Source organism: Hymenobacter nivis (assembly GCF_006439025.1).
In the GTDB taxonomy this organism is placed as follows: Bacteria; Bacteroidota; Bacteroidia; order Cytophagales; family Hymenobacteraceae; genus Hymenobacter; species Hymenobacter nivis_A.
In genome coordinates this window covers 171,262-395,128 of record NZ_RCYZ01000005.1, presented here as the reverse complement: position 1 = coordinate 395,128, position 223,867 = coordinate 171,262, and the positions used below count along the sequence as shown (strand labels likewise).

At 63.7% G+C, this 223,867-nt stretch carries 208 protein-coding genes and 2 tRNA genes (2 of these 210 running past the window's edge); 102 read left to right on the top strand and 108 right to left on the bottom strand.

The annotated features are described in order from the left end of the window. From EAH73_RS14245 to ruvX, 3 genes are all read right to left on the bottom strand, one after another. Positions 1–973: the 5' portion of a zinc dependent phospholipase C family protein gene (locus EAH73_RS14245; RefSeq protein ID WP_140467638.1), read on the bottom strand. It extends 20 nt beyond the left edge of the window; 973 of the gene's 993 nt are visible here — the first part of the coding sequence; it begins with the start codon at positions 971–973; its stop codon lies beyond the left edge, outside the window. Between the two features lie 121 nt (positions 974–1,094). Further along, positions 1,095–1,691, bottom strand: a complete 597-nt coding sequence (gene def, locus EAH73_RS14240; RefSeq protein ID WP_140467636.1) for a peptide deformylase — start codon at positions 1,689–1,691, stop codon at positions 1,095–1,097. A 60-nt stretch (positions 1,692–1,751) separates the two neighbouring features. Further along, positions 1,752–2,180: a Holliday junction resolvase RuvX gene (gene ruvX, locus EAH73_RS14235; protein WP_140467634.1), complete on the bottom strand. Its 429-nt coding sequence runs from the start codon at positions 2,178–2,180 to the stop codon at positions 1,752–1,754. Between the two features lie 374 nt (positions 2,181–2,554). Here ruvX and EAH73_RS14230 point away from each other — a divergent pair, with 374 nt between their 5' ends. Both EAH73_RS14230 and EAH73_RS14225 read left to right on the top strand, forming a co-directional pair. Further along, positions 2,555–4,225, top strand: coding sequence for a S41 family peptidase (locus EAH73_RS14230; RefSeq protein WP_140467632.1), 1,671 nt, complete (start codon positions 2,555–2,557; stop codon positions 4,223–4,225). A 131-nt stretch (positions 4,226–4,356) separates the two neighbouring features. After that, positions 4,357–4,911 (top strand): hypothetical protein, encoded by a 555-nt coding sequence (locus EAH73_RS14225; RefSeq protein WP_140467630.1) that lies wholly within the window; start codon positions 4,357–4,359, stop codon positions 4,909–4,911. Positions 4,912–4,978: 67 nt separating this feature from the next. Here the strand turns inward: EAH73_RS14225 and EAH73_RS14220 are convergent, their stop codons facing one another. The 3 genes from EAH73_RS14220 to EAH73_RS14210 all read right to left on the bottom strand — a co-directional run bounded on the left by EAH73_RS14220 (position 4,979) and on the right by EAH73_RS14210 (position 7,967). Continuing rightward, the gene (locus tag EAH73_RS14220) at positions 4,979–5,761 is read right to left on the bottom strand and encodes a hypothetical protein (RefSeq protein ID WP_140467628.1); all 783 of its coding nucleotides are present in this window, start codon (positions 5,759–5,761) and stop codon (positions 4,979–4,981) included. Between the two features lie 64 nt (positions 5,762–5,825). Then, on the bottom strand, positions 5,826–7,391 hold the full coding sequence (locus EAH73_RS14215; RefSeq protein WP_140467626.1) for a hydroxymethylglutaryl-CoA reductase: 1,566 nt from the start codon (positions 7,389–7,391) through the stop codon (positions 5,826–5,828). A 69-nt stretch (positions 7,392–7,460) separates the two neighbouring features. After that, entirely contained in the window at positions 7,461–7,967 is a 507-nt protein-coding gene (locus EAH73_RS14210; RefSeq protein WP_140467625.1) for an energy transducer TonB, read from the bottom strand. Positions 7,968–8,630: 663 nt separating this feature from the next. Between EAH73_RS14210 and EAH73_RS14205 the strand changes: the two genes are divergently transcribed. Then, a complete protein-coding gene (locus EAH73_RS14205) occupies positions 8,631–9,446 on the top strand; it encodes a phytanoyl-CoA dioxygenase family protein (RefSeq protein ID WP_140467623.1) in 816 nt (271 codons plus the stop codon). Positions 9,447–9,548: 102 nt separating this feature from the next. Beyond that, complete coding sequence (locus EAH73_RS14200; protein ID WP_140467621.1) at positions 9,549–10,331, top strand: SDR family NAD(P)-dependent oxidoreductase; 783 nt, start codon at positions 9,549–9,551, stop codon at positions 10,329–10,331. A gap of 120 nt (positions 10,332–10,451) precedes the next feature. Here the strand turns inward: EAH73_RS14200 and EAH73_RS14195 are convergent, their stop codons facing one another. Further along, entirely contained in the window at positions 10,452–11,132 is a 681-nt protein-coding gene (locus EAH73_RS14195; RefSeq protein ID WP_140467619.1) for a phosphatase PAP2-related protein, read from the bottom strand. A gap of 123 nt (positions 11,133–11,255) precedes the next feature. Here EAH73_RS14195 and EAH73_RS14190 point away from each other — a divergent pair, with 123 nt between their 5' ends. The 3 genes from EAH73_RS14190 to EAH73_RS14180 all read left to right on the top strand — a co-directional run bounded on the left by EAH73_RS14190 (position 11,256) and on the right by EAH73_RS14180 (position 16,217). Continuing rightward, a complete protein-coding gene (locus tag EAH73_RS14190; RefSeq protein ID WP_140467617.1) occupies positions 11,256–12,590 on the top strand; it encodes an amidohydrolase in 1,335 nt (444 codons plus the stop codon). Positions 12,591–12,807: 217 nt separating this feature from the next. After that, entirely contained in the window at positions 12,808–15,264 is a 2,457-nt protein-coding gene (locus EAH73_RS14185; protein ID WP_140467615.1) for a M4 family metallopeptidase, read from the top strand. Between the two features lie 386 nt (positions 15,265–15,650). Next, the gene (locus EAH73_RS14180) at positions 15,651–16,217 is read left to right on the top strand and encodes a hypothetical protein (protein WP_140467613.1); all 567 of its coding nucleotides are present in this window, start codon (positions 15,651–15,653) and stop codon (positions 16,215–16,217) included. Between the two features lie 62 nt (positions 16,218–16,279). On the opposite strand, the gene EAH73_RS14175 is transcribed toward EAH73_RS14180, so the two are convergent. Further along, complete coding sequence (locus tag EAH73_RS14175) at positions 16,280–16,711, bottom strand: hypothetical protein (RefSeq protein ID WP_140467611.1); 432 nt, start codon at positions 16,709–16,711, stop codon at positions 16,280–16,282. 136 nt (positions 16,712–16,847) lie between these two features. On the opposite strand from EAH73_RS14175, the gene EAH73_RS14170 reads away from it, so the two are divergent. Next, positions 16,848–17,417 carry a GNAT family N-acetyltransferase gene (locus EAH73_RS14170; RefSeq protein ID WP_140467609.1) on the top strand — a complete coding sequence of 190 codons (570 nt, stop codon included), beginning with the start codon at positions 16,848–16,850 and terminating at the stop codon, positions 17,415–17,417. Positions 17,418–17,515: 98 nt separating this feature from the next. On the opposite strand, the gene EAH73_RS14165 is transcribed toward EAH73_RS14170, so the two are convergent. After that, positions 17,516–18,580 (bottom strand): fatty acid desaturase family protein, encoded by a 1,065-nt coding sequence (locus EAH73_RS14165; RefSeq protein WP_140467607.1) that lies wholly within the window; start codon positions 18,578–18,580, stop codon positions 17,516–17,518. A gap of 295 nt (positions 18,581–18,875) precedes the next feature. On the opposite strand from EAH73_RS14165, the gene EAH73_RS23905 reads away from it, so the two are divergent. Further along, complete coding sequence (locus tag EAH73_RS23905; RefSeq protein WP_161599558.1) at positions 18,876–20,213, top strand: TPM domain-containing protein; 1,338 nt, start codon at positions 18,876–18,878, stop codon at positions 20,211–20,213. Positions 20,214–20,307: 94 nt separating this feature from the next. On the opposite strand, the gene EAH73_RS14150 is transcribed toward EAH73_RS23905, so the two are convergent. Then, positions 20,308–20,571, bottom strand: a complete 264-nt coding sequence (locus tag EAH73_RS14150; protein WP_140467605.1) for a hypothetical protein — start codon at positions 20,569–20,571, stop codon at positions 20,308–20,310. 350 nt (positions 20,572–20,921) lie between these two features. Here EAH73_RS14150 and EAH73_RS14145 point away from each other — a divergent pair, with 350 nt between their 5' ends. After that, entirely contained in the window at positions 20,922–22,325 is a 1,404-nt protein-coding gene (locus tag EAH73_RS14145; RefSeq protein ID WP_240047255.1) for a flippase, read from the top strand. A gap of 2 nt (positions 22,326–22,327) precedes the next feature. Continuing rightward, the gene (locus tag EAH73_RS14140; RefSeq protein WP_140467603.1) at positions 22,328–23,236 is read left to right on the top strand and encodes a glycosyltransferase; all 909 of its coding nucleotides are present in this window, start codon (positions 22,328–22,330) and stop codon (positions 23,234–23,236) included. Positions 23,237–23,375: 139 nt separating this feature from the next. On the opposite strand, the gene EAH73_RS14135 is transcribed toward EAH73_RS14140, so the two are convergent. Together EAH73_RS14135 and EAH73_RS14130 are read right to left on the bottom strand one after the other, a co-directional pair. Next, the gene (locus EAH73_RS14135; RefSeq protein ID WP_140467601.1) at positions 23,376–24,575 is read right to left on the bottom strand and encodes an OmpA family protein; all 1,200 of its coding nucleotides are present in this window, start codon (positions 24,573–24,575) and stop codon (positions 23,376–23,378) included. Between the two features lie 326 nt (positions 24,576–24,901). Continuing rightward, the gene (locus EAH73_RS14130; protein WP_140467599.1) at positions 24,902–25,453 is read right to left on the bottom strand and encodes a hypothetical protein; all 552 of its coding nucleotides are present in this window, start codon (positions 25,451–25,453) and stop codon (positions 24,902–24,904) included. A 371-nt stretch (positions 25,454–25,824) separates the two neighbouring features. Here EAH73_RS14130 and EAH73_RS14125 point away from each other — a divergent pair, with 371 nt between their 5' ends. The 10 genes from EAH73_RS14125 to EAH73_RS14080 all read left to right on the top strand — a co-directional run bounded on the left by EAH73_RS14125 (position 25,825) and on the right by EAH73_RS14080 (position 39,001). Next, complete coding sequence (locus tag EAH73_RS14125) at positions 25,825–26,607, top strand: polysaccharide biosynthesis/export family protein (RefSeq protein ID WP_240047254.1); 783 nt, start codon at positions 25,825–25,827, stop codon at positions 26,605–26,607. A 48-nt stretch (positions 26,608–26,655) separates the two neighbouring features. Beyond that, positions 26,656–29,043: a polysaccharide biosynthesis tyrosine autokinase gene (locus tag EAH73_RS14120; protein WP_140467597.1), complete on the top strand. Its 2,388-nt coding sequence runs from the start codon at positions 26,656–26,658 to the stop codon at positions 29,041–29,043. 57 nt (positions 29,044–29,100) lie between these two features. Further along, positions 29,101–30,681, top strand: a complete 1,581-nt coding sequence (locus EAH73_RS14115; RefSeq protein ID WP_140467595.1) for a lipopolysaccharide biosynthesis protein — start codon at positions 29,101–29,103, stop codon at positions 30,679–30,681. After that, a complete protein-coding gene (locus EAH73_RS14110; protein ID WP_140467593.1) occupies positions 30,678–31,916 on the top strand; it encodes a glycosyltransferase family 4 protein in 1,239 nt (412 codons plus the stop codon). Before EAH73_RS14115 ends, EAH73_RS14110 begins: the two co-directional genes overlap by 4 nt. Before the next feature lie 30 nt (positions 31,917–31,946). Continuing rightward, positions 31,947–33,236, top strand: a complete 1,290-nt coding sequence (locus EAH73_RS14105; RefSeq protein WP_140467591.1) for an O-antigen ligase family protein — start codon at positions 31,947–31,949, stop codon at positions 33,234–33,236. A gap of 135 nt (positions 33,237–33,371) precedes the next feature. Next, on the top strand, positions 33,372–34,403 hold the full coding sequence (locus EAH73_RS14100) for a nucleotide-diphospho-sugar transferase (protein WP_193560202.1): 1,032 nt from the start codon (positions 33,372–33,374) through the stop codon (positions 34,401–34,403). Continuing rightward, positions 34,400–35,680: a glycosyltransferase family 4 protein gene (locus tag EAH73_RS14095; RefSeq protein ID WP_140467589.1), complete on the top strand. Its 1,281-nt coding sequence runs from the start codon at positions 34,400–34,402 to the stop codon at positions 35,678–35,680. The genes EAH73_RS14100 and EAH73_RS14095 overlap by 4 nt, the downstream gene beginning before the upstream one ends. A gap of 81 nt (positions 35,681–35,761) precedes the next feature. After that, on the top strand, positions 35,762–36,601 hold the full coding sequence (locus EAH73_RS14090) for a glycosyltransferase family 2 protein (RefSeq protein ID WP_140467587.1): 840 nt from the start codon (positions 35,762–35,764) through the stop codon (positions 36,599–36,601). Next, positions 36,601–37,806, top strand: coding sequence for a hypothetical protein (locus EAH73_RS14085; protein ID WP_140467585.1), 1,206 nt, complete (start codon positions 36,601–36,603; stop codon positions 37,804–37,806). The genes EAH73_RS14090 and EAH73_RS14085 overlap by 1 nt, the downstream gene beginning before the upstream one ends. A 7-nt stretch (positions 37,807–37,813) precedes the next feature. Then, the gene (locus EAH73_RS14080; RefSeq protein ID WP_140467583.1) at positions 37,814–39,001 is read left to right on the top strand and encodes a glycosyltransferase family 4 protein; all 1,188 of its coding nucleotides are present in this window, start codon (positions 37,814–37,816) and stop codon (positions 38,999–39,001) included. 26 nt (positions 39,002–39,027) lie between these two features. Here EAH73_RS14080 and EAH73_RS14075 read toward each other — a convergent pair whose 3' ends face one another. Together EAH73_RS14075 and EAH73_RS14070 are read right to left on the bottom strand one after the other, a co-directional pair. Next, positions 39,028–40,236, bottom strand: a complete 1,209-nt coding sequence (locus EAH73_RS14075; RefSeq protein WP_140467581.1) for a glycosyltransferase family 4 protein — start codon at positions 40,234–40,236, stop codon at positions 39,028–39,030. Positions 40,237–40,377: 141 nt separating this feature from the next. Then, on the bottom strand, positions 40,378–41,352 hold the full coding sequence (locus EAH73_RS14070; RefSeq protein WP_161599557.1) for a polysaccharide deacetylase family protein: 975 nt from the start codon (positions 41,350–41,352) through the stop codon (positions 40,378–40,380). Between the two features lie 333 nt (positions 41,353–41,685). On the opposite strand from EAH73_RS14070, the gene EAH73_RS23900 reads away from it, so the two are divergent. Continuing rightward, positions 41,686–44,934: an Ig-like domain-containing protein gene (locus tag EAH73_RS23900; RefSeq protein WP_140467578.1), complete on the top strand. Its 3,249-nt coding sequence runs from the start codon at positions 41,686–41,688 to the stop codon at positions 44,932–44,934. Between the two features lie 109 nt (positions 44,935–45,043). On the opposite strand, the gene EAH73_RS14060 is transcribed toward EAH73_RS23900, so the two are convergent. The 3 genes from EAH73_RS14060 to EAH73_RS14050 all read right to left on the bottom strand — a co-directional run bounded on the left by EAH73_RS14060 (position 45,044) and on the right by EAH73_RS14050 (position 49,252). Next, a complete protein-coding gene (locus tag EAH73_RS14060) occupies positions 45,044–45,790 on the bottom strand; it encodes a WecB/TagA/CpsF family glycosyltransferase (protein ID WP_140467576.1) in 747 nt (248 codons plus the stop codon). Positions 45,791–45,833: 43 nt separating this feature from the next. Next, positions 45,834–47,231, bottom strand: a complete 1,398-nt coding sequence (locus tag EAH73_RS14055; RefSeq protein ID WP_140467574.1) for an exopolysaccharide biosynthesis polyprenyl glycosylphosphotransferase — start codon at positions 47,229–47,231, stop codon at positions 45,834–45,836. A gap of 356 nt (positions 47,232–47,587) precedes the next feature. Beyond that, on the bottom strand, positions 47,588–49,252 hold the full coding sequence (locus tag EAH73_RS14050; RefSeq protein ID WP_161599556.1) for an MFS transporter: 1,665 nt from the start codon (positions 49,250–49,252) through the stop codon (positions 47,588–47,590). A 273-nt stretch (positions 49,253–49,525) separates the two neighbouring features. Between EAH73_RS14050 and gltB the strand changes: the two genes are divergently transcribed. Then, positions 49,526–54,055, top strand: coding sequence for a glutamate synthase large subunit (gene gltB / locus EAH73_RS14045; protein WP_140467570.1), 4,530 nt, complete (start codon positions 49,526–49,528; stop codon positions 54,053–54,055). A 27-nt stretch (positions 54,056–54,082) separates the two neighbouring features. Then, positions 54,083–55,552: a glutamate synthase subunit beta gene (locus tag EAH73_RS14040; RefSeq protein ID WP_140467568.1), complete on the top strand. Its 1,470-nt coding sequence runs from the start codon at positions 54,083–54,085 to the stop codon at positions 55,550–55,552. Positions 55,553–55,620: 68 nt separating this feature from the next. On the opposite strand, the gene EAH73_RS14035 is transcribed toward EAH73_RS14040, so the two are convergent. After that, complete coding sequence (locus tag EAH73_RS14035) at positions 55,621–56,781, bottom strand: hypothetical protein (RefSeq protein WP_140467566.1); 1,161 nt, start codon at positions 56,779–56,781, stop codon at positions 55,621–55,623. 115 nt (positions 56,782–56,896) lie between these two features. Then, on the bottom strand, positions 56,897–57,568 hold the full coding sequence (locus EAH73_RS14030; RefSeq protein WP_140467564.1) for an HAD family hydrolase: 672 nt from the start codon (positions 57,566–57,568) through the stop codon (positions 56,897–56,899). A gap of 115 nt (positions 57,569–57,683) precedes the next feature. On the opposite strand from EAH73_RS14030, the gene EAH73_RS14025 reads away from it, so the two are divergent. Continuing rightward, entirely contained in the window at positions 57,684–58,400 is a 717-nt protein-coding gene (locus EAH73_RS14025) for a 3-ketoacyl-ACP reductase (protein ID WP_140467562.1), read from the top strand. 175 nt (positions 58,401–58,575) lie between these two features. Here EAH73_RS14025 and EAH73_RS14020 read toward each other — a convergent pair. Next, positions 58,576–58,648: transfer RNA gene (locus EAH73_RS14020), tRNA-Met, on the bottom strand. A 151-nt stretch (positions 58,649–58,799) separates the two neighbouring features. Between EAH73_RS14020 and EAH73_RS14015 the strand changes: the two genes are divergently transcribed. The 4 genes from EAH73_RS14015 to EAH73_RS14000 all read left to right on the top strand — a co-directional run bounded on the left by EAH73_RS14015 (position 58,800) and on the right by EAH73_RS14000 (position 63,005). After that, the gene (locus EAH73_RS14015) at positions 58,800–60,065 is read left to right on the top strand and encodes a TCR/Tet family MFS transporter (RefSeq protein WP_140467560.1); all 1,266 of its coding nucleotides are present in this window, start codon (positions 58,800–58,802) and stop codon (positions 60,063–60,065) included. 165 nt (positions 60,066–60,230) lie between these two features. Beyond that, positions 60,231–60,605 carry a BlaI/MecI/CopY family transcriptional regulator gene (locus EAH73_RS14010; protein WP_140467558.1) on the top strand — a complete coding sequence of 125 codons (375 nt, stop codon included), beginning with the start codon at positions 60,231–60,233 and terminating at the stop codon, positions 60,603–60,605. A gap of 2 nt (positions 60,606–60,607) precedes the next feature. Then, on the top strand, positions 60,608–62,371 hold the full coding sequence (locus tag EAH73_RS14005) for a M56 family metallopeptidase (RefSeq protein ID WP_140467556.1): 1,764 nt from the start codon (positions 60,608–60,610) through the stop codon (positions 62,369–62,371). Positions 62,372–62,438: 67 nt separating this feature from the next. Further along, positions 62,439–63,005 (top strand): hypothetical protein, encoded by a 567-nt coding sequence (locus EAH73_RS14000; protein ID WP_140467554.1) that lies wholly within the window; start codon positions 62,439–62,441, stop codon positions 63,003–63,005. A gap of 5 nt (positions 63,006–63,010) precedes the next feature. Here EAH73_RS14000 and EAH73_RS13995 read toward each other — a convergent pair whose 3' ends face one another. Beyond that, positions 63,011–63,532: a DinB family protein gene (locus EAH73_RS13995; RefSeq protein ID WP_140467552.1), complete on the bottom strand. Its 522-nt coding sequence runs from the start codon at positions 63,530–63,532 to the stop codon at positions 63,011–63,013. Positions 63,533–63,614: 82 nt separating this feature from the next. On the opposite strand from EAH73_RS13995, the gene lysA reads away from it, so the two are divergent. Further along, on the top strand, positions 63,615–64,820 hold the full coding sequence (gene lysA / locus EAH73_RS13990; protein WP_140467550.1) for a diaminopimelate decarboxylase: 1,206 nt from the start codon (positions 63,615–63,617) through the stop codon (positions 64,818–64,820). Between the two features lie 205 nt (positions 64,821–65,025). On the opposite strand, the gene EAH73_RS13985 is transcribed toward lysA, so the two are convergent. The 4 genes from EAH73_RS13985 to EAH73_RS13970 all read right to left on the bottom strand — a co-directional run bounded on the left by EAH73_RS13985 (position 65,026) and on the right by EAH73_RS13970 (position 69,172). Next, complete coding sequence (locus tag EAH73_RS13985; RefSeq protein WP_140467548.1) at positions 65,026–66,096, bottom strand: chorismate mutase; 1,071 nt, start codon at positions 66,094–66,096, stop codon at positions 65,026–65,028. Positions 66,097–66,175: 79 nt separating this feature from the next. Then, positions 66,176–67,021: a prephenate dehydrogenase gene (locus tag EAH73_RS13980; protein WP_140467546.1), complete on the bottom strand. Its 846-nt coding sequence runs from the start codon at positions 67,019–67,021 to the stop codon at positions 66,176–66,178. Positions 67,022–67,068: 47 nt separating this feature from the next. Beyond that, the gene (locus EAH73_RS13975; protein WP_140467544.1) at positions 67,069–68,262 is read right to left on the bottom strand and encodes a pyridoxal phosphate-dependent aminotransferase; all 1,194 of its coding nucleotides are present in this window, start codon (positions 68,260–68,262) and stop codon (positions 67,069–67,071) included. A 43-nt stretch (positions 68,263–68,305) separates the two neighbouring features. Further along, entirely contained in the window at positions 68,306–69,172 is an 867-nt protein-coding gene (locus EAH73_RS13970; protein WP_140467542.1) for a prephenate dehydratase, read from the bottom strand. Between the two features lie 442 nt (positions 69,173–69,614). Between EAH73_RS13970 and EAH73_RS13965 the strand changes: the two genes are divergently transcribed. Together EAH73_RS13965 and EAH73_RS13960 are read left to right on the top strand one after the other, a co-directional pair. Further along, positions 69,615–71,720, top strand: coding sequence for a M13 family metallopeptidase (locus EAH73_RS13965; protein WP_140467540.1), 2,106 nt, complete (start codon positions 69,615–69,617; stop codon positions 71,718–71,720). 317 nt (positions 71,721–72,037) lie between these two features. Further along, positions 72,038–74,011, top strand: coding sequence for an endo-1,4-beta-xylanase (locus tag EAH73_RS13960; RefSeq protein WP_140467538.1), 1,974 nt, complete (start codon positions 72,038–72,040; stop codon positions 74,009–74,011). 99 nt (positions 74,012–74,110) lie between these two features. On the opposite strand, the gene EAH73_RS13955 is transcribed toward EAH73_RS13960, so the two are convergent. The 3 genes from EAH73_RS13955 to EAH73_RS13945 form a co-directional block, all read right to left on the bottom strand. After that, on the bottom strand, positions 74,111–74,974 hold the full coding sequence (locus tag EAH73_RS13955; RefSeq protein ID WP_240047253.1) for a pirin family protein: 864 nt from the start codon (positions 74,972–74,974) through the stop codon (positions 74,111–74,113). 85 nt (positions 74,975–75,059) lie between these two features. Continuing rightward, the gene (locus EAH73_RS13950) at positions 75,060–76,421 is read right to left on the bottom strand and encodes a Gfo/Idh/MocA family protein (RefSeq protein WP_140467536.1); all 1,362 of its coding nucleotides are present in this window, start codon (positions 76,419–76,421) and stop codon (positions 75,060–75,062) included. Positions 76,422–76,521: 100 nt separating this feature from the next. After that, positions 76,522–77,376: an endonuclease/exonuclease/phosphatase family protein gene (locus EAH73_RS13945; RefSeq protein ID WP_161599555.1), complete on the bottom strand. Its 855-nt coding sequence runs from the start codon at positions 77,374–77,376 to the stop codon at positions 76,522–76,524. A gap of 243 nt (positions 77,377–77,619) precedes the next feature. Here EAH73_RS13945 and EAH73_RS13940 point away from each other — a divergent pair, with 243 nt between their 5' ends. Continuing rightward, positions 77,620–78,690, top strand: a complete 1,071-nt coding sequence (locus EAH73_RS13940) for an NADH:flavin oxidoreductase/NADH oxidase (RefSeq protein WP_140467532.1) — start codon at positions 77,620–77,622, stop codon at positions 78,688–78,690. 83 nt (positions 78,691–78,773) lie between these two features. On the opposite strand, the gene EAH73_RS13935 is transcribed toward EAH73_RS13940, so the two are convergent. Both EAH73_RS13935 and EAH73_RS13930 read right to left on the bottom strand, forming a co-directional pair. Further along, complete coding sequence (locus EAH73_RS13935) at positions 78,774–79,190, bottom strand: hypothetical protein (protein WP_140467530.1); 417 nt, start codon at positions 79,188–79,190, stop codon at positions 78,774–78,776. 78 nt (positions 79,191–79,268) lie between these two features. Then, the gene (locus EAH73_RS13930) at positions 79,269–80,066 is read right to left on the bottom strand and encodes a hypothetical protein (protein WP_140467528.1); all 798 of its coding nucleotides are present in this window, start codon (positions 80,064–80,066) and stop codon (positions 79,269–79,271) included. Positions 80,067–80,165: 99 nt separating this feature from the next. Between EAH73_RS13930 and EAH73_RS13925 the strand changes: the two genes are divergently transcribed. From EAH73_RS13925 to EAH73_RS13885, 9 genes are all read left to right on the top strand, one after another. Further along, positions 80,166–80,771 carry a pentapeptide repeat-containing protein gene (locus tag EAH73_RS13925; RefSeq protein ID WP_140467526.1) on the top strand — a complete coding sequence of 202 codons (606 nt, stop codon included), beginning with the start codon at positions 80,166–80,168 and terminating at the stop codon, positions 80,769–80,771. Between the two features lie 475 nt (positions 80,772–81,246). Beyond that, on the top strand, positions 81,247–82,074 hold the full coding sequence (locus EAH73_RS13920) for a polysaccharide biosynthesis/export family protein (RefSeq protein ID WP_240047252.1): 828 nt from the start codon (positions 81,247–81,249) through the stop codon (positions 82,072–82,074). 4 nt (positions 82,075–82,078) lie between these two features. Beyond that, positions 82,079–84,409: a GumC family protein gene (locus tag EAH73_RS13915; protein WP_140467524.1), complete on the top strand. Its 2,331-nt coding sequence runs from the start codon at positions 82,079–82,081 to the stop codon at positions 84,407–84,409. Between the two features lie 220 nt (positions 84,410–84,629). Next, complete coding sequence (locus EAH73_RS13910) at positions 84,630–86,015, top strand: lipopolysaccharide biosynthesis protein (RefSeq protein ID WP_140467522.1); 1,386 nt, start codon at positions 84,630–84,632, stop codon at positions 86,013–86,015. Positions 86,016–86,093: 78 nt separating this feature from the next. Further along, the gene (locus EAH73_RS13905) at positions 86,094–87,755 is read left to right on the top strand and encodes a hypothetical protein (RefSeq protein WP_140467520.1); all 1,662 of its coding nucleotides are present in this window, start codon (positions 86,094–86,096) and stop codon (positions 87,753–87,755) included. Between the two features lie 87 nt (positions 87,756–87,842). After that, positions 87,843–88,880: a glycosyltransferase gene (locus tag EAH73_RS13900; protein ID WP_140467518.1), complete on the top strand. Its 1,038-nt coding sequence runs from the start codon at positions 87,843–87,845 to the stop codon at positions 88,878–88,880. A 464-nt stretch (positions 88,881–89,344) separates the two neighbouring features. Then, positions 89,345–90,541 (top strand): glycosyltransferase, encoded by a 1,197-nt coding sequence (locus tag EAH73_RS13895; protein WP_140467516.1) that lies wholly within the window; start codon positions 89,345–89,347, stop codon positions 90,539–90,541. A 403-nt stretch (positions 90,542–90,944) separates the two neighbouring features. Beyond that, the gene (locus EAH73_RS13890; RefSeq protein WP_140467514.1) at positions 90,945–91,292 is read left to right on the top strand and encodes a hypothetical protein; all 348 of its coding nucleotides are present in this window, start codon (positions 90,945–90,947) and stop codon (positions 91,290–91,292) included. A 293-nt stretch (positions 91,293–91,585) separates the two neighbouring features. Next, positions 91,586–91,963: a hypothetical protein gene (locus EAH73_RS13885; protein ID WP_140467511.1), complete on the top strand. Its 378-nt coding sequence runs from the start codon at positions 91,586–91,588 to the stop codon at positions 91,961–91,963. A gap of 72 nt (positions 91,964–92,035) precedes the next feature. On the opposite strand, the gene EAH73_RS13880 is transcribed toward EAH73_RS13885, so the two are convergent. The 3 genes from EAH73_RS13880 to EAH73_RS13870 form a co-directional block, all read right to left on the bottom strand. Next, positions 92,036–92,536 (bottom strand): methylated-DNA--[protein]-cysteine S-methyltransferase, encoded by a 501-nt coding sequence (locus tag EAH73_RS13880; RefSeq protein WP_140467509.1) that lies wholly within the window; start codon positions 92,534–92,536, stop codon positions 92,036–92,038. A 67-nt stretch (positions 92,537–92,603) separates the two neighbouring features. Beyond that, entirely contained in the window at positions 92,604–93,797 is a 1,194-nt protein-coding gene (locus tag EAH73_RS13875; protein WP_140467507.1) for an amine oxidase, read from the bottom strand. A gap of 324 nt (positions 93,798–94,121) precedes the next feature. Continuing rightward, positions 94,122–95,039: a cation diffusion facilitator family transporter gene (locus EAH73_RS13870; protein ID WP_140467505.1), complete on the bottom strand. Its 918-nt coding sequence runs from the start codon at positions 95,037–95,039 to the stop codon at positions 94,122–94,124. Between the two features lie 160 nt (positions 95,040–95,199). Here EAH73_RS13870 and EAH73_RS13865 point away from each other — a divergent pair, with 160 nt between their 5' ends. Next, a complete protein-coding gene (locus tag EAH73_RS13865) occupies positions 95,200–96,603 on the top strand; it encodes an APC family permease (RefSeq protein WP_140467503.1) in 1,404 nt (467 codons plus the stop codon). Positions 96,604–96,668: 65 nt separating this feature from the next. Beyond that, a complete protein-coding gene (locus tag EAH73_RS13860) occupies positions 96,669–97,361 on the top strand; it encodes a hypothetical protein (RefSeq protein WP_140467501.1) in 693 nt (230 codons plus the stop codon). Between the two features lie 58 nt (positions 97,362–97,419). On the opposite strand, the gene EAH73_RS13855 is transcribed toward EAH73_RS13860, so the two are convergent. The 5 genes from EAH73_RS13855 to rocD all read right to left on the bottom strand — a co-directional run bounded on the left by EAH73_RS13855 (position 97,420) and on the right by rocD (position 101,676). Beyond that, on the bottom strand, positions 97,420–98,142 hold the full coding sequence (locus EAH73_RS13855; RefSeq protein ID WP_140467499.1) for a DUF92 domain-containing protein: 723 nt from the start codon (positions 98,140–98,142) through the stop codon (positions 97,420–97,422). A gap of 52 nt (positions 98,143–98,194) precedes the next feature. Beyond that, positions 98,195–98,704 carry a GNAT family N-acetyltransferase gene (locus tag EAH73_RS13850; protein WP_240047251.1) on the bottom strand — a complete coding sequence of 170 codons (510 nt, stop codon included), beginning with the start codon at positions 98,702–98,704 and terminating at the stop codon, positions 98,195–98,197. A gap of 7 nt (positions 98,705–98,711) precedes the next feature. Next, positions 98,712–99,704: a porphobilinogen synthase gene (hemB, locus tag EAH73_RS13845; protein WP_193560201.1), complete on the bottom strand. Its 993-nt coding sequence runs from the start codon at positions 99,702–99,704 to the stop codon at positions 98,712–98,714. Between the two features lie 90 nt (positions 99,705–99,794). Continuing rightward, positions 99,795–100,364 carry a hypothetical protein gene (locus tag EAH73_RS13840; protein WP_140467497.1) on the bottom strand — a complete coding sequence of 190 codons (570 nt, stop codon included), beginning with the start codon at positions 100,362–100,364 and terminating at the stop codon, positions 99,795–99,797. 55 nt (positions 100,365–100,419) lie between these two features. Further along, on the bottom strand, positions 100,420–101,676 hold the full coding sequence (gene rocD, locus EAH73_RS13835) for an ornithine--oxo-acid transaminase (RefSeq protein ID WP_140467495.1): 1,257 nt from the start codon (positions 101,674–101,676) through the stop codon (positions 100,420–100,422). A gap of 137 nt (positions 101,677–101,813) precedes the next feature. Here rocD and EAH73_RS13830 point away from each other — a divergent pair, with 137 nt between their 5' ends. The 8 genes from EAH73_RS13830 to EAH73_RS13795 all read left to right on the top strand — a co-directional run bounded on the left by EAH73_RS13830 (position 101,814) and on the right by EAH73_RS13795 (position 105,223). Further along, positions 101,814–102,254, top strand: coding sequence for a hypothetical protein (locus tag EAH73_RS13830; RefSeq protein ID WP_140467493.1), 441 nt, complete (start codon positions 101,814–101,816; stop codon positions 102,252–102,254). A 31-nt stretch (positions 102,255–102,285) separates the two neighbouring features. Continuing rightward, the gene (locus EAH73_RS13825) at positions 102,286–102,480 is read left to right on the top strand and encodes a DUF5522 domain-containing protein (protein WP_140467491.1); all 195 of its coding nucleotides are present in this window, start codon (positions 102,286–102,288) and stop codon (positions 102,478–102,480) included. Positions 102,481–102,568: 88 nt separating this feature from the next. Beyond that, a complete protein-coding gene (gene rpmB, locus EAH73_RS13820) occupies positions 102,569–102,808 on the top strand; it encodes a 50S ribosomal protein L28 (RefSeq protein ID WP_068227396.1) in 240 nt (79 codons plus the stop codon). Between the two features lie 252 nt (positions 102,809–103,060). Beyond that, the gene (gene rpmG / locus EAH73_RS13815) at positions 103,061–103,243 is read left to right on the top strand and encodes a 50S ribosomal protein L33 (protein ID WP_068227398.1); all 183 of its coding nucleotides are present in this window, start codon (positions 103,061–103,063) and stop codon (positions 103,241–103,243) included. An 8-nt stretch (positions 103,244–103,251) separates the two neighbouring features. Next, positions 103,252–103,416 (top strand): DUF4295 domain-containing protein, encoded by a 165-nt coding sequence (locus EAH73_RS13810; protein WP_071889711.1) that lies wholly within the window; start codon positions 103,252–103,254, stop codon positions 103,414–103,416. Between the two features lie 141 nt (positions 103,417–103,557). Further along, complete coding sequence (gene ftsY / locus EAH73_RS13805) at positions 103,558–104,535, top strand: signal recognition particle-docking protein FtsY (protein WP_140467489.1); 978 nt, start codon at positions 103,558–103,560, stop codon at positions 104,533–104,535. Positions 104,536–104,589: 54 nt separating this feature from the next. Then, positions 104,590–105,048 carry a hypothetical protein gene (locus EAH73_RS13800; RefSeq protein ID WP_240047250.1) on the top strand — a complete coding sequence of 153 codons (459 nt, stop codon included), beginning with the start codon at positions 104,590–104,592 and terminating at the stop codon, positions 105,046–105,048. A 101-nt stretch (positions 105,049–105,149) separates the two neighbouring features. Beyond that, positions 105,150–105,223 (top strand) — tRNA-Asn (locus tag EAH73_RS13795). 240 nt (positions 105,224–105,463) lie between these two features. Here the strand turns inward: EAH73_RS13795 and EAH73_RS13790 are convergent. Further along, positions 105,464–105,661, bottom strand: a complete 198-nt coding sequence (locus EAH73_RS13790) for a hypothetical protein (protein WP_140467487.1) — start codon at positions 105,659–105,661, stop codon at positions 105,464–105,466. Between the two features lie 346 nt (positions 105,662–106,007). On the opposite strand from EAH73_RS13790, the gene EAH73_RS13785 reads away from it, so the two are divergent. After that, on the top strand, positions 106,008–106,817 hold the full coding sequence (locus EAH73_RS13785) for an alpha/beta fold hydrolase (protein ID WP_140467485.1): 810 nt from the start codon (positions 106,008–106,010) through the stop codon (positions 106,815–106,817). A gap of 4 nt (positions 106,818–106,821) precedes the next feature. Next, entirely contained in the window at positions 106,822–108,015 is a 1,194-nt protein-coding gene (locus tag EAH73_RS13780; protein ID WP_140467483.1) for a sensor histidine kinase, read from the top strand. A gap of 12 nt (positions 108,016–108,027) precedes the next feature. Here EAH73_RS13780 and EAH73_RS23125 read toward each other — a convergent pair whose 3' ends face one another. Beyond that, entirely contained in the window at positions 108,028–108,177 is a 150-nt protein-coding gene (locus EAH73_RS23125) for a hypothetical protein (RefSeq protein WP_161599554.1), read from the bottom strand. Positions 108,178–108,512: 335 nt separating this feature from the next. Here EAH73_RS23125 and EAH73_RS13775 point away from each other — a divergent pair, with 335 nt between their 5' ends. Continuing rightward, positions 108,513–109,520 (top strand): ABC transporter ATP-binding protein, encoded by a 1,008-nt coding sequence (locus EAH73_RS13775; RefSeq protein ID WP_140467481.1) that lies wholly within the window; start codon positions 108,513–108,515, stop codon positions 109,518–109,520. Between the two features lie 153 nt (positions 109,521–109,673). On the opposite strand, the gene kduI is transcribed toward EAH73_RS13775, so the two are convergent. Both kduI and EAH73_RS13765 read right to left on the bottom strand, forming a co-directional pair. Beyond that, a complete protein-coding gene (gene kduI, locus EAH73_RS13770) occupies positions 109,674–110,504 on the bottom strand; it encodes a 5-dehydro-4-deoxy-D-glucuronate isomerase (protein WP_140467479.1) in 831 nt (276 codons plus the stop codon). Between the two features lie 126 nt (positions 110,505–110,630). Beyond that, positions 110,631–111,401, bottom strand: coding sequence for an SDR family NAD(P)-dependent oxidoreductase (locus tag EAH73_RS13765; protein WP_140467477.1), 771 nt, complete (start codon positions 111,399–111,401; stop codon positions 110,631–110,633). Between the two features lie 375 nt (positions 111,402–111,776). On the opposite strand from EAH73_RS13765, the gene EAH73_RS13760 reads away from it, so the two are divergent. After that, positions 111,777–112,103 (top strand): hypothetical protein, encoded by a 327-nt coding sequence (locus EAH73_RS13760; RefSeq protein WP_140467475.1) that lies wholly within the window; start codon positions 111,777–111,779, stop codon positions 112,101–112,103. A gap of 171 nt (positions 112,104–112,274) precedes the next feature. Continuing rightward, a complete protein-coding gene (locus EAH73_RS13755; protein ID WP_140467473.1) occupies positions 112,275–112,724 on the top strand; it encodes a GNAT family N-acetyltransferase in 450 nt (149 codons plus the stop codon). Positions 112,725–112,897: 173 nt separating this feature from the next. Here EAH73_RS13755 and EAH73_RS13750 read toward each other — a convergent pair whose 3' ends face one another. The 3 genes from EAH73_RS13750 to EAH73_RS23485 all read right to left on the bottom strand — a co-directional run bounded on the left by EAH73_RS13750 (position 112,898) and on the right by EAH73_RS23485 (position 114,591). Further along, positions 112,898–113,269: a hypothetical protein gene (locus EAH73_RS13750; RefSeq protein ID WP_240047249.1), complete on the bottom strand. Its 372-nt coding sequence runs from the start codon at positions 113,267–113,269 to the stop codon at positions 112,898–112,900. A 66-nt stretch (positions 113,270–113,335) separates the two neighbouring features. Then, complete coding sequence (locus tag EAH73_RS13745) at positions 113,336–113,695, bottom strand: hypothetical protein (RefSeq protein WP_140467471.1); 360 nt, start codon at positions 113,693–113,695, stop codon at positions 113,336–113,338. Positions 113,696–113,883: 188 nt separating this feature from the next. Then, entirely contained in the window at positions 113,884–114,591 is a 708-nt protein-coding gene (locus EAH73_RS23485; RefSeq protein ID WP_140467469.1) for a carboxypeptidase-like regulatory domain-containing protein, read from the bottom strand. A gap of 553 nt (positions 114,592–115,144) precedes the next feature. Here EAH73_RS23485 and EAH73_RS13735 point away from each other — a divergent pair. Next, complete coding sequence (locus EAH73_RS13735) at positions 115,145–116,017, top strand: EamA family transporter (RefSeq protein ID WP_140467467.1); 873 nt, start codon at positions 115,145–115,147, stop codon at positions 116,015–116,017. Positions 116,018–116,095: 78 nt separating this feature from the next. Here the strand turns inward: EAH73_RS13735 and EAH73_RS13730 are convergent, their stop codons facing one another. Further along, on the bottom strand, positions 116,096–116,302 hold the full coding sequence (locus EAH73_RS13730; RefSeq protein WP_140467465.1) for a hypothetical protein: 207 nt from the start codon (positions 116,300–116,302) through the stop codon (positions 116,096–116,098). Positions 116,303–116,346: 44 nt separating this feature from the next. On the opposite strand from EAH73_RS13730, the gene EAH73_RS13725 reads away from it, so the two are divergent. After that, a complete protein-coding gene (locus EAH73_RS13725) occupies positions 116,347–116,628 on the top strand; it encodes a hypothetical protein (RefSeq protein ID WP_140467463.1) in 282 nt (93 codons plus the stop codon). A 576-nt stretch (positions 116,629–117,204) separates the two neighbouring features. Here EAH73_RS13725 and EAH73_RS13720 read toward each other — a convergent pair. Next, positions 117,205–119,019, bottom strand: a complete 1,815-nt coding sequence (locus tag EAH73_RS13720; RefSeq protein ID WP_240047248.1) for a peptidase — start codon at positions 119,017–119,019, stop codon at positions 117,205–117,207. Positions 119,020–119,158: 139 nt separating this feature from the next. On the opposite strand from EAH73_RS13720, the gene EAH73_RS13715 reads away from it, so the two are divergent. The 3 genes from EAH73_RS13715 (at position 119,159) to EAH73_RS13705 (ending at position 123,345) form a co-directional block, all read left to right on the top strand. Then, a complete protein-coding gene (locus tag EAH73_RS13715; RefSeq protein ID WP_140467461.1) occupies positions 119,159–120,139 on the top strand; it encodes a glycoside hydrolase family 43 protein in 981 nt (326 codons plus the stop codon). Between the two features lie 26 nt (positions 120,140–120,165). Continuing rightward, entirely contained in the window at positions 120,166–122,328 is a 2,163-nt protein-coding gene (locus EAH73_RS13710; RefSeq protein ID WP_140467459.1) for a matrixin family metalloprotease, read from the top strand. A gap of 138 nt (positions 122,329–122,466) precedes the next feature. After that, positions 122,467–123,345, top strand: a complete 879-nt coding sequence (locus EAH73_RS13705) for a class I SAM-dependent methyltransferase (protein WP_140467457.1) — start codon at positions 122,467–122,469, stop codon at positions 123,343–123,345. A 180-nt stretch (positions 123,346–123,525) separates the two neighbouring features. Here EAH73_RS13705 and EAH73_RS13695 read toward each other — a convergent pair whose 3' ends face one another. The 5 genes from EAH73_RS13695 to EAH73_RS23120 all read right to left on the bottom strand — a co-directional run bounded on the left by EAH73_RS13695 (position 123,526) and on the right by EAH73_RS23120 (position 128,871). After that, positions 123,526–124,086 (bottom strand): serine hydrolase, encoded by a 561-nt coding sequence (locus EAH73_RS13695; protein WP_140467455.1) that lies wholly within the window; start codon positions 124,084–124,086, stop codon positions 123,526–123,528. A 66-nt stretch (positions 124,087–124,152) separates the two neighbouring features. Next, on the bottom strand, positions 124,153–124,680 hold the full coding sequence (locus tag EAH73_RS13690; protein WP_140467453.1) for a GNAT family N-acetyltransferase: 528 nt from the start codon (positions 124,678–124,680) through the stop codon (positions 124,153–124,155). A 391-nt stretch (positions 124,681–125,071) separates the two neighbouring features. Next, positions 125,072–125,302, bottom strand: coding sequence for a hypothetical protein (locus tag EAH73_RS13685; protein WP_140467451.1), 231 nt, complete (start codon positions 125,300–125,302; stop codon positions 125,072–125,074). Between the two features lie 103 nt (positions 125,303–125,405). Next, complete coding sequence (locus tag EAH73_RS13680) at positions 125,406–127,649, bottom strand: prolyl oligopeptidase family serine peptidase (RefSeq protein ID WP_240047247.1); 2,244 nt, start codon at positions 127,647–127,649, stop codon at positions 125,406–125,408. A gap of 190 nt (positions 127,650–127,839) precedes the next feature. After that, positions 127,840–128,871, bottom strand: coding sequence for a hypothetical protein (locus tag EAH73_RS23120; RefSeq protein WP_161599553.1), 1,032 nt, complete (start codon positions 128,869–128,871; stop codon positions 127,840–127,842). 109 nt (positions 128,872–128,980) lie between these two features. Between EAH73_RS23120 and EAH73_RS13675 the strand changes: the two genes are divergently transcribed. Further along, positions 128,981–129,490: a gluconokinase gene (locus tag EAH73_RS13675; RefSeq protein ID WP_205013006.1), complete on the top strand. Its 510-nt coding sequence runs from the start codon at positions 128,981–128,983 to the stop codon at positions 129,488–129,490. Between the two features lie 276 nt (positions 129,491–129,766). Here the strand turns inward: EAH73_RS13675 and EAH73_RS13670 are convergent, their stop codons facing one another. After that, complete coding sequence (locus EAH73_RS13670; protein WP_140467449.1) at positions 129,767–130,492, bottom strand: glycosyltransferase family 2 protein; 726 nt, start codon at positions 130,490–130,492, stop codon at positions 129,767–129,769. Positions 130,493–130,604: 112 nt separating this feature from the next. Beyond that, positions 130,605–131,606 carry a sugar phosphate nucleotidyltransferase gene (locus EAH73_RS13665; protein WP_140467447.1) on the bottom strand — a complete coding sequence of 334 codons (1,002 nt, stop codon included), beginning with the start codon at positions 131,604–131,606 and terminating at the stop codon, positions 130,605–130,607. A 206-nt stretch (positions 131,607–131,812) separates the two neighbouring features. Here EAH73_RS13665 and EAH73_RS13660 point away from each other — a divergent pair, with 206 nt between their 5' ends. The 4 genes from EAH73_RS13660 (at position 131,813) to EAH73_RS13645 (ending at position 134,077) form a co-directional block, all read left to right on the top strand. After that, entirely contained in the window at positions 131,813–132,391 is a 579-nt protein-coding gene (locus tag EAH73_RS13660) for a LemA family protein (RefSeq protein ID WP_140467445.1), read from the top strand. Between the two features lie 103 nt (positions 132,392–132,494). After that, on the top strand, positions 132,495–132,953 hold the full coding sequence (locus tag EAH73_RS13655) for a TPM domain-containing protein (RefSeq protein ID WP_140467443.1): 459 nt from the start codon (positions 132,495–132,497) through the stop codon (positions 132,951–132,953). Continuing rightward, a complete protein-coding gene (locus EAH73_RS13650; protein ID WP_140467441.1) occupies positions 132,950–133,777 on the top strand; it encodes a TPM domain-containing protein in 828 nt (275 codons plus the stop codon). Before EAH73_RS13655 ends, EAH73_RS13650 begins: the two co-directional genes overlap by 4 nt. 117 nt (positions 133,778–133,894) lie before the next feature. Then, a complete protein-coding gene (locus tag EAH73_RS13645; RefSeq protein ID WP_140467439.1) occupies positions 133,895–134,077 on the top strand; it encodes a hypothetical protein in 183 nt (60 codons plus the stop codon). Between the two features lie 146 nt (positions 134,078–134,223). Here the strand turns inward: EAH73_RS13645 and EAH73_RS13640 are convergent, their stop codons facing one another. The 3 genes from EAH73_RS13640 to EAH73_RS13630 form a co-directional block, all read right to left on the bottom strand. After that, complete coding sequence (locus EAH73_RS13640) at positions 134,224–134,877, bottom strand: sterol desaturase family protein (protein ID WP_140467437.1); 654 nt, start codon at positions 134,875–134,877, stop codon at positions 134,224–134,226. Between the two features lie 54 nt (positions 134,878–134,931). Continuing rightward, positions 134,932–135,462, bottom strand: coding sequence for a shikimate kinase (locus EAH73_RS13635; protein ID WP_161599552.1), 531 nt, complete (start codon positions 135,460–135,462; stop codon positions 134,932–134,934). 218 nt (positions 135,463–135,680) lie between these two features. Beyond that, entirely contained in the window at positions 135,681–136,739 is a 1,059-nt protein-coding gene (locus EAH73_RS13630; RefSeq protein WP_140467433.1) for an ABC transporter permease, read from the bottom strand. Between the two features lie 448 nt (positions 136,740–137,187). On the opposite strand from EAH73_RS13630, the gene EAH73_RS13625 reads away from it, so the two are divergent. After that, positions 137,188–137,802: a TylF/MycF/NovP-related O-methyltransferase gene (locus EAH73_RS13625; RefSeq protein WP_161599551.1), complete on the top strand. Its 615-nt coding sequence runs from the start codon at positions 137,188–137,190 to the stop codon at positions 137,800–137,802. Here EAH73_RS13625 and EAH73_RS13620 read toward each other — a convergent pair. Further along, the gene (locus EAH73_RS13620; protein WP_240047246.1) at positions 137,799–138,980 is read right to left on the bottom strand and encodes a BT_3928 family protein; all 1,182 of its coding nucleotides are present in this window, start codon (positions 138,978–138,980) and stop codon (positions 137,799–137,801) included. The two genes, EAH73_RS13625 and EAH73_RS13620, sit on opposite strands and share 4 nt — an antisense overlap. Before the next feature lie 47 nt (positions 138,981–139,027). Beyond that, a complete protein-coding gene (locus tag EAH73_RS13615) occupies positions 139,028–139,564 on the bottom strand; it encodes a DUF1599 domain-containing protein (protein ID WP_140467429.1) in 537 nt (178 codons plus the stop codon). A 128-nt stretch (positions 139,565–139,692) separates the two neighbouring features. On the opposite strand from EAH73_RS13615, the gene folP reads away from it, so the two are divergent. Both folP and cdaA read left to right on the top strand, forming a co-directional pair. After that, positions 139,693–140,586, top strand: a complete 894-nt coding sequence (folP, locus tag EAH73_RS13610; protein WP_140467427.1) for a dihydropteroate synthase — start codon at positions 139,693–139,695, stop codon at positions 140,584–140,586. A gap of 152 nt (positions 140,587–140,738) precedes the next feature. Next, on the top strand, positions 140,739–141,566 hold the full coding sequence (gene cdaA, locus EAH73_RS13605; protein WP_140467425.1) for a diadenylate cyclase CdaA: 828 nt from the start codon (positions 140,739–140,741) through the stop codon (positions 141,564–141,566). Between the two features lie 53 nt (positions 141,567–141,619). Here the strand turns inward: cdaA and EAH73_RS13600 are convergent, their stop codons facing one another. Further along, the gene (locus EAH73_RS13600; protein WP_140467423.1) at positions 141,620–141,925 is read right to left on the bottom strand and encodes a hypothetical protein; all 306 of its coding nucleotides are present in this window, start codon (positions 141,923–141,925) and stop codon (positions 141,620–141,622) included. A 362-nt stretch (positions 141,926–142,287) separates the two neighbouring features. Then, entirely contained in the window at positions 142,288–142,956 is a 669-nt protein-coding gene (locus tag EAH73_RS13595) for a response regulator transcription factor (protein WP_140467421.1), read from the bottom strand. 242 nt (positions 142,957–143,198) lie between these two features. Between EAH73_RS13595 and EAH73_RS13590 the strand changes: the two genes are divergently transcribed. Continuing rightward, positions 143,199–143,558, top strand: a complete 360-nt coding sequence (locus tag EAH73_RS13590) for a hypothetical protein (RefSeq protein WP_140467419.1) — start codon at positions 143,199–143,201, stop codon at positions 143,556–143,558. Between the two features lie 129 nt (positions 143,559–143,687). Here EAH73_RS13590 and kbl read toward each other — a convergent pair whose 3' ends face one another. Both kbl and EAH73_RS13580 read right to left on the bottom strand, forming a co-directional pair. Then, positions 143,688–144,884, bottom strand: a complete 1,197-nt coding sequence (gene kbl / locus EAH73_RS13585) for a glycine C-acetyltransferase (protein WP_140467417.1) — start codon at positions 144,882–144,884, stop codon at positions 143,688–143,690. A gap of 17 nt (positions 144,885–144,901) precedes the next feature. Continuing rightward, positions 144,902–145,543 carry a hypothetical protein gene (locus tag EAH73_RS13580; protein ID WP_140467415.1) on the bottom strand — a complete coding sequence of 214 codons (642 nt, stop codon included), beginning with the start codon at positions 145,541–145,543 and terminating at the stop codon, positions 144,902–144,904. A gap of 224 nt (positions 145,544–145,767) precedes the next feature. Here EAH73_RS13580 and EAH73_RS13575 point away from each other — a divergent pair, with 224 nt between their 5' ends. Continuing rightward, positions 145,768–146,754, top strand: a complete 987-nt coding sequence (locus EAH73_RS13575) for an NAD-dependent epimerase/dehydratase family protein (RefSeq protein WP_140467413.1) — start codon at positions 145,768–145,770, stop codon at positions 146,752–146,754. Positions 146,755–146,811: 57 nt separating this feature from the next. Here the strand turns inward: EAH73_RS13575 and EAH73_RS13570 are convergent, their stop codons facing one another. Further along, on the bottom strand, positions 146,812–148,050 hold the full coding sequence (locus EAH73_RS13570) for an MFS transporter (protein WP_161599550.1): 1,239 nt from the start codon (positions 148,048–148,050) through the stop codon (positions 146,812–146,814). A gap of 269 nt (positions 148,051–148,319) precedes the next feature. On the opposite strand from EAH73_RS13570, the gene EAH73_RS13565 reads away from it, so the two are divergent. Then, entirely contained in the window at positions 148,320–149,261 is a 942-nt protein-coding gene (locus EAH73_RS13565; RefSeq protein WP_240047245.1) for a YihY/virulence factor BrkB family protein, read from the top strand. 39 nt (positions 149,262–149,300) lie between these two features. Beyond that, positions 149,301–150,044, top strand: a complete 744-nt coding sequence (locus tag EAH73_RS13560) for a hypothetical protein (RefSeq protein WP_140467407.1) — start codon at positions 149,301–149,303, stop codon at positions 150,042–150,044. A gap of 70 nt (positions 150,045–150,114) precedes the next feature. Here the strand turns inward: EAH73_RS13560 and rlmN are convergent, their stop codons facing one another. After that, positions 150,115–151,194 carry a 23S rRNA (adenine(2503)-C(2))-methyltransferase RlmN gene (gene rlmN, locus EAH73_RS13555; protein ID WP_140467405.1) on the bottom strand — a complete coding sequence of 360 codons (1,080 nt, stop codon included), beginning with the start codon at positions 151,192–151,194 and terminating at the stop codon, positions 150,115–150,117. Positions 151,195–151,233: 39 nt separating this feature from the next. Continuing rightward, positions 151,234–151,635, bottom strand: a complete 402-nt coding sequence (locus EAH73_RS13550) for a thioesterase family protein (protein ID WP_240047244.1) — start codon at positions 151,633–151,635, stop codon at positions 151,234–151,236. A 35-nt stretch (positions 151,636–151,670) separates the two neighbouring features. On the opposite strand from EAH73_RS13550, the gene mnmD reads away from it, so the two are divergent. From mnmD to EAH73_RS13530, 4 genes are read left to right on the top strand one after another with little or no spacing between them, the layout of a single operon-like run. Further along, on the top strand, positions 151,671–152,387 hold the full coding sequence (gene mnmD, locus EAH73_RS13545) for a tRNA (5-methylaminomethyl-2-thiouridine)(34)-methyltransferase MnmD (protein ID WP_140467401.1): 717 nt from the start codon (positions 151,671–151,673) through the stop codon (positions 152,385–152,387). Positions 152,388–152,414: 27 nt separating this feature from the next. Then, positions 152,415–152,711, top strand: coding sequence for a hypothetical protein (locus EAH73_RS13540; RefSeq protein ID WP_140467399.1), 297 nt, complete (start codon positions 152,415–152,417; stop codon positions 152,709–152,711). Next, positions 152,701–153,954: a DUF2157 domain-containing protein gene (locus EAH73_RS13535; RefSeq protein WP_161599549.1), complete on the top strand. Its 1,254-nt coding sequence runs from the start codon at positions 152,701–152,703 to the stop codon at positions 153,952–153,954. Before EAH73_RS13540 ends, EAH73_RS13535 begins: the two co-directional genes overlap by 11 nt. A gap of 39 nt (positions 153,955–153,993) precedes the next feature. Next, positions 153,994–154,536 (top strand): GDYXXLXY domain-containing protein, encoded by a 543-nt coding sequence (locus tag EAH73_RS13530; protein WP_140467395.1) that lies wholly within the window; start codon positions 153,994–153,996, stop codon positions 154,534–154,536. A gap of 72 nt (positions 154,537–154,608) precedes the next feature. Here EAH73_RS13530 and EAH73_RS13525 read toward each other — a convergent pair whose 3' ends face one another. The 7 genes from EAH73_RS13525 to pheS form a co-directional block, all read right to left on the bottom strand. Next, positions 154,609–155,439: an energy transducer TonB gene (locus tag EAH73_RS13525; RefSeq protein WP_140467393.1), complete on the bottom strand. Its 831-nt coding sequence runs from the start codon at positions 155,437–155,439 to the stop codon at positions 154,609–154,611. After that, positions 155,436–155,963, bottom strand: coding sequence for an ExbD/TolR family protein (locus EAH73_RS13520; RefSeq protein ID WP_140467391.1), 528 nt, complete (start codon positions 155,961–155,963; stop codon positions 155,436–155,438). Before EAH73_RS13520 ends, EAH73_RS13525 begins: the two co-directional genes overlap by 4 nt. Before the next feature lie 107 nt (positions 155,964–156,070). Next, on the bottom strand, positions 156,071–156,640 hold the full coding sequence (locus EAH73_RS13515) for a 5-formyltetrahydrofolate cyclo-ligase (protein WP_140467389.1): 570 nt from the start codon (positions 156,638–156,640) through the stop codon (positions 156,071–156,073). Positions 156,641–156,647: 7 nt separating this feature from the next. Continuing rightward, on the bottom strand, positions 156,648–157,175 hold the full coding sequence (locus tag EAH73_RS13510) for a hypothetical protein (RefSeq protein WP_205013005.1): 528 nt from the start codon (positions 157,173–157,175) through the stop codon (positions 156,648–156,650). 53 nt (positions 157,176–157,228) lie between these two features. After that, positions 157,229–158,818, bottom strand: a complete 1,590-nt coding sequence (bshC, locus tag EAH73_RS13505; RefSeq protein WP_140467386.1) for a bacillithiol biosynthesis cysteine-adding enzyme BshC — start codon at positions 158,816–158,818, stop codon at positions 157,229–157,231. Positions 158,819–159,003: 185 nt separating this feature from the next. Continuing rightward, positions 159,004–160,317, bottom strand: coding sequence for a 30S ribosomal protein S12 methylthiotransferase RimO (gene rimO / locus EAH73_RS13500; protein ID WP_140467384.1), 1,314 nt, complete (start codon positions 160,315–160,317; stop codon positions 159,004–159,006). A gap of 124 nt (positions 160,318–160,441) precedes the next feature. Next, positions 160,442–161,515, bottom strand: a complete 1,074-nt coding sequence (pheS, locus tag EAH73_RS13495; protein ID WP_140467382.1) for a phenylalanine--tRNA ligase subunit alpha — start codon at positions 161,513–161,515, stop codon at positions 160,442–160,444. 115 nt (positions 161,516–161,630) lie between these two features. On the opposite strand from pheS, the gene EAH73_RS13490 reads away from it, so the two are divergent. The 3 genes from EAH73_RS13490 (at position 161,631) to EAH73_RS13480 (ending at position 162,985) form a co-directional block, all read left to right on the top strand. Further along, positions 161,631–161,966, top strand: a complete 336-nt coding sequence (locus tag EAH73_RS13490; protein WP_140467380.1) for a hypothetical protein — start codon at positions 161,631–161,633, stop codon at positions 161,964–161,966. A 193-nt stretch (positions 161,967–162,159) separates the two neighbouring features. Next, entirely contained in the window at positions 162,160–162,552 is a 393-nt protein-coding gene (locus EAH73_RS13485) for a hypothetical protein (RefSeq protein ID WP_140467378.1), read from the top strand. A gap of 91 nt (positions 162,553–162,643) precedes the next feature. Continuing rightward, a complete protein-coding gene (locus EAH73_RS13480; RefSeq protein WP_140467376.1) occupies positions 162,644–162,985 on the top strand; it encodes a hypothetical protein in 342 nt (113 codons plus the stop codon). A 168-nt stretch (positions 162,986–163,153) separates the two neighbouring features. Here EAH73_RS13480 and EAH73_RS13475 read toward each other — a convergent pair whose 3' ends face one another. Next, positions 163,154–164,428 carry a M16 family metallopeptidase gene (locus EAH73_RS13475; RefSeq protein WP_140467374.1) on the bottom strand — a complete coding sequence of 425 codons (1,275 nt, stop codon included), beginning with the start codon at positions 164,426–164,428 and terminating at the stop codon, positions 163,154–163,156. A 147-nt stretch (positions 164,429–164,575) separates the two neighbouring features. Here EAH73_RS13475 and EAH73_RS13470 point away from each other — a divergent pair, with 147 nt between their 5' ends. After that, positions 164,576–166,630 carry a thiamine pyrophosphate-dependent enzyme gene (locus EAH73_RS13470; protein WP_140467372.1) on the top strand — a complete coding sequence of 685 codons (2,055 nt, stop codon included), beginning with the start codon at positions 164,576–164,578 and terminating at the stop codon, positions 166,628–166,630. Positions 166,631–166,650: 20 nt separating this feature from the next. Here EAH73_RS13470 and EAH73_RS13465 read toward each other — a convergent pair whose 3' ends face one another. From EAH73_RS13465 to EAH73_RS13440, 6 genes are all read right to left on the bottom strand, one after another. Then, positions 166,651–166,917 carry a barstar family protein gene (locus EAH73_RS13465; RefSeq protein ID WP_140467370.1) on the bottom strand — a complete coding sequence of 89 codons (267 nt, stop codon included), beginning with the start codon at positions 166,915–166,917 and terminating at the stop codon, positions 166,651–166,653. A gap of 262 nt (positions 166,918–167,179) precedes the next feature. Further along, positions 167,180–167,626: an HNH endonuclease gene (locus tag EAH73_RS13460; RefSeq protein WP_140467368.1), complete on the bottom strand. Its 447-nt coding sequence runs from the start codon at positions 167,624–167,626 to the stop codon at positions 167,180–167,182. A 35-nt stretch (positions 167,627–167,661) separates the two neighbouring features. Continuing rightward, on the bottom strand, positions 167,662–169,473 hold the full coding sequence (locus EAH73_RS13455) for an ABC transporter ATP-binding protein (RefSeq protein ID WP_140467366.1): 1,812 nt from the start codon (positions 169,471–169,473) through the stop codon (positions 167,662–167,664). Between the two features lie 75 nt (positions 169,474–169,548). Then, complete coding sequence (locus EAH73_RS13450; protein WP_140467364.1) at positions 169,549–170,016, bottom strand: hypothetical protein; 468 nt, start codon at positions 170,014–170,016, stop codon at positions 169,549–169,551. A gap of 4 nt (positions 170,017–170,020) precedes the next feature. Further along, positions 170,021–170,989: a proline iminopeptidase-family hydrolase gene (locus tag EAH73_RS13445; RefSeq protein WP_140467362.1), complete on the bottom strand. Its 969-nt coding sequence runs from the start codon at positions 170,987–170,989 to the stop codon at positions 170,021–170,023. Between the two features lie 71 nt (positions 170,990–171,060). Then, a complete protein-coding gene (locus EAH73_RS13440; protein ID WP_140467360.1) occupies positions 171,061–173,409 on the bottom strand; it encodes a M20/M25/M40 family metallo-hydrolase in 2,349 nt (782 codons plus the stop codon). A 231-nt stretch (positions 173,410–173,640) separates the two neighbouring features. On the opposite strand from EAH73_RS13440, the gene EAH73_RS13435 reads away from it, so the two are divergent. The 3 genes from EAH73_RS13435 (at position 173,641) to ytxJ (ending at position 174,860) form a co-directional block, all read left to right on the top strand. Next, the gene (locus EAH73_RS13435) at positions 173,641–174,087 is read left to right on the top strand and encodes a hypothetical protein (RefSeq protein WP_140467358.1); all 447 of its coding nucleotides are present in this window, start codon (positions 173,641–173,643) and stop codon (positions 174,085–174,087) included. A 4-nt stretch (positions 174,088–174,091) separates the two neighbouring features. Then, complete coding sequence (locus EAH73_RS13430; RefSeq protein ID WP_140467356.1) at positions 174,092–174,400, top strand: hypothetical protein; 309 nt, start codon at positions 174,092–174,094, stop codon at positions 174,398–174,400. Positions 174,401–174,512: 112 nt separating this feature from the next. Beyond that, the gene (ytxJ, locus tag EAH73_RS13425; RefSeq protein ID WP_140467354.1) at positions 174,513–174,860 is read left to right on the top strand and encodes a bacillithiol system redox-active protein YtxJ; all 348 of its coding nucleotides are present in this window, start codon (positions 174,513–174,515) and stop codon (positions 174,858–174,860) included. 172 nt (positions 174,861–175,032) lie between these two features. Here the strand turns inward: ytxJ and EAH73_RS13420 are convergent, their stop codons facing one another. After that, the gene (locus tag EAH73_RS13420) at positions 175,033–175,443 is read right to left on the bottom strand and encodes an OsmC family protein (protein ID WP_140467352.1); all 411 of its coding nucleotides are present in this window, start codon (positions 175,441–175,443) and stop codon (positions 175,033–175,035) included. A gap of 137 nt (positions 175,444–175,580) precedes the next feature. Between EAH73_RS13420 and EAH73_RS13415 the strand changes: the two genes are divergently transcribed. Both EAH73_RS13415 and lipA read left to right on the top strand, forming a co-directional pair. Continuing rightward, a complete protein-coding gene (locus tag EAH73_RS13415; protein WP_140467350.1) occupies positions 175,581–176,483 on the top strand; it encodes a hypothetical protein in 903 nt (300 codons plus the stop codon). A gap of 145 nt (positions 176,484–176,628) precedes the next feature. After that, positions 176,629–177,525, top strand: a complete 897-nt coding sequence (gene lipA / locus EAH73_RS13410) for a lipoyl synthase (protein ID WP_140467348.1) — start codon at positions 176,629–176,631, stop codon at positions 177,523–177,525. A gap of 92 nt (positions 177,526–177,617) precedes the next feature. On the opposite strand, the gene EAH73_RS13405 is transcribed toward lipA, so the two are convergent. Beyond that, positions 177,618–178,229, bottom strand: coding sequence for a DUF4136 domain-containing protein (locus EAH73_RS13405; RefSeq protein ID WP_140467346.1), 612 nt, complete (start codon positions 178,227–178,229; stop codon positions 177,618–177,620). A 361-nt stretch (positions 178,230–178,590) separates the two neighbouring features. On the opposite strand from EAH73_RS13405, the gene EAH73_RS13400 reads away from it, so the two are divergent. After that, positions 178,591–178,899, top strand: coding sequence for an SH3 domain-containing protein (locus EAH73_RS13400; RefSeq protein WP_140467344.1), 309 nt, complete (start codon positions 178,591–178,593; stop codon positions 178,897–178,899). 137 nt (positions 178,900–179,036) lie between these two features. On the opposite strand, the gene gcvP is transcribed toward EAH73_RS13400, so the two are convergent. Further along, on the bottom strand, positions 179,037–181,952 hold the full coding sequence (gene gcvP, locus EAH73_RS13395) for an aminomethyl-transferring glycine dehydrogenase (RefSeq protein ID WP_140467342.1): 2,916 nt from the start codon (positions 181,950–181,952) through the stop codon (positions 179,037–179,039). A 129-nt stretch (positions 181,953–182,081) separates the two neighbouring features. Between gcvP and EAH73_RS13390 the strand changes: the two genes are divergently transcribed. Then, positions 182,082–183,302 (top strand): NAD(P)-dependent oxidoreductase, encoded by a 1,221-nt coding sequence (locus EAH73_RS13390; protein ID WP_140467340.1) that lies wholly within the window; start codon positions 182,082–182,084, stop codon positions 183,300–183,302. Between the two features lie 5 nt (positions 183,303–183,307). Here EAH73_RS13390 and fucP read toward each other — a convergent pair whose 3' ends face one another. The 12 genes from fucP to EAH73_RS13325 all read right to left on the bottom strand — a co-directional run bounded on the left by fucP (position 183,308) and on the right by EAH73_RS13325 (position 197,329). Further along, positions 183,308–184,582, bottom strand: coding sequence for an L-fucose:H+ symporter permease (fucP, locus tag EAH73_RS13385; RefSeq protein ID WP_140467338.1), 1,275 nt, complete (start codon positions 184,580–184,582; stop codon positions 183,308–183,310). A gap of 142 nt (positions 184,583–184,724) precedes the next feature. Next, positions 184,725–185,942 (bottom strand): glycoside hydrolase family 130 protein, encoded by a 1,218-nt coding sequence (locus EAH73_RS13380; RefSeq protein WP_240047243.1) that lies wholly within the window; start codon positions 185,940–185,942, stop codon positions 184,725–184,727. A gap of 118 nt (positions 185,943–186,060) precedes the next feature. After that, positions 186,061–187,140 carry a LamG domain-containing protein gene (locus EAH73_RS13375; protein WP_140467336.1) on the bottom strand — a complete coding sequence of 360 codons (1,080 nt, stop codon included), beginning with the start codon at positions 187,138–187,140 and terminating at the stop codon, positions 186,061–186,063. Positions 187,141–187,175: 35 nt separating this feature from the next. Beyond that, positions 187,176–188,672, bottom strand: a complete 1,497-nt coding sequence (locus EAH73_RS13370; RefSeq protein ID WP_140467334.1) for a RagB/SusD family nutrient uptake outer membrane protein — start codon at positions 188,670–188,672, stop codon at positions 187,176–187,178. 21 nt (positions 188,673–188,693) lie between these two features. Beyond that, positions 188,694–192,158: a SusC/RagA family TonB-linked outer membrane protein gene (locus EAH73_RS13365; protein WP_140467332.1), complete on the bottom strand. Its 3,465-nt coding sequence runs from the start codon at positions 192,156–192,158 to the stop codon at positions 188,694–188,696. Positions 192,159–192,198: 40 nt separating this feature from the next. Next, positions 192,199–193,266: a FecR family protein gene (locus EAH73_RS13360; RefSeq protein WP_161599548.1), complete on the bottom strand. Its 1,068-nt coding sequence runs from the start codon at positions 193,264–193,266 to the stop codon at positions 192,199–192,201. A gap of 177 nt (positions 193,267–193,443) precedes the next feature. After that, positions 193,444–194,031 carry an RNA polymerase sigma factor gene (locus EAH73_RS13355; protein WP_161599547.1) on the bottom strand — a complete coding sequence of 196 codons (588 nt, stop codon included), beginning with the start codon at positions 194,029–194,031 and terminating at the stop codon, positions 193,444–193,446. 152 nt (positions 194,032–194,183) lie between these two features. Beyond that, a complete protein-coding gene (locus EAH73_RS13350) occupies positions 194,184–194,795 on the bottom strand; it encodes a hypothetical protein (protein WP_140467326.1) in 612 nt (203 codons plus the stop codon). A gap of 79 nt (positions 194,796–194,874) precedes the next feature. Then, positions 194,875–195,309: a CsbD family protein gene (locus tag EAH73_RS24030; protein WP_410503761.1), complete on the bottom strand. Its 435-nt coding sequence runs from the start codon at positions 195,307–195,309 to the stop codon at positions 194,875–194,877. A 140-nt stretch (positions 195,310–195,449) separates the two neighbouring features. Continuing rightward, positions 195,450–195,779: a hypothetical protein gene (locus tag EAH73_RS13335; RefSeq protein ID WP_140467324.1), complete on the bottom strand. Its 330-nt coding sequence runs from the start codon at positions 195,777–195,779 to the stop codon at positions 195,450–195,452. Between the two features lie 63 nt (positions 195,780–195,842). Then, a complete protein-coding gene (locus EAH73_RS13330; RefSeq protein ID WP_140467322.1) occupies positions 195,843–196,475 on the bottom strand; it encodes a hypothetical protein in 633 nt (210 codons plus the stop codon). 41 nt (positions 196,476–196,516) lie between these two features. After that, positions 196,517–197,329: a hypothetical protein gene (locus tag EAH73_RS13325; RefSeq protein ID WP_140467320.1), complete on the bottom strand. Its 813-nt coding sequence runs from the start codon at positions 197,327–197,329 to the stop codon at positions 196,517–196,519. Between the two features lie 222 nt (positions 197,330–197,551). Between EAH73_RS13325 and EAH73_RS13320 the strand changes: the two genes are divergently transcribed. After that, positions 197,552–199,087: a hypothetical protein gene (locus EAH73_RS13320; RefSeq protein ID WP_140467318.1), complete on the top strand. Its 1,536-nt coding sequence runs from the start codon at positions 197,552–197,554 to the stop codon at positions 199,085–199,087. 395 nt (positions 199,088–199,482) lie between these two features. Here the strand turns inward: EAH73_RS13320 and EAH73_RS13315 are convergent, their stop codons facing one another. Further along, positions 199,483–199,914 (bottom strand): hypothetical protein, encoded by a 432-nt coding sequence (locus EAH73_RS13315; protein ID WP_140467316.1) that lies wholly within the window; start codon positions 199,912–199,914, stop codon positions 199,483–199,485. Between the two features lie 156 nt (positions 199,915–200,070). Here EAH73_RS13315 and EAH73_RS13310 point away from each other — a divergent pair, with 156 nt between their 5' ends. The 11 genes from EAH73_RS13310 (at position 200,071) to lpdA (ending at position 212,551) form a co-directional block, all read left to right on the top strand. Beyond that, positions 200,071–200,472, top strand: coding sequence for a hypothetical protein (locus EAH73_RS13310; protein WP_140467314.1), 402 nt, complete (start codon positions 200,071–200,073; stop codon positions 200,470–200,472). A gap of 130 nt (positions 200,473–200,602) precedes the next feature. Further along, positions 200,603–201,616 carry a hypothetical protein gene (locus tag EAH73_RS13305; protein ID WP_140467312.1) on the top strand — a complete coding sequence of 338 codons (1,014 nt, stop codon included), beginning with the start codon at positions 200,603–200,605 and terminating at the stop codon, positions 201,614–201,616. A 226-nt stretch (positions 201,617–201,842) separates the two neighbouring features. Beyond that, a complete protein-coding gene (locus tag EAH73_RS13300) occupies positions 201,843–204,764 on the top strand; it encodes a 2-oxoglutarate dehydrogenase E1 component (protein WP_140467310.1) in 2,922 nt (973 codons plus the stop codon). 120 nt (positions 204,765–204,884) lie between these two features. After that, a complete protein-coding gene (odhB, locus tag EAH73_RS13295; RefSeq protein ID WP_140467308.1) occupies positions 204,885–206,582 on the top strand; it encodes a 2-oxoglutarate dehydrogenase complex dihydrolipoyllysine-residue succinyltransferase in 1,698 nt (565 codons plus the stop codon). Positions 206,583–206,683: 101 nt separating this feature from the next. Then, positions 206,684–207,232: a DUF4126 family protein gene (locus EAH73_RS13290; protein WP_140467306.1), complete on the top strand. Its 549-nt coding sequence runs from the start codon at positions 206,684–206,686 to the stop codon at positions 207,230–207,232. 194 nt (positions 207,233–207,426) lie between these two features. Then, positions 207,427–208,140, top strand: a complete 714-nt coding sequence (locus EAH73_RS13285; protein ID WP_140467304.1) for a Crp/Fnr family transcriptional regulator — start codon at positions 207,427–207,429, stop codon at positions 208,138–208,140. Between the two features lie 542 nt (positions 208,141–208,682). Continuing rightward, a complete protein-coding gene (locus tag EAH73_RS13280) occupies positions 208,683–209,063 on the top strand; it encodes a hypothetical protein (RefSeq protein WP_140467302.1) in 381 nt (126 codons plus the stop codon). Positions 209,064–209,127: 64 nt separating this feature from the next. Continuing rightward, complete coding sequence (locus EAH73_RS13275; protein ID WP_140467301.1) at positions 209,128–209,595, top strand: hypothetical protein; 468 nt, start codon at positions 209,128–209,130, stop codon at positions 209,593–209,595. Between the two features lie 70 nt (positions 209,596–209,665). Beyond that, the gene (locus tag EAH73_RS13270) at positions 209,666–210,376 is read left to right on the top strand and encodes a carboxypeptidase-like regulatory domain-containing protein (protein ID WP_140467299.1); all 711 of its coding nucleotides are present in this window, start codon (positions 209,666–209,668) and stop codon (positions 210,374–210,376) included. Between the two features lie 36 nt (positions 210,377–210,412). Further along, entirely contained in the window at positions 210,413–211,006 is a 594-nt protein-coding gene (locus tag EAH73_RS23690) for a hypothetical protein (protein ID WP_240047242.1), read from the top strand. 138 nt (positions 211,007–211,144) lie between these two features. After that, the gene (lpdA, locus tag EAH73_RS13260) at positions 211,145–212,551 is read left to right on the top strand and encodes a dihydrolipoyl dehydrogenase (RefSeq protein ID WP_140467297.1); all 1,407 of its coding nucleotides are present in this window, start codon (positions 211,145–211,147) and stop codon (positions 212,549–212,551) included. 103 nt (positions 212,552–212,654) lie between these two features. On the opposite strand, the gene EAH73_RS13255 is transcribed toward lpdA, so the two are convergent. Both EAH73_RS13255 and EAH73_RS13250 read right to left on the bottom strand, forming a co-directional pair. After that, positions 212,655–213,305, bottom strand: a complete 651-nt coding sequence (locus EAH73_RS13255) for a phospholipid scramblase-related protein (RefSeq protein ID WP_140467295.1) — start codon at positions 213,303–213,305, stop codon at positions 212,655–212,657. A 64-nt stretch (positions 213,306–213,369) separates the two neighbouring features. Next, complete coding sequence (locus EAH73_RS13250) at positions 213,370–214,860, bottom strand: nicotinate phosphoribosyltransferase (RefSeq protein ID WP_140467293.1); 1,491 nt, start codon at positions 214,858–214,860, stop codon at positions 213,370–213,372. A gap of 93 nt (positions 214,861–214,953) precedes the next feature. Between EAH73_RS13250 and EAH73_RS13245 the strand changes: the two genes are divergently transcribed. Continuing rightward, on the top strand, positions 214,954–215,676 hold the full coding sequence (locus tag EAH73_RS13245) for a DUF1345 domain-containing protein (protein ID WP_140467291.1): 723 nt from the start codon (positions 214,954–214,956) through the stop codon (positions 215,674–215,676). Positions 215,677–215,716: 40 nt separating this feature from the next. Here the strand turns inward: EAH73_RS13245 and EAH73_RS13240 are convergent, their stop codons facing one another. The 10 genes from EAH73_RS13240 to EAH73_RS13195 all read right to left on the bottom strand — a co-directional run. Beyond that, positions 215,717–216,373 (bottom strand): response regulator, encoded by a 657-nt coding sequence (locus EAH73_RS13240; protein WP_140467289.1) that lies wholly within the window; start codon positions 216,371–216,373, stop codon positions 215,717–215,719. A 28-nt stretch (positions 216,374–216,401) separates the two neighbouring features. Beyond that, a complete protein-coding gene (locus EAH73_RS13235; RefSeq protein ID WP_140467287.1) occupies positions 216,402–216,785 on the bottom strand; it encodes a DMT family transporter in 384 nt (127 codons plus the stop codon). After that, positions 216,782–217,831, bottom strand: coding sequence for a sterol desaturase family protein (locus tag EAH73_RS13230; protein WP_140467285.1), 1,050 nt, complete (start codon positions 217,829–217,831; stop codon positions 216,782–216,784). The genes EAH73_RS13235 and EAH73_RS13230 overlap by 4 nt, the downstream gene beginning before the upstream one ends. A gap of 119 nt (positions 217,832–217,950) precedes the next feature. After that, entirely contained in the window at positions 217,951–218,835 is an 885-nt protein-coding gene (locus tag EAH73_RS13225; protein WP_140467283.1) for an N-acetylneuraminate synthase family protein, read from the bottom strand. Between the two features lie 128 nt (positions 218,836–218,963). Continuing rightward, on the bottom strand, positions 218,964–219,458 hold the full coding sequence (locus EAH73_RS13220; RefSeq protein WP_140467281.1) for a KdsC family phosphatase: 495 nt from the start codon (positions 219,456–219,458) through the stop codon (positions 218,964–218,966). Positions 219,459–219,589: 131 nt separating this feature from the next. Continuing rightward, positions 219,590–220,396 carry an SDR family oxidoreductase gene (locus tag EAH73_RS13215; RefSeq protein WP_140467279.1) on the bottom strand — a complete coding sequence of 269 codons (807 nt, stop codon included), beginning with the start codon at positions 220,394–220,396 and terminating at the stop codon, positions 219,590–219,592. A 63-nt stretch (positions 220,397–220,459) separates the two neighbouring features. Then, positions 220,460–221,794, bottom strand: a complete 1,335-nt coding sequence (locus EAH73_RS13210; protein WP_140467277.1) for an aminotransferase class III-fold pyridoxal phosphate-dependent enzyme — start codon at positions 221,792–221,794, stop codon at positions 220,460–220,462. A 49-nt stretch (positions 221,795–221,843) separates the two neighbouring features. Next, positions 221,844–222,797: a transketolase family protein gene (locus EAH73_RS13205; RefSeq protein WP_140467275.1), complete on the bottom strand. Its 954-nt coding sequence runs from the start codon at positions 222,795–222,797 to the stop codon at positions 221,844–221,846. Between the two features lie 110 nt (positions 222,798–222,907). Then, on the bottom strand, positions 222,908–223,765 hold the full coding sequence (locus tag EAH73_RS13200; RefSeq protein ID WP_140467273.1) for a transketolase: 858 nt from the start codon (positions 223,763–223,765) through the stop codon (positions 222,908–222,910). Between the two features lie 98 nt (positions 223,766–223,863). After that, positions 223,864–223,867, bottom strand: partial view of a cytidylyltransferase domain-containing protein gene (locus EAH73_RS13195; protein WP_140467271.1) — the end only. The gene runs 797 nt beyond the window's last position; 4 of the gene's 801 nt are visible here — the last part of the coding sequence; its start codon lies beyond the right edge, outside the window — the gene reads right to left on this strand; the stop codon is at positions 223,864–223,866.

Here is a 223,867-nt window from a genome sequence, read left to right as displayed (position 1 = left end):
CGCCGCCCGCCGCTGGGGCCCTGGCGGCGTCGGTGGCCTCGCGGGCCAGGCGCAGTTCTTCCACGGCCGAGGTGGTGCGGGGCAGCTTGTCCAAATCGGGGGCCCCGGCATCGACCCAGCACGTGTACCAGAATGCCCCGATGAGGCGGCTGGCGTAGCGCAGCTGCCGCTCCACCTGCCCGCCCAGGCGGGCGTGGTAGGCCCGGCTGAAGTCGCGCGAGTACACGCGCACCGTGGTGGCGCCGCGGGCCTCGTAGCCGTACTTGCGGTCGGCAGGGAACGTGGCCGTCAGCGCTTTCTCAAACGAGAGGACCGAATCGACGGCGGCGTGGGAGCGGGCCAGGGCCCCCCAGGCGGCGTCGCCGGGGTGCTCCAGGTACGGCGCGGGCCCCGTAAAAAGGTCGTAGTCGCCGGCCAGCAGCTCGGGCAAGCGGCTCTCCCACAGGCCGTGGATGCCGCGCTGGCCCGTGAGCTGGCCGTTGTAGTTCTGGGTCGAATGCAGCGGCACGCAGGCGTCGGCCACGTAGTGCCCCAGGTCGGCCGAGAGGCGCAGGATGGCGTCGGCGTCCTGGCGCTGGAAGGCGGCGGTGAGCTGGTTTTTCATCCGGGCAATGTTCCAGGGCACGATGCCGTGGCGCAGCAGCGAGTCCTCGCCGTAGCGGGCCACGGCGTCTTCGTAGCGGCGGGGCAGGCCGCGGCCGTGGGTGCTCAGGCAGCTGTCGCCGTAGCGGTCCACGTCCATGAAGTGCTTGGCTGCCTCGCCGGGCACCACCGTGCGGCGCGCGTCGGGCCGGGTGGCGTTGGCCGTCATGTAGTCGATGTGCGCCTTGTAAAAGCCCACCATCTTCGGCGGCAACGTGTACACGGCCAGCCGGTTCAGTAGCCGGTGCCCAAAAAAGCCCCAGGCCCGCGCCGGCCGGGGCCCCAGCGTTAGCACTAATAAAAGAAATAATAGAGCGTAGCGCTTGGGCATAAAATATTAATAGCAAATAAGTTGGGAAGGTATTGCGGGGCGCCAGCAAAACCAAAAAAAGCTGGCCCACCCCGCGGGATGTGCCAGCTTTAAAGCCTTGGCCTTAGCGAAGCCCGGGGCCCTAGCGCCGCCCGGCCCCCGCGAATTTCATGCGGTAGTCGTGGTCCACGTCGCCCTTGCCGATGCGGGCCAGCTTGCCCTTGAGCAGCTGCTTCTTGAAGGACGAAAGCTTGTCGGTGAACAGTACGCCCTCCAGGTGGTCGTACTCATGCTGGATGATGCGGGCGTTCAGGCCCGTGAAGCCCTCCTCGTGCACCTGGCGGTTCTCGTCCTCGTAGCGCAGCACAATGTCGGGGCAGCGCTGCACCAGTTCGCGCACCCCGGGAATGCTCAGGCAGCCTTCCTCGAAGCCCCACTTCTCGCCGGTTTCGCTCACCATTACGGGGTTGATGAAGGCGCGCTTGATGGCCGGCTCGGCCTCCACGCCCTCGGCAATGTCCTCCTCGTCGAGCTCCACCATGGGGGCCGAGTCCATCACGAACAGGCGCTGGCTCTTGCCGATTTGCGGGGCGGCCAGGCCCACGCCGTGGGCGAAGTACATGGTTTCGAACATGTCAGCAATCAGCTGCTGAAGCTCGGCGGCGGGCAGGTCGGCGGGCAGGTTTTTGGCGCGGGCCTTCAGCACGGGGTCGCCGATGGCAACGATGGGGTATATCATCTGGGTAAAGCGTTGATAAAGAAGTAACACAAACAGGGGCGGGGGCCCCGGGGGTTCCGGCTAGGCCACGGCCCGGCCCGCCGGCGACTCCAGAAACGACTGGAGGATAAGGGCCGCGCTCACCCGGTCCACGGTGGCCTTGTCGCGGCGCGCCTTCTGGCCCAGGCCCCCAGCCAGCATGGCCGCGTGAGCCATGCGCGAGGTGAAGCGCTCGTCGATTTCGTGGATGGGCACCTCGGGCAGCTCCTTGCGCAGGCGGCGCAGCAGGCCCACCACGGCGCTGGTCACGTCGGTGGGCTCGTTGAGCAGCGTGCGCGGCATGCCCACCACCAGGGCCGCCAGCGGCTCGCGCCGGTGGTAGGCCAGCACGTAGGCCAGCAAGTCCTGGCTGTGGATGGTGTCGAGCGGCGAGGCAATGATGCGGCTGGGGTCCGTCACGGCCAGCCCCACGCGCTTGTTGCCGTAATCGATGGCGAGGATGCGGCCCACGGAAAAAAAGACTAGAACAGAAGCAAAAAACAGCGCCGGCTCCGGCGCCCCCGCAAAGATACGGCCGCCGCCAAGGCCCGGGCCGCGCAGGGCCCCCGCAGCGGCCAGGCAATATTGCGAACTACAATTTAATGTAAAAATCATATTTAATATGATTCCTAATAATGTGCAATTTCAATTCATGGCCCGGCGCATTGGTACTTAAATAAGCTGAAAATGGCTGAAAAAAGGTATTTGATTCCATTTACCGTTTATTCTGCGCCATTCGGCTAAAATCCATTTCTAATCGAACTAATCGCGGAAAAATTTAATTAGTTTTGAATAATCGTCCCGCGCTGTTGGTTTCGCAACGCGCTTTCCTTTGCTCCGCCGCCATGGCTTTTTCCGCGTTCTTCCGTGCTTCTTCGCGCCCCGCCGGGTCCCGCCGCGCCGGGCTGCGCGGGGCGGTGCTGCTGGCGCTGGCGTTCGGCAGCGGCCTGCTGGTGTCCAACAACCCGTTCCGGCCCTCCAGCACCAACCCCGACGCCACGGCCCGTGGCTACCTGCGCTTCAAGGAAATACTGAGCTACGTGGACCGCGACTACGTGGACTCGGTGAACACCGAGGGCCTGGCCGACTACGCCACGGCCCAGATGCTCGAGCGCCTCGACCCGCACTCGGTGTACATCCCGGCCCCCGAGCGCGAGCAGAACGACGTCTTTTTGCAGGGCGACTTCGACGGTGTGGGCCTCGATTTCAACCTTTTCCGCGACACCATGACGGTGGTGGCCCCGCTCAGCGGGGGCGCGGCGGCCCAGGCCGGCCTTCAGCCCGGCGACCAAGTACTGCGCGTGGGCGGGCAGGCAGTGTCGGGCGCCCGCCTCACCACTGCCCGCGTGGCGCAGCTGCTGCGGGGCCCCCGCGGCAGCACCGTGGCCCTGGAGGTGCGCCGGCCCGCCCCGGCCCGCACCTTCGCCCTGGCCCTGGTGCGCAGCCGGGTGCCCAACCCGTCCATCGACGCCGCGTATCTCATTGATGAGCAGACCGGCTACATCAAAATCAGCCGGTTTGCGGCCACCACCTACGACGACTTCCGGGCCGCGCTGGCCGACCTGCGCCGCCAGGGCCTCGCCCGCCTCGTGCTGGACCTGCGCGGCAACCCCGGCGGCTACCTCGACCGCGCCACCCGCGTGGCCGACGAGCTGGTGGGCGGCTCGCGCAAAATTGTGGCCATCGACGGCAAGGGCGACACCTACGACTCGCAGGTGTACGCCAAGGTGACCGGCGAATTTGAAGAGGGCCCCCTGGTGGTGCTCGTGGACGAAGGCAGCGCCTCGGCCGCCGAGGTGCTGGCCGGGGCCCTGCAAGACCACGACCGCGCCCTGCTGGTGGGCCGCCGCACCTACGGCAAAGGCCTGGTGCAGCAGCCCATTGCCCTCAGCGACGGCGGCGAGCTGCGCCTCACCATTGCCCGCTACTACACGCCCAGCGGCCGCTCCATCCAGAAGCCCTACGGCAGCAGCCGCGCCGAGTACCGCCGCGAGCTGGCCGAACGCGCCGCCCACGGCGACCTGGCCGCGGCCGACAGTAACCGCGTGGCGGGGGGGCCCTGCTTCCGCACCGACCGCGGCCGGCCGGTGTACGGCGGCGGCGGCATCATGCCCGACGTGTTTGTGCCGCGCGACACGCTGGCCTGCTCCGCCTACTATACCCGCCTGCAGGCCCACCACACGCCCCGCGCCCTGGCCCTGGCCTTCTACCAGGCCCACCGGGCCGAGCTGGAGGGCCTGCGCTTTGCCCAGTTCGACGCCACTTTCCGCGTGAGCGATGCGCAGCTGGGGGCCCTGGCCGCCGCCGCCGCCCGCGACGGCGTGCCCGCCGACGCGGCTGCCCTGCGCCGCTGCGCCCCGCTGCTGCGCAACCAAATCAAGGCCTACATCGCCCAAAGTGCCTACGGCACGGTGCCCTACTACACGGTGCTGGGCGCACGCGACGCTGAGCTGCAGCAGGCCCTGCACGCCCTCGGCGACGGCAGTGCCCAGCTGGCCCTGGCCAGCAACAAGTAGGGCCCCGGCGCCGTGGGGCCCCACCGGGCGGCCGGGCGCGGGCGGCGGCTGTGGTGTATTTTTGGACGTGCCGGATTGCCTGGCCGGCCTATGTACCGGGTGCTACGCAAACAATTATTAACGTTGCCATTATGCTAAAAATATCCAAACTGCTGCTACTATTTCCCGCCTTGTTGGCCGTGTTGTTAATTGCCGGGGGCTGCAATAAAGTGCTGAGCCTGTTGCGATTCGATGTGAAAGACACGCAGAGCTTCACGGTGCCGGCCGCCTACCCCTACGGCACAGCCCCGGTTACCTTGCCCGCCGTGACGGTGAATTCGACCTCCACTACCACCTACGCCAACAATAACACCAAGGCCCAGTACGTGCAGGACGTGAAGCTGGAGGAGCTGACGCTGACGGCCACCAGCCCCGCCGGCCAAACCTTCGACATCGTGAAGAGCGTCAAGCTCTACATCAGCACCGATGCCATGGGCACCAACAAGGTGCTCATGGCATCGCTCGACAACGTGCCCAAGGGCGCCACGTCCATCCAGCTCAACCCCGCCCCCAATACCAAACTCGACATGTACCTGCAAAACAGCAGCTACGCCCTCACCAGCGAAGTGTTGCTCAGCACGCGCCCGCCCCAAGATGTGGTAGTGCGCGTCGACAGCAAGTTCAGCGTGGCGGCCAGCTTGCCGTAGGGCCCTGGGCAAACGCTTGATTTTCAATTTTCAAAAGGCCACTCTTAACGGAGTGGCCTTTTTGCATTTAGGGCCCCGGGGGCAGGGTGGCGTTGAAATGATCGACCAGCTGCACCATCTCGGTTAGGTTGTCGTAGCGCAGGCTGTGCTGCCGGGCGTACACGGCCATGTCGCCCTCGGCCGCCCCAAACAGCCGTAGCACCGCCCGCTGGCTGAGCGCCAGGGGTTGGGCTAGCGGCTGGGCCAGTGGCTGGGCCTGGGGCCGGGCCGGGGTGGCCACGTACAGCTCGGAGGTGCGCCGGAACTGCGCGGCCTGGGTTTCGACGCCGATGGCAGCGTTGCGCACGGCCCCCACCAGCTCCAGGTCGTAGCCCAGCAGCAGGCGCACGGGGCCCTCGGTTAGCTCTTCGAGCAGCAGGCGGCCCGCGTCGCCCACGCGGTAAGCCCCAAAGCGGTGGCCCGGCCGGCCGGGCGCGTTGTTCAGCACGAAGCCCCGCAGGCTGCCCACCGGGTAGAGGCGCACGCCCCCGGGCACGGCAGCGTCCTGCACCTCCACCCAGTGGTGCACCAAGTTGTAGCGCAGGCCGGGCACGGGCTGCTCCTCGCCCTTGATGGGAAGCAGGGCCCCGGGCACCCAGTCGGGGTCGTAGTAGTGGGCCACGTGGGCGGCTTCGGCGGCCAGAGCCCGCTCGTCGGCGGTATTGGCCTGGTTCAGGTTGTGGGTGGAGGTGGGCCGGCCGTGGCTGATGTCCTCCAAGTCCTTGCTGTTCAGGCCCGATTGGGCCCGGGCGGGCGCGGTGGCCAGCAGCAGGGCTCCCAGCAGCAGGCCGGGCAGAGCGGATGGGCGCATGGCAGCAAAGGATAGAGCGGAAAGTGCGCTCAATTTACTGTGCCCGCGCCCATTAGGGCCCCCGCTACCGGTTGCGGCCGTACTGCTCGTGGCTGCTCACCCAGTCCGAGCTGCTGATGGCGGCAGCCAGGCTAAGCTCGCCGGCCAGCACCACGCCGGCCACAATTTCGGCAAACTTGTACACCGTGCCGGGGCCCACGCAGCCCAGCAGGCGCAGGCACTCATGCTGGGTGGCCAGGCCGGTGCCGCCGCCGTGGGTAGCCACAATCAGCGACGGGATGGTGATGTTGAGGTACAAATCGCCCTCCTTCGTCACCTCCGAGTACAGCACCGCGGCACTCGACTCGCTCACGTTGGCCACGTCCTGACCCGTGGCTATGAACAGCGCCGTGATGCCGTTGGCCGAGTGCACGCCGTTGTTGTTGGCCCCCGACATGAACGCGCCGACGGTGCTCACCTGCCCGTGGTAGGCCAGCTGCTCGGGCGTCACGCGCATGCGCTGCTGCAGCACGTCGCGTTTCACCACGGCCTCCGCCACCACGCGCTTGCCGCGGGTGCGCATCACGTTGATTTGCGAGGCCTTTTTGTCGGTGGCAAAGTTCGATTCGAGGTAGAAGTGCTCGATTTTAGGGCCCTCGTAGTTGGCTAATATCCAGGAGCACGCGGCAAACGTGGCGCGGCCCACCATGTTCTGGCCCGCCGCGTCGCCAGTGCTGAAGTTGAAGCGCAGGTAGGCAAATTTGTTGGTCAAGTACGTGTCGATGTACTGCAGCTTGGCCACGCGCGACGTGCTTTCGGCCTCCGGCCGAATGCGCTCCAGGTTGTCGGCCACCCACTGGCCAAAGTCGCGGGCCCCCCGCGCATCGGCGAACACGAACACCGGGGCCCGCTGCATGGCGTCGCCAATCACGGTGCACTTCACGCCGCCGCACAGGTTTAGCACCTGCATGCCGCGGTTGTAGCTGGCCACGAGCGTGCCCTCGGTGGTGGCCATCGGAATAAGGAAGTCGCCCTGCGCGTGTTCGCCGTTCACGGCCAGGGGCCCCGCCAGGCCCACCGGCACCTGCGCCACGCCCACAAAATGCTCGCAGTTGCCTCGCAAGTCGTGGGCGTCAAACGAGTACGACTTCAGGTGCTGAAAATGCTGCTGCGTGAACTCTTCCGCGAACCGCTGCCGGGCCTGGATGGCGGCCTCCGAGTAATCGTCGTCGTCGGAGCGCGGGATGCGGGGGCGGCTGGCGGCCGCGCCCACAATGGCGTCCTCCACCTCCACGTGCAAGTCGCCGAGCGCATCGGTCGAAAACCACACCTGCACCGGGTAAACGCCCTCGGGCAGGGCCGCCGTGGCCAGCGCAAACGTGAGGCTGCGGCCCACGGGCAGCTCCAGGGCCTGGCCGTCGGCGGGCCCTAGGGCGGTGGCGGGGCGCACGTCGCCATTGCCCAAATCCAGCGTTACCTGGGCGGCCGGCACCACCACGTCGCCCACCTGCACCTGCCGCAAGCCGGTGATTTTCACCGTGTCCAGCCGGTTTTTGAGGCTGAAGGCGACGCCCTGGCCATCGGGCAAATTGTGCAGGCTGCCGCGCGTGTACAGCAGCTTCAGCAGCATGGGGCTAGGCGTAAAAACCATTTGGAATCGAAATTAAGAAAGGTATTGTGCCGCTTGTACTGCAATTAGGGCCCCGGCGAAGGTGCAGGATTATGGGGTTTGAGGCTTTCTGAAATTGATTGGCACAGCTACAGTAGTGTTAATGGGAACGCCGTTTTGGGTTGCAGGCTCGAAACCAGTCAATGATTCTATTACTCGAATAACCTCGGCGTCGGCCGCTGGTGTCAAACTTTCCAAAATGACGGGCTTCTGCACATGGCCAACTGAATCTACGATAAAGCTTGCGAGCACTTGCCCTTCAGGGTAACTGGGCCGGTACTCAACATTACGTTGAATAAAAGCGACAACTGTGGCGCTTCCTCCGCCTTGAAATAGAATTCTGGTAGTGGAAAGGTTTGGGTCCAATACTACTCCAAGTGCGTTTTCTTCATGGGTAGATGTCTTATTCTTACCAGGTAAATCTTCAACATCTCCCACCAATTCCACCCGTTTTACCTGCTTCATCACCTTCGCCTTATGGCTCCGGGGCCCCCGCCGCACCTGGGCCAGTGCTTCCCGGGCGTTCAGGCCCTGGGCCACCACCAGCACCAGCGCCACCACAAACCAGCGCAGCCGCCGCGTGAGGGGCGGGGGCCCCTGCACCTGGGCCCCGGCGAGAGCGACCGCACACGCGCCCGTCGGGCGCGGCGGCGCGGGCGGTGGCCAGGTCGGCGGCGGGGATCTGCGACTGAGTAAAGTCCTGCACCACACGCTGGCAGCGGGCGCAGTGGCGGCCTTGGGCGGCGGGCGTCATGGCGGCCCAGCTCTCGGAGCACGGTAGTAAGTGGGCGCGGAAGGCGGGTAGCAGCAGCATGGCGGGCGAGGCGGTAGCAGGGCAGAAAAGGTACAGGTTTTCCGGCCGGGGGCTGTGCCGGCAATTGATTATTGTGCACGCCGCATAAACCGCGCTTATGGCTGGGGCCCCCGCCGCGGGGCCCCCACGGTCCCGGCGGCGGGGCCCCCAAGGCCGTGCTCTCCCAAACCTGTGCAAATACTGATTTGCACAACTAATTGATTGATAAGCGAGTATTAATGTGTGGCGCCTGGTCGTAAGCCAAATGCCCAGCACCGCGGTTTACCAACGCCGCGCCTGGGTTGCTGGCCCGCGGCCAGGGGGCAGCCCTGGCCGCGGGGCGCCGGGGGTGCCCATGCACCGGGGCCCCTGTGTTACCTTTGTAGGCTATTGGGTTGGGGCCGCCAGTCTATCGCTCTATCTTCACTATGTCCTCATCTTTCGAATACCCTCGCTTTACCCTTGGTGACACGCTCACCGACGAACAGCGGGCTTTCTTTGCCAAGTACGGCTTCTTGCACTTTCGGCCGTTTGCTTCGCCTGCTCAGGTGCAGGAAATCCTCCAAGCCACCCAGGACGTGCAGCGCCGCTGGTTGGCCGAGGGCGTGGAAAAAGTGAACGGCGTGCCCATCAAGTACGGGCAGGACGTGGACGGCTCCCGCATCGTGCAGCGCTTTGCCTTCACCTCGCAGCATCACCCGGTGCTGCACGAGTTGCTGCAAGACCCGCGCTTCAAGGCCTTGTTTCCGCTGCTCGAAGCCGAAGGCGGCCGGGTGGGCGAAAACGAGAAGGACGGCCTCGTGGTGAACCACTACGTGAACATCCCGGGCTCCGAGTTCAGCCAGATGGGCTGGCACACCGACTCGCTGCGCGACGTGTTCTACGGCAAGCGCATCGGGCCCATGCTCAACGTGGGCCTGCACCTCGACGGCACCAAGGCCACCAACGGCGGCCTGCGCGTCATCCCCGGCACGCACCGCCAGGGCCTGGGCAAGATGCTCTTCCGCAAGAAGTACTACAAGGACGTGCACTACGACCCGAACGAAATTGCCATCGAAACCGAGCCCGGCGACCTCACCGTGCACGACGGCCGCATGTGGCACCGCGTGGCCCAGTCGCCGCTCGTGGGCGAGGCCTCGCGCCGCCGCGTGATGTACGTGCCCCTCATCGCGGGCAAGTACCAGCCCAAGAGCGAAGACAGCCCCACGCCGTTCTACCTGCGCTTCCTGCACTTGGTGAAGTAAGTGGATGAGTGAACCGGTGAATCGGCGAATGACTTGCGCTTAATCCCCGCCATTCGCTCGCTCACCAACTCAATCATTCGCCAATTCACTCACTCAAAAAAAATGGCTTACGCCCTCGTCACCGGCGCTTCGCGCGGCATTGGCCGGGCCCTGGCCATTGCCCTGGCCCAGCGCGGCTACGACTTACTGCTCGTGGCCCGCTCCGAAGACCAGCTGCGGGCCCTGGCCCAGGAAATAGGGGCCCGGCACCAGCACCAGAGCCACATCCTGGCCCTCGACCTGGCCGCCCCCGGGGCCGCCGAGGCCGTGGCCGCCTGGGCCCTGGCCCACACCAAGGAGCTGGCCGTGCTGGTAAACAACGCCGGCTACGGCCTCTGGGGCCGCTTCGAGGCGCTGCCCCTGGCCGAGCAGCAAAACATGCTGCAACTGAACATGCTGCTGCCCGTGGCCCTCACCCACGCCCTGCTGCCGGCCCTGCGCCAGCAGCCGCGGGCCTACGTTCTCAACGTGGCCAGCACCGCCGCCTACCAGGCCGTGCCGTCGCTGGCGCTCTACGCGGCGAGTAAGTCGTTCGTGGTGAGCTTCAGCCGGGGCCTGCGCTACGAGCTGAAAAACAGCCCGGTATCGGTGACGTGCCTGAGCCCGGGGGCCACCGATACCGCCTTTGCCGACCGCGCTGGTATGGGGGCCGAGCTGCAAAAAACTGCCTCCAAGGTGTCGATGACGCCCACTGCCGTGGCCCGCGCCGCCGTGCGGGCCCTGCTAGCCGGCCGGGCCGAGGTTATCCCTGGCCTGCTCAACAAAGTAACCGTAGGCCTGACCGCCGTGGCCCCCAAGAAGCTGACCGAGAAAATTGCCGCCGGCATCTACGAGAAGTACTTGTAAGGATTGAGCCACTAGCTGCTTGCTCCTACTAACAAGCGCTCAAGCTTGCGCTTAGTCGCAAAGAGGGGCCCCGGCAGCAATTGCTGCCGGGGCCCCTCTTTGTTGACAAAACCCTGAGCGCTACGCCGGGTCAGTGGGCCAGATGCGGCCCCCCAGCCAGTAGGCCGCCCAGGCAAAGAGTGGGGCCCCCAGCACGTCGTACACGTAGTGCACGTGCTGCACCAGCACCAGCACGCCGATGGTGGCGGCCAACGCGCCGAGCGTGGCCCGCCACCAGCGCCCGCGCACGGCCAGCGCCAGCAGCACCACGGTGGCCGTGTGGCCCGAAAAAAACAGGTCCTTGGTGATGGGCACGGCGACGCTGGCGTGGAACAGGTGCTCGGTGAACGGGTCGGGGAAGGGCAGGATGCCCACCGGCGGCTCCAGCGGCAGCACCCAGATGGTGGCCATGCGCAGCAATTGCAGCAGAAAATAGGCCCACACGCCGCGCACCAGCAGCTGCGGCCGCCCCAGCAGCCAGGCCACGGCGGCAATGCAGCTGCCGTACATCAGGAAGAAAATGGGGCTGGCCACGTCGCGGGCCGGTAGGTGGGCCAGCACGGGGTCGGCCAGGTGGTGGCCGGCGCGCTGCTGGATGAAGTGGTAGAACGGCGCCGCCGCCGGCACCAGGCCCGCAAAAAGCAACACCAGCGGCAGCACCAGCAGGTTTCGGAACCCGGGCTGCGCCCACGCGCCCACCCAGGTGCGGGCGGAGGCCCCGGCGGGGGCAGCAGGAGCTACAACGGGGGACGATACGCGCATGGCAACGAATAAAACCGGCCGGCCGGGCCGGATCGAACCACAAAAATAATGCGCAAACGGGCCCCGGCCCTACATTGCCGTAACATTGGCCGCCCGGCCATAACCTCCGCGTAACCGTTTGCCATGACTTTTTCGCTGCTTTCGCGGCCCGCGCTGCGCGGGGCCGCCCTGGGCCTGGGGGCCCTGCTGGGGCCCCTGGCCGCCACGGCCCAAAACGCCGCCCTCGACGCCCGCATTGCCAAGCTGGCGGCGGCTGAGGAGGCCAAAGTCATTGCCTGGCGGCGCGACCTGCACGAGCACCCCGAGCTGGGCAACGAGGAAAACCGCACCGCCGCCCTGGTGGCCGCCCACCTCAAAAGCCTGGGCTTCGAGGTGACCACCGGCGTGGCCCGCACCGGCGTGGTGGGCATCTTGCGCGGCGGCAAGCCGGGCCCCGTGGTGGCCCTGCGCGCCGACATGGACGCCTTGCCCGTGACCGAGGCCCCCGGCTTGGCCTACGCTTCTACTGTGAAAACCACGTACTTGGGGCAGGCTGTGGGCGTGATGCACGCCTGTGGCCACGACACCCACGTGGCCATGCTGATGGGCGCGGCCGAGGTGCTGGCCCAGGTGAAAAAAGACCTGCCCGGTACCGTCAAGTTCATCTTCCAGCCCGCCGAGGAAGGCTCGGTGCCCGGCACCGAGGGCGGGGCCAAGCTGATGGTGAAGGAAGGCGTGATGGAGAACCCCAAGGTGGACGCCGTGTTCGGCCTGCACATCGCCTCGGGCATTGAGGTGGGCAACCTGCGCTACCGGCCCGAGGGCTACTACGCTGCCGCCGACGTGTTTCAAATTGTGGTGAAGGGCAAATCGGCCCACGGCGCAGCCCCCTGGGCCAGCGTGGACCCGGTGGTGGTGGCCGCCCAAATCGTGCTGGGCCTGCAAACCGTCGTCAGTCGCCAAACCGAGCTGACGAAGGCCGCGGCCGTGGTTACGGTGGGCAAAATCGACGGCGGGGTGCGCAACAACATCATTGCCGAGCAGGTGACGATGATCGGCACCATCCGGACCCTGGACAAGGGCATGCAGCAAAAGATCTGGGCCGACGTGCGCCGCACCGCCGAGGGCATTGCCGCCAGCGCCGGCGCCACGGCCGAGGTCAGCATCACCCCCGTGGTGCCCGTGACCTACAACGACCCGCGCCTGACCGCCCAGATGCTGCCCACCCTGCGCGCCGTGGCGGGCCCCACCCACGTGCAGCTAAAGGAGGCCACCACCGGCGCGGAGGACTTCTCCTACTACGCCGAAAAGGCCCCCGGCCTGTTCGTGAACCTGGGCGGCTTGGCTCCGGGCACCGACCCGGCCCAAGTGCCCTCGCACCACACCGCGGGCTTCAAAATCGACGAGAGCGGCCTGGAGTTAGGCGTAAAAACCCTGGCCACCCTAGCGGCCGACTACCTCGCGCAAAAGCATCATTAATTATTTGATAAGTGCAATAAAGTGACTTATCAAGGGTTTTTGGGGCCCCAACGCATTATTCAGGGCAGCGGTGTGAAGCGAAGGTTAACAAGATTATGGCTTTTGTAGTATTTTAGGAAGATAGACGAGGGTTCGACTAGGAAAAAACCTAAGTTGCAGGGCAATCAAACGCTGCTGTTACATCCGTTTTTCCCTATTTTCCCACCCACCCTCGTTTATGAAGAAACATTACTCTGCCAAGGCCTTGTTGCTAATGGGTACGCTGCTGGCCGCGACCACCGCGCAGGCGCAAAACGCGCCGCGCGTCCAGAACAAAGTGCTGGGGGCCCACGGCCAGCCCGAATTAATTCAATTCAGCGCCGCTGGCAAAGCCGCTTACCGGGGCCCCGCCGACGGCGAGCAGCTGCTGCGCACGCAGCTGGCCCTGGGCCCCAACGACCAGTTGCGGCCCACCCGGGTCGAAACCGACGCGCTGGGCTTTACCCACCAGAAATTTGCCCAGTACTACAAGGGCATTCGGGTGGAGCATGCTGCCTACACGGTGCACGCCCGGGGCGGGGCCGTGGAGAGCATCAGCGGCGACTACGAGCAGCTGGCTGGCCTGAGCACCGTGCCCACCCTGGGCGTGGCCGGGGCCCTCGACAGGGCCCTGGGCCACGTAGGGGCCGCCAAGTACATGTGGCAGGACGCCGCCGCCGAGGCCGGCCTGAAGGCCGAGCTGGGCGACCCCGCCGCCACCTACCGCCCCCAGGGCGAGCTGGTGATTGTGCGCGACGCGGCCACCGACCAGCCCGTGCTGGCCTATAAGTTCAACATCTACGCCCAGCAGCCGGTGAGCCGCGCCTACATCTACGTCGATGCCAGCAGCGGCAAAGTGGTGCTGCAAGACAACATCATCAAGCACGCCACGGGGGCCCCGGCCACCTTCGCCACCGCCTACAGCGGCACCCGCACGCTGGCCACCGAAACGGCCACCGGCGGCTACCACCTGCGCGAGTATACCCGCGGCCTGGGCATCGAAACCTACAACTGCAAAAAGGGCAACAGCTACACCGCCGCCACCGACTTCACCGACGCCGACAACAACTGGACGGCCGCTGAATATAACAACGCCAACTACGACAACGTGGCCGGCGACGCCCACTTCGGGGCCCAGGCCACCTACGACTATTGGAAGGCAGTGCACGCGCGCAGCAGCTACGACAACGCCGGGGCCAAAATCAAGAGCTACGTGCACTACGATGACACGCCCAACACCGCGGCCGGCTACGAGAATGCCTACTGGAACGGCTCGGTGATGACCTACGGCGACGGGGCCAGCACCTTCAAGCCCCTCACGGCCCTGGACGTGTGCGGCCACGAAATCGGCCACGCGGTGTGCGAAAACACCGCCAACCTCACCTACGCCAACGAGTCGGGGGCCATGAACGAGGGCTTGTCTGACATCTGGGGCGCGAGCGTGGAGAAGTTCACCTGCGACCAGCTGGGCCTCACGAAATCGACCTGGGACATTGGCGAGGACATCATGAAGGCCGGCGGGGCCCTACGCTCGATGAGCAACCCCAACCTCTACGGCCAGCCCGCGCTCTACAAGGGCAAGTACTGGGCCGCTACCACGTCGTCGCCGTCTAACGCCAACGACCAGGGCGGCGTGCACACCAACTCGGGCGTGCTCAACTACTGGTACTACCTGATTGCCGTGGGCAAGTCGGGCACCAACGAGGCCGGCACGGCCTACAGCGTGGCCGGCATCGGCCTGACGGACGCCGCCAAAATCACCTTCCGCATGGAAGACGTGTACATGACGGCCTCCTCCACCTACGCCCAGGCCCGCACCTATTCTATCCAGGCGGCCACCGACTTATTCGGTGCCTCTTCTGCTCAAACCTTGGCCGTGACCAACGCCTGGACGGCCGTGGGCGTGGGCACCAGCACCACCACGCCGCCCACTACCGGCACCTACTGCACCATCAAGGGCGGCAGCCAGGCCTACGAGTGGATTGACTTGGTGAAATTGGGCACCATCAACCGCACCTCGGGGGCCGACGGCGGCTACTACAACGGCACGGCCACCAGCACCACCGTGGCCGCTGGTTCCAGCCAGACCATTAGCTTCTCGGCCGGCTTCAAAAGCTCGGCCTACACCGAATACTGGAAAATCTACATCGATTACAACCAGGACGGGGACTTTGCCGACACCGGCGAGCTCGTGGTGAGCGGCAGCAGCAGCAGCACGGGCACCCTCACCAGCACCTTCGCGGTGCCCACCACGGCCCGCACCGGCAGCACCCGCCTGCGCGTCATCATGAGCGACGCCAGCGCCACCGCCAGCTGCGGCAGCTACAGCTACGGCGAAACCGAGGATTATACGCTGACTATCAGCGGCGGCGCGGCCATTGCCGACGAGCCCGCCACGCTCACCGGCACGCCCCTCGGCAACGAAGTGGCTCAGGTCCTGCAGCTCTACCCCAACCCCGCCACCGACGCCCTGCGCCTGGTGCTGCCCGGCCGCGCCACCGCCACCTCGGTGCAGGTGACGGACGTGCGCGGGGCCCTGCGCGCCGTGCCCTACGCCGACGGCGTGCTCAACGTGTCGGGCCTGGCCAACGGCCTGTACACCCTCACCGTGAGCGACGGCCAGAAGGTGTTCCACCACAAGTTTGTAAAGCACTAGGCCGCGGCTGCGTAATGCATAAAACAGGGCCCCCAGCACTGCTGAGGGCCCTGTCTGTTTGGGGGGAAACGTCAAGAGCGTAGTGGCGCCGTGCAGCATTTGCCACGGCTAAAGCACAATGGCTTGGCGGGTTGCTACCGGGCCAAACGGGCCTATTGGAGCGGCTCGAGCAATTGCAGCCGGCAGCGTGGATTGCATTGCGGTGGCGCACGCAGCACCGCGGCCTTCCCGTTAAATTCGTTGGATTGCTAGGGCGCGTGTAAGGAAATGGGCCTACTTGCCCACGTTGCTCCACAATCTTTTGCCAGGGCCCCGGGGGCCACCGGCTGGTTTCGGGGCGGGCATTACCTTAGAGCGGGGCCCCACGCAACCAATCACTTCCTGCCATGCCGCCTGCCGGAAACAAAGCTGCCGTGCCGCCGCCCGCGCTGCTGGCGCTGGCCAACGCGGTGCCGAACGTGTTCTGGTCGGTACTGGGGCTGGGGCCCTTGGGCGTGTATTGCTACCAGTGGGTGGCGCGGCCGTGGCTGTACGGGTGGCTGGCCGTCAGCCTGTTCGCCTACGCGGTGCCGGTGGCGTGGCTGGGCTGGTGGCAGCTGAGCCGCGCGCCGGGGCCCTACCGCCGGCTGGGCGTGGCGGCCGTGAACCGCGTGACGCAGCACGGCGACTTCGTGAACCGCCTGCTGCGGCGGCGCTACCCGCGCTACCGGCCCGTGGTGCCCCGGGCGGCCGTGGCGGCGCTCGTGCGCACCACCTACCAGCAGGAGCGGTTTCACCTGGCGCTATTTCTGTTCTGTCTGGCCATCAGCGGGTACGCCGCGGCGCACGGGCAGGTGGGGTGGGCCGGCTTGCTCGCGCTCACCAACGTGGGCTACAACCTGTACCCGATGTGGCTTCAGCAATACGTTCGGGTGCGGCTGGCCGCGGGTGCGCCGCGACTGGGGCCCCAGTAAGAGTGCAGTTACCCGTTGTAAATAAGAAACTTGCAGTGCAAGTGAGCTTCTGGCGGCCGCGGCTACTGGGGCCCCAGGGGCTGCTCCAGCAGCCAGCGCACGGCTTCGGTTTCAAAGTTGAAAGTGCGGTAGGTAATGGCCAAGTCTTGCACTCGGGCGGTAACGAAGGTGGTGGCCAGCCGCACAAACACGTCGGGCGACACGATGATGGCCCCGTGGCGGTAGCCGCTATCGGCCACGGCTTTGGGCAGCCAGCTATGGGCCACCCACTGCTGCTCTTCGGGCGTAAAGGGCGCCATGCCGATTTGGTTGATGAGCGCGCGGCTCCAGTTGTGCCGCTGGAGGCCCTGGGCAATTTGCGCAAACAGCGCGCACGTATCGGCCAAGGTGCGCGCCTGGGGCCCCCACTGCACGCGCAGAAAGCCGGCGGGGTCGGCCGCGGCCCAACCGGCAGCATTTTTGAAGAAAATGGAAGGCAGCAAAAGTTCGCTCATGAAACGCAAAGGTAGAATTTTGCGGTTTGATTGCATTCCATTCGCCTAGCTCGCCGCCGCCGCGGGGCCCTGGCCGCCGGTGGGGCCCCCGGGCGTTGCCGTCGCCTTCCGCCGCACGGCGCCGTATAAGCCCGCTATGATTCCTCTAATTGCCCAAACGCCCCGCCTGACCATCCTCGCCGCCAGCCGGGCCCTGCTCACCGCCGCCCTGCACAAGCCCCACTACTTCCCACTGCTGCTGGGCGCGGCCCTGCCCGCCGATTGGCCGGCTGTGGGCCCCGGCCGCGAGGTGCTGGAAAATGACTTGGCGCAGCTCACCGCCGGCGGGCGCGACGCGGCCGGCTGGTACGGCTGGTACGCGCTGCGCAAGGCCGAAGGCGAGGTGCCGCGCACGCTGGTGGGCGCGGGCGGCTTCGCCGGGCCCCCCGATGCGGCGGGCACGGCCGAGCTTGATTTTGCCATTGCCGCCGAATGGCGCGGCCAGGGCCTGGCCACTGAACTGGTGGGCGGGCTGGTGCAGCAAGCCGCCGCCACGGGCGCGGTGCGCCGCCTGGTAGCCCACGCCCCCGCCGATGCCCCCGCCGCCCAACAGGCACTGCGCCGCAACGGCTTCGAACTGGCTGAAACCACCGAAACCGACCGTCTGCGCTTCGAGCGCGCCGTAGAGCCGGCGCCTGCACCTACGCTGGGGCCCCCCAGCGCATAGCGCCGGGGCCCTAGTACGGGGAGTGCGTACCACCAATGGGCCGCACGCGCTTGTACCCCCGAAGGGGCGGCCCATTGGTAGTAAAGCGTTGGCTAATCTTACGCCCGGCCCATCTGGCGCAGGAAGGCCACGTGTGAGGCCACGGCGTAGCGCATCTTGGGGTATTCCTGGTAGGGGAGGCCGAACTCCTCGCAGGTCTGGCGGATGATTTTGCTCAGCTTGGGGTAATGCACGTGCGAGATTTTGGGGAACAAGTGGTGCTCGACCTGGAAATTGAGGCCCCCCACGAGCCAGCTGATCACGCGGCTATCGGTGGCGAAGTTGGCGGTGGTGCGCAGCTGGTGAATGGCCCACTCGTCCTCCATTTTGCGGGTGGTTTCGTGGGGCACGGGGAAGGCGGCTTGCTCGACGGTGTGCGCCAGCTGGAACACGATACTGAGCGTGAAACCGGCCACGGCACCCGTCAGCAGGAAGCCGGCCAGCCAGGGGCCCCAGCCCAACATGTACATGGGCAGGGCCACGAATAATCCCAAATTCAATATTTTGAATCCCCAGAAAATAAGGTGGTCGTTGGTGCTCATCGGCTTGAGGGCCACGCTGCCGATTTTGCGGCTGAAGTACTTCTGGTAGTCGGTGAAGAGAATCCAGGAGATGTAGAGCAGGCAGTAGAAAAACCCGAAGTACAGGTGCTGGAAGCGGTGGGCGCGGTGGCGGGGCTGGTCGGGCGTCAGGCGCATCCAAGGGCGGATGTCGAGGTCGTCGTCCACGCCCTCGATATTGGTGTACATGTGGTGCACGGTGTTGTGCTTGGCGTCCCACATGTAGCTGCTGCCGCCGAACACATTGAGGGTGAAGGCTGCCACCTTATTGAGCCAGCCGTGGCGGCTGAAGCTGCCGTGGGCCCCGTCGTGCATCACGTTGAAGCCGATGAGGGCCAATACGCCGCCCATCAGCACGCACTCGGCCAGGGCCCAGCCGGCGGCGGGCGTGAAGAACACCAGGTGCACGTACAGCGTCACCAGGGCCCCGAGCAGCAGCGCGGCCTTGCCCAGCAGTGAGGCGTTGCCAGTTTGGGCCTTGCCCGTGGTGGCGAAATACTCGGCCGTGCGGCGCTTCAGCTCGGCGTGGAAGGAGCGCGGGGGCGCAAATTTGGGAAGCAGCATAAACGAAGAAAAAGCCAACCGGCGCCCCGCCGCAAAGCGGAGCGCCGAAGCGGTGCCGCAGGGCCGATTGGCCGTTGCGGCGGGCTCGTGCACCCTGCACAAGCCCAGCGCGCCAGGACCTACGCAGCTGCCCACCCCGTAGGATTGGCACCTGCCCCCTCCCGGCTCGCCCCGCCACAACGCCCCGGCGCCCGCGGAAGTTGGCCGGGGCCCTAATGTTGTTGGCCCGGGTCCCGCAGCCCCGCACCGCCAAACGCCGTAGAAGGCAAAACTTTCACTCTTTTCTTCTGTCGCCATGTTTCGTCTGCTGCTTCTTGCCCTGCCCTTGGCGGGGGCCCTGGCCCGGCCCGCCGCGGCCCAGTCGGCCACCGGGCTGCCGGCCCGCCCGGTGCCGTTCCAGTTCGTGACTGACCAAGCCAAGCTGCTGGCCCCGGCCGATGCCAAAAAGCTCGACGGTGGCCTGCGCCGCTACGCCGACCAAACCGGCACCCAAGTGGTGGTCGTGACGGTGCCCAACCTGGGCGGCCGCCAGGTATCGGACTACGGCCGGGCCCTGGGCACGGCCTGGGGCGTGGGCCAGCGTGGCAAAAACAACGGCCTCGTGGTCATCGTGGCTGCCCAGGAGCACAAGGTCACCATCCAACCCGGCAGCGGGTTGGTTGACAAGATAACGCCCGCTCTCACGCAGCGCGTTATCGCCCAGGATTTTGGGCCCAACTTCAAGCAGAACAACTACTTCGCCGGTCTGCGCAAGGGCCTCAGCACGCTGATGCTGGCCGCCAACCCGGCCTCTAACCCGAACAAAACCGCTGCGCCGGCCGCTGCTGGGGCCCCCAGCACCGCGCCCGACGCCGCCGCTGGGGCCCCCAGCGCCGCCGCTCCGGCCCTGAGCAGCGAGGCCCCCGGCGCCGCGCCCGACGCCGGCAACATGGCCACCAACGGCGGCGGGGGCTTGCTGGCTATGCCGGCTTCATCAGAGCCCACGGGGCCGGGCTTCGGCACGCTGGCGCTGGGGGCCCTGGGCATCGTCGTGGTTATCTGGCTGCTGATAAAGCTATTTCGCCGCAAAAGCGCTGATAGCGCCCCGTCGCCCAACAACCCTAATTTCTACCCCAACCAGCCAAATCCCAACCAGCCCAACCGGCCGGGCGGCACCCCCAACTTCCTGCCCAATGGGCCCCAGGGCGGCGGCTACGGCCCCGGCCCGGCCAACTACGGAGGCCAGGCCCCCAACCAGGGCGGTGGCCTCGGCATGGGCAGCATCCTGGCCACCGGGGCCGCGGCCGCCGCGGGTGCCTACCTGGGCAACCGCATGTCGGAAGGCCACAACGGCGGCTCGGGTAGCGCGCACAACTTCGACACCAACAACGCGGGCTTTGGCGGCGGCGCGGCGGCGGCCGGCGGTGCCGCCGCAGGGGCAGCCGGCACTGGCGCGGCGGGCGACTACTTCGCCGGGCGCGGCGCGGAAGCCAACGAAAGCGCCCCCGACTACTTTTCCGACGACAATACCGGCAACGACCAGTCGGGCGACTACTTCTCGTCGGATAATTCTTCCTACGACGACACTTCTTCGGACGACACCGGCGGGGGCGGCTTCGACGATACGAGTAACGACAACAGCGGCTCGTGGTAAGGCCTTGTGGCGCAAGGATATAAACAAAAACAGCCGCCCAAAATTGGGCGGCTGTTTTTGTTGCCGGGGGCCCCAGTTGGGGGAGGGGCGGCGGCTATTTCGGCATGGTGCCTTCCAAGTCGCCTACTTTGATGACGCCGCGGCGCTTGGGCTGGGCGTGGGCACGCTTGGCGCGGCGCAGGGCCCGGCGGCGGGCGAAGAAGCCCATGCGGGCGTTGCGCTTGCGCGACTGGCCCCGGTATTTGTAGGCCTTGTAGCGCGGGTGGTGGTCGGCGGTGGAGGTGCTGGCGGCAGCGGCGGGTGGGGCGTCGGCCAGGCCAAGCAAGCAGCAAAGTAGCACGAGAATAATGCGAAGCATAAAAGAGAATAAAAAGTGATTTAGAAGTAGTTGAGGCTGCAAAGTAACTACCTGGCCGGCACACGCCGCCAGCCGCAGGGCCCTGGGGAACCCACTGAGTAACCAGCGAAGATTTTATATAAATTTTAAAATACAAATGCCGTATTTTATTAGACAAGTGCTATATAACTAACGTATTAGCTAGTTGATAATTGCGACGATGAACTGCCCAGAACAATCGTTTTGACCGCTGGACATTCCATTTGCAATAAAGCGGAAGACGGCCTTGCGATTAGCAAAATACTTGACTAAAAGCAGGTTGGCTCCGTATGTAGGGCGCTTGCTGCGCCGGGGCCCTCGGCCCCGTGCCCGTGAGCGCCCCTCCGGCGGGTTTGCCGGTCCTCAACCCGTTTTTAGTGAGCGACGAGATTACCATTGTTAAGAACGAGGCGGGCATGGCCAAGCCCACCATGCGCCGCTTCGCCGTCAACGTGGCGTCGCTGTTCAGCGTGCAGGTGGCCAACTTCCTGCTGCCGCTGCTCACGGTGCCCTACGTGGTGCGCATCATCGGGCCCGACAAACTGGGCCTGCTCAACTTCTCGCAGGCCTACGTCACGTACTTCAGCCTGCTCATCAACTACGGCTTCGACATGGCGGCCGTGCGCGTGATTGCGGCCAACCGCGACGATACGGAAGCCACCAGCCGCATTTTCAGTCAGGTAATGGCCGGCAAGGCGCTGCTGTGGGCCCTGTCGGTGGTCGTGTTCACGGTCGTCACGCTTTCCAACCCCGAATTCAAGGGGCACCTGGGGCTGCACATCTGCACGTTTCTGGTGTGCATTGGCACGGTGCTCTCGCCGTTCTGGCTGTATCAGGCCATGGAGGACCTCGGGCGCGTGGCCATGTTCAACCTAGCCGTGAAGCTCATCTTTTCGCTCTCGGTGCTGCTGCTCATCCGCAAGGCCGACGACTACGTGTACCAGAACCTGGCCATCAGCGTGTCGCAGATTTTGGTGAGTGTGGTGGCGCTCTACGTGGCCGTGCGGCGCTTCAAAATCAAGTTCTCCTGGCCCACGGGGCCCGAGCTGCGCACCCGTTTTAAAGAAGACCGCACGCTGTTTTTCTCGTCGGTGATGATTACGATCTACGCCAGCTCGAACGTGTTCATCCTCGGCCTGCTCACCATTCCTTATAATGTGGGCATCTATGCCGCGGGCACGCGGCTCGAGGGCATGGCCGAGTCGTTCGTGGGCCTGGCGCTCAACCAGGCGTTCTTTCCCATTGTGGCCCAGGCATTTGGGCAGGGGCGCGAGCAGGGGCTGCGCATGGTGCGCACCACGTTTTTCCCGCTCTTTCTTGTGATGGCCTGCGTGAGCGCGGGGCTGTGGCTGGTGGGGCCCTACGTCATCACGCTGCTCTACGGGGCCAAGTTCGCGGGGGCCGTCACCATCCTGCGCATTGTGGCGCTGCTGCCGCTCATCATCGGCATGAGCAACCTGCTGGGCCTGCACACCATGCTGAACCTGCGCATGGACCGCGCCTTTTTCACGGTCACGGCCGTGGGCTCGGTGGTAGGGCTCGCCCTGAACATGCTCCTCATCCGGCGCTACGCCCACGTGGGGGCCGCCTACGCGCTGGTGCTCACGGAGGCCTACATCACGGCGGCCATGTACGTGTACCTGCGCTGGAAGGGCATCGAAGTTATCAAGCTCTCGCACCTGCGCGAGGCCATTGCATTCACCAAATCGCGCGTTTTAGCGCTAAAAAAGAGATAGTTATGGAAACCATTGCCGCATTGGTGGTTACCTACAACCGCCTGGCCGACCTTAAGAAGTGCCTCGACACGCTGCGCGAACAGACGCACCGGCTCGACGCCATCTTCATCGTTAACAACGGCAGCACCGACGGCACGGCCGAGTGGCTGGCCACCCAAACCGACCTGCTCGTGACCACCCAGGCCAACCTGGGCGGGGCCGGTGGCTTCGCCACGGGCATCGACACGGCCTACCGCGCCGGCCACACCTGGATTTGGTGCATGGACGACGACTGCCTGGCCGCGCCCGACGCCCTGGCCGCCCTGGTGGCCGCCCCCAACCTGGGGCCCTGCATCAAGAACTCGATGTCGGTGAGCGTGAACAGCCGCGACGAGCTGGCCTTCTTCGTGGACCGCCCCAACCAAGCCTACCGCAAGGTGAGCGACATGACCGGCGTGGACCTAATCTACGGCGTGGCCTCGTTCTTCAACGGTACGCTGGTGCACCGCAAAGTGGTGGAAACCATTGGTATTCCCGACAAGAAGCTGTTTATCTGGGGCGATGAAGTGGAGTATATGACCCGCGCCCAGAAGAACGGCTTCCCCATCGTGACGGTGCCGCGCAGCGTGTTCTACCACCCCGCCTCGTTCGACCGCGACGGCATTCCGTGGCCCGCCGCCTGGAAGCAGTACTACGCCGTGCGCAACCAGCGCCGCGTGCTGCAAAACCAGTTCGGCGATACCCTGGGCCGCGTGCTGTACGCCAGCTGGGCCGCCAAAGCTACCTTGCAACAAGCTGTTGCCAAGCGCGATAACCGCCTCTACAACTTCCTGCTCTATGGCGAGGCCGCCCTCGATAGCCTAACGGGTAATTTCCACAAGCGGCCCGATACCATTCGTACGTTGCAATTCTACAAGTGGCGCAACAAGTAGGGCGTGAGGTTGCCAGGTGTTGAACCTGGAAATATTGTCTTGCTATCCAGCTGATTAAACGAAAAAGAGCGGCCCATTCAGGCCGCTCTTTTTCGTTATGATGCCCCGGCAAAGGCCGGCGAGCAAAGCCCCTGGGGCCCTATTTCTTCACCACCTGCATGCTCACGCGGCGGTTGAGGGAGCGGCCCTCCTCGGTGTCGTTGCTGGCAATGCCGTCGAGGGCCCCGTAGCCGGCCGAAGTGAGGCGGTCGGCGGGTACGCCCATGCTCACGAGGGTCGTCATGGCGGCTTTGGCGCGCTCCTGGCTCAGGCGCAGGTTCACGTAGGGGCTGCCCGAGCTGTCGGTGTAGCCGCCGAGCTTCACCTTGGCGTCGGGAAACCGCTTGAGGATGCTAGCAATATTGGAGAGCTGCCACAGCGATTCGTTGGTCAGAATGGCCTTGTTCGACTCGAAGTAAATGCGGTCGAAGCCGATCCAGCCCTTGGTGGGGTCCGTCAGGTCAACCTCCTTGGTGGGGTCGATAAGGAATTGGTAGAGTTTGCTTTCCGTCGAGTTGGACCCGATAATCTGGCGCACGCCGTTCTTGAGCTTGAGCACCACCGGCACCGCCGTTTTGCCGCGGGCCGCGTCGGCGGCCGACGTGAGGCTGGCCACCGGCACGGCCGTGTAGGGCCGGCCCGAGGGGGCCCCGGCCTCGGCCACCGGGGCGGCCGTGGCCACTTCCGGGTCGGGGTTGCGGGTGCCCAGGATGTAGCCAAACTCAGCCACGGCAATGAAGCCCACGCCCAGTAGCAGCGCGTTGGCGTGCCGCGCCACCCACGACGTGGCACCGGCCGCCCTGGCGGCCACCGGCGCGTCGGCTGCCTCGGCGGCCAGTGGGGCCCCCGCGGCCAGCGCTGCGCCCGGCTGGGGCCGTAGCCACTGGCCCAGCTCCGGGGCCGTCCAGTGGTTTTGGGCCACTAGGCCGCCCATGATGCTGAGCGCCGCGCCGCTCACCTGCTCCACCAACTGGTTTACCGAGGCAGTTTGGATGCCGGCGGCCGTGGCCACGCCGTGCACCTTGCCGTGGTAGCGGTCGTCGAGGGCGGTTTTCACCAGGTCGGCATCGGCGTCGGGCTGCGGGGCGGCGTGGGCGGCACGGGCCGCATTCCACAGCGTGTCGCGGCCGCCAGGCTGTCCGGCCAGCTCCTCAAAGGTGTTCATTACCAGGTCGGCCACGCGCGTGATGGCCAACTGCACGCCCACCGGGTGCTCGGCGGCCAGGGGCCCGGTGGGGGCGGGGCCGTTTGCCCGGAGGAAGTTTTTGATGTCTTCCGGCATGTTGTGGAGCGTGGTCATAGCAGGGGCAGGCGAAGGGATGAAAGGAAAAGGTGCTGCTTTTTATGGTTTCAGTACCAAGCCAACGTACGAGAGCCAGCCCCCCGGGGATGGGGCCCTGGCAAAAGATGCAAAACGCGGCTTTGCCGGGGCCCGCCGCAACGGCGCGCGCACGGCACCAAGCGGCTTTTGGGGCCCCCAGGCAAGCAATCGGTAGCGGATAAGTACAGTTTTATCAGCGAATTGCCTCAGTAATAGGCGCGGGTTATTTTCTCAAATATAAAATATAAAATATATATGAGAAAATATATTATTGCTTTTGGAAACTAGTGGCTACCGCGGGCGGGCTACAGCTGCTCGACGCGGCCGCCGGGGTACACCACAAACGTGGCGCTGTCGAGGGCCAGGGCCCCGGCCGCGTTGGTGGCGCGGTAGGCGTGCACCAGCTGGGTGCCCAGGCGGGCCGAGTCCTTCACGCCGATGAAGCTGTTGGCGATGGCCAGCAGCGAGTCGTTGTGCTTGTTGGCCTTGCCGTAGATGGCCATGATGGCGGCCGTTTTGGCCGGCGCGTCGTGGCGGGCCAGCGAAGCTTTGTAATTGGCCAGGGCTTGGTTGCGGGGCGTCAGGGCATCGTCGAACGCCCGCATGGCCACCACGCCCTTGATGGCGGCCTCGTTCATTTTGGTGTAGGCGGCGGGGGGGCCCCAGCGCACGGGCTCGTAGCCGGGGAAGGCAGCGGCGTGGGCCGCCACGTACTTGGCCACGGCCTGCTGCACGGTGTCGGTGGGGGCAGCGGCCCGCGCCGCGGGGGCCCCAGCGGCGGCCTTATCGGCCGGGGCAGGGGAGTTGCAGCTGGCGGCCGCCAACAAAAAAACGAGCGCGGGCAAAAGGTTTTTCATGGCGGAAGCGGGCTATTGGATGATGCTAAGTACGGGGCCCGTTGGCAAATAGCTGGGCCGTGCGGGGCGGCCCCAAGTAGTCAAGGCGTTAGCCCGGGCGTTGCGCGGCTTTACGGCGGGGCGCGTTGTGGAGTTTCCGCGGGGCGGGCCCGGCGTCGGGTGGGGCCCTGGGCGTGTTGCGGGCGGTGCGGCAAGCTTATTGCACAACCGCCGAGGTGCTAAAATCCGTATGGCTCAGCGGATTCGAGCGGCCGAGGGCTTTTCTTTGGGGGTTGGTTGCGGGCCGTGCTGTGCCGCGCCCGAGCTATTTTTGCCGCAAAGCTTGCAATCCTGGTTTCTGTTAGCTTAATTCAACTTCTTGAATATTGTTTATGATGTTATTTCTTCGATTGCGCCTGCTGGGTTGGGTCGTATTGCTGGGGTTGGGGGGCTGCGTGACGCAGCAAAAGCTGCCGTATTTGCAGAACAGCAGCTACTCGACGCAGAAACCGGTGGAAGTGGACAATCCGCGCCCGACGTACCTGCTCCAGCCGGGCGACGTGCTCAGCATCAAGGTGCAGAGCGTGCAGCCTGCCCTGAGCGACATCTTTAACGTGCAAGGGCCCCAGAACATGGTGTCGGGCGACCCCAGCACCCTCTACCTCACGGGCTACCCCGTCGACGAGGCCGGCACCATCAACCTGCCCACCGTGGGCCGCGTCAAGGTGACGGGCATTACCCTGACCCAGGCGCAAGCACTGCTCGAGCAGAAGGTGGGTGCCTACGTGCGCGACGCCAACGTGCTGGTGAAGCTGCTGAGCTTCAAAATAACGGTGCTCGGCGAGGTGCGCCTGCCGGGCCGTTATTTCGTCTACAACCCGCAGGCCACCGTGCTGGAGGCCCTGGGCATGGCCGGTGACCTCACCGAATTCGGTAATCGCCAGAACGTTAAGCTCGTTCGGCAAACCGCTAAGGGGTCGGAAGTCGTATTAATAGACCTCACCGACCCCAAGCTGCTGCAATCGCCCTACTACTACCTGCTGCCCAACGATGCCCTGTACGTGGAACCGCTGAAGGCGCGCACGGCCCGGGGCAACGCCAACAACTTGGGCCTGGTGTTTGCGGGCATCTCCGCCGTGGTGCTGTTGATCAGCTACCTCACTACCAATAGATAACTGGATTTAATTGACTGATTCCAGGGCTTTTGCCCTGGCTATATACTTATGGAAGCGCGTCCTGCCCCTTTTGCTGCCGAACTAGATTTACACGAGCTTTTCTTTAAGCTCCGCCGCCGCTGGACCTGGTTCGTCGGGGCCCTGGCCATTGCCGGGACCCTGGCCTGGGTGTACCTGCAAGTGAAGTCCCCGGTGTACGATTTTCAGTCCACCCTGCTCATCGGCGACCAGTCGACGGGCTCGAAGCAGGCCCAGGAGTTGCTGCAATTGCTTGATAGCAAGCCCAAGGGCCTCAAGCTGGAAGACGAAGTGGGCCTGCTTGCCTCGACGGGCATGCTACGGCGCACGCTGGCTCAGCTGCCGTTTTCGGTGAGCTACTACGCCGAGCCCAACTCGTGGCTGAACTGGGTGCGGCCGCTGCAAGTGCGCGAGCGGGCCGCCGGCGACATGCCCTTCTGGGTGGTGGCCGTGCCGGGCCGGCCCCAGCTCACGGGCGTGCCCATTTACGTGGAGTCGCTGCCGGGCAACAAATTCCGGGTGCACGCCGATGCCAAGCTCGGCCAGCTGCGCATGCTGGCCACCGGCGACTTGGTGCGCGAGGTGAACGGCGTGGAATTCGACCAGACCGTGGCCGCCGGCGACACGCTGCGCAGCCCCTTGCTGACGCTGGTGTTCCGCCCCGAGCCCGACCAGCTGGGCGGCAGTAAGGCCAAGTACTTCTTCAAGCTCAACGACCTGGCTAGCCTCACGGCCGAGTACCAGGCCCGCCTCAAAGTGCGCCCCACCGACCATGAGTCGCGCATTCTGGAACTGACCACCTCGGGCACGGTGCCCGCCAAGGAAACCCAGTTCCTCAACACGCTGATGAACACCTACGTGCAGGACGACCTGAGCCAGAAAAACCTGGTGGGCAGCAAAACCCTGGCCTTCCTCGACAACGAGATTGGCAAGCTTTCGGGCTCGAAAAACCGCGCCGCCCAGGACCTGAGCTCCTTCCGCTCGGCCAACAGCGTGGTGGACGCCGGGGCCCAGTCGGGCGTGAGCATCCAACAGCAGAACGAGTTGAATGCGACCCGCAACCGCCTCGCCACCACCCAGCGGCGCTACCAGAACATGCTCTCTTACCTGCGCGCCCACCAGGGCAGCAGCAGCATAACCGCGCTGAGCAGCGGCGGCATCGACGACCCGGCTACGACCGGCCTCATCCAGCAGCTTTCGGAGTACAATAGCCAACGCGCTGCCCTGATTGTAAATGCGAGCGAGATAAACCCCGTGGTGCGGGTTATCGATGAGAAAATCAGCAGCACCAAAGAGCAGCTTATTCAGACCCTGACCGGGCTGGTGAATTCATCGGCTGGGGCCCTGCGCGACGCCGAGCAGCAGCTGGGCGAGGTGCGCGGCCAACTGAGCCGCATGCCCGAAAACGAGCGTCAGCTCGGCTCGCTGCAAACCAACTCCCAGTTCAACGAGAAGAACTACAACTACTTGGTGGAGAAGCGCAACGAGGCCGCCATTGCCCTGGCCACCAACGCCACCGACAAGAAGATTGTGGACGCCGCCAAGCAAAACGGCCTGGGGCCCTCGGCCCCCAAGCCGCTGCTGGTGGGCCTGCTGGCCGTGCTGGCCGGCCTGGTGCTGCCCGCCGCCTTCGTGCTGATGCAGGACAAAACCAACCGCCGCGTGCAAAACAAGGAAGACCTGGCCCGCCTCACCGGCATCCCGCTGCTAGGGGCCATCCCGCACGGCTCCGACGAAGACAAGCAAAGCATGCTGCACGACCCGCGCAGTGCCATTGCCGAATCCTTTCGGGCGGTGCGCGTGAACTTGCAGTACCTCTCGGCTGGGCTCGATAAGCGCGTGATTGGCGTGACGTCGTCGGTGCCCGGCGAGGGCAAAAGCTTCTGCACCGTGAACCTGGCCGCCGAGCTGGCCCAGAGCGGCCGCCGGGTAGCGGTGCTGGAGTGCGACATGCGCCGGCCCACGCTGGCCGGCTACTTCGGCATCGACCGCCGCGCCGAGCACGGCCTGAGCACTTACCTGGAAGGCACCAGCACCCTCGACGAGGCCCGCAGCACCACCAGCATTCCCGGCCTCGACGTATTCTGCTGCGGCCCGCTGCCCCAAAACCCCACCCGCTTGGTGGAGAGCCCCCGCCTGGGCGAGCTGGTGCAGCAGTTGCGCGGCGAGTACGACTACCTGCTGGTCGACATCCCGCCGCTGGGCTACGTGTCGGAGTTTTTGGTGCTGCTGCAATACCTCGACGCCAAAGTGTACGTGGTGCGCCAGAACTACACCGACCGCTCGCTGGTGGGCCAGATCAACGAGATGCACCGCGACCACAAGGTGAAGCAGCTCTACCTGCTCATCAACGACGTGCGCTTTGCCAATACCTACGAGTACCGCTACAAAACCAACGCATATAAATACGGCGCATAAGGCTTTGAGCTGTTGGCTAATAGCTAACAGCTCAAATAGCAGCCAACAGCTAAAAACATGGCCGTAACCACCCAAAACCTGTCTTCGGCCGCCGTGCGCGGCGTGCAGTGGACAACGGCGGCCACGGTGCTCACCGCCGTGATGCAGATCGGCTACACCGCCGTGATGGCCCGCCTGCTCGACCCCGCCGCCTTCGGGCTGGTGGCCATGGCGGGCGTGGTGCTGCGCTTCGGCAGCTACTTTGCCGAGATGGGCCTGGGCCACGCCCTGGTGCAGCGGTCCGAGATTGATGCCCAAGACGTACGCGCCACCTTCACGGCCTCGCTGGGCCTGGGGCTGGCCGTGGCGGGCATTGCCTGGCTGGGGGCCCCACTGGCGGTGTTGTTTCTGAAAAACGAGGCCGTGGTGCCACTGGTGCGGGTGCAGGCCCTGGGCTTCATCATCGTAGGCTTGGGGGCCACCGCTACAAGCCTGCTGCGCCGCGAAATGCGCTTCGAGGTCATCGCCAAGGTGGAAGTAGCGGCCTACGTGCTGGGCTACGGCGGCGTGGGCATCACGCTGGCCGTGCTGGGCGCGGGCGTGTGGAGCCTGGTGATGGCCAGCCTGGCCCAGCAGTTTTTCGCGGCCCTGATGAACTACCTGGTGGTGCGGCATTCGCTGCGCTTCATCTTCGATAGGGCCCCCTACGCCCGGCTGTTGGGCTACGGCGGGCGGGTGTCGGTGGTGGGCTTTTTGGAGTTCATCAACGGTAACCTCGACACGCTGCTGATCGGGCGCTTGCTGGGCTCGGTGCTGCTGGGCATCTACAACCGGGCCTACATGCTGCTGTACCTGCCCATGTACTTCCTGACGAACAGCCTGGCGCGGGTGGCCTTCCCGGCCTTCAGCAAAATCCAGGACGACCTGCCCCGCACCCGGGCCCTGTACCTGACCAGTAGTACGCTGGTGGCCACCGTGGTGCTGCCCGTGTGCGCCGGCGTGGCCGTGGCCGCCCCCGAGCTGGTGCAAGTGCTGCTGGGGCCCCGGTGGGCGGCGTCGGTGCCCATTCTGCGGGTGTTGTGCCTATCCATTCCCCTAAGCATGACCACGTTGTTTGCCGGCGTGGTGGCCGATGCCCGCGCTAACCTGAAGCAAAAAATTATTCTCAACCTGGAGTTTATGGCCCTGCTGGCCACGCTGTTTTGGGCCCTGAAGGGCTACGGGCTGGCCGGCATTGCCGGAGCCATCGGCACGGGCGAGGTGGTGCGCACGTTCCTCTACATGCGCATCACGCACCGCGACATTGGCATTCCCTACGGCCGGCTGTTTGCCATTTATAAGCCCGGCCTGCTGAACGCCGCCGCCGTGGGCCTGGGCCTGCTAGCCGTGGCCGCCCTGGTGCGCCCGCTGCACGCCCCCGCCCTGGTGGCCCTGCTCGCCCAGATTGCCGCCGGGGCCCTGGTGCTGGGCGCAGTGGTGCTACGCTGGCCCTCGGATGAGCTGCGGCCCATGCTGCGGCAGGGCCTGGGCCGGCTGCGCGGTCTGCGCCGGCTGCCCGCTTCGGCCCACCCGGGCCTGGCCCGCTACACGGCTTTCCTGGAAAGCCGGCCCAGCGTGTCGCCCGTGTTTGAAACCTTCGACCAACCCCTCACGCCATGAACATCCTGCTGACCTCGCTGCAAGTGCCGGGCGCGGCCTCGGGCGTGCGGGTGCACTACGAGCGCCTGGGGGCCCTGCTGCGCGCTCAGGGCCACCAAGTTACCGTTGTGACGCAAGACGACCTAACGCCGTGGGTGCGCCGCGCCATTGGCGCGGTGCGGCGCGGGCTGGGGCTGCTGGGGCCCCTGGGCCAGCGCGTGGGCCTGGAGCTGGGTCAAGTAGCCGAAATCTTCTGCGCCATCGACCGCGGCCAGCGCTACGACGTGGTGAACGCCCAGGACGTGGCCAGCGGCTGGGCCGCCCGCCTGGCCCTGCGCGACCGGGTGCCGGTGGTGGTGACCGGCCACTACAACGACCACCCGGGCGAGGAAGTCGTCATTCAGCTGGGCATGGACCCGGCCAGCATGGCCGCCCGCTTTGAGGTGCGCTGGTACAATTTCCTGTTGCGCCGCACCCGGTTTTTCCTCGGCATTTCGGAGTACGCGCTGCGCCTGACGCAGAAGTTTTTTCCCGCTGGGGTGCGTACCGCCATCGCCCACAACGGTGTGGACATGGCCGCCTTTGCGCCGCCCGCCGCCGGGGCCCCCGCTGGCGGCGGGCCCGATCTACGGGCCCTGTACCCGGGCCGGCCCATCGTGCTGAACATTGGCCAGCTCGAAGCCCGCAAAAACCAGCAGTACCTCGTGCAGGTGGCCGCCGAGCTGCGGCAGCTGCACCCCGGCTGCGTGACGGTGCTAGTGGGCAAGGGCGAAGACGAGCCCATGTTGCGCGCCCTCATCGCGCAGCACGGCCTCGAAAACGACGTGGTGCTGCTCGGCTACCACACCCAAATACCCGCGCTGCTGCACGCCGCCGACGTGTACGTGCACACCGCCGCCCGCGAAAACTGCCCCTACGCCGTCATCGAGGCACTGGCTGCGGGCTGCCCGGTGCTGGCCCTGGCGGCCGGCGGCAGCCCCGAGCTGCTGGCCGCTACCCCCGAAGCCTCCATTGCGCAGGCCACGCCCCCCGCGGTGGTGGCCGCGCAGCTGGCCGGCCTGCTGGCCGACCCCGCTGCGCTGCGCAGCTTGCAGCAGCGCCAGTACGCCTACGCCCGGCCCCGCTTCGACGTGGCCGCGATGGTGCGCGCCACGGTGGCGTTTTACCGGGAGGCGGCGGGGCTGGCCCCCGCCGGGGCCCCTGGGGCCCCCGCCACGCCGCTGCCCGCGGCGGCCGTGGCCGCCCACTCTGCCTAGCCCACCCGGGCTTTACTCCTAAGCATCACTATGAAAATTCGGTTGAATTTTATCCTGATTTTGCCTATTGTGGCCGTGCTGGCCACCAATGCGGCGTTTTGGGAATTTATTTACGGCCCACAGGTCGACCAGGAGCCCGAGGGCGTCAAGCTCTACACCTACGCCCTGTTCGCGGCCTCGTTTGGGGCGATGGTGCTGTACGGGCGCTACATGGAGCCAATGATCCGCAACTGGATGTGGGTGGTGCTGGCCGCCATCGGCGGGCTGATGCTGGAATCGTACGCCGGCCACAGCTCCTGGATGGTGTACCCGCACGTGTTCAGCAAGCTGTTCATGCTGCTGATCATGTTCGGCATCTACGCCTTCCACCGGCGCTTTGGGCTGCCCTCGATGGGCCAAGTCATCGGCGTGCTCACCTTCGTGCTGCTGGCCAATCTGCTGGTGTTTCACCGCGACTCGCTCAGCCTGAGTGCCTTTGCGGATAACGAGCGCGGGTTCGGGTCGTCGTCGGCCTACTTGTTCGTGCCCATCGCCCTGTACTGCCTCAACCGTTACCTAACCCACGGCGGGCTGCTGGCGCTGGGCTTTTTCTTCTTCTGCCTGCCGCTCATCATCTTCCTCCAGCACCGCTCGGTGTGGATTGCCACGGCCGTGGCCATTCCCCTCGACCTGCTGCTGCTGCGCCGCACGCCGGGGGTGCGGTTCTCGTTTCCGAAGCTGATTATGTTGGTGGTGCTGCCCGGCATCTTGGGCTCGCTGGGGGCCACGGCCCTGGTGCTGAACAACCCCGAGGTGGTGAGCCGCCTGCAAACCAGCATGGACGACATGGCCAACGCCGACAAGCAGGGCACCGGCAGCTGGCGCCTCAAGCAAATCGAGTCGTACATGCCGCTGGTGCAGGAGCGCCCGCTGGCCGGCTGGCGCCTGGAAGGCTTTGAAGTGCCCATGCAGTTCTACGACCCCAGCAACGACCAGCCGATGTGGGCCGACCGCACCGGCCACCACTTCCACAACTTCTACCTCGACCGGGCCTTCTACTTCGGCATCATCGGCATCGTGATGGTGCTGCTCGTGCCCATCATCCGGGTGGTACAGCGCCTGTTCCAGCGGGGCCCCATGCGGCCCGATACGGCCCTGCTGATTGCCTACTTTGGCTGCCTGCTGGTGTTCTCGGCATCCTACGACTGGTCGACGTACCACTTTGGGTTGCTGGGCCTGCTGCTGGCCGCCCTGGGCGAGCCCGAGCCGGCCGCCCCCGGCTATCCGGCCCCGGCCGAAGTGCCCCTGGCCGAAGAAGTCGATGCTTACGTAAGTGCATGACCACAAATGATTTTTGAACTAACGCCTGTTTGAGCCGCCGTCGTTTCCGGTCCGGAGCCGCCCCGCCAGGGGCCCCGCCGGCAGCCCGGTGTTTCCTTTTTCCAACTAAGCCGCTCTTTGCCCAGCGGCTCTGCCATGCCCCAACCCCTTTCCTCTCTGCCCACCGGGGCCCTCACCACGCCGGTTTTACTGATGGTGTTTAGCCGGCCCGACACCACCCGGCGCGTGTTCGACACCATCCGCCGGGCCCGGCCCACCCGCCTCTACGTGGCCGCCGATGGCCCCCGCCCCGGCCACCCCACCGACGCCGTGCGCTGCGCCGAAACCCGCGCCGTGGTGCAGGAAGTGGACTGGCCCTGCGAAGTATTCACCCTGTTCCAAGAGAACAACCTGAACTGCGGCCTGGCCCCGGTCACGGCCATGAACTGGTTTTTTGAGCACGAAGCCGAAGGCATTATCCTCGAAGATGACTGCGTGCCGGCCCCCAGCTTTTTCCCGTTTTGCCAGGAGCTGCTGGCCCGCTACCGCGACGACGCGCGGGTGATGCACATCGGCGGCAACAACTTCGGCTCGGAGGCCCAGGGGGCCCTGAACCCCAGCGCGCCCTCGTACTACTTCTCCACGCAGCGCAACAGCTGGGGCTGGGCCACCTGGCGCCGCGCCTGGCAGCTCTACGACTACCACCTCACCGATTTCCGGGCCGTGGCCGCCTCGGGGGCCCTCGACGGCACCTTCACGGGGCCCCTGGAAAAGCGCTACCGGCTGGGCAAAATGGCCGGCGTGCTGGCCTTGCCCCAGCCGCCCGACGTGTGGGACTACCAGTGGGAGTACACCATTGCCCGCCACCAGGGCCTTTACATTGTGCCGGCCGTGAACCTGGTGGGCAACATCGGCTTTGGCAACGACTCGACGCACACCCACGACGGGGGCGACGTGCTGGGCGACCTGCCGGCCCGCGACCTGGCCTTCCCGCTGCGCCACCCCGCCCGGGTGGCCCAGGACCGCCCCCGCGACAACCGCCGCTTCAACGAGTTTCTGCGAAGCCGATTGGCGGCCATGGTGCGGCGCGTGTTTGCGGGCCAAAAGCCGGTGGCCGCCGGCCTCCAAAGCCCCAAGCAAGCCGCCAAGCCGGCCGTTTCCTCACCGGCCAAGCCCACCAACTCATGAAGCTCCTCCTTTCGGCCTACGCCTGCGCCCCCAACCGCGGCAGCGAGGAAGGCAACGGCTTCAACTGGCTGTGGGAAGCGGCCGCCCTGGGCCACGAGGTGTGGTGCCTCACCACCCCGCGCGGTCAGGAGGCCCTCGACCAACTGCTGGCCGAGCGCGCTGCCGACCCGGTGGCCCGCCGCATCCACCCGGTGTACATCGACGTGCCCGCTGCCATCAACTACGCCTACCGCTGGCAGCCCGGCGTGTACCTGCACTACATTGCGTGGCAGTACCGGGCCTGGCGCGTGGCGAAGGCGCTCGATGCCCAGGTGAATTTTGGGGCCGTGCACCACGTCACCTACAACAGCCTGCAAATGGCCTCGTGGCTGTGGCGCCTGAATAAGCCGCTGCTGCTGGGGCCCCTGGGTGGCGGCATGGTGGCCCCCGCGGCGCTGCGCCAGTACCTGCCCGACTGGTTCAAAACCGAAACCGTGCGCAACGCCATCAGCGGCTTGCTCACCACCTTCGACCCCAACGTGCGCCAGGGCCTGCGCCACGCCGCCCTGGTGCTGGTCGCCAACGGCGACACCGCCGCCCTGGCCCGCCAACTGGGGGCCCCCAAGGTGCTGCTGACCATGAGCGCGCCGCTGCCGGACAGCTACTTCCCGGCCGCTTACACGCCCCGCCCGGCGCTGGCCGGCCGGCCGCTGCGCATTTTGTGGCTGGCGCGGCTGTTTCCGCGCAAGGGCCTGCACCTCACGCTGGCCGCGCTGGGCCAAGTCGATAAGCGGGTGAATTTCCATCTCGACATCATGGGCGACGGGCCCGTGGGGCCCCAGGTGCCCGGCTGGATTGCCGAGGCCGGCCTGACGGACCGCGTGACCTGGCACGGCAGCGTGCCCTACGAAGCCACCCGCGCCGCCTACCTCGGCCACGACCTGTTCATGCTCTGCAGCTTGCGCGATACCTACGCCAACCAGTACATGGAGTCCATGGCCCTGGGCCTGCCCATCCTCACCCTCGACCACCACGGGGCCACCGACTTCATTCCCGACGACGCCGGCATCAAGGTGCCCGTGCAGTCGGCCGCCGAAACCGTGGCCGCGCTGGCCCGCGCCGTGGAGCGCCTCTACGACGACCCCACCGCGCTGGAGGGCATGGGCCGGGCCGGGTTTGCCTACGCCGCCCAGTATAAGCTGTCCAAATTTGTGGGCGGCATCTACCGGCAAGTCGCCGCCGCCGCCCCCGAGCTAGCCGGGCTGGCTCCTTCTGAAGAATTAAAAAGTGTGAATTAAAAACGAAGCGGCTTGGGCAATCCACCTTTTTTGGCGAGATGAGAGCCAGCGTAATTTTTAATTCATAATTCATGATTTCCTATGCTTTACGTTATTATCCCCGTTTTTAACCGCTGGCGCTACACCGCCGAGTGCCTGGTCTCGCTGCGGGCGCAAACCAACCAGGACTTCCGCACGGTGGTCGTGGACGACGGCTCGACCGACGAAACGGCCGCCGCTCTGGCCCGCGACTACCCCGAGGTGGAAGTGGTGACCGGCGACGGCAACCTGTTCTGGACGGCCGGCGTGAACCTGGGCATCCGCCGGGCCCTGGCCCTGGGCGCCACCCGCGTGCTCACCCTCAACAACGACGTGGTTGCCGCCCCAACCTTCGTGGCCGAAATGCTGGCCGCCGCCGACCAAAACCCCACCGCCGTGCTGGGGGCCCTGGAGTTCGACGCTTCCAACGGGGAGGTGATTTACGGCGGCGAACGGCTTGATTTCAAGACCAATACCCGCCATGACCTGCTGCACGAGCTACCCGCCGGCCTGCGCACCGGCCTGCACCCCGTCACGTACCTGCCCGGGCGCGGCCTGCTCATTCCTAAAGCGGTGATTGACAAGGTGGGCTTGTTCGATGAGAAGCGCCTGCCGCACTACCTCGCCGACTTCGACTACACCAGCGTGGCGCGCCGGGCCGGCTTCCCGGTGTTCTGCAACTACGCCGCCCAGCTCAGCACCTACCCCGAGGAAAGCGGCCAGACCCTCACCCGCAAGCACCGCAGCCTGAAGGGCTACTACCAGCACCTGTTCGGCATCCGGGGCGGGGGCAACCTGGTCAATTTCACGCACTTCGCCTTCAAAAATTGCCCCGCGATTTATTTGCCGTATTTCCTGCTGAACGGCTACGCGCGCCGGCTGGTGGGCTACTTCCTGCACTAATGGGGCCCCTGAAGCGCCGCGCCGCCCCCTGGCTGTGGCTGGCCCTGCTGGCTGGGGGCCCCGGCGTGGCCGCCTGCGCCAGCCACCACGCCACCGGCGACGCCACCTTGGTCATCACCAAGGGCGGCACCTACTCGGGCGCGTACGCCAGCACGGCCTCGGGTACGGCCTGCGTGCGCGTGGCCACCACCGAGCCCGTGGTGCTCGACGGCTGCGCCCTCACGGGCCCCGGCAACCTCATCGAGGCTGGCGAAGGGGCCGACCTGACCGTGCGCAACTGCCGCGGCCGCGGCCTGCCGCCCACCGCCGACAAGCAGGCCCCCGGCCGCTTCCTCGACGCCTACCGCCCGCGCCGATTGGTGGTGGAGCACAACGCCTTTGTGCAAACCAGCGGCATTGTGGTGAACCGCTGGAGCGGGACCGGGGCCCCCGGCCAAACCCTAACCGTGCGCTACAACCTGGCGCGCGACGTGGACGGCCGCTGGCGCAACAACACCGGCAGCACGCACTGCAGCTTCTTGATTTTGAACACAGTGCAGCATGTGCCCGGCGTAGATATTGCCTACAATGAGGTGGTGAACGCGCCGGGCCAGAGCCTGGTGGAGGATAACATCAACCTCTACAACAGCTCGGGTACGGCGGCCAGCCCGCTGCACGTGCACGACAACTTTGTGCGCGGCGCCTACCCGTTTCCGGCCGCGGCGGGCCAGTTCACGGGCTCGGGCCTGACCACTGACGGTGACGCCAAAACGGTGGACGGCGCCACGGCTTTCGTAGAGGCCGACCACAACCAGTTTGTGGCCACCGGCAACGCGGCCATGAACATCGCCGCCGGCCACGACATCTACTTTCACGACAACCGCGCCATCACCGCCGGCTACCTGCCCGACGGCGCGCGCTTCAACGCCGGGCACGCCGGGCTGGGCGTGTTCAACTTCTACAAGCAGCCCGCCACCGTGTTTTTTGGCCACCGCGTGGCCCACAACGCCGTGGGCTACGTAAAGTGGGGCGGCACCGACCCTGCCCCCGACCGCCAGGACCTGAGCCCCGGAGCCTGCGCCCCCTGCACCGACACCGAGCACCTGCCCGGCCCCATCGGCTGGATAACGGAGGAAGGCGAGTGGCGCACCTGGCAGCAAAAGCTGCGCAAGGCCGGCGTGGCGGTGGGGCCCCAGCTGGCCCGGGCCGGTTCAGTTTCTAAATAACTTCCTGATGTACATCGGCGTTCTAGCCCCCATTGCCACCAACGACCTGCTGCCCGCGGCCGAGCGCGACGCCGCCCGCCCCTACCCGAAAGGGCGCGAAGGGGCCCCGCTGATCAGCAACCTCATCCGCGAGTACGTGGCCCGCGGGCACCGGGTGGTGGCCATCACCCTCGACGACCAGCTCGGCGACGACGACCCGCCCTTCGTGCACGAGGGCCCCAACCTGACCTACGTGGTGGTGCCCGCCCGCAGCCGCACGTTTCGCCTGAACGGCCGCCGCCTGGGCCGCACCGCCGATTTTTTTTGGTTTGAGCGCCAGGGAATGCTGGCCCAGCTCCAGCGCTTCCGCCCCGAGGTGGTGCACGCCCACTGGACCTACGAGTTTGCCCTGGCCGGCCTGGCCTACGACCCGCAAACTATCGTGACGGTGCACGACAACGCCCGCATCATCTTCGACTACGTGCGCACCCTCAACCGCCTGTTCCACTTGCTGATGGCGCGCTACGTGTTCCGCAAGGGCCACCGCTTCACGGCCGTGTCGCCGTACATGGCTGCCACCGTGCAGCCTTGGACGAAGGCCCCCGTGGCGGTGGTGCCCAACCCGGTGGTCATCCCCGGCCGCGCCAGCCTAGTGAAAGCGCCCCTCGACCGGCCCGTGCTCAGCACCGTGGTGAACGGCTGGGACGACCGCAAAAACAGCAAAAACGCCCTGTTGGCTTTCCGCGCCGTGCAGCAGCAGCACCCCACGGCGGTGCTCTGGGCGATGGGCACGGCCTTTGTGCCGGGCGAGGAGGCAGAAGAGTTCTGCCGCCAGCACAACGTGCAAAACGTGGTGTTTTGGGGCCCCACGCCCCACGAGGAAGTGCTGCGGAAAATTGCTGCCAGCACGCTCGTTCTCCACACTTCGCTCGAAGAGTCGTTCGGCATGGTGCTCGTGGAGGCCATGGCCTACGGCGTGCCCGTGGTGGCCGGCCAAGCCAGCGGTGCCGTGCCGTGGGTGGTGGAAGACGGCGGCCTGCTGGTCGACGTGACGAGCGTGGACGCCATTGCCGGTGCCGTGAATCGTCTGCTGTCCGATGGGGCCCTATATGCGCAGGTATCGGCCCGGGCCGTGGCCATCGTGGCCGAGCGCTTCCCACTGGCCAAAATTGCCGACCAGTACCTGGCCCTCTACGCACAGCCCACCGGAGCTTAGGCACAGCTGCCTGAGCCCTAGCCCGTTCAGCGGGGTGCTTGGAGGCGCCGCGGCCTTGGCTTAGCTGCTGGCTGCTGGTGAAAATCGCGCAATACGGCCTGGTAAATGGCCAGCGTGCGCGCCACGATGGTGGCGGGGTCGTGGCGCTGGTGGGCCACGGCGGCGGCCTGGGTGGCCAGGCGCTGGTGCAGGGCCCCGTCGGTGAGCAGGCGCAGGGCCTGGGCGGCAATGCTGGCCGGGGCCAGCGTGCAGAGCAGGCCCGTCACCTCGTGCTCCACGAGCGAGCGGACGCCGCCCACGTCGGAAGCCACCACGGGCAGGCCGGCGGCCTGGGCCTCGCACACGCTGTTGGGGCTGTTGTCGACGTAGGAGGGGTGGAGCAGGCACACCGCTTCGGCAAAGAGCTCGGCCAACGCCGGGGCCCCCAGCACGCCGCAGCACACCACGTCGGCCGGCCCGATGCGGTGCAGCCCGGCCGCTGCTGCTGCGGCCAGCACCGCGGCCAGGTCGTCGGTGCCCGCCACCACAAGCTGCACGTCAAGGTGTTGGCGCAGCAGGTCGAACGCGGCCAGCACCTCGTGGAAGCCCTTCATCACCTGCGTGCCCCCGATGAATGCCACCCGCGGCCGCCCCGTTGGCCGGGGCCCCGGGGCCCTAAAAAACGCGGGCCGGATGACCTCCCAGTTGTGGTGCACGGTGCACCCCGGGCTGAGCCGCTGCACCAGCGCCTGGTCCCAGTGGGTGCGGCACGAGAAGTGGTGGATGGCCGGCAGGTAGCGCCGCTCGTAGCGCCCGGCCAGCGTCCACAGCACCTTACGCCACGACACCAGGCCGGGCACGAAGCGTGGGTACTGCGACACCAGGCCCTGCACCGTGAGCAGCTGGGGCACGGGCAGGCCGGCCGTCATGGCCGGCAGCTGCAGCTCCGAGCCGTGCAGGTGCAGCAGGTCGTAGGCGCGGCAGTGAGTGCGCAAATAAGCCTTTACCAAGGCAATGCGCCGCCGGTACAAGGTGAGGATGTCGGTGCGCACCGTCGGCGTTCTCAGGTAGATGAAGCGGATGCCGTCGCGCTCAAACTCCTCCACTGGCACGGCCAGGCGGTGCGTCCAGTTCAGAATGGTCAGTGTCACGCCCGGCTCCTGCTTCAGCAGGTCGGCCAGGGCCCCCACCCACGGCACGGGGTGCGCCTGGGCATCGAGCGGGTGCGGGTAAGGGGCCAGCCAAAGAATTTTCACGGGAATAACGAGCTAATAATAGAATTTTTTGATAAAAAAGAGCCTGTTTATAATTAAACCGCTAATGCTTTTGGCGTAACTGCTTACTGGGAGAATAAATATATAACAGGCAATGAATCAGTACGTAACCGCTGCGGGGCGCTACGCCCGCCGCCAGAAGCGGAGCCGCTCCTTGAGGTGAAAATCGGTGCGGAACAGGGCGCACTGCCGCGCCACGTCCGGGCCGCCCCACAGCAGGAAGCGGTTGAGCAGCAGCACATCCACGCCGTAGCGGGCAAAGGGCAGGTAGTTTTTGCCAGCCCGCACGGTGGTCCCCAGGCGCAGGCCCGCGCCCACGGCCGCCGCCCGCACCGCCGCCGAGGCATTGCCGTTGGGGTAGGCCACGGCGCTGGCCGGGGCCCCCAGCAGGCGCGCCAGCGCCTCCTGACACGCCACGAGTTCGGCGGCAGCGGCGGCGGGGGCGTAATTGGTGAGCACGGCGTGGTGGTGGGTGTGGTTGCCCAGGTTCACCTCCGGCGCGCTGGCAAACTCCCGCAGCTCGGCCGGCGTGAAGGGCCGATCCAGGTCGCCCACCGGCACCAGGGCCCCCGGGCCAAATTGGTCCACCAGGTACTGGTCTACTTCAGGATGGCGCAGTTGCTTGAGGAGCGCATACTCAGCGGCTTGCGCGGCGGGCGGCAAGGGCTGGCGCTGCCGGTGGCGGTACACCACATCCCACCAAAAGGCGCGGCCCGCCTCCACGTGGTGGGTGGAGATGAAAAACGTGGCCGGCACGCCGTAGCGCCGCAACACGGGCAGCGCCAGGCGGTTGTTGTAGTAGCCGTCGTCGAAGGTGAGCAGGGCGTACTTACCGGCGGGGTCGAGGCCGCGCAGCACGTCGGCCGGCGTCACAAAGGCGTAGCCGTGCGCCACGAAGTAGGCCACAAATTCCTCAAACATCCCCACCGTGATGCGCTGCTGCGGGTCCACCTCGTGCCGGTCCATCGCGGCCTCGTCTTCAAACAACACGTGAAACATGAACGCCAGCAGCGCCGGTCGTTCGGGGCGCGCGGCCAGGCGGGCCAGGGCCAGGTGTTCGTCGAGGCGGTCGAGGGCACGCCTCCAAGCAAAAGGCATGGCTGTTTGTAAAAAAGAGAAAAGGATAAGACTGCTGCTATACTGTAAAAGTAAGATAGTCGCCGGAGACTGGCTGCCAAGCTGGGAGCCCGGGCCCGGGTCCGGGGCCCTGGGCCCGGTTTCCGCCCAGAAAGCGCTGGACATCAACTCCTAGATATTGACTTTTTCCGCTTTTTACAATCTTGGATAATGACAATCGTTTGCAGTAAAGTGCAAGTTATATAATTTTGGCTCAAGTGGTTACGAACAGTAAAATTGCATATCTTTGCCTTAGGCTTTTATATGTTTTATAACATTTTTAATTGAATCAGGAAGTCACGTTTCTGCTTGCTTATGTTAAAAATTGACCAATCCAGCGGGGCAGCGGGCCACAAACCTGCGTTTGCCGCTTGCACGCGGGCCTTTTTGGTACTGGTGGCGGCGGGCGCACCCTTGGTTTCGGCGCAGGCCCAAGCGGTATCCTACTCCGATCCAATTGTAATAACCAAAGGCGGTACCTATACCGGCAACTACCGCAGCACCGATTCGGGGCAGCCCGCGGTGCTTGTGAACACCAACGACCCCGTGGTGCTTGACGGTTGCAACCTGGCCGGGGCGGGCAACCTCATCCAGGCCGGCCAGGGGGCCGACCTGACCGTGCGCAACTGCCGCGGCCAGGGCCTCGCGCCGAGCGTGGACAACCAGGCCCCCGGCCGCTTCCTAGACTCGTACCGGGCCCAGCGCCTGGTGGTGGAGCACAACGAGCTGGTGCAAACCAGCGGCATCGTGGTGAACCGCTGGGGCGGCACTGGGGCCTCCGGCCAAACCCTGACCGTGCGCTACAACCGGGTGCGCAACATCGACGGGCGCTGGCGCAACGGCGGCAGCACCCGCAGCAGCTTCTTGATCCTGAACACGGTGCAGCGCCTGGCTGGCGTCGACGTTTCGTACAACGAGGTCGTCAACGCCCCCAACCAGAGCCTGGTGGAGGACAACATTAACCTCTACAACAGCTCGGGCACGGCCAGCAGCCCGCTGCGGGTGCACGACAACTTCGTGCGCGGGGCCTACCCGTTTCCGGCCACCGACGGCCAGTTCACGGGCACTGGCCTGACCACCGACGGCGACGCCGGGGCCCTGGACGGGGCCGCGGGCTACATCGAGGCCGACCACAACCAGTTTGTGAGCACCTGCAACGCGGCCATGAACATTGCCGCCGGCCACGACGTGTACTACCACGACAACCGCCTGGTAAACAGTGGCTTGCTGCCCGACGGCTCGCGCCTCACGGCCACCTACGCCGCCACGGCCGTGTTCAACTACTACCAGCAGCTGGTCAGCCTGTTTTTCAACAACCGCATTCAGAACAACACCATCGGCTTTGTGCGGTGGGGGGCCAACAACCCCTACCCCGACCGCCAGGACCTGAGCCCGGGCAACTGCGCCACCTGCACCGGCACGGTGCACCTGCCCAACCCCGTCACGCTGGCCACCGAAGACAACGAAGCCACCCTCTGGGCCCAGAAGCTGCAACAGGCCGGCGTGGTGCTGGGTCCCCTGGGGGCCACTGCCGCGCCCACCCCGCCGGTGGCCGCCACCGGCCAAGTCGCCAACCCCGGCTTTGAGGCCGACGGTGCCACTAGCACCCCCACGGGCTGGCAAACCAGCTCCGACGCCAAGGCCAGCTACTCCGAAGCCTACGCCGGGGCCCACACGGGCAGCTACCACGGCACCCACTATCGCCCATCGGCCTATGAAGTGTACACCTACCAGGTCGTCAGCGGCTTGGCCAATGGCACGTACGCCTTCAGCGCCTGGGTGAAGAGCAGCGGCGGCCAGGCCGCCGCCCAAATGCGCGCCAGCAACTACGGGGGCCCTATGCAAACCGCCGACCTCGCCGCCACCCCCGGCGGCGTGGCCGCCCCGGGCTGGGTGCTGCTCACCGTGCCCAACATCGCCGTGACCAACGGCCAGTGCGAAATCGGCTTTTATTCCAAAGCCGGTGGCAGCCAATCCATCTATTTTGACGACGTGACGCTGGCCCCCCAGCAAGCCGGCGCCCCCAACGCCGCGCCCACCGTGGCCCTGAGCGCCGCCACTAGCCTCACCCTCGGCCAGGCCCTGGCCCTGAGCGCCACCGCCACCGATGCCGACGGCACAGTGGCCAAGGTAGAATTCTTTAATGGCACCGCCAAGCTGGGCGAGGCCACTGCCGCTCCCTACCAGCTGAGCTGGACGCCCTCGGCCGCTGGCACCTACGCCCTCACCGCCGTGGCCACCGACAACGCCGGGGCCAGCACCACCTCCGCTGCCGTGGCGGTGGCGGTAGCTCCGGCCACCCCCGCGCCGGTTGGCGCCGGCACCAATCTGGTGGTCAACCCCGGCTTAGAGGCGGGCGGCTTGCCCGTGGGGGCCCCCGCTGGCTGGCAAACCGCCACCGGTGCCAACACCAACGACAACGCCGACTACACCGAAACCTACCCCGGGGCCCACGCGGGCCTCTACCACGGCACCCAGTACCGCCCCGACGACTACGAGGTGTACACCTACCAGACGATTAGCAACCTGCCAGCCGGTACCTACACGCTGCGCGCCTGGGTGAAGAGCACCGGCGGCCAGCCCCGCGCCGAAATGCGGGCCAGCAACTACGGCGGCGATATGCGCACGGCTAACCTCAGCACCAGCACGAGCGGCTGGACGCTGGTGCAAATTTCGGACATCAGCGTGACGAGCGGCCGGGCCGAAATCGGCTTCTACTCCAAGGCCAACGGCGGGCAGTGGCTCTACTTCGACGACGTGGAATTTGTGCTCCAGCCCGCCGCCACCCCCACCACCGGGGCCAATACCGTGCTCAATCCCAGCTTCGACAACGACCTGCTGCCGCGCTGGGACCCCCGCTACTGGACCACCCGCGCCATTGGCAACACCCGCATCTACGCCAGCTTCATCGAGGCTTACCCCGGGGCCCATACCGGCCTGTACCACGGCACCCAGTACCGCCCCGAAGCCTTCGAGGTGTACACCTACCAAACCGTGCGCAACCTGCCGGCCGGCAGCTACACCCTGCGGGCCTGGGTGAAGAATACCGGGGGCCAGGCCATCGCTGAAATGCGCGCCAGCAACTACGGTGGCTCCCTGGTGAGCACTGCCGCGCCCACCACCGCCGATGGGCAGTGGGTGCAGATTTCCGTGCCCAACATTGCCGTGAGCAACGGCCAGTGCGAAATCGGCTTCTACTCCAAAGCCAGCGGCGGGCAGTCGCTCTACTACGACGACGTGGAGCTGGTGCTGCAAAGCGCGGCCAGCAGCGCGGCTACCAGCGCGGCCGCCGCCGTTACCAGCGCCCTCGCCGCAAGCTCCACGCTGTTTCCCAACCCGGCTGATGGGCAGGTGACGGTATCCACGAATTTTGAGCAAGCCACCGCCGTCACGCTCGTCGTGACCGATATGCAGGGCACGCCCATGCTGCGCTCGCAGCAGCAGGCCGCGGCCGGCGACAACCAGTTTGTGCTCGACACCAGCCGCTTGCCCAGCGGCATCTACGCCCTGCAAATCCAGAGCAGCCAGCCCACGCGCGTAGAGCGCCTGGAGGTGCGGCACTAGGGGCCCCAGTCAAGCCAAAAAGAAGCCGGGAGGCATTGCGCAACAAGCTGTTGCGCAATGCCTCCCGGCTTCTTTTTGGGTTTAATATTCGGTTTCAGTCCTTGCAGTTTCAGCCCTTGGCCAGCGAGGTACGGGCCAGTAGGAAGAGGAACCGCGAGTTGGTGACGAGGTAGCGCTTCCAGAGCCGGCGGGGCTCGAGCCAGAGGCGGTAGGCCCACTCCAGCCACAGGCGGCGGGCCCACACGGGCAGGCGCTGCTCCAGGCCGGCGTACACCAGAAAGGCTTGGCCGACGCCCAACATGCAGGCTTTGATCTGGCCGCGGTGGGCGGCCATCCAGCGCTCCTGCCGTGGGCAGCCCAGGGCCACAAACAGCAAATCCGGGTCAGCGGCGTTGATGGCGGCCACGTGGGCGGCTTCTTCCTCAGCGGTGAGGGCCCGGAAGGGCGGGGCGCAGGTGCCCACCAGGCGCAGGGTGGGCAGCTCGCGCTTGGCCCGGGCCACAATGGCCTCCAGTACATCGTCGGTGGTGCCGTAGAAGTACACCGACTGGCCGCGGCGGGCGGCCTCTTCAAGCAGGGCGGGCACGAGGTCCATGCCGGCCACGCGCTCTTGGGGATGGCCGCCGCGCCACCCGGCTACGCTGGCCACGGGGCCCCCGTCGGGGGTCACAAGGTCGGCCTCGGCCAGTACCTTGCGGAAGCTGGGGTCGCGGTGGGCTTCCACCACCATGTGCACGTTGGCGCAGCACACGTAGGCCGAGGTACGGGCCGCTCCCAGGTGCAGGATGCGGTCCACAAATTCGCCGAAGGGCCCCGTAGTAATGGGGGAGTTCAGAACAGTTTGCGTCGCTAACATAGGCGCTAAGGTAAGGGGCAGGGGGGCGGGCAGGGCGAAAGAGCTAGTAGGCATTCTTCTCGCCGGCCACCATGTTCCACACCGTCTTGCCGATGATTTTCACATCGAGCAGCAGCGACCAGTTTTCCACGTACTCCAGGTCGTACTCCACGCGCTTCTCCATGGCGCCGGCGGCGCGGGTTTCTCCGCGGTGGCCGTTCACTTGGGCGTGGCCCGTGATGCCGGGCGTCACGGCGTGGCGCTGGGCATAGGTGTGGATGTGCTTGGAATACTCTTCGAGCTGCGACACCATGTTGGGCCGAGGCCCCACCACCGACATGTGGCCGAGCCACACGTTGAAGAACTGCGGAATCTCGTCGAGGCTCGACGAGCGCAGGAAGCGGCCCACGCGCGTCACCCGGGCATCGCCCTTGGTGGCTTGCAGCTCGGTGCCGCCCGTAGCCGTGCTCATCGAGCGCAGCTTGTAGCACGGAAACAGCTTGTTGCGCTTGCCCGGCCGCATCTGCTTGAAGAACACGGGGCCCGGCGAATCTAGTTTGATAAGCACGGCTAGGATGGGCAGCAAAATTGGGAACACCCCCACGATGACCAGGCCCGAAAACACGAGGTCGAAGCCGCGCTTGGCAATCTGGTTGGTGCGGAACGCCAGCGGGTGGCGGCGAACCGTGAGGATGGGGCCCCGGCCGTGGTAGTGCACGTCCACGCCCTTGTGCAGGGTGCCCTCAAAGTCGGGCACGATGCGGAAGGACATGAAGTGGTCGTCGGCAAACGCCGAGAGCTCCGAAATCAGGTCTGCTTGGTTGAGGGGCAGGGCGAAGTACATCTCGTCAACCTGCTCGCGCTCGCAAAAATCCTTGAGGTCGGCCAGGCCGCCGCGCACCAGCGGCTGGAGGTTGGCCGCCACTGGCTCATCGGTAAAGAAGCCCAGGAACTGGTTGGCCACCGGGTCGTGCAGCGTCAGGAACTGGTGCATTTCGCGGCCACTGCGGCTGGCGCCCACAATCACGAAGCGGCTGTGGGGCCGGGCCAGCCGGTAGCGGTAAGTGCGGTAGAAAAACGCTACCAGTAAGCGCCCGCTCACCACGGCCGCCCCCGCCACGCCGTAGAGCAGCAGGATGTAGCGAATGGGCAGCAGCCGCACATGCAGCAGCAAAATGCCCGCCGTGAGTACCACCGCGTGCACCAGAAAGGCCAGCACCAGGGCCCAAAATTTCTCGGCGTACGAGGTGAGCCGGTCCAGCGAAGTGGGGTTGGTCACCTGGCCCGCCACAATCCACCAGATGAGGGCAAACACGGCGAAAAACAGCGGGTAGTCGCCGCCGAATGCCCAGTCGCCCCGGTGGTAAAATTCAACAAAGCGGAAAGCTCCAAAAATAAGCAGGATGTCGGCAGTCAGCAGAATCATCTGGTTGACGTGCGTACGGCGTTCGTAGAGGATCATGGTGATATAAATGGGTAGCGTTATATCGGTGATTTCGGGCCAAGTGGCAGTCCATCAGGAAGGAATTCGTGGGCACATACGGAGCTTAAGCCCCCTTGGCCTTACGGAGTATGACTTAAAATATATCTAATTGTAAATTTCATAAAAGCAAACCGTTGCATGCCACATTTAATTAGAATAATCATATTATACAAACCTGATAAATTCCAAGATCGTGCTGTATTTTATCGTTCTACTGCGCTCTCTCGTCCAATTATGAGTAAATATAGTTTTAAATAGATATTATACCAAGAAATGGTTATTATTTAATTTTTACCTGGATTAAAAAAAGCTTTGCTCAAATGGCGTGCCGCTAATCAGTGGGTAAGCTCCACGTTGGGGTAGGGCGCCGCCACTTCCACGGGCACGTTGATGGCCGTGGGAAAGGCCAGGAAGTGCGCCACGTGGGGCGGCTCGGGGCCCCGGTGGTACTGGCGCACCTGCTCCTCCACCGCCTGGTCGTCGCGCGTGAAGCGGTGGTGCTGGCGCAGGTGCTCGCCCCAGGTAGCCACGGTGAAGAACTCGGTGATGCGCCCGGGGTCGGCCAGGTCGGCGAACACGCCGGCGCGCAGGGCCCCATCGCGCAGGCGCAGGCGCGATAGGCGGCCGACTACCGGCTGGAAGGCGGCCCAGTCGGCGGGGTCGATGCGGTAGGTGATCATCACCACCACGGGGCCATCGTCGGGGTCGGCGGGGCCATCGGCCATGGGCGGGTCGAGCCAGGGCTCGGCGGGGTCGAGGTTGAGGTTATCGGCCGCTTGCAGCGGGTAGGGCAGGGCCAGCAGGGCGCTGGCGGCCATCCAGGCAGCGGCCACACACAAGGCCACTTGGGGGCTGAAGTAGTCGGCCAGTTCGCCCCAGGCCAGGCTGCCCAGGCTCATGCCCGCCTGAAATAGCAGCATGTAGATGCTGATGACCCGCGCCTGCACCCACTTCGGCACGTTCAGCTGCACGGTGGTGCTGAAGCTGGTCATGGCCATCAGCCAGGCCGTGCCCGACACGAACATGATGGGCCCCAGGATGGCGGTGTTTTCAATAAACGCCAGGCTCAGGTTGGTGCCCACGAAGGCGAGCCCACCCAGCAGCACCCGCCGGTTGAGGCTGATGCGCTGCCCCGCCCGGCCCATGAGGAAGGCCCCCGCTACGGCCCCCGCCCCCAGCCACGAGAGCATGATGCCGTAGTGGCCCGCGCTCAGGTGCAGCTTGCGGGCCACCACCACCGAGAGCAGCGCCCACATGGCGCTGGCCCCGAACCCGAACGCAAACACCCGCACCAGCACCGCGTGGATGGGCGGGGCGTAGTGCACGTAGCGCATGCCCGCCCGCAGGGCCCCCAGGAAGTGCTCGGCGGGGCCCTGGCTTTCCTCGGCATCGCGCTTCCAGAAGTAGATAACCGCGAACGTGCCCAGAAACGACACGCCGTTGAGCATAAACACCCAGCCCGGCGAGTAGTAGGCAATGACCACGCCGCCCAGCGCCGGCCCGATGGCCCGGGCAATGTTGTTGCTCACCCCGTTCAGGGTGATGGCGAAGGGCAGCACCGGGCGCGGCACCAGCTCGGTGGTCACGGTTTGCCACACCGGGCCGTTCAGGGCTGAGCCCATACCGAGCAAAAAGGTGAAGCCCAGCACCCCGAACGCTGATACCTCGTGCGCCAGCGTGAGGGCCCCCAGGATGGTGGCCACCACCGCCATGAAGCCCTGCGTGCCCAGCAGCAGCTTGCGCCGGTCGATGAGGTCGGCTAGGGCCCCGCTGGGCAGGCTCAGCAGGAAGGCCGGGAGGCTGGTGGCGGTTTGCATCAGGGCCACGAGCAGGGCCGAGGTGGTGAGGGTGGTCACGAGCCACACGCCGGCCACGTTCTGCATCCAGGTGCCCACGTTGGAGGCGAGCGAGGCAATCCATACGGCCCGGAACACGTGGTAGGCCAGGGGGCTCCACATGGTGGCCCGGGCGGCCGGGGCGGGGGTACTAATAGGAGTCATTGGGGAGGGAACAGCACGGACCAGCTTACGGATTTGGGGCCCCCGGGGTGCGCCCCGCCCGCGCCCGGGGCCCTGTGGCCGGTACTTTGGAAATAATAAACCGGCGAAAAATTGATTAGGCGAAAACCACGCCGTGTAATACTTTAACGCGCAGCACCTTGGCCACCCCTGCTTGCGGGGGCGGCCCGGGCGCACCGGCCGGGGCCCCCAGGGGCCCCCGGCCCAGGGTACGCAGGGCGGCATTTGCTTGATAATCAAATAAATAACCATACCATGACGGTTGATACTACTGCTGCTTCGGCGGGCCTCTACCGCCCGGAGTTTGAGCACGATGCCTGCGGCACGGGCTTCCTCACGTCCATCACCGGGCGCAAATCGCACCAGATGGTGGTGGACGCGCTGACCATGTTGGAAAACATGGAGCACCGCGGTGCCTGCGGCTGCGACCACGACTCGGGCGACGGCGCGGGCGTGCTGCTGCAAATCCCGCACTGGTTCCTCTTAGAGGAGTGCCTGGCCCTCGACATCCAGCTGCCCGAGCCTGGGGCCTACGGCGTGGGCCAGGCCTACCTGCCCAAAGATGACGCCGCCCGCGCCACCGCCCGGGGCCTCATCGACGCCGCCGCCCAGCAGCTGGGCCTGCGCGTGCTGGGCTACCGCCCGGTGCCCGTGAACCCGGCCGGCATCGGCGTCACGGCCCTCAGCGGCGAGCCCGTGATGGAGCAGGTGTTCGTGGCCCGGCCCGTGGACGTGGCCACCACCGAGGACTTCGAGCGCAAGCTCTACGTGCTGCGCCGCCTCATCGTGAACAAGGTGAAGGACGTGCTGCCCGGGGGCCTCGACGACCTGTACTTCGCCTCGTTCTCGTGCCAAACCATCGTATATAAGGGCCAGCTCACCACCTACCAGGTGCGCGGCTACTACCCCGACCTCACCGACGAGCGGGTGACGACGGCCTTTGGCCTAATTCACTCGCGCTTCTCTACGAATACGTTTCCGAGCTGGCGGCTGGCCCAGCCTTTCCGCTACCTGGCCCACAACGGCGAGATTAACACCCTGCGCGGCAACCTGAACTGGTTCTACGCCGGCCTGCAAACCTATGCCTCGCCTTACTTCACGGCCGAGGAAATGGCAATGCTGCTGCCCGTAATTGACGCCGGCCAGTCGGACTCGGCCTGCCTCGACAACATTGTGGAGCTGCTGCTGCACTGCGGCCGCACCCTGCCCCACGTGATGATGATGCTGGTGCCCGAGGCCTGGGACGGTAACGAGCAGATGGACCCGCTGAAAAAGGCGTTCTACGAGTTCCACGCCACCTTCATGGCCCCCTGGGACGGCCCGGCGGCCCTCAACTTCACCGACGGTCGCCTCGTGGGGGCCATGCTCGACCGCAACGGCCTGCGCCCGCTGCGCTACGTCGTCACGAACGACGGGCGCGTGCTGGTGGCCTCCGAGGCCGGCGTGCTGCCCATCCCGGAAGACATTATCCTGGAGAAAGGGCGCTTGCAGCCGGGCAAAATGTTTGTGGTGGACACCGTGGCCGGCGAAATCATCACCGACGCCGAAATCAAGCACCAGGCCGCCAGCCGCCAGCCCTACGGCGACTGGCTGCGCAACTACCAGATCCGGCTCGACGAGCTGGCCGAGCCCCGCCAGGTGTTTTCGGACCTCGGCACGGCCGCCGTGCTCAAGTACCACCAGGCCTTCGGCTACACCCGCGAGGACATCGAAACCGTCATCCTGCCCATGGCCCTGGAAGGCAAGGAAGCCATCGGCTCGATGGGCGTGGACGTGCCCCTGGCCGTGCTCTCCGACCAGCCGCAGCACCTGAGCAGCTACTTCAAGCAGTTTTTTGCCCAGGTCACCAACCCGCCCATCGACCCCATCCGCGAGCGGCTGGTGATGAGCCTGGCCACCTTCATCGGCAACAACGGCAACATCCTCGACGAGGACAAGATGCACGGGCACTGCGTGGCCCTGAGCCACCCCATTCTCGTCAACCACCAGCTCGAAAAGCTGCGCAGCATCGACACCGGCTTGTTCCACGCCAAAACGCTTCAGACCTACTTCAAGGCCGATGGGCTGCCCGGCTCGCTCGAAGCCGGCCTGGCCCGCCTCTGCCGCTACGCGGAGGACGCCGTGAACGACGGGTTTGAGGTGCTGATTCTCTCGGATAGGGCCCTGGACTCCGAGCACGCGCCCATCCCGTCGCTGCTGGCCGTGTCGGCGGTGCACCACCACCTCATTCGCCTCAGCCGGCGCGGCTCGGTGGGCCTGGTGGTGGAGGCCGGCGACGTGTGGGAAGTGCACCACTTTGCCTGCTTGCTGGCCTTCGGGGCCACCGCCGTGAACCCCTACCTGGCGCTGGCCACCATTAACACCACGCACCTAGAGGGCCGCCTCGAAACCCGCCTGGAGGGCCCCCAACTGCTGAAAAACTACGTGAAGGCCGTGAACGACGGCCTGCTGAAGATTTTCTCCAAGATGGGGATTTCCACCCTGCTCTCGTACCATGGGGCCCAGGTGTTCGAGATTTTGGGCCTCAACCAGGAGGTGGTGGACCGCTACTTCACCGGGGCCGTGACGCGCATTGGGGGCCTGGGGCTCGACGAAATTGCCCGCGAAACGCTCTACAAGCACTTTCAGGGCTTCCGCAGCAACACGCCGCCCGAGGCCGAAGTGCTCGGCGACGGCGGCTTTTACCAGTGGCGGCGGCGCGGCGAGGCGCACATGTTCAACCCCGAAACGGTGCACTTGCTGCAGCTCGCCACCCGCACCAACAACTACGCCACCTACCAGCGCTACGCCAAGCTGCTGAACGAGCACCCCAGCCAGGCCTTCAGCATCCGCGGCCTGCTCGACTTTGCCCAGCACCGCGAGGCCATTGCCCTGGAGGAAGTGGAGCCGGCCGAGCTGATTATGAAGCGCTTTGCCACCGGGGCCATGTCGTTCGGCTCCATTTCGCACGAGGCGCACAGCACCCTGGCCATCGCCATGAACCGCATCGGCGGCAAGAGCAACACCGGCGAGGGCGGCGAGGACCCCATGCGCTTCGAGGTGATGGAAAACGGCGACTCCATGCGCTCGGCCATCAAGCAAATTGCCTCGGCCCGCTTCGGCGTCACGGCCCACTACCTGACGAATGCCGACGAGCTGCAAATCAAGATGGCCCAGGGCGCCAAGCCCGGCGAGGGCGGCCAATTGCCTGGCCATAAAGTAGATGAATGGATTGCCAAGGTGCGCCACGCCACGCCCGGCGTGGGCCTGATTTCGCCGCCGCCCCACCACGACATCTACTCCATCGAAGACCTGGCGCAGCTCATCTTCGACCTGAAAAACGCCAACCGCGCCGCCCGCATCAACGTGAAGCTGGTATCGAAGGCCGGCGTGGGCACCATTGCGGCCGGTGTGGCCAAGGCCCACGCCGACGTCATCCTGATTTCGGGCTACGACGGCGGCACGGGGGCCTCGCCGCTCAGCAGCATCCGCCACGCGGGCCTGCCCTGGGAGCTGGGCCTGGCCGAAGCCCACCAAACGCTGGTGCGCAACCAGCTGCGCAGCCGCGTGGTGCTGCAAGCCGACGGCCAGCTCAAAACCGGCCGCGACCTGGCCGTGGCCGCCCTGCTGGGGGCCGAGGAGTGGGGCGTGGCCACCGCCGCCCTCATCGCCGGGGGCTGCGTGATGATGCGCAAGTGCCACCTCAACACCTGCCCCGTGGGCGTGGCCACCCAAGACCCTGAGCTGCGCAAGCTCTTCACCGGCCAGCCCGAGCACATCGTCAACTTGTTCCGCTTCCTGGCCGAGGAGCTGCGCGAAATCATGGCCTCGCTGGGCTTCCGCACCGTGAACGAGATGGTGGGCCGCTCGCAGTTCCTCAAGCGCAAGGCCGGCGTCAGCCACTGGAAGGCCCGGCAGGTGGACCTGAGCGGCGTGCTCTACCCGGCCCCCAACCCCACCGGGGCCACGCTCTTCAAGAGTGAAGACCAGGACCACGGCCTCGCCGACATCCTCGACTGGCAGCTGCTGGCCCACGCCCAGCCCGCGCTGGACCACCAAACGCCGGTGACGGGCGCCTTCGACGTGCGCAACACCGACCGCACGCTCGGCACGCTGCTCTCCAACGAAATCACGAAGCGCTACCACGCCGCCGGCCTGCCCGACGGCACCATCCAGTTCCGCTTCAAGGGCTCGGCGGGCCAGAGCTTCGGCGCATTTGCAGCCAAAGGCCTGGCCTTCAGCCTAGCCGGCGAAGCCAACGACTACGTGGGCAAGGGCCTCTCGGGGGCCCAACTCGCCATTTTCCCAGCCCCGGAAAGTACGCTGGTGCCTGAAAACAACATCATCATCGGCAACGTGGCGCTGTACGGCGCCACCTCCGGGGCCCTGTTTGCCCGCGGGCAGGCCGGCGAGCGGTTTGCGGTGCGCAACTCGGGCGCCACGGCCGTGGTGGAGGGCGTGGGCGACCACGGCTGCGAATACATGACCGGCGGCCGGGCCCTCATCCTGGGCCAAACCGGGCGCAACTTCGCCGCCGGCATGAGCGGCGGCATCGCCTGGATTTACGACCCCGACGGCACGTTTCCCGAAAACTGCAACCTCGAAATGGTGGAATTGGAAGGCCTCACGGCCGTCGACGAAGACGAAATCCAGGCCCTGCTGCGCCGCCACCACGAGCTGACCGGCAGCGACAAAGCCGCCTTCCTGCTCGCCAACTGGCCCGAAGAAACCGGCCGCTTCGTGAAGGTGTTCCCCTCGGAATACAAAAAGGTGCTGCAAAAAGCGCAGCTGCAAGCCGCGCGCTAACTCATTACTTGCTAATTATTTCCCGCAATGGGCAACATCACCGGTTTCAAGCAATTCGAGCGCGCGCTGCCCGCCAAGGAGGCCCCGCAGGTGCGCACCACCAACTACCAGGAGTTCATCGGCCTGTACCCGCCCGAGGCGCTGCACCAGCAGGCGGCCCGGTGCATGAACTGCGGCATCCCGTTTTGCCACTCGGGCTGCCCGCTGGGCAACATCATCCCCGAGTTCAACGAGGCCGTGTACCGGCAAGATTGGGAGGACGCCTACCAAATCCTCACCACTACCAACAACTTCCCCGAGTTCACGGGCCGCATTTGCCCCGCCCCGTGCGAGTCGGCCTGCGTGCTGAGCATCCACAGCACGGCGGTGGCCATCGAGGAAATCGAGAAGCACATCATCGAAATTGCCTTTGAGAAAGGCTACGTGCACCCCACGGCGCCGGTGCTAAAAACCGGCAAAACGGTGGCCGTGGTGGGCTCGGGGCCCGCCGGGCTGGCGGTGGCCGCGCAGCTGGCCAAGGCTGGCCACACGGTCACGGTGTTCGAGCGCGACGAGCAGCCCGGGGGCCTGCTGCGCTACGGCGTGCCCGATTTCAAGCTGGAAAAATGGGTGATTGACCGCCGCATCGAGCTGATGGAAAAGGACGGCATCGTGTTCCGCTGCAACACCGAAATCGGCCGCGACTTGCCCGCCGCCGAGCTCCAGCGCACCTTCGACGCCGTGGTGCTGGCCGGCGGCGCCATCGCCCCGCGCGACCTGCCCCTGCCCGGCCGCGAGCTGGCCGGCATCCACTACGCCATGGACTACCTGGGCCAGCAAAACCGCCGCGTGAGCAACATCCCCGTGCAGGGCCCCGACATCCTGGCCACTGATAAACACGTGGTTGTCATCGGCAGCGGCGACACGGGTTCCGACTGCGTGGGCACCGCCAACCGCCAGCAGGCCACCGCCGTGGCCCAGTTCGCCCTCATGAACCAGCCTTCCAATGAGCGGCCGGCCCACACGCCCTGGCCGCACTACCCCACGGTGTTCCGCACCAGCAGCTCGCACGAAGAAGGCTGCCAACGCTACTGGGGCATCCACACCAAGGCGTTTTTGGGCGACGAGCACGGCCACGTCAGGGCCCTGCAGGTGAGCGACGTGACCTGGGAAACCGACGCTATGGGCCGCCGCCTCAAGTCGGAAGAAGTTCCGAATTCGACCCGCGAAATTCCCTGCGAACTGGTGCTGCTGGCAATGGGCTTCCAGGCCAACCCTTACGAGGGCCTGCTGGCCCAGCTGGGCGTGGCCGTGGACGCCAACGGCCTCGTGCAAGCCCCCGAAACCACCTACCAAACCAGCGTGCCCAGCGTGTTCGTGGCTGGCGACATGCGCCGCGGCCAGTCGCTGGTGGTCTGGGCCATTTCAGAAGGCCGCGAAGCCGCCCGCCAAATCGACGTGTTTCTCACGGGGCAGACGGCGCTACCGAGTAAGAATGCCGTGGGCATGTTCGCGTAAGGTGGGCAGGAATTAATTAAAATAGAGGGGCCCCGGCAGCAATTGCTTCCGGGGCCCCTCTATTTTAATTAATTCTGATTATTAGTTCTTTTGCTACTGGATAACAAGGTGTCTATGTAATAATAGGAACAATAATATTCGAACTTATTACTTAAATTTCTTTCCATATTATCTATTTCATTTAATACTATCTCATTATCAAGGAATTTTTCTTTTAAAATAGAGCTAATTAATTTGAATTCGTGAAACCCCTTGTTTTCAATTAACTTTTCTAATTCGTAATCAAATGTAATTGGCTTGATATTATTCGATTTCTTCCTTTTCTTATCGAATACTATTTTATAAGGAACGTTATCTGTTGAATGATAATTAATATTTGTGTGATCTTTATCGGATAGTTGTTCATTTATACTTTGTTTTGTTTCCTGAATAAATAATTTTAAGTCGTTAATAAAAATATCAACGAGATTTTTATATCTAGGGCTTGTATTTTCTAATTCATAAGCGCACAATAAGCTGTCTTTATCATATAAATAATTTGTTTTAATAATGTTCTCAAAACTATTGTTGACAATATTTAATATGCTACTAAACGAAGCATTTTTAATAACACTTTCTATTTCTTCTATTTTTGATTTAAATTGATTCAAAATATTTTTTAATTTATCTATTATTTTGTCAAGATAAATGTTAAGAAAAATTTCATGTCTATTTCTTATATCGTATTTATGATGAATAACTTCCTCAAATTCATAATTTGTGTCCTTGTGATACCTGATATAAGCAATTGAGCTAGAATTAATAGAGTTGCTGAAGATTGCTGAAGATAAAAGTTGAGTATTGTTATTTGTTGTTTTCTTTCTGATGGGATGACCAATCAATTCATTTCTTATATCTCTATTTAACGAATAATTGATATCCAATTTTAAATATCCTTTATTAATATTGCATTTGAATATATGTAGGAGTTCTTCAGTAAAATCTTGTTGAACGTATATTGATTGTAAAAAACCTATTGCAGATTCTAAATTAATGGAAAAAGATTCAGATTTATTTTCGTTATAAATAAGTTCTAAAGTGTCTGAAAAATATCTTAAGATATCACCAAAATAATTAGACCGAACATCTAATGTAAATTTTATTCTGGAGTTACAAAATTTGTATTCCCAAATATAATTGTTCCATATATCGGAAATTCTGTCGAGCTTTTTATGTAGTAAAGTCTTCAATTTTCAGAGCAGATTATTCTTCGTATTGAGAAAATCCTCGATGGTAAATGATGTGATGCAATTTTGTATTGACATTCCAATAGCGGACGTACCAACTTAATTTCGTTAGGTAAGCTTACCCCACCAAATCCAGCACGTCGCGCACGTCGTTGATGTGGTGCTGGGGCCCCAGGGCCATGCAGGTAACGGCGTCGCCGAAGCCGTAGGCGGCCCAGCAGGCGGGCAGGCCGGCGCTGCGGGCAAAGAGCAGGTCGGAGGGCGTGTCGCCGATCATCAGCATGTCGGCGGCGGGCGTGCCCTCGAAGTGCGGCTGCACCACTGCGTAAAACATGTCGGGGGCCGGCTTCAGGGCTAGGGCCCGGTCGGGGAAGCTGCCCTCGCCCACGATGAGCGAGGCGTAGCGGCGCAGGTCGAGCCGGTCGAGCGACGTGCCCAGCGTGACGATGTTTTTGTTGCTGACGTAGGCCAGGCCGTAGCCGGCGGCTTGCAGCTCGGCCAGCACTTCGGGGGCCCCGGCGAAGGGCTGCACCAGCGGCTCGCCCTCAGCGGCGTAAATGGCACGGTAGGCGGGCACCCAGGCCGCCACGTCGGCGTCGGTACCAGCGGGGTGCAGCAGGCGCAGAATTTCGAGGGTGGGCAGGCCCAGCGTCACCACCTCGTCGAGGGCGGCCTTGGTGGGCACCGGGGCGCGGTGCAGGCGGAATACTTGCTGGAGGCTGTGGTAAATGGCCTGGCGGGTGTCGCACAGGGTGCCGTCGTAGTCGAAAAGTAGCGTGGTGTAGGGCATGCGGCAAAGAAAAGCACGCGCCGGCCCCGGTGGGGCCCCAGCGCGCCAAAGGTGAGGCACTGAAACCCCCGGGGGCCCCCGCGGTTATACGGAGCCCCACCAAACGAACAAAAACATGGAATCCCTCAAAGGAAAAATTGCCCTGGTGACCGGCGCCGGCAAAGGCATCGGCCGCGCCACGGCCCTGGCCCTGGCCCACGAAGGCGTGCACGTGGGCCTGCTGGCCCGCACCGAAAGCCAGCTCCAGGAAGTAGCTAAAGAGCTGCAAGCCCTGGGCGTAAAAACCGCTGTGGCCGCCGCCGACGTGGCCGACCGCGCCGCCGTGGAGGCCGCCGTGGCCCACATCCAGCAAGCCCTGGGGCCCATCGACATCCTGATCAACAACGCCGGCATTGGCACCTTCGCCAAGTTCCTTGAGATGGAGCCGGCCGACTGGGAGCACATTATCCAGGTAAACCTGCTGGGCGTGTACTACGTGACGCGCGCCGTGCTGCCCAGCATGATCGAGCGCGAAACCGGCGACATCATCAACGTGGCCTCCACGTCGGGGCTGCGCGCCTCGGCGGGCAGTAGTGCCTACAGCGCCAGCAAGTTTGCCCTCATGGGCCTCACCGAATCGTTGATGCAGGAGGTGCGCAAGCAGAACATCCGCGTGTCGGCCCTCACCCCGAGCACGGTGGCCACGGAACTGGCCATGGGCAACAACCTCACTGATGGCAACCCCGACAAAGTGATGCAGCCCGAGGACTTGGCCGAGTTTATGGTGGCCCAGCTCAAGCTCAACCGCCGCATCTTCATCAAGGAAGCCGGCATGTGGAGCACCAACCCGTAGCGCAGCCAAGCGCCAAATCAAAAAAGGCCGGGGTTCCCAATTGGGGGCCCCGGCCTTTTTTGATTTGGCGCCGAAAGCAAACGTGGCCTGGGGAGCCTGGCCAATGCCGTTGCTTTCGGCTGCGCTAAGCGGCAAAAGAAAAGGCCGCTTTCCTGTTGGAAAACGGCCTTTTATGTAGCGGGGATAGGACTCGAACCTATGACCTTTGGGTTATGAGCCCAACGAGCTACCAACTGCTCCACCCCGCACTGTTTGTAATACAAAGGTAATACAAATTTTAAGAAAAGCCGCAAAAAGTGCGGAAATAGCGCGGCGGGCGGGCGGAAATGGTGAGTATCAGCGCGAAAAAATGCAACGGCGGGGGCAGAGCGGCTACTTTTGCGGGTCTTTCCGCCGCTTATGCCCGCTCCTAACTCTTCGCCCCGCCCCGCCGCCCTGGGTTTTATTTTCGTCACCATCCTCATCGACGTCATTGGGATAGGCATCATCATCCCGGTGCTGCCCAAGCTGCTCGAGCAGCTCACGGGCGAGGGCATCAGCCAGGTATCGGAGTACGCGGGATGGCTGTCGTTTGCCTACGCGGGGGCCCAGTTTTTGTGCGCGCCGGTGGTGGGGGCCCTCAGCGACCGGCTGGGGCGGCGGCCGGTGCTGCTGGCCGCGCTGCTGGGACTGGGGCTTGATTACGTGTTTCTTAGCTTTGCGCCCACGCTGGCCTGGCTGTTTGTGGGGCGGGTGCTGGCGGGCATCACGGGGGCCAGCTTCACCACGGCCACGGCCTACATCGCCGACATCAGCACGCCCGAAAAGCGTGCCCAGAACTTCGGGCTGGTGGGGGCCGCCTTCGGGGTGGGCTTCATCATCGGGCCGGCGCTGGGCGGGCTGCTGGCCACCTGGGGGCCCCGGGTGCCGTTCATGGCGGCAGCGGCACTGAGCCTGCTCAACTTCGCCTACGGATTCTTCATTTTGCCCGAATCGCTGCCCGCCGACCGGCGCCGGCCCTTCGCCTGGTCCCGCGCCAACCCCGTGGCCTCGCTGCTGCGGCTGGGGCGCTACCCGGTCATCCTGGGGCTGGTGGCCTCGCTGGTGCTCATCTACTTAGCGGGCTCGGCCACGCAGTCCATCTGGACGTTCTACACCATCTACAAGTTTGGCTGGGGCACCGACCTGGTGGGCTACTCGCTGGGGGCGGTGGGCCTGTTCACGGCCTTGGTGCAGGGCGGGCTGGTGCGGGTGGCCATCCCGAAGCTGGGGGCCCCGCGCGCCATTGTGGTGGGGCTGCTGTGCTACGCGCTTGGTTTTGTGCTGTTTGCCTTCGCGTCGCGGGGCTGGATGATGTTCGCCTTCCTGGTGCCCTACTGCCTGGGTGGCATCGCGGGGCCGGCGTTGCAGGGCACCATTTCGGGCCAGGTGCCGGCCACCGAGCAGGGCGAATTGCAGGGGGCGCTCACCAGCCTCATTAGCCTCACTGGCGTGGTGGGGCCCTTGTTTATGACGCACTTGTTCGCCGCTTTTTCGGGGCGCGGCGCGGCGGTCGAGTTTCCCGGGGCCCCGTTTGCGCTCGGGGCGGTGCTCACGCTGGCCAGCGCCGCGCTGGCCGTGCGCACGCTGCGCAAGTACCCGGCTGCCACCGCGGCGGAAGCCGGCCCGGTGGCCGCCCTACACTAGCTTTCGGCCAATAAAATTGGGCCCCCAGAAGATTTTTTTGCCTTCCAAAGGCCGCCTGTGCACAACAGACGGCCTTTTTTTATCGCGCCAATTAAATTTTTGGGAAAGAAAGCAGCATGATTACGATTGTTTCGTAGATTTACGAAACAATCGTAATTGAATCTGATGGAACGCCTCACTCAACCCGAAGAAGACGCCCTGCGGGCCCTGTGGCCCTTGGCCGGCGGGGCCTTCGTGAAGGACGTGCTCGACGGCCTTCCCGCCCCGCGCCCACCCTACACCACGCTGGCCAGCACCCTGCGCAACCTGGAGCGCAAGGGCTACGTGCACGCCGAAAAGCTTGGCAACTCCTTTCGCTTCAGTCCCTTGGTCTCGGCCGATGACTACCAGCGCAGCTCGCTGGGGGCCCTGGTGAAGGAGCACTTCCGCGACTCTTATAAGGAGCTGGTATCCTTCTTTGCGAAGGAGGAGAAAATTAGCGCCGCCGATTTGCAGGACATTCTTCGCCTCATCGAAGGCGGCGATAAAAAGGCCGAGTAGCCATGCCGTCCGCGCCGTTGCTCTACCTACTCAAGGCCCACGCGGTGCTGCTGCTGTTTGCGGCCGCCTACTTCGGGCTGCTGCGCCCGCTCACGTTCTTCGCTCTAAACCGGGCGTACCTGGCGTTTACGCTGCTGTTTGCCGCCATCTACCCGGCCCTGCCCGTGCCCGCGCTGTGGCCGGCCGCTGCGCCCGCGCCCGCCGTAGCCTGGGTGCTGGCCGAGCTGCCCGCCGGGGCCCCCGCGGCGGCGCTGCCCGCCCCGGGGCCCGACTGGCCGGCCTGGCTGCTGGCGGCCTACGCGGCCGGCGCGGCGCTGCTGCTGGGCCGCCTGCTGGTGCAGCTGCTGTCGCTGGCGCGGCTGCACCGGGCGGCCCGGCCCGCGCTGGCCCCGGGCGGCATGGCCTACCGGCAGCTGGCCGGCGGGGGCGGCCCGTTCTCCTTCGGCCGCACCATCTACCTCAGCCCCGCGCAGCACCCGGCCCCCGCTGAGCTGGCCGCGGTGCTGGCCCACGAGCAGGCCCATGTGCGCCAGGCCCACACCCTCGACGTGCTGCTGGCCCACGTGGCCACGGCCGTGTTCTGGCTGAACCCGGCGGCGTGGCTGCTGCGCCGCGCCCTGCTCGACAACCTCGAATACCTGGCTGACGCGGCCACCCTGCGCACCGGCCTCGACCGCCGCGCCTACCAGTACAGCTTGCTCCGGCTGGGGCCCCCCGCGGGCAGCCCCGCCCTCGTCTCGCCCTTCTCCTTTTCCACCCTCAAAAACCGCATTCTGATGATGAACCGCCCCGTTTCCAATCGCTTGCAATTGTTGCGCTACGCCCTGGCCGGGCCCCTGGTGGTGGCCGCCGCGCTGGCCTTTTCCGGTGCCCAGGCAGAGCCCGTGCCGCTCCCCGCAGTAGCCCCCGTAGCCCCAAAGCTGCTGCCCTCCGACGCGGTGTACTACGTGGACGGCCAGCTGGTGGCCTCCGACGCCCTTAGCGTCGTGAAACCCGAAAGCATTAGCTCCATCAACGTGCTAAAAGGCCAGCAGGCCGAGGCGCTGACGGGCAAGGCCACGGGCAGCGGAGCAATTTTGGTGACCACCAAGGGCCACGAGAATTCGCCGGAAGTGCTGGCCTTCAATGAGAAAGTGCGACGCCTGGCCCCGCGCCTAATGGGCATCAACGACCAGGGCGAGGCCAGGGCAATGCGCGCTGGGGCCCCCGCAGCGGTTGTAGCAGTAGTGCCTCAGAGCGGCCCGAAGCCCGGGCTCAAGCCGTTCAAAGGGGCGGCGCGCAGCTACTATGTGGACGGCCAGTATGCGGATGCAGTGACCGCTGACGCCGTTAAGGACATAGCCAGTATGCAAATTTTGAAGGGCGAAATGGCGAAGCAGTTTTTGGGCTACAACGGTGACTCGCGCATCGTCATTGCCGTCACCACGAAAGCCAAAATGGATTCGCCTGAAGTGGTCGAATTTAATAAAAGAATCCAGCAGATAGCGCCGCAAAAAGGGCAGATTGCCTTCCATGCCACTGGGGGCCCCCAGCCAATTGCCCCCGCTCAAACGGCCCCGCCTGCTGGCCGCGCCGTGTCCATCAGCTACGTGGCGGCCCCGGCGCTGGCCTACATCACCAAGAATTACCCCGATAGCCGAATTACGGGCGTCACGGAGTTGAAAAATGCTAAAACCGGGCAATTGAACTACCGCGTGGAAGTGACGCAAGGCCGCCGCCCACAGTACGCTGTGTTTGACGCCCAAGGCCAGCCGGTAATTGAATAAATAGGGCCCCAGCGGCCATTCACGTTTTTCCTTTCCCCATTTCCACCCATCCAATCCCTTCATTCCCATGCAAAACCAACCCGTTTCCGCCCGTTTGCTGAGCCTGCGCCGTGTCCTGCTGGGGCCCCTGGCCGTGGCGCTGGCCTTGGGGGGCGCCGCCGCCCACGCCCAAACCGTGACACCCACGGTGGTGGCCAACGAGCCCAAAAAGCCGCTGCCCACCGACGTAACCTACTACGTGGACGGCAAGCTGATGGCCCCCGACGCCCTCAGCACGATGAACCCCGAAAGCATTGGCTCCATCAACGTGCTGAAAGGCAAAGAAGCTGAGGCGCTGACGGGCAAGGCCACGGGCAGCGGGGTAATTTTGGTGACCACCAAAGGCCACGAAAATTCGCCGGAAGTGCTGGCCTTCAACAAGCAGCACAACGTGGTGCTGCACGCTGCCTCGCCGGCGCAAACGGCCGGCATGGCCGCCGCCCGGGCTTACATCGAGAAAACTTATCCCAAGGGCAAGCTGAAAATGGTGTCCGAAGACAAGAAGCAGCCCGGCCACTACGTGGTGCGCTTCGAGGACGGCGGCCAAACCAAGGAGCTGCACTTCGACGGCCAGGGTCAACCGGTGGCCCAATAGGGCCCCTAGCCGGCCAAAATGCGGGCCGTGACGAGCAACTGGCCCACGTGGCGCTGGGTGTGCTCGGCGGCGTGCACCAGCAGGCCGATGACGGTGGACGGCAGGGCGGCGCGGCCCACCGGGCGGTACTCGGTCAGCGTATTTTCGGGGGTAAGGTGCAGCTGGGCCAGGGCCTGCTGCACCTTACCCCCGAAGGCGTTTTGCAGGTATTCTACCTGACTATCAGGGGCCCCATTGCCGGGGGCAGGGTGGCCCTCGGCGGCGAGGTAGGCGAGCTGCGCGGGGCTGAGGGGCTGGTGCTGGGCATAGGTGAGCATGCGGTCGAGCACGCCGGCCAGGTGCTGGAGGTGGAAGCCCACCGAGGCCACGCCGGCCGGCCGCTCCCACAGCTTTTCGGCGGGAAAAGACGCCAGGGCCGCGGCCACGTCAGCCTGGGCTTGCAGCAGGGCGTGGGCCACCGGCTGGAGCAGCGGCGGCACGGCGGGCAGGGGCCCCCGGAGCCACACTTCGGGTAGTTTGTCGGACATAAGGCAAGAATATAGCTTCTGCGTAACCCGCACGCGGCAAAAACTTCCCAGCGCGGGCGGGGCGGCCGTACTTTTACGGCCTATGTCCGCTACCCTCCCCGCCGAAACGCTGCTGGCTGCCGCCGAGCAGTTTGGCACCCCGCTCTACGTGTACCAGGCTGAAACCATCGCCCGGCAGTACCACCAGCTGGAAACGGCCTTCACGGGCCACCCCACGCGGTTTTTTTATGCCTGCAAGGCCCTGAGCAACCAGGCCATCCTGCGCCACATCCGGGGCCTGGGCGCGGGCCTCGACTGCGTGAGCCTGAACGAAGTGAAGCTGGGCCTGCACGCCGGCTTCGCGCCCGAAAACATCCTCTTCACGCCCAACAGCGTTGCGTTTGAGGAAATTGTGGCCGCCAAAGACCTGGGCGTGCACCTCAACATCGACAACATTTCGATGCTGGAACGCTTCGGCACCACCTTCGGCGGCAGCTACCCGGTGTGCATCCGGCTGAACCCGCACATCGAGGCGGGCGGCAACTACAAGATTTCCACCGGCCACATTGATAGTAAGTTCGGCATCAGCATCCACCAAATGCGCCACCTCGAGCGCGTGGTGAAGGGCACCGGCCTGAACGTGAAGGGCCTGCACATGCACACGGGCTCCGAAATCAAGGACGTGGACGTGTTTCTGCGGGCCCTGGATGTGCTGTTCGAAGCCGCCCGCCGCTTCCCCGACCTGGAGTTTCTGGACCTGGGCTCGGGCTTTAAGGTGCCCTACAAGCCCGGCGACGTGGCCACCGACATGGATGAGCTAGGCCGCCGCGTCACGGCCGCCTTCGCCGAGTTTGAGCAGGAGTACGGCCGGCCGCTGCAAGCCTGGTTTGAGCCAGGCAAGTACCTCGTCAGCGAGGCCGGGTTCCTGCTGGTGCGCGTGGCCGTGGTGAAGCAAACGCCCGCCACAGTATTCGCCGGCGTCGATTCGGGGTTCAACCACCTCATCCGGCCCATGTTCTACGACAGCTACCACACCATCAGCAACTTGAGCCACCCCGAGGGCCCCGAGCGGGTGTACACGGTGGTGGGCAACATCTGCGAAACCGACACCTTCGCCTGGGACCGCCGCCTGCCCGAAGTGCGCGAAGGCGACCTGCTGGCCTTCCACAACGCCGGCGCCTACGGCTTCGAAATGAGCAGCAGCTTCAACTCGCGCGTGCGCCCCGCCGAAGTGCTCCTGGAAAACGGCCAATTACGACAAATCCGCCGCCGCCAAACCTTTGAGGACCTGCTGGCGGGTCAAGAATAATTAATTAGTCGTTCCGAATTAATTAATTCGGAACGGCTAGTTAATTAAATAATAGACAAGGCCCTCATGCTGAACGAAGTGAAGCATCTTTCCTGCAATGTAATTACTTACTTGCGCAAAAAAAGATGCTTCACTTCGTTCAGCATGAGGGCCTTTTGGCATAACGGCCTATTGGCAGCCATGCCCGTCCGTAGCTAATTATTAGTTAGCTGTTCATTATCTTTTCCTGGTGGGTAACGGACTCCAGGTGAACGGCTTCCATGTAGCGCTCCACAAAGTCTTCGGTGAGGCCAACTTGGGCCCCCTGGCGCTTGCTGCGCTCCATGATTTCGTTGAGGCGGGCGGTTTGCAGGATGGTGATGTCGTTGTCCTTCTTGTACTGGCCAATTTTTTCGGCTACGGCCATGCGGCGGCCCAGCAACTGCATTACCTCGGCGTCGAGGTTATTGATTTGCTCGCGCAGGCCGGCCAGCGCGTTCAGGAACTCGGCTTTATCCGTGGTTTCGTGGCGCCATACCAAGTCGGTAATAAGTTGGCCGAGCACCTCGGGCGTGATTTGCTGCTTGGCGTCGCTCCAAGCGTTGTCGGGGTCGATGTGGCTCTCAATCATCGTCCCGTCGAAGTCCAAATCCAGGGCCTGCTGGGCCACGGCAAACAGCGTGTCGCGCCGGCCGCAGATGTGGCTGGGGTCGTTGAGGATGGGCAGCTCGGGCATCCGGCGCTTCATTTCGATGGGCAGGTGCCACATCGGAGCGTTGCGGAAATCGGTGTTGCCGTAGCTCGAAAAGCCGCGGTGAATCATGCCTACTTGCTTCAAACCTGCCTTCTGTAGGCGTTCGATGGCGCCCACCCACAGCTCCAACTCGGGGTGAATGGGGTTTTTTACCAGCACTGGAATGTCCACGCCGCGCAAGGCGTTGGCAATTTCCTGCACCGAGAACGGGTTGCCGGTGGTGCGCGCACCTACCCAGACAAGGTCTACGCCGAAGGCGAGGCAGTCCTCGACGTGCTTGGCGGTGGCCACTTCCACGGCCACGGGCAGGCCGGTTAGCTCACTGGCTTTTTTCAGCCAGGGCAGGCCCTTGGCGCCCACGCCCTCAAAGCCGCCGGGCTTGGTGCGGGGCTTCCAAATGCCGGCGCGCAGGGCCTGCACTTTGCCGGTGGCGGCCAGGCGCTGGCAGGTTTCCAGCACCTGGTCTTCGGTTTCGGCTGAGCAGGGCCCCGAAATGAGGAACGGCTTGTCGTTGGGTTGGCGGTTGAAGAGTTTGTCGAACATGATGTTTGGGAGTGTTGTGTGGTTGCAGAGAGAAGGTAAGCCGTGGTTTGTGCCGGCTTGTACTTTTTATTACTGAATGCTAGGGAATGGTCTTGCGGATGTGGTTGGCCTGGTGAATTTGGTCGGTCAGCCCGGCGTAGTCTTCCTGTGCCAGTAGGTCGCGCAGGTGCTGGAGCTGGTGCAAGTGCTCGTCGAGCACGTCGAGCACGTTGGGCCGGTTTTGGCGGAAGATGGGCACCCACATGGCCGCCGAGCTTTTGGCCAGCCGCACGGTGGACGCAAAGCCACCGCCGGCCAAATCGAAGATGCGTTGCTCCTCCTTTTCTTTTTCCAATACGGTGAGGGCCAGGGCAAAAGAGGTGATGTGCGAGATGTGCGACACGTAAGCCGTGTGCAAGTCGTGGGCCTGCGCATCAAGGTAGAGCAAGCGCATGGGCAGGGCCCTGAACAGTTCTTCAACCAGCTGCACGGCATCGGCGTCGCTGTGGCTGGTGTCGCAGAGCACCACCGTTTTGCCTTCGTAGAGGCCGAGCACGGCGGCATCGGGGCCCGAATACTCGGTGCCGGTCATGGGGTGCGTGGCCACGAAGCGGCCGCGGCGCGGGTGCGCGGCCACGGCCGCCAGCAGCGTCACCTTGGTCGAGCCCACGTCAATCACCGTTTGGTGGGGCCCTGTGGCGTCGAGCACCCGGGGCAACACGGCCAGCATGGCGTCCATGGGCACGGCCACCACCACGAGGTCGGCGCGGCGCACGGCGGCGGGCAGGTCGGTTGCCACCTCGTCCACCAAGCCCAGTTCCAGGGCGCGGCGGGCGTGCTCGGCGTTTTGCTCTACCCCGATGAGGCGCGATGCCAGCCCGTGCTGCCGCAGGCTGAGGGCCAGCGAGCCGCCGATGAGTCCAAGGCCGATGATGGTGACGGTCACAGAATGGGATGCATTAAAAGGTAGACGTAATGAGTGGTGGCGGGCTGCTAGGCGGCGGGCAGCGCAGTGTGCTGGGCCTCGCGCATCGCCACCACCCGGGCCAGGGCCTCGCGCAGCAGGCTTTCGGGCTGGCACAGGCTGGCGCGGATGTAGCCCAGGCCGTTGCTGCCAAAAATGCCGCCGGGCGTCAAAAATACCCGGGCTTCGGCCAGCACGGCGTCGCTCAGGGCGTAGCCGTCGGCGTATTGCGGCGGCACGGGGGCCCAAATGAAGAGGCCCACTTGGCCCGGCGCGGGGGCGCAGCCCAACGCTTGCAGCAGCTCCACTACCAGCGTGCGGCGGGCGCGGTACGTGGCGTTCAGCTCGGCGAACCAGTCGTCGCCCAGCGCCAAGGCGGCCACGGCAGCCTGCTGCACGGGCAAAAACATACCCGAATCCATGTTGCTCTTAAAGCGGAGTATATCGGCCAGCAAATCGGCGCGGCCCACCAGGGCCCCTACGCGCCAGCCGGCCAGGTTGTGCGACTTGCTCAGCGAATTCAGTTCCAGGGCCACGTCCTTGGCGCCGGGGATGGACAGCAAGCTCGTGGGCGGCGTCTCGTTCAGCACGAAGCCGTAGGGGTTGTCGTGCACCAGCAGGATGTTGTGGGCCCGGGCGAATTCCACGAGTTCGGTGAGGAACGGCCGGCCGGCGGGGGTGCCGGTGGGCATGTGCGGGTAGTTCACCAGCATCAGCTTCACCCGGCTCAAATCGGTGGCCGCCAGGGCCCCCAGGTCGGGCAGCCAGCCGGTGGCGGCGGTTAGGTCGTATTCGCGCACCTCGGCCCCGCAGATTTCGGCCACGGCGCGGTAGGTTGGGTAGCCGGGGTTGGGAATGAGTACTGCGTCGCCGGCTTCCAAAAACGTCATCCCGATGTGCATCAGGCCCTCCTTCGAGCCCAGCAGCGGCAATATTTCGGTGGCCGGGTCGAGGGCTACGCCGTAGTGGCGCTGGTAGAACGCGGCCAGGGCCCCGCGCAGGGCCGGCGTGCCCTGGTAGCTCTGGTAGCCGTGGGCGGTGGGCAGCGCCGCGGTGGCCGCCAGGGCCGCCGTCACGCTCGGGTGCGGCGGCAAGTCGGGGCTGCCGATGCCCAGGCTGATGATGTTGGCCCCCGCCGCATTCAGGGCCGCTAGCTCGCGCAGCTTGCGCGAGAAATAGTATTCACCGGTGTGGCTGAGGCGGCTGGCTACGGAGACGTTCATCTTAATTCAGTTAATTATTAATTGACGGGTTCTATTGGAATAATTAATTACTCGCTTGCTCTTTAATTGCCGTCACTAATTCCTCGAATTCCATGCTGCCGCGCTGGTACGCGCCCAGCACGCGCAGCTCCTCCGTTACGCGGGGCAGCTCTTGCAGCAGCGCTTCCAGCAGGGCAGGGTTGTCAAATTCTACGTCGGCGTGGAAGCCGTAGTGCCAGGGCTGGCTGGGGCGGGGGCACGACTGCAACTTGCTCAGATTGAGGCCGTGGGCGGCCACCAGCGTGAGCACCTGGGCCAGGCAGCCCGGCGCGTGCGAGGTGTAGAAATACAGCGATGCTTTATCGGGCGCGGCTACGGGCTGGGCTTCCGGGGCCCGCTCCAGCACCAGGAATCGGGTGTAGTTGTGGGGGTCGTCGTGGATGGCGGGGGCCAGCAATTGCAGGCCGAACGCCGTGGCCGCTTGGGCCCCCGCCACCACGGCCACGCCCGGGGTTTGGCGCTCGGCCAGCAGTTGGGCGCTGAGGCCCGTGTCTTCGGTTTCGACGAGCTGCCAGTGGGGGTGCTGGGCCAGGAAATCGCCGCACTGGCGCAAAGCCATCGGGTGCGAGTGCACCGCGTGCACGTCGGCCAGCGTGGCGCCGGGCAGGGCCAGCAGGTGTTGGTGAATGGGCAGGTACACCTCGCCGGTGATAGTGAGGTTGGCCCGCTCTAGCAGTAAATAATTAGGCAAAATGCTGCCGGCCAACGAATTCTCCATGGCCATGAGGGCGGCGTCGGCGCGGCCGTCGGCTACCTGGGCCACCACTTCGCCAAAGGTGGCGCAGAAGTTCAGGGCCGCGGCGGCCCCGAAGTATTGGCGGGCCGCTACTTGGTGGAAACTTCCTTGAAAACCCTGGATGGCAACGCGCATGGCAATGGGGATGAAAAAACGACAATAAAAAAGGCCGCCGGAAGTCCGGGGGCCTTGCTGAGTTGGGTAGGTGTGCTGATTAATTAGCACCCGCAACGGCAGGCCCGGTCCTTCTTAAAAAAGAAGAAGCCGCGGTAACCGAAATAATAAAAAACGGGGGCAGTGTGCATCGAAGTAGAGAAAACTAGGCATTAAAAAAGCGCCTCCCGAAGAACGAGCGGCGCTAGCGGTAGGCTACGAAGCGGCTCGTTCTACGCGGCGGCGTAGAAGAAATAAAAGCCAAAAAAGTAGCTGGTGCGGGGCATGTGGTGGCGGGTTTGCGGCGGCAAGTTGCGGGCGGATACCGGAAAATCCTAGCAGATGAAGAAAAAATATTGCCACCGGGGCCCTAACTAACTGGCGTTAGTACAGCTTTTTCCGCCAAAGATTCTACTTTCACGGCATGATAAAAGCACCTCTTCGCGCCAGCTTGGCGGCCACGGCGCTGGCCCTAGCCAGCTGCGCCGGCAGCGCCCCGGCCACCACGGCGGTGGCCCCGCCGGCCGCCAGCCCCACCACGCCGCCCGCTGCGCCCGCCCCTAAAGGCGTGGGCCTCGACGTGGCCGACCTCGACCGCACGGTGGACGCGTGCGACAACTTCTACCAGTTTTCGGGTGGCAATTGGCTCAAGAATAACCCGCTGCCCGACTATGCCTCGCGCTGGGGCCCCCGCAACCTGCTTGGTGAGCGCACCCAGAAGCTGCTGCGCCAAATTCTGGAAGACGCGGCCGCCAACCGCAACGCGGCCCCGGGCTCGAACGCCCAAAAAGTGGGCGACTTCTACGCCGCGGCCATGGACACGGCGGCCATTGAGCGGGCCGGCCTGGGGCCCCTGCGGCCCGAGCTGGCCCGCATTGGGGCCCTGCGCGACCGGGCGCAGCTGCCCGCGCTCATCGCGCACGAGCACGAGCTGCAAACGGGCGTATTCTTCCGCGGTGGGGTGCAGGTAGACGAGAAGAACACGACCCGCTACGTGGTGCAAATGGACCAGGGCGGCCTCACGCTGCCCGACCGCGACTACTACTTCAAGGACGACGCGCGCACAGCCAAGGTGAAGGCCGCGTACCGCGCGTATATGACGCAGGTGTTTGGCCTGCTGGGCGATAAGCCCGCCGAAGCGGCCCGCGACGCCGCGGCCGTGGAGGGCATCGAAACCCGCTTGGCCAAGGGCTCGCGCACCCGCGTGGAGCTGCGCGACCCGCAGGCCAACTACAACCAGATGGCCCTGGCCGCAGCCCAAAAGCGCTACCCCGCCCTCAGCCCCGCGCGCCTGCTGGCGGCCCAGCAACTGGGCAAAGCGCAGGAGGTGATTGTGGGCCAGCCAGCCTTTTTCGACGAGCTGAACGCGGTGCTGAAAACCGAGCCGCTGGCCGACCTTAAGACGTACATGCGCTGGCACTTGGTGCGCTCGGTGGCCCCGGCCTTGCCCGCGGCCTACGCCGATGCGGCCTTCGCCTATAGCCAGGTGCTGACCGGCGCCAAGCAGCAGCCCGCCCGCTGGAAGCGCGTGCAAACCGCCACCGACCAGAACCTGGGCGAAGCCTTCGGGCAGCTCTACGTGGACCAGGCCTTTAGCCCCGCGGCCAAGCAAAAGGCCCTGGAAATGGTGAACAACGTGAAGGCCAGCATGGCCGAGCACATCCAAACCAACACCTGGATGAGCGCGCCCACCAAGGCCGAGGCCCTGAAGAAGCTGGGGGCCCTGCACGTGAAAATTGGCTACCCCGACGTGTGGAAGGACTACTCGCAGCTCGCCATCACCCGCGCCTCGTACGTGCAAAACCTGCTGGCCGCCCGCGCCTGGGACAGCCGCCAGGAGCTGGCGAAGTTTGGGGGCCCCATCGACCGCAACGAGTGGGGCATGACGCCCTCCACCATCAACGCGTACTACAACCCGCCGCTGAACGAAATCGTGTTCCCGGCTGGCTACTTGCAGCCGCCGTTCTTCGACCCCAAGGCCGACGACGCGGTGAACTACGGCGCCATTGGCGGGGTGATGGGCCACGAAATGACCCACGGCTTCGACGACCAGGGGCGCCAGTACGACGCCCAGGGCAACCTGCGCGATTGGTGGACGCCCGCCGACGCGGCCGAATTCACAAAGCGGGCGGCCATTGTGGGGCGCCAGTACGACGAGTTTTCGCCCCTCGATTCGGTGCACGTGAACGGCAAGCTGACGATGGGCGAAAACCTGGCCGACTTTGCCGGCCTCACCGTGGTGTACGGGGCCCTGGAGAAGCAATTGCAGCAGCGCTACGGCACCGGGCCCCGGCCCAACTTCGACGGCTTCACGCCCGAGCAGCGCTTCTTTCTGAGCTGGGCCCAGCTGCGGCGCTCCAACATCCGGCCCGAGGCCCTGCGCCAGCAAATCCTTACCGACCCGCACTCGCCCGACCAGTACCGCACCATCGGGCCCATCATGAACATGCCGCAGTTCCAGGCCGCCTTTGGCTGCAAAGAGGGCAGCAAAATGACGCGCGCCACGGCCGACCGGGCCGTAATTTGGTAACCCATACGAACTTCTCAACCGCCACAAAGCGGGGGGGCCGGCGCAAGCTGTGGTCCCCGTTTTTTTATAACCGGGCATAATCGCGCAACCGATTGCCCAAAAGGGCGGAATTGAAAAATATTTATTCAGCAAGCCTTGGCTATCACAAACGGTTGGGATAACTATCGGAAACGTTTTTGCTTGATTATGAATGGATTATTTGAGTAAAATGATTGGTTGGCGCGTAACAAAAGTTCTAGAATTCCCATTAGGAATTCTAGAAATAGGGCTTTGCAGCCTACAATCCAACCCGTTTTTTTCACATAATTTTCTTTCCGATGAGAATACCTCAACGCATTTTACTGGCACTAGCAACAGCGTTTGGTATCCATTGCACTGCCTGGGCCCAGAACGCCCCGGTGGTGGTGGAGGCTGAAGCCGGCACCTCGGCGACGCCCACCGTGACCGGCGCTACCGCCGGCGACTGGGCGGCCCGCACGGTGGCCGCCGCCGGCACCACTCCGGCCATTACCTACGTGACTTCGCTGACCGACGTGGCGGCCTACACCGCCAACGGCGGCGTCGGCGGCGGTGCCCCCGCTACTGACGCCCGGGTGCTTACCTACACGGTCACGTTTCCGGGGGCGGGCAGCTACGATTTGTACGCCCGCATGCGGGTGGGCGCGGGCGGGGCCAGCGACGACAGCTACTTCTACGCCAACGCCTTCGGGGCCAAAAGCGCGACGGCGCCGGCCGATTGGGTGACGGCCAACGGCCTCAACAACGTGGGCTACGTGGCCGGTAGCGGCTTGGCTGTGGACGGGGCCGGCGGCAGCGGCACCGGCGTGTGGAAGTGGGTGAACATGTCGAAATTCATCGTCAACGGCAGCGCGGCCACGTCTTTCACGGTGGCGGCCGGGGCCCTCACCCAAACCTTCCAGATTGGGGCCCGCGAGGACGGGCTGGACCTCGACAAATTCGTGTTTGGCCAAACCGGGCGGTTCTTCACCGTCACGAACCTCGACGCTGGCACCCAGGGCTCGGCCACGGCCCCGGTGGCCTTTGTGCCCAGCGGCCCGGCCCTGGCCACAGGCAAGGGCAAGTACCTGGGCAGCGCCTACAGCACGGCCCAGTCGCTGTACTTCGATAAGTACTGGAACGCGGTGACGCCCGAAAACGGCGGCAAGTGGGGCAGCGTGGAAAACACCCGCGGCACCTACAACTGGGCCGACTTGGACAGCGCCTACAACCGGGCGGCGAAAATCGGCGGCGTTTTCCGGCTCCACACCCTCATCTGGGGCGCGCAGCAGCCCGCGTGGCTGCCCGCCCTGTCGAGCGCCGACCAGCTGGCGGCCATCAATGCCTGGTTTGGGGCCCTGGCCACTCACTTCGCGGGCAAGAAAATTGACTTCATCGACGTAGTGAACGAGCCCATCCACACGCCCCCGACGGGACTGGTAACGGTGGGCTCGCCCGCAAACCCGACGGGCAGCGTCGACCCGACCGGGGGCGCGTACATCAACGCGCTGGGCGGCACCGGCACCACGGGCTACGACTGGATCATCACGTCCTTCCAGCTGGCCCGCCAGTATTTCCCCGCCGCCAAGCTGGTGCTCAACGAATACAGCATCGTGAACGATGGCAACTCGGCGGCCAAGTACGTGACGATGATCAACTTGCTGAAAACTCGCAACCTCATCGACGGGGTGGGCCTCCAGGGCCACGCCTTTTCCACGGGGGGCACGCCGGCGGCCACCATCACCGCCAACCTGAACACCGTGGCCGCTACCGGCGTGCCGCTCTACATCACGGAGTACGACTCCGACGGCCTCACCGACGCCGCCCAGCTGGCCGAGTACCAGCGCGTGTTTCCGTTGTTTTGGGAGTATCCGGCCGTGAAGGGCGTCACGCTCTGGGGCTTCCGCGTGGGCCACTGGCGCACTGCCCAGGGCGACAACCTCGTGAACGCCGACAACACCGAGCGCCCGGCCCTGGCCTGGCTGCGCACCTACGTGCAGGGCACGGTGCTGGCCGCCAAGCCCAGCAGTGCGGCCAGCGCCGGCATTTTTGCCTACCCCAACCCCGCCACGGGCGGCCGCGCCTCGCTGAGCCTGCCCGCCAGCTTCGGCCAGCAGGCCGTGGAGGTGGCCCTCATCGACGCCCTGGGCCGGGCCGTGCTGCGGCAGTCGCTGCCCGCCGCGGCCGGCGGCACCGTGCGGGCGCTGCCGCTGCCCGGCGTGGCCCCGGGGCCCTACACCGTGCGCGTGCAAACGGCCACTGGCGCGTTCAGCCAGCGCCTGTTTGTGCAGTAAAACTGCCCGGGCCTGCATAACAACGGGGGAGCCGGCCATGCGCCAGCTCCCCCGTTTTCTTGTAGCCCTAATGCCGGGTAGCGCCCCTGGGGGCCCTGGCTACCCGTTCCAGGTGCCGAACTTGCCGAGCTGGTAATCCTGGTAGGCTTGCTGAATTTCGGCTTCGGTGTTCATCACGAAAGGGCCGTAGGCGATTTTGGGTTCCTTGAAAGGCAGGGCGTGGCCGAGCAGCAACACGCTGTCGGTGAGGGCTTCCACGGTGAGCTTGTCGCCGTCGTGGTTGAATTCCAGGAGCTGGCGGGCCTGGGTATCGGTGCCGTTGGCGCGCAGCTGGCCGGCCACGGTGTAGAAGAACACGGTGCGCGCCGCCGCGATGGGCAGCGTCAGCCGGGCCCCGGCCGCAAAGTCGAGCCAGGCCAGCTGCACGTCGGCCAGGGTGTCCACGGGCCCCGCCGTGCCGGCCCACTCGCCCGATACGGCGTGGACGGTGACGCCATCGGCCGCCTCGACCGTCGGTATTTCGCTGGCTTGCAGGCCGGTGTAGCGCGGGGCGGTCATTTTGTGGGCGGCCGGCAGGTTCACCCAGAGCTGCAAAATCTCCAGGGGGCCCCCGGTCTCCTTGAACTCGTCGGACGATACTTCGGCGTGGATGAGCCCGGAGCCGGCCGTCATCCACTGGATGCCGCCGGCCCCGATCACGCTCTCGTGGCCGCTGCTGTCTTTGTGCAAAATGTCGCCCTTGAGAATGAACGTCACCGTTTCGAACCCGCGGTGCGGGTGCGGGCCGAAGGGCAGGCCCTGGTTGCGCGGCCGGTACACCTGGGGCCCGTGGTGGTTGAGGAACAGAAACGGGTCGACGTAATCGACCGAATTGGTGGGCAGGGCGCGGTAGGTCAGCAGGTCGGCAATGGGCGCGCTCACGGCCCGGTGCTGCTGCCGCACGGTGCGCAGGGATGGAATCATAGCTGGAAAGAAAGGGTAGAAAAAGCAACGGCGCGGGGCCCCGGGGCCCCGCGCCGTTGGCGCGGAAAGGAAAGGCGGGGCAAAGCTACGCCGGTTCCTCGGCGGGCGCGGGGCCCCGGAAGGCGTCGGTTTTGCCCACGCCGGCGGTCAGCTTCACGGGCCGGTTTTCCTTCGCCGACTGGTAGATGGCTTCCATGATGCGCTGGTCCTGGAGGCCTTCTTCGCCGGGCGTGTAGGGCGTTTTGTTGTCGCGCACACACTCGGCCATGTGGTCCATTTCGAGGGCGAATTGCTGCTTGGCGGGGTTGCTGGGGATTTCGTTCACCTGCTTGCCGTTGGGGGCGTGCACCAGCTCCTGCTTCAAGCCCTTGTAGGGGAAGGCGGGGTCCATTTTAATAGTGCCGGTTTCGGCGTGCACGGCGTAGCTCTTGGCGTTAAACGAGCCGTAGCCCGTCATGCACTGCGAGATAACGCCGCTCGGGAAGCGCAGCGTAAAGCTCACGTTCTCCTCAATTTCCTTGAAACGGTCGTCGCCCGGCGTGCTGTAAATCTGGGCACTCACCTCGTTGGGCTCCTCGCCCAGCAAAAAGCGCGTGGTGTTGAGGCAGTACAGGCCCACGTCGGGCAGCGAGCCGCCGCCAGCCAGGGCTTTTTTGTGGCGCCACTGCTGGTCGTGGGCCTGGTTCTGGCAGTTCATCATCTGGATGAGCTTGGTTTTGCCGTAAGTTTTGTCGCGCACCATTTTCATGGCGGCCCGGTTCAGGGGCTCGTACTGAATGCGGTAGGCAATCATCAGCTTCTTGCCGGCCTTGTTGCAGGCGGCAATCATTTCCTCGCACTCCTTCACCGAGTTGGCCATCGGCTTTTCGCACAGAATGTGCTTGCCGGCCTTGGCCCCGCGCAGGGTAAACTCGTGGTGCATCGAGTTGGGCAGCACGATGTAAATGACCTGCACCTCGGGGTTGTCCTTTAGTTTATCGTAGGTCTGGTACGAGTAGCAGCTGCTGGGCTTGATGCCGTACTGCTTGGCGGCCTTGGCCATTTTGTCGGGGTCGCCGCTCACCAGGGCCACGGCCTTGGCGTGCTTGCACTGCCCGAAGGCGGGCAAAATTTCGGCCAGTGTGAGGTGGCCCAGGCCCACAATGGCATAGCCCACGCGCTGGTCGGGCGCGTCGGGGTTGGGGAAGGGGCCGGGCTTGGGGTCGGTGGGGGCCTCCAGCGGTGGCAGCTTGATGTCGAGGTCGCCGCTGGCGCTGGGGGCCTGGGTGCCGAAGCCGCTCAGGTCGGCCGCCTCGGCGGTGGCCAGGGGCAGGGCCCCCGCCACGGCGGTGGCCAGCAGGCCGCGGCCGGCGTGGTGGATGAACTGGCGGCGCGAGGCGGCCGGGGCGCCCAGGGCGGGGGCGTCGGCCCCGGGCACGAAGGCCGGGGCGGAAGATTCTTGGAACATAACGCGAATAGATGGGACGGTAGCGGCTTGGCTGTACGTACCGCCCCGGGGGTAGCGTTGCTACGGCCGCGCTTGGGGGCCCCATTTCCGCGCCGGGGCCCTACTTCTTGGGCCGGGCGTAGCGCGCCTCAATGGCCACGGGGTAGTGGTCGGAGGGTGTTTTGCCGCCGCCGTAGGTGTCCGTCAGGATGCCATAGCGGGCCACGGTGAAGGCCGGGCTCAGGAAAATATGGTCGATGCGGGCGTCGGACTTGGCGCGGGAGTTGAAGTCGTTAAACGTGCCGTTGGGCGCGTACACCAGGGCGGCCGTGGCGTAGGCGTCCTTCAGCCGGCCCGAGGCGTTGATGAGCGCGTAGCTCTCGTCGCGCTGGTCCACATTAAAGTCGCCGCTGAGTATGGCGGGCGTTGCCCCGGCCAGGGCCTGCACCCGGGCCAGAATCAGCTTGGCACTCTCGCGGCGGGCCACCACGCCGATGTGGTCGAAGTGGGTGTTGAAAAAGTAGAATACGAAGCCCGTGCCCCGGTCGCGGAACTGGCCCCAGGTGCAGATGCGCGGCAGTGCGGCGTCCCAGCCTTTGCTGACTACGGCGGGCGTGGGCGAGAGCCAGAACGTGCCCTGCTTGAGTAGCTCAAACTTGGCCGTTTTGTAGAAGATGGCCGAGTACTCGCCGGCCTCCTTGCCGTCGTCGCGGCCCACGCCCACGTGGCCGTAGCCGGGCAGGGCCCCAGCCAGGTCCTGCAGCTGGTTGCGCAGTACCTCCTGGGTGCCGAAAAGGTCGAAATCCTGGAATTTGATGAGGCCCGCCAGGTACGGCAGCCGCTTGTGCCAAGCGTTGGCCGTGTCCTGCTTGTTGTCGTAGCGGATGTTGTAGGTGGCCAGCTTCAGGGTTTGGGCCCCCAGCGGGCCGGCCAGTGCGCACAGCACAAGCGCGGCCAGAAAAACCTTTTTGAACATGGGCAAGCGGAAAAAGCAGGGTGAAAGCAACCGGCAATAGGGCCCCCAGCGGGCCGGGCAAAGGTATTGCCCGCCGCCGCTACCGTTGAACATGGCTGCCCTAGCCGGCCGCTTGGGGCTCCGCCGCAACCGCCGCGGCGCAATCGGGGTAAAACCGGGGACACCCGCTCCGGCCACCCCCGGCCGTGGGGCCCCAAACCATCGGCTGGGGCCCTGGGTTGTTTGTCCTTACCCCCATTCCCCATGCCTTCCCTCTTCGATTCCTTCGCCCTGCGCGGCGTCACCCTCAAAAACCGCCTCGTGGTGTCGCCCATGTGCGAGTACAGTAGCGTCGACGGCTTCGCCAACGACTGGCACCTGGTGCACCTGGGCAGCCGGGCGGTGGGCGGCGCGGGCCTCATCATCAGCGAGGCGGCCGCCGTGTCGCCCGAGGGCCGCATCACCCCCGACGACCTCGGCATTTGGAAAGACGAGCACGTGCCGTTCCTCAAGCGCATCAACGACTTTATCGCGGCCCAGGGCAGCGTGCCCGGCATCCAGCTGGCCCACGCCGGCCGCAAGGCCAGCACCTACACCAGCTGGAAGGGCAGCGGCGCCGTGCACGTAACGGCCGGCGGCTGGCAGCCCGTGGGCCCCGGCACCGAGCCCTTTGCCGACGACTACCCGCGGCCGGCGGCGCTGGATGCGGACGGCATCCAGAAGGTGATTGCCGATTTCCGGGCCGCCACGGTGCGGGCCCTGGCGGCGGGCTTCCAAATCATTGAGATTCACGCCGCCCACGGCTACCTGCTCCACGAGTTCTACTCGCCCCTCAGCAACCAGCGCACCGACGAGTACGGCGGCTCGTTCGAAAACCGCATTCGCCTGACGGTGGAAGTGGTGCGCGCCGTGGGGGCCCTGCTGCCCAACCACTTGCCGCTGTTGGTGCGCATTTCGGCCACCGACTGGACGGAAGGCGGCTGGACCATCGAAGACTCGGTGGCGCTGGCCAAGGTGCTGAAAGCAGAAGGCGCCGACCTCATCGACACGTCCACGGGCGGCAACGTGCCCCACGCCAAAATCCCGAGCACGCCCGGCTACCAGGTTGAGTTTGCCGAGCGCATTCGCCGCGAGGCCGACGTGGCCACCGGGGCCGTGGGCCTCATCACCACCGCGGCCCAGGCCGAAGAAATCGTGGCCAGCGGCCAGGCCGACCTCGTGCTGCTGGCCCGCGAAGAACTGCGCGACCCCTACTTCCCCCTGCACGCCGCCCACGAGCTGGGGGCCGACATGGCCTGGCCCGTGCAGTACGAGCGCGCCAAGCCGCGCCGGTAGGGCCCCCAGAAACGAGTTAAAAGGTAAAGGAGAAGCGCTAAAAGACAGCAGTGCCTTTTAACGCTTCTCCTTTACCTTTTAACTCATTTGACGACGGCCTGCGTGAGCCAGCTCACGGCCTCGGCCTCGGTATCGAAGGTTTTATAGGTGTTGCCCAGCTCGCGCGCGGCCATGGTGAGGCGCGTCATACTCACGCGGGCGAAGGGGTTTTCGGCCAGTAGCACGGCCCCGTAGCGGTAGCTGCCCTCGCGGATGGCGCGGGGCAGCCACTCGCCCACCAGCCAGGCGCGCTCGGCGTCGGAGTAGGGCACCATCTTGCGCTGGTCGATAAGCATTTTGCCCCAGCCCCGCCGCACCATGGCTTGCAGCGCGTGCGTAAGCAGTGCCCGGAAGGCCATTTCATCGCGCGGGGTGGCATAGTAATCGAGCCGCAGGTAGTTCATGGGTTCTTCCCAAATGCGCCCCACGGCGTTTTCAAAATATACAGAGCGAGCAGCCATTGAGCAGAAAAAAGGGAAGGTCCAACCCGCCCGTTTGCGCTAAACTGCAAATAGACGGTCGAGGTTGCAGCAGGCCTGCTAGGGCCCCTGGTGAATGACGGCCGCCACGTTGGTGAGGTCGTCGTAGTCGGGCGTTACCACGCCCCGCCCCGGGTTGTCGAGGTCGCGGATGGTGGTGACGAGCACAGCCACCGTGGCCACAAATACAATAGGAATGAGTGGATTAGGGTAATCTTGGAAACGGTTCATGAAGCCGATCATTAGGCACATGCCCAGCGAGAGCACCACCAGCGCCACCAGAATGGTACGCGGCGTGCGCTCACGAAACGTGTAGAGCAGGGCGAAATAATTGGTGTTTTTGGTGGCCGCCAGCGCCAGCAGTTGCTCCACCACGGGGCGGTCGGTGGGGGCCCCGGCCAGGTGCACCAGCAGGCTAGTGTCGAAGGCGCGGTTGAGCGAGTCGGCGCGGTGCACCAGGCGCAGGCACTCGGCGGCGTTGGGGGTAGGGTGGGCCAGTTGGTCGCGCAGCGACGCCAGCAGGTAGGCCCGCACCCGGGCCCGCAGCGCGGGCGGGTACAATTGGCTTTGGCGGTACAGGCCAGAAATGCTGCTGGCCTCGGCGTGCACCGTGGCGTCGCGGGCTTTCACGGCCGCGCCCGAGGCCACCAGCGTGAAGGAAAGTAGCAGCCCGAACATGCCGAAGATGCCGCCCTCTACCCCAATTGGCTTCCATACGCGCCCGCGGCGCAGGTACCAGCGCTCGGCCGCCCAGCCGCCCAACCACACGGCCAGGCCCAGCCCCACAGGGTAGGCCAGAGTGGCCCAGTACGAATCGACGACGGCCAGCCAGGCGGAAGCAAGCAAGGGAAGCAGCATAAGCAGGCCGCAAAGAAACGAGCCCTTGTTGGTACGCCGCGTGAAGGGCGGCGGCCGGCGGCGCTACTTTTGGGGCCCCACTGCCCGCCGCCCGTGCCCATGAAACCGTCCCGCAAACCCGTTGTGCTGCGCCCGCCCACCCGTTTCCCCGCCGACCAAGTGGTGGAGCGCTGGGACGCCCGCCGCCTCCTAGCCGAGGGCACCGAGTTTGAGCAGTTCCACTTCATCGGCGGCGACTTTGGCGGAGCCGACCTGAGCCGCATGCGTTTCATCGACTGCCGCTTCGAGCGCTGCAACTTGGCCGCGGCGCAGCTCACCCAAACCGCCCTGCAAAACGTGGCCTTCGACGGCTGTAAGCTGCTGGGCGTGCCCTTCGGGGCCTGCCGCGACCTGTTTTTCGGCGTGCACTTCGACCACTGCCAGCTGCGCTACGCCACCTTCGGGGGCCGCAAAATGCCGGCCACCCGCTTCGCCCACTGCACCCTCGACGAGGCCGACTTCACCAACGCCGACCTCACCGGGGCCCTGTTCGCCGATTGCTCGCTGGCCGGCACCGTCTTCCACGACACCCAGCTAGCCGGGGCCGATTTCCGCACCGCCACCGGCCTCGCCCTCGACCCCGAAGCCAACAACCTTCTAGGAGCCCGCTTCGCCCTCGCCAGCCTGCCAGGGCTGCTGGAAAAGTACGGGCTGGTGGTGGAGTAAGGGAGGCTTGTCTGGGTTGGGAACAGCTTTTTAAAAGACTTTGTAAAATACTGCCAGCACCTGCCCATTGTTCAGCGCCTTGGAATACTACTGCTTTGCCGCAGTGCACGATGCGATGGGTGCAATTGACGCAATATTGTCCTTTGCAGTACTAGCTGGCGTTACTGCGCTCCCCTCAACCAAGGCAGTGGGATGGAAATAGATATAGATAAACCCCTTTTTTCGTATTCAACCGGTCCTAGCTAGTGCATATTGCCCAAAAACGTAATAGCATAATGCTAGGCGCAACTAATCTTTTTGCCCCATTTAGCTGGGGTTATTCAGCACAATAAAACACCTAATAGGGCCGTGCTTACCACAAAGCAATTTCTCATTCTGTAGGCGGCTTTGCCCGAAAGGATTGCAACTGCCAAGTAGAAAACCCTTTACTTTGTAGATAGAACAAGTACGCATTAGACTTATTTTAAGTCTAATCATGGAATATAACCAGATAAATAAACAAAAAATACAATTCGGTATGCGTAAATTACTACAGAGAAGTATTCTCTTTTTGCTGCCTCTTTTCGTCGCCTGCGGCCCGACCAGAAACTTGGTCTACTTCAGTGATTTGAAGGGCAATGAGAACTACAAAACGACCATTGAGAACAATTCGGAAGTCAGGATACAAACTAATGATCTGTTAAGTATTAGGTTAACGAGCTTAAACCCAGAGTCGAACGCGCTATTCAACCGCGGTGTCATTCAATCAAGTACTAACGCGTTAAATACTGATACCGGGCCTTCTGAAGGGTACTTGGTCGACAAAGACGGCTTTGTAAACTACCCAGTGCTAGGTAAAGTACAGCTTGCCGGCCTAACAAGGGAAGAAGCAATAAGCAAGATGACGACCCAGATTCAACAGTTTGTTAAATCTCCAATCGTAACAATTCAGCTTCTAAATTTTAAAATTACAGTGATCGGGGAGGTTAATAAGCCTTCCACTTTTATAGTACCAGCCCAACGCATTAATATTTTGGAGGCATTGGGCCTGGCCGGCGATATGACTCCTTACGGGAAGCGGGAGAATATTCTGTTGGTAAGGGAGAAAGACGGGGTTCGTAGCACCACGCGACTTAACCTTAATGATAAGGAATTATTGAATTCCCCTTATTTTTATCTGCAGCAAAATGATGTAGTCTACATTGAGCCAGACCGGCTAAAAGAGGTGCAAGCGAGCACCAATACCCGGACGATTACTATCACTACAATGGCGATTTCCATTTTAGTGGCACTGATATTTAACTTTCAAAATATTTTTAAATAATAAGATGAGCTACTCAGATAAAAATCTTGATTCCCTGAATACAGGAGAACTGGATCAGCAGAATAATCGATTTGCTCTATCAAAGTACCTTCATTACTGGTATCTTTTTCTGCTTAGCCTGATCATATGTGTAACAGCCGCTTTCTTATTCATACGCTATGCTACTCCGCAGTATAGCGTAAGCGCGCTCTTGATGATAAAAGACAAAAAAGATAATAATACACCAGTTAAGAACGAGCGATTCAGTGATTTTAATGATGCCAACGCATCAAAGAATATCGATAATGAAATTATAATTTTAAAATCTGCCAGCTTGATGCAGAAGGCATTGGAAGAGCTTTCGCTCAATGCCAGCTACTATGTAAAGGGCCGGGTTCGCAACCAAGAAGTTTATCAGTCAGAATTGCCTTTCAAGCTAATTATCAGCAAGCTGGATTCTACTGCTTTCGATAAAACAGTTGTTATTTATCTCAAAAGTGGCAATTCGTTCGACTTAGAAGAGAATAAGCAAAGAGCCACTTATCAGTTTGGTCAGCTGATCCACAAGAAATACGGTGAATTCACCGTAGTAGCGGCATCAGACCAACTGCCGTCGCAAACGGTAAAGCCGATTATTATTAAATTCCATGATATTCGTAAGCTAGCTGCCGATTATTCTAAAAAATTGGCCGTTACGATGGTCAATAAGCAGTCAAGCGTACTATCGCTCAGCATGACCGATGCAGTGCCCGCGAAAGGCAAGGATATCTTGAATAAGCTTATCGAGGTGTACGATGAGGAGGCAATGAATGATAAAAATTCTATTGCATCCAATACCATTGCCTTTATTGACGACAGACTTAAGTACCTGGGTGCGGAAGTATCAAACGTTGAGAAAAAGGTTGAAGAGTTTAAGCAAAAGAACCAAGTAGCCGATGTCACGTCCCAAATCAATCAGTCGTTAGAAGAGGCAAGCGGCTACAATAAGCAAGTATCGGAATACGGCGTTCAAATAGATGTGCTGGAATCTATAGAGAAATACATAAGCCAAACCGACAACCAGCAACAGTTGATCCCGGGCACACTCAACGTTCAGGACCCAACCCTTTCCGGCCTCATTGCAAAGTTTAACGAGTTGCAGCTAGACCGCGAAAGGATGCTGCGCACTGCGCAAGCCAGCAACCCAGTTGTGGTAAGCATGACGGAGCAGGTCAATAACTTGCGAGTGAACATCGTCAAAAACCTCGAAAGTGTAAAAAATGGTTTGCTCGCTTCCCGCAGAACTTCACAATTGAAGTCTGGTCAATTTGGTGCCAGAATACAGCGCGTACCTACCATTGAGCGGGGCCTGGAAGCTATTAGTCGGCAGCAGGATCTGAAGCGGGCTCTGTACTTGTATCTGCTGCAAAAGCGAGAAGAAGCGGCGCTTTCCCTCGCTGCTACAGTTTCTAATTCCCACGTTATCGATCCGGCCACAGCAGGAGATGACCCGATAAGCCCGCAGAAGCCAGCAGTTTTATTAATTGGATTAATGCTGGGCTTGGGGCTGCCTTTTGCCTTCGTGTACATCAAAGACATGATGAACGACAAGGTGCAGCTGCGCAGGGACGTAGAGTGGGCAACGTCTGCTCCAATTTTGGGCGAGCTAGTTCATAGCAAGTCGCAGGAGGCGGTAGTGATGTCAAAAGATAATCGCTCGCCACTGGCTGAAATGTTCCGCCTCATCCGGGCTAACTTTCAATTTGCTACAACTGGCAAAACAAATAAGGTGATTTTGATTACCTCGAGCATGAGTGGAGAAGGAAAGTCATTTTTCAGTCTCAATATGTGCGCAAGCTTGGTGTTGGCAAATAAGAAGGTCTTGTTGATCAATATGGATTTGCGGAAATCAAACGGAATTGCATCAGGGGTAACTAACAAGGGCGTTACGGATTACTTGGTTTCTGATACGGTTTCGGTTGATGACATCGTGCAAGAGTCATCGGATGTTCCGGGCCTGTATGTTATCACCTCGGGGCTTCTGCCGCCAAACCCAGCTGAGCTGATGATGAGCAATCGGGTGCCGCAACTGCTGAACATACTGAAGGAAAGCTTCGACCACATCATCATTGACTCAGCTCCAGTTGGGCAGGTTGCCGATGTGTTTGCACTAGCCCCCTATATTGACGCTACGATCTATTTGGTTAGATACAACATCACTTATAAAACCCAATTAGATATTGTTAACAGAATTATGTCTGATAATAAATTAAGTCGGGTAATGCTCGTGCTTAATGATGCAAAGAAAAACAATTCGCAAGGCTATGGTTATAATTATGGCGAGGTCGAAGTCAAAAATAAAAAGGACTTGGTCTAATTATTTATTTTACTCTCGGTATCAAAAGTTTGAATCTTAAAATACGTTTTCCTTATTGCCTATGTCAACAACATCGCGCCTAATATCTGGAAGTGCCGCATCCTGGGCACAAATAGGCGTCACGATGGTGTCCCAGATAGTTTTGGTGCCGTTGTATCTCTCCCATTGGAGTGTAGAAACTTACGGGATCTGGTTGGCTATCCAGGCTCTAGTAAGCGTCATGTCAACTATCGATTTTGGGCATCAGGAATTTCTTGGCTATGAGTTTCTGCGCATCGGACGTGATAATCGGGAAGAATTAAGTAAATACATCTGGTCTGGAATAAGCGTAGGATTGCTGATTAGCGTAGTTCAGATTCTATTGATCCTGGCTTTCCTCGCTTTGGGTGTGTTGCCTACGCTACTAGGTAAGCTAGAAGTAAAAAATACTATTCTCCTGCATGAAGCAGGCTTGGTGTTATTGCTTCAAGGTATTACGTGGCTCATCAGTACGAGCATTACGGGATTGCTTTTTAGGGCCCTTGCTCCATTCGGATACTATCCCCGCATGATTTGGTGGGGGTTGATTGGGTATGTAATCACTGCCTTGGCGCCCATAATAGCTGTCGTATCGGGTGGCACATTGCTCACTGCCGGTATTGTTGCGGCTATCGCTTCGGTAGTTGTCAGCTTGCCTGTGTATATGGATTTGTTTCGATTACTTCGAAAAGAACAGATTCATTTTGCGCGGCCATCCATCAGATTAGGGTATCAGAATTTTATTCGGTCGCTGGCAATATCTGGTAAAGGCCTTTTAGAAAATGCCCGCCAGCAAGGCGCTCGTCTAGTAATGTCGCCATTGGCAGGGGTTGCCGGATTAACCGCTTTCTCCACCATGAGAACAGGGGCTAACGTTTCTTTACAAGGCCTTAATACTGTCATTAACCCATTGATGCCAGAATTAATGCGTTTTCTGCACCAGCGCGACCAGGCACGTAGCGAAGCTGCATTTGGTACTGTTTGGTTTGTATTGGTAGCAATCATGGCACCCGCCATGGTAGTGCTACAGGCGATGATTGAACCGCTGTATTTAATGTGGACCAGAGGGCAAATTCCATTTGACCCGTTGCTTTTTGCCACACTTTCGTTGAGCGTTTTAGTTTATGCTGCTGCACAGCCAGCAATTGCAGTTGTTAAGGGAAATAATATATTAAAAGCCCAGCTGGGACTATCGGCATTAGCTGCCGTAATTGTAGTTGGAGGGATATTTGTTTTTGTGCCTATGTTGGGCATATTGGGTGGCGGAATTTCATTGCTGCTCGCTGAAGTTGCTGCCATGCTTGGCTACAAAATAATGGCCCAGCGATGGTTGCAGGCAAACGGCCTGGCATGGCCTCGGCACCATTTCTTTATTGCTCTCACTTCAGTCGTAATTGCTACGGCCTCACTAGGGGCAATGGTGTGGTTGCCAGGAGCAAAATGGCTCATCGTTTCCGGGGCTTTACTCTTGCTGTATGCAAATCTTTGGCGCTATTGGCAGGCTTTGCCCTTGTTAGCAACACAGCATGCTTTGCGCATAGTAAGTGCCCTTCCCGGATTCAAAAGATTATATTCAGCTGATAAATAATAGGCAATAAAAATAATTTATATATAATCAATTGCTTTTATTGGGAATATTACAATGTACAATTCGCACGTGAGGAGCATGATGAGCAAGGAATATTCATCAGCGGAAAATATGACTAGGGGTAAGAACGGGGCTGATAATGCATTCATTTTTAATGTAGTGCGGTGGTCGTGGATGGCATTGGCAATGGCTTGTACCTTTCAATGCTTGCTATTTATCTCGATCACAAACATTACTGCAATTATCAGCATTGTTTTCGCCTGGATAGTAGCTACTAAAGTATTCATGCGCCCCGGCATGCTCAGGAGCCATCCATTGTCTGCATTCCTTATTATCGGGTTCATAGCAACTCAATTCTACTTCCCCTTGCTCTTCACTACGCTCGAAGGCAAGCCGGTTATATTTAATTTAGAGTTTCCGTATCAAGTATTTTTCCACTCTACAGCTTCGCTGTTAGTGCTGGTGATAAGCCATACGCTTTATCGTATACTTATTAATCAACCTTTAAGTACTCCTTCGTCTTGGCTTAATAAGATAGGAATTTTTTCGCCTCCTGTTGATTTACAACTCTGGTTGATGGGTTTTGTAGGCCTTGGGGCTACGGTTTATGTCTATTTACTTTCTCCTAATATCGGATGGGAGGTTTCGGGTGCTGCGTCTGATAAGGCAATTCAAGGATTGATACCTTTTTCTTATGCACCCTATTTTATTCCTTTTGGAGCATTATATGGTAATTTTAAGACCCCTAGTAAGCGGCTTGTTCCCTTATTATTAATATTTACTGTATTGCTCTTTATTGTTAGTATTGGGCGTAATAGTCGTGGTGCGTTTATGTTAGGCTTCACTTCTGTGGGATTTACTTATGCCTTAGGTTTATTACTTGGTGTTTTTAAGCCGCAGATTTTTACTGTAAAAAACTTAATTATTGCAGCAATAGCGTTTTTAGTTGTCACTGGGCCCATTGCTGATTTGGGCACTGCAATGGTTATTATTAGGGGTCAGCGCAATAAAATATCAAACGCAGAACTTATTGACCTGACTTTGCAGGCGTTTGGTGACAAGCAGGCGATTAAGGCCCGCCGATTAGAAGATAATCAGGAGCAAGGAGATTGGGATGAGCGCTACCTGGATAATATCTTCACTGCTCGATTTTCAAATTTAAAATTCAACGATGCTAGCATCGCTCAGGCTAATAAAATCAGTGATCAGAATGATGGCATGCTGCAATATTCGATCAAATATGTTTTAGGAACATTGCCTGGGCCGATACTTACTGCATTGAATGTAGATGCAGACAAAGACGCAGTATATGCAGTGTCTTTTGGAGACTACCTATATGCCGAAGCTGGGGGCCCTGTAGAAGCCCTCGGAGGATTCCGTACTGGGCATTTCTCCGGTACAGGGATGGCTTCTTTTGGATGGTGGTATTTGCTTTTTCTAGGCGTCGGCATGTTTCCAGTGTATTGGTTGTTTGATAAGCTTGTTGTTAAAGTGAGTTTGCGTGATCTGCAATCAATGATTCCTGCTCCCAAGATAGCTATTCGGTTTAGCCTCTGTGGAATCTTGGCTCTTACATCAATATTTCAATTTTTACCCTCAGAGTCGGTAACCATAACGGCTACTTTTTTGATTCGGGGTTGGATACAAATGGTGTTGTTGTACGCTGTAATATTTTATGTCACAAAGATATTAGCAGGGATTTTTCAAAATAAGCCAAAACGTGTGCGCGCAATTCGGTAGAATAATTATTCTGCGCTTGCCCAGTGTAATAGCACTAAGCTCTCGATCTTCTGCATAAGAAATCAAACCTAACATTAAATCAATACTATGGCAAAGGTTTTATACATCGGTGATAGTAGCTCCAGCTCTACATCGGGGCACCGGGCAAATGCCTTAAAAAGGCTCAAACACGATGTGGATATTCAAGATCCGTATCAGGTATTTGCTGGCCCGCTAAATTCTCGCTTGCTCAGCCCTATCCATTACCGAACTGGGTACCGACTGCTGCAAAAGCCAATGGTACAATGGGTAAAGGGATTGGTGGGTTCTTCGCCCAAACCCGACGTGATATGGGTGGATAGCGGAGAGCTGCTGGGACCAGAATGCCTGAAGGTTTTGCGAGAATTTGGCTGCCCTATCATCCTTTACAACGTGGATGACCCGACCGGCAAGCGCGATGGCCGCCGCTTCGATATGCTTGTCAAGGCAATTCAAGCGTACGACTGCGTTGTGGTAGTGCGCCGGGAAACGGAAGAAGAGTGCAATAAGCTGGGCGCGAAACGCGTGATACGGGTGCTGCGCAGCTACGACGAAGAGGCCCACAAGCCTTTCGCGCACGTCAGCGACATTCCTGCCAAATACATTTCCGAAGTTGTCTTCATTGGCACTTGGATGCGGCACGAGAGGCGCGACGAGTTCTTGTTAGAACTACTTAACCAAGGCGTGCCGATCAGCATCTGGGGTGGCCGTTGGAAAAAGTCTCCCAACTGGGCGGCGCTTGAAAAAGTGTACTGCGGGGGAGCGTTAGGTGGCCGTGATTACGTAGCTGCCATACAAGGCTCTAAGCTCTGCCTGGGTTTGCTGTCGAAAGGAAATAGGGATTTGCACACGCAAAGATCTCTCGAGGTGCCGTTTGCTGGGGGGCTGCTGTGTGCTGAGCGCACTAGTGAGCACCAGGAAATATACCAAGAAGGAAAAGAAGCGGTATTCTGGTCGAGCGCTGCTGAATGCGCTGAAATCTGCAAAAAGCTATTGGCAGACGACACATTGCGGGAAGAGATTCGCCTGGCAGGTATGGCCAAGGTTAGATCGTTGAAGGTCGGTAACGAAGACATCTGCCGTCGTATTCTGGACGCAGTTCTGTAAAGCTCAATTATTAAATAAATTGACAGCTTTGAGTGGCCCGAAAGACAATGATGCGGCGTTAATGATTTTGTTTTTTGCATAAGTAAGCGGAGCTAATTGCTACGCTTGTGAGAGCATTTTTTGTGCAAGCCGACAGATTAATGGTTCTATCGGGCGGCTGGCTATTGGCTTGTTTTAATTCCTGTTAGCTAGTCCTGGAGGTAGTGCTATGCACGCTAAGTAATGCTTGCTTATGTGCACGCTTTGCACTGGTTCTTTTCCTGTGCTATCTGACTTTTGGCTGAATAGTGATAATTGTTGGGAAAGGTTGAGCCCGTATTTGTCGAGCTGTGCAATGGCAGTAGTATCATCCGATTTACTGCTCATTAAGGGCACACCATTTTCTTGAAATTGTAATTTATTGGCCTTTCAGCATTTAGGGTGCTGGTGCTGATGTTGATTTTGTTCTGATTATTTCAAATAATATGCATATCGTTTTCTTCGACCATCCTGCTTATTTGGAATACTTGAGCATACCCCGATTTACAAAAATGCTGGTCGATGGCATGGAGCAACGTGGGCATACGACGGAGGTTTGGAAGCCTACGCCCTATTTCCTGCGTTTTTCGGCTTCGAAGAAATATCAAAAATGGCTGGGCTACCTTGATCAATACCTGGTTTTTCCGGCCCAGGTGCGCAAGCGATTGAAACAGTTTGCTGCAGATACGCTCTTCGTATTTGCTGACCAAGCGCAGGGGCCCTGGGTGCCGCTGGTGGCCCACCGCCCCCACGTTATTCACTGCCACGACTTTATGGCCCAGCACTCGGCCTCGGGCAAAATATCGGAAAACCCCACGGGTTGGACGGGGCAGCAATACCAGAACTTAATCTACCGTGGCTATTCGCAGGGGAGAAACTTCATTTCTGTATCTGAGAAAACCAGGAAAGACCTGGAGGAACTGCTGCCAAAACCACCGAAAATTTCGGAGATGGTGTACAATGGCCTAAATAAAATTTTTAAGCCGTACGATCCATCAATTGCTAGGCAAGAGCTTGGAGACAAAATTGGATTAGCCCTGCAGCAAGGATACCTGCTGCATGTGGGTGGTAACCAGTGGTATAAGAACCGCCTGGGTGTGATAGAAATGTACGATGCCTGGCGCTCGACTTATAATTCGACGCTGCCTTTGCTTTTGCTCGGCGGGGCCCTGAGCCCCGAGCTGGCAGAGGTGGTTAGCCAATCCCGATACAAAGAAGATATTCACGTGATCGGGGGGCTTGATGATAAGTATGTGCATTTGGCGTATGCTGGTGCATCCGTTTTTCTATTTCCATCATTAGCCGAGGGTTTTGGCTGGCCCATTGCGGAGGCAATGGCTTGCGGAGCCCTTGTAATAACTACCGACGAAGCGCCCATGACGGAAGTGGCGGGAACTGCTGGGTTCCTGGTACGCCGCCGGCCACATCAGGCCGCTGCTGGCGAAGCGCAGTGGGCGGTAGAAACAGCGGTTACCTTAGAAAAGGTAGTGCGGCTAACTGGCCAGGAACGCGACGAGGCCGTCGCCGCTGGCTATGCCAATGCCCGGCGTTTTAACAGTGACAATGCCTTGGATAAAATCGAAAGCATCTACCTTAAAGCGCTTCAACAGGCTGGGTTTCCAAACAAATCCGAAACGGCGTAGCGCAGGGAAAGACAACGTTTGCTAGTGGCTTTTTGGGCTAATGCAAACGAAGGTTGAATAGGATGGGGACACGCCCCAGCAGCGCGACCGACTGGTGGCCGTGGGGGCCCCGCCGCGCTACTCAGCAAGTGCCACATCCCCCATGGTGTTGCAACTCTATTAGCAGCACAACATCATCTACGAAGCTGCTGAAACTGGTGGGCGCATAGGGCCCCAGTGGCGAACGATGAAAATATCGATTGGGGCCACGTTCATTAGCCGTGTTTAGCCAGCAGTGCATAGTAAGCCCGTTTTACATATCGTGAACGGTCGTTTACAGTATGTAAACTTTAGTTAAGAAGTTAACAATAAGTTATTTATGATAGTATTTCGTTCGTTTTGTTCCCTTTTGTTTCTGTTATGCTTGACTTCCTGTTTTGATGTAGTGACTTGGGAAACAGAGATTTATGGGCCTTATTATGTCGATTCTGACCCATCTGCTTCTTACAAAAGTCTGTTCTATCGCGGAGAGGATGGGCTTGACTATGACCGCTTCCAGAATGTGTCGAAGGTTGGCTATAAATCAGGCTATATTTTTATAAAATCAGGTAGTAAGTTTTACTGGTTTGCCGTGCAGAATGACATACCGGCTGATTTAGGTAATCCAATTGTCAGTCACTTGATTAGTAAGCCATTATCAGAAACCGAATTCAATCAATTGCTGGGTACTTTAGGCATTAAGAACCTTGATTTTCAGTTCCAAGAATCTTGATTTTCAGTTCCAAGAATAAAGAGCTACTTATCGAATACCGCTTGGTAGAAAAAGACCGGATTAAGGAAGTACTTCTTGTCAAAATTTTATTTAGAACATTACGAAACGGTAGACCGAAAACCGCACTGATTCCAAGATTGGAGATATAAGACCGATTATGTTAATCAACTATTCCAAGATGAATAGGAGGCCTTTCGTATATTCTACTTACCCCTAAAGTCCTGTTTTCCCCACAAGCGACCCGACTTAAGGGGGATTTTGGTTATTCGCCTAGATATATTAGAAAACAGATAATGAGCACTTGGAAAGAGGAAACCGTTGAATTAATAGGTGCTTCCAAAGTGGACTCGGCTTTTGCTGGGGAAGCCTTTCTCCACTTAAATGGAGAGCAACTTCGTCTTCGCTTTAGTGTCAACGAGCAAGCTTACATGTTGTTGAAAAAGCTTGCTTCGTTCCAGCCGTTTGAGTCAGTAGCGGCAGGAAAATACCGGTACTACTTCTCAGGAAGTTATCGCAAAGTAGGTGAGGACAAGGTATTTGCAGGCATCCAAGTCGTGCAGGATAAGCGCCACAAAAAGTTTGAATTAGAACTGACTACGGCCTTGTTAGCTAATTTATTCTGGCTGCAAAGGATTACTGGTAAGGAGCAGATAGAACACCTGCTATTCTAAACCGGCAGGACAGTAAACTTCACAGTCGAGCTTGTCACGTTTCTTGAACCAACGTTTGACAAACGTTATAACCTACCCAAATAGCCCGCCCTGCGCCGGCTGTTCGAAGGCCAAGAGCCAGCGCTTGCGCACCAAGCCGCCCGCGTAGCCGGTGAGGCTGCCGTTGGCCCCGATGACGCGGTGGCAGGGGCAGACGATAGAGATAGGGTTTTGGCCGTTGGCGGCGCCCACGGCGCGCACGGCCTCGGGATTACCCAGCAGCTTGGCCACTTCGAGGTACGAGACGGTGCGGCCGTGGCCGATGCCGGCCAGGGCCCCCCACACCTGCCGCTGGAAATCGGTGCCGGTGAGGGGCGCGCAGATCAGGTCGAAGGCGCGCAGCTCGCCCGCGAAGTAGGCAGCGAGCTGCGCGTGGGCCGGGCGCAGGCACTCGGCCACGTCGGCCAGCGCGGTGGGGGCGGCCGCGTCGGGGCCCTCCAGGAAGCGCACGGCGTGCAAGCCCGCATCGGAGCCGGTGAAGGCCAGCAGGCCAATGGGCGAGTAGAGGTGGGCGGTGGCGGGCGCGTTCGGCATGGGTAAGGTGCAGATTTACCGCAAGAAACGAAATTCTACGGCGCGCATTGCCCAGGGCCCCAGCCAGCTACAAAACCAGCGCCGGGGCCCGGCGTGGTCGGGCGGCCGCGGCCACCACGGCTTGGGCTTCTAGGAGGGCCTCGGCGCTGGGCTGGTGCAGCACGCGAGCGGGGCCGGGCTGGCCCAGGTCGGCGTCCCACAGGCCCGAGCGGTGCCACTGGTCGAGGTGGTCCCAATCGGGGCGGTCCACCACGGGGTAGAGGCAGGCGCCCCACAGCGGCAGGCCCTCGGCGAGCACGGCGGCGCACTCCTGGCCAATCAGGCGCAGCCACAAGGGGCGGTCGATGCCCGGGTGGCTGGTTTCGGTAATGGCGAAGGGGCGCTCGTAGCGGCGGTAGGCATCGCGCAGCAGCTGGCGCAGGGGACGCAGGCGCGGGTCGGGCACGTCGTCGTTCCAGCCCATTATTTGGTGCGGGTTCAGCTGCCACTGGTTGTCGTAGTAGTAGTTGAAGCCCACAATGTCGAGCAGCGCGGGGTGGCCGCCCAGCTCGGGGCACATGCGCCCACAGAGGATGTCGGTGGCTTGGAACTGGTTGTTGTGCGCGTCGCGGGCCTCCCGGATTTCGCGGGCCGAGGCCCCAAACCGGGGCACAATGGCAATGAGCGGCTCGGTGGTGAGGATGCGTATGCTGGGGTCGGCCTCGCGCAGGGCGTGGGCCCCCTCAATGTAGGCGCGCATCAGCTCGTACTTCACCTGCCAGCCGTTGCCGTTGCAATAAGGCGAGGTGCCGCGGGCGTCGCCGCCGAGCCACGAGATGAAGCTCACCTCGTTGATGGGCGTGACGATGAGCGTGCCCGTGGGCCGCTGGCTGCGGTAGAAATCCACAAAGGCCCGGCACAGGGCCGCAAACCGGCGCGCAAACATGGGGTGCAGCGGCGTCAGGTCGTCGGGGTAGCCGAAGTGGCACAGGTCCCACACCTGCTGGATGCCGTGGCGCTGCCCGGCGTCGAGCATCATTTGCACGGTGCTGAAATCGTACTGGTAAGGCGTTTTTTCGATGTGCGCCCAGCGAATGCCCTCGCGCACGGTGCCAATGTTGAACGGCGCCAGGGCGGCGTAGTCCTCGTCAATTAGGGGCAAGTGGCCAGTAAGGGGCAGGAAATCCACGCGGTTGCCGAAGGCGTTCAACTGGTCGGTGCATTCAAAGCCGCCCCACCAGAAGGACTGGAAAGGGCTGGCGCCAAGCGTAGTAAAATCCATAGCAAAAGAGGGTAAGTGCAACAAAAGCGGCCGCCCCCGCCGCTGCAAGCGGAACCAGGGCGGCCTCCTTGTACCACAAAAGTGCTGTCGAGGTTCGAAATAGGGCCCCGGGGCCCCGGCCAACTGGGGGCCGTGGATGGGCGGTTATCTGCCTGGCGGCTATACCGGCCGTCAGGCTGAGCGGAACGAAGTGGAGCCGAAGCATCTCCCCCGCAGAGCAATTAATTACTGCTGCTGTAGAGATGCTTCGGCTCCACTTCGTTCCGCTCAGCACGACGGGGAAGAAGTTCGCAAAAGGGCTAGGGGCCCCCGGGCCCCTAGTGGCTACGCGCTGGCTTTAAGGGCCGTAGCCTCCACAAAGATGCGCTTCATCTCGGGGTGCTTGGCCCGGATTTGCTGCTGCAAGGCGCTGATGGCCTGCTCGACTTGGTCGGCCGTCAGGGCGTCAGTAAAGTCCACGTCGAAGGCCAGCACCACGTCGGTGGGGCCCAGGTACATGGTGAGGGGCGAGCGAATGGTTTCGACGTGGGGCTGGGCGCGGGCAATGGCTTCGAGGCTGGCCAGCGTCTCGGCGTCCACGCCCTGGCCCACCAGCAAGCCCTTGGTGCGGTACACCAGGAACACGGCCACGCCCATCAGCAGCAGCCCGATGGCCACCGAGGCGGCTCCGTCGAGGTAGGGGTTGTTCAGCAAATGCCCAAAAAACACGCCCAGCCCGGCCAGCACCAGGCCCACCAGCGCGGCCGAGTTTTCGAGCACCTGGGCAAAGGCCGCGGGGTCTTTGCTCGTGCGCAGGGCCTTGAGCAGGCCGTCGGTGTGGGTTTCCATGAACGCCTTGATGGACAAGTAGGCCGCGATGCCTTCGAACACCACCGAAAAGCCCAGCACGATGTAGTTCCACTTCGCGTCCTCCATCGGCTCGGGGTCCAGGATGTGCTTGATGCCCTCGTAGAATGACATGCCGCCGCCGATGGAAAACACCAGCACGGCCACAATCAACGACCAGAAATACAGCTCTTTGCTGCGGCCAAACGGGTACTCAGGGCTGGGCGGCAGCTGGCTCTGGGCCGTGCCGTAGAGCAGCAGCCCGCCGTTGCCGGTGTCCACCAGCGAGTGGATGCCCTCGGAAAGCATGGCCGACGAGCCGGTGAAGTACGCCGCTACAAACTTGCTGAGCGCGATGGCCACGTTGGTGGCGATGCCTCCGTAGAGGGAGATTTTGGAAGAGTTGGAAGCCGACATGCCGAAAAAAAGTAGCTGGGGCCCCACCGTCTTCGTCCTCGAAAAACCGCCGGCCCCGCCCCAAAGAACGTGAATGGCGGGTGAACTCCGGGGGCCCGAGCGCCCCGGCCGGCCGGGGCCCCGGGGCCCTGCCAAGGGCCGGGGCCCTATTTTCGCCCGCATGTCGCAACCTACTTTGCAGCGCCGCCTGGGCCTCGTGCAGGCCACCGCCCTCAACATGATTGACATGGTGGGCATCGGGCCCTTCGTGACGCTGCCGCTGGTGATGGGCTTTATGGGGCCCAACTTCTTGCTGGCCTGGCTGGTGGGTGCAGCCCTTGCCGCCGTCGATGGCCTGATTTGGAGCGAGCTGGGCGCGGCCTACCCCGAGGCCGGCGGCAGCTACCGCTTCCTCAAGCTGGCCTACGGCGAGCAGAAGTGGGGCCGCTACATGTCGTTTCTCTACGTGTGGCAGACGCTCATTCAGTCGCCGCTGGTGCTGGCCTCCGGGGCCATCGGCTTCGCCCAGTACTTCGGCTACCTCGTGCCGCTGACGGAATGGTGGCAGCCCAAGCTGGTGGCCGGCACGGTGGTGCTGTTGCTCATCGCGCTGCTCTACCGCCGCATCGAGGACATTGGCAAGCTGGGCGTGGCCTTGTGGGTGGGCGTGCTGAGCTTGATGGCCTGGCTGATTTTTGGGGGCCTCACCCACGCCAACCACCCGGTGGCCGTGCTGCCCGTGGGCGGCGTGGGGGCCCTGCCTGGCCTGCTCATTTCGGCTGCCATGGGCCAGGCGGCGGTCAAAACCATCTACTCGTACCTGGGCTACTACAACGTGTGCCACCTCGGCGCCGAAATTAAGGGCCCCGAGAAGGTCATTCCGCGCAGCATTTTCCTCAGTATCCTGGGCATCGCGGCCCTGTACCTGCTGCTGAACTGGAGCGTGGGCACCGTCATTGGCTGGGAGGAGGTGCGGGGCTGGCAGGCGGGCACCAGCGATAAGTCGCAGTTCATCATCAGCGTATTTATGGAGCGGCTGTACGGGCCCGCGGCGGCCACCGTGGCCACGGGCATGGTGCTGCTGGTGGCGTTTGCCTCGCTGTTTGCGGTGCTGCTGGGCTACTCGCGCATCCCGTACGCGGCGGCGGCCGACGGCGAGTTCCTGCCCGTGTTTGCCAAGCTGCACCCCACCAAGCATTTCCCCTACGTGTCGCTGCTGCTGCTGGGCGGCGTGGGCTTCGTGTTCAGCCTGCTGTTCCGGCTGGGCGAGGTCATTTCGGCCATCCTGGCCATGCGCATTCTGGTGCAGTTTGTGGGGCAAGCCGTGGGGCTGGTGCTGCTGCGCCGCCGGCGCGGCACGGGGGCCCTGCCGTTCAAAATGCCGCTCTACCCGCTGCCCGTCGTCCTGGCCATTATCGTGTGGCTGTTCGTGTTCGCCGGTATCGCCCCGGTCGAGGTCAGCCTAGGCGGCGTGGCCTTCAAACTCTACTTCCAGGTAGCCGCCGTCGGCATGATGGCCCTGGGCACGGGCGCGTTTCTGCTTTGGAGCAAGCAGCAAGGCAAGTGGCCCTACGAGCGCCCATAACGATAGCAACCCTGCGGCTAGGTTGAAGGTAGAAAGAATCGCAACAGATAGCAAATGAACGGTCTATGCGCAAATTCTTAGGTTGGCTGAGCGCGGGGGTGGCGCTGATGGGTTGCAATTCGACCAGTATTGTGCGCGCCGGTTTCCAGGTACCGGCCGTGCAAGAAATGGCCTTCGTTTCGCCCATTACCACAATAGCCGTCGTTCGCTACAACAACCCAGGGGTTATCGACAAAGAAGCCACCATTGCGTCGGAAAGCCTGCTGCACGAGGCGCTGGTGCGGCGCCGGGCCCAACTGCGGCTCCGCAACGAGGTCACGGTGCCCGATTCGCTCCTGACGCAGGCCCGCCGCGAGGTGTACCGTGCCGTTGCGGCCATCGAAGAGCACTGGCAACTGGCCAGCGGGGCCGACTTGCCCGCACTCGATTACCTCCTGAGCCGCCAAGACCAGCGCTACGCGCTAATCCTGGCAGCCAGTGGCTTCACGCGGATTCCGAAACTGCACGAATTACTAAACAGGCCTTATATGGCCCGAATAGGTTATCTGGTTGTAGATAAATACAATCGTGGCAACGATGCTGGTCGGGCAAAATCAAAACTCTTCTTGTTTATCTACGACACCCACCAAAAGGCCATTGTGTACTACGCCCACACGCCGCCGCTGAACGACTTCGAACCCCTAGACGCGGCCAGCTTGGAAAAGCAGCTTTCCAAACTCCTGAAGAGAGACTTCAGCCAGCCCAATGCACGCAACTAAAGCCACTTTGCGCCGCAAAAGGGGTAGCCCCAGCCGAAGTGCCAACTTGGTTAGAGCGCTAGCCCAGCCACCGCATTAGCCCGCCCGCCACCAACGCACCCGTCAGGGTGTTGAGGAAGTTAACCGCGTTGTTGCTGAGGTAGCCGCGCCGCTCCAGGGTGGCGCCCAGCACCGAATCGGCCAGGTTGCCGGCCGTGCCCGCCACCAGCAGCCAACCAAAAGAGGGCCCCCAGCCGAGCCCCAAGCAGTACACGGCCGCAATAACGGCGGTGCCCGCTAGGCCCAGCGCCGTGCCCTCTATGCTCACCACGCCGTTGCGGCCGCGCACGTCGGGCTTCAGGGTGAGGATGTTATAGTAGCGGCGGCCGTACACGTTGCCCAGTTCCGAGGCCAGCGTGTCGGCGGTGGCGGCGGCGAAACTTCCGGCCAGCATCAGGCGGGCCAGCGGCGCGAGGGGCAATAGCTGCCAAGCCAGCAGGCCCAGCAGGCCCGCCACGCCAGCGTTGGCTACCACTTGGCCGGCCGTGCGGCGGCCTCGGTTTTCCTCGGCTAGCCCCAGGCGGCGCTTGTCGGCCACGCGCCAGCTGGAGGCGGCGGTGCCCAGGCCAAAAAACAGTGCCAAGAGTGCCAGCCCCACAAAGCCACTGCCCAAGTAGATAAGCAGCCCCAGCCCGCCGCCCGTGGCGGCCGCGGCCAAGGTCAGCTTACCCGCCCGCACGCTGTAAAGCATGCCCACGCCAAGCAATAACGCCACCCCACCCAAGCGGAAAAAGTCAATCATGGCCACAAAATACGGGGCGTTCGAGCGCACATAAAGCCCCGCGTCTCTGCGCTTACCCCAGCCACTTCTCGTAGCAGAAAAACCGCAGCCCTGGCCGAAACGCCAGCTTGATTTCGCCCGCAAACCGGTAGCCCAACTTGGGGAACAGCCGCTGCGTGGCCGCATTTTCTGAGTTGGTGTCCACGCGCAACGTGCGCAGGCCCAGGGCCCTGGCCTCGTGCTCGGCCTGCGCCAGCAGGGCCCCGGCCACGCCGCGGCCTTGGGCTTCGGGGGCCACGGCGAGGCGGTGCGTCACCAGCGCGGGTTCGGCGGCGTCCCAATCGGCGTCGGCGTATTCGGGGTCCTGGTCCTGGGTGAGGGCAGCAATGCCGTCCAGGGCCCCCAGGCGCTCGGCCACCCACAAGTGCTGGCGCTCGATGTCGCGCCGAAACACGGCTTCGTTGGGGTACTCGCTGGTCCACTGCATGTTGCCGGCGGCGTTCATCAGCGGCACCACGGCTTGCACCAGCGCCAGCACGGCCGGTAAATCGGCCAGCGTGGCGCGCCGGATGGTCAGGTCCATGGTCATGCTAGCCCTTGCGCAGCACCTCGGCCGCTTCCTTGGCGAAGTAGGTGAGAATGGCGTCGGCCCCGGCGCGCTTGATGCTCAGCAGCACTTCCATCATGGTGCGCTCGCCGTCCATCCAGCCGTTCAGCGCAGCGGCCTTCACCATGGCGTACTCGCCGCTCACGTTGTAGGCCGTTACGGGCAAGTTGGTGCGGTCCTTCACCTCGCGGATGATGTCGAGGTAGCTCAGGGCGGGCTTGATCATCACCATATCGGCGCCCTCCGTCTCGTCGAGGGCCAGCTCGCGCAGGGCCTCGCGGCGGTTGGCGGGGTTCATTTGGTAGCTTTTCTTATCACCCTTCTTGGGGGCCGAGTCCAGCGCGTCGCGGAAGGGGCCGTAGAAGGCCGAGGCGTACTTGGCCGTGTAGCTCATGATGCTCACGTGCTGGAACGCGTTGCTGTCCAGCACGTCGCGGATCCAGGCCACGCGCCCATCCATCATGTCGGAGGGCCCGATGATGTCGGCGCCGGCGCGGGCCTGGGCCAGGGCCATCTGGCCTAGTACCTCCAGCGAGGCGTCGTTGAGGATCTCGCCCGAGTCCACGTCCACCACGCCATCGTGGCCGTCGCTGCTGTAGGGGTCCATGGCCACGTCGGTCATGATCACCACGTCCGGAAACTGCCGCTTGATGTCGGCCACCGCCTTCAAGTATAGCCCGTCGAGGTTGGCCGATTCGCGCGCCAGCCGGTCCTTCAGGCCGTCGCTGATGCTCGGGAACGGCGCGAACGCCTTGATGCCCAGCTCCACGCAGCGCCCCACTTCGTCAATCACCGTATCGGCCGAGTAGCGGTAGATGCCGGGCATGGACTTCACTTCCAGCCGCTGGCTGTGGCCTTCGATGAGAAACAGCGGAAAAATAAAATCGTGGGCGGTGAGGCGAGTTTCCTGCACCATGTCGCGGATAACCTGCGATTTACGGTTGCGGCGGGGGCGGTCGGTGGGGAGAATTGGCATAGAAAATTCAGAAAGGGCAAAGGAGAACAACCGCGCCGGGGCCCCGGAGGTTGTGCCCCAGGGCCCCGGCAGCCTGGCAGCACGGCCAGGCTACGCCTTCTTCTTAGCCGGCTTCTTGGGGCTAAACAGCTTATATAGTAGAAACAGGACCACCAACCCGGCCGCCGTGTAGCCCAGCGCGGTGAAGAAACCCACCCCAAAAATCAGGTTCACCAGCGCCGCCAGGCCCGCCAGCACGGCCAGCGTCACGCCGATAAAAAACAAAGCCACGCGCCCCAGCCCGTTCTCCGCCGTGCCCTGGGTATGGGCCAGGGCCCCGGCGGCCCGGCGGTGGGGCCGTAGCTGCACCGGAACTTCTGGCGCGGCGGGCCGGGATAACGGGCTCAATGCCAGTAAGTGCTGCGCCTGAGCACGCACCGACCGGCCAAAGCCCTGGCGAGTTGGCCCCCCCGTTGCCATTGCGGCGGCGGCGGCTGGGGCCCCGGGCGCAATGGCGGGCGCTTCGGCCGGGCCAGTAGGGGGTGTCGCTTCAGCAGTTGCCAGCGCTACGGCCGGCGTGGGGCGTGGGGTGTGCGCCAGGGCCCCAGGGCCCGCGCCGACGGGCGTGGTGAACTGGAAGGCGGCTTGCTCGCTCCGGCAGCTGGCCAACAGGCTCAGCACGAACAAAAAAGCAACCGGGCGTAAACGAGCAAAAATCATAGGGGAGGGCCCCGGGCTAGAATTCCCGGATTACGTCCGCAATTACGTCGCAGGCTTCGTGTAGTTGTGCTTCGGTGATGACGAGCGGCGGCGCGAAGCGGATGATGTCGCCGTGCGTGGGCTTGGCCAGCACGCCGCGCTCCATCAAGCTCACGCACACGTCCCAGGCCGTGCGGCCGTCGTCGGCAGGTTTGATAACCACCGCGTTGAGCAGGCCGCGGCCGCGCACCAGCTCCACCGTGGCGGGGCATTCGGCCTGCACCTGGCGCATGCGCTGCCGGAAAATCTCGCCCAGCCGGGCAGCGTTGCCGGCCAGCTTTTCGTCAATAAGTACGTCCAGCGCCGCCCGCATCACGGCGCAGGCCAGTGGGTTGCCGCCAAACGTGGAGCCGTGCTGCCCGGGCTGAATCGTGAGCATAATCTTATCGTCCGCCAGCACCGCCGATACGGGCAATACCCCGCCGCTCAACGCCTTGCCCAGTATGAGGATGTCGCCGCGCACCGCCTCGTGGTCGGAGGCCAGCAGCTTGCCCGTGCGCCCCAGCCCGGTTTGAATTTCGTCAGTAATCAGCAATACATTATGCTGCTTGCACAGCGCGGCGGCTTGCGCCAGGTAGCCCACGGCGGGCAGCACCACGCCAGCCTCGCCCTGGATGGGCTCGATGAGGAAGCCGCACACGTGCGGGTCTTGTAGGGCCGCGGCCAGGGCCTCCACGTCGTTATAAGGCACCACCTGGTAGCCCGGCACAAAGGGCCCGAAGCCGCCCGTGCTCTCGCCGTCGGTGCTGAAGGAGATGATGCCCGTGGTGCGCCCGTGGAAGTTGTGCTCGGCCACCACGATGCGCGCCTGGTTGGGGGCAATGCCTTTTTCCTGGTAGCCCCACTTGCGGGCCAGCTTGAGAGCCGTTTCCACGGCTTCGGCCCCGGAGTTCATTAGCAGCGCCTTATCGTATTTAAATAGCTCACACAGCTGCTGCTCGGCCGGCCCAAGCTGGTCGTTGAAAAATGCCCGCGAGGTCAGCGTCAGCGTTTGCGCCTGCGCCGCTAGGGCCCCGATGATGCGCGGGTGGCAGTGCCCCTGGTTCACGGCCGAGTAGGCGGAGAGGAAATCGTAGTAGCGCCGGCCGTCCACGTCCCAGAGGTGCACGCCCTCGCCGCGGGCCAGCACCACCGGCAACGGGTGGTAATTGTGGGCCCCGTAGCGGTCCTCAAGGGCCATGAGTTGTTCGGCGCGGCTATCGGTTGTGGGCAGGGCGGGGGCGGGGTAGGACATGGGCAGGGGGAGGATAAAGCCGTTATTTGTAATGCATAAGTACGACACGAAACCCGGCCGCTAAGTGCCGGGGCCCCCGGTTCTGCCCTGCCCCAACCCCTGCGCGCGCCCTGATGCTCCGCCGTTTTCTCCTGCTTATGCTCACCAGCGCCGCCGGCCCGGCCTTGGCGCAGCACGCCCCCGGCCCGCCCACCGCCTTCCCTGCAAGGCACCCGCTGGCCACCCAACACTACCAGCTAGAAAGCCTAGCCACCGGCCCGGCCCCGCCGGCAATGGGCCCCTTGCCCGGCCAGGCGGCCCGGCCCGCCGGAGCCCCAGCCGTTGCGCCGGCCCCGGCCCTGCCGCCGGCCCCCGTACCCACGGTGCGGGCCGCGGCCCGCTATGCGCCCCTGCTGCCCGCGCCGGGCCCGCCGCCCGCCGCCGCGCCGGAGCCCCGCCGCCACCTGGCAGCCGCGCCGCCCGGCCCGCCCTACGACCCCTACCAGCACCTGCCCGAAGAATTTCGCAAGCGTACCTTGCCCGCCGTATGGGCCGCGCCGCTGCCGCTCCAGCTGCTGCGCACTGCCCTGGGCCACTAGCCGAGGGCCCCTATCCCGTTGCCCGCCCCCGATGCCCGCCGAGCCCAAGCGCCCCACCCTGGAAGAATTCGCCGCCCGGCCTTTGCTGCCCGGCGACTACTACACCACGCCCGAGGGCTACCTCGTGTTCACGGCCCAGTACCACCAGCGGCGGGGCTTCTGCTGCCGCAACGGGTGCCGCCACTGCCCCTGGAATTTTCGGCCCCCGGGGCCCCCGTCCGCATGAAAATGAAACGGGTACTTGGTAATTGGCAGACTTTTACCGATATTTGCGGCCCGTTTCCCTGCTTTGTAATTTCTAATCCCCCGATATCATGGCCCGAGTTTGTGATTTGACCGGCAAGCGCACCCGCGTTGGCAACAACGTGTCGCACGCCAATAACAAAACCAAGCGCAAGTTCTACCCGAACCTGCAGAAAAAGCGCTTCTACATCCCCGAGCAAGACGCCTGGGTGACGCTGAAAGTGGCTACTTCTACCATCCGCACCATCAACAAAAACGGCATCATGGCCGTGTTGAAAAAGGCTAAGGAGCAGGGCTTCGTTGTGTATTAACTGAGCGGGCCGCGGCGGGCGCCGGCAATTATCTGCTGGACCCGCCGCGGCGCTCACTGCCAAAGCCAGCGCCGATGCGCCAGCCCCCGGGCCGGGCATCGGCGCTGGCTTTGGTGGGCCCCGGGGCCCCGGCACGATCGGAAATGCCCTGGCTGATAAGTATATAAATAAGCAATAGGTACTTGGTCTTTTGCGGTTTCCCCAAAAGGCCGTACCTTTGCAATCCTAAAACCAAAAACAACCCCCGTCGAGATGGCCAAGAAAGGAAACCGGGTGCAGGTTATCATGGAGTGCACCGAGCATAAAAACTCGGGCCTGCCGGGCACCTCGCGCTACATCACCACCAAGAACCGCAAGAATACCCCCGAGCGCATCGAGCTGAAGAAATTCAACCCGATCATGCGCAAAATGACCGTTCACAAAGAGATTAAATAACCTGCGTTATGGCTAAGAAAGTAGTAGCAACTCTGAAAACCACGGAGAACGCCAAGAACTGGGCAAAGGTCATTCGCGCCGTGAAATCGGAGAAGACCGGTGCCTATACCTTCAAGGAAGAAATGGTGCTCCTCGACAAAGTGCAGGAGTTCATCACCACCGGTAACAAGTAAGCCGCCGGCCGCTGAACAATGAAAAAGTCCCGCCTTCGTGGGACTTTTTTCGTGTCAGGCCCGTCCGTTGTTGGGCCCTCGGGGCCCTAATTTTCACCCTTCTACGCCGCCCGGCCCCGGCCGGGCGCACCGCCGCACCGCATGGGCCTCTTCGATTTTTTTAAGAAAGACAAGGACAGCAAGGAGCAACAGGCCTCGCTCGACGCGGGCCTGGAAAAAACCAAGACCAACTTCTTCAACCAGCTCAGCAAGGCCGTGGTCGGCAAAAACACGGTCGACGAGGCCGTGCTTGATGACCTGGAGGCCCTGTTGGTGCACGCCGACGTGGGCATCGACACGACGGTGAAGGTGATTGACCGCATCGAGCAGCGCGTGGCCCGCGACAAGTACGTGAGCACCAGTGAGCTGGACCGCATTCTGCGCGAGGAGATTGCGGGCCTGCTCGAAGACAACAACACCGGCTCGACGGCCGTGCTCGAGCGCGGCGACGCGGCGCAGGGCGCGGGACCCTTTGTGATTATGGTGGTAGGCGTGAACGGGGTGGGCAAAACCACCACCATTGGCAAGCTGGCCCACCGCTTCCACAGCGCCGGCAAAAAGGTGGTGCTGGGGGCCGCCGACACGTTCCGGGCCGCCGCCGTCGACCAGCTCATCATCTGGGGCCAGCGCGTGGGTGTGCCCGTGGTGAGCCACGGCATGAACACCGACCCCGCCTCCGTGGCATATGACGCCGTGCGTAAGGGCGTGGAGCTGGGGGCTGACGTGGTTATCATCGACACCGCCGGCCGCCTGCACAACAAGGTGAACCTGATGAACGAGCTCACCAAAATCAAGCGCGTGATGCAGAAGGTGATTCCCGACGCCCCGCACGAGGTGCTGCTGGTGCTGGACGGCAGCACGGGCCAGAACGCCTTTTTGCAAGCCAAGGAGTTCACCAAGGCCACCGAGGTGTCGGCCCTGGCCATCACCAAGCTCGACGGTACGGCCAAGGGTGGGGTGGTGATTGGTATTTCGGACCAGTTTAGCATCCCGGTGCGTTACATTGGGGTGGGCGAGAAGATGACCGATTTGCAGCTTTTCGACAAGCACACCTACGTCAATTCGCTTTTCCGCAAGTAGCCGCGGGCACTAAACCGCCCCGGCCGGCCGTTGCGGCCGCAAAGCCTTTTCGCCATGCGCCACTTTCTTGCTTCGCTGCTCGCGCCGGCCCTATTTGTGGGGGCCCTGGCTTCTTGCAGCTCCGGCGGCAGCGACGCCGAGCCCCTCATTCCTTACGCGCCAGTCAACCTCGTTATCGACCTCACTAACCAGCAGTACCGCGCCCTGCGCTTCGACAATGGCGTGGTGGCGCTGCCCGTGCAAGGCCCCGCTGGCAACGGCGGCGTGAAGGGCGTGCTGGTGGTGCGCCAGAACGCCAGCAGCTACCTGGCCTTCGAGCGCAACTGCCCCTATCACCCCTACGACGCCTGTTCGCTGGTGAGCCTCGACCGCTCGTCGCGCTTGTTTTTGCGCGATTCGTGCTGCGATTCGCGCTTCAGCCTCACCGGCCAGGTTATTGGGGGCCCTGCGGTGCGCCCCCTGCGCGCCTACGCTACTAGCTTGCAAGGCACGCAATTAAGCATCATTAACTAGGGCCCCGGCGTATTTTTTTAACTTTTTTTGGCCCTCATCTTGCGCCAACCGGTACGGCGCCGTAAGTTTGCAGTCCGAAAACGCCGGTTTCGGAATGAAATGCTTCCTTAGCTCAGCCGGTTAGAGCATCTGACTGTTAATCAGAGGGTCCCTGGTTCGAGCCCAGGAGGGAGCGCAATAGGTCTGAAACGCCCCGCAAACCACGTGTTTGCGGGGCGTTTTGCTTATGGCCTAGTGCAAAGATTGGCGCATACAGAGAGGGCCCCGACCAAGCTGGTCGGGGCCCTCTCTGTATGGCTCCAGTTTCTGGGCGTCGGCTTGGCTGGGGGCCGGTGTCCGCATTCGTGTAGTTAATATACGCCGATAGGGCAATAAGTTGCGGTGGGGTGAGGTAATTTTTTTGTAGGGCGGGGCGCTAGGTCGCGGCCGCGTCGAGGGCCTGCCGCACTTCGCCCCAGCTTAGTTCGCCGGCTACGTAGCGCTGGTAGAGCTGCCGCGCATGTACCGTGGCTTTGGCTTTCAAACTGGGAATGACGGCTTGCATCTGCTGCAACACCCAGGCGCGCTGCTGCGGCGTTTGGGCGCTGGGGCCAAATTTGGGGTCGTAGGCCATGCGGCAAGGGGTAGCACTTGCGGAGTTGCACCAGCAAAGATCATCAGATTGCAACGGCGTAATATGCAGCTAACTACTGATTTTTTGTGCGAAAAGTACCGATAATTAGCTCTTTAATCATATGCATATACCGCCTTGTTTAGGGGTATATCGTTGGCTGGAAGGGGCCCCGGCCGGTGGGAGTGGCCACGGCGCGTGGGTCAGCCAGCCCGGGCGAGGCAGGGCTCGCTTAACGTTGTGCTCAGGCCCCGGTGGGAAAACCTGCCCGCTCGCCTATCTTTAGGCACCCCACGCTTTGGCAGCGGTAGCACCGGCCTTGCGCTGTTGGCTGGGGCCCCCATCTAACATGACCGCTTTAGAACGTAATAACGTCACGGTATCGGGGGCAGGGCCAGGGGCGCAGACCGTGGTGTTTGTGCACGGCTTCGGCTGCGACCAGCAGATGTGGCGCCTGATGGCCCCCGCTTTCGAGGAGCACTACCAGGTGGTGCTGCTTGACTTGGTGGGGGCTGGCGGCTCCGACCTGGTGGCCTACGACCCGACCCGCTACGCCACGCTGGACGCCCACGCCGCCGACGTACTGGCGGTGCTGGAGGCCCTGGAGCTGCGCGGCGTCGTGCTGGTGGGCCATTCGGTGGGCGCTACCATCGGGGTGCTGGCCGCCGCGCAGGAGCCGGCGCGGGTGGCCCGGCTGGTACTGGTGGCGCCCACGCCCCGGTTCCTCAACGACGACGGCTACATTGGTGGCTTTGAGCCAGCCGACCTCGAGGAGCTTTTTGGGGCCCTGGACGATAACTACCTGACCTGGGCCGCCGACCTGGCCCCCGTGGTGATGGGCTACCCCGACCGGCCGGCGCTGGCTGCCGAGCTCACCCGCAGCTTTTGCCGCACCGACCCCGTGATTGCCCGGCACTTCGCCCGCGTCACGTTTTGGAGCGACCACCGCGCCGACCTGGCCCGCGTGCGTACCCCCACCCTGATTTTGCAGAGCGCCCGCGACGCGCTGGTGCCGCTGGCGGTGGGAACCTACTTAAACCAGCACCTGCGGGGTAGCCAGCTGTTGGTGCTCAATACCTTAGGACACTGCCCCCACCTGAGCGCGCCGCAAATTACCACCACGGCCATCGAACAGTTTCTACCTTCGCCCGTAGGGTAAAGACATGACCCCCGACGCCGAAGAGCCTCTGCCCGAGCTAGACCTGCGCCTGACCGAGGAAAACCCTGAGGATTTGTATGAGCACGCCCCCTGCGGCTACTGCTCGTGCCTGCCCGACGGCACGCTGGTAAAACTTAATGCCACCCTGCTGGGCTGGCTGGGCTACGCCCGCGAAGAGCTGGTGGCCCGCCAGGCCCTGGCGCAGCTGCTGACCGTGGGCGGCCGCCTGCACTTCGAAACGCACGGCACGCCGCTGCTGCTGCTGCGGGGCCAGGTGCGCGAGCTGAGCTACACGCTGCGCCGCAAAGACGGCACCGCGCTGCCCGTGCTGCTGAGCGCCGTGCTGGTGCGCGACGCCGACGGCACGCCGCTGGTGGTGCGCGTTACGCTGTTCGACATCACTGAGCGCCGCAAGTACGAGCAAGAACTGCTGCGCACCCGCGCCCTGGCCGAGGAGCGGGGCGCGCAACTGGCCCAGGCCAACGCCCAACTCACGGCCCAGAACGAGCAGCTGCTGCGCACCAACGCCGACCTCGACAGCTTTGTGTACACGGCCTCGCACGACCTCAAGCAGCCCATCGATAACATGACGGGCTTGTTTGAGGAGTTCAAGCGCACCGCCACCTTCGCCGACCCCGAGGCGGCGGGCATGGTGGGCATGTTTGCCGAGGCCTTGCAGCAGATTTTGGGTACCATCAGCGGGCTGGCCGAGGTGGTGCAGGTGCAGCGGCAACTCGAAGAGGTAGCCGCCGAGGCCGTGCCCCTCCAGCCCTTAGCCGAGGAAGTGGTGCGCAGCCTCCAGCCGCAGGCCACCGACGCCGGGGCCGAGTTTGAGCTCGATTTTGCCGCCGCGCCCGCGCTGCGCATGGCCCGCCCGGGGGCCCAAAGCATGTTCTACAACCTGTTCAGCAACGCGCTGCGCTATGCCCAGCCTGGGCGCCGGCCCCGTGTGCGCGTGAGCACGGCGCGGGCCGGCACCAGCACCGTGCTCACGGTGCAGGACAACGGCCGCGGCATTGACCTGGAGCGCCACCGCCGCCACTTGTTCCAACTTTTTCGCCGCTTCCACCCCGAGGTGGCTGGCTCGGGCGTGGGCCTGTACCTGGTGCACCGCCTGGTGCTCCAGGCCGGGGGCCGCATTGAAGTAGAAAGCGCCGTGGGCCAGGGCACGGCCTTCCGCCTCTACTTCCCCGCGTAGCCCGTGGGGGCCCTACGGGGCAGTGCTGGCCGCCGGGGCGGGCGCTACGGGCGCGGTGGCTTTGTCGCAGGCGCGCAGCCCCACCAGGGCCACTACCACAAAAAGCACAGCAAAACCAATGGAGCGGGAGGATGCGCCGGAGCGCGGGCGGGGGCGGTGCATAGCGAAGCAAAAAGAAAGAAAGGGCCAAAAAACGCTTGGGTAACACGCTTGGGAGGCCAAAAAGTTGGCGCGGGCTGCCGCAATTTTTTGGCCTGGGGCCCCGGGCGGCTACGACACTTTTTTGGGGCCCCCGCGGCGGGTGCAGCTGCGGCTGTGCAAGGGCCCCGGGGCTCGCATACCAAGTGCTATGACCTAATAACGTGCTGCCGGCCAGGCTGGGGCCCTGTTTCTTAAGCCGTGCCACCGCGCTCCCGGTGCCCGCAGGCCGGGGCCGCCCGCGCCGGGGGGCCGTCCTTTGCCCAGCACACGTTACCTTTTTCCCCAAACTTACCGAAATGGATTTGCTAACGGTATCGGGCCTTGGCCTTGCGGAGCGCGGCCGGACTGTGCTTGAACCACTCAGCTTTGGGCAGCGCGCTGGCCAGCGCCTGGCCCTGGCCGGCGAGAGCGGAGCCGGCAAAAGCACGCTCCTTCAGCTCATTGCGGGGCTTGTGCAGCCCAGCAGCGGCACCGTGCACGTGGCCGGCCGCCGCGTGCGGGGCCCCGCCGAGGTGCTGGTGGCCGGCCACCCGGGCGTGGCCTACCTCTCGCAGCGCTCCGAGCTGCCCCAGCACCTGCGCGTGGAGCAGGTGCTGCGCTACGCCCAGGCCCGCCCCGCCGCCGACGCGCCGGCCTTGTTCGCCCTCTGCCGCATCGACCACCTGCTGGCCAACCGCACCGACCAGCTCTCGGGCGGTGAGCAGCAGCGCGTGGCCCTGGCCCGGCTGCTGCTGGGGGCCCCGCAACTGCTGCTGCTTGACGAGCCCTTTTCGAGCCTCGACCGCACCCACAAGCGCCAGCTCCGCGCCGTGCTGGAGGACGTGGGGGCACGCCTGGGCATCACTTGCGTACTGGTATCGCACGACGCGGCCGATACGCTGCCCTGGGCCGACGAAATCCTGGTGCTGCGCCGCGGCCAGCTCGTGCAGCAGGGGCCCCCGGCGCAGCTGTACCGCCAGCCGGCCGATGCTTACACCGCCGCGCTTTTCGGCGACTACTACCTGGTGCGCGGCGCCGACCGCCAGGCCCTGACTGCCGCCGCCCCAGGGCCCCCAGCTCCCGGCACCGCCCTGCTTGTGCGCCCCGAAGACCTACGCCTGGGGGCCCCAGGCACTGGCGCGGCCGGCACGGTGCGGGCCGTGCGTTTCATGGGCAGCCACTACGAGCTGGAAATCCAGTTGGCCAACGCCACCGTGCGCCTGCCCGCCGCCACCGCTGCCCTGGCCCCCGGCGATGCAGCGCACGTAGCCCTGGCCCCCGGCTCCGGCTGGGAAGTGGCGGACGACGGAGAGGTAGAGGCGTAGAATACTGGCTTAAGCGGTCAGCGTAAACCGTTATGCAGCGTGCAGTGAAGCATCTTTTCCGCGCAAGTAATCATTTGCTGCCGCGGGGAAGATGCTTCGCTGCGCGCTGCATGACATCCTAAAGCCAATAAAAACCAATCGTTTACCAACTGCTTACCGCAGTTCTTCGATGGCCGCCGGGTCCATGTCGGTGTACTCCAGGTTTTCGCCGCCCATGCCCCAGATGAAGGTGTAGCCCGCCGTGCCGCAGCCCGAATGGATGGACCACGGCGGCGAGAGGATGGCCTGGCCCTCGCCCACCCACAGGTGGCGGGTTTCCTGGGGCTGGCCCATGAGGTGCAGCACGCGCTGGCCCGCGGGCAGGTTGAAGTAGAGGTAGGCCTCCATGCGCCGGTCGTGGGTGTGGGCGGGCATGGTGTTCCACACGCTGCCGGGGTGCAGCTGGGTGAGGCCCATCACCAGCTGGCAGCTCGTAATGCCCTCGTTGTAAATGTATTTGTAGATGGTGCGCTGGTTGGCCGTTTCCAGGGCCCCCAGCGTCACGGGCGTGGCCTCGGCTTGGGTGCGGCGGGTGGTGGGGTAGGCGTGGTGGGCGGGCGTGCTCAGCAAATAGTAGCGGGCCGGCTGGGCCCCGTCGGCGCTGGCAAACTGCACGTTGCGGGCGTCGCGGCCCACGTAAAGGCAGTCCTGGGGCCCCAGTTCGTAGGCCGTGCCGTCCACCGTCACGGTGCCGGCCGCGCCGGTGTTGAGGACGCCCAGCTCGCGGCGCTGCAGGAAGAAATCGGCCTTCAGGTTATCGGGGCAGGGCAGGGCCAGGGGCCCCGCGGTGGGCACGGCGCCGCCCACCACCATGCGGTCGTAGTGGGTGTACACGAGCGTCACCTCGCCGGGCACAAACAGCGTTTCGATGAGGAAATTCTCGCGCAGCTCGGCGGTGTTCATGGCCGCCGTTTCGCGCGGGCCAATAGCATAGCGTTGGGTCATTGGGGAAGGAGGTTAAGGGGAATGAAGCCGTTAGGTGGCAAGTACGGCCTGCAGAAAGAAGCGCTGTATGACGGCCTTTTTAATTAATAAATAGATTGCCGTTCAATTAATTACCGGCCCATCTAATCACCGGCCCATCCAGCCGCCATCCACCGTTAGGATGGTGCCGTGGATGTAATCGGCGGCGGCACTGGCTAGGAACACAGTGGGGCCCCTAAAATCGTCGGGCTGGCCCCAGCGGCCCGCGGGGATGCGGCTGAGGATGGCGGCCGAGCGGTCGGCGTCTTGGCGCAGGGCCTCGGTGTTGTCGGTGGCGATGTAGCCCGGGGCGATGGCGTTCACATTCACGCCGCGGCCGGCCCACTCGTTGGCCAGGGCCTTCACCAGGCTGCCGATGGCGCCCTTGCTGGCCGCGTAGCCCGGCACGTTGATGCCGCCCTGAAACGTAAGCAGCGAGGCGGTGAAGATGATTTTGCCGCGGCCGCGGGCCAGCATTTGGGCCCCCACGGCGCGCGCCAGGCGGAAGGGCGCGTCGAGGTTGATGGCCAGCACATCGTCCCAATCGGCATCGGGGTGCTCGGCGGCGGGGGCCCGGCGGATGGTGCCGGCGTTGTTCACCAAAATGTCGATTGCCGGAAAATCGGCCAGCACCTGGGTGGCAAATGCATCGGCGCTAGCGCGCTGGCTAAAATCGGCCTGGTAGGCCGAGAACTGCCGACCCAGGGCCCGCACCTGGCGACCCACCTCGCCGCCGTCGGCAGCCAGCGTGGCCGATACGCCCACGATGTTGGCCCCGGCTTCGGCTAAGCCCACGGCCATGGCCAGGCCAATGCCCCGGTTGCAGCCCGTGACGAGGGCGGTTTGGCCGGTGAGGTTGAAGGCAGCGGAAAGCGACATATAGAAAAGGCGAAAAAGGCGGTGCGTAGGGCCCTGGCCGCGGTGGCCGGTGCTGGGCAAATGTATTGCCTGCCGCCGCCCCGGCCGCCCCTGGCCCTCCCCGCCAACCCGGCTGCTGGCCAGGGCAAGGCCAGCGTGGCACAATGCCCCGGCCAAGATGCACTCTGCCCGGGTGGCCACTGGCCCGGGCGCGGTTGGGTTCGCCGGGCCCTTTGCGCCGTTGGCCGGGTTTTCTTCGCCATCCGCCGGGTGCGTACCAATGGCCAACGGAAGTGCAAGCATTTTTGTAACACAACCCAACCGCCAATAAATGCTACTTAAAGCGGGTAAGGTTGTCTGCATCTTCTCCACAGTTGGATTTTTTCTGCTTGCCCCATGAAAACTGCCCTGTTAGCTCTCTGCTTGTCGATGCTGGCCCTGGGAACGGCGGAGGCTGCGCCCTGCGTACGGGCCCCGTGGCCCCACCGCGCCGGGGCCCGGCCGCTGGCGCGGTTCCTCGTGGCTACGCTGCGGGTGCCTAGCAGTCAGGCACTCGCCATCCAGCAGGTGCTCAAAACCCGCGCCGTGGGCACGCCCACCCCCGACGAGCTGGCCAGCCTGCTGCGCCCGGTGCTCACCGAAGCGCAGTTCGCCAAATTCCAGGACCTGGCCAGCAGCAAGCTGCTGGGCTCCAACCTGACGTACCTGGCCTCGCTGCACTAAGCCGGTTTCCTGGCGCTGGGGCCCCACCAGCCGCCGAGCGCCTGTGGGAACAGAGGGGCACGCCGTTGCCGCATGAGCCGCAGGCCAGGCAAACGTAGAACGGAGCACTGCCCTGTGCTACCCCACAGGGCCCGTACGGGCGCATCTTTGCGCCTCACTCAGCGCCCGCCCATGATTCTCGCCTGGACCCTCCAGCCCTTCGCCGCCCTGTCGGTGCCCGAGCTTTACGCACTGCTTCAGCTGCGCAGCGCCGTGTTTGTGGTAGAGCAAACCTGTGCTTTTCAGGATATTGACGGCCACGACGCCGACGCCTTGCACCTGCTGGGCCGCACCGAAACCGGTGAGCTAGCGGCCTATGCCCGGTTGTTTGCGGCGGGCCTCAGCTACCCTGAGGCCAGCATTGGGCGGGTGGCGGTGGCCCCGGCGTTTCGCCGCCACGGCCTGGGGCGGCAGCTCATGGGCGAGGCCCTGGCCCGGTGCGCGGCGCAATGGGGCCCCCAGCCCATCCAAATTGGGGCGCAGCTTTACCTGCGCGCGTTCTACCGCAGCTTCGGCTTCGAGCAGGTGGGCGACGGCTACTTGGAAGACGACATTGCGCACATCCACATGCTACGGCCGTAGCCGCGCGGGTAGGTGAGCCGACCATTCTTAGGCCCCGGTGCCTCCCAAAATACGGTAGCCGAAACGGCTTTTTCGCAACGAATACCCGCGTGGCTACCCGCCAGAATGCAAAAAAAGGAGCCCGCCGACAGTAAGTCGGCGGGCTCCTTTTTTTGCGCTGCAAGCGCCCCGAACTAGTTCAGGCTGCTCGAGTGCATTTTCATGATCTGCCGGGCTTGGGCCAAGTTGGTATCACGGGCGTTTACTGCCAAGTAGATGAACTTGTCGCCGGTGGGCGAAAGCTTCAGCAGGTGCAGCTGGTCGGTCAGGGTCAGCAGGATGTCCTGCACTTTCTGGTCCAACTTCAGCGCTGCGAGGGCCTTGAGCTTGGCTTTTACCACCTCCGTGTTGTAGGCAGCGGCCGTCTCGATATCGAAATCGGCAATGTTGGTGTGCGAAGCCAGCGGCATGCCGGTTTCAGTTTCTACAACGGCTACGGCGAGCAAGGTGGGCAGCTCGGCGAGGATGTCTTTAATGGTTTGCTTGGGGGTGGCGATGGTTGACATAATAATTTTAAAAAATGGTAGAGAAAGTAAGAAAATTGAAAAAGGAAATGGTAAAAAATAGTTGATTTAAATGGCGTGCCGCCGCATAATTTCTTTGGCAATGCCTAGGTTAACATCGGTGATGCGCACCGCTAAAAAGCAGTACCACTTGCCTTCGTTCATGGGGCGCAGGTAGTGAAACTGGTCTTCCAGCATAACGACAAAATCGGTGAGGGGGCCCCCGATCCAGGCCTTCGCCGCCAGCGCGTCGTCCATGACGTGTAGCAGCTTGGCGTTGCGCAAGCTAATTTGGTTGGGGTTATAGGCGTTGCTGACGGTGTAGGAAGCCACCACCCGGCCCGATTGGGCGTTGACTACGCAGGCCATCAGCAAGTCGGGTAATTCTTCCAGCAGGCCTTCAATTACTTGCTTCGAGCGTTTTCCCATTTCATCCTCACTGCTGGCGGTTACCTTTTTTAAGGGGAGCCGGTTAAAAAACGGTAGGTTCATTTTGTGAGTGGCAAGGGCAATACCTGCAGGGGCAGTACCGGGCGGGAAAGCGCCCGGGTACGGGGAGGGCCACCACCGGGGCAGCTAGCTTGTGACGGGCCGGCGAGCCGGCCCGTCACAAGTGGTTAGAACTGCCACCAATGGTGCTTTTGGGTTTTTACTTGGTCGGTGCGGGGCACCAGCGTCACGTTTTGCACGCTGCGGCCCTTCACTTGCAATTCGTCTTCGGTGTAGCCACCGTAGCCTACTTGCAGCTTCGAGGTTTGATTGGCGGGTACCAGTAGGGTGTAGTCGCCTTGGGCATTGGTGCTCACGCCGCGGCCGTGGGCCTTGTCGAGTACCGTGGCGCCCACCAGCGGGCGGCCGTTTTCGTCCAGAATGCGGCCGGTAACGGTTGTCATCCGGGCCGAAGCTTCGAGGGCCTCAACGGACTCGACGGCCGCGGGGGCCTCTTCGCCCAGTGCCAGCGTTGCCGCTACGCGGGGCAGCGTGGCTTCGGGAGCGGTGCGCACGTTGGTGCCAGCAAAGGCGGCACCGCCCACCAGGGCCGCCACGGCGATGAGGGCCCCGGCACGCTGCCGAAAACGAGCCGGCTCGGTGCGGATGAGCTGAAACTGCTGCTGCACCCAACCCACGGGGCGCACTTGGTGGCCTTTTTCCTGCAAGGCGTGGAAACGGTCGAAGGCTTCGCCGCCTTTGGCGGGGTTGGCCTTTAGGTAGGCATCCACCAATTCGGTGTTTTTGATCGATAGATCGCCGCGCAAGTAGGCGTCTCGGTAGCTCGGGAGCAACTCGTTGGTAACGGCGTGGAAGGGGTGTGCGGTTAGTGCCATAAAGCTGGTTGGAAAAGATTGAATTAGTAGTGCCCTGTTAAATGGAACGTTGCTTGATTGATGAGCAATATTACAGGCGAGGGGCACGTCTTATATTCATATTTCGACCAGAAGACAAATATATGGCACGAACGACACTTTTAGTAGGTCAAAATTCAAAACGAAAAAAATATGGCTCAATAATATAATCGGCTTTTTCTGATAGCAAAAAACTGAACTACAGTAAAATACAAAATAAAATTGTAATAATATTAATAATTATCTATTATTGATAAAGTGATAATTTTTGGATAAATAGTTTTATGATTTGCTTCGGTTATTTAATTAATCTTTATAATAATTGTACAAATTTGATAAATAGTTCTGGTGTACTGCTGCGCCAAACGTAAAATTGGCCAGCGGTCCTGTGCTTCTGCTGCCAGGGCAGTAGCATGGCCAGGCCGGCCCCGGCCCAATTCCAACGCTGGGTACCGGTCCGTGCGCCTGACCGGGCGGCGGCCGACCTTTGCCCGTGCGTGCGCCGCTGGTTTGGTGGCGGGCTCTATCCTTATATATGCGGCGTTCTTTTCGTTTTTCAGTGCCGGCTGTGCCGGCCGTGCTACTTTCCATTGTGAGCGTGCAGGGCGGGGCGGCCATTGCCAAGGGCTTGTTTCCGGTGCTGGGGGCAGCGGGCACCACCAGCCTGCGCATCGGGTTGTCGGCGCTGGTGCTGCTGGCGGTGGTGCGGCCCCGGCTGGGGCGGCTGGGGGCCCCGCAGTGGCGGGCCGTGGTGCCCTACGGCCTGGCGCTGGGGGCCATGAACTTCTTGTTTTATTGCGCGCTGGCCCGCGTGCCGCTCGGCCTGGCCGTGACGCTGGAATTTGTGGGGCCCCTGGCGCTGGCGCTGGCGGGCTCGCGGCGCTGGCTCGATGGCGTGTGGGTGCTGCTGGCCGCTACCGGCATTGCCCTCATCGCCCCGTGGCACGGGGCGGGGGTAGACCTGCTGGGGCTGGGCTTCGCGCTGGCCGCCGGCGGGTGCTGGGCCCTGTACATTGTGCTGGGCCAGCGCACCGCTGCGGTGCTGCCCGGGCCGGAGGCCGTGGCCGTTGGGATGCTTTTTGCCACGCTGCCGGTGCTGCCGTTTGGGGTGGCCAGCGGCAGCTGGCAGGGGCTCACGCCGCACCTGTTGCTGCTGGGGGGCGGGCTGGCGCTGTTTTCGAGCGTGCTGCCCTTTTCGCTGGAAATACAGGCGCTGCGGTCGTTGCCTACCCGCACGTTCAGTATTTTAATGAGCCTGGAGCCCGTTGCGGCGGCGCTGTCGGGGTGGCTGCTGCTAGGCGAGCGGCTGGCGCTGGGGCAGTGGCTGGCCGTAGGCTGCATTGTGGTGGCCAGCGCGGGGGCCACGCTCACCACTTCGCAACCCCTGCCCGCGCACACCAGCGAATAAGCCGGGGCCCCAGTTTTTGCGCATTGCCCGCCTGGGGCCCCAAAGTGCCCGTTCGGGAGTTGGCGGGGCCAGCACCAATTATTGTGTTAATGGCAGCGCGGCAGTCTGGTAAAGGCTGTCGCCGAATAAACGTTTTCGCCGCGTTGGGCGGTGGGCAACAGCGCTGCTGGCGCGGTGCTTGCGCGCGACGCTTGGCGAAAGTGTCGTTTTTTTTAATATTCTTTCGGCCGGCGATGGTAATTTATCCGTACTAAAAAAATATACCGGGTTACTGTTGGTTTTCATTACTTTTGCCCCGTAATAATTACGCAATTTTATTTTCCAAAAGCATGGCTTTGAATTTTGACGAATTCCAGAAAGTAGTTGAATCTGCTCAGCAGGCTGATGCCGTGAAGGCAGATCTTAAGCGCGCCCTGAAAAAGGTAAACAGCGCATTGGAGGCCCTGCAAGGTGCCCTGGGTGATATGGATACCGTGCTCGCCGACGATTACGTGGCCACGCCGAAAGAGCGCAAGGCGCGTCAGCCCCGGGCCCCCAAAGCCGACTCGAACGGCGACACGCCCAGCGCAACGGGTAAAAAGCCCGGCCGCCCTAAGAAAACGGCCGAATAGGTTTGCCGCTTTTAATAAAAATGCCCCCGCTTTATTTAGAAGCGGGGGCATTTTTATTATGGGATTTCCAATAGTTTTAAAAACCGTTAAGCTTGGTGTGGGCGTTCGGCCAATTTCTTAAACTGCCCCGTTGGTTTCGGGTCGTAATTGGCAAAATCCCGCCGTTTTTCAGGCAAAGCGCGGTAAAATGCAGAATAAAAAAATACCGGCCAGCCAATAATTCTTGGCCCTTGTTTTCCGGTGTTTGGGCCGGCTTAGCGCATGGCTACCTGCTCAGAACTGATATAAACTGGTCATGCTCATCTGGCGTCCGCTTGTCGAAGCATATCTCCCACTGAGTGATTCAGGACTTACGCACCGGTAGCCCCAGTGGGGCTGGTCGGTAGCCTATTGGCGTCAGTCCTTATAATTAATTACTGCCGCAGCATTGATGCTTTAATGAGTGGGCGCCAGACGAGCATGGCTGCCTTTACAGTTATTTGCTTGCGCACCGCTGCTTAAAAAACGCAAATAGCCCCGGCTGCTGCGGGCGGCCGGGGCTACTGGGGATGCTGTAGGGTTGCCCTGCTGGGGGCCCTACAGGTTCTTCAGCCAGATGGCGCGGGCGGCCAGCTGGTCGGGGGTGGCGGCGGGGTCGGGGGCGAAGTGGTAGCGCTGCACGTCTTCCTTAGCGGTCAGCTTCACGCGCAGCTCCTTGGCGGGGCCCCCGGCGCGGCGGGTGCTCAGGGCCAGGTCGGCGCCGGCGGGGCGGGCGGCAAACTTATCGGTAACGGCGGCGAAGTTGCGGCGGTCCACCACGGTGCCGTCCACGGCGGCGAGCTGGTCGCCGGGGGCTACGCCCGCGGCTTGCAAGGCGGGGCTCACCTGGCGGAAGAACACGTCGTCGCCGCGCACCTGGTAGGCCACCTCGGGGCCCAGCGTGGCCACCTGGCGGCCGGTGTGCAGGGTGGCGTCGTAGCGAATGCCGACGCGGCCGAAGTATTCTTTCAGCGGCAGCGGCTCGGCGCCCTGCACGTAGCGCCGGAAGAAGTCGCCGATTTCGGGGTAGGTGAGGGCCGTGAAGTCCTGGAAGAAGTTTTGCTCGCTGATGGGGCGGTCGGGGCCGTATTTTTTGGCCAGCTCCAGCAGCACGTCGCGCAGGCCGCGGGTGCCGTGGCTCAGCTCGAGTAGGCGCAGGTCGAGGGCGCTGGCGGTGAGGGCCCCACGCTGGTAAATGTTGCCGTACTGGCGCTGCCCCTCATCCGAGAACGAGTTGAGGCCCAGCTTGCTCAGCGCGTAGGTGGTGTCGGAGCGGGTGCGGTCGAAGCGCTCCTCGTTGTGCAGCACGTTCAGGTAGTCGTCGAGCGGCACCAGGCCCCCGCGCAGTTGCATCATGTGCGAGGCCCACTCCGTCACGCCTTCGTACAGCCACAGGTGCTGCGAGCCGGTGGGGTTCACGAAGTTGAAGTGCTCAATGATTTCGGAGTGGATGTTGAGCGGCGTCACGATGTGGAAAAACTCGTGCGCCGCAATGTCCACCACGCCCTGGGCAAACTCCGGCGTCAGGGCCCCTTCGCGCAGGATGTACTCCGAGCTATAAGAGTGCTCCCAGGCCCCGGCCACCTTGTCGCTGAACAGGTACAGGAAAGCGTAGCGTTTCACCGGCAAGTCGCCGCCCAAAAAGGCCTGCGCCGCGCCCAGCATCTTCTGCATGTCGGCCAGCAGCGGGGTGGCCTGCACCAGGCCCGTGGCCGAGTAGCAGTACAGGGCCACATCGGCGTTGCCAACCTTGGTTTTGGCATTGGTGAGGTTGCCGAGCAGGATGGGCGAGTCCACGGCCTGGTCGTAGCTTTTGGCGTGGAAGTAGCCGTCGGCGTCGGGCACGAGCACGGTGCCCACCGTCCAGGCGGTGGGGTAGTTTAGCTTGAGGCGCAGGGGCTTGGCCTGCCAGCCCTGCGGGTAGCCGAGCACGGTTTGGCCGTTCACGAGGGCGTGGTCGGGCTCCAGCGACGAGCCGCACATGCGGTAGATGCTGTGCTCGGGCACTGGCGTGGCCCAGGTTTCGGCAATGGTGTAGCGGATTTCGCGGGTTTTGGTGGGCTGGGCCAGCTCCCACTGGTTGGGGCCGATTTGCTTGCTGCCCAGCGGCTTGCCCTTGGCGTCGAAGGCCGCGAACTGGCGCACGTAGCGGCCCATGTCCATCACCTGGTAGGTGCCGGGCGCGGTGGCGGCAAACTGGTACACGGCCTGCTCTTTGCCGAGCTTGGGCGTTTCGAGGCGCACTTGGAACTGGTGGGGCCCCGCGGCGGGGTCCATGCTCACGGTGTAGGTCAGCTCTTTGGGGGCCGGGGCGGCCACGGCGGGAGCGGTGGCGGCCAGCAGCGCGGCCAGGCCGAAAAAGGAGGTTTTCAAAGACAGAACGGGAATGAATGGGAAAATGTGACCACAAAGAACGGCAGCGCCGGCGCAGGGTGGCCCGGCTTGCGTAAGGGAAGGGTGGGGGCCCCAGCGCCGGGCGTGGCTTTTCACTTCCTCACCTCCCACTTCCAGCATGTACACCAACCCCATCCTCGACGACAACTTTCCCGACCCCACCGTCATTGGGGCCCCCGACGGCTGGTACTACGCCTACGGCACCCAAACCCGGCGCGCCGACGGCAGCATCGTGAACATCCAGGTGGCCCGCTCGCGCGATATGGCGGCCTGGGAATACCTCGGCGACGCCCTGCCCCAGAAGCCCGCCTGGGCCGCCGGCACCCAGAAGTTTTGGGCCCCCCACGTGAGCCACGCCGCCGGCCGCTACTACCTGTACTACTCGGCCCGGCCCGACGATGCACCCGACGGGGCCCTGGCGCTGGCCGTGGCCGTGGCCGATAATCCCGCGGGCCCGTTCGTGGACGCCGGCCGGCCGCTGCGCCGGGGCCCCGGCTTCACCTGCATCGACCCGATGGCCTACGACGACCCTGCCACCGGCCAGCGCTTGCTGTACTGGGGCTCGGGCTTCGGGCCCCTGTGGGTGCAAACATTGGCGGAGGACCGGGTGAGCTTCGCGCCTGACAGTGAGCCCCAAGCGCTGATCTGGCCCAGCGGCGCACCCGACGACGCGGCCAACTACCACCGCCTCATCGAGGGCAGCTGGGTGCACCGGCACGAAGGCTGGTACTACCTATTTTTTTCGGGGGATAACTGCTGCGGTCCCCACGCGCACTACGCCGTGCTGGTGGCCCGCAGCCGCGCCGCCACGGGGCCCTACGAGGTGCAGCAAGCACCCGTGGTGGCGGCCAACGCACACTGGCTGGCGCCGGGCCACAACTGCGTGGTGACCGATGCCGCGGGCCACGACTGGCTGGCGTACCACGCCATTGACCCGGCCCAACCCACCTTTGCTGCCATCGACGATTCAGAAGGCTACGCCCGCCGCGTGCTGCTGCTCGACAGCCTCGAGTACGGCCCCGACGGCTGGCCGCACGTGGCCGGCGGGGGCCCCTCGTGGCAGCCGCAACCCGCGCCCGCCGGGCCCCGCGTACCTTAGGCTTTCCCACCCCCGCGCCGCCGTCTATGCCGCTTCCTTTTACGAATGCTTGCCGCTGGGCGGCGCTACTGGCGCTGGCCGCAGGGGCCCTGGCTGGGCCTGCCGCCGCCCAGGGCCCCGGGGCCCCTGCCGCCGCCCAAGGCCCCGCCGCTGCCGAAGTGGCCTGCGGCTTGGTGCCGTTGGCGCCCGCCGCCCGGGCTGCCGGGGCCCCGCTCATCGCCGAGGCCCAAGTGCTGGATGCGCAAAGCTTCTGGGATGCCGGTCACCGCCACCTCTTCACCCGGCACCGGCTGCGGGTTTTTAGTCTATTAAAAGGCAGCGCCGCCGACACCGTTGGCCTGGTGGTCGTTACCGAGGGCGGCCAGCTAGGGCTTAATCAGCAAGTACTTACCAACACGCTGCGCCTGGCGCCTGGCCAGCAGGGCGTGCTGTTTCTGGCGCCCGCGCCGTGGCCTGGGCTGGGCCTGACGGGACCCGCCTATGCGGCTTACGGCAGCGCCCAGGGCTTCGTGGCCTACGACCTGGCCCACGCCACGGCGGCCGACCCGGTGCGCGCCTACCCGGCCATCGACGCTGCGTTCTACCAAGCCCTTGACCCGCAGGGGGCCCAAACGCGCCGCGCCTTGCAGCCCAACCCTGCGCTGGCCGTAGCCCAAGCGCGCCGGCTGGCCGCGGCCAAGGGCACCGCGGTGGCCACCATTTCGGGCATCCAGCCGGCGCAGCTCACGGCCGGCACCGGGGCGGTGCTCACTATCCGGGGCAGCGGGTTTGGGGAGGCGCGGGGCGCGGGCTTCGTGGAATTTGCCAACGCCGACGACGGCGGGCGCACCTTCGAGCAGCCGCTGGCCGCCGACTACCTGGCCTGGGCCGACGGGGCCATCCAGGTGCGGGTGCCGTCGACGGGGGTGGGCGGGCACCCGGCGGGCTCGGGCCTGGTGCGCGTCACGCCCGACGGCGGCACGGTGGGGGCCAGCCCCCAGCTGCTCACGGTGGTGTACGCCCTCAGCAACGTAAAAAGCACCGACGCCCAGCCCACCGTGCAGCGCCCCAACCACGTGGCCACCAACGGACTGGGCGGCATCACCTTCCACTTCGCCCCCAACTTCGCCGACAACGCCGCCGCCAGCGCGGCCTGGCAGCGGGCCCTGGCCAGCTGGCGCTGCCAAACGGGCATGAACTGGGCCCTGGGCGACGCCGCCCCCACCAACGACATCGCCAGCGACGGCCAGAGCACCGTGGCCTTCGACCTGGCCAGCACCGCGCTGCCGGCCGGTGTGCTGGGCCGCACCACCAGCTACTACCAAGGCTGCTTCGCGGCCGACCGCTCGGTGATTTTTTACGTGGGCGAGGTGGACATGCAGTTCAGCACCGCGGCGGTGTTTCAGTTTGGGCCGGCGCTGGCCCTGGGCTTAAGCATTGATTTTGAAACGGTAGCGGTACACGAGCTAGGTCACGCCCAACAGCTGGCGCACCTCATTCGGCCGGGGGCCATCATGCACTACGCCGTGTCGCGGGGCCAAAACTCGCGCCGCCTATCCGCTGAAAGCGACGTGGCCGGCGGCCGGCTGGTGCTGCGCACCCGCAGCTTCCGCAACCGCGGCTGCGGCGGGCCGGCGCTGCTGCCGGCCCCGCTCACGGCCCTCAGCGCCGCCGTGGAGGCCGGGGCCCCGGGGCCCGTGCTGCGCTGGGCCACCCAGGCCGAGTGCTTCCTCGCGGGCTTCGTGGTGGAGCGCAGCGCCGGCCTCGACACCGCCGCGGCCACTGCCGGCTGGCTGCCCGTGGCCACCGTGGCGCTGGGGGCCCCCGGCGGCAATTACCAGGTAACTGATGCCCAGCCCGCCGCCCGCCTCGTGTACTACCGCCTGGCCCTGCTGCGCCCCGACGGCACCCGCGACTACGCCGCGCCCCTGCCCGTGGCCCCCGCCGCCGCCCCGGTGGCCGACCTGTTCCCTAACCCCGTCACTGGCACGCGGCTCAGCCTCCAGTACCCAGCTGCGGGCGGTGCCACATCGCTGGTTTACAGCATCTACGACGAACTGGGCCGGCGCTACCGCCTGGCCGCCGCCGCCGTGCAGCCCGGCCTCAACGTGCTCACCTTCGACGTGGGGGCCCTGCCGCCGGGCTTCTACCTCTTCCGCTGGCAGGACGAAAACGGCCGCTCCCAGAGCCGCAAGTTCCTGCGCTTGTAGGAGGCCGACGGGGGGCTAAAAATGGCTTTTGCCCGACCAGTATCCAAAAGCGCTTTTGATAATTAATTAATTATCAATTTTTTGTGCCGTGCCGTGCCGTGCCGTGCCGTGCCGTGCCGGAAGGTATAACTTCGCCGCATGATTGCATTTTCACCGCCGGCTTTCTTCGGAAGTAAAAACATCAAGGATATTTTCTACGCGCTGCTGCGCCGCCGGAAAGCGGATTTGGCGGGCAAGGACGTGCTGGACCTGCCCGCCGGCTACGGCGACACGGCCCACTTCCTGACCGGCCTGGGGGCCCGGGTGACGGGCGCCGACCTGTACCCGGAAATCTTCCGCTACCCTGCTATTCCGTGCGTGAAAGGTAACCTGAACGAAACGCTGCCCTTCGCACCCGCCAGCTTCGACTGGGTAATTTGCCAGGAGGGCATCGAGCACATGCCCAACCAGTTGCACCTGTTTCAGGAGCTGAACCGCATCTTGCGGCCGGGCGGCCGGGCCATCATCACCACCCCCAACTACTCCAACCTGCGCACCCGCGCCAGCTACTCCCTGCTGGAGAGCGAAACCTACCGCATCATGCCCCCCAACGAGATAGATTCGGTGTGGGCCGCCGAAAATGCTAAGTCCATCAACGACGTGTACCTCGGCCATATTTTCTTCGCCAACATCACCCGGCAGCGGGTGCTGGCCGAGCTCTCGGGAATGGGCCTCGTGGAAGTGCACCCCAGCCGGGTAAATTATACCTCGCTGGCCCTGCTGCCCCTGTACTACCCCTGGATCAAGCTGTTCGGCTGGTTTGCCCGGCGGCGGGGCCTGCGGCGCGAGCAGCCGTCGGCCCGGCGCGCCGGGGTGTACGACGAGCTGGCCCAAATCAACGGCAACCTGAACGTGCTGCTCGGCGGCCACCTCATCCTGGAATTTGAGAAGCGGGCCGAGGCCGCCGAGGTCATCGCGGGCCTGTCGGGCAAGCTCGACACGGACGTAACCGCGCCCGCCCCGAAGATTTTTAACTAAGCCGCAGGGCCCCCGGCCGCGCCGCCCGGGGCCCTACGGCACGCGCTGCAAGTCCAGATCCTGGAAGTCGTAGCTGAAATCGGTTTCCTCCGATACGGGCTTTATTTTCAGGCCGGTGGCCTGGCCTTTTTCGTCGAGGGCGAAGGTGACGAAGGCGTCGGCGTGGAAGCTGCGGCCCCGCTAGCGCACCAGGTAGGTGGTGCCGCGGTAGGGCAGCAGCCGGCCCACCAGGCGCGGCGAGCGGGCATCGCGCAGCCACAGCTGGGGCCCCTGGGCGGCGAGGGTTACGTCGCAAAACCAGGCGTCGTGGTAGCGGCCGAGGTAGGGCTTGTAGTCGGGGCGCTTGGGGGCGGCCTTTTGGGCCAGGGCTACCTGCTGCATGGCGGTGGCCAGGTCGCGGTCGTAACCGCCACCGTAGCCTTTCATGCGCTCCACCATTTCCGCCACCGGGTCGTGGGCGGGCAGGCCCAGGTATTGGTCTTCAATGGAGTTGTTGACGGCCGTGAAGGCGGCCGTCGCGTAGGGGTCGTAGAGCTTAAACTCGGGGATGTAGTCCGTCACCTTGTCGTCCCAGCGCAGCTTGCCCTCGTCCACGAGCAGGCCCAGCGCCGCCGTGGTGAAGGCCTTGGTGTTCGAGACGATGCCGAACAGTGTGTTGGCGTCCACCAGCGCTTTGGTGGCGATGGAGCGCACGCCGTAGCCCTTGGCCAGCACCCAACGGAGCATACCGGGTCGGTTCATAGGTCGGAGCGAGGAGGTGAAGGGTTGGCAGCCAAGCTGCTAGCTCCTCAAGGCAGGGCCCCGGCGCTAGAAGCTGGGCGCGGCGCTGGCGGCCGCCGCCTGCGCCGCGGGCCCCACGGCGTAGGCGGCCAGCTGGGCGGCGTCGAGGTTGCCGTTTAGCCACTCGGTTTCAATCTGGGCCCCCAGCTTTCGGTAGAAGCCGATGGCCGGTTCGTTCCAGTCCAGCACCTGCCACTTCATGCGGTGGGCCCCGGTGGCGCGGGCCTCGGCCACCACGGCGTCGAAGAGCAGCCGGCCCAGGCCGCCGCGGCGGGCGGCTTCGGTAACCACCAGGTCCTCCAGGTACAGCATCCGGCCCTTCCAGGTGGAGTAGGCAGTGTAATACAGGGCCAGGCCAATGAGCTGTTGTTCAATGTTTTCGAGTACAAAAAACCCGAAGATGGGCTGGGGCCCAAACCCGTCGCGCTGCATGGCGGCCAGGGTGTTGGTCACGGCGTCGGGTGCTTTTTCGTACACGGCCAGCTCTTGGATCAGGGCCAGCACCTGGGGCAAATCGGCGGCAGTGCCGCGGCGGAGAACGGGGAAATCGGGCATGAGGCGGGTAGCAGTTAGCAGTTATCAGTGAGCAGGGATTGCAAGGCGGTCATGCTGAGCTTGTCGAAGCATCTCTACTGCGCAAGTAACTACTGGCATCCTGGTCCGGCGACTTTTTCAGTCGTTGGGCAACTCTTAATGACAGCTCGGGCCCCTGTGCAATTGTCAGAGTGGCCCAACAACTGTAAAAGTTGCTGGACCACCCCCGGTTTTAGGCCACTGCCAAAGTAATTGGTTGCGTGCGAAAGCTGCCACGCTGCGCGGATGCTAGCGGAGCCCGGCTGTTTCTGCTCCCAAGCTACCCCGGCCAATAGGGGTAACAAAAATGAGCAGTGCGCAACACCGTTCGACGGCATTGGGCACTGCTCATTGGCAACTGATAAAGAAGGGATTACATCTGCGGCTGCATCTTCTTAATGTCCTGGGTGGCGTTCACCGAGTTCAGCTCGCGCAGGGCGTCGGGCTGCTTGGCGCCCTTGGTCGAGTCGGGGGCCGGGGGCAGCGGGGGTAGGGCCGTCACGTTGGCGTCGTCGTCGATGGGGTCGGCCGACGAGCCGCAGGAGGTGAGCGAGAGCGAAACCAGGGCGGCGGCCAGCAGGCCGGGGAACAGCAGCTTTTTCATGTAAGGAGATGAGCAGTTTGGGGCCGCAAGTTACGCACGGTTGCCGGGCGGCGGCGCGCTTGCTTACGTAATCGGCTGGGCCGGTGGGGCCCCGGGGCCCAACTTATTTCACGTTGGGCGTCACGTTCATGTTGGCGAAGCAGAAGCTCCACACGTCGGCCCATTCCTGAATCTGGAGCTTGGTGCTCTTGCCCGCGCCGTGGCCGGCGTTCACGTCCACCCGAATCAGGGTGGGGTTGGGGCCCGTGTTGGCGGCTTGCAGGGCGGCGGCAAACTTGAAGGAGTGGGCCGGCACTACGCGGTCGTCGTGGTCGGCGGTGGTCACCATCGTGGCCGGGTAGGCGGCCGGCTTCAGGTTGTGCAGGGGCGAGAACTTGTAGAGGTTGGTGAACTGCGCAGCGTCCTTGCTGGTGCCGTACTCCGGGGCCCAGTTCCAGCCGATGGTGAAGTCCTGGTAGCGCAGCATGTCCATCACGCCCACGGCGGGCAGGGCCACCTTGCACAGGTCGGGGCGCTGCGTCATGGTGGCGCCCACCAGCAGGCCGCCGTTCGAGCCGCCGGCAATGGCCAGGTGCTCGTAGTCAGTGTATTGGCTCACTTTTAGGTACTCCGCGGCAGCGATGAAGTCGTCGAACACGTTCTGCTTGCGGGGCGTCATGCCGGCCTGGTGCCAGGCCTCGCCGTACTCGCCGCCGCCGCGCAGGTTGGGGATGGCCAGCACGCCGCCGTTTTCCAGCCACAGCATGCGCGCCACCGAAAAGCCCGGCGTGAGCGAGACGTTGAAACCCCCGTAGGCGTAGAGGTAGGTCGGGTTTTTCCCGTCCAGCTTCACGCCTTTTTTGTGGATGATGAACATCGGAATCTTCGTGCCGTCCTTGCTGGCGTAGAAGATTTGGGTAGTCAGGTAGTCGTCCGGGTTCACGTCCACGGTGGGGGCCCTAAACACGGTGCTGGTGTTGGTGGCCAGGTCGTACTTGTAAATGGTGGTCGGGTACGTGAACGACGTAAAGGCGTAGTAAACAGCCTTGTCGGTGCGTCGGCCGCCGAAGCCGCTGGCCGTGCCGATGGCGGGCAGCGCCACGTCGTGCTGGAACTTGCCGGCCTCGTCGTACACCTTCACCTGCGAGCTGGCGTCGTGCAAGTACGTGGCCACCAGGTGCCCGCCCACTTGGCTGATGCCTTCGAGCTTGTCTTTGGCCTCGGGCAGCACGGTGCGCCAGCCGGCCTCCGCGGGCTTCTTGGGGTCGATGGCCACCACCCGGAAGCGGGGGGCCTTGTAGTTGGTGTACACCAGCACCTCGCCGCCCACGTTGCCAATTACGTGGTTCTGAAAGGTATAGGAGCTGATGAGCGTGGCCCAGCTAGCGGCCTGCTTGGGGTCGCGCAGGTCGCGCACCAGCAGGCGGTTGCCGTCGGCCTTGCCATCGGTGAGCGAGAGGGTCAGGAAGCGCTCGTCCTCCGTGGCGTCGGCCATGCGGAAGCCCAGCACCATCTTTTTGTCCTCGTACACCAGCTTGTCGGCGCTCTGGGGCGTGTTCAGCTGGTGGAAGTACACCTTGTGGAACTCGTTTTTGCCGGCCAGGCCGTTTTCGCCGGCCTTGGGGGCGTCGTAGCGGCTGTAGTAAAAGCCGTTTTTCACCCACGACGTGCCCGATACCTTTACCCAATCGAGGGTTTCGGGCAGGGTTTTGTTGGTCGTCAGGTCCAGGATTTTCACCTTATGCCAGTCCGAGCCGCCGCCGCTGGTGGCGTAGGCCAGGTAGCGGTGGTCGTTGCTGAAGGCCGTGCCCGCCAGCGCCGTGGTGCCGTCGGCCGAGAACTTGTTGGGGTCGAGCAATACCTGGGGCTCGCCGGCGCCGGTTTGCACGTACACCACGGCCTGGTTTTGCAGGCCGTCGTTTTTGCTGAACACCAAGCGCTCGCCCACCTGCTCGGGCACGCCGTAGCGCTCGTAGTTCCAGAGCTTGGTGAGCCGGTCGCGGATTTTGTCGCGGAACGGAATTTGGCCGAGGTAGCCGAAGGTCACCTCGTTTTCGGCCGTCACCCAGGCCTTGGTTTCGGGCGAGTCGAGGCTTTCGAGCCAGCGGTAAGGGTCGGGTACTTTGGTGCCGAAGTAGTCGTCCACCTGGTCGGTTCGGCGGGCAGCGGGGTATTTCAAGGGCGGGTTGGGGGCGATGGGGGGCACGTATTGGGGGCGCTTGGCGTGAGTGGGCTCACCGGGCTCGGGCACCGTCATTTCGGTGAGGGCCTGGTGGTTGGGCAGCGTGTTGCGGGGCGGCGAGGTGGCCCGGCAGGCGGCCGGGGCCACCAGCAGCCCCAGCAGGGCCAGCTTGTGGGCAGTGTTCATACGGGGAGAAAAAGGCTGGAGCGCGGTAGTATTTTTCAAATATAGAATAGTGCTGCCCCGCTCGCACCGGGCGGCCTCTATACCGCAGACTACTTGAGTAATCGCTGGGAACCCAGCAATGGTTTTCCGCGCGCTACTAAGCGGTGAGCCGGCCGCGCCCAGAAAACCAGCAGTCTGCGTAACCGTCCAGCTACTCCGCCGCGTCCGGTGTGGGTGGGGCCCCGGCGGCGTTGGCCAGCAGCTCGGGCAGCTGGGCGCGGAGCCAGGCCATTTCCTCGTCCACGCGCTGGCTCACGAGGCGCTCCACCTCCAGGCGCTGGGCGGGGGTGAGTTGGGTGGGGGCAGCGGGTGGGGCGGGGCTTTCGCTGGGGGCCCCGGCGGTCAGCACCAGGGCTTCGGCGCGCTTCACGCGGGCGGCGGCGTCGGCCACGGCGGCGGTGGCTTGCTCGGCGGCGGTTTTGGCGCCGGCGGCGGCGTGGGTGGCGCTCAGGGTTTCGCGCCGCTGCTGCCGCCGCCACTGCCCCAGGCTGATGCGCAGCATGACGTACAGCACCAGGCCGAGAATGCCCAAGATGAGGGCCAGCGGCGCGGCAAAGCGGTCGAGCAGGTCGGCCGTATCGGACGGGGCGGCCGCGCCGGGCGGCAGCATGGCCCCCGGGTTGGCGTCGCGCACGGCTTGGGCCTCGGCGGCTTCGGCGGGGCCCAGGCCGCCGGCAGTGGCGGTGGTATCGGGGGCGGCGGGCACCATGGCGGCGGGCACGTCGCCGGGGGGCGTGCCGTGGTCCACGTAGTTGGCCAGAGCCGTTTCGAGGGCTTGCAGGCGCGCCAGGCGGGCGGGGTCGCGGCGGCGGGCGGGGGAGGCCTTCAGCTTTTGCACAATGGCCTTCACCAGGGCCCCCAGCTGGGCCGGCGTGCCCTTCTTGCCCTGGTAGATAGCGCCCCGGCCCTCAATGGGCTGGTAGAGCACGGAGTACACGCGCAGGCTGTCGGGCCGCAGGCTGGCGGCCAGGGCGGGCAGGTCGGCGCCGGCGCAGCGCACGGTGCTTTTGAGGCTGGGCCGGCCGGCGTCGTCGTACACGAAGCGGGCCGTGGCGCACCAGATCTGCACCTTGGCTTCGTCGAGCGAGGGCTGGCCGAGGGGCGTTTGGGCCGGCGCGGGCCGGGCGGCAAGCAGGAGGCCCAGCGGCAAAGCCAGCAGGCGCGAAAGGTGGCGGAACATCATGCGGAGCAAACGACGAGTAGGGCCCGCAAATTACGCCCGCCCGGGGCCCCGGGGCCCAAATCCATCCGGCGCGCCAACCCCAGCCCGGTTCGCGGCGTTATTGACGCCCATGAACCCACCCCTCATCATTGTCATGGGCGTTTCGGGCAGCGGCAAAACCACCGTGGGCCAGCTGCTGGCCGCTCGCCTGGGCCTGCCGTTCCACGAAGGCGACGATTTCCACTCCGCCGCCAACGTGGCCAAGATGGCCGCTGGCCACCCCCTCACCGACGACGACCGCGCCGGCTGGCTGGCCACCCTGGCCGCCGGCCTGGGCGAGTGGCGCACGGCCGGCGGGGCCGTGCTGGCCTGCTCGGCCCTCAAGGAAAGCTACCGCCAAACTCTGCAAGCCGGCGCCGGGGCCCCCCTCAGCTGGGTGTTTCTCGACACCGACCCCGCGGTGCTGCGCGCCCGCCTCGAGCACCGCCAGGGCCACTACATGAAGGCCGACATGCTCGGCTCGCAGCTCGACACGCTCGAAAAGCCCACCTACGGCCTGCACCTCACCGACGACGCCCCGCCCGAAACCCTGGTCGACCAGGTGGTGACGCGGCTGCATTTGCTGCCGGCCGCCACTTAAGCACTGAGCCACTAGTTGATGACTGATAGTTAAGGTGCTTAATGGCAATAATTTGCATTGCGACCGGCGTACGCACTGGCCGCCCCTCCGGGGCTATTCATCGGCTTGCTTGCGTCTCCCGCCAGGCGGTTATCGCTGAGCGAGAAGGCGCAAAGATGCGCCGCTACAGCCATCACCTGCTAAACCAAACGGCTCTTGATTATAAAGTAAATCGCTGTCAGTAAGAATATTAGCCATCAGCCGATAGCTAATGGCCCAACCCCGCCCCTGGGGGCCCTAGGCCCGCAGCAGGCCGTACTTCACGATGCAGTAGAGGGCCCGGAACCCGTCGCGCCAGCCGATCTTTTTGCCCTCAGCGTAGGTGCGGCCGTAGTAGCTGATGCCCACTTCGTAGATGCGCACGCCGGGCACGCGGGCCACCTTGGCCGTTACCTCGGGCTCGAAGCCGAAGCGGTTTTCTTTCAGGTCGAGGCCCTGGATGATGTCGCGCCGGAACAGCTTGTAGCACGTTTCCATGTCGGTCAGGTTCAGGTCGGTGGTCATGTTGGAGAGCACCGTGAGCCAGTAGTTGCCGATGCTGTGCCAGAAGAACAGGATGCGGTGGGGGTTGCCGCCCATGAAGCGCGAGCCGAACACGACGTCGGCAAAGCCCTTCAAAATGGGCCTGATCAGCAGGTTATACTCTTCGGGGTCGTACTCCAGGTCGGCGTCCTGCACGATAACGTAGTCGCCGGTAGCCGCCCGCAGGCCCGTGCGCAGGGCCGCGCCCTTGCCCCGGTTGGTGGGGTGGGCGAGCAGGCGCAGGTCCAGGCCGGGGTAGCGCGCCGCGTAGGCCGCCACGGTGGCCGCCGAGTCGTCGGTCGAGCAGTCGTCGACCAGGATAATCTCCTTGCCAATGCCGTTGAGGAGCTGCAACTCGCGCAGCAAGTCCAGGATTTGGTGAATGGTGCGGGCCTCGTTGTAGACGGGCACCACGATGGAAAGCGTGTCGAATTTGACCAAGGAGGGCGGGGCTTGCGGGAGCCACGGCCGGCGGCTCCCCACGTTGGTTCGGGCCCACAAAGATCAAGGAAAAATCCTGCGGCGGCCAAGGGCCCCCAGGGCCCCGGGGGCCCTAGCTGTAGTCAATCTCGGTATTGTCGCCGATGTTGAGGCTGTGGTTGAGGCCCCGGAACGAGGCGTCGGAGCCCACAATGCAGTCGTGCATCACGGCCGAGCGCAGCTCGGAGTACGAGCCGATGATGGAGTTGCTGAGGATGGTATGCTCGACGATGGTTTTGTCGCCGATGGCCACGTTGGGCCCGATGATGGAGTTTTCGATGCGGCAGCCCGGCCCGATGCTCACGGGCGGGATGATGACCGTGCCCACAAAATCGGGGTACTCGCGCGGCTCCAGGAACTCGGGCCGGTTGAGCAGGCGGGCGTTGGCTTCGAGCAGCGTGTCCTTGCGGCCGCAGTCAAACCAGTTATCCACGGCGGCGGTGGTCATGTCCTCGCCCTGCTCGATGAGGTGCATCAGCGCATCGGTGAGCTGGAACTCGCCGTGGGTGCGCACGTTGCTGGCAATGAGCCACTCCAGGGCCTGGGCCAGGCGCTCGGCATCGGCCAGCTTGTAGAGGCCCACCAGGGCAAAGTTGGACTTGGGAATGGTGGGCTTCTCCACCACCTTGCGCACGCGGCCGCCGGGGCCCGTTTCCACGAGGCCGAAGAGCGAGGGCGTTTTCACTTCCTTCACGGCCAGCACCGTGCCGGGCGTGGCCAGCAGGGCGGGCAGGTCCACGTCCACAATGGTGTCGCCGAGCAAAATCAGCACCCCGTCGGGGTCGTGCCGGAACGTGTCGCGCGCCAGCCACAGGGCGTGGCCCAGGCCCTCGCGGGGCTCTTGCAGCACGAAGGTTGCGTTCAGGTCGGGGTAGCGGCGGCGCACGTAGCTCACCACTTTATCGCCGAGGTAGCCCACCACAAACACGAACTCGGTGAGGCCGGCGGCCATCAGGCGGTCGATGATGTGGCCCAGGATGGTGTTGCCGGCCACCGGCACCAGGCTCTTGGGCTGGGTGTGGGTGTGGGGGCGCAGGCGCGAGCCAATGCCGGCAACGGGAATGATGGCTTTCACAGCGGGGAAAAGTAAAAATGAGGAAACCGGCCGTACTTGCAGCTTCACCGGCCCGCAAGTACGGCCGCGGCCGGCAAACAACCGCCGGGCTACGGTTGCGTATGCGGCCCAGCCGCTGGCCTCAAACCGGCCGGGGCCCCATTGGTTCGGGGCCCCCGCGCCGTTTTTCTTCGTCTTCACCCTCTTTCACCTTACCCTCTTTCCCCATGAAACGCCTCCTCCTCTACTTTGCCGGCTTCATCATCCTGCTTTCGCAATCGTCGTGCGGCTACAACGGCATGGTCACCCGCGACCAGGAAGTGAAAAACAAGTGGGCCGGTGTGCAGAGCGCCTACCAGCGCCGCTCCGACCTGATTCCCAACTTGGTGAACACCGTGAAGGGCGCCGCCAACTTCGAGAAATCGACCCTTGAGGGCGTCATCGAAGCCCGCGCCAAGGCCACCAGCGTGCAACTTAACGCCGACCAGCTGACGCCCGAAAACATCCAGAAATTCCAGGCTGCTCAAAGCCAGCTCTCCTCCGGCCTGGGCCGCCTGCTGGCCGTGTCGGAAAATTATCCCGAGCTGAAGGCCAACGCCAACTTCCAGGAGCTGCAAGCCCAGATTGAGGGCACTGAAAACCGCATCAACGTGGCACGCAACGACTTCAACACCGCCACGACCGATTACAACACGTTCACCCGCTCGTTCCCCAATAACCTGTTTGCCAATATGTTCGGCTTCAAGGAGAAGCCCTACTTCGAGGCCGACGCCGCCGCCAGCAAGGCCCCCACGGTACAGTTCTAAATTATCAGTGAACAGTGAGCAGTGAACAGTTTGCAGGCCGGGCAGCACCATTGTCCGCTTGCCAACTGTTCACTGCTCACTGTTAATTGTTAACTGATAAGCTATGAAATCTCCCCTCACCCCCGCCCAGGACGCGGCCCTGGTGGCGGCCATCCGCCAGGCGGAGGTCACCACGTCGGGCGAAATCCGGGTGCACCTGGAGGACGCCTGCCCTACGCCCGAGCCCCTCGACCGGGCGGCGCAGGTATTCAGCGAGCTGGGCATGCACCGCACCGCCCAGCGCAACGGCGTGCTGTTTTACATGGCCTGGACCAGCCGCCAGTTCGCTATTGCCGGCGACGTGGGCATCAACTCGGTGGTGCCCGACGATTTTTGGGAGGAAACCAAGGAGGCGGTGCTGCGCGATTTTCGGCAGGAGAAGTACGTGGCTGGCCTCGAACACGGTATTCGCCAGGTGGGCGAGCAGCTCAAGCGCTACTTCCCCTACGACGCGGCCACCGACCAGAACGAGCTGGACGACAGCATATCTATTGGCGGCGATGAGCCGTCGCCCCGCCCATGAGCCGGGCCCTCCGCTTGCGGGTAGCCGCGGCGCGGCCCTGGCTGCGCCAGGCGCTGGCCGGGCTGCTGCTGGCCGTGCTGGCCACCGCCGGGGCCCTGGCCCAGGGCCTGCCCCCGCGCCCCAACCCGCCGCGCCTCGTGAACGACCTGGCCCACCTCATGCAGCCCCAGGAGGCCGATGCCCTGGAGCAAAAGCTGGTGGCCTACAACGACAGCACTTCGTCGCAAATCGCCGTCGTGACCGTGCCCAACCTGGGCGGTAATGAGATTGCCGACTATGCCCAGCAGCTGTACCGCGCCTGGGGCATTGGCCAAAAGGGCAAGAACAACGGTATTCTGGTGCTGGTGGCGCAGCAGGAGCACGCCGCCCGCATCCAAACCGGGCGGGGCCTGGAAGGGGCCGTGCCCGACGCCCTGGCCAAGCGCATCATCAGCAACACGTTGGTGCCGGCCTTTAAGCAAGACCAGTACTACGCCGGCCTCGACCGCGGCACCGACCAGCTCATTGCCCTGGCCCGCGGCGAGTACAAGGCCGACCCGGCCGCGGCGCAGGACCGCGGCCAGGGCGGCGGGGGCCCTGGCTTCGGCCTAATTATCGTCATCCTGATTGCCATCTTCATCTTCATTCAAATCAGCCGCCGCGGCGGCGGGGGCGGGGGTGGCCGCGGCGGGCGCAGCGGCGGCTTCGGGCCCATTCTGTTTGGGGGCCTGGGCGGCTTTGGTGGCGGCGGCGGTTTTGGCGGCGGTGGCGGGGGTAGCGGCGGCGGGTTCGGCGGGTTCGGGGGCGGCGATAGCGGCGGGGGCGGCGCCAGCGGCAGCTGGTAGGGCCCCCGATAAGCTCAACTGGTAGGGCACTCGATAAGCTCAACCTTTTGGTGGCGGTAGTAGTATCATGCCGAGCAAGATACCCTAACCTTCCCTTACTTCCCATCCCTCAACGCCATGCGTTCCCTTCGGTTTTCCCTGTTCCTATTGCTTGGCGTCCTCACCTTTTCGCTGAGCAGCTGCGACGCCGTCGCTGGCATCTTCAAAGCTGGGGCCTATACGGGCATCATTGGCGTGGTGCTCGTCATTGCCCTAATCATCTTATTTATCAGCAAAATGAGCGGCGGCAGCAATTCATAGCTTTTTAGTTGGTAGCTATCGGTTACTCGCTGCTAGTTATGCATCCTGACAACTAGCAGCGAGTAACCGATAGCTGATCAAAGCCCACAAAAAAGCGGCGCTCCCCACGTGGGGAGCGCCGCTTTTTTGTGGCTGGGCTGGGGGCCTTATTCGCCCTGGCGGGCTTTGGGCATGGTGCCGATAACGTGGTCCCAAAGGGTGCTGCTCACGCCAAACGCCACTTCGTCTTGCCGGTAGTGGTGCTGGCTGTGGTGCGTCCACCACACTTTCAGGAAGTTTTTGGGCGGCGAATACGCGTGAATGGCGTAATGCACAAACAGGTACGAGGCGTAGCCAAACGTGAAGCCGGCCAGAATGCCGAATGCCCAGCTGCCAAACACCAGCCGGAAAATGAAGAACAGCAGCGACGCCACGAACACCGTGACGATGGGCGGCATGGCCAGCCGCGTCTTGTCCTTCGGGAACTCGTGGTGCACGCCGTGCATCGTGTACTGAAACTTGGCCTTGCGCGGCGTGGTGGCCGGCAGGTGGTAGAGGTAGCGGTGCACCGCATACTCGACGAATGTGAACAGCAGCAGCCCGCCCAAAAATAGCCCCAGCGCCGAAAGCCCCGACAGGAAGCCGTGGGTGAAGCCGTAGTATAGGCTCAGCAGGGTGGTGGCGGCAAAAATGCCCACCGGCCAGGCAATGTGGGTGTGCGAGAGCCGCTCAAGCAGCGGGTTTTCGAAAAGCTGGGCCGACCCTTTGTGCTTGGGCCGGGGGGCTGCGGCGGGGGTGGGGGCTGCGGGTGCAGATTGCATAAGCTATTGATAAAGTACGCGAACACTTCGGCCCACAAATTTACGGCCCCCGATTTAAACAGGGGCCCCAGCCGGGAAGCCGGCGTGGGCCAACGCCGGCAACAACGCCGCCAGCGGCGCGCGGGTTTCCGCAAGGCGCAGGCGGGCCTGGCTATAAAACTGCTGGCGGGCCGCCAGGGTTTCGGCCAGCGCCGTGCTCAGTTGGGGCCCCGCGCCCGCCAGCAGCGGCCGCCGCGCCGCGCCGCCGCGCTCCATGCGCCGCGCCAGCACGGCCAGCGGCACGTCCAGCCACAGCGTAAAAGTGCTGGCGTTTAGCGCGTTGATGTTGTCGTGGAAGCAGGGCGTGCCGCCGCCCGTGGCCAGTACCAGGGGCCCCGGGCGGGCCACCACGTCCCGCAGCACCTCGGCCTCCAATTGCCGAAAATGGGCCTCGCCGTGCGCGGCAAAAATGGCCGGAATGGCCTGGCCCGCGCGCGCCACAATCTCGGCGTCCAGGTCCAGAAACTGCCAGTTGAAGTGCTGGGCCAGCGCCCGGCCCAGCGTGCTTTTGCCCGAGCCGGGCATGCCAAGTAAAGAGAGGTGCATTTCTAGGGAGCAGTTATCAGTGAATAGTTGGCAATGAGCAGTTAACGGGCAGAACAGGGCCCCCAGGGCGTGATGCAGGGCGCAGCGAAGCAACTTCCCTGCGCAACTAACCCAATCGACTGAGTTACTGCCGCGGCAAAGATGCTTCACTGCGCTCTGCATGACGCCCTGGGGGCCCTATTCTGCCCCGCTAACGGTTCACTGTTAGATGTTTACTGCTAACTGATTTTCACCCGCGGGTCGAGCACGGCGTAGAGCACGTCCACGGCAATGTTGATGAGCACAAACAGGGCCGCTACGAACAGCGTGGCGCCCATCACGACCGGGAAATCGAGGTTTTCTACGGCTCGTAACGTAATGGTGCCCAGTCCCTTCCAGTTGAAGATGTACTCGATGAAGAACGCGCCCGCCATCAGCGAGGCCAGCCAGCCCGACACGGCCGTGACCACCGGGTTCAGGGCGTTGCGCAGGGCGTGGCGCAGCACGGTGGCGCGGTAGCTCAGGCCCTTGGCCCGCGCCGTGCGGATGTAGTCCTGCCCCAGCACGTCGAGCATGCTCGAGCGCGTGAGCTGGGTGATGACCGCCAGCGGGCGCACGCCCAGCGCCACGGCCGGCAGCAGCAGGTTGCGCAGCACTAGGTGCCGCACGCCCGTAAAGGGGTCGGTTTCAAAGAGCTGGCCCGTTAGGCTCAGGCCTGTCCAGTGGCTCCAGTAAAAGCCAAATGTGACAGCGATGACGATGGCGGCCACGAACGAGGGCACCGAAATGCCCAGCACCGAAACCGTGACCAGGGCCCTGTCCAGCGCCGACTGGGGCCGCAGGGCCGCCAGCACGCCCAGGGCTACGCCGATGACGCTGGCAATGAGCATGGCCGCCAGCGCCAGCCACAGCGTGCCGGGGAAATAATCGAGCAAGATGCTGAGCACGTCCTTGTTGCTCTGGAACGAGCGCCGCAGATAAGGCACCTTCAGCACCAGCGCCTGGGGCCCCAGCGGCAGCACCGTGAGGCCTCCGTAGCGGGCGCGCCCGGCCGAGTCGCGCGGGTGCAAGCCCAGCGGCGACACGTCGTTGAGGTAGCCCACCAGGCGGCGGGGCAGCGGCTGGTCGAGGCCCAGGTCGGCGTTGATGGCGGCCTTGGTGGCCAGGTCGGTGCGCTGGCCAGCCAGCAGGGCGGCGGGGTCGCCGGGCAGCACATTAAACAGGAAAAAGACCGTGCACGCCACGCCCACCAGCACGAGTAGGCCCTGGCCCAGGCGGCGGAGGAAGAAGGTGAGCATGTACTTGGCGGTGGAAGCGTGGGCGGACCATAGGCGGCGGCGCGCTGCAAAGGTGCAAAAAATGCCCTTTGGTGGCTGCTACCCAGCGTGGCGCTGGTGCCAGTGCGCACGGCACTGTAGCCCGGTGCGGCGCTCCGTTGCCAAGCCGCCGTCGACTATGGCCCCACGCCGCGCCAAAAGCCCCGGCAAACCGGCCTCAAGGCTGCAACTGGTGGCCCCCAGTATATTCACTTATCCAGATTACTATGGGCCGTTATTTATATAAAACGGGCCGGAATAAACATAAAATTACCTATCAATTTCCCTATAAACTGCGGCATTGGGCCGTCCATCGATGAACAATTTTTTTATATCCGAACAGCCGAGCGCGTCAAAGAAAAAAACGTTAGTAGCGGCCCTGCTCAACAAAAGCCTGAAGACCCTTCGGCTGGGTTGCTACGCCCGGCCCTTGCCCAACCCCGTGGTGGACATGACCACGGTGGAGCAGCGCATCAACTATTTCCATCTGCTAGATGCCGTTATTGCCCACCAGGTGCGGGGCGACGTCGTCGAACTGGGGTGCTTCACCGGGCAGTGCGCGTTGTTGTTTCAGCGGGTGGTGCAATTGTACCAGGCCGATAAAACCCTGCACTTATTCGACAGCTTCGAAACCCAATTTACGCTCAAGGGCAGCGTGGAAGAGGAGCTAAAGCGGAATTTCAAGGAAGAGGGCTTGCCCTTGCCAGTGCTGCATAAGGGCTATTTCCAGGATACGCTGCCCACGCAGCTGCCCGGGCAAATTGCCTTCGTGCACATCGACTGCGGCTTCGGGGGCGACGCCCAGCAGCACAAAAGCGTGGTGCAATACTGCCTGGAGGAAGTTTACCCAAAAATGAGCGTCGGGGCGGTGTGCGTGCTGATGGACTACCACGACCGCACCGCCCCCGGCACGGGCTACGATGCCAACCCAGGCGTGAAGATGGCTTGCGACGAATTCCTGGCCACGAAGCCCGAGCAGATGGTGTCGCTCTACGGCAACCACTATTCGCACGGGTTTTTCAGAAAGGCCGGGGCCCCAGGCTAATACAATTTCTCCACTTCGTACAGGTTCGGCACGTCGTGGTAATGGTACTTGGCCAGGATTTTACCGTTCTTGAGCACCATCAGCCCGGGGTTGGAGCGCACCATCGACTTGAGCACGGTGGCATCGGCGGTGTAGTAGGGCACGGCCAGGTTCACGTCGTGGCGGAAGGCGTCAAACTTGGCCGGGCTGGTGCTCGTGATGGCCAGCACGTCGATGTGCTTGCGCGATTTTTCGGCCGCCGTCAGCAGCGCGTTGATGGGCAGGAACCGGTCGCGGTCGGCCTTGTTGCTGTTCTGCACGATGAGAATCAGCTTGTTGCCGGTCAGTATTTGCTTGGTCACGTCGTTGCCCTCCAGGTCGTACACCGCAAAGTCGGTGATGACGGGGCGCGACTGTTCTGGGTTGAGCACCGTCATGGCCTGGTACTTCCAGGTCGAGTCGGTCGGAAAGGCGTCGAACTCCTTGGTTTCGCCGTTGCGCGTGAACGTGTAGCGGTAGCGGGCCGCCTCGGGGGCCTTCATCAGCTGCGGAATGCTATTGCCCACCTTATAGGGCAGGAAATCGAAATACGGTTGGTGGCCCAGGGCCCGCATGCCGATGCCCACGGCCAGGGCGGTGGCCACGGTCATCATCATCAGGCCGGTGGTGCCGGGGGCGAAGGTGCGCCGCAAAAACCGCTGGTTCCAAAACACCACGGCCCACAAGCCCAACAGCACCAAGTCTTTGGTAAACGAGGCCCAAGGCGTGAGCTTAAGGAAGTCACCGAAGCAGCCGCAGTCCGTCACCTTATTAAAGGCGGCCGAATAGAACGTCAGAAACCCGAAAAACACCAGCAGCGCCAGCAGCACCCACAGCGTTTTGCGCAGGAACCAGCGCAGCAGTACGGCCACACCCAGGATTACTTCCAGCGAGCTGAGGAAGATGGACAGGAATCGGGCCGCGTCCTTAAATTGCAGAAAAAACGGGCTGAAATCCTTGGCAAAAACCTCGAAATATTCCTCCAGCTTGTAGGCCGTGCCCACCGGGTCGTTGAGCTTGATCAGCCCCGAAAACACAAACAGGGCCCCCAGCGCCACCCAGCACACGCGGGTGAAGTAGCGCAGCGGCCGGGGCGGGGCCATCGGCGGGGGCAGGGGCGGCACGCTGGCGGCCGAGGCGTGGGGGGCAGGAATGGGCATGGCGAAAAGTCGGTAAGGAAACGGTGGGCGGGCCCCGGGGCCCCGGGCTAAGCCCCGCCCAAAATCAAGGCGAATACGGCGTAGTTCAGCATGTCGCGGTAGCTGCCCTCCACGCCTTCCGAAACCTGGGCCGCGCCGCCGAGGTTCTCCAATTGCTTCACGCGGTGCAACTTCATCAAAATAAGGTCCGTGATGCTGGTCACGCGCATCTGGCGCCAAGCCTCGCCGTAGTCGTGGTTTTTGGCCAGCAGCAGGCGGCGGTTTTCGGCGGCTTCGTGGTCGTAGGCGGCGGCCACGGCGTCGGGGCCCATGTCGAGGGGCGTGTCGGCGGGCAGGTGCAGCTGCATCAGGGCAATGAGGCAGTAGTTGACGATGGCCACAAACTCCTCATCTACGCTGTCTTCAACTTGCTGGTTGCCAACCTCCTGGATGGTACGGATGCGGTTGGCCTTAATGAAAATCTGGTCCGTGACGGATGGCAGGCGCAGGATGCGCCAGGCCGTGCCGTAGTCGTGGGTTTTGGCCAGGAACAGCTGGCGGCAGCGCGCCAGCAGCTGGTCGTAGTGCGCGGGGGTGGCGGTCAAGGGGTGGGCAGGGTAGGATGGTGTGGGGGTAGGCGGGTCGGGGGGGCGGGCCGTTGGCCAATTCCCATCCCCGCCGCAAGTTCGCCACCGCTGGCGGATATTGAGCCCTTCCCCGCTCGCTCAGCGCCATGCCCATCCACCCGCCTACCCTCGTACCCGCCCACCCTACTACCCCCGAAACCCTCCTCAGCCCCCACGGCCGCCTGCTCGACCTGCGCCGGCCGCGGGTGATGGGCATTCTGAACGTCACGCCCGACTCGTTTTTTGCCGGGAGCCGGGTGGCCGCCGCGGCCGATGTGGTGGCCCGCGCCGGGGCCCTGCTCGCGGCCGGCGCCACCGTGCTCGACGTGGGCGCCTACAGCACCCGCCCCGGGGCCGCCGACGTGCCCGTGGCCGAGGAGCTGGCCCGCCTGCTGCCCGCCCTGGGGGCCCTGCGCCGCGAGTTTCCGGAGGCGTTTATCTCGGTCGATACCTTCCGGGCGGCCGTGGCCGAGGCCGCCGTGCACGCCGGCGCCGACTTGGTGAACGACGTGGGCGGCGGCACGCTCGATGACGACATGTTTGCCACCGTGGGCCGCCTGCGCGTGCCCTACGTGCTGATGCACATGCGCGGCAACCCGCAGACGATGAGCCAACTGACCGATTACGACGACGACCTGGTGCTCACGCTGCTCCGGTTTTTCCGCGACGGGCTGGCCGCCTTGCGCGCCGCCGGGGCCCACGACGTGGTGCTCGACCCGGGCTTCGGCTTCGCCAAAACCGCCGCCCAGAGCCACGAGCTATTGCGCCGCCTGCCCGAGCTGGGGGCCCTGGGGCGGCCCGTGCTGGCCGGCCTCTCACGCAAGAAAATGGTGTACGGGCCCCTGGGCCTCACGCCCGAGGCGGCCCTCAACGGCACCACGGCCCTGCACGTGCTGGCCCTGCAGGGCGGGGCCCGCCTGCTGCGCGTGCACGACGCGGCCGAGGCCACGCAGGTAATCCAGCTCTATTTGAATATCTTCAAGGCAGAAGACGCCGACTGAGGACTGAGAAAGGTCAATTTTTGCATTTTGGGCGCGGTTTGCTGGTAAAAAATTGCGTTCTTCGCAACGCAGCGGCGGTTTTTGGAGTCTTTGCCGAGCCCCGGGGCCCTGGCGGGGCCCCGCCATTCTTCCCACCCCCTAGCGCTCCGCCCGTGTCCGGCCCGTTCCCCATCGACTTTTTGCGTTTCGGCTGGACCGACGCGGCCGATGTGCTGCTGGTGGCCGTGCTCTTCTACCAGCTCTACAAGCTGCTGCGCGGCTCGGTGGCCCTGAGCGTGGCCGTGGGCTGGGCCTCGCTCTACCTCTTGTACTTGGTGGTGAAGGCCTTGGGCCTGGAAGTGCTCACCACCATCCTGGGCGAATTCATGAGCGTGGGCGTGCTGGCCACCATCATCCTGTTCCAGCAGGAAATCCGGCGGTTTTTGCTGACGGTGGGGCAGGCCACGGCTTTTGAGCGGGTGCGGCGCTGGCGCTGGGGCTCCAACGCCACTGCCCCGCTGGCCGTCGAGCCCTTTGTGGAAGCCGCCAAAAGCCTGAGCACCAAGTACACCGGGGCCCTCATCTGCTTCAGCCAGGCCTCCGACCTGAGCGCCTACGCCGAATCGGGCGACTGCCTCGACGCCGAGGTGAGCAAGCGCCTGCTGCTCACCATCTTCAACAAAACCAGCCCCTTGCACGACGGGGCCGTGATCGTGACCAACGGCCGCCTGCAAGCCGCTCGCTGCATCTTGCCCGTGAGCGACAACCCCGACGTGCCCGCCGCCCTGGGCCTGCGCCACCGCGCCGCCATCGGCCTCACCGAAATCACCGATGCCATCGTGCTGGTGGTGAGCGAGGAAACCGGCCAAATGAGCCTGGTGCGCCGCGGTGAGGTGTTCCGTGGCCTGGCTGCGCCCGCCCTGGCCGCCCGCCTCGGCGAGTGGCTGGGCGTGGACAGCAGCCCCGCCGGCCAGCCCGTGGCCGTAGCCACGGCTACCTAGCCGGGGCCCCAATGCCGGCCCATAGCCCGGGCCGCGAAACTTAAATCTCTGGTTTACACCTGGTCGGCGTCGAGCAGCGAGGCGGCTACTTGGTAGCCGGGGGGTGGCCCTGCGGGCTGCGGCTCGCTGAGCGAGGCCGGCGGGTGGCACAGCACCAGGCAGCCGCCGCGCTGGCGCAGGCGGTCGGCCCCTTGGCGCAGCAAAAACAGGGCGTGGGTGCTCAAATCGGCCAGGCTGCTGCAATCGACCCACACGCGGCGCTGGGGCTGGCGCAGGGCCCAGCGCAGGGCGCGGGCCAGGGGCGCGAGGCCCGCCCAGCCGTCGCTGTCGGTGAGAATGAGCAGGCAGCTATTCGGCAAAACTTCTTGGTAAACACGCATAACGGCTGGGCTTATGGGAGGAAAGCGCCGGGCCCCGCGGGTGCACCGCGGGGCTTGGTAAGGTGTGGCTGGCGCGGTAGGCAGGGCAACGCGGCAAACCAAGCTTCGTGCGTTTGCCAATGGCTGCCAAACGCACGAAGAGAAGAAGATATTGCAAAATTACTGGCTGAACTTTATAATTTTATCTAGGAATATACTGATTTTACCTGCGGAATATACGGAATGCATCTGCCGGATGGCGTTGCTTGAATAGCTTAAATATTATACGTATAATGCCTGGTATAGTGTTGATTAGCCTTGCAAAAAATGAGGTTCCCGCCGCCACTGGCCCGGGGCCCTACTCAGTCCAGCAGGCCCTCCGTTACGGCCCGGTGAATGAGGGCGGCGGTGTTCTTGGTTTGGGTTTTTTCCAGAATGTGCTGGCGGTGGCTTTCGACGGTGCGCTTGCTGGTGAAGAGCTTGGCGGCAATTTCGTTGGTGGTGAGGCCGGCGGCCAGCAGCTGGAGCACCTCCAGCTCGCGGCTGGTGAGGGAACTGGCGCGCCGGGCGGCGGCCCGCGCCGCGTCGGCGGGGCTCCGGGCCGCCGGGGCCGCGGCCAGCACTAGGTGCAGCAACCCCATGCCCAGCTCCGAGCACAGGTACTGCTCGCCGGCGGCCACGGTCCGGATGGCCGTCAGCAGTTCCATTTGCCGGGCGCTTTTGAGCAGGTAGCCCCGCGCCCCGGCCGCAAACAGCTCGCCGATGCGCACGGGCTCGGCTACCATCGTGAGCACCAGCACCCGCAGGGCCGGGTACTCGGCGCGCAGGCGGGCGGTGGTGGCCAGGCCATCGAGCACGGGCATGGCCAGGTCGAGCAGCACCACGTCGGTGGGCGCGGCGGGCAGGCGCTCAAACAGCTCTTGGCCGTGGCTGGCTTCGCCCACCACCAGCAGGTCGGCCTCGGCGGTTAGCAGGGCCCGCAGGCCGGTGCGCACAATGGAATGATCGTCGACTAAAAACAGGCGGATCATGGCCGCCGGTGAAAAAGAAACGGGCGCGGGGCCCTGTGCCGGCTAGCCGGCAGGGTAAATGTGGTCATAGTGCTGGTTATTAATAGCAAACGGATTAGCCAAGATAGTGGAATTCTTGGCTATACAATAGTTGAGCTTGGTTGGGTACCAGGGCGATATTGCTGCCCCGGGGCCCAACCCTGCGCGGGGCCCTGCGTTAGTACTCCCGCGCCCTTTGCGCTCCGCTCCAATCAATTCCCGCCATGAAAATTGCCACCGAAAAAGAAGACAAAGGTTTCCTGCCCGACGGCCGCCATCTGGTCGAAATCACCGACATCGAAGAAGGTACCAGTGAGCACCAGAACGTGCCGTTTTTCGCCGCCCGCATGGAAAGCGCCGACGGCTTCGTGACCCAGCGCTTCTACAATTCGCCCGCTGGCCACCCCATCATCCTGTCGCTGTACGCGGCCGTGGGCATCCAGCCCCACGACGGCAAAGACCTCGACACCAAGGAGCTGATCGGCAAGCACCTGTCGGTGGAAGTGAGCGACCACAGCTACACTGACCCCGCCACCGGCAACGAGCGCAGCATCCGTCAAGCCACCGGCTTCCGCGCCGCGTAAGTGAATTAGGGCCCCAGGGCCCCGAAAAGAAAAGGCGTCGCCCCCATTCGGGAGCGACGCCTTTTTTTGGTTGCTCGTTGTCAGTTGTTCGGTCTAATAACTGACAACGAGCAACTAACAACTAGAATTCTATTTCAACACGTCCAAGGCTTTGCCCACCTTCACGAAGGCGGCAATGGCTTGGTCGAGCTGGGCGCGGGTGTGGGCGGCGCTGAGCTGCACCCGGATGCGGGCCTTGCCCTGGGGCACCACGGGGTAATAAAAGCCCACCACGTAGATGCCCTCGGCCAGCATTTGGGCGGCGAATTCTTGGGCTAGCTTGGCGTCGTAGAGCATAACGGGCACGATGGGGTGCTCGCCGGGCGTGATGGCAAAGCCGGCGGCCGTCATCTTTTCGCGGAAGTACTTGGTGTTCTCCTCCAGCTGGTCGCGCAACTGGGTGCTCTCCGTCAGCAGTTCCAGCACGCGCAGCGAGGCCCCCACGATGGCGGGCGCCAAGGTGTTGGAAAACAGGTAGGGGCGGCTGCGCTGGCGCAGCATGTCGATGATTTCCTTGCGGCCGCTGGTGAAGCCGCCCATGGCGCCGCCCAGGGCCTTGCCCAGCGTGCCGGTGATGATGTCGACGCGGCCCATCACGCCGCGCATTTCGTGGGTGCCGCGGCCGGTTTTGCCCAGGAAGCCGCTGCTGTGGCACTCGTCCACCATCACCAGGGCCTGGTACTTGTCGGCGAGGTCGCAGATTTTGTCGAGCTGGGCGATGGTGCCGTCCATCGAAAACGAGCCGTCGGTGACGATGATGCGGTGGCGCGTGCCCTTGGCCTGGGCGTCCTGGAGCTGCTTCTCCAGGTCGGCCATATCGTTGTGCTGGTAGCGGTAGCGCTGGGCCTTGCACAGGCGCACGCCGTCGATGATGGAGGCGTGGTTGAGGGCGTCGGAAATAATGGCGTCCTGCTCATTAAAGAGCGGCTCGAACACGCCGCCGTTGGCGTCGAAGGCCGCGGCGTACAGAATCGTGTCTTCGGTGCCCAGGAACTCGGCCAGCTTGGCTTCGAGCTCCTTGTGGATGTCCTGGGTGCCGCAGATGAAGCGCACCGAGCTCATGCCGTAGCCGTGGGTGTCGATGGCGTGCTTGGCGGCCCGAATTACTTCGGGGTGCGAGCTGAGGCCCAAGTAGTTGTTGGCGCAGAAGTTGAGCACTTCGCCGGCTTCCTGGGTGTCAATTTCCGCGCCCTGGGGCGAGGTAATCACGCGCTCTTTCTTGAAAAGGCCGTTGTCTTTAATGTCCTGGAGCTGCTGCTGAAGGTCGGGCTGAAGGGTAGCGTACATGGAAGGGGAAGTAGTGGCTAACAAAAAGTAAAATTAAGCAGCGGGTCGCCTGGCAGCCAGCAGATACGCGGCCGCACCGTGCGGCAGCGGACAGGCGGCAATAAGTCCTCGGGCCCCGAGAAGCTATACAGCAAACAGGTCAGCACAAGCCAGGTTCCATCGTGCAGTTCCCAAATCTGGTAATTGTACCCATCCCACGTCATCCGGTGACCGGACGGGCGATAACTGTCGTACTGGGTAATGCTGGCTACGTCGGCCAGTACAAATTGCTGCGTTGTGCCCGCGTTGGTGTACGTGGCCAGCTGCGAAGTGCGGTCAATTGTGAGGACTGCCCGTCGGTCGTGGCGCCAATAGGTTACGTGTAGCCAGAAGCCGGTAGCTCCTAAGACCAGCAGCGCGGTGGCCACGATTAGGCTGAACAAGACGAGATACAATTCGTCGATTTTGCGCACCGCGGTGATTACGAGTACGATTCCCATGCCCAATAGCATGCCAGCCAGTAGCAGGCCTAACAGGTTGCGCCAGGGTCGGTTGCGAAAAACCACCACTGGCTTGTCCATTTTTAAGCTGTCGAGGTGCAGCGCGTACGGAACGCCCAAACCCAACAGGGCCCCCAGTGCCACAAATCCAACGACAAACCAATTGAGCAGGGCCAACATGCGGCCGAATATACCGTAGAGCAAAGCCCTGCTGGCGCGCGCGTCTTTGGCTGCTAGTTCTTCTCAAACACTTGGGGCCCCTAGCGAGCGACTGAAAGTAACCGCGCGCCTGCGCCCCCTGGGGGCCCTGGCCGCCGCCCCGGTGAAAACTGCCTGATGGGCGCGGGCCGGCGGTATCTTTGTGGTCGATTTATACCCTTTCCGTATCCTTATATTTTAACGCAATGGCCACCACCCCCGGCGACACCGATATTTTACCCGGCACCGTACTCGTAATTGGCGCTTGCGGCCAGCTCGGCCTGGAGCTAACCGCCGCCCTGCGCCAGCGCTACGCACCCGAAAACGTGGTGGCGGCCGACGTGCGGGCCCCTAAAAACCCGGACGCCCTGGCCGGGGGGCCCTTCGAGCTGCTCGACGTGCTGGACAAGGACCGCCTGGAGGACCTCATCCGGCAGTACCGGCCGGTGCAGGTGTACCACCTCGCCGCCCTGCTGTCGGCCACGGCCGAGAAAGACCCGATGTTTGCCTGGAAGCTAAATATGGACGGCCTGCTGAACGTGCTGAACCTGGCCGTGCAGTACCAAGTGCCGCAGGTGTACTGGCCCAGCTCCATTGCCGTGTTTGGGCCCGACACGCCCCGCGAGCACACCCCGCAAACCACCGTGATGAACCCCAACACGGTGTACGGCATCAGCAAGCTGGCCGGCGAGCAGTGGTGCGAGTGGTACCACCGCCACCACAGCCTCGACGTGCGCAGCCTGCGCTACCCGGGCCTCATCGGCTACAAGAGCCTGCCCGGCGGCGGTACCACCGACTACGCCGTGGACATCTACCACAAAGCCGTGGCCGGCGAGGATTTCGAGTGCTTCCTCAAGGAAGACACCTACCTGCCCATGATGTACATGCCCGACGCGCTCAAGGCCACCCTGGACCTGATGCACGCGCCGGCCGACCGCATCAAGGTGCGCACCAGCTACAACCTGGGCGCCATGAGCTTTGCGCCGGCCGAAATCACGGCCGCCATCCAGCAGGAAGTCCCTGGTTTCCAGGTAACGTATGCACCCGACGGCCGCCAGGCCATCGCCGATTCCTGGCCCGCCAGCATCGACGACTCCGCTGCCCGCGCCGACTGGGGTTGGGCCCCGGAGTTCGACCTGGCCAAGATGACCCAGGACATGCTGGTGCACCTGAAGGAGTTGCAGCCAGCGTAGTTGCCCGGGGCCCTGGGGCATTGTGGGATGAGCTGAAATTTTGCTTTCGCTGGGGCGCTAACTGACCGCCGCTCGGGCTTCGGCCAGTTGCTGCTTGTCGGCGGGGCGGCCCGTCCACCAAAACGCCAGGGCCACCGCCAGGCCCGCCGCGCCTTGTAGCAGTACCGTGTGCGGGGCCCCCAAGTGGCGGGCCAGCCAGCCGGCTAGCAGGCTGCCCAGCGGCTGCACCCCCTGGAAGGCCATCACGTAGTAGCTCAGCACGCGGCCGCGCATGTGGTCGGCCACATCGGTTTGGATGGCCGTGTTGGTGCCGGCGATGAAGAGCATCATGCCCGCCCCGCCCAGCGTGATGAAGGCCAGCGCGGGCCCCAGCTGCGGGCTGAGCGCGAAGCCCACCAGGCTGGCGCAAAACCCCAGCGCCGCGTAAGTGATAAGCTGCGGGCGGCGGTTTTCGGCGGGCCTCGAGGCCAGGTAGAACGCCCCAACTAGGGCTCCCAGGCCTGCGAGGCTGTTCAGCCAGCCGTAGGTACCGGCCTGGCCGTGAAACACATCCTTGGCAAACACTGGCAGCAGCGTGCCGTACGGCATGGCGCAGAAGCTGATGCCCGCCATCAGCAAAATCTGGCGGCGCAGGGCGGGGGCCCCGCGCAGGTAGGCCCAGCCCTCGCGCAAGCCTTCCAGGGCCCCCGGGCGGTGGGCGCGTACCGGCCGTGGGGCAATGCGCATGAGCAGCAGCGAGGCCACCACGGCCACAAAGCTCACGGCGTTCACCACGAAGCAGGGGCCCTCGCCGAAGCGCGCCAGCAGCAGCCCGGCCAGGGCGGGACCCACCAGCCGGGCCAGGTTCACCATCGTCGAGTTCAGGGCAATGGCGTTGGGCAGGTGGGCGCGGTCGTCCACCAGCTCCACGAGCAGCGACTGCCGGGCCGGGATGTCGAAGGCGTTGATAGTGCCCAACAGTAGGCTCAGGCCGGCCACGGCCCAGGTGGCGTAGTGCCCGCTCAGCACCAGCCAGGCCAGCACGCAGGCCTGCCCCAGCGAGGCCAGCTGCGTGACGAGCAGCACCCGGTAGCGGCTGTAGCGGTCGGCCACGGTGCCGCCGTAGGGCGCCAGCAGCAGCGTCGGAATCTGGCCCGCGAACGAGACCAGGCCCAGCAGCAGCGCCGAGTGGGTGTGGCTGTACACGAGCCAGCCCACGGCCAGCCGCTGCATCCAGGTGCCAATGAGTGACACCGACTGCCCGGCGTAGTAGAGGCGGAAGTTGCGGTGGGCGAGCGAGCGGAAGGCAGAAAGCACGCCCCTCCAACGGGAAAGCGGCCGCAAAGGTGCACCCCGGCCCCAGGGCCCCGCCCCACCAAATTGCACCCGCTGCGCCGCCGCGCCGGGGGGGCCTCGCCTGGGCCCCCAGCGCGGCGGCGCGGCCCGGGGCTTGGGGGCCCTAGGCGTGCGGAAATAATCCTTTCGTAACCAGGATATTACTCATTTTGCAAACGAAAGGTAGGGGCAGCCGTACTAAGACCTTACCTTTCTGCTATTGGATGGCGACGTATAAATTTTCGGATGTTTTGCAAGTCTTGAAGTCGTCGGCGGGCGAGTTCATGGAGAATAACTCGTTCCGGCACGCGGCGGCGCTGTCGTACTACACCATCTTTTCGCTGCCCCCGCTGCTGCTCATCGTCATCACGGTGGCCAGCAAGTTTTTGGGCCACGACGCCGTAACGGGCCAGGTGTACGGCCAGCTCAAGGGCTTGGTCGGGTCCGACTCGGCCAAATTTCTGCAAGACAGCATCGCCACCTTCACCATGCAGGACAAGACCGGCCTGGCCACGGCCATCGGCGTGGGCACGCTGATTTTTGCGGCCACCACGTTCTTCGTCACCCTCCAGGAAAGCATCAACGACATCTGGAACCTGAAGGTGAAAACCACCGGCATCGGCATCGGCGACTACGTGCGCCAGCGCCTGCTCTCCTTCGGCCTCATCCTGAGTGTGGCGCTGCTGCTGCTCGTGTCCTTTGTGGTCAGCGCCGTGCTTAGCGCCTTCACTGGCTGGCTCCAGCACGTCATTCCGGCCGCCGGGGTAGTGGCCATCAAGGTGGTTGATTTCTCGTTGTCGCTGGCCGTCACTACTTTGCTCTTCGCCCTCATCTACCGGTTTCTGCCCGACGCCATCATTCGGTGGCGCGACGTGGGCATTGGCGCTTTCATCACGGCGCTGCTGTTCGTGCTGGGCAAGTTCCTCATTGCTGTGTACATCGGCTACGCCAACCCCGGCTCGGCGTTTGGGGCGGCGGGCTCGGCCATCGTGCTGCTGCTCTGGATCAACTACTCGTCGCTCATTATCTTTTTCGGCGCCGAGTTCACCCAGGAATTCGCCGACGCCTTCGGCCAGAAAGTGCAGCCTAAGGCCCACGCCGTGCGCGTGCGCACCGAGGAAGTGAAGCCCGGCGAATCGGAAGCAGAGAAAGCCACCGGCCGCCCCCAGGCCACGGGCCGCTGGCGCGATTAGGGGCCCGGGGTGGTTGCTGGCTTAGTGCCTAGGTACCCGATGCGCCCACTTTCCAGCGGCTTCGATTTGCTTCGCTCTGCACTTCCCGCCGTGCTTTGCTTGCTACTCGCGAGCAACTTGGCAGCGGCGTCCCAGCGGCGAGCGGCGGCCCCCGATTCGGTACGGGGCCAAAACCGGTTGGTGAAGCTGCTAACGGCCGATGCTTGCCAGCGCTTGGGCAACCGAGCCAGCCGCGCGGCGCCCGATTCACTCAGTCTGGCGCAGGCCTATGAGGAGCTTCAAAGCACCTTGGCCGCCGTTGTCGAAAGCCACGCGGCCGATGTACGCCAGCTGGCCAGCCGCACCAAAGCCACCGGGGCGTACAACCAACTGCGAGCCGATTTGCCCGACGCCACCGCGCGGCGCCTCGTGAAAACGTGCCCAGTCGCGGCGGTTTTGTACGGCCGTTTCAGCCGTTTCTTGGGCGACAACCCAGCGCCTACTCAGGCTGAAAATCAATTCGCTCAGGCTTTCAGTGATGACCTCTGCCAACGCTTCGCAACATTGGACAGGGAAGGCCGCCTACAAGGAAAAACCGGGAACGAACTGGCGGTGCTCTTTGAGCAGGAATACGCCGCCGCCTTTGCTATCCAAGAAACCAAAATTACGCAGCTTTACGGGGGCGTGCTCGATGAAAAGCAAGGCGTTACGCAGAAATTCCTGCTGATGATAGCCAACGAAATAGGGGCCCGGACGAAGGCGCACTGCCCGCAGTTGCTGCGGCTGTTCAACAACACGAAGTAATTACTACAAGCGCCAGGGGCCCCACCGTTTCCAGAACGATGGGGCCCCCAGATTTTGGCTGGTAGGTAATTTAAGCCGCCGTCGCCTTTTCCTTCACCGCGAGCTGGCCGCAGGCGGCGTCGATGTCCTTGCCGCGCGAGCGGCGCAGGTTGGTTTGCACGCCGCGGTCGGCCAGGTACTGGTGGAACGACATCAGGTTTTCCTCGCCGGTGTTGCGGTAATCTGCGTTTTCGATGGGGTTGTACTCGATGAGGTTGATTTTGCAGGGCAGCCACTTGCTGATTTTTAGCAGGTTCTCGGCGTCCTCCAGCGTGTCGTTGAAGTTCTCGAATACGATGTACTCGTAGGTGACCTTGCGGCCGGTTTTCTCGTGGTAGTACTGCAAGGCTTCCTTCAACGCGGCCAGCGAATTGGCCTCGTTGATGGGCATGATTTCGTTGCGCTTGGCGTCGGTGGGCGCGTGCAGGCTCAGGGCCAGGTTGGCCTTTACATCGTCGTCGGCCAGCTTTTTAATCATTTTGGCGATGCCGGCCGTGCTGATGGTGATGCGGCGCGGGGCCATGTTCAGGCCGTCAGGGGCCGTGATGCGGCGCACGCTTTCCACCACGTTGGCGTAGTTGAGCAGCGGCTCGCCCATGCCCATGTACACGATGTTGGTGAGCGGCGTGCCGTACTGGCCCTCGCACTGCTCGCGGATGCGCACCACCTGGTCATAAATCTCGGCCGCGTCGAGGTTGCGCTTGCGGTCCATGTAGCCGGTGGCGCAAAACTTACACGTCAGCGAGCAGCCCACCTGGCTGCTGATGCAGGCCGTCATCCGCGTGTCGTGCGGGATGAGCACGCCCTCCACAATGTTGCCGTCGTAGAGCTTGAAGGCCGATTTGATGGTGCCGTCGTTGGAGCGCTGCTGGTTTTGCACCGTCACGCCGTTGATGACGAAGTGGGCCCCCAGCAGCTCGCGGGTGGCCAGCGAGAGGTTGTTCATCTCCTCAAACGAGCCGGCCGCGTTCTTCCACAGCCACTCCTGTACCTGCTTGGCGCGGAAGGGCTTCTCGCCGTGCTCCACCATGAACGCCTTCAGGTCGTCGGCGGAAACTTTGCGAATGTCGCGCTTAGTGGGCGTGGGGGCGAGGGGCAGTTCGAATAACATAGGGCAAAGATACAAGCAGGCAAGGCGTTGGGTTCCCGGCTATGCCAGCCGCGCCGCCAGCTCGGTGGGCAGCCCGCGCAGCTTGCGGGTGTTGTAGTCGAAGCAGAGCATGCCGGTTTTGGCGCGGGCTATTTCCTTGCCGGCCCGGTTCTTCACCCAGTACACCAGGTCGAAACCGTACTTGTTCAGGTCCAGGGGCCCTACTTCGATGCGCAGCACGTCGCCGTGAAACGCTTCGCCCTTGTATTCGATGGCCACATCGGCCATGATGAAGCCCAGCCGCGTGGCGGCGTCAAACTCGGCCGTGCCGGCGTGGGCCAGGTACTGCACCCGCGCCTCGTGCAAGATGCTCAGCAGCGCGTCGTTGCCGAGGTGGGCCCCGTAGTTGAGGTCGGTGATGCGGACGGGAATTTCCGTTGCGAAGCCAAAGCTTTCGGGCAAACTTACTTTTACGCGGGCCATCGGTTCAATTAGCTATGCATGAATTATCATCCTTCGAGGAAGCAAAAATAGAGGTGCGCACTACCGCCGACGGCTCGCCCACGCTCTACGTGCCGGCCCTCGACGAGCATTACCACTCGCGCCACGGCGCCGCCCAGGAGTCGCGCCACGTGTTCATTGAAGCGGGGCTGGGGCCCTTGCTGGCGGCGGGACTAGGCCGACCCGACGAAGGCATGATGCAGATACTGGAAGTAGGCCTGGGCACCGGCCTAAATGCTTTGTTAACCTTGGAGGCAGCTACTGCCGTCGGTGCGCTTATCGCATACGATGGCTACGAGACTTATCCGCTGCCACCCGATATGATTGCGGCCCTGCTACCACAGTGGGCTGATAATATGGCATTGAGTATAGCATTTAAGCGGCTACACGCGGCTCCCTGGGGCGAGGTCGAAGAATTTAATGAAGTGCTTTTCCTGACTAAGCTTCACGAGCCAGTGCAACAGGCTGCCCTTGGTACGGACTTTTACGACCTCATTTATTTCGACGCCTTTGCGCCCGAAAAGCAGCCCGAGTTGTGGACGGAGGCTGTCTTTGCGAAGCTCTACGCGGCCGCCGCGCCCGGGGCTGTGCTGGTGAGCTACTGCGCCCAGGGGCAGTTTCGGCGCAACCTGCGGGCCGCCGGCTGGCTCACCGAAAAGCTGCCGGGGCCCCCCGGCAAGCGCGAAATGACGCGGGCCCGCAAGCCGGCGTAGCTGCTTTTTTGCTAACTTAACCGTCTCATGTCCAACGATTCGTCCCTGGCCATTTATTGCCCGCGCTGCCATTGGGAGCCCGACGGCGGGGCCCACTGGCAGTGCACCTGCGGCTGCGTGTGGAACACCTTCGACACGGGCGCCGTGTGCCCGCGCTGCCAGCGCCGCTGGCGCGACACCGACTGCCCGCCGCTGCCCGGGGGCTGCGGGGCCACGTCGCCGCACATCGATTGGTACCACGGCCTGGACGCGGCGGTGGCCGAACTGATGGAAACTGCCCTGGCCGTGCCGGCTAATGTATGTTGCGGCCGCAATGAGCCGTAAATTTCTCGATACCGAAAGCCCGGCCTGGGTGGCCGACGGCCTCATCACGGAGGCCCAGCGGCAGCAGTTGCTGGCCCGCTACCCGCCCGATGCCGTGCCCGCCGTGGGCTTGCTGCCGCTGCTGGGCAGCTTGCTGGTGGCCCTGAGCGCCCTGAGCGTGGTGGCGGCCAACTGGGCCGCGCTGCCGCCGGTGGCACGCTTATCGTTGCTTATCAGTAGCTTGGTGGGGGCCTACGCCGGCGGGCACTACTTCATGCAGCGCGGCAACCGCACGCTGGGCCGGGGCCTGGTGGGCCTGGGGCTGGTGCTGTTCGGCGTCAGCATCATCCTCGTCAGCCAAACCTACCAGCTGGTGGGCTACGACGCCAGCGGGCTGCTGGCCTGGGTGGTGGCCGGCGTGGCCCTGGCCTACGCCCACCGCAGCCGCCTGCTGGCTGCCCTCACGGTGTTCATCGGGGCGGCGGTGCAAACCTATTGCACCCAGGCACTGGGCAGCTACAGCTACGCCACCGCCGCGCTGCTGGCCGGGGGCCTGGGCTACCTCTGGTGGCGCCGCCCCGACGGCCTGCTAAGCACCGTGCTATCGGCCGGCTTGCTGTGGCAGGCGGCGCTGTGGGTGGGCGTTTCGCACGCCAAAATCACCTGGTTTTTCGTCCCGGCCATGCTCGTATACGCCGCCGGCGACTGGCAGCCCAACCGCGCCGCGGGCCGCTCGGCCCAGGGCCCTCCGCTGATTGCCGCCTACTTGTTTGCCCTTGGCCTGGCCCTGTTTGGCGAAACTGATGCCTATGCCGACCTGCTGCGCCCGCCGGTGCTGGCCTACCTGGGGGCCCTGGCGGCGGTGCTTGCCCTGTCGGTGGCCGGCAAAAAGCAGCGCGGTCGCCTCGATACGCTGCCCGATTGGCTGCTGCTGCTGCCCGGCTTTTACCTGCCGGGCGGGCTGCCGCTGGCCATTGCTACGCTGGTGGTGCTGTACGCGCACGCCGGGTCGGTGCTGGTGCGGGCCCACCGCGCCGGTAGCGCCGACCAGCTCACCCTAGGTACGGTGTTGTTCGTGGGGGCCACCATGGTGGCGTACTTCAAGCTGACGTGGGCGTTCCTGGATAAGTCGCTGTTCTTTTTGCTCGGCGGGGTGCTGCTGCTGGGCCTGAGCTGGTACCTGCGCCGCCGCAACGCCCGGGTGCTGGCCGCCGCTGGGACACCCAGCGCATCCCCCGGGGCCCCAGCGGAGCCCGCCGAGTAGCGCGCGCTACCATCTCTTTCGTCTCTAAAACACTAGCCTATGGCCACTGCTTTCGCCGCCGTTCCCGAAGCTCCGCTCCGGTTCAAGCTGCTGCCGCGGCTGCTGGTGGGGGCCCAGGTGCTGTACGTGCTGGGCGTGGCCGGCGCGGGCTACGCCACCACCGCCCTGGGCAAGGCCGTGGTGCTGGCCGCCACCCCCGCCGACCTCACTACCCTCAAAACCACCGACTTCGTGCGCCTGCGCTACGCCGTGGCCACGGTGCCCCAGGCCCAGTGGCGGGGCCCCGGCGCACCCAGCCGCCGCCAAAGCGTGTATGTGCTGCTCACCGCCGCCGGGGCCCCCACCGCCGCCGAAGTGCTCGGTGTGTACGCCGACGAGCCCCGCGCTGCTGCTGGCCAGGCCGTGCTGCGCGGCTGGGTGACCGACGTTTTCCCGCGTACCCTGGGGCTGCGCTACGGCCTGGAGCGCTACTACGTGCCGGCGGCCAGCATCTTGCGCAAGTCCACCGTGGCCCGGCCGCTGCGGGTGCAGGTGCGCATCGCGCCCTGGGGCCAAGCGCGCATCGTGGAAGTAGGCGAATAAGCTATTCCGAAAGCCAATAAAAAAGCCCTTGACCACACGGCCAAGGGCTTTTCTATTAGTAAAACCACTGCGCTACTTGTCCAGGTGGAAGGAAATCGGCACGGTGTACTGCACGCTCACGGCGCGCCCGTTTTGCCGGCCGGGAATGAAGCGCGGCAGCTTGCTGATGGCCCGCAGCGTCTCCTCGTCGAGGCCCGAGCCCAAGCCCTTCACAATTTTCAGGTCCGTCACCTCGCCCTGCGCGTTCACCACGAAACTAGCGAACACCTTGCCTTCCACGCCGGCGGATAGGGCCTGGGTGGGGTAGCGCGCCAGTTTCTGAATCGCCGCCACGATGCCGGCCTGTCCGCCGCCGCTGGGCAGCTCGGGCATTTGCTCGACTGATAGATAGGGTTTGTCGCTGACGGTTTCGCTCGTGGCGGTGTTGGGCCCCAAGGTACTTTCAAGCTCTTTCAGCGAACCTTCTTCAATCCCATCTTTGATGGTCATGGCGGCTACGTGGGTGCTGGCCAGTACTTCCTGCTCCGGGATGTCTTCGGTGACCACGTTGTTGTGGACGATCTTTATGTTATCGAACTTGGTTGAGTTGATGGCCACCGTTTTGGGCTGCACCGCGGCCACGGCTGGCGGGGGTAGCACAATCGGGTCCACCTTCATCGGCTTCACCTCGGGGTTGCCAATGCCCTTGGGCACGAAGGGCGCAATCACCTCGGGGCCCCTAATTAGCCGGGCCAGCGCCTGGCCGCCTACCAGCAACGCCAGCAGTGCCAGGGCAATGCCGAGGGCCCGCGTCACGTTGCGCTGGTAGATATGGCGCAGCACGTAGGCCCCGTAGGTCCGGTTGCGGCCGTCGAATACGATGTCGTCGAGGCTGGCCGTGGCCAGCTGGGCATTGTTCATCATAACGCGTTGGTGGTTAAAAGGGTGAGGTCGGCGGGGGAAAGCTTGGTGAGGGCGTATTGCTTCTGGTTGGTGATGCTCATCTCGTCGAGAATGTCCACCATGTCCTTGTACTGCGAGTCGGCGCCGGGCTTGATGAGCACCACTACGGGGCCCCGGCGCTGGCGGTCCAGCAGCACCTGCCGGATGCCGCGGGACCCAAAATCGGTGGTTTCCAGCCGCGCGGCGGCCACCGTTTTGTCGGCCGGCTGGTTCAGGCCGAAGTAGTAGTGCAACCGGTGGTTTTTGCCCAGGATGACGGTCAGGCTTTTCGAGGCGGGCACCTCAGAAATGTGCTTTTCGTCGGGCACGGGCATGGTCAGCTGCATCACGTAGGGCTTGGCAAACGTGGTGGTGAGCATGAAAAACGTGAGCAGCAGAAACGCGAGGTCCACCATCGGCGTCATGTCGATGCGGGTCGACATCTTCTTGCTTCGTCGGCGGCCGTTGGGAGCGGGGGCGGAGGCTTTCGGTTCGATGGCGGCCATAGGCAACGGGGCGATGAGTGGAAGATGAACCACCAACGCACCGCTATATTCCCTTATTGCAGGTTTTAGGGGCCCCCGCCGCTATTTATTTTCAACGCGTTAACGTCCTAAAAACGCCACACGCCGGCGGGCGTCACGAGGGCCGTCAGGGCCACATCGGTGGGCAGCGCATCGACCAGTGGGGCCCCCGGCGGCTCGTCCAAAAGGTTGAGCCCGACGAACGCCGTGCCCGGCCGGCACTGCGCCAAAAACCGGTCGTAGAACCCGCCGCCGTAGCCCACGCGCTGCCCCTGCGCGTCGCAGGCCAGCAGCGGCACCAGCACTGCATCAAACGCGACGGGCGGTACCTCAGCGGCTGGGGCCCCCACCGGCTCCGGAATGCCCCAGCGGCCGGCCACCAGCGGCGTGGCGGCCGTCAGTTCGTAGTGCTTCAGCGAAACGCCATCTGCCTGCACCACCGGCGCCGCCAGTTGCACCGGCAGCTTTTCGGCCCAAATGCGCAGGATAATAGCCCAGGTATCCGGCTCGTTTTTATTAATTAACGGCAGAAATACGTGGAGCCACCGCCACGCCACCACCGGGAAATGCTGAAATAATTGCGCGCTAATTAATTCGCTGCGCTCCGCTACTTCGGCGGCCGTCAGGGCCCCACGGCGGGCTAGGGCGGTGCGGCGCAAGGTGGGTTTAAGATTGTTTAGCAAGCACTTTGCTTAATTTATGCTCAATGTCCTGAATCAAATCAGTCCAATGATCGACTGCTTCTTGGGCGATTACACCACCTTTTTTTCCTTGTAAATGGTACACCTTGCTGTATGTACTTAGGTTGTTGTTCCTGTCTTTTTCAAGGGCCACTTTAGTTTCCAAAATAGGCTTATTTAGCCAGAAATGGAGGTTCTTAATATATTCTTCTTTTCGCTCAAGTAATACGTCACGCAGTTCTGCTGAATCTCTTGGAATATAACCAGGACCAGAACATCCGCAGGAATGGAAAGCAATTCCAACTGAGTAAAGCTTTCGTAAGTGTTGCCATGCATTAATCTCCTTTTTTGGAGGCGATTTGAAATCAAGCCCCATGTCGGCCATTAATTGGCCGCAATCGGGGCACGTTGCAGCAAGAGATTCTTTTTCATCCTGAACCACATCATTCAACAAACGTCGCTTAAAGGTTTTGCGACAGTCAAAGCATGCGTAATGAGGCTTATAGGTGGTCATTGCATAGCGGCACATAACTGACGGCTTGAATGTGAAATTTGATTAAGGGTTAATTACTCTTCCTCAATCACCGCAAAATTCAGCGCCAGCGGCTCCAGGGCCCCAATTAATTGTTCGATGAAAGCGGGGTTGTTAATTAATACGTTCAGCACGTTGTCGGTGCGCTCTTGCAGGCCGCCGCCGGGGAACAGCTTTTCCTTGATGGCGGCGAGCTGGGCGTAGGCGGTTTCGTGCTTGGTTTCGGCGGCTTTGCTCAGGCGCTTTTCGAGGCCGGCGAGGCCCGCGGCGGCTTTTTGGGCTTCGGCGGCTACGGTGCGCACCAGCGAGGCGTCGAGGCGCTGGGCCAGGTCTTGCACTTGCTGGAAGGTGGCGGCCAGGGCCTCCTGCTGCTCCTTCAGGCTGATTTCCTCCTGGCCAATGGCGGCCCCGAGCTGCTTTTTCAATTCGGGCAGCGGCCGGAAAATGTCGGTGGTGCTCAGGCCCAGCTTCTTCAGTTTGCCACCATTGGCGCGGCTCACGTACATGGCCGAGTTGCGGGGCAGCACGATGGGAAACGGCACATTAAACGCCGCGAAAACGTCCTTCAGCTGGAACCAGTACGCCACCTCCGCGCCCCCGCCGATGTAGGCCAGGTTGGGCAACAAAATCTCCTGGTACAGCGGGCGCAGCACCACGTTGGGGCTGAAGCGCTCGGGCTGCTGTTGGGCCAGCTCCAGTAGCTCGGCCTGGCTGTGGCAGCGGGCGGTGTTGCGCACGGTCACCTCCACGCAGTCGGCGCCGTTGGCGTCGGGCTCCAGCCGCTCGCGCAAGCCGCTGTCGGTGAGGAAGAACAGGTTGAGGGGGCGCGAGTACACCTGCGGCTTGTAGCCGGCGGCGGTGAGGCGGGCATTGGTGGCCTGCACGGCGGCGTTGGAGGTCTGGTGCTGGATTTCTTGCTCCAGCACCGGCACCAGCGCCTGCTTTAAGTCGGGGCGGTCGGCGTCGAGCGTCACCAGGCCGTACTGGCCAAACAGGCCGTCGGCGAGGCGCTGGGTGGCGGCGGCCAGCGTGGGGGCCCCGGCGTAGGCGTCGCGGAACAGGGCCGGCACCTCGGGCGGCAACTGGCTCAGCAGCTGCTCGTCGAGGCCGGCCAGGGGCAGGCGGCCCACGGGGCCCCCGGTGCCTTCGGCGTCCCACTGGTAGGTTTTGCCGAAGAGCGAAAAGTGGTTGATTTCGGCAAAGTCGTGGTCCTCGGTGGCCATCCAGTACACGGGCACGAAGTCGTACTGTGGGTACTTGGCCTTCAGCTCGCGGCTCAACTTAATGGCCGACACGATTTTATACACGAAATACAGGGGCCCCGTGAGCAGGTTAAGCTGGTGGCCGGTAGTGATGGTGAACGTGGTATCCTTCGCCAGCAGCTCGATGTTGGTCGCTACGGCCGCCGGCACCTCGCCGGCCGCGTACTGGGCGCGCAGGGCCCCCACCAGCCGCTGCCGGGCCTCGGGCGAGTAAGCGGCTTGCTTCTCCTCAATTTGGGCGGCGAAGTTTTCCAGCGCCGGCCAGCGGTGGTAGAAGGGCGCCAGCTCGGGCTTTTGGGCGAGGTAATCGAGGAGAAGGCCGGAGAAAGCGCCGGTATCGGCGTAGGAAAGTGTCTGAACCACGGATTTATCGGATTGAGCGGATTCGTCGGATTTTGGGGACGATTGGAAGCGGCGCGGCGGGGCCGCGCCGTAAAGGTCGGGACTAAACAAAAAAGGCAGCCGATTGGCTGCCTCTTGAAAAGGAATGTGCAGCGGCCCCGGTAAAAGCGGGTTTTGCCGGGGCCCTAAATAGCGCAAATCGGTGGTTAAACCAACACGCCGTACAGGTCGAAATCCGTAGCCGAAGTGATTTTCACGTTTGCGAAATCGCCGAGGCGCACGAACGTGTCCTTCTCCACCGGCACCAGCACTTCGTTGTCCACTTCGGGCGAGTCGAACTCGGTGCGGCCTACGAAGTGGCCGCTCTCCTTGCGGTCGAACAGCACTTTATAGGTCTGGCCCACGCGGTCCTCGTTCAGCTCCAGCGAAATGCCCTGCTGCAGCTCCATAATGGCGTCGGCGCGGCCCTGCTTCACGTCGGCCGGCACGCTGTCTTCCAGCGTGTAAGAGTGCGTGTTGTCCTCGTGCGAGTACGTGAAGATGCCCAGCCGCTCGAACCGCGTTTGGCGCACAAACTCGTACATCTCGTCGAAGTCGGCGTCGGTTTCGCCGGGGTGGCCGGCGATGAGCGTAGTGCGCAGCGCGATGCCCGGCACCCGCTGCCGGATGGTGTCCACGAGCTCCGAGGTGCGGCGGCGGGTGATGCCGCGGCGCATGGTTTTCAGCATGTTGTCCGAGCCGTGCTGCAAGGGCATGTCGAGGTACTTGCAGATGTTGGCGCGCTCGGCCATCACGTCCAGCGCCTCCAGCGGAAACTGCGACGGGTAGGCGTACTGCATCCGAATCCACTCGATGCCGTTCACGTCGGACAGGCGGCGCAACAGCTCGGGCAGCTTGCGCTCGCCGTAGGCTTGCAGGCCGTAGTAGGTCAGGTCTTGGGCAATGAGGATCAGCTCCTTGGTGCCCTGGGCGGCCAGGCGGCCGGCGTCGCGCACGAGGTCGTCCATGGTGCGGTCCACGTGCTTGCCGCGCATCAGCGGGATGGCGCAGAACGAGCACGGGCGGTTGCAGCCCTCGGCAATTTTGAAGTAGGCGTAGTGGCGCGGCGTGGTGAGCAGGCGCTCGCCCACCAGCTCGTGCTTGTAGTCGGCGTTCAGCACCTTCAGCATCTGGGGCAGCTCCAGCGTGCCAAAATAGGCGTCCACCTGCGGGATTTCCACCTCCAGCTCGTCCTTGTAGCGCTGCGAAAGGCAGCCCGTCACATACAGCTTCTCCAGGCGGCCGGCCACTTTCTCGTCGGCGTAGCGCAGGATGGTGTCGATGCTTTCCTGCTTGGCGTTGTCGATGAAGCCGCAGGTGTTGATGATGACGATGTTGGCGTCCGATTTCTCGGCCTCGTGCGTCACGTCGAAGTCGTTGGCCTGGAGCTGGCCCATCAGCACCTCGCTGTCCACGATGTTCTTCGAGCAGCCCAGCGTGATGACGTTGACCTTGTTTTGGTTTTGATTTCTAACTTTCATTCCGTCACGGATTATCCAAATTATTTAAAGCGCCAGGGGCCAGGCAATCAACCAGAACCGCGCCCGGGGCCCCAGAATTCCAATTGATTAATTCCCGGCCCGCGGCCTAATCGATTATGGGGCCCTACACGGCCTCGAACTGCCGCAAAAAGCGCAGGTCGTTTTCCGTGAACAGGCGCAAGTCCTTGATTTGGTACTTGAGCATGGCAATGCGCTCGATGCCCATGCCCCAAGCGTAGCCGGAGTATTTCTCGGGGTCGATGCCGCTGTTTTCGAGCACGTTGGGGTCCACCATGCCGCAGCCGCCAATTTCCACCCAGCCCGAGTACTTGCAGATGTTGCAGCCCTTGCCCTTGCAAATGAGGCAGGTGATGTCAATTTCGGCGCTGGGCTCGGTGAAGGGGAAGAAGCTGGGCCGGAACCGGATGTTGATGTCGGCGCCAAACATCTCACTCACAAAGTAGTACACCGTCTGTTTGAGGTCGGCGAAGCTCACGCCCTCGTCCACGAACAGGCCTTCCACTTGGTGAAACATCATGTGGGCGCGGGCCGAAATGGCCTCGTTGCGGTACACGCGGCCCGGCATAACGGACCGGATGGGCGGGGCCTGGGTTTCCATCACCCGCACTTGCACGTTGCTGGTGTGGGTGCGCAGTAGCAGCGGCACGTCGGGGGCCCCAGAGTCGGCCGGGTCGATTGGGCTTTTGGGGGCATGCGGGGCGATGAAGAACGTGTCCTGCATGTCGCGCGCCGGGTGGTTTTCGGGGAAGTTGAGGGCCGTGAAGTTGTGCCAGTCGTCCTCAATTTCGGGGCCCTCGGCTACCGAGAAGCCGATGCGGCCGAAGATGCGCAGCATCTCCTCGCGCACCAGGCTCAGGGGGTGGCGGGTGCCCAGGGCGTTGGGCACGGGCGGCAGGGTGTAGTCGTAGCCGGCGTCGGCGGGCTGGTTGGCCGTAGCGGCCTCCAGAGCCTGCTGGGCCTCGTCGTGGCGGGCCTGGGCGGCCTGCTTGAGCTGGTTGAGCTGCTGGCCCACGGCGCGCTTCTCATCGGCAGGCACGGTTTTGAGCTGGTCGAACAAGTCGGCCAAGCGGCCCTTGCGGCCGAGGTAGGCAATGCGGAAGGCGTCGAGCTGGGCGGCGGTGGCCAGCTCCTGGGCGCTGATTTCGGCTTCGAGGCCGGCAATGGAATCCTGTAGCATGGGTACAAAGTTACGGCCGGGCGGCACCCCAGCGGGTGGTTTCGCGTAGGCACCCTGTTGGGCCGCCCGCTGGCGGGGCCTAATGCCTTCTCCTCCAACCCCGTTTCCACGCGCTATGCTCCGTTCCTTGCTCACCCTGCTGCTGGCCATTTCGGCCCTCGCCGCCACCGCCCAAACGGCCCCGCGTCGCGCCACCAAAGCCACTTCTGCTGCCAAAGCCACCGCCGTGCCGGCCGCTGCTTCCGACGCCGCCACGCCCGCCGCCGCCGACGGCAGCTTCGGCGACGGGGCCCCCGCCTCGTCGGCCAACAACGGCCAGGGCCAGGGCGTGTACGCCGCCCCGGGTATGCCCGTGAACATAAAATCGGGCAAGGAAGTAGAACCCTACAACTCGACCAACGAAAAACCCGGCGACAAGCCCCGCAAGGGCACCACGCTCTCGCCGAAGTAAGTGCTGGGGGCCCCATGGCCTTGGCAAAGCGCCCCGCCTGGCTTGCGTAGCCGGGCGGGGCGCTTTCGGTTGCGGGCGTAAGGAAGGCGCGGGGCAGGTTTGATGGCCTGAGGGGCCCCGGGCGGCGAAAACACAGTTTGGCACGGTCTTCGATTTTGGCTTGGCAACTCCCACTCCTTAACCCGCTTCGCTCATGTTCCGCTCCATCCTTACCCTCGCCCTGTCGGTGTTGCTAATCGCCGAAGCCAGCGCCCAAACCACGCCGGTCGTCACCAAAAAAACCACCCGCACCACCCGCCGCGTCGCCAAAAAAGCGCAGCGCACCGTGCGCAAAACCACCCGCCAGGCCGCCGCTGCCTGGCCCGCCCTCGACGCCGCCGCGCCCGTAGTGGCCGCCGTGACGGAGCCCACCGGCTGGGAGGCCTACGACGAGGCCCAGGCCCGCCAGGGCCGCGACGCGGTGTACGCCGCTCCGGGCATGAGCGTACACATCCGCACGGGCCACGAAATGGACAACTACGACGGCACGCCTCGCAAGGCCCCCGTCAGCACGCGCCAAACCACGCTCTCGCCCAGCCCCCGCTAGGCCCGCGTAATCCACGGCCGATAATTAAACGTAGAGTGGGCCCCGGTAAAGTGCGGGGGCCCACTTCTTTATTTCCCTTAACGGTATTCTTATGTTGCGTTTTTTTCTCGCCGGGGCCCTCGTGCTCGCCGTATTATTTGGGGCCCAGGCCCAAACCGGCACCAAGAACTACAAGCGCTCGGTGCGCCAGGCCAACCGCAAAAAGGGCAGCTACTACCGCGCCGGCACCCTCAAGGCCACCGGGGCCGGTAAGCGCAAGATGGAGGTGTCGCGCGGCGACTACTACCTGGCCCCCGGCATGCCCATGCCCCAAACCGACCACCGCCACATCGACAGCTACATGGGCGACGTGCCCCCGCGCAAGCACTACGCCAAAAAGCCCGCCCCCGGGGCCCCCGGTGGCAACAGCACCCTCAGCCCAGCAAAAAAGTAGGGGAGGCGAATAGAATTAAGGTCTCCAGGTAAAATTATTAAGGCCGTCCTGCTGAGCTTGTCGAAGCCTCTCTCCCGCCGATCAATCCAATCGTTCACCGATTAGAATGGGCAGCGGGAGAGAGGCTTCGGCAAGCTCAGCAGGACGGCCTTTTTTGCTCGGCGGGGTTTATTCAACCTCCAGCTCCAGCTCTTCGGCCACGAACTCGCCCACGGCTTCGTAGTAGAGCGTGTTGCAGTTTTCGGGGCGGAGGACCTGGGCGGCGGCGGCGCGCACGGCGGCCACGTCCACGGCCTGGATGCGGCGGCTCTCGTCGTTCACCAGGTTGGCGTCGCCGAGGAGCTTGCTGTAGGCCAGGTTGAGGGCCCGGTGCAGCAAGTCAATTTCGCCGAACACCAGGTGGCTTTCGGCCTGGTTTTTTACTTTTTCCAATTCGCGGGCGTCCACCTCGGCGGCCACAAACTCGGCCACCACGGCTTCCACGGCGGCGTTGGCCTCGTGCAGGTCCACGCCAGCGTTCAGCTTGCCGCTCACCACGAGTAGGCCCGCGTCGAGGGCCCCGGTGAGGGAGGCCGAAATGTTGTTAAACAGGGCCAGCTCCTTCACCAGGCGCTGGTGCAGGCGGCTCGATTTGCCGCGGCCGAGCATATCGGCCAGCAGGTCCACGGCGTAGTAATTGTCGTCGCGGCGGGCGGGGGCGTGGTAGGCCTTGTAGAGGGCCGAGAGCGGCACGGCGGCCTCCACGGTTTGGGTGCGGGCCTGGGTTTGGGCGGGCTCCTGGGGCAGGTCGCGCACGTATGCGGGGCCCCCGGGGATGGGGCCGAACCACTTCTCGGCCAGTCGCTTGGCTTCGTCGAAGCTCACGGCGCCGGCCAGCACCAGGATGGCGTTCTGGGGTGCGTAGTGCTTATTGAAGAAGCCGCGCACGTCGTCCATCACGGCGTTTTCGATGTGCGCAATTTCCTTACCGATGGTGTTCCACTGGTAAGGATGCACCTGGTAGGCCAGCGGCATCATTTTCAACCACACGTCGCCGTAGGGCTGGTTGAGGTAGCTCTGCTTGAACTCCTCGACCACCACTTTGCGCTGCACCTCCAGGCCGTTTTCGGAAAACGCCAGGTTCAGCATCCGGTCCGATTCGAGCCAGAAGCCGGTTTCGAGGTTGGCGGCGGGCAGCGAGAGGTAGTAGTTGGTGACGTCCTGCGAGGTGAAGGCGTTGTTTTCGCCGCCCACGCGCTGCAAGGGCTCGTCGTAGCTGGGGATGTTCACGGAACCCGAAAACATCAAGTGCTCAAACAGATGGGCGAAGCCCGTATGGTCGGGGTCCTCGTCGCGGGCCCCCACGTCGTACATCACGTTCAGCACGGCCATGGGCGTGCTAAAGTCTTCGTGCACAATGCAGCGCAGGCCGTTGGCAAGGGTAAATTCCTGGAAATTAATCATGAAGCAATAGCGGTTGAATAGGGCCCTAACAACAAAGCCGGACCAAAGATTTCGGCACGGCGGGGCCCTGGCGGGCAAAGGTATCGGCGGGGCCCCAGCCGGCCGCCGCCGCTACCTTTGCCCCCGTCCGCCCACCCCGCCTTCCCCATGACCTTCGACCGCCGCGACTACGCCAACGATACCCTGCTGCACCTGTACCGCGAGCTGCTGAAGCCGCGCCTGATTGAGGAGAAAATGCTGATTCTGCTGCGCCAGGGCAAGGTCAGCAAGTGGTTTTCGGGCATTGGGCAGGAAGCCATTTCGGTGGGCAGCACCCTGGCCCTGGAGGCCGACGAGTACATTCTGCCGCTGCACCGCAACTTGGGCGTGTTCACGGCGCGGCAGGTACCGCTGGCGCGGCTGTTTGCGCAGTGGCAGGGCAAGCCGCTGGGGTTCACCCAGGGGCGCGACCGCAGCTTCCACTTCGGCACCAACGACTACCACATCGTGGGCATGATTTCGCACCTGGGGCCCCAGCTGGCCGTGGCCGACGGCATTGCCCTGGCCGACGTGCTCGACGAGAAGCCCCGCGTCACGCTCACGTACTCGGGCGACGGCGGCGCTTCCGAAGGCGACTTCCACGAGGCGCTGAACGTGGCCGCGGTGTGGCAGCTGCCGGTCATCTTCCTGATCGAAAACAACGGCTACGGCCTCAGCACGCCCTCCAACGAGCAGTTCCGGTTCAAGTCGTTCGTCGACAAGGGCCCCGCCTACGGCATGGAGGCCGTGCAGGTAGATGGCAACAACGTGCTCGACGTATTCGATACCATCCACCGCTTGGCCGTGGACCTGCGCCAAAACCCGCGCCCCGTGCTGGTGGAGGCCCTCACCTTCCGCATGCGCGGCCACGAGGAGGCCAGCGGCACCAAGTACGTGCCCGCCGAGCTGCTCCAGGAATGGGCCCAGAAAGACCCCGTGGACCGCTACGAAAAGTGGCTGCTGGCCGAGGGCATCCTCACCGAAACCGCCCGCCACAGCGTGCGCGAGCAGTTCAAAAAAGAGATTGAAGACGCGCTGGCCGAAGCCGACGCCGCCCCGGGGCCCACCGCCCACACCGGCCGCGAGCTGGCCGACGTGTACGCGCCCTTCGTGCCGGATGCGGCGCTGGAGCTGCCGCTGCAAAGCAAGGATTCAGAAGCTGGGGCCCCTAATGATGAGCCGGATAGCGAAGGCGATTCAACGGCTGGCGCGGCCCGCGCCACCAAAGGCCTGCGCTTTATCGACGCCATTTCCGATGGGCTGCGCCAGAGCATGGTGCGCCACCCCGAGCTGGTACTCATGGGCCAAGACATTGCCGAGTACGGCGGCGTGTTCAAGATCACCGAGGGCTTCGTGGCCGAGTTTGGCAAGGGGCGCGTGCGCAACACGCCGCTGTGCGAGTCGGCCATTGTGGGGGCCGGGCTGGGCCTGAGCGTGCGCGGCAAAAAGTCGATGGTGGAAATGCAGTTCGCCGACTTCGTGACCTGCGGCTTCAACCAGATTGTGAACAACCTGGCCAAGAGCCACTACCGCTGGGGCCAGGCCGCCGACGTGGTCATCCGGATGCCCACCGGCGCGGGCACAGCCGCGGGGCCCTTCCACTCCCAAAGCAACGAGGCGTGGTTCACCCACGTGCCCGGCCTGAAGGTGGTGTACCCCAGCAACCCGCACGACGCCAAGGGCCTGCTCTGCGCCGCCTTCGACGACCCCAACCCCGTCCTGTACTTCGAGCACAAGCTGCTCTACCGCAGCCTCAGCGGCCCCGTGCCCGACGGTTACTACACCACGCCCATCGGCCAAGCGGCCCTGGTGCGCGAGGGCGATGAGCTGAGCATCGTCACCTACGGCATGGGCGTGCACTGGGCCCTGGCGGCCTGCGACGAGCTGAACATCAGCGCTGACATCCTCGACCTGCGCACCCTGCTGCCCTGGGACACCGAAGCCGTGCGCCGCACCGTGGCCAAAAACGGCCGCCTCCTGGTGCTGCACGAAGACACCCTCACCGGGGGCCTGGGCGGCGAAATCGTGGCCTGGGTGGCCGAGCACTGCTTCCAGCACCTCGACGCCCCCGTGCAGCGCGTAGCCGGCCTCGACACGCCCATTCCCTTCGCCCCGCCCCTCGAAGCCGGCTTTCTGCCCCAGCAGCGCCTCAAGGAGCGCCTGGCTTGGCTGCAAGGGTATTAGGGCCCCGGCGCGCTCAGCGGTTAAGCTTCCAGCAGGATTTGCTTGTCGGGCTTTTCGTATTGGTAGTCGGTCATGATCTGCCGCAGGATCAGCATGTCCTTGGGGCAGGCCTGGGCGAACGTTTCCCAGTTTCGCAGCACCACCCGGTCCGGCATTTCCACCACGGCGATAATGGCGTCCCAAAAAGCGTCCCAACTCACGCCGTACCAGTCCGGAAAGCACAGCTCGCGCTTCATCGTCATGTGAAAAGCCGCTTTGGTATCAACGTTGGTGAGGTCGATGGTCATTGAGTAGTTGGGTCTTTATAGGGGGACATTTATCTAACGTAGATATTATTACTAATAGAAAATCCCATCTTGCTCATCAAAGTAGAACTAATTATAAGGAGTGCTCTTCTTAGGAATATTGAAAAAAGTACGTTGATTTAGATAAATTTCCTGCAAAATATACGGTGATTAAAGTAATGGATATTTCAATTAATAGTGCTACTATTTCAAATATATTATGCTTTTATGCAAATTGCCTTATTTTTATGGTGATAATATGCTGCTAAAAATAGTCTAAATTTTCATTATGAAAATATCCTAAAAAGGAGGTGTCTTCTTTGACCCAGCGTAAGTTGGAGTAATGATTATTCGTTTTTATCCTATCAATATGCTCAACAAACTTATATCCTTCGGGATTAGGAATAAAATGTTGTGCTACAAGTTTGTGCAATAAAAAGGCGTCTCTTCTGCGTAAACGTCCTTTTTTATGAGGTTTCTCAGTGTTCTCAATAGTGACCTCAATATAACCGGTGCGTGGTATCAATATATCTTCGAAATAGCTTTCGATTTTTTTATATACTTTTCGACCACTTCTAGGAATGTCATTTGTTTCAGTAACCTTGTCAGTATTACACCATATACGACCGGATTCGGTAATAGCACCATAATATCCTTCGATTTGGATAGCGTATTCGCCATCAACAATAAAGTAGGTTCTGCCTTCAAGCATAATTTCAAGGTATTAGGGTGTTGGCTTAAATATAATTACCCCGCCGTATCGGCCACGTCGTCGCCGTCGTCTACCATTACCCGGGCTAGTTTTTCAATATTTAAGCTGCGGGCCGAGGCGTCGAAGATTTCGCGGTAGGTGCCGCGCTGATCGTAGAGTTCTTCGTGGGTGCCGCTTTCCACGGCGCGGCCTTGCTGCATGACGTAGATGCAGTCAGAATCGACGATTTGGGCGAGGCTGTGGGAGATGATGACTACGGTGCGGCCCTGCTTGATGGCTTCGAGCGAGTTCTTGATTTGCTCGGTGGCGATGGCGTCGAGCGAGGCGGTGGGCTCGTCGAGGAAGATGATGGGCGGGTTTTTGAGGAAAAGCCGGGCGATGGCGATGCGCTGCTGCTGCCCGCCCGACAGTTGCTGGGCGTCGGACTGGTACTGCTTGGGCAGCTGCATGATCTGGTCGTGCAGGTAGGCCTGGCGGGCGGCGGCCTGGATTTGCGCCAGGTCGGCGTCCATCACGCCGTAGCGAATGTTCTCCTCGATGGTGCCCTTGAAAATGTGGTTTTTCTGGAGCACCAGGCCGATTTGCTGGCGCAGGGCGTGGGTGTTGTAGTCGGCCAGCGGGCGGCCGTCGAGCAGCAGGGCCCCACGGTCGGGAGCGTAGAACTTGCAGAGCAGGTTGATGACGGTGCTTTTGCCGGCGCCGCTGAGGCCCACCAGGGCGGTGGTTTTGCCGGCTTCGATGGTGATGCCCACGTCGTGCAGGGCCTGGGTGCCGCTGGGGTAGGTGAAATCGACGTGGCGCAGCTGGAAGGTGCCGCGCAGGTGGTCGGGCAACAGGGCCCCCGTGGGCTCAGTGGCGTCGGCCGCGTCGAGGATGTCGAAGAAGCCCTCCGAGTAGGTGAGGGCGTCGTTCATCTCATCGTAGATGCGGTGCAGCTGCCGGATAGGCGCCGACACGTTGTTGAACAGCAAGATGTGGAACATGATGGCCCCGATGGAAATCTGCCGGTCGAGCACCAGGTAGGCCGTGAGCACGATGATGAGCACCACGCCGATGGATTCGGTGAAGGTTTTCAGGCCGTCGTAGCGGAAGTTGACCTTGCGCGTTTCGAGCTGGGCGTCCTGCAATTCCTGCTGCACGCGGGTCTGCTTTTCCTCCTCGTAGGCCTCGCGCACGAAGCTTTTGATGACCACCGCCGAGTCGATGAGGTTGACCAGGCCCTGGCTTTTGGCTTCGCGCAGGGTGCGCAGGGCCCTGCGCGAGCCGTTGAGGCGGTCGGCCTGCCGGTAGCTCAGCCAGAAGTACACGGGCAGCACCGCCACGGCCACCAGGCCCACGTACACGTTGGCGAAAAACATGATGACCAGCGCCACCACGGCGTTGGCAAATAGTGGGAGGATGTCGATGAAGAAGTTTTGCACCAGCTTCATCAGGCTCTCCACGCCGCGGTCGATGCGGGTTTGGAGCTTGCCGGTCTGGTTGCCGTTGTCGGCATAAAAGCCGAGTTGGTAGCCGAGCACCTTGTGCACCGCGTCTTCCGAGAGCTGGGTGGAAACGTTGATGCGGATTTTCTCGCCGTAGTACTTCTGCCCAAACTGGATGCCGGTGTTGATAATTTCCTTGCCCAGCAGCAGCCCGCTCACGGCCAGCAGCAGCGGCAGGCCCTGCGCCAGGCCCTGGTTGCGGTTCAGCAGGCCCTGCACCGTGTCCACGGTGTAGCGCAGCACAAACGGGTTCACCTGGGCCGCCAGCGAGCCCACCAGCGTCAGTAGCAGCGTGCCGAACACGAGGCCCCGGTACGGCCGCACGTAGGGGTAAAGGCGGCGAATTATCTCCCAAAGGCTCATAAGCAGGCAACTACAGTGTGGCGGTAGCTGCGTTAGACGCGGGCGGGAGTGTTGGGGTTATTCTAACTGTGTTGCTTATGAGGCGTACTGTTTAATTATTCTCCTTAGGGAATATTGTTCAGGCCAAATATCAATAGAATAAAAGTCGTCTGCTGCTTCATCTTCGTCTACAACAGAATCAAGTTTAGAAGCACAAACGCGGATTCGATAAGACGCTGGTTTGACAGTTAATTCAAGCATTACATTTGAATCAGGACAGTCTAAAATTTGAAGAACACCAGATTTTATTTCTATACTCCCTTCTACTATGTTATCGTATAACGCCAAAGTCACTTCAACCGGACGGGTGCTTAATAAATTAATTTCTGCGTTGACATAGCTATACGTTTCGATTCCAACTCCAATTATTCCCTCTTCAATTGCTAGTCTGCATTCGTGCGCTTCATCGGTCCAGAAATTGTTAGAATCAGTCGTATGGGATGAATTTTTATCAGCAATGTAGAATTGGCTATACCATGTTCTGAATTGAAATTGGTAATTCATGGATTTATTTATCCTTAATGGGTTCCTTCAAAAACCTCAGCAGCGCGGGGAAATAATGCTGCGGGTCGTCCCACATGGCGAAGTGGGAGCCGTTGGGGCAGATGTAGACCTGGCTGTGGGGCATTTGCTGGTGCATATATGCGTAGGCCGAGGGGGGAATGAAATCGTACTGGGCCCCCAGCAATAGGGTGGGGGTGCGGATGGTGGCCAGGCGGGCGATGAAATCCCAGGTGGCCATGAAGGGGAAGATGGGGGCCCTATCGGCTTTGTTGATGTGGGCGAGGTTGCGGGCGTAGGGCCCCGGCTCCTGGCCTGGGGGGAGGCGCAGCATGTGCTGGTGAAAGAATTCGTCCTGCACGGGCTTGGTGAGCAGGGGCATCATTTTGCTGTCGCCCAGCAGGCTGTCGGGGGCCGCGGGCCGGCCGTGGCGCTGCTCGCGGATGATGTCGGCAAAGAGGCCGAAGCGGTACTTGTTGTAGATGGGCGCGCTGTAGCCCATGTTCGAGACGATGAGGCCGCGCAGGTGCTCGGGGTAGCGGGCGGCGTACTCGAGGGCCAGCAGGCCGCCCCAGGAGTGGCCCAGCAGGTAGAAATGCTTGAGCTTGAGGGTCCGGCGCACCTGCTCCACCTCGTCCACGAAGCGGCCGATGCGCCAGATGGCGGTGTCCTTGGGCTGGTCGGAATGGTAGGAACCGAGCTGGTCGTAGAAATAAATTTCGACGCCTTCCTTGCCCAGGTACTCGGGGAAATTCTCGAAGTACTCGTGGGTGTTGGCAGGGCCCCCGTGCAGCAGCAAGAGCTTGATTTTGCCCTTCCCCACCTTCTGCGTCCACACCCGGTACTTGCCGTCCACGGTAATCATTTTAACGCCCGGGGCCCGCATTTTGGCCGCGTAGCTGCTGTCTTTGGCCTGGGCGCGGGCCAGCCAGGGCAATAGGAATAGGAGCAGGGTAAAGGCAGCGCGGCTGGGCATTGGGTGGAGTAAACGGTAAATAAATAAGATGCTAACCCTGGGGCGAAGCCTCACCCCAGGGGCCCTAAAATTCACAGCTGGAACCGTTTCGTGACTTGCGTGGTGAAGCTGTTGTAGCCGGGGGCGGCCACCATGTTGGCGGGCAGGGGCTGCGTTTTGGCTTCGGTGGGCAGGCCCAGGCTGCGGTCTTTGGCGGTGATTTGCAGCCGCTTGGCGTCGCCGGGGCTCAACTCGAACTCTACCACGAAGCCCTGGGGGCCGGGGGCGAAAAAGGTAAGCCCGTTGTAGCCAGTGCTGGACGCCAGCAGGGCAGGGGCTACCGCGTGGCCGGCTACCCGCAACCCGTTCAGCTTAAAAGTGGGCCAGACCAAATTCAGGCTCACCACGCCGGGCCGGGCGGGGCGCACTTGCAGGCGCAGGCGGCGGCCGGTGGGCAGGGTGGTATCGGCCAGCACCGTAACGGTGGGCGGGGCCAGCGCCAGCCGCGGGGCCCCCTGGTGCAGCACCGGCAGCGTCGTGCCGGGCAGCAACTCGGGCAAGGGCCCCATGGTGGGCGCGGAGAAAAACTGCTGCGTCCAGGCATCCGGCCCGGCCATGCTGCTGAGCCAGTAGGCCTGCCCGCGGTTGGCGTCGAGGGTGTAGAAGACGTGCGTTTGCTGCGGGTGTTCGGCCGTGGGGCGGCTGGTGGCGTGGCCCGCCGCCAGGGCCCCCAGGGCCACGGCGGCGGCTAGCAGCGGCAGGGCCCAGCGGGGCCCGGTGGCCTCGGTGCGGCCCAGGGCGGGCAGCAGCGCCGGCAGCAGCAGGCCCAGCAGCACCGCCAGGAAAAACATGCCCGCCGGCACCAGGGCCCCCAGGCCGGCCAATGTGAACAGCGCGCGCAGGTCGGGCGCCAGCAGCGCCACCGCCGGCACGGCCAGCAGCGCGCCCACGGGCCCCAGCGGCAGCGAATAAATTTCGCGCCGGCCCCGGGGCCCCACGAACGGGCGCGGCGTGGTCACCGTCTGCCAGAGCCAGCCCAGGGCCCCGCATGCAATGGGAATGCCCAGCAGGAAGCCCGACGTGGGCGCCTTCACTTGCAGAAAGGCTTGCAGCCCGGCCAGCACCAGCAGCACGCCGCCGGTCAGCGAATCGGGCCGCAGCCACCGGCGCAGGGCCCCGTAGTAGGCCGTGAACACGGCCGCACCCAGCGCCGCCAGCGCCAGGTGGTACCAGCCCACGTTGTAAAAGGCGTGGTCGTAGAACACCGCGTACTGCGGGTAGGCGGCTCCCACGGCGCGCGCCAGGTACCAGCCCGCGGCCAGCAGCAGCGCGGTGCCAACGAGCCAGGCCAGGGCCCCGCCCAGCAGGCCCGCCAGGCGCAGGCGGCCCCGCCCCCGGGCCTGCCCAATGGCCAGCAGCAGCAGCGCCCAGCCCGCGGCGCTCAGCGCCCAGTTCCAGCCGGCCCGGTACACCACCAGCCACGTGCCCAGCGGGTTGAAGAACGAGCTGTCGCCGGTGGGGGCGTGGGCCAGCGAAATGCTGGCAAAGTGCCGCACCAGGGGCAGCATGTAGTCGCCGTGGTGCTGGAGCGAGGCCAAATCGAGCCGCTCGGGCGTGTCGACGGGGCTGTGGTAGTAGGAGTAGCCGCCGGTGAAGGCGAAGTTCAGCCCCGGCAGGCCCGCGGCGCGGAAGGCCGTGAAGTCGGTGCCGTTGGGCAAGTAGCGGTAGATTTCGTAGGCCAGCGACGAGCCCAGCGGCGCGGGGGCAGCCTTGGCAAACTCTTCCAGCACCCACGTGTTGCCGCTGCTCAGCTCAAACAAGTTGCTGGGCCCCGCGTTGCCCCGCGCCTCAAAGTTCAGCACCACGCCCACCGCGCGCCGCAGCCGCACGGTGTCGGCGGCGTAGGCCCGGGCCCCCAGCAGGCCCATTTCCTCGCCGTCGGTGAATACCCACCGTACGTCGTGGGCCAGGGGCGGGCCAGCGTGCAGGGCGCGCAGGGTTTCGAGGGCAGCGGCCACGCCCGCGCCGTCGTCGCTGGCGCCGGGCGTGTGGGGCTGCGAGTCGTAGTGCGTGAGCACCAGCACGGCGGGGCCCCCGGGCGTGCGGCCGGGCAGGCGGGCCACCACGTTCTGCACCCGCGCCCCGGTGAGGGCCCCCGGGGCCCCGGCCACCACCACGGTCGTATCCTGCACGGTGGCGCTCAGGCCCAGGGCCCGGCAGCGGCGCAGCAGGTAGTTGCGCACCGCGGCGTTGGCCGGCGTGCCGATGCTGTGGGGCGCCCGGGCCACCACGGCCACCTCGCGCAGGGCCCGCTCGGCCGAAAACGCGGTGGCCGGGGCCCCGGCCGGCACCGGCTGCGGGGCCCGCGCCAGGTATATAGCCAGGGCGGCAAACAGCAGCAACCCGAGCAATGGCAGCCAGCGGCGTAGAAAATTGGGCATAAGCAAGGCGTTGTATTGGTTTAGGAAGGCGCGCCAAAGCAACGCACTGGCTTCCAGCAATCCAAAGCTGCCGGCCCGCTGCCGGCCGGGGCCCCCGCGCCCGGCTCGGCGGTGGGCCAAAATAGCAAGGTGGCAAGATGAAATTGGGAGCCGCCAAGATGGGGCCCAGCGGGGCACCGCCGCGACTAGGCCGTGCTTATCTTCCGGCCCTTATTCTATGCTATGCCCCCCGTGAACCGTCTATTTATCCTCCTGTTGTTGGGCGCGCTGCTGGGCTCGTGCACGCTATTCCACCCCTACCGGCTGCCCACGCCGCCCGTTTCAGCCGAAGTAAAGCAGCAGCGCAAAGCCGCCGCCCGCGCCCGCAAGCAAAGCGCCCGCGCCGCGGGCAAGCACAGCAAGAAAAAGGGCGACGACGCCGACGACGCGCCCGCTGCTTCCGGCGCCGCCCCCGCCGACAAGGCCGCCGACGCGCCCAAAGAGCCCGCCAAGGCCGGCAAGCTGCACTTCGACAAGAAAACCGGGCTCATGAAAAAGCCCAAGCTCAAGCGCCGCATCATGCACAAGCAGCCGCGCCCGCCGTTCAAGCCCTGGGAATCGTTCAAAAATCTCTTCCGCCGCAAAGCCAAACCCAATGCCAAGCCCCACGCCGCACCCGCCAAAGCCAATCCCGAATAAGCCCTTGCGCGCCCGCGCCTGGCTGCTGGGCCTGGCCTTCGGTGCCGCCGCTGCCGCCCCCGCGCACGCCCAAATCACGCCCCAAAACGCCCGCGACGTGGACGCCGCCCACCGCCGCGCCCAGCGCGAGGGCCGCCGCCTGCCCACGCCCTACAAAGACACCCACCTCGACATTCCGCGCACCCGCCTCGACCGCGGGGCCGGCGACCACCCTCGCCCCGCCGGGGCCGACGCCATGCAGTACCACAACGGGGCCCCCGTGAACCCGAAGAATAAAAAGACCTTCCTGGGCCTGGGCCGCAAGAAAAAGTAGCCGCCCGCCCGCCGGTGGGGCCGCTTGTGGGCCGGGGCCCCAACAAATGCGGGGGCGCGGCCGTTTTTAGGGCTGCCGACGGCACCATCCATCAGTCATTACTTACTATTCCATGTCCACTCCCTGGCTCCCCCTCACCGATGCGGCCCAACTGACGGCCATTGCCGACGAATCGCGCCAGCACCCCGTCCTCATCTTCAAGCACAGCACCACGTGCTCCATCAGCGCGGCGGCCAAGGCCAAAATTGAGCGCCAGTGGGCCGCCAGCGGCCTCGACGCCGTGCCCATCTACTACCTCGACCTGCTGCGCTTCCGCCCCCTCTCGGCCCAGATTGCTGAGCAGTTCGGCGTGCGCCACGAGTCGCCCCAGCTGTTGCTCATCCACAACGGCGCCGCCACGTTCGACGCCTCGCACATGGGCATCCGCCTCGACGCCGTGAAGGCCGCCGTGGCCAGCTAGCCTTAGCTGCGCTAACGACAAAAAGGTAGGGGCCCCCGGCGCGCATTGTGCCGGGGGCCCCTACTTTTTGTCGTTAGCACGAAATCCGTACCGTTAAAACAACACAAGCTGACCATCAGGCAGAGCGCTGCGAAGCATGACGGTCAGCTTCTTCCTATGCGAGCCTGGGGCCCTACAAGTCGTAGCTGAACGTGATTTGCTTGTCCACGTCGGGGTGCAGGCTCAGGGCCACGGGGCAGGTGCGGGCGGTGCGCTCCATCAGGGCGCGGTCGGCGGCGGCGAAAGCGGCGGGCAGGTGCAGGGCCACCTCGATGCGGGCAATGCGGCGCGGGGCCTCGGTGCTCATGTGCTTGGTGGTGGCGTAGGTGCTGCCGGCCAAGTCGAGCTGGTGGCGGTCGGCCACGATGCCCATCGTGGTGACGATGCACGAGGCCAGGGCCACGCACACTAAGTCGGTGGGCGAGAAGGCCTCGCCCTTGCCGTGGTTGTCGACGGGGGCGTCGGTTTGGATGACGGTGCCCGAGGCGACGTGGGTGGCTTCGGTGCGCAGGTGGCCGAGATAATGGGCGGTGGCGGTGGGCATTGCGTGTATCTTTACGAATGGAACGAGAGCGGGGCCCGGGGGCCCCGCAAAGGTAGCCCGCCCGCCGAACCCAACTGGCCGCGCGCGGGTTCTGGGGCCAGCTTCTTCTTATCTGTTTGCGTCTAACTCCGTTGCGTATGTTGTGTGCTCGCCGCTTGCTGCCTGGTTTGTTGCTGGCCGGGGCCCTGCCCCTGGCCGTTCGGGCCCAGGATTTTCCTGCACCGGCGCGCCCCGCGCCGGCCCGGTCCGCGCCGCGCCCGGCCGCCACGGAAGCCGCCCCCCGCCGCTCGGCCGCCGGGGCCCCGGTGGGGCTGCGCGAGCCCATGGCCGCGCCCTCCGATGAGCAGTCGTACCGCAAAGAGTTCGTGTACGGCATCAACTTCAACACCCAGGGCGGCCTCATCGGGGGCGTGTCCATCCGCTCGGCCCGGGTGCTCGACGACCGCTACCTGCGCTTCTGGAGCCTGGAGGGCGTGTCGCTGAAAAACCAGAAGGAGGAGCGCGTGAGCAACAACTCCACCGGCGGCAGCTACATCTACCACAAAACCAACTACGCGTTTGCCCTGCGGCCGTCGTTCGGGGTGCAGCGCATCCTGTTTCGCAAGGCCGCCGACGCCGGCGTGCAGGTGAACGCGCTGCTGAGCGCGGGGCCCTCCATCGGCATCCTAATGCCCTACTACATCAGCTACGACTACACGGCGGCCCAAACCGGCCGCTTCAACAGTAGCGACGACATCCGCGACGAGCAGTACGACCCCGCCATCCACGTGCAGGAGGGCGCCATTGTGGACCACGCGCCGTTTTTTAGCGGCATCGCCAAAACCCAGTTCGTGGCCGGGGCCCACCTGCGCGGGGCCCTCAGCTTCGAGTACGGGCGCTACCGCGACGCCGTGGCGGGCCTCGAAGCTGGCTTCCTGGTCGAAACCTACGCCAAGCGCCTGCTCATTCTCAGCCCCGGCACCCAGGGCGACGCCGCCCTTATCAACAACAAGTTTTTCCCGTCGGTGTACCTGACTTTGTACATCGGCCACCGCTCATAAATCAGTTAAAAGTTATGAGTTAAAAGTTATGATTTTAAACAGCTGTGTGGCTAAGCGAACGACTATCCTTGGTTGTTTTGGCCTCAGCAGTACTGCCTAAAACTCGCAACTTTTAATTTATAACTTTTAACTTTTAACTAGCCTTATGATTGACCTGCCCATCCTCAACCAGCCCGAAACGGCCGCCCCGGCCCGCCCCCGCAAGCCCGATTGGCTGCGCGTGAAGCTGCCCGTGGGCCCCGAGTACGCCGCCGTGCGCAAGCTCGTCGACGAGCACAAGCTGCACACCATCTGCGAGAGCGGCAACTGCCCCAACATGGGCGAGTGCTGGGGCGCGGGCACTGCCACGTTCATGATCCTGGGCAACATCTGCACCCGCTCGTGCTCTTTTTGCGCCGTGGCCACCGGCCGTCCCACCGAATTGGACCTCGACGAGCCCCGCCGCGTGGCCGAGGCCATTGCCCTGATGAAGGTGAAGCACGCCGTGCTCACCAGCGTGAACCGCGACGAGCTGAAGGACCGCGGCGCCGCCGTGTGGCGCGAAACCGTGGTGCTCACCAAGCAGCTCTCGCCCAGCACCACCATCGAAACCCTGATCCCCGACGTGAAAGCCAACTGGGGGGCCCTGGAAACCATGATTTCGGGCGGCCAGGAGGTGATTTCGCACAACATGGAAACCGTGGGTAGCCTCTACCGCCTGGTGCGCCCCCAGGGCCGCTACGACCGCAGCCTGGAGCAAATCCGCCGCACGAAGCTGGCCGGGCACCGCACCAAGTCGGGCATTATGCTGGGCCTGGGCGAGCAGCCCGACGAACTGTACCAGGCCATGGACGACCTCGTGGCCAACGGCCTCGACATCCTCACCCTCGGCCAGTACCTACAGCCCACCAAGCGCCACCTGGCCGTGGCCGAGTTCATCACCCCCGACCAGTTTGCCCACTACCGCGAGGAGGGCCTCCGCCGGGGCCTCAAGTACGTGGAAAGCGGCCCCCTGGTGCGCAGCTCCTACCACGCCGAGCGCCACGTAAACGTGCCGGTTTAACCGGGGGCCCTGAGCCGCCGGGGCTCTCCGCCAAACAAAACAGGGCCCCTTCCGTGATGGAAGGGGCCCTGTTTTGCTGGAAGCCGTGCCGCTTAGCGGCGGGGATTGCTCTCGTTCGGCGGGTAGGTGCCCAAGATGCTGGTGACGATGCGGGTGGCCTCGTCCTGCGAGATGTTGTTCTGGTCGAGAGCGGCCATGCCGGTGCCGCGCCAGGCCAGCTCCTTGCGGCGGGCGTCCACGATGTCGATGATGACGGTGCCGGCCTTGTACTGCGTGACCGGCGCGTAGCCGCGGCCGCCAAAGCCGCCGTACCCGTACCCGTAGCCGTAGGGGTAGCCCAGGCCGTTGTAGTAGGGCGATACCTGCTGCTGGTTTTCGACGCGGGCGCTGTAGGCGATGAACACGTCCGGGGCTTGGCCGGGGGCCACTTCGGTGAGGCCCTTATTGGCCAGGTCGGTGGCCACGGCCGCCCGGATGCGCTGGTCCACAAACGACTCGTAGCCCTTGGCGGGGCCGCCCTGGGTGTCGGCCTGCTGCTTGGGGTACCACGACCAGGTTTTGTAGGCGCGGAAGTTAACGGCGTGGTCGAAGTCGTTGGACACACCCACGCGCTGCGTAGTGCAGGCGGCGGTGCCCAGGAGCAGCGCCAAGCCCAGGGTGGCTAAAGCGGCCGGGCGGGCAAAAAAACGGGAATTGGGTTTCATAACAAGGGGAAGAAAAGTGGGGCGCCGGCTTCGCGGGCGGGGCGTTGCGGCCGGGTGGGCGCGCTTGGGGAACTAACGAAAAACAGGGCCCCCGCGTTCCGGCCGAAGGCGGCCTTCTCGACGGACGGGAGGAGCTAATCGCCTGCTGCCGGCTGCGCAACGACGGAATTGTAATGCGTAGTATGGCCCGGCCGCCGGGAGCCGCCGCGGCCGGGCTGGGGCCCCCAGCGGGGCTCCATAATAGCTTTAGCAGAATAATTATGATTTGACGGCCTTAATGGGCATAACGGAATGGATTAATCCTAAAATTATTCTATCTTTCCGACTTCGTAATCACCCTATTTTTCTAACCTTTATCTCCATGTCAAAAGTTTTATCCCTGTTATTAGTAGCTGCCGGGTTGGCCTCCTGCACCGCCGCGCGCGACGAGCGCCTGCGCACGGCCAACGCCAACCGCACCCCCCAGCCCCACACCACCATCGTGGACTGCCCCGTGTACGACGGCATGACCAAAACCTCGGCCGTGCTCGCGCAGTCGCCCACCGGCACCACGGTGCAAGTCACCGACACCGTCAACGCCTACTTCGTGAAGGTGCGCCTCGACCAAGGCGGCAAAACCACCACCGGCTACATGGACCGCCGCTGTTTCGGCGAGCGCGGCAGCAAGTAAGTTGTAGTGGCCGGTTTTTAGCTGTCAGTTACCCGGTCACCGGGGCCCCATTGGGGCCCCGGAGCCGAAAAAAGAAAGGGCCGCTTCCCATGGGAAGCGGCCCTTTCTATTGACAACCAACAACTAGAAACCGACCATTAGTAGGAGGGGCCCTTGTCGGCCTGCACCATTTCTTCTTCCTGGTCCACGTACTGCTCGATGGGCGTGCAGCTGCAAATCAGGTTGCGGTCGCCGTAGGCCGAGTCGATGCGGCTCACGCTGGGCCAAAACTTGTTGGCCCGCACGGACTCCATGGGGTACACGGCCTGCTCGCGCGAGTAGGGGCGCGTCCAGTCGTGCACGAGCACGGTGGCGGCGGTGTGCGGGGCGTGCTTGAGGACGTTGTCCTTGGCGTCGGCGCGGCCAGCTTCCACTTCGGCAATCTCCTTGCGGATGGCAATCATGGCGTCGCAGAAGCGGTCCAGCTCGGCCTTGCTCTCGCTCTCGGTGGGCTCCACCATCAGCGTGCCGGCCACCGGGAAGCTCACCGTGGGCGCGTGGAACCCGTAGTCCATCAGGCGCTTGGCGATGTCTTCCACCTCGATGCCGGCCTTTTTGAAGTGGCGGCATTCCAGGATCATCTCGTGGGCGCAGCGGCCGTGCGAGCCGGTGTACAGCACCGGGTAGTGGCCTTCGAGGCGGGCCTTGATGTAGTTGGCGTTCAGAATGGCCAGCTCCGTGGCGCGCTGCAAGCCGTCGCCGCCCATCATCGAAATGTAGGCGTAGCTGATGGGCAGAATGCTGGCCGAGCCCCACGGCGCCGCCGACACCGAGCCGCTGCTGCGGCCTTCGACTGGCACCACGGCGTGTCCGGGCAGGTAGGGGGCCAGGTCGGCCACCACGCCGATGGGGCCCACGCCGGGGCCCCCGCCGCCGTGCGGGATGCAGAAGGTTTTGTGCAGGTTCAGGTGGCACACGTCGGCGCCGATGATGGCGGGCGAGGTGAGGCCCACCTGGGCGTTCATGTTGGCGCCGTCCATGTACACGCGGCCGCCGTGCTGGTGAATCAGCGCGCAGATTTCGATGATGGTTTCCTCGTACACGCCGTGCGTGCTGGGGTAAGTCACCATCAGGCAGCTCAGCTTGTCGGCGTACTTATCGGCTTGGGCCTTGAGGTCGGCCACGTCGATGTTGCCGTCCTCGGTGCTCTTTACCACCACCACCTGCATGCCGGCCATTACGGCCGAGGCGGGGTTGGTGCCGTGGGCCGAGGCCGGAATTAGGGCCACCGTGCGGTGGTGGTCGCCGCGGGCCTCGTGGTAGCCGCGGATGGCCAGCAGGCCGGCGTACTCGCCCTGGGCCCCCGAGTTGGGCTGGAGGCTGACGGCGGCAAAGCCGGTGACCTCGCACAGCCAGGCTTGCAGGTCGCTGAAAATCTGGGCGTAGCCCTTGGCTTGCTCCACGGGCGCGAAGGGGTGCAGGCCCCCAATTTCGGCCCAGGTCACCGGAATCATTTCGGCGGTGGCGTTGAGCTTCATCGTGCACGAGCCCAGGGCAATCATGCTGTGGGCCAGGCTTAAGTCTTTGTTTTCGAGCTGCTTCATGTAGCGCAGCAGCTCGTGCTCGGCGTGGTGCGTGTTGAAGACCGGGTGCGTGAGGTACTCGCTGGTGCGGGCCAGGCCGGCGGGGGCCAGCAGCTCCACTTCTTCGAGCGGGGCGGGCTTGTCCGTCTCCTTGCCCAGCACTTTGCCGAACACGTCGAGGATGTCGGCCACGTCGTGCAGCTCGGTGTTTTGGTTGAGCGAAAGGCCCACCCGCACCTCGCCGAAGTAGCGGAAGTTGAGGCCCCGGGCCTCGGCTTCCTGGCGCACGGCCTGCTGCAGCTCGGCGCTTTCCAGGCGCAGGTTCAGCGTGTCGAAGTAGAATTCGTTGGTTTGCTCCACGCCCAGCGCGTGCAGGCCGGTGGCCAGGGTTTGGGCCAGGGCGTGGGTGTTGATGGCGAACTGCCGCAGGCGCTGGGGCCCGTGGTACACGGCGTACATGCCGGCCAGCACGCTCAGCAGCACCTGCGCGGTGCAGATGTTGGAAGTAGCTTTTTCGCGGCGGATGTGCTGCTCGCGGGTTTGCAGGGCCATGCGGTAGGCTTTGTTGCCGGCCGCGTCGATGCTCTGGCCAATCAGGCGGCCGGGGATGACGCGCTTGAACTGGTCTTTGCACGAGAAGAAGCCCGCGTGGGGCCCCCCGTAGCCCATCGGTACGCCGAAGCGCTGGGAGTTGCCCACGCACACGTCGGCGCCCAACTCGCCGGGCGACGTGAGCAGCGTGAGGGCCAGCAGGTCGGCCGCCATCACCACGAACACGTTTTCTTTTTGGGCCCCGGCGATGAAGTCTTTGTAGTCGAACACCTCGCCGTCGGCGGCTGGGTACTGCACCATGGCACCGAAGAAATCGGGGCCGCTGAGGTCGGCCTCGCGGTGGTCGCCCACCACCAGCTCGATGCCCACCGGCGTGGCGCGGGTGCGCAGCAGGTCAATCGTTTGGGGCAGCACCTGCTCCGAAACGAAGTATTTGTGGGCCCCTTTTTTCTTGGTTTGGCTGTGCAGCATGTGCATGGCCTCAGCGGCGGCGGTGCCCTCGTCGAGCAGGCTGGCGTTGGCAATTTCGAGGCCCGTGAGGTCAATCACCATCGTCTGGTAATTGATGAGGGCTTCGAGGCGGCCCTGGGCAATTTCGGCCTGGTAGGGCGTGTAGGCGGTGTACCAGCCCGGGTTTTCGAGGATGTTGCGCTGGATGACCGGCGGCAGCGTGGTGTCGTGGTAGCCCAGGCCGATGTAGCTCTTGAACACCTGGTTCTGGGAGGCAATCTGCTTGAACTTCGCCAAAAAAGCCCGCTCGCTGAGGGCGGCGGGCAAATCCAACGGGCGCGGCAGGCGGATGGCGGGCGGCACGGTTTCGTCGATGAGCTGGGCCACGCTCTCCACGCCGATGGTGCGGAGCATGGCGGCCTGGTCGGCGGCGCTGGGGGCGTTGTGGCGGGCTTCAAAAACGTCGGCGGGCTGGGGTTTCAGCGGCATCGGTAGGGGCATGAAGTGGGGGTGGCGGGGCGTAAAAGCCTACAACAAAGGTACGGCCGAAACGTCCCGGCCGGGGCCCAAATGGGTAGCTTTGTCCAGCTTTCCCACCCGCTCACTTCCCACCCGCCCATGCTCAAAATTGGTTTGCTCCGCGAAGGCAAAACGCCGCCCGACCGCCGCGTGCCCCTCACGCCCAAGAAATGCGCCGAGGCCCAGGCCACCTTTCCCGGCCTGCAAATCGTCGTGCAAAGCAGCCCGCTGCGCAGTTACGCCGACCAAGAATACCGCGACCTGGGCCTGGAAGTGCGCGACGATGTAGCCGATTGCGACGTGCTGCTGGGCGTAAAGGAAGTGGCCGTGGCCGCGCTGCTGCCGCACCAAACGTACCTGTTCTTTTCGCACACCATCAAGGAGCAGCCGGCCAACCAGCCGCTGCTACGCGCCGTGCTCGACCGGGGCATCACGCTCCTTGATTACGAGCTGATTACCAACGAGCGCGGCGAGCGGGTGGTGGCCTTTGGGCGCTACGCCGGCATTGTGGGGGCCTACAACGGGCTGCTGACCTACGGCCGCAAGCACGGCCTGTTTGCCCTCAAGCCCGCCCACGAATGCGTGGACATGGACGACATGCAGGAGGAATACTTCAAAGTGAAGGCGCTGCCGCCCATCAAAATCGCCGTGACCGGTACTGGCCGCGTGGCCCAGGGGGCCCTGGAGGTGCTCGACCGCGTGGGCATCCGGCGGGTGAGCGTGTACGACTACCTCTACCACGATTTCCGCGAGCCGGTGTACGCCCAGCTGGGTTCGGGCGACTACAACCGCCGCCGCGACGGCCGCGTGTGGGATACGCCCGATTTCCACCAGCGCCCGGAGGCGTATGAATCCACGTTCGGGCTGTTCGCGCCCGTTACGGACTTGCTGATTGCCTGCGCGTTCTGGCACCCGGCGGCCCCGCGCCTCTTCGAGCTGGCAGACACTGGAGGCCCCAATTTCCGCATCAACACCATCGCCGACGTGACGTGCGACGTGAACGGCTCCATCCCCGTCACGCAGCGCAGCACCACCATCCCGGCGCCCGCCTTCGATTACGACCCGGCCACCGGGTCCCTAGCGCCGCCCTACTCGGGGGCCCACCACCTCACGGTGATGGCCGTGGACAACCTGCCCTGCGAGCTGCCCCGCAACGCCAGCCGCGACTTCGGCCGCCAGCTGCTCGACCACGTGTTTCCCCAGTTTTTCAACGGCGACGCCGGCGGCGTGCTGGCCCGCGCTACCATCGCGAAGGACGGGGAACTGACGGAGCGGTTTGGGTACTTGGCGGGGTATGCGGCGGGCGCCACGCGGCCCTAGGGCCCCTAGCGGACCTTATATAAACGGGCGCCGAACAGAAAGATGAAGGCGTAGCAGATGATGGGCAGGTAGTAGGCGGCGGCGATGTCGTGGTTGGCGATTTTGCCCATGAGGTAGGGGAAGAAGGCGCCGCCGGCCACGGCCATCACCAGCACCGACGAGGCCTGGGGCGTTTGGGGCCCCAGGTTTTTGATGCCCAGGCTGAAGATGGTGGGGAACATGATGCTGAAAAAGAAGTTGATCAGCAGCAGGCAGATGAACGACGGCCAGCCCCAGCTTTGGGCCACCACCAGGCACATCACCACGTTGGCCAGTGCGAAGGTGGCCAGTAGTTTGGCTGGGGCGATGAAGCGCATGAGGAAGGTGCCCACGAAACGGCCGGTCATCATCAGCCCCATGAACAGGGCGAAGTACCGGCCAGCCACCGCGTCGGAAAAGTGCATTTTTTCGACCCCGTAGTTGATGAAGTAGGCCCACGTGCCGCCCTGCGCCGCCACGTTGAGGAACTGCGCCACCCAGGCCCACACGAAGTGGCGGTGCTGCAGCAGGCCCTTGGGCGTGGGCGCCACCTCGGCCGTGCCAGAGTAGAAGCCGGCCTCGGCTTCGGCGTGGGTGTCGGCGGCGTGCGCGTCGGCCAAGGGCGGCACTTTCACGAAGAAAAACGCCACGGCGATGCCCAGGATGACGCTGCCGATGACCGTGTACATAGTTTTCACCGACGATAAGTCGCCGCTGGCGTGCGCCGCGCTGCCGCCCAAAATGAAGTAGCTGCCCAGCAGGGGCCCCACCATGGCCCCCAGGCCGTTGAAGGATTGGGCGAAGTTCAGGCGCTGGTCGCTGGTGCGCTGATCGCCGAGCACGGCCATGAATGGGTGCGCTACGGCCTCAAGCGTGGCCAGCCCGCAGGCCAGCACGAACAGGGCCCCCCGGAAAAAGCCAAACGAGCCGGCGTTGGCGGCCGGCACGAACAGGAACGCGCCCACCGCATACAGCCCCAGCCCGAGCAGCACGCCGTTCTTGTAGCCAAACCGCTTCATGAACAAGCCCGCCGGGATGCCCATCACCGCGTAGGCCCCAAAAATGGAGAACTGCACCAGCCCTGAGTTGGCTTTGCTCACGTGCAACACGTTCTGAAAGTGCTTGTTGAGCACGTCGCCCATCGTGATGGCAATGGCCCAGAGCATGAACAGCGACGTGACGAAAATCAGCGTCGGCACGTATTTCCTCTCGGTGAAAGAAACGGCTTGGGGCGTGGTGATGGCCGGGGCGGCTGGTTGCATAAAGGAAGGTGAATCGGGGTTGGGTATCTGGGGCCCTAAGTTGTAGCGTGAACGCTGCGAGTCCGCGTCGCTCGCTTCGTCCTGCCGATTATAGGGCAGCGACCGGGCAGCGACGCGGACTCGCAGAGTCCACGCTACAAGCTTATTCTACCGGGCGGGTGGCGACGGCGATTTTCGAGTCGGCGGTGCCATAATACAGGAACCAGTTGGATTTGTAGCGTGCCAGGCCTTCGAGGAAAACCACTTGGTTGACTTGGCCGGTCTTCTCGTAGGGCTTGTCGGGGCGCATGAAGAAGGTATCGGTGCGCTGGAGCAGCTTGGTGGGGTCGTTCTTGTCGAATAGGGCCTGGGCGGCGGTGTAGGTGCCCTCGGGCAGCGACTTGTCGCCGATGGCGGGCACGTTGCGGCTGTTGTAAATCAGGCGGATGCCCTGGTCGGTGAGCATGGCCGGGGGCCCCGATTCCACCAGGTCGCTGTCGAACTTGCCGGCGCGGGTGGGCAGCACCACCTTCAGGTTGGGCAGGGTGAGGGCCTGGGCGCGCAGCGGCACGGGCGGCTTCTCGCCGGGCGCCATCTCCAGCGGCGTCCAGTGAATCAGATCGTCGGACGTGGCCAGCCAGATTTGGGCGTCGCCCCAATACATCCAGTACTTGCCCTTGATTTTGGTGGCCACAATACGCCCGTCGGGCTCGTAGGTGGACACGATGGAGCCCGATTTGCTCCACTTATCCAGGTACTTGCCGCCGCCGGCCTGGGCGAAGGCGTTGCCGTATTTCGTCCAGTGCCGCAGGTCGGGCGAGGAGGCCACGTGCAGGCGGGCCAGCTTGCCGTCGTAGGCCGTGTAGGTCATGTAGTAGGTGCCCTTGGCGTCTTCCACCACGCGCGGGTCCTCGGTGCCGCCGGTTTCGTACTGCTTGTAGGCGTCGTTGGCGGGGTAGAGCACCGGCGCTGGCTCGCGCTTGAAGTGGACGCCGTCGGTGCTGCTGGCCAGGCCCACGCGCGAAGCCTTGCCGAAGGTAGTAATCTTGTTCTCAGCCCGGTACAGCATGTAAATCTTGCCGTCGCGCACCACCACGGCGGGGTTGAACACGTCCTTTTCTTCCCACAGCACGGTGCGCTTCAGGATGGGGTCGGTGAACTTGCCCACCGCGCTGGGGCCCATGATGGGGTTGGCGCTGTCCACTTTCGTGAAGTTCAGCAGGGCCCAGCTGTCGTTGCCAGCGGCGGCGGTATCGGTTGGGGCCCCGGCGCCGGGCGTGGTGGCCACCGCGGCGGTGTTGGGCGAGCTGTTGCAGCCGGCCAGCAGGGCCAGGGCGGCAACACTGGCGAGAAAAGGAGCGTGGGAAGGGGAGATGCGCATGCGGGGAAGTGATGAATGTTAAGGTATTTCGGCACTGTACCGCCAAGCTGCGCTTGGCCTTGCTTTAGGGGCCCCAGGGCAGCATGCGCAAGGCCAAGCGCAACTTGGCGGCACACAGTTACAGCGATTTTTCGATGGTGAAAATGGACTGCACTTCGGCGTCGGTCAGGGCGCGGTTGTAGAAGCGGATGTCGTCCATTTGGCCCTTGAAATAAGCCGGGCCGTAGTACTGAAAGTAGGTGGCTACTTGGCCGCCGGTGGGTACGCTGTTGTAGATGTCTTTGGGCAGCTGCTGGCCGATGCTCAGCGGCACGGCTTGCGGGGCGGTTTTCAGGGGGCCCTTTACGTCGGTCCAGGTTTTCACCAGGGCCCCATTGATGTAGAATTTCATGTTGCCGTCGGCGTAAGACACGGTTACGTGCGTCCAGACGTTCACGGGCACGATGCCGGAGTCGGCGTCTTTGTCGGCGGTGCCCGCCGTGGTGGAGATGGTGAGGAAAGGCTTGCCGGCGCCCTGCAACTGGAATTTGTAGCTCTGCCAGCGGTTCAGCGAGACCAGGTAGTTCGCATCGTTGCCATCAAAGCGCTTGCACCACAGGCTGATGGTGAGCGCCTGCGGGTTGAGCGCGGCCTGGTAGGGCACCTCGATGTAGGCGCCGTTATTGAATTCGTAGGCCTGGCCCGCTTGGCCAAACCGGTCGGCCACCAGCACGGGCAGCGTGTTGCCGTCGCCGGGCGCCGTGCCGGGGCCCGTGGGGCCCGACTTTAGCACGCCGTTGTTGGCGTTGGCGGTGGCGTCGTTGGCGTTGCCACTGAACTTCCACTGCGCCACCAGGTTGGCCACCGATACCTCCTGCACCAGGGCCGACTTAAATGCCGCCACGGCGCGCCGCAGGTTGGCAACGGTTGCATTTACGGCGGCCTGGTTGTAGCTGGCGTCGTTCTTGGTGACGGTGGACAGGTCGAGGGCCGTTTTAAGGGAGGCCTTGGCGCCCGGCGCGTAGTTGCCGGGCTTGTTGCCCTCCGTGGCGGCGCTGTAGCCGGTGGTCACAGAATCAATCAGGGCCGAGAGCCGGGCCTTGTCCACGTTGCCCGCGGGGGCGTTGTTGTCGTCCTCTTTAGAGCACGACGAGGCAAGGGTTAGGGCCCCGAACAGCAGCCCGGACAGCGCGGATAAATAAAATCTAGAGCTTTGCATAACCTAGCGAAAAGTTGGGTGGGAGGGAGTGGCGGCTACAGGCCTTTGTTGGTGTCCCGCTCGCTCTGCGGGATGGGGTAAAAGCGGTTGCGGGCGTAGTTGAAGTTTGGCCGGTCGGCCAGGGCCTGCTGGGCGTAAGCCTGCCCGTAGCGCGTGATGTCGAAAAACCGCTGGAACTCCAACGCCAGCTCGGCGCGCCGCTCGCGCCGGATGGCGTCGCGCAGCTGGCTTTGGTCGGTCACGGTCACGTCGGGCAGCAGGCCGGTGGGCACGGTGCCCGCGTTGGGCAGCGTAGTGTCGTAGATATAGCTCTCGCGGGCGCGCTTGCGCACCTGGTTGAGGGCCTTGAGGGCGTTGGCGCTATTGCCGGCTTCGTTCGAGGCCTCAGCGTCCATCAGCAGCACGTCGGCGTAGCGGATGGCCTGGTAGTTGAGGTTGCCGTCGCCCTTGGTGGTGGTCGGAATCTCCGTCAGCGGCTGCAAGTGCTTCTTCGACACGTAGCCCGTGCTGCTCCAGCTGGGGTCAAACGGCACGCCAAAAAACGACTGCCCGCTGCGGCCCACCGTGTAATCGAGCCGCGGGTCCACGACGCCGGCCGAGGTGCGCTCGTAGTTGTTCACCAAGCTCTGCGTGGGGTAGAAGAAGCCGTAGCCGTTCTGCGGGCGCGGGGCAAACCACTGGTTCAGGTTGTTGCCCTGGTTAGGGCTGAGGCCGGACGTGTGCTGCACCGAGAAGATGGCCTCCGCGTTGTTCTTGGTGGCGGCCCGGAAGTTGTTGGCGAACACCGGCAGCAGGCTGTAGGTCCCCGAGGCTTCCACGGCCTGGGCGGTGGTGGCGGCCAGGGCCCACTTTTGCTCGAAGAGGTAGGTTTTGGCCAGCAGCGCCATGGCGGCGCCCTTGGTGGCGCGGCCCACGTCGGCACCGGTCCAGGTGGCGGGCAGGGCGGCCATCGCGGCCTGGCAGTCGGCCTCCACCTGGGCGTAAATCTGGGCCTGGGGCAGGGCCGGGCTCTGCAATTCCTCGGGCGTTTCCACCTTCAGGCGCAGCGGCACGTTGCCGTAAATCGCCGCCAGCTGGAAGTAGTAGTAGGCCCGCAGAAACTGCGCTTGCCCCACCGCCTGCTGCCGCACCGAGGCGGTGATGCTGGTGTTGCCGTCGGGCAGGCCGTCGAGCACCACGTTGCACTTGAACACGCCGTCGTAGTAGCGCCGCCACTGGGCCTCCACGGCCGCGTTGATGGGCGTGATGTTGAAGATGTCGATGTTCTCGAAGTCGGCCTGGTCGCCGGGGTTGCTGCCCTTCACGGCGTCGTCGGAGGCCACGTCGCCGAGCACCCACAGCGCGTTCGACGAGGCGTCGCGGAACGAGAGGGGCACGTAGGCCGCGTTCACGGCCAGGATGGCGTTGGTGTCGGAGGTGAAGAACTGGCCGGCTTCGTACTGCCCCAGCACGGGCTGGTCGAGGAAGGTTTTGCAGCCGCCGGTGCCAAATAATAGGGCCCCCAACAGGAGGGCGGTGGGTTGGATTTTCATGATAGTCAGCGAGCGAAGCGGTTAGAAGCCGGCGTTGATGCCCACCGTGAAGGTGCGCGCCGAGGGGTAGGTGCCAAAGTCGATGCCCGTGGCCCGCACGCCGTCGCCGGCCGAATTGCTGTTGGTGCCCTGCTCGGGGTCGAGGCCGGTGTACTTGGTGAAGGTCAGCAGGTTCTGCACGCTGGCGTAAATGCGCACCGAGCTAATTTTCACGGGGCTCAGCAGCTTTTCGCCGAACGTGTAGCCGAGCTGCACGTTCTTGAGACGCAGGTAAGAGCCGTCCTCCAGGAAGCGGTCGGAGGGCTGCTTGTTGTTGGAGGCGCCGGTCCACGACAGGCGTGGGAACTCGTTGGTGCTGCCTGGGCCGGTCCAGTAGTTGGTGGCCGCGCGCTCGGTCAGGTTGAAGGCGCGGTAGAAGCCCTCAATGTCGGTGTTCACCTGGTTATACAGCTTGTTGCCCTGCACGCCCTGGAAGAATACGCTCAGGTCCACGTTCTTGAAGCTCACGTTGCCGGTCAGGCCATAGGTCAGTTTCGGAATGGGGCTGCCCACGAAGCTGCGGTCGTAGCCGTCAATCACGCCGTCGGGCGTCCCGTCGGGCCCGCTGATGTCCTTGAATTTCACGTCGCCCGGCTGGATGCCGGGGCCCTGGTAGGCGTGCGTGAACACCTCCTGCGCGGTCTGGAAAATGCCCTCCGTTTGCAGCAGGTAGAAGGAGCCAATCGGCTGGCCCACATTGGTTAGCGTGGCGTAGTAGTTGTTGTCGATGCGGCCCCCCACGATGGGCGAGGCGCTGCCCAGCGAAACGACTTCGTTGCGCAGCGTAGCCAGGTTGCCGCTCACGCCGTAGGTCCAGTTTTTGCCCACCGTGTTGCGGTAGCTGGCCTCCAGCTCAAAGCCGCGGTTCTGGATTTTGCCGGCGTTCACGGCTGGGTTGCCGCCGTTGCCGGCGCTGCTGGGCTGCGGCAGGAAAAGCAGCACGTTCGACGTATTCTTTACGAAGTAGTCGGCCGACAATTGCAGGGCCCCCTTCAGCAGCCCCAGGTCGAGGCCGTAGTTGGTTTGGGTGCTGGTTTCCCAGCGGATGTCCGGGTTGCCCTTGGTCACGATGCTCAGCGCCTGCGTCGACACGCCCCCGAACGGGTAGTAGCCGGTGTTGCCCACCAGCGAGGCGTAGGGGTAGTTGCCGATGGCCGAGTTGCCGAGCTGCCCCACGCTCACGCGCGCCTTGAGCAGCGAAATGCCTTCCAGGTTGCGCATGAATTCTTCCTGCGCCAGGTTCCAGCCCAACGAGCCGGACACGAAGTTTTGGGCCCTCAGGCCAGGCGAAAGCTGCGAGGAGCCGTCGCGCCGGAAGTTCACCGTGGCCAGGTAGCGCCCGTCGTAGTCATACGTCAGCCGGCCGAAGCCCGAGAGGAGCGTGGAGTGCGCCTCGCCGCCGCCGTTCTGCTGGATGCCCGTGCCGCTGTCGAGGTACTGGAACGTGGGCGACTGGTCCACGTAGCCGCGGCGCGAGGCCGAGATGCCCCGGGAGTTGTTCTTAATGGCCTCACTGCCCACCAGAATGGCAAAGTTGTGCTTGCCCACCGCCAGGTCGTACACGGCCGTGTTGGTCCAGTTGAAGTTGAACTCGTTGGTGTTGGACTGCGCCAGCTGGGCCGGCGAGTTCAAGGCGCGGTCGATGCCGAAGGTCTTGAAAAACTGCTTGTAATCGGTGATGCGGAAGGTAATGCCGTAATCGGACCGGATGCGCAGGTGCGCCACCGGCGTCACCTCCACGTAGGCATTGCCCAGCACCGAGTAAGCGTTGAAGTTGCGGTCGGCCGCGTCGGCCAGCGCCACCGGGTTGATGCCGTCGCCGAGGTACGACGAGGCATCCTGCCCATTCACTTTGGGCAAGTCCACAAACTGGCCCTGGTCGTTGTAAACCGGGGTGCCTGGCGTGCGGAACAGGGCAAAGCGCACGATGCTGGCCCCCGGGTTGCCGTCGCCGAAGCCGTCGCCGGAGGTGCCCACCTGCCGGGTTTTGGCGTACGACAGGTTGGCGTTGGTGCCAATTTTCACGTACTTCGAGAGCGAGCTGCTCACCGCCGTGCGCAGGTTGTAGCGGTCGTAGGACGAGTTGTTTATCAGGCCGTCTTGCTTCAAGTAGCTGCCCGACACGATGTACTGCGAGTTCTCGCCACCGCCGCTCACGTCCATCTGCACGTTGTGCTGCATGGCGGGTTTCAGCACCTCCTTCAGCCAGTTCACGTTGGGCAGCGTGGCCGCCACCGACGCGGGAATCGTGGCCCGGCCGTCGTTGGTAGCCGCTAAGTTGTAGGCCGCCACGTATTGGTCGGTGTTGGCCATTTTGATGAGGTTGGTGGCCGTTTGCACGCCGCTGTAGGCGCTCACGCTCAGGCGGGGCTTGCCCGATTTGCCGCGCTTGGTGGTCACCACCACCACCCCGTTCGAGGCCCGGGCCCCGTAAATGGCGGCCGACGAGGCATCCTTCAGCACGTTGATGCTCTCGATGTCGTTGGGCGAAATCTGGTTGATGCCGTCCTTGGTCGGCACGCCGTCGATGATGTAGAGCGGGTTGTTGTCGTTGATGGTGCCCACCCCGCGGATGCGCACGGCGATGGCCTCGCCCGGGGCCCCGGTGGCCGCCGTGATGGCCACGCCCGCCGCCTTGCCCTGCAAAATTTGCGCGACGCCGGTCACCGGCAGCGCGTTGATGTCGCGCTGATTCACCTGGGCCACGGCGCCGGTCAGGTCGGCCTTGCGCTCGGTGGTGTAGCCCAGCACCACCACTTCCTCCAGGGCCTTCACGTCGGTCACCAATGCCACGTTCAGCTGCGTGCGGCCTTGCAGCGGCACTTCCTGCGTCACGAAGCCCACGGCGGATATCACCAGCGTGGCGTTGGCGTCGGGCAGGCTGAGGGTGAAGTTGCCGTTCACGTCGGTCGATACGCCGTTGGTGGTGCCCTTCACGAGCACCGTCACCCCGGGTAGACCTTCGCCGTTGGCCTGCGTCACGCGGCCGGTTACGGGCACCGCGGCGGGGCTGGCGGCCGCCGCGTCCTCGGTCGGGGCGCTGGGTCCCCCACCAGTTGCAATCGTTTGCGACTGGGGGCCCGGCAATTTGGGCCCCGAGATTACGTACACGTTGCGGTCGGTTTTCTCCACCCGCAGGCCGCTCGTCGTCACGGCGTAAGTCAGCTTCTCTTCCCAGGAGGGGAAAGTGCGCGCGTCGAGGTCCACGAACTTGTTGCGCACCAGCTCAGTGCGGTACAAGAAAAACGCGTGGTGCTCTTTCTGCAGCGCTTGCAGCAGGCTTTCCAACGAGGTGCCCCGGGCCCGGGCCTGGCTAGGGGCGGCTTCCGGGGCCGGCGCGCTTTGCACGGGCCGCAGCATGGCCACCACGGGGCTTTGCGCCCGGCCGGCCAGGCCCCCTGCCAGGAGCAGGGGCAGCAGCTTCAACGATTGAGTATAGTGAACCATGGGCGGGAGTGGGGAAAGGGTAAGAAAAATTACGCAAAAATCAATCAAGTTTTACGCGGTTGCCAACGCGGTGTACTTTGACATCCAACGACTTGCCGAGCGCATCCAGGAGCACGTCCACGTCGCGGTTGGGTACCGACCCGGTCAGCTTCTGCCGCCGCAGGGCGGGGTTGCCCAGCGTGATTTGCAGCCCGTAGGTGTCTTCCAGCAGGGCAATGATTTCCGCCACCGGCGTGTCGTTAAAGTCGAGATGCCCGCTGGTCCAGGCCGAGTAGAAGGCGGGTTGCACGGCGCGCTTGGCCAGGGCCCCCCGGGGCGCGGTAGCGTCGAACTCCACCAGGTCGCCGGGCTGCATCAGCAGCGGCTCGGGCGGGCCCGCCGTGCGGCGCAGCTCAATCTGGCCACTATTCAGCACCACTTTGGTAGTGCCGGCGCGGCTCAGCACATCGAACCGGGTGCCGAGCACGGCCACGTCGAGGGCCCCCGCGTGCACAGTGAACTTGACCCGCGCCGGGGCCCTGGCCACCGCCATCAGCGCCGCCGGGGCCGTGTGTTGCACATCAAAATAAGCCTCGCCCGTGAGCCACACTTCGCGGGCCTGGCCTGGTTGCCAAGTAGCGGCCAGCCGCAATTCCGAGCTGCCGTTCAGCACCACGCGGGAGCCGTCGGGTAGCACCACTTGCCGGTGCTGCCCGGCAGCCGTGGCGTAGCGCGCCCAGGCGGGTGCCGCCGCGGGGCGCGGCCAAAATCCCAAGCCGGCCACCACCAATATCACCACAGCCGCTAAGGCCGTTGCGGCCCACCACCGCGAGCGGGCGGCGCGGTGGCTGCGCAGCAACGGCCGCGCCGCAGGGGCCCCAACCGGCTCCATGGCGTGCCAAAGCTTGGCTATTTCGGCTTGTTTCAAAGACGCCGGGGCGGGCGCGGCGCGGCTGGTGGCCAGCAACCGGAGCACCGCCGCGGCTTCGTGGAACGCTGCCGCCTGAGCCGGGTGCTGCGCTATCCAAGACTGCCAGAACGCCACGGCCGCGGGGTCACTCGCCGCCACGAACGCCTGAAAGGATTCGTCGGCCAGGAAATCGTTGGTCGTGTAAGTAGCGTGGGGCATAAGCGAGGAGCGGGCAAAACGTGGGAGCCCTAACCGGGCCGGGCGCAGCGGCGCCGAGCCGCAGCACCCCCGTTTGCAAGCACCACGGCCGCCGATGGATTTTATACTCATCCCAGCCAAAAAATAATTTTTCCGCTACCCACAAAAGGCTAACCTGGGGCCCCTGGCGCGTCATTTTTAGCCCGCATCCAGCAGGCACAGCAGCGCCAGGGCCGTCAGCAGTACCTGCCGCAGGGCCTTCAAAGCGTTGAATACCAGGTTGCGCACCGACTGCGTGTTGAGTACCATCACCTCGGCAATGCGCTCGTAGGAGAAGCCGTCGAAAAACTTGAGGTACAGTGCCTCGCGCTGGCGCTTCGAGAGTTGATTTAGGGCCCCCAGCAGGCGGGCGCGCTGCTCGGCGTCGTGCTGCTCGGCGATGAGAAATTCTTCGTGCGAGTAGGTCACTTCAAACATATCCGCATCGGTGGGCAGGGCGTGCTGCCGCCGGAGCCGCTCGGTTTCGTCGGCCAAGTGGTGGCGGAAGGCCTTGAACAAGTACGCCTTTACCACCAGCACGGCGCGCAGGCCCGCCCGCCGCCGCCACAGCTGCTGAAACAGGTTCTGGATGCAGTCCTTCACCAGCTCCTCGTCGCCGCTCAGCTTGCGGCCGTAGGCGTACAGCGGGTCGTAGTACGCCTCGAAGAGCGCCGCCAGCGCCCGGGCCTCACCGCCGCGGAAGGCGTCCCAGAGCTGCGCGGCGGCTTCTTCGGTGATGGGGGGCACGGTGGGGAACGGTGAGCAAAGGCGCGGCTCCGGGCAGCGGCTCCGGCGCCCGGAAATTTCCACAACATTAACCGCTGGCTCCGCAACTCGTTGGCTGCCGCACGGCCCAGCGGGCGGCGGGCGTCAAAAGTAGTGCGTCGCCCGCTGGGGCCCTATTCCTCGCCGCGCACCCGCTTGTACACCGCAAATTCGTAGAATGGGCGCAGCAAGCGCACCACGTCCAGGGCGTCGGCCAGGGCCTCGTGGGCCACGGTGGTGTCGTCGAATTGAGCCCGGGCCTTGGCAATGGCCATGCTGGGCAAGCGGCTGTCCTTGCGCCAGTTGAGGTACAGTAGGGCGGGGTCGATGGTGGCCGGTTCCGACTTGATGATGGTGCCCCAACCCGGCAATTGCTGCAAAAACAACAGGTCGAACACGGCCACGTTTTTGCCCGCCAAGATGAAGCGCACCCGGTCCTTGGGGTCGGGCCGGAAGCCCTGGGCCACCAGAAACTCGCGCAGCTGGGGCAGCACCTCGGCGGGCGTGCAGCGCTCGGCCGGGGGCCCCAGGGCGGGGTCGGCCAGTTCAGCCAGCAGGCGCGCGTTCAGCACCAGGGCCCCCGGGGTGCCCACTATTTCGGGGTGCACCAGCAAGCGGCGGAAGGTGGGCAGCTCCTCCAGCGGGCGCAGGCGCTTGGTGTCTTCGATGGCCACGGCCAGCTCCAGCACTTGGTGGCGCAGCGGGTCGGAGCCGCTGGTTTCGAGGTCGAGGGAAACGTAGCGCATGGCAGCGGGCTAAAAAAAAGCGCCCCTCCCGCGAAACGGAAGAGGCACTTTCAATGGAAAAGGAAGGACTTAAATTAACCTAGAAGGTTTTGTGGAACCACTCCTTGATATCGTCGATGGCGTGGCCCGTCTTCTCCTGAAGCTGGCCGAACCACTCGTCCTGCTTGCCTTCTTCGTAGGTCAGGTCGTCGTCGGTGAGGTTGCCCCACTTCTGCTTGGCTTCGCCTTTGATCTGGTTCCAGTCGCCGCGGGCCTGGTACTCGGTGCTTTTCACGCTGGCCTGGGTGTCGGCGTCGCTGGTTTTTTCGTTAAACCAGTTCTTGATTTCGTCAATCGTGCTGCCGGTTTTCTCCTGAAGCTTGCCAAACCACTCGTCCTGCTTGCCATCGGCGTAGGTCAGGTCGTCGTCGGTGAGGCCGGCCCATTTCTGCTTGGCTTCGCCTTTCAGCTGGTTCCAGTTGCCGCGGCCTTGCAATTCGGTGCTGTCGTTGATTTTATTGCTGTTAACGTCCATGACGGGGAATATTTTGAAGGTAAAAAAAAGGACTTGGGGTGGGAAGGAAGGTTGTGAGAGTTGTACGGCCGCGCTTTGGGTTTGGTTAGCGGGGGCCGGGCGGAAGCCAGAATTTTGTTGGGCCCCGGGGCTCCGGGCGGCTACTCGGCGCGCTTGCCGGCGGAGCTGGCATCCGCTCGCCCCAGCACTGGGTAGTACGTGCCGGCGCCCGCCTCCCACTGCCGGGTGCTGAAAAACGTGGAATCGCCGCCGCTCAGGTGCGGCCGGTACGTGCCGCTGCCCGCCACCAGCACGTGCGCAAGCGGCGAATACAGGGCCCCGGCCTCCACCCGCCCGCTCAGCTGCACGGAGGCGCTCGTTTCCAGCTGCCCCGCCCGGCTGAGGGTGGCCACGGTCGGCTGCATGGGCGCATACACCGTGCAGCCGGTGAGTAGAGCCCCGCAAACGAACAGTAAGGATTTGGTTTTCATAATGGAGATGAGCAGTTGGCAGCTGGTTAAGCGAAGCTGTGGGAGGGGGGCGGCGCGGCCCCGCTAGTGCCAGCTGCTGGCAACTGCGATGAGTAGCGCCCCAAAAAGCACTGCCCAGGCCCCGGTGCCGGTGGCGTAGCCGGCCCAGGCCTGCTTGCGCTTGGTGCTGTTGGCCTGCTGCTGGTAGCCGTGCTGGTAGCTGGGATCAAGAAGCAGGGTTTGGTCGGGGGCTTGGAAGTTAACCGGCTTCACCGGCTTGGCACTGAGAACGATGGGCACCGCAATGCCATAAACCGGGCTGGCCCCGAACGCCGCTCCCGCCGCGCCCCAAAAAGCCCCCGGGGTGCGGTAGTGCGTGGCCGCGTCGCGGCGGCCCAGCGAGTCGCGCTGGCGGGTGCCGAGGCCCGCCAGCGGGTCGGCGGGGGCCCCAGCGGCCGGCGCGGGGGGCAGCACTTCGCGGGTGCCGTTGGCGTAGCGGATGAGGAACACCTCGGCCACGGGCAGCGCCAGCGTGTCGGGCGGGGCCGGGGCGGCGGGCAGGTAGCGCAGTTCGGTGGGCGTGAGGACCACCACGCGGCCCTGGATTTCCTGCCCGTCGCGGCGCAAAATGGTGTCGGGCCCCGGGGCGGCCGGGGTTTGGGCGCGGGCGGGCCGCAGGGCCCCCACCAGCACGAGTAGCAACAAGAGCTTTTGCATGTTTTTATTGATCAAAAAATTGATGTTCAATAATTTGGATGCTACCGGTGGCGCGCATTGAAGCCCACCAGCAGGCTGATGCGGGCCCCGCCGTTGCCGGGCACCACGGCTAGGTTGACGGGGAAGTTGAGGCCGCTCTTACTGCGAAACGACGTGCCCAGCGCCAGCGCCACGTTGGCCCCGAGGGGCGTCAGGTTGGGCCCCAGCCCGAACTCGAAGCCCTTGGGGCCCCGGATGCCCAGCATCAGGTTAATGCTGGGAATGAACTTGTTCTGCTCCAGCCCGCCCACCAGCGGCACGAATTCGGCCAGGCCGCTCACGCCGCTGGGCAGCCGGAACAAGCGCCGCTCGAACTGCCACCCAAACTGCGTGAGGAAGGGGTTGAGGTTGTTGAAGCCCGCTTCCTGCCGGCCGCGCGCCAGGGGCCCCGCCGTGAGCACGGTGAAGCCAATGCGCGGGCCGCTAAGGCGCACGTCCTCCTCGAGAAACACTACGTCGCCGGGCACGTCGGGGCCCGTGTGCGGGGTGGGGGCCGGGGCCGGGGCTGGGGCTGGGGCTGGGGCGGGAGTGGGCCGGGCCAGGTACGGCGCCGCGGGGGGCGCGGCAGCCCCAGGGGCCCCAAACACTTCGCGGGCCCCGTTGGCGTAGCGAATCATGAACACCTCGGACTTGTACACGCTGATGAGCGGGCCGTCGGGGTTGTCGGTGCGCCGGAACTTTACTTCCGAAGGTGTGATTTCCAGCACTTTCACCTGCACCTCGTCGCCGTTGCGCTTGGTGAGCAGGTCTTGGGCGCGGGCCCGGCCGGCGGCGAGTAGCAGGGCCAGGGCCAGGAAAAGTAGACGGAGCGACATGGGAAAAGAATTAGGTGAAGAGGTAGCCCAAAGGTGTGGGGCCCCCGGGCTCGCACCGTTCACCAAAAAATCAGGTCGTCGGACTTTTGCACCAGATAATTGGGGATGAAATATCCCATGATTATCAGTGAGTTAAACAAATGATATCCGACATTTGGGTAAACCACTATATTCTAGGACCCCGGTAAAATCAGGCCCGGTTTTCCGCTTCCTTTGTGGCCCATGGACGACCTCCGTACTGCCCTGCTCACCCTCAGCCCCGACGACCGCACCGAGTTCGCGCGCTTCCTGCTGCGCCAGCGCCAGCGGGTGGCCGGCCGGCAAGACGTGCGCCTGTACGAGCTGCTCACGGGCCCCGCCCTGGCCCCCGCCGCCCTGGTGGCGCGCCTTTACCCGGCCGCGCCCAACGCCGTGGCTTACTACGCCGTGCGCAAGCGCCTGCTGCTGCACCTCACCGATTTTCTGGTGCTGCGCCAGCGCCAGCACGACGCCACGGCCGCTGCTGCCGTGCGCGGCCACCTCACCCTGGCCCAGTACCTGTTTGGGGCCGGCGTGCCGCGCCTGGCCTGGGCCACGCTGCGCAAGGCCGAAAAGCAGGCCCGCGACCACGAGCAATACGAGGCCTTGAACGCGGTGTACAACCTGCAAATCCAGCACGCCGGCACGCCCCACGCCGAGCCCCTGCCCGAGGTGCTGCGCCGCCGCCACGCCAACAAGAAAGCCGCCGACGAGGAGGAGCGCGCCAACATTGCCGACAGCCTGCTGCGCCACCGCTTGCGCGAGGCCCGCACCCAGGGCCGCCCGGCCGCCGCCTTCGACGCCATTGTGCAGGAAATCCTGGCCGAGTACGACTTGCAGGAAGCCTTCGCCCGCTCGCCCTCGCTGCTGTGCCGGCTGCTGAGCATTGCGCGCAGCGCCATGCTGGTGCGGCGCGATTTTGCCTCGTTCGCGCCCTTCGCCGAGCGCTGCTACGGGCTGATGGCGCGCCGCCACGGCTTCGCGCCGGCCCAGCGCGGCTACCAGCTGCGGCTGCTCTACATGCTGGCCCACGCGCTGTACCGCACGCGGCAGTTTGCCGCATCGGTGGCGTACCTCGAGCAGGGGCGGGCCGTGCTGGCCGCCGGCGGCCGGCCGCTGGCCGAGTTTGGGCCCCGGTTCACGTTTTTGCTGGCGGCCAACTACGCCTTTTTGCGGCGCAACGCCGAAAGCATTGCCCTGCTCGAAGGGGCCCTGCGCGCCGCGCCGGCCCTGCCCGAGCTGGCCGCCCTCACGGCCCGGCTCCAGCTCACGTTTCACTACTTCGCCGAAGGCAAGTTCCAGAAAGCCAACCACGTACTGCTGCGCCTGGGCCGCACCGACCACTGGCTGGAGCAGCACCTGGGCCTGGAGTGGCTGCTGCACCGCAACCTCGGGGAACTGCTCATCCAGTTCGAGCTGGGCGCGGCCGATGTGGCGCTGCTCCGCCTGCGGGCCATTGACCGCGGCCTGCGCGAGCGGTTTCCGGCCGGGCCGGATGGGGCCCCGGCGGCCGGGGGCCCCTACCGCTACGCGCTCAGCTACCTGGCCTTGGTGCACGAAATTCTCGAAGACCCCGCCGTGGCCCAGCGCCCCGCCTTCGCCCAAAAAGTGGCCCAGATGCCCGAGTTCTGGCCCATCGAGCGCGAAGACCTGCAAGTCCAGAGCTTTTATGCCTGGCTGCGCGCCCGCATGCTGGGCCGCCCCTACTACGAGGTGCTGCTGGAGGTAGCCACCAGCTGAGTGCTAAGCCAAAAGTAAACGAGTGGGAAGGCGGTCATGCTGCGCCTGTCGAAGCATCTCTGCCGCTTGGAGCGGTTCCGGCGTTAGCGTACGGTAGGAGCGGGGCTTGCCCCCGCCCGCCGGTTGCGCCGCTCCAGCGGTTTCGTTCTACGACGGGCGGGGACAAGCCCCGCCCCTACCGTACGCTAACCCCTAACCTGCTGTAAGTAATCAGGCAATCAAAAGGCGGTTATGCTTCGACAAGCGCAGCATAACCGCCTTTTGATTGCCTGATTACTAATGCACTATGGATTTAGGGCCCCGCGCAGGCTCACTCATCCAAAAATATTGCCCACAAAAAAAGCCTGGGCCCCACGGGGGCCCAGGCTTTTGGCGCAGCGGCGCGAGCCGGTTGCTTAGTTGTTCATGCTCTGCTTCATGTTGGCTTTGGTTTCGCGGGCCGACTTGGCGGCGGCGTCACCCATGGCGTCCATGCGGTTGCCGGCTTTGTCCAGGGCCTCCTTGGTGTTGGCTTTGGCTTCGGCGGCTTTCTCGTCGATTTTGTTGCCGGCGGCGTCCATCTTGGCTTCCATCTTGTCGCCAGCGGCGTCCATTTTAGCGCCAGCCTCTTCCATTTTGGCGTCGATTTTGTTGCCAGCGGCGTCCATTTTGGCACCGGCGTTATCGGCGGCGGCGTTCACATCGGCCGAAGGCTCCACGCTGGTGGAGGTCGTCGTCGTGGCACCCTCGGGGGTTTGCTCGGTGGTTTTGGTGGTTTCGGTGCTGCAAGCGGTGGCGGTCAGGGCTACGGCCACGGCGGCAATCAGGGTTTTGAAGGAAACTTGCATGATCTGTTGAATGAAAGTGAGGTGAGAATACGGCCATTAATTGCCTGTGCTGCCAAAAGGTAACCCAACGGTAGGGCCCCCGGATGGCCTTTTTTCAACTTTTTAGGCGGCCGGCAAGTATAGCCCGCTACATAATCTCTCCAAACCGCCCGCCCTATGGATTCCACCGCCGCCACCCCGTCCAACGCCGCTCAGCCCACCCAACCCCTGGCCGTGAGCGACCAGCAGGCCACCGCCCTGCTCGACGACACCCTCGCCCTGCTCGGCCAAGGCCTGCCCGCCAAGGCCGACGGCCCCGGCAGCGCCGAGATTGAGCGCTGGGCCGCCGTACTGGCCGCCTCCGACCGCCCCGGCCTGGCCAAAATCACCCAGGAGCTGAGCCAGCTCGGCGAGCTGCTGAGCAGCCCCAACGCCGCCTCGCACGAGGTAGCCGAGCTGCTGGCCAGCCTCAGCGCCGAAACCATTAAGGTGGCCGAAACGGCCCCCGGCAACTACGCCGGGCCCCTCGGCAACTTGGGCACGCTGCTGCGCAAAGCCGCCAATTCGCTCTCCCGGTAAATGCCGGTTATTGGCCGTTCGCCGTCGGCATTGTTTTAAGCGAACGGGCAACTGATAACGAGCAACAGACAACTAAAAACAGAAGCGCGAACTTTGCCGCCCGCCGCGGCCAGGTTCGCGCTTCTGTTTTATGTCCGATTTCACCCCCGCCGACCTCACGCCCTACGACCCGTTCGAGGGCATGCGCTTCGGCCCCGCCACGTGCTTCCTCAGCGGCCAGCCCGTGGGGCCCACCGATACCGTGCCTGTGTTTGCCGACTGGCTGCAAGCGCGTTACGACTTGGCCGACCGCCCCATCCAGTTGCTCGACCAAAGCACTGTGGCCTTCCGCGACCTGCGGCTGCCGGCCAGCGCCGCTGTGCGCCCGCGCCTGGCGGCGCTGGAAGAAACCGTGGCCGCTGCCGCCGCCGAGGGCCCCGAGGCCCTGCGCGCCTTGGGCGACGACACGCTGTTTCTGTGGCTGGGCAAGATGTTCTACGGCATCTTCATCACCGAGCTGCTCACCGAGTTTGCGCCCCTCATCCGGCCCCGCTACCCGCTGGCCGAAAACGCGGCGCTGCTGCGCAAGTTCCAGGTGTTTTTCCAGCTGCTCCAGGGCCTGCGCGTGCCCACCGAGTACGCCGATTTCGTGCCCGGCTCGGTGTTCGTGCTCGAAGTGGACCCTACTGAGGATACTGTGCCGTTTGAGTACGACGATGACCTCAACACCTTGGTGTTCAGCATTAAAATGGGCCGATCCGTGCTCGTGGCCTGCCTGGCCGACATCGGCCTGATTGGCCAGGCCATGCGCCAGGTGTACGCCGATGCCCGGCGGCCCCTGCACCCGGTGCAGGTGGCCGAGTTCAAGGCGCGGGTGTACTACGCGGCGCACCTGCTGCACATGGTGCCCGACCTCTACCCGCGCCACCCACGCCCCGGTGACACGCATTTAGTATTCGACGCGCTGATCGACGACGTGGGTGTGGCCATCTTCAACCCCTGGGAAAACAGCGCCTACGCCCAAGCCCTGGCCGAGCTGTGGCACCGCTGGGGCATCACGCCTGCCGACGTCAACCGCGACCCCACCCAGCCCCTGAGCCTGCTCTACGCGCCCGACGGCACGCCCCGCACCGTGGCGCACTGGGCCGGCCCGGTAAGGGATTAAAAGCCAGCGCAAACCATTTCCACCACAATCTGGGGCCCCAGGCGGGCGTTAGCGAAAGAAATGGTGTTTTTTTAATAGCTTGCCAGTGCATAAGGATAGCATAAGTCGCAAAATACGAAGGCATCGTCTTGGTTTGTAGGCTAATTTGTAAACCCGGTTATAGGTTTGGGCTTTATTTTCAGGCCTTTTACTTTTGCATAGCTATACCCACCCAGTACTTCTGCCCATGGATTCCTACTCTTATATCGCCAACGCCGACGCGGTGGCCATCGAAACCCTGTACCAGGCGTACCAGCAAAACCCCGAATCGGTGGATTTTGGCTGGCGCAAGTTTTTCGAAGGGTTTGACTTCTCGCAGCAATTTCCGCCCGAGGGTGCCCCGGCCGCCAACGGCACCGCCGCTGCCGCGCCCGCCGGCCCGGTAACCACGCCCGCCGCCCCCACGGGGCCCCAGCCCAAAGATTACGGCGTGCTGAACACCGTGGCCTCCACCAACAACGCCCCCGCGGGCCTGATTGGCAACGAAGCCGCGCCTAGCAACAAGGAAACCGCCGTCCGCAACCTCATCCACGCCTACCGCAGCCGCGGCCACCTGCGCGCCAAAACCAACCCGGTGCGCGAGCGCAAAGACCGCCAGCCCCACCTCGACCTGTCGGACTTTGGCCTGAGCGACGCCGACCTGGACACGGCCTTCCGCAACGGCGAAACGCTGGGCCTAGGGCCCCAGGCCACGCTGCGCGATATCATCGCGGCGCTGGAAAAGATTTACACCGGCACGGTGGGCTTCGAGTACATGTACATCCGCGACCCCAAGGTGCTGGACTGGCTGCGCGAGAAAATCGAGCGCGAAGCCCTGGCCTTCAACCCCAGCGTGGAGTACAAAACGCGCATTCTGAAGAAGCTGAACGAGGCGGTGGTGTTCGAGAACTTCTTGCACACCAAGTTCTTGGGGCAGAAGCGCTTCTCGCTCGAAGGCGGCGAAACCACGATTCCGGCCCTGGATGCCATCATTGGCAAAGCCGCCGACCTGGGGGTGCAGGAGGTGATGATCGGGATGGCCCACCGCGGCCGCCTGAACGTGCTGGCCAACATCATGGGCAAAACCTACGAGCAGATCTTCTCGGAGTTTGAGGGCACGGCCATCCCCGACCTTACGATGGGCGACGGCGACGTGAAGTACCACATGGGCTACTCGTCGGAGGTGGAAACGGCTAACGGACATAAGGTCAACCTTAAGCTGGCCCCCAACCCCTCGCACCTCGAGGCGGTGAACCCAGTGGTGGAAGGCTTCGTGCGCGCCAAAATCGAGCACCAGTACGGTGGCGACTACCACAAAATCCTGCCCATCCTCATCCACGGCGACGCGGCGCTAGCTGGCCAGGGCATCGGCTACGAGCTGACGCAGATGTCGCAGCTGGAAGGCTACAAAACCGGTGGCACGGTGCACTTCGTCATCAACAACCAGGTGGGCTTCACCACCGATTTTGAGGACGCGCGCTCGTCGATTTATTGCACCGACCTGGCCAAGATGATTGACGCGCCGGTGATCCACGTCAACGGCGACGACCCCGAGGCCGTGGTATTTGCCGCCCAGCTCGCCGCCGAATACCGCCAGCAGTTCCACGCCGATTTCTTCATCGACATGGTGTGCTACCGCCGCCACGGCCACAACGAGTCGGACGAGCCCAAGTTCACCCAGCCCACGCTCTACAACATCATCTCGAAGCACCAGAACCCGCGTGAGGTGTACAACGCCACGCTGGTGCAGCGCGGCGACGTGGACGCCGAGCTGGCCAACCAGATGGACAAGGAATTCCGCGACACGCTGCAAGCCCGCCTCGATCTGGTGAAGCAGAAGCCGCTGCCTTATAAGTACCAAGCCCTGGAAAACGAGTGGCGCAGCCTGCGCCGCAGCACCAACGACGACTTCGCTCAATCGCCCGAAACCGGCATTGCCGAAGAAGTGGTGGCCAAAGTAGCCAAGGCCCTGACTACGATTCCCGACGGCTTCAAGCCCATCAAGCAGATCGACAACTTGTTGCGCGAGCGCCGCAAGATGTTCTACGAAACCCGCGTGCTGAACTGGGCCGCCGGCGAGCTGCTGGCCTACGGCTCGCTGCTGACCGAAAACCACATCGTGCGCGTGAGCGGCCAGGACGTGCAGCGCGGCACCTTCTCGCACCGCCACGCGGTGCTGCACGACGCCGAAACTAGCGCGCCCTACAATTCGCTCAACCACTTGGAGGGTGAGCATCAGCAGCTGAGCATCTTTAACTCGCTGCTGAGCGAGTACGCGGTGCTGGGCTTTGAATTCGGCTACGGCATGGCCAACCCCACGGCCCTGGTGGTGTGGGAAGCCCAGTTCGGCGACTTCGCCAATGGCGCCCAAACCATGATCGACCAGTTCGTGGTGAGCTCCGAGAGCAAGTGGCAACGCATGAACGGCCTGGTGATGCTGCTGCCCCACGGCTACGAAGGCCAGGGCCCCGAGCACTCCAACGCCCGCCCCGAACGCTTCTTGCAGCTAGCCGCCGAGAACAACATCATCGTGGCCAACGTGACCACGCCGGCCAACTTCTTCCACCTGCTGCGCCGCCAGCTCACCTGGAGCTTCCGCAAGCCGTTGGTGGTAATGTCGCCCAAGAGCATGCTGCGCAACCCGCTGTGCGTGTCGCCGGTGGAGGAATTCACCAGCGGCCACTTCCGCGAAGTGCTGGCCGACGACTACGCCGAAGCCAAGAAGGTGAAGCGCGTGCTGCTGTGCTCGGGCAAGGTGTACTACGACTTGCTCGACGAGCAGCGCACCAGCAACCGCACCGACGTGGCCCTGGTGCGCGTGGAGCAATTGCACCCCTTCCCGCAGCAGCAGCTGCAGGCCGAGCTGGCTAAGTACCCCAAAGCCAAAGTGTACTGGGTACAGGAGGAGCCCGAGAACATGGGCTACTGGAACTACCTACTCCGCTTCATGCGCCGCGAGCTGGAAGACGTCGTGGCCCGCAAACCGTCGGCCTCTCCGGCCACCGGCTACAACAAAATCCACATCAAAGAGCAAAAAGACCTCGTGGCCCGCGCTTTCGACAAGCCTAAAGAAGCCGTGGCCACCGAACAAATTAAGGAAACGGCGGAAATCGCCAAAAAGCAGGACTAGCCGTACTAAGCGCGTCGCGCCGCGCCCAGTACGCGGCCGGCCGCTCCGGGTCCTTTGTTGCCCAGGGCCCCCTTGCTTTTCTAAATCACACTTTCCAGACGCTTTCTCCACCTGTTGCCCATGCCCACCGAAATCAAAATTCCCGCCGTCGGCGAGTCCATCACGGAAGTGACCATTGCCAAGTGGCTGAAAAAAGACGGCGACGCCGTGAAACGCGACGAGGTAATTGCCGAGCTCGAATCCGACAAAGCCACCTTTGAGCTGCCTGCCGAATCGGACGGTGTGCTGAAGATCCGGGTGGCCGAGGGCGAAACCATCGGCATCGGCACCACCATCGCCGAGCTCGACGGCGGCAGCGCCGCTGCCGGGGCCCCTGCCGATGCGGCTCCGGCCGCCGCTCCTGCGGCTGCCCCCGCTGCCCCTGCAGCCCCCGCGGCCGACCCGCTGGCTAAAGGCGAGGAAAACCCCAAGGCCAGCGACCAGGCCGGCTACGGTGGGGCCCCCGCCGACCGGCCCGCCGGGGCCCCGGCTGCCACGCCGGCTGCCGCTCCCGCAGCGGGCGGCGGCACCGTAGAAATGAAGATTCCTGCCGTTGGCGAGTCCATCACGGAAGTGACCATTGCCAAATGGCTGAAGCCCGACGGCGCGGCCGTGAAGCGCGACGAAGTGATTGCCGAGCTGGAGTCCGACAAGGCCACTTTTGAGCTGCCCGCCGAAGCCGAAGGCATCCTGCGCCACGCCGCGCAGGAGGGCGAAACCATCGGCATTGGGGCCCTGATTGCCCGCATCGAGGGCGGTACTGGGGCCCCAGCGGCCGCACCGGCAGCGGCCCCTGCCGCCCCGGCGGCGGCGGTGCCCCTGGCCCAGGCGCCCGCCGCGCCCGGTGCCGCTACCTACGCCACGGGCGTACCCTCGCCGGCCGCCAGCAAAATACTGGACGAGAAAGGCGTAGCCGCTGCCGACGTGGCCGGCTCGGGCCGCGACGGCCGCATTACCAAGGAAGATGCCCAGAACGCGCAGGCCAAGCCCGCTGCCCCGGCGCCGCAAGCCGCCCCGGCAGCAGCAGCTCCTGCTGCTCCAGCAGCCGCCCCGGCGGCCCCCGGGGCCCCGGCCGGTAGCCGCGGCCAGCGCCGCGAGCGCATGAGCAACCTGCGCAAAACGGTGGCCCGCCGCCTGGTATCGGTGAAGAACGAAACGGCCATGCTCACCACCTTCAACGAGGTAAACATGCAGCCCATCATGGACCTGCGCACCAAGTTCAAGGACAAGTTTAAGGAGAAAAACGGCGTGGGCCTGGGCTTCATGTCGTTCTTCACCAAGGCCGTATGCGTGGCCCTGAAGGAGTGGCCGTCGGTAAACGCGCAGATTGACGGTACCGACATTGTATTCAACGACTTCTGCGATATTAGTATCGCCGTATCGGCCCCCAAGGGCTTGGTAGTACCTGTGATTCGCAACGCCGAGCAGCTCTCCTTCGATGGTATTGAGAAGGAAGTGGTGCGCCTGGCCGGGCTGGCCCGCGACAACAAGCTCACCATCGAGCAGATGACGGGCGGCACGTTTACGCTCACCAACGGCGGCATTTTCGGCTCGATGCTGAGCACGCCCATCATCAACGCTCCGCAGTCGGCCATCCTGGGCATGCACAACATCATCCAGCGCCCCATCGCCGAGAACGGCCAGGTGGTAATCCGGCCCATGATGTACCTGGCCCTCAGCTACGACCACCGCATCATCGACGGCCGCGAGTCGGTCAGCTTCCTGGTGCGGGTGAAGGAACTGCTCGAAGACCCCACCCGCCTGCTGCTGGGCGTGTAGGGCCCCGGGCGGGCAGCGTTAAAAAATCAGCCTTCGGGCCGCGATTTTCGTTAAGGCTACGAGCCGGGCACGTGCGCCCGGCTCGTAGCCTTAAATTTTTTATGAAAGCCAAAAAATCGAAAGCCGCCAAGTTCAAGAAGGACCCTAACTGGCCCAAGCCCGCTCCCACGGCCCGCTTCTGGCCCGTGCTGGGCCTGGCAGCCCTCTCGGGCATGCGCGCCACCAGCGGCCCTATGTTCCTGAGCCACTACTTGGGCGGGCAGGCCCGGCCCAAGGCCCTGGCCAAGTCGCCGCTCCGCTTCCTGCAAAACCCCACCGTAGCCAGCACCCTCAAGGGCCTGATGGGCCTGGAGCTGGTGGGCGACAAAGCGCCCAATGCCGGCGACCGCATCGAGCCCCAGCAAGTGGGGGCCCGGGCTGCCTCGGGGGCCCTGGTGGGCGCCACGCTCTACAAAGCCCGCGGCGGCAGCGCCCTGAGCGGAGCCCTGGTGGGCAGCCTGGGGGCGGTGGCCGCCACGTTTGCCTCGTTCTGGCTACGCAAAACCATCAGCGAGCGCACCCACACCAACACGTCGCTCGTGGGCTTGGGTGAAGACGCGCTGGTGGTGGCCAGCGGCTCGGCCTGGGTGGCGACGCAGGCCAAAAAATAGACGCACCGCCAACGACTAGTGCAATAAAAAATACCCGACGTGCAATTTTGCGCGTCGGGTATTTTTTATTTTTGACGTTAAACAAGTAAAATGCGTCGATGAACAACCCTATATGCCGGTTTAAATATTATTTTTCTCGCTTATGTAAAGGCGTGGCGTTAACTTTGGTAGGTCTTATCCCTTAGCGCCGTCCCATGAGCTACCCCGCCCTGCCTACCTGCTCGAGCTGCCCCAACCGCAAGGGGCCCCTGCTGGGCTGCTGCCAGCTGGACGAATTGGGCATGATTGCCGACAACAAAACGTCGCAAGTGTACCAAAAAGGACAGGCTATTTTCAGCGCTGGCAGCACCACGTTGGGGATGCACTGCGTGCGCCAGGGCCGCATCAAGGTGACGCGGGTGGGCGGCGACGGCAAGGAGCAGATTGTGCGCCTGGCCAAGGGCGGCGACGTGCTGGGCTGCCGCTCGCTGCTGACCGAAAGCCGCTACTCGACTTCCGCCGTGGCCCTCGACGATTGCGTGGTGTGCTTCGTACCGCGCACCGATTTTCTGCGCCTGGTGCATTCCAACGTGCAGTTTTCGGTGTCGCTGATGCAAATGATGGCCCAAGGCATGAGCGACGCCGAGGAGCGCATGCTGCACCTGGCCTACAAGCCCGTGCGCGAGCGGCTGGCCGAGGCCCTGCTGCTGCTGCTGCGCACCTACCACGACGCCGACGCCGACGCGGCTACGCCGTTCACCATTTCCCTCTCACGCGAGGACCTAGCCGCCCTGGTGGGCACGGCCAAGGAAACGGCCACCCGCCTGCTTTCCGAATTCAAGGCCGAGGGCATCATCGACACGCGCGGCAGCCGCATTACGCTGCTGGCCCCCAGCCGCCTCGCGCAAATTTCCAGCCTCTACGACTAGCCCCGGGGACCCCACTGGGCCCTGCCCGCCGCCCCGCTTGCCCGCCGCCCAACCCAGCCCCCGCTGGCGTTGGGCGGTGCCGCATTTGGGCCTTTTGTAAATGAATTGCTTACAAAACAGATTTTATTGGTTTTATTATATTTTTTTATAGGTATTAAGTGCTATGCTGAGGTTAATCATTTCAATAAATGATAACCGTCATTTTTAGAATAATGCAATAGTAAGACATTTGTAATGTTGATACGGAGTACGAAATACGCTTAGGAGCGGATTTAGCAAAAGAAAAAATATTATCGCCTATCAATAATTCAATTTGCTAGTATTGCGTAATTTGTACTTATTCAATAATCATGTTGAATAAAGGTTGTCGATTTAAAATCGGCTGAATTAATAAATTTATAAAAATGCAATTACAATAACCTTCTATTCGCTTCCCTGGGGCCCCATTGGGGTGCTGGGCGCCACGGCCGCCTTTCGGCGTTGGGCCGTGCTTGGTTGCCACTCTTCTCACCCATTCCTCTTTTTTATCCTCTCTATTACTAATGGCTTACTCTACTAATTCTCCTGCCGGCCAAGCCGTACAAAACATCCTCACCGACTTGCCGCAGCTGATGGCCGTGGCGGTGGTGGACGCCACCTCGGGCATGAGCCTGGCTTCGCACTCAAACTCGCCGTCCATCAACCCCGACACGGCGGCGGCCTACAACACGGAAGTGGTGAAGCAAAAGCAAAAGGCCATGGCGGCCCTGAAGCTGAGCGGCGAAACGATTGAGGACATCCTCATCAGCCTCACCAACCAGCTGCACCTGATCAAGCTCAACGCGACTGGCACCAAGTTCATCTACTTGGTGGTGAACATGCGCGACACCAACCTGGCCATTGCCCGCGAAGTGCTGCGCGCCAACACGGAGCACATCAACTAACTAAAACCACTCCGGGGGCGGCCACGGGGCCGCCCCCGGCCAGGGCCGTACCGGTTCGGAGGCCATGAAAATTCCGTTTTTTCAGCAGTTGCAGAGTTGGGCTGGGCAGCCCGTGCAACAAGTGGTGGTGGCCACCAACGGCCCCGCCCGGGCGGGCATCGAGCGGGTGCTGCGCCACGTGCTGGCCGAGCTGCCCGAGGTGCTGGCCACCGCCGTGGTGGACGTGGCCTCGGGCCAGCTGCTGGCCAGTTACGCGGCCAGCCGCGAGTTCCGCCCTGGGGCCGTGGCCGGCCCCAACGCCGAGGTGGTGCGCCAGTTGGGGGCCCTGCTCGCCGATGGGCCGCCGGGCACCCCCCCCGAAGCCCTCGAAGAAGTGTTGGTGACGCTGCGCTCGCAGCTGCACCTGTTGCGGCTGTTGCCCCAAGGCCAGCAGTTTTTATACGTGGCCGTGGACTGCCGCGACACCAACCTCGGGATTGCCCGCGAGGTGATGCGCAGCGGCTTGGAACGGCTAAACGAGGCCCCTGGCTAGCCGGGGCCCCCATTGGTTGCCTCTTCGTTTCACCCCTTTTTCGTTTCACTCTCACTCTCTTTCCAAAGCTATGAAACTGACCGCTACCCCCTTCGACCCCCAGACCGGCGAGCTGCTGCCGGTGTACCGCGACGCCTACCTGCGCGGCGACCTCGCCCGCGCCTCGGCCCAGGCCGTGGAACAATACCTGCGCAGCGACAACACCCAGGCCCACGAAACCCTCACGCGCTGGCACCAGCTGGGCGACGAGCAAGCCGCTAGCCCCAGCTGGGTGCAGAAGCAAGTGCAGTACGTGCGGGCCCAGCCCGTGCGCTTCCGCCAGCGGGCCCTGGCCCTGGTGGCTACGGGGGCCCTGTTGGCCGGCGTGACCATGGCCGGCACGGGCTTGCCCGCCGCTGGTAACCTGCCCGCCGCCAGCGCCGAAACGGCCATGCCCCTGGGTGCCGAAAGCGCCGAAGCTGCCGCTAGCAGCATGGTGCTCGTGCACGGCCGCATTTTGGACGAGGCCGGCCAGCCCCTGGTGGGCGCCACAGTAATGCACAAAGGCACCCGCAACGGCGTGAGTACCAACGCCGACGGCAGCTACCTGCTGCGCGTGCCGGCCGGTACGGCCACCACGCTCCAGTACGGCTACGGCGGTTTGGCCAGCCAGGAAGTTGCCGTGCGTGGCGTAGCCCCCGCCGCCGTGACGCTGCGGCCCGCCGGTGCGGTTGTTGCCAGCACAGCTGCCGCTAGCACGGCCCCCGCCGCGCCCAAGCGCCGCCACTGGCTGTTTTTCTAACCCGATGGTTTCCCCAGTGCCGCCCGGCCGCCCAATGTGAAAGCGAGGACCTACCGAAAATTAGTCGAGAAGAAAAACCAGGAAATTGCCCTCGCCGCCCTCGCTTTTGCGGGGCCCCCTGATACCACTGCGCCTCCTGCCGCGGCGGAGGTGCCCGACGTGCCCTTGGGCGCGGCCGGAGCCCCCAGCGCAGCTGAACCCCTTGCGGCCGCCGGGGCTCCCGCCCCGGTTGCCCTCCCGGCGGCCACCGGGGTCCCCGGCCCGCACCAAGCGGCCGCGGGGGCTATTGCCGCCATCCTGGCCGATTTGCCGCAGCTGATGGCCGTAGCAGTGGTGGACGCCGTGTCGGGCATGAGCTTAGCCTCGCACTCGAACTCGCCGTCCATTAACCCCGACACGGCGGCGGCTTACAACACGGAAGTGGTGAAGCAAAAGCAAAAGGCCATGACGGCCCTGAAGCTGAGCGGTGAAACGATTGAGGACATCCTCATTACGCTCACCAACCAGCTGCACCTGATCAAGCTCAGCACGAGCGGGACCAAGTTCATCTACTTGGTGGTGAACATGCGCGACACCAACCTGGCCGTTGCCCGCGAAGTGCTGCGCGCCAACGCCGAATGCCTCAATTAATGGGATGAGGAAAACTGAAAAGCCCAACCGTGCTACGGTTGGGCTTTTTGGATTTTCGGGGGCCCCGGGGGGCGCTGGGGGCCCCGGCGGCAGCCGGTTTCGCCGTACCTTTAGGCGTTTAACCGACTTTTCGCTTTTATGAACCAATACGACGTTACGGTAATCGGTAGCGGCCCCGGCGGCTATGTGGCGGCCATTCGCTGCGCCCAACTCGGCTTCAAAACCGCGCTGATCGAGAAATACCCCACCCTGGGTGGCACCTGCCTCAACGTGGGCTGCATTCCGAGCAAGGCCTTGCTCGACAGCACCGAGCATTACCACAACGCGCACACCACGTTCAAGGAGCACGGCATTGAGCTGAAAGACCTGGCGGTGAACATGAACCAGATGATGGACCGCAAGGGCGGCGTGGTGAAAGCCAATGTGGACGGCATTGCGTACCTCATGAAAAAGAACAAAATCGACGTGCTGGCCGGCGTCGGCTCGTTCGTTGACAAGAACCACATCAGCATTGCGCCCACCGGCGGCGGCGCGGCCCAGCAGATCGAAACCAAGAACGTCATCATCGCCACCGGCTCGAAGCCCACGGTGCTGCCGTTCATTCAGCAAGACAAGCAGCGCATCATCACCAGCACCGAGGCCCTCACCATCCGCGAGGTGCCCAAGCACTTTATTGTGATTGGCGGCGGCGTGATTGGCCTGGAAATGGCCTCGATTTACGCCCGCATCGGCGCCAAGGTGTCGGTGGTGGAGTACACCGACAGCCTCATCCCGACCATGGACCTGGCCCTGGGCAAGGAGCTTAAGCGCATTTTGGGCAAAATCGGCATCCAGTTCTACCTCGGCCACAAGGTGACCGGCGCCACCCGCGCCGGCGACGTGGTGACTGTGACGGCCACCACGCCCAAGGGCGAGGAGCTGAAGCTGGAGGGCGACTACTGCCTCGTGGCCGTGGGCCGCTCGCCCTACACGGCGGGCCTCAACCTGGAAGCCGCCGGTGTGCAAATGGAAGAGCGCGGCCGCATCAAGGTCGACGCGCACCTGCAAACCAACGTGCCCGGCATCTACGCCATCGGCGACGTGGTGCGCGGGGCCATGCTGGCCCACAAGGCCGAGGAAGAAGGCACGTTCGTGGCCGAAACCATTGCCGGCCAGAAGCCGCACATCAACTACCTGCTCATCCCCGGGGTGGTGTACACCTGGCCCGAGGTGGCCGGCGTGGGCTACACCGAGGAGCAGCTCAAGCAGGAGGGCAAGGCCTACAAAGTGGGCTCGTTCCCCTTCAAGGCTAGCGGCCGCGCCCGCGCCAGCATGGACACCGACGGCTTCGTGAAGGTGCTGGCCGACAAGACGACCGACGAAATCCTGGGCGTGCACATGATCGGGCCCCGCATCGCCGACCTCATCGCCGAGGCCGTGACGGCCATGGAGTTCCGCGCCTCCGCCGAGGACGTGGCCCGCATGAGCCACGCCCACCCCACCTACGCCGAGGCCATGAAAGAAGCCTGCCTGGCCGCCACGGACAACCGGGCCATCCACATGTAGTCAGTTCCCCCTGCGGGCTGTAAAAACAAAGCCGCCGTTGCTGCCTTGGCAGTAACGGCGGCTTTGTTTTTACAGCCCGCTGGTCGGTAGGGCCCCGGTTTGGCTACCCCGGCGTGTAGCTGAAGTCGCCGGTAGTGGTGCCGGTGGCCTGGCTGCGGGCTTCCTTGTAGAGCGCGTCGACGGCCAGGCCAGCGGCCAGTAGCAAGGCAGCCGTGGCGGGCTGCGCGGTGCCCCGGTCAGTGAGGGAAATCAAGTAATTGTCGGAGGTAGTGAACAGCTCGCGGCCGATGCCCGCCCACTTTTTGGTGACCAGCCCCAGGGCCTCGCCGCCGGCGTCGAGGAAGCGGAAGTTCCGGCCGATCCAGTTGCCGTTGATGTCGGCCACGCGGATGCCCCGGGCGTTGTAAACGTGGAAGCCGCCGCCCAAGGTCAGGATTTTGCTCTCGAAATAGCCCAGCAATTCGTCTTGGCCGTCGTAAACGCGGATTTTGGAGCGCAGGAACCGCCAGCCGCGCCTCAGGCGCAGCACGGGCGCATCGTCGGCGAGGGTACGCACGACCACGGTGGTGGGCATCCGGTACTTCTGGAGCAGCAGGCGCGTCCAGTTCACCCAGGCGGGGTTTTCCTCCGTGGCGTAGCCGATGTGCTCCTTGGTTTCGGCGTCCAAAATGTCGAAGGTGTCCTTCAACTTCAGAAACCCGATGTGCTCGCGGATAAAATAGGCGGGGCGGGCGAAAAAATTGGTCGCAGGCATATACGGTCAGGAAATGGTGCGCTGCCGTGTACGTAAGCCCAGCCGCCGCGGCCGCGCCGGGGCCCTACGCCGGGCGCTGGGGGCGCTTGGCCAGGATGAGCTCCGTGCGGTAGTCGTAGAGGCCCAGCTCCAGGCCCACGGGGTAGGTGTGGGGGTTGAGGAAGCGGCGCACGGCGGGGTCGAGGCTGGCCACTTCGCGCTGGGCGAGTGCGCGGCTCTCGGCCAGGGTGGGCAAGTCGAGCACGCGGCGGCCCTGGCGAAACACGGGCTCCAGCAGCTCGCGGAAGGGGGCCCCGGGGCGCACCGGGCGGCGGCGGGTGGCGTCGTTGGGGTCCACGAGCACGAGGCGTTCGGGTAGGGGCGCGGCGGTGTTGTAGAGCATGTCGGCCCGCGGGCGGCCGTGGTCGTCGAGGTAGCGGCGCACCTGCAAGATGCCGGGGATGCTGGTTTTGGCAATCTGCTCGCTGAGCTTGATGGTGAAATCCCAGCCCGTGCCGTCGGCCGTGCGCAGGGCGGCCAGCTTGTACACGCCCCCCAGGGCCGCTTGGTTGTAGGCCGTCACGAGCTGGGTGCCCACGCCCCAGGTGTCGATGCGGGCCCCTTGCTGCTTGAGGCTGGTGATGAGGTTTTCCTCCAGGTCGTTGCTGGCCACGATGCGCACTTTCTCAAACCCGGCGGCGTCGAGCAGCTCCCGGGCCCCGCGGCTGAGGTAGGCCAGGTCGCCCGAGTCGAGGCGGATGCCGCCCAGCTCGTGGCCGTCGGCGCGCATTTTTTTGGCCACTTCGATGGCGTGGCGCACACCGTCGAGCGTGTCGTAGGTATCCACCAGGAACACTGAGTCGTCGGGAAACGCCTGGGCGTAAGCCGTAAAGGCCTCTTCCTCATTAGCAAACGACATGACCCAGCTGTGGGCGTGGGTGCCGCGCACGGGTAGGCCGTAGCGCTGGCCGGCCAGCACGTTACTAGTGGCGTCGGCCCCGCCGAGGTAGGCCGCCCGGCTGGCCCCCAGGCCCCCATCAAAGCCCTGGGCGCGGCGCAGGCCAAACTCCAAAATCTGGTCGTGGGGCCCCGCAGCCTCGCGGATACGGGCGGCCTTGGTGGCGATGAGGGTCTGGAAATTGACGAGCGTGAGCAAGGCCGTTTCGAGCAGCTGGGCTTGCAGTAGGGGCCCCTGGATGCGCATAAGTGGCTCGTTGCCGAACACCGCGGTGCCCTCGGGCACGGCGTCCACGTCGCAGGTAAATTTCAAGTCGCGCAGGTAGGCCAGGAAATCGGGCGGGAACAGCGGCGTGCCCTTGCTGCCGCGCAGGCCGCCGAGGTAGGCCAGGTCGTCGTCCGAAAAGCGCAGGTTTTCCAGCCAGTCCACGGCCAGGGCCAGGCCGGCGGCCACCGCGTAGCCGCCCTGGAACGGGGCCTTGCGGAAGTAGAGGTGGAACACGGCCTCGCGGTCGTGCATGCCCTGCTGCCAGTAGCCGTAGGCCATCGTGAGCTGGTACAAATCGGTGACGAGGGCGAGCGAGGGGGCGTAGAGGCCGGAGAGGGGGGCGGGGTTCATGCCGGCAAAGAAAGGGAAATCCGGCGCACGGCCCCCCGCCGGGGCCCCGGCGTTCAGCCAACCAACACGGGCCCGGGCTTACCTTGGGGCCCCATGACAATACCCCCCGCTGCGGCCGCTAAGCCCTCGTTCTGGCACCATTTGCTGGCCCTGCCGGGGCGCCTGGCCCTGGCCCTGGCGGCAGCCGGCCTGGCCCTGTGGCTGGCCCCCGCCGCGCTGGGGCCCCTGGCCCGCGCCGTTGCCGCCTGGGATGCCTTCGGGGGTACCCTGCTGGTGCTGGTGGTGGTGCTGATGCGGGTGGCCGACGTCGACGACATTCGCCGCGTGGCCGCTGCCGAAGACCTGCCCCGCACGGCCGCCTTTGTGGTGGTGTTGGCGGGGGCCTTGGCCAGCCTCGTGGCTGTGGTGGGGCTACTGGGCACCCTCAAAGGCGTACCCAAGGACGCCAAAGCACTGCACCTGGCCCTGGGCGTGGGGGCCGTGGCCGTGGCTTGGTCGCTGGTGCACTGCGTGTTCACGCTGCGCTACGCCCACAGCTACTACGACGCCGACGAGGCCGGCCACGACGAAGGCGGTCTGGTATTTCCCGACGACAACGACGACGCGAAGGGCAAGGACAAGAAAAAGCTCGAACCCAACTACCTCGATTTCGCCTACTTCTCCTTTGTGGTGGGCATGACGGCCCAAACGGCCGACGTGGGAATTAGCAGCCGCGCAATCCGGCGCATAGCTCTGCTCCATGGCCTCATCTCGTTCGTGTTCAACACCGCCATTGTGGCCCTTACCATCGGCACCATTGGCGGGATATTAAACTAAGGTGTAAGGCCTTAGCTAATATTAAATAAGCAGTAGGGCCTTAGCTAATGAGGCCCTGGCGGACGGCCAGCTTGATGAGGGCGGCCGTATTCTTGACGCCGGTTTTGCCGATGATGTTCTGGCGGTGGGTTTCGATGGTGCGCTTGCTGGTGAAGAGCTTGTCGGCAATTTCGCTGTTGGTAAGGCCCTCGGCGATGAGCCGGAGCACTTCCAACTCGCGGGCGGTAAGGCCCACGCCGGCGACGGGCTCTGCCTGCTCAGGGCTGGCGGGCGGGGCCCCCCCCGCGGCCTTGTAAAGCATGTTGAGCCCGATTTCGGTGCACAAAAAGCGCTGCCCCGCTGCCACAGTGCGGATGGCGTGGGTAATTTCCTGGAAAGCGGCGTTCTTCAGCACGTAGCCCAAGGCCCCGGCCTGGAGCATCCGCAACACGTAGTGCTCGTGGTCGAGCATACTGAGCACCAGTACCTTCACGTCGGGAAAGCGCTGCCGCAACTCGGCCGTGGCCTCAAAGCCGTCGAGCACGGGCATGTTGATGTCCATCAGCACCACATCGGCGGGCGTGGTAGCCAGCAGCGCCAGCAGTTCGGCGCCGTCGCCGGCCTCGCCCACCACGTCGATGCCGGGCTCGGCAGCGAGCAGCGACCGCAGTCCGTCGCGCAGGATGGCATGGTCGTCGGCAAGCATCAGGCGGATCATAGCGGAAACGAAAAGTAAAGTGGGGGCCCTACGCGGAGCGCTTCAGGCCTACGATACCGACCAGGATGAACCCGATGTATAGCACGTGCCACGCACTGAACGGCTCCTTAAGTACGAGGGTGTCCACTACTTTGATGCCGACCAGGGCAATGCCCATCCACACCGCGAAGGCAGTGCTGGCGGGAATCTGGTTCAAGGCCTTCGAGAAAAAAAACACGTTGGCCACCCCAAAAGCCACGTAGCCGATGGCCGGCAGCAGGGTGTAGATGCCGGCCGGGGTCGCAAAGAACTGCGACCAGTCAATGGCCTTTATTTTGGCAACGCTGGTGTACTTCAGGCTGTAGTTCCAGCACACTTCCATTACGGAAGCGATGACTAGGTAGAGCCAGGCGGAATTGGCAACTAGATTCAAGACAGGGCGCTAACGGACTGGGCCGACTCGGCCGGAGCCAGAATAACGGGCGCGGCGGCCCCGGGGTTGTCGCCGGGGGCGTCGCCAGGGCGGCGCGCCACGGTTTCCGGGGCCCCATCGGGCACGTCCCAGCCCTGCAATACCTTAGCCGCGGGCACGCGCTGGCCCACCCAGCGCAGCACCCGGAAGCGCAGGCCGTGGTAGTGCCGGAACAGGGCCGATTTTTCAGCTAGGGCCCCCTCATCGAAGCGGTGCACCGAAAAGGCGTGCTGCAAGAAGTAATCCTTCGGGAAGGCGTAGGGCAGGCCCCAGCGGATGGGCTTGCGCCCCTCGGGCAGGTAGGCGGTGCCAAACAGCCAGTCCCACACCGCAAACTTGGTCGAGAAATTGGCGAAGTACACCTCCTCGTGGTCGGCGTGGTGCCAGAGGTGCATCTCGGGCCCGTTAATGACGTACTGCAATTTGCCCGAGTGCACGTCCACATTGGCGTGGATGTACATGCCCCACACGGCGTCAATCAGGGCCTTGATGGGCACCACGATGGGGTTGGCCCCCAGCAAAACAATGGGCGCAAACTCGATGGTTTGGTTAATGATGATTTCGACGATGTGCGAGCGCGAGCCGGCCAGCCAGTCCACCTGCTTGCCCGAGTGGTGCGCCTCGTGGGTGCGCCAGAAAAAGGCGCTGTTGTGCTGGAAGCGGTGAAACCAGTAGATGTAGAAGTCGTGCGTGACCACGAAAAAGCCCACCTGCGCCGCCACTGGCCAGCTGCTCACCCAGTGAAACTGGGCCCCGAAGTGCTTGGCCAGCGGCGCGATGATGAACCCAAAAATGAGGATTTGCAGGAAGTAGCTCTGCACCAGCGTGTACCAGAACAGGTCCAGAAACAGCCCTTCGCGGAAGAACGGCAGGCCCTTGCGGTAGGGGTACTTGCGCTCGAGCACCAGCAGCACCACCACCGCCAGCAGCAGGATGGGCGTGGTGATGGCCGTGGTGCGGCCCACCGGGCTCAGGCCATCGTAAAATCTGCTTATCGTCTCCAGCATAACGGGATGGGTTGGGGCGGCGGGGGCGTGGGGCCCCAAAAAGCGGGCCGCTCACTAAAAAAGCGAGCGGCCCGAATAGTTTCAGCCGGCCCGCACATTCGGGCCGTTTTTCGAAAGGCTTAGGCGGCCGTCACCTCGCGGCGCAGGCGGCGCAAGGGCTCTTTCTCGCTCTCGTACACCACCTTCACGCCGTCGCCGAGGCCGGTTTCGGTGTCGCGGATGTCGCGCACCATCTTGGCCATGCCGCCGGGCTCCACGCTGGCGGCGTGGTCAGATCCCCACATGGCGCGGTCGAGGGTGAAGTGGCGCTCCACAAAGCACGCGCCCAGGGCCACGGCCGTCACGGTGGTGCTCAGGCCGGTTTCGTGGCCCGAGTAGCCGATGGGCGTGCCGGGGAACTGCTGCATTAGCGTCTGGATCATGCGCAGGTTCAGCTCGGCCGGGGGGCAGGGGTAGGCCGAGGTGCTGTGCGCAATCATCAGGTTATCAAGGCCCACGTAAGCCACGGCGTCGGTAATCTCGTTTTGGGTGCTCATGCCGGTGCTCAGCATCAGCGGGCGGCCGGTAGCGCGCACGCGGTCGAGCAAGGGCTTGTCCGTCAGCGAGGCCGACGCCATTTTATACAGCACGGGTTGAAATTGCTCCATGAAATCCACCGACGGCTCGTCCCAGCACGAGGCAAACCAGTCGATGCCACGCGCCTTACAGTAGTCGTCGATGGCGGTGTATTCCTCCAGGCCGAACTCGGTTTTGCGCTTGTAGTCGATGTAGCTCATGCGGCCCCAGGGGGTGTCGCGCATCTTTTCCCACTGGTCTTTGGGCACGCACAGCTCGGGCGTGCGCTTCTGGAACTTCACAGCGTCGCAACCGGCGGCCACCGCGGCGTCAATCAACTGCTTGGCAATGTCGACGGAGCCGTTGTGGTTGATGCCAATTTCGGCGATGATGTAACAGGGCTGACCGGGGCCAATGCTGCGGTTCTTCTTGATTTGTACGGTGCTCATGCCAAAGCGGGTGGGGTGGGAGTAAGGCCAAAAACTGGCCGAATAGAGAAAATAATGCTACGAAATAAGTAGGGCCCCGGGATTGTTTAGGGCCCCGGGGCCCCAGACGTGCCGCCCGGCGTTTTATTTTACCGGCTAGCGATAATAAACTCGGCCAACTCGCGGAAGCAGCCGTGCCCGCCGCGCGTTTCGCAATGGAAGTCAGCCACGGCCCGCGCAAAGCTGGTGGCGTCGCCGGGGCAGGCCGCCAGGCCCACCAGTTTTAGAATTTCCACGTCGTTGGTGTCGTCGCCGATGAAGGCAATTTCCTCGGCTGCCAAGCCCGTGCGGGCCAGGATTTCGTGCAGCCGCGCCGGCTTGTCCTTGATGCCCAGGTGCAACTCGGTGATGCGCAGCTTGTCGGCACGCTTCTGCACCGAGCCCGACGTTTCGCCGGTCATGATGCCGCTTTCCACGCCCACGGCCCGCAGGCGCTCCACGGCCATGCCGTCGCGGATGCTGAAGCGCTTCATTTCCTCGCCGCGTTCGGAGTAGTACACGCCGTTGTCGGTGAGCACGCCGTCGCAGTCGGTCAGCAGCAGTTTGATGCGCCGGGCGCGGGCTTGGAGTTCGGTTAGGTTCACTAAGGAGAGAGTTGAAGTGCTGTAACGCGGACTTTGTAGTCCGCGTTTTTGAACGGTCGCTAAACGGTAATCGGCAGGACGAAGCGAGAGCCGCGGACTCGCAGAGTCCACGCTACAGGCCGCGGTGCGCGCTAAATGGCTGTCCAGCCGCCGTCCACCACCAGGTTGGCGCCGGTCATGTAGGCCGAGGCTTCGGAGGCCAGGAATACCACGGCGCCCTGGTAGTCGGTGGCGGCGGCCATGCGGCCCAGAGGCGTTTTGGCACTGTACTGCTTTACAAAAAAAGCGTCCTGGCTATTCTCCACGCCGCCCGGCGAGAGCGTGTTCACCCTCACCCCCTTGTTGCCCCAGTACGCGGCCAGGTAGCGGGTGAAGTTCACCACCGCGCCCTTGGTCATGGGGTAAGACGGTGATTTGTAGAAGGTTTGCTCGCCGGCCTCGTTGCGGTAAATGCTTTGGTCGGGCCCCACAATGCCGTAGGTGCTGGCCACGTTGATGATGGAGCCGCTGCCCTGCGCCGCCATCGGCGTGCCGAAGACCTGCGCGGCCAGGAAAATCCCCGTCACGTTCACTTCCAGCACTTGCTGGAACGTGGCGAGCGGGAAGTTCTCAAACTTGCTGAGGTCGGCGGCTAGCGCCGGGTTCTCGAACATGTCGTTGATGGCCGCGTTGTTCACCAGCACATCGATGTGCCCGAATTGGCCGATGATTTGGTCGCGCGCCGCCGCCAGCGATTCCGGCTTGGTCACGTCCACCGCCAGCGGCAGGTGGGGGCCCCCGGGCAGCCCGGCCGCCACCGCGTCGGCCGCGGCTTGGTTGATGTCGGCTACCACCACGTTGGCGCCCGCGGCGGCCAGTGCCGCGCAGTGCTGCCGGCCAATCAGCCCGCACGCGCCGGTAACGATGGCCGTCTTGTTGGTTAGGTCGAAGAGATTCATAAAGGAAGTTGGCAGTCCAGAAGTAAGAAGCTAGGGCCCCCAGACCCTAGGGGCCCTAAATGCTTACTTCACCTTGGCCGGGGCGGCGTTGGTCACTTTGCGGAACACGGCTTCCACCGGCTCGCCATGCAGGCGGGCAGCCACGTCGCCGGCCTCAATAGCTTCTTTCAACAGCGGCAATACTTCGGCGTACATGGCCAGGGCGTGGGCCACGTCGGCGTCGGTGTGCGAGAAGCACATGTTGTGGAAACCGCCCCACATGATGCCGCGCTTGAACAGTTCCTGCTGCACGTAGGCCTTCACTTCCAAGGGGTTGCCGGCGCTGGCGTCGAACGTGACGATGCTGCGGCAGTCGTAGCCGTAGCACTTGGTATACTGGTTCAGGCCGAGGTCGGCGGCGATTTTGTTGTAGCCTTCCTTCAGCTTGTTGCCTTGCTCGGCGAGGCGGGCGGGCACGTTCTGCTCGCGCATCTCGGCGATGGTGGCCATGGCCGCGGCCAGGCTCAGGGCCTCGCCGCCGAACGTGGTAAAGAAGAACACGTCCTGCTCGAACAGCTGCATCACGTCGCGGCGGCCGGTGAGCAAGGAAATCGGCATCCCGTTGGCAAACGCCTTGGAGAACACGGCCAAGTCGGCCTTGATGCCGAAGTACTCCTGGGCCCCGCCCACGGCGATGCGGAAGCCGGTCCACATCTCGTCGAAAATCAGCAGCGTGCCGTTCTCTTTGCAGAGGCGGGCCACTTCGTGCAGGAAGTTGTCCTTGGGCGCGTCGAAAATGAACGGCTCCAGGATGACACAGGCCACGTCGGGTGTCAGCAGTTCCTTGAACGAATCGAGGTTGTTGTACTCGAACGCGTCCACCAAGTCCTTGCTTTCCTGCGGGATGCCCTTGTCGCGGCTCGTGGTGCCGATGTACCAATCGTGCCAGCCGTGGTAGCCGCAGCACAGCACGTGGGGCCGCCCCGTGAAGGCGCGCGCCACGCGCACCGCCGCCGAGCACACGTCGGCGCCGGTTTTGCTGATGCGGATGCTCTCGGCGTTGGGGATAACCTCGTGGATAAGTTCGGCAAACTGCACTTCCAGCTCGTGCATCATCGAGAACGTGATGCCGTCTTCGAGCTGCGCCCGGATGGCGTCGTCTACTCGCGGGTAGGCGTAGCCCAGCGAAATGGGGCCGATACCCATCTGAAAATCAAGGTACTCGTTGCCGTCCACGTCCCAGATGTGGGCGCCCTTGCCGCGCTTCACGTACTTGGGAGCCCCGCCCTTGGTGTACTGCCCGGGGCCCTTGGCCAAGGTCTGGGTCACCGGCGTCATGATGGAAGTGGCGCGGGCGTACAGCGCGTCCGACTCGGTGAAGTCGGGGTAATTGGCGTTGGAAGAAACGGTATTGGGCATGGGGGGATGGTTTTAGAGCGTCATGCTGAACGAATGGTCAACGGCTTTTCTACTCGGCAAATTGGTTTTCCACCACTTCGGTTTTGGTGGTGATGGCGGCGGGGTTGGCCCCCAGCTTTTCGGCAATGCGCTGGGCAATGTGCTGGCCGGTGAAGCCTTCGTATTCGAGCACTTCGCTGAGCAGACCGGGCTTGTACCACTTCTCGTTGAGGGCAATGGGCAGCACCTTGGCGGTCAGCTCGTTCTTGAGCAGCACCTCGGCCAGGATGGAGTAGAGGCCGCCGGTTTGGAAGTGGTCTTCGAGCGTCACGACCAGGCCCCCGGCGCGCACCACTTGCAGCAGCGTGGCCTCGTCCACAGGCTTGAGGGTGCGCATGTTCACGAGGCCCACCGATTTGCCCTGGGCTTCGAGGAGCTCGCGGGCAATGAGGGCTTGCTCGAACAGCATGCCGTACACCAGAATCGTTACATCGGTGCCGGTGGCCACTACTTCGGCCTTGCCCATTTCGAACGGCGCGTGCGAGTAGGTGCCCTTACGGGTGTTGATGCGCACGTAAGCGGGGCTGGGCGAGGCCCAAATTTGGGGCAGCATGGCCAGCATATCCTCCTCGTCGGCGGGCGCGAAAACGGTCATGCCCGGGATGCCGCGCATCAGGGCCACGTCCTCGATGGCCTGGTGGGTGGGGCCGTTACCGTCCGACAAGAAGCCGGGCACGAAGCTGCTGATTTTCACCGGCAGCTGGCCGATGCCCACGTCGGTGCGGATGAACTCAAAGGCCCGCAGCGTGAGGAACGTGGCCAGCGCGTGCACCACCGGGATGCGCCCGCGCAACGCCAGCCCGGCCGCCGACCCGATCAGGGTTTGCTCCGTAATGCCGGTGTCGATGAACCGGGGCCCCAGCACGGCCGGCAGGTTGCGGATGAGGGCGCGGTTTTCGGCCGTCATCACGATGAGGCGGTCGTCGGCCAGGGCCGTTTCCTTGATCAGTTCTTCGTAGTTCATTGTCGTTCCAGTATGGTCATTCCGACCGAAGGGAGGAATCTGAGTTAAAATTTTAGGGCCCCGTGGCTATCCCGCGCAACGCAGTTTCTTCGCGTTGCGCGGAACGACCGTTAGCGCACCGTCAGCGTTTCGCTGGTGAGGGTGGTGGCCTCTTGGCTGTGCAGCTCCTTGAGCAGCTCCACTACCTCGTCCGACGAGAAGTTGCAGAACCAGCGGTCGGCGCGGGCCTCGATGCTGGGCAGGCCGCGGCCGCGCACCGTGTCGCAGATGATGACTGAGGGCTTGGTATCGGAAAAGGGTAGGGCCCCAAAGGCGGCTTCGAGCTGGGCGAAGTCGTGGCCGTCGATGCGCTGCACGGCCCAGCCGAAGGCTTCGAACTTGGGCCCCAGGGGCTCCAGCGGTATCAGGTCTTCGGTGGCCACGTTGGCCTGGAAGTGGTTGCGGTCCACGACCAGTGTGAAGTTGCTGAGCTTGTGGGCGGCGGCCACCAGCACGGTTTCCCAGACAGAGCCCTCGTTCAGTTCGCCGTCGCCGGTGATGACGATGGTGCGGTTTTTCAGGCCCCGCAGCCGGTTGTCGAGCGCCACGCCCAGGCCCACGGAGGGCAAGTGCCCCAGCGAGCCCGAGTGAAACTCGACGCCCGGCACCGAGCGGTTGGGGTGCCAGTAAATGCTGTCGTTCGACTTCAAGTGGTTGGCCAGGCGCTCTTTGGGCATAAAGCCCAGCTCGGCGAAGGTGCCGTAGAGGGCCGGCACGTCGTGGCCTTTGCTCAGGAACAGGAAGTCGCGATCGGGCGCGTTTACCGTGGCGGGGCTGATGTTCAGGAAGTCGGCGTAGAGGTACACCAGCAGGTCGGCGCAACTCAGCGAGGCGCCGGTGAAGCAGCCGCCGTCGGTGCTCAGGCGCACGATGTGCTCGCGCACGCGCAGGGCCAGGGCTTTCAGTTCGTCTTGTTTTTCGGAGGTCATCGGGGTTGTCAGTTATTCGTTGTCAGTTGTCAGTTTTTGCTGGTTTTTGTCAGAAGGGCCTCCAAACGGGCTGACAACTGGCAACGAGCAACTGACAACTAA

Excerpts from the sequence above, each read along its gene's own strand:
- folP (WP_140467427.1), top strand. The coding sequence starts at position 139,693 with ATGCCCATCCACCCGCCTACCCTCGTACCCGCCCACCCTACTACCCCC.
- EAH73_RS13655 (WP_140467443.1), top strand. The coding sequence starts at position 132,495 with ATGAAATCTCCCCTCACCCCCGCCCAGGACGCGGCCCTGGTGGCGGCC.
- EAH73_RS13785 (WP_140467485.1), top strand. The coding sequence starts at position 106,008 with ATGACCGCTTTAGAACGTAATAACGTCACGGTATCGGGGGCAGGGCCA.
- rocD (WP_140467495.1), bottom strand. The coding sequence starts at position 101,676 with ATGTCCTACCCCGCCCCCGCCCTGCCCACAACCGATAGCCGCGCCGAA.
- EAH73_RS13915 (WP_140467524.1), top strand. The coding sequence starts at position 82,079 with ATGAGCTACTCAGATAAAAATCTTGATTCCCTGAATACAGGAGAACTG.
- EAH73_RS13530 (WP_140467395.1), top strand. The coding sequence starts at position 153,994 with ATGGCCACTGCTTTCGCCGCCGTTCCCGAAGCTCCGCTCCGGTTCAAG.
- EAH73_RS13735 (WP_140467467.1), top strand. The coding sequence starts at position 115,145 with ATGCGGCGTTCTTTTCGTTTTTCAGTGCCGGCTGTGCCGGCCGTGCTA.
- EAH73_RS23900 (WP_140467578.1), top strand. The coding sequence starts at position 41,686 with ATGTTAAAAATTGACCAATCCAGCGGGGCAGCGGGCCACAAACCTGCG.
- EAH73_RS13280 (WP_140467302.1), top strand. The coding sequence starts at position 208,683 with ATGGCTTACTCTACTAATTCTCCTGCCGGCCAAGCCGTACAAAACATC.
- EAH73_RS13685 (WP_140467451.1), bottom strand. The coding sequence starts at position 125,302 with ATGAAAAAGCTGCTGTTCCCCGGCCTGCTGGCCGCCGCCCTGGTTTCG.
- EAH73_RS13450 (WP_140467364.1), bottom strand. The coding sequence starts at position 170,016 with ATGAATTACCAATTTCAATTCAGAACATGGTATAGCCAATTCTACATT.
- EAH73_RS13315 (WP_140467316.1), bottom strand. The coding sequence starts at position 199,914 with ATGCAAGTTTCCTTCAAAACCCTGATTGCCGCCGTGGCCGTAGCCCTG.
- EAH73_RS13680 (WP_240047247.1), bottom strand. The coding sequence starts at position 127,649 with ATGAACACTGCCCACAAGCTGGCCCTGCTGGGGCTGCTGGTGGCCCCG.
- lipA (WP_140467348.1), top strand. The coding sequence starts at position 176,629 with ATGATTGACCTGCCCATCCTCAACCAGCCCGAAACGGCCGCCCCGGCC.
- EAH73_RS13520 (WP_140467391.1), bottom strand. The coding sequence starts at position 155,963 with ATGGCCGCCATCGAACCGAAAGCCTCCGCCCCCGCTCCCAACGGCCGC.
- EAH73_RS13255 (WP_140467295.1), bottom strand. The coding sequence starts at position 213,305 with ATGCCTGCGACCAATTTTTTCGCCCGCCCCGCCTATTTTATCCGCGAG.
- EAH73_RS14080 (WP_140467583.1), top strand. The coding sequence starts at position 37,814 with ATGTACATCGGCGTTCTAGCCCCCATTGCCACCAACGACCTGCTGCCC.
- EAH73_RS14100 (WP_193560202.1), top strand. The coding sequence starts at position 33,372 with ATGCCCCAACCCCTTTCCTCTCTGCCCACCGGGGCCCTCACCACGCCG.
- EAH73_RS13710 (WP_140467459.1), top strand. The coding sequence starts at position 120,166 with ATGCCGCTTCCTTTTACGAATGCTTGCCGCTGGGCGGCGCTACTGGCG.
- EAH73_RS13210 (WP_140467277.1), bottom strand. The coding sequence starts at position 221,794 with ATGCCCAATACCGTTTCTTCCAACGCCAATTACCCCGACTTCACCGAG.
- rimO (WP_140467384.1), bottom strand. The coding sequence starts at position 160,317 with ATGAAAGTTAGAAATCAAAACCAAAACAAGGTCAACGTCATCACGCTG.
- EAH73_RS13760 (WP_140467475.1), top strand. The coding sequence starts at position 111,777 with ATGAAAACTGCCCTGTTAGCTCTCTGCTTGTCGATGCTGGCCCTGGGA.
- EAH73_RS14225 (WP_140467630.1), top strand. The coding sequence starts at position 4,357 with ATGCTAAAAATATCCAAACTGCTGCTACTATTTCCCGCCTTGTTGGCC.
- EAH73_RS14135 (WP_140467601.1), bottom strand. The coding sequence starts at position 24,575 with ATGACCACGCTCCACAACATGCCGGAAGACATCAAAAACTTCCTCCGG.
- EAH73_RS13755 (WP_140467473.1), top strand. The coding sequence starts at position 112,275 with ATGATTCTCGCCTGGACCCTCCAGCCCTTCGCCGCCCTGTCGGTGCCC.
- EAH73_RS14180 (WP_140467613.1), top strand. The coding sequence starts at position 15,651 with ATGCCGCCTGCCGGAAACAAAGCTGCCGTGCCGCCGCCCGCGCTGCTG.
- EAH73_RS13285 (WP_140467304.1), top strand. The coding sequence starts at position 207,427 with ATGAGCTACCCCGCCCTGCCTACCTGCTCGAGCTGCCCCAACCGCAAG.
- EAH73_RS13475 (WP_140467374.1), bottom strand. The coding sequence starts at position 164,428 with ATGATTAATTTCCAGGAATTTACCCTTGCCAACGGCCTGCGCTGCATT.
- fucP (WP_140467338.1), bottom strand. The coding sequence starts at position 184,582 with ATGCAACCAGCCGCCCCGGCCATCACCACGCCCCAAGCCGTTTCTTTC.
- EAH73_RS13725 (WP_140467463.1), top strand. The coding sequence starts at position 116,347 with ATGGCTTTGAATTTTGACGAATTCCAGAAAGTAGTTGAATCTGCTCAG.
- EAH73_RS13750 (WP_240047249.1), bottom strand. The coding sequence starts at position 113,269 with ATGTCAACCATCGCCACCCCCAAGCAAACCATTAAAGACATCCTCGCC.
- EAH73_RS14105 (WP_140467591.1), top strand. The coding sequence starts at position 31,947 with ATGAAAATTCGGTTGAATTTTATCCTGATTTTGCCTATTGTGGCCGTG.
- EAH73_RS13995 (WP_140467552.1), bottom strand. The coding sequence starts at position 63,532 with ATGTCCGACAAACTACCCGAAGTGTGGCTCCGGGGGCCCCTGCCCGCC.
- ftsY (WP_140467489.1), top strand. The coding sequence starts at position 103,558 with ATGGGCCTCTTCGATTTTTTTAAGAAAGACAAGGACAGCAAGGAGCAA.
- EAH73_RS13960 (WP_140467538.1), top strand. The coding sequence starts at position 72,038 with ATGAGAATACCTCAACGCATTTTACTGGCACTAGCAACAGCGTTTGGT.
- EAH73_RS13955 (WP_240047253.1), bottom strand. The coding sequence starts at position 74,974 with ATGATTCCATCCCTGCGCACCGTGCGGCAGCAGCACCGGGCCGTGAGC.
- EAH73_RS13730 (WP_140467465.1), bottom strand. The coding sequence starts at position 116,302 with ATGAAAACCAACAGTAACCCGGTATATTTTTTTAGTACGGATAAATTA.
- EAH73_RS13270 (WP_140467299.1), top strand. The coding sequence starts at position 209,666 with ATGAAACTGACCGCTACCCCCTTCGACCCCCAGACCGGCGAGCTGCTG.
- EAH73_RS14040 (WP_140467568.1), top strand. The coding sequence starts at position 54,083 with ATGGGCAACATCACCGGTTTCAAGCAATTCGAGCGCGCGCTGCCCGCC.
- gcvP (WP_140467342.1), bottom strand. The coding sequence starts at position 181,952 with ATGCCGCTGAAACCCCAGCCCGCCGACGTTTTTGAAGCCCGCCACAAC.
- EAH73_RS14025 (WP_140467562.1), top strand. The coding sequence starts at position 57,684 with ATGGAATCCCTCAAAGGAAAAATTGCCCTGGTGACCGGCGCCGGCAAA.
- EAH73_RS13350 (WP_140467326.1), bottom strand. The coding sequence starts at position 194,795 with ATGCGCTACGTTTCCCTCGACCTCGAAACCAGCGGCTCCGACCCGCTG.
- EAH73_RS13675 (WP_205013006.1), top strand. The coding sequence starts at position 128,981 with ATGAACCCACCCCTCATCATTGTCATGGGCGTTTCGGGCAGCGGCAAA.
- EAH73_RS14095 (WP_140467589.1), top strand. The coding sequence starts at position 34,400 with ATGAAGCTCCTCCTTTCGGCCTACGCCTGCGCCCCCAACCGCGGCAGC.
- kbl (WP_140467417.1), bottom strand. The coding sequence starts at position 144,884 with ATGTACGCTACCCTTCAGCCCGACCTTCAGCAGCAGCTCCAGGACATT.
- EAH73_RS13535 (WP_161599549.1), top strand. The coding sequence starts at position 152,701 with ATGAGCCGTAAATTTCTCGATACCGAAAGCCCGGCCTGGGTGGCCGAC.
- EAH73_RS13640 (WP_140467437.1), bottom strand. The coding sequence starts at position 134,877 with ATGCAATCTGCACCCGCAGCCCCCACCCCCGCCGCAGCCCCCCGGCCC.
- EAH73_RS13205 (WP_140467275.1), bottom strand. The coding sequence starts at position 222,797 with ATGAACTACGAAGAACTGATCAAGGAAACGGCCCTGGCCGACGACCGC.
- EAH73_RS14215 (WP_140467626.1), bottom strand. The coding sequence starts at position 7,391 with ATGGTTTTTACGCCTAGCCCCATGCTGCTGAAGCTGCTGTACACGCGC.
- EAH73_RS13970 (WP_140467542.1), bottom strand. The coding sequence starts at position 69,172 with ATGCGCGTTGCCATCCAGGGTTTTCAAGGAAGTTTCCACCAAGTAGCG.
- EAH73_RS13320 (WP_140467318.1), top strand. The coding sequence starts at position 197,552 with ATGGACGACCTCCGTACTGCCCTGCTCACCCTCAGCCCCGACGACCGC.
- EAH73_RS13965 (WP_140467540.1), top strand. The coding sequence starts at position 69,615 with ATGATAAAAGCACCTCTTCGCGCCAGCTTGGCGGCCACGGCGCTGGCC.
- EAH73_RS14200 (WP_140467621.1), top strand. The coding sequence starts at position 9,549 with ATGGCTTACGCCCTCGTCACCGGCGCTTCGCGCGGCATTGGCCGGGCC.
- EAH73_RS13360 (WP_161599548.1), bottom strand. The coding sequence starts at position 193,266 with ATGCCCCACGCTACTTACACGACCAACGATTTCCTGGCCGACGAATCC.
- EAH73_RS13480 (WP_140467376.1), top strand. The coding sequence starts at position 162,644 with ATGTTGCGTTTTTTTCTCGCCGGGGCCCTCGTGCTCGCCGTATTATTT.
- EAH73_RS14000 (WP_140467554.1), top strand. The coding sequence starts at position 62,439 with ATGCAAAACCAACCCGTTTCCGCCCGTTTGCTGAGCCTGCGCCGTGTC.
- EAH73_RS13490 (WP_140467380.1), top strand. The coding sequence starts at position 161,631 with ATGCTCCGTTCCTTGCTCACCCTGCTGCTGGCCATTTCGGCCCTCGCC.
- EAH73_RS14015 (WP_140467560.1), top strand. The coding sequence starts at position 58,800 with ATGCCCGCTCCTAACTCTTCGCCCCGCCCCGCCGCCCTGGGTTTTATT.
- EAH73_RS13950 (WP_140467536.1), bottom strand. The coding sequence starts at position 76,421 with ATGTTCCAAGAATCTTCCGCCCCGGCCTTCGTGCCCGGGGCCGACGCC.
- EAH73_RS13825 (WP_140467491.1), top strand. The coding sequence starts at position 102,286 with ATGCCCGCCGAGCCCAAGCGCCCCACCCTGGAAGAATTCGCCGCCCGG.
- EAH73_RS13380 (WP_240047243.1), bottom strand. The coding sequence starts at position 185,942 with ATGCGCATCTCCCCTTCCCACGCTCCTTTTCTCGCCAGTGTTGCCGCC.
- EAH73_RS14055 (WP_140467574.1), bottom strand. The coding sequence starts at position 47,231 with ATGATCCTCTACGAACGCCGTACGCACGTCAACCAGATGATTCTGCTG.
- EAH73_RS13630 (WP_140467433.1), bottom strand. The coding sequence starts at position 136,739 with ATGCTCACCTTCTTCCTCCGCCGCCTGGGCCAGGGCCTACTCGTGCTG.
- EAH73_RS13390 (WP_140467340.1), top strand. The coding sequence starts at position 182,082 with ATGCTCAAAATTGGTTTGCTCCGCGAAGGCAAAACGCCGCCCGACCGC.
- ytxJ (WP_140467354.1), top strand. The coding sequence starts at position 174,513 with ATGTCCACTCCCTGGCTCCCCCTCACCGATGCGGCCCAACTGACGGCC.
- odhB (WP_140467308.1), top strand. The coding sequence starts at position 204,885 with ATGCCCACCGAAATCAAAATTCCCGCCGTCGGCGAGTCCATCACGGAA.
- EAH73_RS13465 (WP_140467370.1), bottom strand. The coding sequence starts at position 166,917 with ATGACCATCGACCTCACCAACGTTGATACCAAAGCGGCTTTTCACATG.
- EAH73_RS13920 (WP_240047252.1), top strand. The coding sequence starts at position 81,247 with ATGGAATATAACCAGATAAATAAACAAAAAATACAATTCGGTATGCGT.
- EAH73_RS13375 (WP_140467336.1), bottom strand. The coding sequence starts at position 187,140 with ATGCAAAGCTCTAGATTTTATTTATCCGCGCTGTCCGGGCTGCTGTTC.
- EAH73_RS14115 (WP_140467595.1), top strand. The coding sequence starts at position 29,101 with ATGGCCGTAACCACCCAAAACCTGTCTTCGGCCGCCGTGCGCGGCGTG.
- EAH73_RS14205 (WP_140467623.1), top strand. The coding sequence starts at position 8,631 with ATGTCCTCATCTTTCGAATACCCTCGCTTTACCCTTGGTGACACGCTC.
- def (WP_140467636.1), bottom strand. The coding sequence starts at position 1,691 with ATGATATACCCCATCGTTGCCATCGGCGACCCCGTGCTGAAGGCCCGC.
- EAH73_RS13660 (WP_140467445.1), top strand. The coding sequence starts at position 131,813 with ATGAAACGCCTCCTCCTCTACTTTGCCGGCTTCATCATCCTGCTTTCG.
- EAH73_RS13850 (WP_240047251.1), bottom strand. The coding sequence starts at position 98,704 with ATGGACCTGACCATCCGGCGCGCCACGCTGGCCGATTTACCGGCCGTG.
- EAH73_RS13895 (WP_140467516.1), top strand. The coding sequence starts at position 89,345 with ATGCATATCGTTTTCTTCGACCATCCTGCTTATTTGGAATACTTGAGC.
- EAH73_RS13930 (WP_140467528.1), bottom strand. The coding sequence starts at position 80,066 with ATGCTGCTTCCCTTGCTTGCTTCCGCCTGGCTGGCCGTCGTCGATTCG.
- EAH73_RS13765 (WP_140467477.1), bottom strand. The coding sequence starts at position 111,401 with ATGTCGCTTTCCGCTGCCTTCAACCTCACCGGCCAAACCGCCCTCGTC.
- EAH73_RS13940 (WP_140467532.1), top strand. The coding sequence starts at position 77,620 with ATGCCTTCCCTCTTCGATTCCTTCGCCCTGCGCGGCGTCACCCTCAAA.
- EAH73_RS13470 (WP_140467372.1), top strand. The coding sequence starts at position 164,576 with ATGACCTTCGACCGCCGCGACTACGCCAACGATACCCTGCTGCACCTG.
- mnmD (WP_140467401.1), top strand. The coding sequence starts at position 151,671 with ATGCATGAATTATCATCCTTCGAGGAAGCAAAAATAGAGGTGCGCACT.
- EAH73_RS13935 (WP_140467530.1), bottom strand. The coding sequence starts at position 79,190 with ATGGCTGCTCGCTCTGTATATTTTGAAAACGCCGTGGGGCGCATTTGG.
- EAH73_RS13650 (WP_140467441.1), top strand. The coding sequence starts at position 132,950 with ATGAGCCGGGCCCTCCGCTTGCGGGTAGCCGCGGCGCGGCCCTGGCTG.
- gltB (WP_140467570.1), top strand. The coding sequence starts at position 49,526 with ATGACGGTTGATACTACTGCTGCTTCGGCGGGCCTCTACCGCCCGGAG.
- EAH73_RS14060 (WP_140467576.1), bottom strand. The coding sequence starts at position 45,790 with ATGTTAGCGACGCAAACTGTTCTGAACTCCCCCATTACTACGGGGCCC.
- EAH73_RS23485 (WP_140467469.1), bottom strand. The coding sequence starts at position 114,591 with ATGGCACTAACCGCACACCCCTTCCACGCCGTTACCAACGAGTTGCTC.
- rpmG (WP_068227398.1), top strand. The coding sequence starts at position 103,061 with ATGGCCAAGAAAGGAAACCGGGTGCAGGTTATCATGGAGTGCACCGAG.
- EAH73_RS14125 (WP_240047254.1), top strand. The coding sequence starts at position 25,825 with ATGATGTTATTTCTTCGATTGCGCCTGCTGGGTTGGGTCGTATTGCTG.
- rpmB (WP_068227396.1), top strand. The coding sequence starts at position 102,569 with ATGGCCCGAGTTTGTGATTTGACCGGCAAGCGCACCCGCGTTGGCAAC.
- EAH73_RS13905 (WP_140467520.1), top strand. The coding sequence starts at position 86,094 with ATGATGAGCAAGGAATATTCATCAGCGGAAAATATGACTAGGGGTAAG.
- EAH73_RS13865 (WP_140467503.1), top strand. The coding sequence starts at position 95,200 with ATGTCGCAACCTACTTTGCAGCGCCGCCTGGGCCTCGTGCAGGCCACC.
- EAH73_RS14050 (WP_161599556.1), bottom strand. The coding sequence starts at position 49,252 with ATGACTCCTATTAGTACCCCCGCCCCGGCCGCCCGGGCCACCATGTGG.
- EAH73_RS23120 (WP_161599553.1), bottom strand. The coding sequence starts at position 128,871 with ATGATGTTCCGCCACCTTTCGCGCCTGCTGGCTTTGCCGCTGGGCCTC.
- EAH73_RS13560 (WP_140467407.1), top strand. The coding sequence starts at position 149,301 with ATGCGCCCACTTTCCAGCGGCTTCGATTTGCTTCGCTCTGCACTTCCC.
- EAH73_RS14110 (WP_140467593.1), top strand. The coding sequence starts at position 30,678 with ATGAACATCCTGCTGACCTCGCTGCAAGTGCCGGGCGCGGCCTCGGGC.
- EAH73_RS14165 (WP_140467607.1), bottom strand. The coding sequence starts at position 18,580 with ATGCTGCTTCCCAAATTTGCGCCCCCGCGCTCCTTCCACGCCGAGCTG.
- EAH73_RS13525 (WP_140467393.1), bottom strand. The coding sequence starts at position 155,439 with ATGATGAACAATGCCCAGCTGGCCACGGCCAGCCTCGACGACATCGTA.
- EAH73_RS13405 (WP_140467346.1), bottom strand. The coding sequence starts at position 178,229 with ATGAAACCCAATTCCCGTTTTTTTGCCCGCCCGGCCGCTTTAGCCACC.
- EAH73_RS13250 (WP_140467293.1), bottom strand. The coding sequence starts at position 214,860 with ATGAACCCCGCCCCCCTCTCCGGCCTCTACGCCCCCTCGCTCGCCCTC.
- EAH73_RS13325 (WP_140467320.1), bottom strand. The coding sequence starts at position 197,329 with ATGTCGCTCCGTCTACTTTTCCTGGCCCTGGCCCTGCTACTCGCCGCC.
- EAH73_RS14190 (WP_140467617.1), top strand. The coding sequence starts at position 11,256 with ATGACTTTTTCGCTGCTTTCGCGGCCCGCGCTGCGCGGGGCCGCCCTG.
- EAH73_RS13975 (WP_140467544.1), bottom strand. The coding sequence starts at position 68,262 with ATGAACGTCTCCGTAGCCAGCCGCCTCAGCCACACCGGTGAATACTAT.
- EAH73_RS13870 (WP_140467505.1), bottom strand. The coding sequence starts at position 95,039 with ATGTCGGCTTCCAACTCTTCCAAAATCTCCCTCTACGGAGGCATCGCC.
- EAH73_RS13925 (WP_140467526.1), top strand. The coding sequence starts at position 80,166 with ATGAAACCGTCCCGCAAACCCGTTGTGCTGCGCCCGCCCACCCGTTTC.
- EAH73_RS14010 (WP_140467558.1), top strand. The coding sequence starts at position 60,231 with ATGGAACGCCTCACTCAACCCGAAGAAGACGCCCTGCGGGCCCTGTGG.
- EAH73_RS13855 (WP_140467499.1), bottom strand. The coding sequence starts at position 98,142 with ATGATTGACTTTTTCCGCTTGGGTGGGGTGGCGTTATTGCTTGGCGTG.
- EAH73_RS13810 (WP_071889711.1), top strand. The coding sequence starts at position 103,252 with ATGGCTAAGAAAGTAGTAGCAACTCTGAAAACCACGGAGAACGCCAAG.
- EAH73_RS13885 (WP_140467511.1), top strand. The coding sequence starts at position 91,586 with ATGAGCACTTGGAAAGAGGAAACCGTTGAATTAATAGGTGCTTCCAAA.
- EAH73_RS13400 (WP_140467344.1), top strand. The coding sequence starts at position 178,591 with ATGTCAAAAGTTTTATCCCTGTTATTAGTAGCTGCCGGGTTGGCCTCC.
- EAH73_RS14140 (WP_140467603.1), top strand. The coding sequence starts at position 22,328 with ATGGAAACCATTGCCGCATTGGTGGTTACCTACAACCGCCTGGCCGAC.
- EAH73_RS13510 (WP_205013005.1), bottom strand. The coding sequence starts at position 157,175 with ATGACCACCTATAAGCCTCATTACGCATGCTTTGACTGTCGCAAAACC.
- EAH73_RS13780 (WP_140467483.1), top strand. The coding sequence starts at position 106,822 with ATGACCCCCGACGCCGAAGAGCCTCTGCCCGAGCTAGACCTGCGCCTG.
- EAH73_RS13300 (WP_140467310.1), top strand. The coding sequence starts at position 201,843 with ATGGATTCCTACTCTTATATCGCCAACGCCGACGCGGTGGCCATCGAA.
- EAH73_RS13420 (WP_140467352.1), bottom strand. The coding sequence starts at position 175,443 with ATGCCCACCGCCACCGCCCATTATCTCGGCCACCTGCGCACCGAAGCC.
- EAH73_RS13215 (WP_140467279.1), bottom strand. The coding sequence starts at position 220,396 with ATGAATCTCTTCGACCTAACCAACAAGACGGCCATCGTTACCGGCGCG.
- rlmN (WP_140467405.1), bottom strand. The coding sequence starts at position 151,194 with ATGTTATTCGAACTGCCCCTCGCCCCCACGCCCACTAAGCGCGACATT.
- EAH73_RS13900 (WP_140467518.1), top strand. The coding sequence starts at position 87,843 with ATGGCAAAGGTTTTATACATCGGTGATAGTAGCTCCAGCTCTACATCG.
- EAH73_RS13445 (WP_140467362.1), bottom strand. The coding sequence starts at position 170,989 with ATGCCCAGCCGCGCTGCCTTTACCCTGCTCCTATTCCTATTGCCCTGG.
- EAH73_RS13790 (WP_140467487.1), bottom strand. The coding sequence starts at position 105,661 with ATGGCCTACGACCCCAAATTTGGCCCCAGCGCCCAAACGCCGCAGCAG.
- EAH73_RS13415 (WP_140467350.1), top strand. The coding sequence starts at position 175,581 with ATGTTGTGTGCTCGCCGCTTGCTGCCTGGTTTGTTGCTGGCCGGGGCC.
- EAH73_RS13635 (WP_161599552.1), bottom strand. The coding sequence starts at position 135,462 with ATGCACCTCTCTTTACTTGGCATGCCCGGCTCGGGCAAAAGCACGCTG.
- EAH73_RS14090 (WP_140467587.1), top strand. The coding sequence starts at position 35,762 with ATGCTTTACGTTATTATCCCCGTTTTTAACCGCTGGCGCTACACCGCC.
- EAH73_RS14130 (WP_140467599.1), bottom strand. The coding sequence starts at position 25,453 with ATGAAAAACCTTTTGCCCGCGCTCGTTTTTTTGTTGGCGGCCGCCAGC.
- EAH73_RS23905 (WP_161599558.1), top strand. The coding sequence starts at position 18,876 with ATGTTTCGTCTGCTGCTTCTTGCCCTGCCCTTGGCGGGGGCCCTGGCC.
- EAH73_RS13775 (WP_140467481.1), top strand. The coding sequence starts at position 108,513 with ATGGATTTGCTAACGGTATCGGGCCTTGGCCTTGCGGAGCGCGGCCGG.
- EAH73_RS13290 (WP_140467306.1), top strand. The coding sequence starts at position 206,684 with ATGAAAGCCAAAAAATCGAAAGCCGCCAAGTTCAAGAAGGACCCTAAC.
- EAH73_RS13305 (WP_140467312.1), top strand. The coding sequence starts at position 200,603 with ATGTCCGATTTCACCCCCGCCGACCTCACGCCCTACGACCCGTTCGAG.
- EAH73_RS13485 (WP_140467378.1), top strand. The coding sequence starts at position 162,160 with ATGTTCCGCTCCATCCTTACCCTCGCCCTGTCGGTGTTGCTAATCGCC.
- EAH73_RS13575 (WP_140467413.1), top strand. The coding sequence starts at position 145,768 with ATGGCCACCACCCCCGGCGACACCGATATTTTACCCGGCACCGTACTC.
- EAH73_RS23125 (WP_161599554.1), bottom strand. The coding sequence starts at position 108,177 with ATGCACCGCCCCCGCCCGCGCTCCGGCGCATCCTCCCGCTCCATTGGT.
- EAH73_RS13620 (WP_240047246.1), bottom strand. The coding sequence starts at position 138,980 with ATGCCCATTCCTGCCCCCCACGCCTCGGCCGCCAGCGTGCCGCCCCTG.
- EAH73_RS13275 (WP_140467301.1), top strand. The coding sequence starts at position 209,128 with ATGAAAATTCCGTTTTTTCAGCAGTTGCAGAGTTGGGCTGGGCAGCCC.
- EAH73_RS13985 (WP_140467548.1), bottom strand. The coding sequence starts at position 66,096 with ATGTTCGACAAACTCTTCAACCGCCAACCCAACGACAAGCCGTTCCTC.
- EAH73_RS13595 (WP_140467421.1), bottom strand. The coding sequence starts at position 142,956 with ATGATCCGCCTGTTTTTAGTCGACGATCATTCCATTGTGCGCACCGGC.
- EAH73_RS13875 (WP_140467507.1), bottom strand. The coding sequence starts at position 93,797 with ATGGATTTTACTACGCTTGGCGCCAGCCCTTTCCAGTCCTTCTGGTGG.
- EAH73_RS13330 (WP_140467322.1), bottom strand. The coding sequence starts at position 196,475 with ATGCAAAAGCTCTTGTTGCTACTCGTGCTGGTGGGGGCCCTGCGGCCC.
- EAH73_RS13455 (WP_140467366.1), bottom strand. The coding sequence starts at position 169,473 with ATGAGCCTTTGGGAGATAATTCGCCGCCTTTACCCCTACGTGCGGCCG.
- lysA (WP_140467550.1), top strand. The coding sequence starts at position 63,615 with ATGTCCGCTACCCTCCCCGCCGAAACGCTGCTGGCTGCCGCCGAGCAG.
- EAH73_RS13310 (WP_140467314.1), top strand. The coding sequence starts at position 200,071 with ATGGATTCCACCGCCGCCACCCCGTCCAACGCCGCTCAGCCCACCCAA.
- EAH73_RS14085 (WP_140467585.1), top strand. The coding sequence starts at position 36,601 with ATGGGGCCCCTGAAGCGCCGCGCCGCCCCCTGGCTGTGGCTGGCCCTG.
- kduI (WP_140467479.1), bottom strand. The coding sequence starts at position 110,504 with ATGACCCAACGCTATGCTATTGGCCCGCGCGAAACGGCGGCCATGAAC.
- EAH73_RS13200 (WP_140467273.1), bottom strand. The coding sequence starts at position 223,765 with ATGACCTCCGAAAAACAAGACGAACTGAAAGCCCTGGCCCTGCGCGTG.
- EAH73_RS14185 (WP_140467615.1), top strand. The coding sequence starts at position 12,808 with ATGAAGAAACATTACTCTGCCAAGGCCTTGTTGCTAATGGGTACGCTG.
- EAH73_RS13365 (WP_140467332.1), bottom strand. The coding sequence starts at position 192,158 with ATGGTTCACTATACTCAATCGTTGAAGCTGCTGCCCCTGCTCCTGGCA.
- EAH73_RS14230 (WP_140467632.1), top strand. The coding sequence starts at position 2,555 with ATGGCTTTTTCCGCGTTCTTCCGTGCTTCTTCGCGCCCCGCCGGGTCC.
- EAH73_RS13645 (WP_140467439.1), top strand. The coding sequence starts at position 133,895 with ATGCGTTCCCTTCGGTTTTCCCTGTTCCTATTGCTTGGCGTCCTCACC.
- EAH73_RS13880 (WP_140467509.1), bottom strand. The coding sequence starts at position 92,536 with ATGCCGAACGCGCCCGCCACCGCCCACCTCTACTCGCCCATTGGCCTG.
- EAH73_RS13945 (WP_161599555.1), bottom strand. The coding sequence starts at position 77,376 with ATGTTCAAAAAGGTTTTTCTGGCCGCGCTTGTGCTGTGCGCACTGGCC.
- EAH73_RS13745 (WP_140467471.1), bottom strand. The coding sequence starts at position 113,695 with ATGGGAAAACGCTCGAAGCAAGTAATTGAAGGCCTGCTGGAAGAATTA.
- EAH73_RS13580 (WP_140467415.1), bottom strand. The coding sequence starts at position 145,543 with ATGTTGGCCCTGCTCAATTGGTTTGTCGTTGGATTTGTGGCACTGGGG.
- EAH73_RS14195 (WP_140467619.1), bottom strand. The coding sequence starts at position 11,132 with ATGCGCGTATCGTCCCCCGTTGTAGCTCCTGCTGCCCCCGCCGGGGCC.
- EAH73_RS13800 (WP_240047250.1), top strand. The coding sequence starts at position 104,590 with ATGCGCCACTTTCTTGCTTCGCTGCTCGCGCCGGCCCTATTTGTGGGG.
- EAH73_RS13240 (WP_140467289.1), bottom strand. The coding sequence starts at position 216,373 with ATGATCCGCCTGATGCTTGCCGACGACCATGCCATCCTGCGCGACGGA.
- EAH73_RS13230 (WP_140467285.1), bottom strand. The coding sequence starts at position 217,831 with ATGCTGGAGACGATAAGCAGATTTTACGATGGCCTGAGCCCGGTGGGC.
- EAH73_RS13910 (WP_140467522.1), top strand. The coding sequence starts at position 84,630 with ATGTCAACTATCGATTTTGGGCATCAGGAATTTCTTGGCTATGAGTTT.
- hemB (WP_193560201.1), bottom strand. The coding sequence starts at position 99,704 with ATGCCAATTCTCCCCACCGACCGCCCCCGCCGCAACCGTAAATCGCAG.
- EAH73_RS13695 (WP_140467455.1), bottom strand. The coding sequence starts at position 124,086 with ATGAACCGACCCGGTATGCTCCGTTGGGTGCTGGCCAAGGGCTACGGC.
- EAH73_RS14120 (WP_140467597.1), top strand. The coding sequence starts at position 26,656 with ATGGAAGCGCGTCCTGCCCCTTTTGCTGCCGAACTAGATTTACACGAG.
- EAH73_RS24030 (WP_410503761.1), bottom strand. The coding sequence starts at position 195,309 with ATGGACGTTAACAGCAATAAAATCAACGACAGCACCGAATTGCAAGGC.
- EAH73_RS13335 (WP_140467324.1), bottom strand. The coding sequence starts at position 195,779 with ATGAAAACCAAATCCTTACTGTTCGTTTGCGGGGCTCTACTCACCGGC.
- EAH73_RS14070 (WP_161599557.1), bottom strand. The coding sequence starts at position 41,352 with ATGCCTTTTGCTTGGAGGCGTGCCCTCGACCGCCTCGACGAACACCTG.
- EAH73_RS14030 (WP_140467564.1), bottom strand. The coding sequence starts at position 57,568 with ATGCCCTACACCACGCTACTTTTCGACTACGACGGCACCCTGTGCGAC.
- EAH73_RS13715 (WP_140467461.1), top strand. The coding sequence starts at position 119,159 with ATGTACACCAACCCCATCCTCGACGACAACTTTCCCGACCCCACCGTC.
- EAH73_RS14150 (WP_140467605.1), bottom strand. The coding sequence starts at position 20,571 with ATGCTTCGCATTATTCTCGTGCTACTTTGCTGCTTGCTTGGCCTGGCC.
- EAH73_RS13860 (WP_140467501.1), top strand. The coding sequence starts at position 96,669 with ATGCGCAAATTCTTAGGTTGGCTGAGCGCGGGGGTGGCGCTGATGGGT.
- EAH73_RS14005 (WP_140467556.1), top strand. The coding sequence starts at position 60,608 with ATGCCGTCCGCGCCGTTGCTCTACCTACTCAAGGCCCACGCGGTGCTG.
- EAH73_RS14170 (WP_140467609.1), top strand. The coding sequence starts at position 16,848 with ATGATTCCTCTAATTGCCCAAACGCCCCGCCTGACCATCCTCGCCGCC.
- EAH73_RS13590 (WP_140467419.1), top strand. The coding sequence starts at position 143,199 with ATGAAAATTGCCACCGAAAAAGAAGACAAAGGTTTCCTGCCCGACGGC.
- EAH73_RS14220 (WP_140467628.1), bottom strand. The coding sequence starts at position 5,761 with ATGCGCCCATCCGCTCTGCCCGGCCTGCTGCTGGGAGCCCTGCTGCTG.
- EAH73_RS14175 (WP_140467611.1), bottom strand. The coding sequence starts at position 16,711 with ATGAGCGAACTTTTGCTGCCTTCCATTTTCTTCAAAAATGCTGCCGGT.
- EAH73_RS13370 (WP_140467334.1), bottom strand. The coding sequence starts at position 188,672 with ATGAAAATCCAACCCACCGCCCTCCTGTTGGGGGCCCTATTATTTGGC.
- EAH73_RS13460 (WP_140467368.1), bottom strand. The coding sequence starts at position 167,626 with ATGCTTGAAGGCAGAACCTACTTTATTGTTGATGGCGAATACGCTATC.
- EAH73_RS13440 (WP_140467360.1), bottom strand. The coding sequence starts at position 173,409 with ATGCCCAATTTTCTACGCCGCTGGCTGCCATTGCTCGGGTTGCTGCTG.
- EAH73_RS13830 (WP_140467493.1), top strand. The coding sequence starts at position 101,814 with ATGCTCACCAGCGCCGCCGGCCCGGCCTTGGCGCAGCACGCCCCCGGC.
- lpdA (WP_140467297.1), top strand. The coding sequence starts at position 211,145 with ATGAACCAATACGACGTTACGGTAATCGGTAGCGGCCCCGGCGGCTAT.
- EAH73_RS13690 (WP_140467453.1), bottom strand. The coding sequence starts at position 124,680 with ATGCCCGATTTCCCCGTTCTCCGCCGCGGCACTGCCGCCGATTTGCCC.
- EAH73_RS13705 (WP_140467457.1), top strand. The coding sequence starts at position 122,467 with ATGATTGCATTTTCACCGCCGGCTTTCTTCGGAAGTAAAAACATCAAG.
- EAH73_RS13540 (WP_140467399.1), top strand. The coding sequence starts at position 152,415 with ATGTCCAACGATTCGTCCCTGGCCATTTATTGCCCGCGCTGCCATTGG.
- pheS (WP_140467382.1), bottom strand. The coding sequence starts at position 161,515 with ATGCTACAGGATTCCATTGCCGGCCTCGAAGCCGAAATCAGCGCCCAG.
- EAH73_RS13245 (WP_140467291.1), top strand. The coding sequence starts at position 214,954 with ATGACAATACCCCCCGCTGCGGCCGCTAAGCCCTCGTTCTGGCACCAT.
- EAH73_RS13225 (WP_140467283.1), bottom strand. The coding sequence starts at position 218,835 with ATGAGCACCGTACAAATCAAGAAGAACCGCAGCATTGGCCCCGGTCAG.